Origin of the sequence: Candidatus Nitronauta litoralis (assembly GCA_015698285.1) — a bacterium.
Classification (GTDB): domain Bacteria; phylum Nitrospinota; class Nitrospinia; order Nitrospinales; family Nitrospinaceae; genus Nitronauta; species Nitronauta litoralis.
In genome coordinates this window covers 1,787,815-2,018,500 of sequence record CP048685.1, presented here as the reverse complement: position 1 = coordinate 2,018,500, position 230,686 = coordinate 1,787,815, and the positions used below count along the sequence as shown (strand labels likewise).

Here is a 230,686-nt window from a genome sequence, read left to right as displayed (position 1 = left end):
CAAAAACTTTTTTGAAAACCCGTCATCGCGAGCGACCAGAGGGAGCGTGGCCAAGGTGTTTTTCCTAAGCTTTAGTGCCCCGAAGGGGTAGATCCAGAGGTTTTTCCCAGTTACCACCGGGCGTTGCCCGGCTGGGTGCCCTATTGGTTCGAGTTTTCCGCGAAGGATCTGGCACGACGGGTTAAGAAAAATATCCCTGCAGAAGGCAGAATTCTGGAAGTAGCCAGATGAACCGGAATCTCAACGCAATTTCTGCGACAGCCCCTCCCCGATCAGATTCAAATTGTCGCTACCGACCTGAATCCATCCATGCTTGACTTTGCAAAAGAATAGCGTGGCCATTTACACGGCGTAACGTTTAAAACAGCCAGTGCCCTGTCCCTGACATTTGAGGATCATGCGTTTGACCCGGTTGTGTGCCAGTTCGGCATCATGTTCTTTCCGGACAAACTGGCGGGACTCACTGAAATGGCGGGGACTTTAAAACTGGGATGGGTTTGATGACCGGATTGTCGCCGGACAGCATTGGGTTTGACAAAGCGGCTGATCCTCCTACCCAGAGCATGATGAATCTTGCGCGGGAAGGGCTTCGCACAAAAAAAACCACGAATTAATAAGACTGGCTCTTCAAACGGATCAACGTTAGTCAATCGCTCTCTCAATCGATTGCTGGATTAATTCAGCGGCGTGCTCAGCCCCGGCCCAGCCATCCAGCTCAACCCATTTACCGGATTCCAGATCCTTGTAGCGTGAAAAGAAATGGGATATCTGATCCAGCAGCATATTGGGCAATTCTGTATATTCTTTGACGTGTTTGTAATAAGGATTCAGGGCATTCACCGGCACTGCCAGGATTTTTTCGTCCGCCCCCTTTTCATCTTCCATTTTCAAAACTCCGACCGGTCGACATCGGACGATGCACCCGGATAAAAACTCCACTGGCGACGCGACCAGCACATCAATCGGGTCTCCATCTTCTGAAAGCGTGTGGGGTATGAATCCGTAGTTGCAGGGATAGCGCATGGAGGTGTGCATCACCCGGTCAACAAACAGGGCACCGGAATTCTTGTCCATTTCGTATTTAACCGGCTCACGGCCAAACGGGACTTCGATGATCACGTTAACATCCCAGGGCGGAGCTTCACCAATCGGTATTTCATTTATGTTCATATAAAGGTCACTTCTTTTGGAGGGTGGAATTTCTTCCGGGGTTAGTTATGGGTTCAACAATCCCGCTTATTCTAAGTCTATTGTGAGAAAAAGATAAGGGGTGTTTAAGGAATAAATGAAACGCAGCGTTGATGGCGGGGTTTCTCACGGGGATGCGGGTGAAAAAAAAATGGATATCTTCTTTCAGCCTTTTGCAAGTGTATTTCCTTAGCGGACGACCAGATAGTGCCCTATTATCGCTGTGTCTGGTCGCACTCATCCAGTGATGCATCTTTCCAATACTTGTGCGATATCCAGACGGCATTTTTTCCCGGTTAATACAGCCACAGTTATTAAGAGGTCTTTACATAACCTCAAAATCAAAGTCCAGGGCAAGATTCGGAGTTTTTTCATGGGCCTGACGAAGGGCTTCGCTCAGACAGGCATTGCACTGGTTTAATGCGTCACCCGGAGCCTGGAGCCCGTTCTTGTTGCTGAGCTTGTCGAATGGAAGGGTGAGAAGGGTGACCTCCTTAAATATTTGCAATGCCAGGAAACACTTATGCGAAGCTCTCGTTTACGAAGCAAGACAGCCTAAGGAGCCAGTATAGAAGGTGGAATTCAAACCACCCCACCCTCTTCGGGACACTGATCTTTGGTCAATTCAATTTTTTCCACCTTTTCATTCAAAAAAATCTATGGATCAAATTTTTTAAATCGTTATTTGCGAAGAATCATCTTTATACTATGGCAAAAACTTATGCCTGGTTTTCTGGTTAGATTTTCAAAGGAAACTTGCAGAAACGAGCCATAAATAAATTGAATTTTAAATTGCAACCATCCAATTTAAAGCGGTTTATGGAAATTTCAAACATTAAAACAGGTATTAAAAATATATAGACCATGACCCTCCCGATTCTTATTCCTCTCTTTCCTCTTCTAGCCGGGCTTTTAATCTGGGTCTATGGCAACCGCATGCCCAACCATGTGGCCAAGGTCGGGATTATTGCCACTTCTATATCCTGCCTGATTTCTGCCTGGACTCTCTATTATGTAAGCAACGAGGGAACAGTCCGGTTTGTTTTCTGGACATTGAGTTCTGAGGGTTCTGCTATTTTGAAGATTGGCATGCTGGTCGATCGTCTCACGGCCACCATGATGATGCTGATCACGAGCGTCAGTGTCGTCATTCATGTCTATTCGGTCCGGTATCTGGAAGGAGATAATGGTTACGTCCGGTTTTTTGGGCTATTGAGCTTCATGACCTTTGTCATCCTCTCACTCGTTTCCAGTCCGAACCTGTTCATGCTGTTCATGTTCTGGCAGTTATTGAGTCTCGCTCTATACCTTATTCTTAATTTTAATTTTTCCCATCCCGACGCTTGCCGCAATGCGTTTAAAACGTTTTTTGTCCATCGCGTGGGAGACGTGAGCTTTCTCTGTGGATTGTTTCTTGCCTATAAATATTTTGGAACCCTGGAATTTAATGAACTCTTTGCAGCAGCGGCAGAAAATCCATACACGGTTTCTTTATTACCGGGGAACTTGTTTGAAATCGATGTCATTGCTCTGATTGGACTCCTCATATTTGTTGGCGCAATGGCCAAATCTTCACAATTCCCTTTACACGTGTGGTTGCCCGACACCATGGATTCGCCCACCCCCGTTTCGGCTCTTATGCATGCAGGAATTATCAATGCCGGCGGATTTCTATTGAACCGGTTGGCTCCGTTTTATGCTCTCTCGTCGACAACGCTTCATATTGTATTTTTGATAGGAGTTTTGACGGTTCTGCTGGGAGCCTCCATGATGCTGGCTCAAAACGACATCAAGAAAACTCTTGGGTTTTCCACGATGGGGCAAATGGGTTACATGATTATGGAATGTGGACTGGGGGCATTTGCCCTGGCAATTTTTCATTTAATTGCCCACGGTCTTTTTAAAGCGACCTTGTTTCTGGGAGCAGGAACCGGCATCCATGCTTCACGGGAAGAACCAAAGCTTCCCCATTCTTCAGAACATATAATTGAGGAAAACAAATCTTCCACCCATTTAACCTGGGTAACGGGGTTAGTGGTCACGTTGTTGATGCCGCTTGTGATTCTTATGATCGCCCACGACATGCTGGAAATACCTCTGCAGGATGCACACGGTGCGGTTATCTTCCTCTTCTTCGGTTGGGTAACGGCTTCCCAGGTCATGTTCAGCTTATATCGTCTTCAAGCCGTCGATTCCTGGAAAGTCGCATGCACAATGATCGGTGCATTGTTTTTCATTGGATTTGTTTACCTGTGGGCTGGAGAGGAATTCACACATTTCCTTTACCCTGAACCGGGGGTATCAGAAAGTTTCTTTGTGGCAGCGGCTTTTAATCCGCATGTCTTTGACTTGATCATATTCACCGCCACTGCGCTCATTCTTGTTGGCTGGTTTGTTCTCTATACCAATGCCAAGGGACAAAAAATATTTATTGCAGATTGGCTCGTTTCGTTACGAAAACAAATGTACATTCTGCTAATCAATCGGTTCTATGTAGACCTGGCTTATGTGCGATGGAGTAGAAACATACTCCGGCTGGCTCAAAAGGTAGCTCATCGTTTTTAAACACGACTGGAAATAATGATGAATACTCAACATTCTCTTCCAATAATTTTTGCTCTTTTTCCGCTTATTGTGGGAATTGTCAGGAAGATTGTGAACATTTCGTTTTCCAGCCTTAAAACTCTGGGTTTGATGACGATTGTAATTTTGGCCTTGTTTCTTGCCTTTGCTGTAGAAACAGATCCCCCTAATGGATTTTTAGCTTTTGCGGTGCTTCTCTCAGGTTTTTGCGTCATGCTTTGCCAGGGAAAGTCGCACCAGGCTGCGGGAATCTGCTCTTCAAGCATGACAACTATGGGACTGGCCCTGGGCGCATTGCTTTGCGAGGGACTTGTGGGAAGGCTTTTCCTATGCGGCCTCCTGGGTTATGCCGCATTTTCTCTTATTCGCGGTAAAAATCGCTCCTTTCGAACGACCCTCATTCTCATTCATATTTTCGTTGCCATCTTTCTTTCCTTGAGTTCCGCCCTGGGCGACAACACCTTGCAGATGTATTCCAGCTTGTTTCTGGCAGTCACCTTCCTGCCTCTGTTTCCTTTCCATCTTCCGTTTGTGGGAACGATAGAAGGAGCGAAAGGATCTCTCTCAAGCTTTTGGATTGTCGTTTGGTTAGCTATCGGGCTTGCGGAATTGAACCTGATTTACTCTTCGCTTACAGCTGATACGCTTCTGGTCATAAGTTTGTTAGCCTTGGTAAGTGCATTTTATTCTTCCTTAGCCGCTCTTGGACAAAAACAAAGCAATCTGTTCGTCGCAGCCGCTACTGTGGCACACATATCGCTCGTGTGGGGATTGCTAAATATTTTTCCGAGCTTTCCCAAGTGGGGAATCGCGTTTGGTATTGCTGTCGCCTTTGCGTTGGGTGGCATTTGCCTCGCATTTTCCTTTATTCGGCTACGATATGGATGGCAGATCATTGGAAAACTTCCCGGGCTCGCTTCTCCAATGCCCCGGTTTGGAATTATTCTGGTTATTCTTGTGAGTTTCTCACTGTTTCTCCCAATGTTCCCTACGTTTTCGGGTTTGGTCCTGATGCCAACAGTCGATGTTTTGGATGGAAGTTTCATCAAGGTTTTTTTGATGTTTCTTGCAGTTTGGCTGGGAGGTGGCTGGTTTTTCATTCAAATGCTCCACCAAACCGCTTTTGGAGCAACGCGCACGGATGTACCTTATTCTGATCTGCAGGCAAAGGAAGTTGTCGCAGTAACCGTTTTATTATTAGGCGCTGGCTATAGCGGACTGCTTTACTAGCGCACCAATTGTTTAACTTTTTCAGGAAGTCAGCAGGCCAAAGCCATGCTTACCATCGACGACAAAGAAACCAAGACTCCAACTGAAGCCCAGCAGATTGAATTGCGCTCGTTCGTGATGCTGGCGGGTGAACCGATTTCTCATTTCTGGCCTATGAAAACGTTTATCCATCATAATCCGCTTCACGGTCTGGAACATTTCCATTTCGAAAAAGCGATTAAGGAGGCTGAACGGTTTTTTGGGGGGCGCGGATTTCTACCTAATGAAGAATACCGAAACTTTGTAAAACAAGGGCGAATAACTGTTGAGGCTCTGAACGAAGCCTTAAAGGACGTATCAAAAGATGCCACCATTGAATTGGGCAATAAAAATATTTCTCATCTGGAGTTTCTGAAAACAATATTGCTCAAAGGCACCGGGAAAATAGCTGCAGACGTGGCTTCGGCGGTTTTGCAATCTTCACATAACCAACCAGAAATAAAAGATCTGATCCAGAAAGTCCGGGGTTTTCCGAAAAACAACGAGCACAAGGAATCTTTGCAGGGTTATGCAAGCCGTGAACAGGAAGAGCTGGCGACACGGTACACGCTTGGTGAATGGTGCGACCAGACATTTGGAACTGATGTACAACGCCAAATCAATAGTGAAATTATCAAATGGATCAGCGGGTTTCTCGATGAGGGGCATGGCCCCTGGGGAATGCCCTTGAGGGAAAAATCTTTCTACGGCAGTTGGAAAGAGTTAGCCCAGGATGACGGTTTCGGTTCTTCCCTGGGTATTCCCGATTGGAAAAACAAAATCAAAAATTTACCTGATCGACCAGAAGATGCAATCCTCGAAATCATGGCCAGATTATCGATTCCGAAAGGACTGTGGATCAACTATTTTACCCTGCATTTTGCTCAATTGGCCGGGTGGACAGGACTCATCAAATGGCGCTCTGAACAGTTGGACTATGAATGGCAAAACGCGTTCCCAATTGACCTTGTCAAATACATGGCCGTTCGTATTTTTTATGAAAGAGAACTTGTGGATCTGGCCTGTCGCTCCAGGTTAGCCATTCCCGGGAGCTATACTTCGATACGAGCTTACCTGAATAAATTCTCAGTCGGGTATGGTCTTTTTAAAGATTATCAAACCCGAGGTTTGCCAGAGGTCATTGAAAACAATCTGGATATGTCCCTGTTCATCCAGGAACCCCTGCGAATAGAAAAGCTGGATCAATGCAATCCCGAATTGATTCTAAAGTGGGAACAAATTCGGGAACAGCAGGAAATTGACGTTCGGGCCTTGATAGTTTTGCATCTTGCAAAATCGATTAACATACCCTTAAAGGATATTTTGAAGAGTGGCCCCGTGCCATTAGTTACTTTGCTGGATTGGGTTGAAGAGTTTCCCGAATCAAAACATGGACCGGTCTGGCTCAAAGCTTTGGAATCCAGCTTCATCACAGATTTTGTGAAAAAATTCACTCCTAATATTGAAAAACTCAAAAAGATTGATGCTTCGGAAGAAAAGCCAACAGAATCGCGTCCTCTTTCCCAATCCATATTTTGCATCGATGTCAGATCAGAAGGCTTCAGAAGACATCTTGAAGAAGTTGGCGGAAATGAGACATTTGGATTCGCCGGTTTTTTTGGGGTTCCCATCTGCTATCAAGAGTTTTCGAGCGAACACCAGACAGACCAATGCCCGGTTCTTCTGAAACCCAAGCACGTTGTAAAAGAAATTCCCCGCGCCTATCAAGCCAAGGCTGCGCAGGATTTTCTGGAAGGACAACAACTCGCCAAGGCTGGCCACACATTGCTGCATGACTTAAAAGAAAACGTCATCACCCCATATGTCATGGTGGAAGCAATTGGCTGGTTTTTTGGATTCAGGCTTTTCGGACAAACGTTGCGCCCGAACTGGTTCAAAAGTGCAGTCTCATGGTTAAAAGAGCGTTTGGCTATTCCCATAGGCACAACGCTGACTGTAGAAAAAATTGAACGGGATGAGGCCCACGAAATGGTTGCCTCTAAACACCGGGCATCCATTTACAAACTTTTGATCGAGCAATATGGTTCGCTCGGCGCCACTGTTTCCCACGAGCAAGTGGAACGTTTGCGGAAACTGGCGATGAATGAAATTCCAATCGACAGTCTTGACAATAAAGAGCTGAACCAGTTGTTGCAGTGGGGCGAACCCGATCTGGTACGTTTTATTGAGGTACTCAGAAAAGAATTTGATGTAAATGAGCGAGACGTGGACCGCCAAATGCAACGGATAACCCAGGCAGGCTTTACCGTTGCAGAGCAGGCTCATTATGTGGAGACGGCTTTAAGGGTATTAGGATTCAAAACATTTTCCCGTCTCATCCTGCTTTGTGCCCATGGCAGCACTTCAGACAACAATCCTTACGAATCTGCCCTCGATTGCGGCGCATGCGGTGGTAACCATGGAGTATCCAACGCACGCGCCCTGGCCGTCATGGCCAACAAACCCGAGGTCCGGCACCTGCTGGCTTTGAAAAACCTGGTGATTCCTGAGGACACACATTTTCTGCCCGGACAGCACGACACCACAACAGACGAAGTTGAGCTCTATGATCTGGAAGACGTCCCCGCCACCCACCGAAAAGATTTGATCCGGCTTCAGCGCGACCTCCACGAAGCTGGTGAAAAAAACAGCAGGGAGCGGTTAGCACGCATGCCAGACGAATCAGATTTAAATGGAAAGTTCAGCGCGCTAAAGAGGACCAAAACTCGAAGCATAGACTGGTCTCAGGTACGACCGGAATGGGGGCTTTCCGGACATACGGCATTTATCACCGGCCGACGTTTGTTGACACAGGGATTAAATCTGGAAGCCCGGACATTTTTACATTCCTATGATTATAAAAGAGACCCCGATGGAAAATACCTGGAAATCATCATGACCGCTCCAATGGTCGTAGGACAATGGATTAATATGGAACACTATTTTTCCACCGTTGACACAGAGGTTTTTGGAGCGGGAAGCAAAGCGTATCACAATGTGGTGGGGCGTGTTGGTGTCATGTTTGGCACCCAAAGCGACCTTTGTGTCGGACTCCCTATCCAGACAGTATTTGATGGCGACAAACCTTACCATGAACCCATGCGGTTATTTGTTATAATAGAAGCACCGCGTGAAATGATCACCACCATTATTTCTCGGCATAATCTCCTGCAAAAATTGACGAGAAACCAATGGCTCCATATTGTGGCTTTAGATCCAGAAGTCATGGAGTTTTTCCTCTTTAAATCGCCCAACATATGGGAACCCATTCATTCGATATAATCTTGTTTAGGAGAATAGAAAAATCATGGACGGCTTGACACTTCACCCAATGAAAGAAATAAAGATCATTATTGAAGGAGAGCACCTTCATTTCGTGACAGACGTTCTTGATCAGATTAAAGCCAGTGGTTACACAATTTTCAACAATATCTCCGGCAAAGGACACGGTGGTTTCCACGAAGGCCATATGATGTTCAACGACACGAGCAGCCTTCAAATGATATTGACCATTGTTCCGGAAGAAAAAGTGGAACCTATCTTATCCGGCATCAAACCCTTTTTGGAACGTCACTCTGGCAGCCTCTTTGTGTTGGATGCAAGCGTACTGCGCCCTGATCATTTTGATTCCTAGGGTGTAGATAAAATTCAGAGCTGTGTTTTAATTTTTTTTGGCCGGCAAGCAAACCTATAAAATTTTCTGACTGGCCAATTCAGCCTCACCTGCAAGCTGAAGTAAAGCCTCCAGCCGTTGATCAAATTCCTCTGCCGAACAATCACCACTGGTCAAGGTAACATGCCCCACCTTACGACCGGGTCTTTCTGATTTATCATATGAATGCAATGTGGCACCCCGGATATTCCCGATTTGCGCTTCTCCTGGCAAATGACCAATTAAATTAACCATTGCCGTAGTGTCCGTTGAGGAGGTTTTACCTAAAGGGAGTTGGGAAATGGCTCGCAAATGGTTTTCGAATTGCGAGGTTTCTGCGCCTTCAATAGTCCAATGACCGCTGTTATGAACACGCGGCGCCAACTCGTTGGCAAACAGTTCATTTTCAACATGAAAAAGTTCCAGCGCCATCACCCCCACGTAACTCAGGTGTTCCATTATTTTTCTGATTTTCGACTCAGCCTCCGCTTGCATGGAATCGTCGGGGCGGCTGATTGATAGACGCAGGATTCCATCACGATGATGGTTCTCGGTCACTGGATAGAAAACCATATCACCTTGTTGGTTGCGAGCGGCGATGATCGAAATTTCCCGACAAAAAGGCACCATGGATTCCAAAATGCATGGGACTTTTCCAACCCGTCCCCATACTTCCGAACTGTCGCTTTCTTTACGCAACCAGGCCTGGCCTTTACCATCGTACCCCTGAGTACGAAATTTGAGGATGGCCGGAAAACCTATGTCCTTTAAAGCACTCCTCAACATTTCCAGGTTATCCACCGGGGCGAATTTTGCTGTTTGAATTCCCAGACTGCGAAAGAGATTTTTCTCAGACAAGCGATCCCGGGCAACTGCCAGCACAGAGGATGCAGGATGAAGCGGTATACGCTGCTCAAGCGACTCCACTAATGGCAGGGGGATATTTTCAAATTCGTAAGTCACCACATCGGCCCATTGAACCAGGCGTTCCTGGGCGCTTTTGTCATCATAGGAAGCGCAAAGATGTTCGCCAAAAGGTGCCGCGGGTGCGTGAGGATCAGGAGAAAGAAACATAAAACCTAGTTGGAGGGAGGAACCGGCCTGGGCCATCATACGGGCCAGCTGGCCTCCACCAAGAATACCGATGTTCATTAATCACTCTCACCGGGGTCAGGGTTTTCTAATACCGTATCAGTTTGTTGTTTTCGATAATTCTTTAGTGCCGATTTAATCTCCGGGTACTTGTTGGCCAGAATACTCGCTGCCAGTAACGCCGCATTGGCGGCTCCTGCCTTGCCGATTGCCAGCGTTCCAACAGGGATTCCCTTAGGCATTTGAACGATAGACAACAGCGAGTCCATACCATTCAGGGCTTTGGATTTCACGGGGACACCCAGAACAGGTAGAGAGGTTTTCGCCGCTGCCATCCCAGGCAAATGGGCAGCGCCACCAGCTCCGGCGATAATGACTTCAATTCCTAGCTTCTCAGCATTTTCCGCGTACTGGAACAGCTTGTCAGGCGTGCGGTGTGCCGAGACAACCTCCACTGAATGCGGCACATCAAGGAGCTTTAAAGTGTCCGCTGCGTGCTGCATGGTTTCCCAATCGGACCTGGAACCCATAATAATCCCTACGAGGACATGGTTTTCGTTATTCATTGAATGGATCATCTCCTGAAGAATGACGGAAAAACTAAACTTTCACACGATCTTAGCAAACTATAAAACGATAATCATCAAAGCTCTATCGCATATTCCCCAACCATATAATGTCAAAAACGTTTTTTCCAAAAAATCTAATCCCTGGTCGCGGTCGCCACTGGGACCATGTCGATTTTCGAGGTGGTTCTAATCAACCACGTTTTGTTCTGCAGAGGAAACACAAAACCCTGGTGTCTTTGACTTAAATCCAAATCGGGTACAGGTTGATCTGACAACGCACAGTACACCTCGAAGCAGGTTGCAAGCCAGGTGCAAAAATGAAATTTATTATACGATATACTACAGTTGGGTGGAATATAACGAATATGATTAACATCAATACCTAAGTATTGTCTTACCATTTTTGAATATTTATGGCAGCCCATTTCCACTATTTTATATGAGGTGTAAACAATGAAACAATTTAAAAATATTCTTCTCGTCTTAGATGGAAATTCAAATCCGAAATTAGCTCTGACCCGGGCGTTTGAACTAGCTAAAGCGAATAAAGCCCATCTTAAAATTATAGATGTTTTGGAAAACCTGGCTCCGGAAATCCAGTTTGGCACTGCTTCTGAATTAACAAAATTAATCCTGGAAAAACAGGACTTAATGGATCAAGCGATCCTATCGCGAAAAACTGAAATTCAAAATACAATAAATTCATTTAACCTGGATAATATCTCGATCAGCTCAGATGTATTAAATGGAAAGCCTTATTTTGAAATTATTCGTGAGGTTTTAAGGTTTAATTTTGATCTGGTAATCAAAAATGCGGAAGGAGAAGCAGGCCTGATGTGTGGAATTTTGGGAAGTAATGACATTCACTTGATCAGAAACTGTATTTGCCCTGTATGGCTCATTAAACCAGATCAATCAATCAAATTTAATAGAATTCTTGCGGCAGTAGATACCAACCCTTTCTCAAATAATGAGGAAGAAGACCTGATGAATAGAAAAATAGTGGATCTAGCTCTCTCCCTCGCCAGAAAAGAACATTCAGAACTTCATGTATTACACGTCTGGGATTTTATAGGTAACAGCCGGTTGAATAGCTGGGGTGCGAATATTCCGGGTCTGAAATTAAAGGAATTTAAAGCTAAGGAAAAGATATATCGCAAGGAAAGCCTCAATCAACTGATATCCCTTTTCTCATTCAATGATGTGAATTCCAAAGCCCATTTAATAGAGGGTGATCCAAAAAAGGAAATTGCCAAGTTTGCTAAAGATAAGAATATCGATTTGCTTGTGATGGGAACTGTGGGTCGTTCGGGAATTCCCGGGCTGATTATTGGCAACACTGCTGAAACTATTTTAAATAAAATAAATTGTTCCCTTCTCACTATTAAACCAGATGGCTTTATTTCTCCCATTACTCTTGAAAATGAAAATTAGCAGATAGAGGAAACATCCCTTCATGGTCGGGACCTTGAAAGGCGTGGGCCGTGTGTATCTCCAGTCTGTCATCGACTGCTACAGCCGGTATGCTTTCGGAGGACTCTACACCAGCAAGCTGCCGGTCACCGCAGTCCACACGCTTAACAACGAGGTACTCCCGTTCTTTGAATCTCACGATGCCAGGATCACGACCATCTTAAGTGACAATGGCAGAGAGTTCTGTGGACGAAAGGACCTCCACCCTTACGAACTGTTTTTGTCGTTGGAGCAGATCGAACACCGAACCACCAAGGTCCGGCGTCCTCAAAGCAACGGCTTTGTGGAGAGGGACTGCCAAAACCAGATACAAAACAAAAAAAGACGGCTAAATTAGCCGCCTAAATCCAACACCCAACATAGGCCACTGTCAGCCCATTACGATATTTGTACAAACTTACTAATAATCTTTAGTCAACTCCTGGTCCTGGATGTTTTTTGTTGCTTCGACGTGATCCGAAAACCCTGCACCTGCTTCAGTGTAAATATTAAACACTGCGTTTGCGCCTGCTTCATATAACTTTTCTTCTTCATCTGGATATCTCGACGTGGCAGCAATTCTTCCAGAAAAAGACATCTCTTTTAGTTGGTCAAGAGTTTCTAAATTGGTTTGCAAATTAGGCAGTGCCAACATGACCAGTTCTATTTTGTGATTCTTTTCTACCTTTTCCCAAAAATCTGCATCACTGGGATCCCCTTGAAAAACTTTTCGCCCCATTGACTGATGCAGTTTTATCTTCTCGGAATCCTGGTCTATACCGACTACGGTCTCACCATAAAGTTTGTGCATTTTATCATAGGCACCAGTACCCACCCGGCCCATACCAAAAATAGCAATTGTGGCATCAAAGGTACCAAATAATTCATCATCTGGTAATCTCTCCCTGCTTTGGAATCTCATCAAAAAATCCCGATATTTTTGGTAGATCCTGTCGTCCTTTCTGGTCAACGAGGCACCAATTACAAATGAGAATGAAAGGGCAACAGCAATAGCAATTAACCATTCCCCTGGTATCCAACCATTCGCTACACCAATCGCGGCGACAATCAGACCAAATTCACTGTAATTCGTTAAACTCAGGCTGGCCAAAAGCGAGGTCCTTGATCGCAGTTTAAATCGGGTCATTAAAAAATAAAAAAGAGCAGATTTAAAAAAGACAAAGGGAATAAGAAGCAATCCGACTATCAATACTTCGATTGAAATTTGTCCTGACATACCAATAGAAAGGAAAAAACCCACCAGAAAAAGATCCTTAAAGCCCATCATCGAATTTGCCAGTTCCTTCGATTTTGGATAAGAAGAAATGAGAACTCCCATCAACAGCGCACCCAGATCATCTTTTATCCCGGCCAACTCAAAGAGTTCCGCTCCCCCCATCGCAAGAACAAAACCATATAAAATCATTAACTCGCCATGACCTGTTTTTCTTAAAAAGTAATGAAATAGAGGTCGAAGAGGAATTAGCAAAATAAGTAGTGGCGCCCAAAGCGATGGAAATTTCCCTAAGGATGTAGCTAGAAAAATAACAGCAGCCAAATCCTGCATCACCAGAATACCGATTGCAATTCGTCCATGGAGGGAATTGAATTGCCCTTTTTCTTCTAAGGATTTGACCGCAAAAACGGTGCTGGAAAAGCTCAATGCAAAGGCAAGCATCATACAAAGCTTGAAATTCATTCCGGCAAACAATGGCGCATTCATTAATGAAAGACAAAAGATAACCGTACCAAAGAAGACTATGACCGCTGTCATGTGGATTGTGCTCACCAACCAGACTTCCGGCCTTATCAAAGTCTTCAAATTCAGCTTCAAGCCAACAGCGAAAAGCAGCAGGGTGATACCCAGATCAGAAAGTTTTTGAAGCATCTCCCCACTGGAAAAACCGAGAGCATTTAGGACAAAACCAGTTCCAAGAAAACCAACTAATGGCGGAAGACCTATCAATTTCGCAGAAAAACCCAGAATAAATGCCAGTGAAATCCAACTAACATCACTAAGCGCAATAGCAACCCACTCAATATCCATAAACTCTTCTTTCAGTCTTTCGTATTAAAATTAAGGAATGCTTTCTGAAAAATCACACATGAATATTGTCTTCAAACGGGCAAGTGAAAATATAGAGCAAAACCAGGATAAACAAGGTTTTTACCGATTTATTTCATATAACCAACTTGCAAGCTGTCATGGCGTTTTAAGTTTAATAAAAACATGGGTGCCGGAGGTGGGATTCGAACCCACATCCCCTTGAGGCGGATGGATTTCAGGCCCTTTTTATATTTCTATAACTAATTATTTTGCAATAGTTTATTTCGGATTTCAAATGTGTATGCACAAGATTCTGTGTAAGTTTTGACCTGTTTTCGTCCCCATTTAAAACCTCTGAAACGGCCTCAGAAGCATTTCACCCCTTTCCCCCTTAGCAGATACTTTTTTCTTTTTTTTGCCTCCTTCATTTTGGGCCGGTCCACCGCACTACTTCCTGGGCGACTGTAATTCCGGAGGCAGTAAGAGCTCAATATTTTATTTTAAATAGTTAAGGTTAGCCTCCTTTTCGGAAGACCCGCTTTGAAATTTTCACTTGCCACACATGAGAACAAAGTATTATTATGTCCAAAGATGTCCAATCTATTCCCAATAATTCGCAAAGAGAAATCCTTCTATGAGACTGACGATTCGTGACACTGCACAACTCTTTGGGGTTTCCGAAAAGACCTTATACCGCTGGGTGAATGAAGGAAAGATCCCGGCTTATCGCATCAACGATCAGTATCGATTTGCACGGTCGGAAGTTCTGGAATGGGCGATGGCCAACCGTGTGTCCCTCAAGCCGGGCATCTTCCTGGAAACGCAAGAGGAGACTGGCCCGTTGTCTTCGCTGGAACAGGTATTGGAATCTGGAGGGATCCTCTACCGGGTAGAAGGTCAGGACCGGGACAGCGTGCTGCTCAACATAGTCCGCAATCTGCGCCTGCCTCCGGAAGTGGATAAGGATTACGTTTACGAACTCCTCCGCGTGCGAGAAATGCTGGGGTCGACTGGCATCGGGGATGGGATCGCGATTCCTCATCCCCGAAGTCCGCTCATCTTCAACCTGCCGCACGCGAGCCTGACGTTGTCGTTTCTGGAAAAGCCGATCGATTTCGGCGCGCTCGACGGAAAACCGGTGTTTGCGGCGTTCACCATCCTCAGCCAGACAGTGCGCGGTCACATCCACCTGATCTCCCGCCTGGCCCACGTTTTGAGGGACCCCTCTTTCCGTAAGGTGATCCGTGAGCAAGGAAGCCGCGAAACGATTTTTGCGGAGCTCTGTCGTGCGGAAAAGGCGATGAAGAAGAAGGCGGATTGAATGTATCAATAGGTAACAGAAGAGTTAATTCGTTGACTCGATTGAACCGATTATTACTGCCCAATATTTAATTGAAAGGAATCATGAGCCCCTCAGTAACATTGTTGTTGGGACCCGCTATGGCGCTGTTTGTCTGTATAGCCAGCCTGGCGCTTAGCAAAGCAAAAGAAATTCGTAATCGGGTCACCCATCTGTTGATCGCGATATCGGGAGTATTCACCACTGCCGCAGGAGTGATGGGATTACTGTCTCCTCCACAACAGCTCCTCTTGCCGCTGGGCCTGCCCTGGTTGCCCATGCACCTGCGGTTGGATCCGCTGGCCGGCTTTTTCATGGTGATCATCGGCCTGCTGGTGACCTCGGTGGGCATTTACTCGGTGGGCTACCTGCGCTCCCGTGCAAAAACTCAGAATCTGACCCTTCTGGACATCTCCATGTCCCTGTTCATTGTCGGCATGCAGGGGGTGGTGCTCGCGGATGATGCTTACACGTTCATGATTTTCTGGGAGCTGATGAGTGTTGCTTCCTATTTTTTTGTCGTTTTCGATCACGAAAGGGAAGCGAACCGAAAGGCGGGTTTTTTATATTTGTTAATGGCGCACCTGGGGGCACTCCTGATCCTCAGCAGTTTTTCCATCCTTTATATGGCGGGGAAATCGTTTGAATTTGAGGTGATGCGAACTGTAACCTTGTCGCCCACATGGTTGTCGCTGGTATTTTTGACCGCAGGACTGGGATTTGGTTTGAAGGCCGGAATAATTCCTCTGCATATCTGGCTGCCGGAAGCCCACCCCGTTGCTCCTTCCAATGCATCGGCCCTGATGAGCGGTGTGATGATCAAAGTGGCGGTGTTCGGGTTCCTGCGGGTGATCTGGGATCTGGTGGGTCTGGACCAGGCGCAGGGTTGGTGGGGAGGTCTTGTGCTGGCGGCGGGGTCCAGTTCTGCCGTGGGCGGGGTGTTGCTGGCCTTGCAACAGCACAACCTGAAACGCCTGCTGGCGTACCATTCGGTGGAAAACATCGGCATCATCGTCATCGGTCTCGGGCTGGCCATGATCTTCACACACTTTGACCACCCGGGTCTCGCGGCGCTGGGCCTGGTGGCGGCACTGTACCATACACTCAACCACGCTCTCTTCAAAGGACTGTTATTCATGGGGGCAGGCGCCCTTCTCCACTCCACCCATCAACGCAACCTGGATCGCCTCGGGGGTCTGATCCGCCGCATGCCGATTACGGCTGTGCTGTTCTTGATCGGCTGTATTTCAATATCCGCGCTTCCTCCGTTCAATGGATTTGTATCTGAGTGGCTGACTTTTCAGGCCGCCCTGATGGCCCCAAAACTGGAGAGTTCGCCGCTTGCCGCGTTGATTCCTTTCTCCGCCGCCATGCTCGCACTGGCCGGAGCGTTGACCGCAACCTGCTTTATCAAGGTATTCGGCATTATTTTCCAGGGAACGCCCAGGACCCGCTCCGCGGCTGAGGCATGTGAAGTGGACGGCTGGATGATTTCAGGGATGGCCCTGCCTGCTGTGTTGTGCCTGATTCTTGGAATCGGCCCGGTTTGGGTGATTCCACTGATCGACCAGGTGTCGCCCACCCTGTTGTCTTCGAGCCTGGAAAGAGCTACGACCGGAAGCCATTGGTTGTGGTTGACCCCCCTGTCACCGGAGCGCGCTTCTTATTCTCCTCTGATCGTTTTACTGGCTTCTTTGCTGGCGGGACTTGTTGCGTTTTTGTTGTACTACCGCGGAAAACCCGTGCGCCGTGCGCCGATCTGGAGTTGCGGCCATCCCGATCTGAATCCGCGCATGCAATACACGGCGACCAGTTTTTCCCAGCCCATGCGCCAGATTTTTTCCAAAGTCTATCAACCGCATGAGGAGGTGTCCCGGTTGAACCATGGCAATCCGCTTCTGGTCAGGCGTATTCGGTTTTCCGTGCACATCCAGGACTTGGCTTGGAAATATATTTATACACCCGCTAGAAAAATCGTGGAGTGGCTGACGCGAGGGACCGACTGGCTCCACCAGCGCCAAATTCACGGTCACCTTTCACTAGTGTTTTTGACATTGTTGATCCTTCTGGGATTTTTGATATGACTCTCTGGTTGCTGAATACCGTCCAGGCGTTGTTATTGATTGCATTGGCCCCCTTAGGCGCCGCTGTCCTGAAAAAGATGAAGGCGCGGTTGCAGAACCGGAGTGGCCCCGGTTTGTTTCAGTCGTACCGCGACCTCCGTAAGCTGTTTGGCAAGGAACCTATCCTTCCGGAAGGCGCTTCCTGGATATTCCGGTTGGCCCCTTATATTATTTTTGCCTCCACTGCCCTTGCCTGCGCGATAGTACCTGTCCTCCTGGTGCAAACCCCATTGTCCGCCGCCGCCGACGTCATTACCCTGGTGGGCCTGTTCGCACTCGCCCGGTTTTTCACGGCCCTGGGTGCCATGGATACCGGAACGGCTTTCGGTGGCATGGGAGCCAGCCGGGAAATGACATTTGCCGCGCTGGCGGAACCCGCCATGCTGATGAGTGTTTTTGTGGTGTCCATGGCGGCAGAAAGCACCAACCTGTCCACCATGATCGACCATATGCTTAACGGACATTTCGGCCTGCGTCCTTCGTTGGCATTCGCCCTGGTGGCCCTGCTTCTGGTGGCCGTTGCAGAAACCGGCCGGATTCCGGTAGACAACCCGTCCACCCATCTGGAACTCACGATGGTCCACGAAGCGATGATCCTGGAGTACTCGGGACGTTATCTGGGTCTGATCGAATGGGCAAACCACATGAAGTTGCTGTTATTTATGACTCTTCTCCTCAACCTGTTCTGTCCCTGGGGAATCGCAGAGGAGAACACGGTCCCGGCCCTGCTGTTTTCCGGGGGACTTCTGGCCCTCAAGATATTGTTCCTGCAAGGCATACTCGCCCTCATGGAAACCTGGATGGCAAAGATGCGTATCTTTCGCCTACCTGAATACCTGGGAACGGCGTTCCTCATAGCCATCCTTGGAATGCTGACCCATTACATCCTGGAGGGGTCGGCGTGATTTCCCAAGAACTGCTGAAACAACTGACCTCACTGGCGGCGGCCCTGTTTTTGCTGACCGCGTTTGCGATCCTTGCGCAACGGCATATGCGAGCGCTTTTAGGATGGTTTGCGATTCAGGGAGTTCTTTTGGCGGCCACCTCCGCTCTTGTGGCCTTCGCCGCCGCTAGTCCGGAGCTTTATATTTCGGCACTCCTGGCCCTCCTGTTGAAGGGATTCCTGATGCCCTGGTTGTTATGGCGGGTCGTCGTCCGCCTGGGTGCCAACCGGGAGGTGGAAACGCTGATCAATATCTTCCCGACCTTGTTGATTGCCGCGCTTCTGGTTCTGTTTGCCTATTACATTAGTCTCCCCATTCAGAAAACCTCCGTCCTGATGACGCGTAACATCATCGCCATCGGGCTGGCCTGCGTCCTGATCGGCATGCTCATCATGATCACCCGTCGCAAGGCCGTAACCCAGGTGGTGGGTTACCTGGCCATGGAGAATGCCTTGTTTTTTACCGCCACCGCTGCCACGCACGGAATGCCACTGGTGGTGGAAATCGGCATTGCGTTCGACGTGCTGATTGCCGGACTGATCTTTGGCCTGTTTTTCTTTCATATCAGGAAGACTTTCGATTCACTGGACCTCCGTCATCTGGAAAGGAAATAATGAACCTTTTTCCCCTTTTACTGGGAATCCCAGCTTTAACTGGTTTCGCCCTGGCATTTGTGGGCAAATCACGCCAAGCCGCCCGCCTGAATATCGTCGCAAGTGCGGCGACCTTTGTCGTCTCTTTGGGTCTGGTATGGAAGGTTTTGATGCAGGGCTCCCTGTTTTTCAACGGTCAGGCGTTTTTCCTCGACCCCTACAATATCTTTCTGGTAGCGCTGACCACTTTTGTGGCGACCAATACGGCTATTTTTTCCGCGGCATATATGGCTCATGAAGAGAAGATTGGCCGCGTAACCTCCCGCAACCTGCGTCTTTACCACGCCATGTTCCAGTTGTTTGTTTTCGGCATGTTGCTGGCATTAACGACCAACAATCTGGGGGTGCTTTGGATCGCGCTCGAACTGGCAACTCTGGCCACGGTTCTCCTGGTATCGTTGTACCGGACACCGGCGGCCATCAGCGCGGCATGGAAATATTTTATTTTATGCGGTATGGGAATCGCCCTGGCACTGTTCGGTACTATCCTGATTTTCTCGACATCTTTAGAAGTATTTGGCCACAGCAATGAAGCCCTGACATGGACCCTGCTGTACCCAAAGGCCGACCAGCTCAACCCGAGTGTCATGACCATTGCTTTCGCATTTCTCATGGTGGGTTACGGTACCAAGGTCGGGCTGTTCCCAATGCATGACTGGTTGCCGGATGCACATGGGGAAGGACCCACTCCTATCTCCGCAGTGCTTTCGGGGTTGTTGCTCAACGTGGCGTTGTATGCGCTGGTCCGGTGCAAGACACTGGTGGACGGCGCCACGCACAATCATTTGGCCGGTCATTTGATGATGGGGTTTGGCTTGCTGACTTTGGCCGTAGCGGCTTTGTCTCTCCACCGGCAAAAGGATATCAAGCGTCTGTATTCCTTTTCCTCCATCGAACACATGGGCCTGATGACTTTTTCCTTCGGCATCGGTACGCCTTTAGCCAATTACGCAGCTCTGTTGCACATGACTGTGCACTCCCTGGTCAAATCGGGAATCTTTTTCACCGTGGGACATGCCGCCCAGGCGATGAAAACGCAAACGATAGCGCAAATCCGTGGTCTGATGCATCTCCAGCCGAAAATCGGTGTGGGTTTGCTCCTCGGGACCATCGCCATTGCGGGGTTACCCCCCTTCGGGGTTTTCACCAGCGAATTCCTTTTGGTCACAGCGGCCCTCGAAACCCACCCCTGGACCATCGGAATCCTGTTGCCCAGCCTGGTCGTGGCCTTTGCCGGACTGTTCCGCCACCTGCAACCCATGGTGTTTGGAATGTACCCCAGGGAGGTCCATGCGGTCCCGATCAACATGCTTCCGGTCTACATCCATCTCGGGCTTGCCCTGATTCTGGGATTGGCGATCCCTGGATTTTTAGCGAACTGGTTTCAAATCGCGGCCAATTTTCTGCATCAGGGGACTCTATGAATTTTGCATTGACTCAATCTCTGGCATCCCAGCTCAAACAGGCGGCTATACCTTTTGAGACGAGAGGGAAATTCCCACCCTGTTTGTTTGTGTCTGAGACAGCATGGGCCCCTGTGGCAAAAATCAGCCAACAGGAGGGTTTGCGCCTGGTGGCGGAATGGGCTTCTGAAGAAAAAGGAGTGTTTACCATTCACGCGGCCTATGCATTGGGGGCACTGGGTTACGCGCTGGTTGCCACCCAGTTGAGGCAGGGCGTTGAAGAGTTTTCCAGCCTGGTTCCTCATTACAGCGTCGCGGCCCGCATGGAACGGATCATCCATGATTTCTACGGTCTCACGCCTTTGGGACACCCCGACCTTCGCCGCTGGATCAAGCATGACAGCTGGCCGGAAAATGCATTTCCTTTGCGTAAAGGTTTTGCTCTGAATGTGCCTCTGGAACGTCAGGAGGGAAGCTACCCCTTCATCGAAACGGATGGTGAAGGAAGTTATGAAATTCCCGTGGGACCAGTGCATGCGGGAATCATTGAGCCGGGGCATTTTCGGTTTCAGGTGGTGGGGGAGCAGATTTTAAACCTGGAGGAACGTCTGGGTTACGTGCACAAGGGAATCGAAAAACATTTCGAGAACCAGGACGCGGTTTCCGCCGCCCGGATGGCCGCGCGCATCTCCGGCGATGCCACGGTAGCCCACAGCTGGGCTTATTGTTTAGCGGCGGAACAGGCGGTGGGGCGCGTTGTGTCCCCGCGCGCGGCCCATCTGCGTGCCGTGTTGTGCGAACGGGAACGCATGGCGAACCATATTGGCGATATCGGGGCCATTTGCAATGACGCCGCCTGGGCTTTCATGCAGATGCAATGCCAGCGGTTACGCGAAGACCTGGCCCGACTGCATCAGAAATTGTTCGGCCACCGATTGCTCATGGACGTCGTGGTACCCGGCGGGGTGACCCGTGATCTTGACAGGGATGGGACGGCTCGCTTGCGGAATCAAACACAGGCTGTCGCGGGTGAAATGAAGGAGCTGTTCGGAATCTATGAAGAACAAACTTCGATCCGGGATCGTGTGATTGGCTCCGGAGGGATATCGGCGCAAAACGCCCAGACACTGGGCCTGTTGGGAGTTGTGGGCCGGAGCGCAGAACAGGACCTGGATGCCCGCCGCGACGCGGCTTATTCCCCTTACGACCAATGTCCTCCGCAAGTCAAAGTGTGCCGGGGCGGCGATGTTTCGGCCCGACTTTGGATTCGTTTCCAGGAAATTCAAGACAGCGCCCGGTTGATCGAAAAGCTGCTGGTCGATCTGCCGGAAGGGAGTTTTCAGGAACCGTTTAAGGAACCCGGGGAAGGGAGTTGGGGGTTTGCTGTAGTCGAATCCTGGCGCGGAGAAATCGCCACCTGGATTCGTTTCGGATCAGGGGGGAAAATCCAGCGTTGTTATGTGCGAGATCCTTCCATGATCAATTGGCTGGGACTCGAACTGGCCGTGCAGGAGGTCCCGGTACCGGATTTTCCACTGAATAATAAATCGTTCAACTGCTCGTACTCCGGGCACGATCTTTAACAAACCATGCAACGAATTCTGCGAAAAATATTCAAGGTAGGCAAGATCACCGAACCCCTCGGCAAGGCTGAACAGACCATTGATGTGCTGGGGCCCAAACTGGACCGTGTTGTCAAAAAACGATTCCAGGGATCATTGGCCATCCGCCAGGTAGATGCGGGGTCCTGCAACGCCTGCGAATTGGAAATCCATGCCATGAACAACCCCTATTATGATCTTGAGCGCTTCGGAGTTCATTTTGTTGCGTCCCCCAGGCATGCCGATCTCCTGCTAGTCACCGGGCCGGTCAGCCATAACATGGAAATCGCCCTGAAAATGACCTACGATGCCGTACCCAATCCCAAACTGGTTATTGCCGCCGGAGATTGCGCTGTTTGTGGAGGCGAGTTCGGACGCACCTACGCCACCGTCGGATCGGTAAGTCAGGTAATTCCTGTCGACGTGTTAATTCATGGATGCCCTCCCACCCCCACCGATCTAATCCAGGGAATCCTGATGGCCGTTGGGTTACCTGAATAATTCCTTTGTGCCGCGAAACGATGGGAATGGCCCCTACTTAAGGGAGAATTTTGCCTAAGTAGAATATTTTGAAACAAAGACGGCTAAAATAGCCGCCTAAATCCAATACCCAACAAGGGCCACTGTTAGGCGATTACGATACTTGTACATGTTGCCGATAACTCACTTGTTGCGCAACATCTGCAACAAACAAACTCATTAAAAATCAAACTTTCCTCCCTGATTTTTTTTCTCCTTCTTCTCTTTTGCAAGCTGCACTACCGAACTAAAGTTTTGTTCTTTTTGATATTTTGCCACGTACCATTCTTTAAATAGGGTTTCTATTAAATTTATTAAAATTTCGGCCTCGTCGGGCTCGACCTCAATAATTAAGTTCACATCCTTTTCCATATGAGCTCCAATATTTCCAATTTCTCTAACGCTATCTATAGCCTCCCAAGTTGGCCCATCTACCTTATCTTTTAGGGCTTTAATTTCATCAACTAATCTATTCATTTTTATCCCCCAAAAATCCCGAATCATGCCCTGCAAACATCTTCTAGACAACGTAGCGGAAGCCTTTGGGCTTAAATTGCAAATTCGGCAGGCTTCGTAATAATCTTCAGTAATAACTTCTGGAATGTATTCAGGCTGAGGCCTTGCATGAGATTCTGGAAGCAATGAAAAAGACTTAATGATATCTCCTTTAAGGGGATTACCGTTTACCCAAATTATTTTATTTATAGCTGCATTAACTGTTAAACTTTTACAATCTTTATTTGGGCAAGAAATAATTGTGTAACCTATCCCAATATAACTTCCAAGAATGGAGTTCCTTATTTGTGAAGTCCTAAAATTTTGGTCAATATGAGGGCTAGTAATCGTCGTCGGTTTTCCACAATAAGGACATTCCCAATTAAACGGTTTCATTTTCATTTCCTTAAATTAATTATCTTTAAAATCAGAAAAAACAGAAATTATCATCCATCGAAAAACTATTCGTAGAACCCTTTGTGAATTCTACTGATCAAGGTATTTAGGAATATTGCCTCCACATTATTTTCTAAGTAGACCTCAAGAAAATCTTTATCGTCTGTAACAAGAATAAATTTTTTCTTCAAGGCAGTCTCTCCAATTAAGGCATCCATATTATTGTTCCTCTTTTTCTTTTTATTATCCAAGTCCTCCTTAATTTTTTTATATAATTCCCCTCGATCTGAGGAGAACTTAGACCGGCCCCAATTAGTTGCCCCCCAAATACCCGATTCAATGGAAATATCATTTAGCTCTAGTCTTTTAAAGGTGCTTAACAATGCCTTCCTTCTATCCTCATTCTGAGTCTTCTTTATTTCCTTTTCTTGAATATGTGTTACCCATAAATAAAATCTTTTTCGAGAAAAAATTTTTGGATCAACTTCAAAATCCAAAACATGATTAATCGCGCATGTATCTAACATTAAATTTACTTTATCCATATAAGGCTAAAACCCTATAGATATTTTTTACGGACTAAAAGTCCGTTGCGTAAACAATTCTTCAAAAAGTTCCGCAACAAATTCGGCAATAAACCCAAAAACTCTAACAATTTCCCGTTACCATAAACCACTGAAACTAAAAGTGCCGGAGGTGGGATTCGAACCCACAGCCCATTGCTGGGTACGGATTTTAAGTCCGCTGCGTAGACCGTTCCGCCACTCCGGCATCGTGTGCAGGCCGCCATTGTAACGCAACCCACTGAAAATAAAAGCCACGATTTTTCTATTTATCGGGTAATTCTGAAACCTCGTATTGGTTTGAAAACAGGTTATCTGTCTCTATCTGAATCCTCCCCTCCCCCCCCTGCATCTTATTAACACTAGCGGCTGCACTCTCCTCTCAATCCAATCGTGTTAAAGTGCGAGAATATAGGGAGTCCAGTGGAGCACCTGATAACAAATTTCCCGGGTCATGCGCCCGTTTCATACAAGGCTCAAAAATGAATATCCAAAAATCTCCTTTTCTTGTCGTTGCCACAGAACCTACGCCGAATCCAGCCGCTTTCAAGTTCAACCTGAACCAGCAGGCAGCGGCCAGCACGCACGCCTACAACAATGAATTCGAAGCGGAAGGCGACCCCTTTGCTGAAAAGCTCTTCTCTTTCGGTGTCGTGACGGCGGTTCTGATCCACGAGCGGTTTGTCTCGGTGACCCTGGAGTCCCCGGATGAATGGGAATTTTTTCTGGACCCGATCATCCAGTGTATCCAGGAAGACCTGGTCTATTACGAAGCTGAAAAAACTGAAGAGGATACAGAAGAAAACAGTGGCTCCATTCTCGACAAGATCGACCTGGAAACCTTTGACGATCTCCCCGACACAACCAAAATGCAGATCATCGACGTGTACATGGATGAGACCGTACGCCCGGCCCTCGCGGCAGACGGCGGCGGCGTTATCGTTACTGAAGTCGCAGATAATGTAGTAAAAATCCGCTATCAGGGCGCGTGCGGCAGTTGTTCCAAATCCCAATCCAGCACGCTCTCTGCAATGCAGAATATTCTGCAAACCAACGTATCACCCAACCTTCGCGTGATCGTCGGAAGCACCTCTGACCAGGGAACCAACATTGGCGGTTATTAAACTGTTACCCACCTCCTGAAATTTCCCCATGGCGGATCCCGAACGAATTCTCAAGCGCATCCTCACTAACGGGTTCGAAGCAGAGAAACTAAAAGAAACCGATGAATCGCTCGACGTTTTAATCGACTCTTTGCGGGAAGTGATCCGGTGCCGCCGCTTTGCCAAATGGCTGGAGCAAAACACCGGCCTCGTTCCCCTGTTGCAACCGGCCCAGTTTCATAACCTGCTGGATATTCCCGAGATCAACTTTTCAGAAGAAGTGGATCGGAATCTGGACGTCACCCGCCACTCTTTAAAAGAATCACGCGATGCCGACTCCCCCATCACGGTAGCCAACCTCAACGCGGTTCTGCGTGAATTGTTCCGCGAATTAAACGATCTGTTCACACTCAAGGAAAAGGAATATCCGCGTCTGTCGCTCGCCGATTCCATGACGGGCGACATGGTGGAACGTGTGGAACAATCGATTCAGCGTCTGCGTGGGTGGGATTTAAAAGGCGTCGGCTTTTTATTGACCGGATGGCTGGCGCGCGGTGTCGAAAAGGATTTCGAAAAATGGTTTCCGCAGGCCACGCGGGTGCATCCCCTGAGACGCCAGCTTGACGCCGTGCAAACTGAATTGGGATTTTATCACCGGTGCCTGGAGGTCAACATCAAATGGGCAGTCACCGGGCTCGATCTGTTCCGCGTGATCCGCGAAGACAAACTCGGACAACTGGTGGAAAACCTGGGCAGTCTTGGCAATGGCATGTGGAACGTGGTTTACAACGGAATGCAGGTACGGCAATCACTCTTGCATTGCGGAATCGATTTCAGCCGCGTCGAAACCCTGCTCGACGAATCAATCGTCCCCCTCAAAAATTCTTAACGCCAGCCTCGCCAGAAAAAAAACGTGGCCCCCTATGACTGGTTCAGGGGGCCACACTAAATTCCTGGGAATGTCATTCTGAATTTGGGATCGCTCAAAGGATGCCCGGGACAAAACCAATAATCCGCTATTGCCATGCGCTCAGGAAATACCGATCACAGGGTGCGGACTTCAGCTCACTGCCCCTCCGGCGAAGGGCGCAAGATCATTGGAAAACAGCTTTAGCCGAGGTGAGCATGTTGCCGATACCACTGGTGCTGTCCTGAACAGCCGTCGCTTCATAACCGCAGTGTGCGGTGCAGTCCCTGCATTTGGGATGGTTGCGATGGCCGTACTTTTCCCAGTCGGTTTTTTCCATCAGGTCATCGAACGACTCAACATACCCTTCATCAAGCAGGTAGCAAGGTTGCTGCCAACCTAATACGGAGTAGCACGGGTTGCCCCATGGGGTACAATCGTAATCGCGTTCGCCTTTAAGAAAATCCAGATAGAACGGAGAGTGGTTGAAGTTCCACCGTTTGCCTTCGGTATTTTTTGCCAGCAACTGGTTGAAAAACTCCATCGTCTTCCGACGGCCAAAGAAATGATCCTGATCCGGTGCCGCCATATACTGGAAAGCAGAAGCCACGGTCATGCCATCAATATTCAACGGCCGCAGATGATCGAGAAAACTTTCAGCCTCGTCAACGGTCACCCCGTCAAAGAAAGTGGTGTTGGTGGTAACGCGGAATCCCCGCCGCTTGGCTTCACGAATGGCGTTGATCGCCTTATCGTAAACGCCTTCTTCCTGGCAAATATGATCGTGATGTTCCTGGCCGCCATCAAGATGAATCGAAAGCGTGAGCCTGGGATCAACCGGTAACTGATCAAAATATTTGTCGAGTAAAATCGCGTTGGTACAGAGATAGACGTACCGGTCCTGCTTGATCAGTCCCTTGACTACGTCAATAATCTCCGGATGAATGAGCGGTTCACCACCGGCAATGGAAACAACCGGAGCACCGGCTTCATTTGCCGCGTTGAGGCATTCATCAACGGAAAGGTATTTTTTCAGAATTTCATTCGGTTTCTGTATTTTTCCGCAACCGGTGCATTCCAGATTGCACCGATACAGCGGTTCCAGCATGAGGACCAGCGGGTATTTCTTGCGGCCCATCATTTTCTGCTTCATGATATACAAACCGATCTTCATTGCCTGTCGGATAGGTACAGCCATAGTTTTATTCAGGGTGTTGAGGTTGGTGAAAAACGTTCAGAAACCAGCTATAAGAGAGCCGGGTCTTCTTCAGGAAAATGGGTCGCCCATTTTCCTCTAAAACCTATTATAAAGGACAACTCCCGAGAGCACCTAAAAAAATTGCTTCCGGCTCTGTTATCCTTAAAGTTAAAAGCCTTTGTCCAAAAATTTTGGAATTCGGAAACGACGATTGCTATTTTAAGAGGTTACATTGATAATCCACTAAAAGCGTTCATACTAGACTCTGGAAGCGTGGTTCGCAAGTACAAGCCTCGCCTTAAGTCACTGATAGGTCGTTTATTTTGAAGAAAACCTTACTGCTGATTTTAATGGTCATCATCGCCCTCATTATCGATGGCATGCTCACCTACGATATCTTTGATTTTCGAGAGGAAACGGAGGGGGGATGGCTATTGTTTTTATTGGGGGTATTCCTTCTCTCCGTGATTATATTGGTAGACTCTCCCACAAATGACGTGGATAAAGACAACCCAGAATAGATTTTCAGCAGAAGGCCACCTAAGATATTGCCGATGCAGATGTGACAGGTTCGCAGATACGGCTGAGCAAGGCAAAAGGTTCCGGCTGCATGTCGCATGCGATCCATACACGCCCAGCACCCCCATGAGCCACTTCTATTGCCTCTCCCGTTTGCTTTTCCATACCTGAAATCGTAAAAACCTGTTGGCCGGACGGGGCAATATATTCCACTCGGTCCCCAAGCTTGATGCGGTTTTTGACCTCCACTTCCATCCAGCCGGGGCGGTGATCCATCACCTGACCTGCGAACACCTGAGGCAGATCAGGCTCCTGTGGTGAATCAAAACGTTCGGTCTGGTGGTCGGACTTGGGCACAAGAAACGCCGAGGTGAATCCACGGTTGGCCGTCTTTGCTATTTCATCAATCAAGGAAGAATCAAACGATTTTCCTGCAGCAAGATCATTCAAGGCCCGGCGGTAGTTTTTTATCACAAGCGACAGGTAGTACAGGGTTTTTGATCGACCTTCAATCTTGAATGAACAGATACCAGCGTCACGCATCTGACTCAGCAGTTCAATCGCGCGCAGGTCTTTTGAATTCATGATGTAGGTGCCGTGCTCATCTTCATCAATCGGCATCAACTCACCCGGCCGCTCTCTCTCTTCCAGAAAATAATCGCCCTGCAGCAAATCCGGGCGGTGCGTATCAGACACGTAACCGTCATACCCCGCAGGTTGCTGGTGTATATCGTATTCCCAGCGGCAACTGTTGGTACAGGTTCCCTGATTGGCATCGCGGTGATTAAAATAATTCGAAAGAAGACATCGACCCGAATAGGCGATACAAATAGCACCATGGACAAACGCTTCCAGCTCCAGACCCGGCACCTTTTCGTGAAACTCGCGAATTTCAGGCAGTGAAAGTTCGCGCGACAAAATAATGCGCTGGACACCGCACTCGTACCAGAATTTGGCCGACTCCCAGTTGATGGTATTCGACTGGACAGAAAGATGGACGGGAACATCCGGAAACTCTTTGATCGCGTAGCCAATCAATCCTGGATCCGCCATGATGAAGGCATCCGGCCTGGCTTCCGCAAAATACGCCAGCGATTTTTTGAATGCTTCGATCTTGCGGTTTGGTGGCAGGATGTTCGCCGTAATGTAGATTTTTTTTCCGAGCTCATGCGTTCGCTCAATGGCATCACGCAGGGTCGCGTCTTTAAAAGGGTTATCCCTCGCTCTCAAAGAAAACTTGGGGACCCCCGCGTAGACCGCATCCGCCCCATAAGCAAACGCATAGTCCATTTTCTCCCGGCTCCCGGCGGGTGCCAGCAACTCGGGCACTGATTGTATGTTGGATGAATTAGTCATTAAATCTTTGTCGATTATTTTTCGAGAATGATGTCCTCAGCGATCTGTTCGCGCACGTCCTGGCGAATTTGATCTTTTAAATCGCTGTAGGATTGCTCCAGCACTTCCTCCAATGCCTGGTCTTGAGCACTGGCACTCTGCAAAGCCTTGGCCACCGTTTCAGCATTGGGTGCCTTGACTGCCACCTTCACCATATTTGCAAGCGAAGGGTCCTTCTGGAGCGCTTTTTTAATAGCGGCTACTCCCTCATCGTATTGCCCGGCCCCCAATAGAGCGGAACCCAGGGCGAAATCGTTTTTCGCCGAACCCTGCTGCTGCCCGGCAGTCAACACGCGGATCGCGTTATCGTAATCCCCCATCCGGGCAAAAGCCGTTCCCAGCATGGTGATGGTCTCTGCGCCCTGCGGTTCGAGTTTCGCCGCCATGGAGAGATGCTCCACCGCCTTTTTATCATGCCCTCCCTCGAACCAGACTTTCCCCAGTTCTCGATGTGCCGCAGCATCTGTCGGGTTTGTTTGAATCTTTTGTTCCAGCGCAGACACCCGCTGCTGCACATCAGCACTCAGACACCCTGTAAATGCCAACATTAAAATACACACCAGTGCCAGTTTCTGTCTCATCATACTTGACCTTCGATAGGGTATGGAATCACCTGACCAGTTAAAAATACGATTGACCAAGTGTAACATGAAATACAGGAGAGACTCGCCTTACTCAAGGAAGCCTGGTAAAACAAATCCACCAAACCAGATATGTGAACGGACCTTAGCTTCGGTTGCGGTTTACAGAAAGGTGACAATCGCGGGAGGCTCGAAAACCGCTGGCTTCAGCATCGAGAATGCTGGGAAAAATAACAGGTTTTTTGGGTTTCCTGTAATTGTGGCACTCCGGCCATTTATACGTACGGGTTTTGCGATCTCCTATAAGTCCATAGTGAAATATCCGGTCGTAATCTGCCTGCCTGTCATTCACAGGTGGAGGTGGGATGAGGCGTTCACGTGCAAACTCCCAGGGGGGAACGGGGTTTCTCTGCACCCAGAATCCCAGTTTATGTGAAAACGCCTGATGCTCAAGCTTCGCCAGATATTTTTTGGGTTTCTCTGCCACACGGTAATGCCATGCCATCCCCGCTGCAACCATTTCGTCATTTACCCGGAGACCTCCGGGCAACTGAGCCTCCACAACCAATCGGTTAAATTTATCATTGATCACTTTTTGGATTTTTACCCGATGCTGAAGCACCATTTTCTCCAGAAATTCTTTGGAACGATCACCGAACGGTTGTGTTAAATGTGGTGCATAAATATGCGCCAGCCGCACTTTAAAAAAATGCCCCTCCGATCTTATCGTAAACCGGTCTCCACTATGGACCTGAACCACGACGCCGGAATCCGGAATTTTAACACCGGGCGCAGACACCAAAGCAAACGATAACAACCAGGTTGCGATTTCAATCATGTGTATATCTCAATAAATAACCTTGCTGGCAAAGCACAGGGTACCTCCGTGCTAGAATTCTCATCGGTAGGATAGCCTCCAACTTAATAATGCCCCTTTATAAATGACCATTGTAACCAAAAAAGAGATCCGCGATCAGGTCTGGGATGAGATGCAATCACAAGGGGTGGGACGCTTTCCTTTTCCCATTAAGGGACGTATACCTAATTTCAAAGGAGCCGAGGCGGCTGCCGAGCGCCTGGCGGAGCATCCTTCATTTCTTGAGGCCAAAACGCTCAAATGCAATCCCGATGCACCCCAATTGCCGGTACGTCTGAACGCGCTTCGGCAAGGCAAAACCGTTTATATGGCAGTGCCTCGTCTGCGCGAAAAGGAATGTTTTATCTGCCTGGATCCTAAAACCATCGACCCGCAGAATTTCAGAAAGGCGGTGAGCATCCGCGGGTCGGTCAAGTTTGGGAAACCGGTTGCCCCAGATGCTCTACCCTTCATCGATCTTATCGTAGCCGGTTCCGTCGCTGTTCGTAAAAATGGAACACGGGCAGGCAAAGGAGGGGGATACTCCGATCTGGAGTTTGGTATCGCTACACAATTGAAACGGGTCGACCCCAAAACAACCATTGTCACAACAGTGCATGATGCGCAGCTTGTTACTGGCAGATGGAAAATAGAACCCTGGGATATTCCTCTCGACTGGATATTCACCCCGTCCGAAACTGTACGCTGCAAAAATCCACACGCGCGCCCCAAAGGTGTGCTGTGGAACCGGTTAGACCCGGACATGCGGAGGGATATTCCAATACTCGATGAATTGGGTTGATCCACTGGCAATCAATAATTTAATGCTATAGTTATTTAAATAAAATATCCTTCCATGCTTTCAAAGGACGATTCATGCAGATCATGATTTTTGGTGCCGGTGCTGTGGGCCTGGGCCTGGCCAACTGCCTCATCAAAGCCGACCACACAGTTCATCTTATCGGACGCGAGGAAACCGTTTCAGCTCTCAGTATTGACGGACTCGAACGTACCGGATTGTTTGGGGACTTTCATGCACCGCCTTTCTCCTTCAGCGCATTTTGCGACCTCGAAGAACCGGAGTCCGGACCCTACGATTACATACTGATTTGCACCAAGTCCTATGACACCCGGACGGCAGGCGAGATGCTGGCCGCCACTCCGGAACTAAAAACTGACAAAACCCAGTTTGTTCTGTGCCAGAACGGCTGGGGCAACGCAGAAACATTCGCCGCCTTTTTCCCCACTGAGCAAATAAAAACAGGACGTATCATTACCGGGTTTCGTCGACCTAAACCCAATCAGGTCGACATCACGGTACACGCCGATTCCGTCCACCTGGGAAGCCTTTTTGATGACGACCTGGAAAGCCTGGAGCCCCTTGCACGTGCTTTAAGAAAAGGCGGGCTGCCCTCTAAAATAACCGAAGACATTGAAAAAGACCTCTGGGCAAAAATGCTCTACAACTGCATGCTCAATGGATTGTCCACACTGTTTGGTGTGCCCTACGGATTGCTCGGTGAATCGGAACACACACGGGACTTAATGTCGCGCATTGCCCACGAAGTATTCAATGTGATCAAAGCCTCAAATCACCACACTCATTGGACTTCAGCTCAGGATTTCCTGACCACGTTCTACGAAAAGCAGCTTCCACCCACCTACCAGCACGAACCGTCGATGTTACAGGACATCCGATCGCACAAACCCACTGAAATTAATGCCCTGAATGGCGCTGTTGTTGCACTAGGCAAAAAACACGGTGTGGACACCCCGGTCAATTACACTATCTGCAACATGGTCCATTTCCTGAGTAGCCGATCAGGAGCAGAATAAAATACCCAGACTTTTCCTCGCTCCAAAAAACCTGATTTCAACTCTTCTGAAGTCCACTCTCTGCTCCACAGAAAATTTTTAAAATTCTTTGTCAACCGATCCGCTCCGGGTGCGTTTTTAGCTTGTAAGAAGCAAAATCGAACCTACTCCTGGAGATTGAGATGAATACCCAACTGATACTGAGCACACTTTGCCTCACCGGTTTGTTGATAACTGTTCCCGCTATGGCAGATGTGGAAGACAAATTTGATACAAAAGGTGATCGGATCGAAGACCGCCTGGACAACAGGGGTGACCGGATCAACGAACGCCTCGATAATAAAGGGGAACGCATCAACGACCGGCTGGACGCAAGGGCCGATCGGGCCCGGGCCAACGGCAACGGCGCACGTGCGGATCGCCTCGATACAAAAGGAGACCGCATCGAAAACCGGCTTGATCGCAAAGGCGACCGGATCGACAACCGACTTGACCGAAAAGGTCAACGAGTGGACCAGAGGCTCGATAATAAAGGTCAGCGGATTCAAAATCGAATTGACAACGGCCAACCTCCCCGTCGCGCAAATCTGGATCGTGCAGGTGATCGTGCGGAACGTCGGCTAGACCGAAAAGGTGATCGTGTCGAAAGGCGTCTCGATAATAAAGGAGACCGCATCAACCAGAGGTTGGACAGAAAAGCGGATCGTGCCCGCGCCAATGGCAACGAATTGCGAGCTGACCGCCTGGACAGAAAAGGAGACCGCATCAACCAGCGACTGGATCGCAAAGGCGAACGCGTGAACAAACGATTGGACCGCAAGGGTGAACGTGTCAACAAGCGTCTGGATAGAAAAGCCCGTCGCTAATAGATTTTTACCCCTGGCTCTCTCTGGGAAAACCGTTATGCTAGCTTGGGTAACCAATTCTCAGGGAGCTTTCAAGGGGAATGGACGAATTCCTGCAATCAGTTGAAAGGCGGGCCTTCCAAATGGCACAATTCGCAACGAGCAACCCTGACGAAGCGCTCGATATTGTGCAGGACGCCATGATGGCATTCGTCAAAAGTTATGCAGACAAGCCGGAAGAGGAACGACGCCCCCTGTTTTTCCGCATTGTGCAAAACCGGATTCGCGACTGGCATCGAAGACAGAATGTCCGCAATCGCTGGACAGCATGGTGGATCGGCAGTAAGCAGGACGAAGAAGATGATTCGGATCCCATCGCCCGGTTGGCCGATCCTAGAGGAAGAAGTCCTGAAAAAGAACTATCCATTTGCGATTCCGGCGATGCCTTGCAGGCGGCAATTGAGCGTCTTCCCCTTCGGCAACAACAAGCGTTCCTGTTGCGCTCCTGGGAAGAATTGAGCGTAGCCGAAACTGCCAAAGCCATGGGGTGTTCCGAGGGATCAGTCAAAACGCATCACTCAAGAGCGGTACAAACTTTAAAGAAATTATTAAAGGACCATTGGCCATGAGCCAGCAACCCGAAAACAGGGATTTCGAACAGTTCGCAAAAAACCTGATGGATAAGTCTTCCGACAATCTGGATGCGGGTTTGCAATCGCGCCTCACGCAGGCGCGATATCGTGCGTTGGAACAGAAAAGCAACCCTTCCTGGTGGCGTGAGTGGATAACCCGACCCGCACCCGGGTTCGCATTGGCAGCGTGTCTTCTTCTGGCACTGGTGTTTACATTAAACGGACCGGCAAAAAAGCAGTCGGGTAGCACTCTGGAAGACCTCGAATTACTGGCGACAACAGATCAACTGGAGTTCTATGAGGACATGGAGTTCTATGCCTGGCTGGCAGAAAAAGATCCAGCGGAAACCTATGAAACCGGCTGATATTTTTTCAAGCCTGATCTTGCTTTTGTGGATCCTGTGCACACCGGTATATGGGGAGCCCCCTTCCAATGATAAAGGAGACAATGGTAGTGACGTTGTCCCCTCCCTGGAACTGCTGGAGTATCTGGGAGAGTTTGAAACGGAAGACGGTGAATGGATCGATCCAGAGGAACTGGAACAAATGGATGATATTAATGACAACCCGGAACCATCTAATCCCGAAGAGGAGCCTCCCCGTGATTAAACCACTCGGTTGGGCCCTCCTTATAGGCCTGTTGATCCAGGTGACGACTCCGGCTCTGGGACAGGAGGTTGTCCCCTGGGATTCTTTAAATGATCAGGAAAGGCGGGTGCTTAAGCCGTATAAGGACCAGTGGCAGGACCTGCCCGCCAAAAGGCAAAGCCGACTGCGGCGTGGCGTTGCACGGTTTTCCAAAATGTCCCCCGAAGAGCGCCAAAAGGTTCAAAAGCGTTTCCGGAAGTGGAAAAACATGCCACCGGAAAAACGCCAGAAAATCCGACAACGATTCGAACGGTTTCGTAATTTACCGCCAGAACAAAAACGAAAACTGCGACAAGCCCGCAAACGCTTCCAGAACCTGCCTCCGGAAAAAAGAAAAAACCTGCGCGAACGGTTTCAGAATATGACACCGGAACAACGCAAAAAATTCAGAAAACGGCAGATGCGTCGTATGAACAAACTAGAAAACATGACGCAGGAAGAGCGTCAAAGGTTTCGCGCCAAACGCCAGGAACGCCGCAACAAAATGAAAACCATGTCTCCGCAGGAACGGCAAAAGTTCCGCCAGGAATTGAGAAAAAACAGGCAGCTGATGGATCGACCGAACGCTGGCAAGGCAGGGGGTCGGTAAACCACCCCCCATTCACTTGCCTTTATATATTTTCAACCAAATTTGAATAGGCTCATTCCAAATTAATTGGTCAGAACTTTATTTGCCGCTTTCAGCGCACCCTGTATATCCGGTAGGCCACCGCCTTCAACAAAATCAACATAGCGGATGATATTTTTTTCATCGACGACCATCACCGTACGCATCAGGAATTTCCTGTTGGGATACATCAACCCGGTTCGTTTTCCAAACTCGTACTCCGGCGCATCGGACAAGAACAAAATATTTCCAATTTTCGCTTTTTTGGCGAACGCCGTCTGAACATCTGATGGATTGGTACTGATGGTCACAATATCAAGCTTTTGATCAAGCCCGCCATTTTCCTCGCTGAACTTATGGGTCTGTTCATCGCAAGTCGGCGTGTTCAGTTTAGGAACGATGCTAATGATTTTGACACGACCCTTTAGCTGGTCAAGCTCTACTTGTGGCTTTCCATCCTGCAACAATCTTGCATTCGGTAATTTTTGACCCACCTTCAACGTTTCAAATTTGTTTTTTATCACTTCACTGGATTGCGCCGGGCAGGAAACCGCAAAAACAAAAAACAGGGTGAAAGCAAATATTAAACGTGGCATGCTGTTTTCTCCTCGTATTTTTTCAAGAATATAAAATGGAGTCGGCTCCCTCCATTTTATGAAAAGGCATGCTCTTGTGCCAGACTGAATTTAATGGAGGCCCCATGTTTCTAAAAATTTCGCAAAAACTTGCCAGCGTATTGATTTTCCTAATACTTCCGTATCAATCTGCATGGGCTTTGGACTGGAATGACCCTGAATGGGGCAAGCGAGGGTGCCCTTTGGGGTTGGAAGGAGTCTGGAAAGCAGAAACCACATCCTCTCTGGAAGAGAAGGAATTGGAATTCCGCAAAGACGGCACCCTGCTGATTGTGCGTTCCGGAAGAGATTTAAAACTGAAATTCAAAGGCGATTTGATTGCAGGCAATCGCCGGTTCATTGACCTTGATATTATTTCAGGAACTAAAGAGCCCTACCCGGCCATCATGAAAATCCGGCCTCACCTGGGACCGGAAAACGGCCCTCAAGGTTCATCGCCTGAAGAACGCTGTCGAATCAAATTGTTCCGTTATGAAAATCAAAAACGCGCCAGACAAAACCGGGAACACAGCTGGGATATTTTCTATTTCTTTAAATAATTTTTACGGCTTGGTGGTGGGAAAAAAAATCAATGTCCATTATCAGCGGAGCACCCTCCAAAGGGGACGCCGGAGAGTTGGGCCATTTCATACTTCCAGGTGGTGAGGTCTGAATTTTGGAACTGGTTCAAGTGGGTGTAACCACAGGCGCGAGCCAGGACCTTCATCAAACCCACCGCACCCTCAAAAAAGTTGGCGAGCTGTTGGGCTGACTTGTCAATGTCGATGCGTTGGCGCAAATGTTCCTTCTGGGTGGCGATCCCTACCGGACAATTGTTTGTGTGGCAGGCCCGCATGCCGAGGCAACCGATTGCCTGCAACGCGGAATTGGACAAGGCAATAGCATCAGCCCCCATAGCCAGGGCTTTGACAAAATCTTCAGGTGTTCTCAACCCTCCTGTAATAACAAGAGTGATGTCCTTTTTATTCAGTTTATCCAGGTGTCTCCGGGCCCGTGCCAGCGCCGGGATCGTGGGCACCGAGATATTGTCACGAAACAATAGCGGGGCTGCACCGGTACCGCCACCACGCCCATCGAGGATGATATAGTCCACACCAACCTCCAGCGCTGCATCAATGTCGTTTTCTATATGCTGTGCAGATAACTTGTAACCAATCGGGATACCACCGGTGGCCTCCCGGACCTCCTCCGCAAAATCCCGGATAGGCTTGATATCCGTCCAGTCAGGAAAACGTGGAGGCGAAACAGCCGGGGTGCCTTCTTTCAATCCGCGCACCTCTGCAATCTTTCCTTTTACTTTCTCGCCCGGCAGATGCCCGCCTGTACCTGTCTTGGCACCTTGTCCACCTTTAAAATGAAACGCCTGGCACCGTTGGACCCTATCCATGGAGTAGCCAAACCGGCCCGAAGCCAGCTCATAAAAATATTTTGAGTTGGCTTCCTGTTCTTCCGGCAACATGCCACCCTCCCCGGAGCAAATCCCGGTTCCAGCAAGCTGGGCACCTTTGGCGAGAGAAATTTTTGCCTCTTCAGACAAGGCACCAAAACTCATGTCGGAAACGAATAACGGAATATCCAGTTTAAGAGGTTTTTTCGCGTTGGGTCCGATGACAACATCTGTGTCTACAGGGTCATGGTCCAGACGAGGCAACGTTGCCAGTTGAGCTGTCACAATCTGAATGTCATCCCACAAAGGCAATTCTTCCCGCGGCACACCCATAGCTGCCACGGGTCCGTGTTCCCCAACCGCTTCCAATCCTCCGCTGGCCAGCTTCTGGATCAAACCAACGTGTGGCTCGGCATCGGTCCCCTCATGATCAGCGTAAAGCCCGAGGTAAGCTTCCCGATCAAAGTTCTGCGGATTTTCTTTTTCCCATTCCGCTATCTCTTCAGGATTGACCCATACTTTCCCGTCTTCGATCCAGGCACTGAACTTGGCCAGGGTTTCATCCGGATTATACTCACTGATTCCCGTGTCATAACGGAAGTCCCAATGATGCACACCGCAGACAAGATTGTCGCCACTCACACTACCGTCGGCTAACAGGGCTCCGCGGTGCAGACAGCGCCCGTATAGGACGGACACTTCTTCATCATAACGGACCACAACCAGGTCTACATTTTCGACCAGCGCATAAGCCGGGGTCCTGTCTTTTAAATCTTTCCAATTGGCAACTGAAATTCGAGACATAATGGGGGAGTCGCTAAAATTTTTGTTTCGTCACTAACTATTTAATTAACTGGCGGGAATACCGGTCTCTTTTTTCAGAAGAGGATGACCCAGAGCTTCCCGATGCTGAACGTAACCCTCTGCGCAGAGCCTTGCCAATTTGCGGACGCGGCCAATATAACCCGTCCGTTCGGTCACACTGATGGCTCCCCGGGCGTCCAGAAGATTGAATGCATGCGAACATTTCAATGTGTAATCGTAGGCGGGAAGGACGAGTCCCCGCTCGATCTGAGCACGGGCTTCTTCTTCGTACATATTGAACCATTGAAACAGTTTGTCTTTATCGGATGTTTCAAAATTGTATTCAGAAAACTGCCTTTCGGTATCGAGATGGATATCACCGTAGGAAACTTCATCCGTCCATTTCAGATCGTAAACGTTTTCCACGTCCTGCAAGTACATGGTGATACGTTCCAATCCGTAGGTGAGTTCAACACTTATGGGGTCCAGATCAATAGAACCGACCTGCTGAAAATAAGTGAACTGCGTGATCTCCATTCCATCGAGCCATACTTCCCAACCCAGTCCCCAGGCGCCCAGAGTTGGTGACTCCCAATCGTCTTCAACAAACCGGATGTCGTGTTTGTCCGTGTCGATTCCCAATGCCACCAGGCTTTGCAGATACTGCTCCTGCACATCCTTTGGGGATGGTTTCATAATGACCTGATATTGATAGTAATGCTGCAACCGGTTTGGGTTTTCTCCATATCGACCATCTGTTGGACGGCGAGAGGGTTCAACATAGGCAGCAGAAAAGGGCTCCGGCCCCAGAACCCTGAGAAAAGTTGCCGGGTTGAAGGTGCCCGCCCCAACTTCAATGTCGTAGGGTTGCTGAAGAACACAGCCGCGTTCTCCCCAATATCCATTTAATGTCTGAATCACATTTTGAAAATTCATAGTCTAGCGGTTGTATCAAAACCCTCCTTTAAAAGCAATCTTGAGAATAAATAGAAGGCTGGATCGGCAAGTACCCTCAATTTTATAAGTAATGATTTCCTTTGCGGATTGCCCCTGAATTTTGAGTGCTACTTTTAATAATGCATTTTTCAGTTCTTTTCATAATCTTTCCAAAAATACTTTCTTTTAAAATTTTTAAACATGAATCAAACACAAAAACAATGCACCAGGAAACGCTCTTTTTGAAAATCATTTTCTTTAAAAAATATCGACAAACCCCTGTTTTCCCTTGATAAATTAAGCCTAAACGCTGTTATACTTAAAAGATATCAACCTAAAAAAATTATTTAAGGCTCGAGATTACTTATAAGCCTTGAAATTTTTATAAGCCTTTATAAATTGATTCTTGCCCTTCCAAACAAAAGACTATCAAACAATTTTCATCGGTTTATGTAGTTCAGGTTACTCCCACGTTATTGATTTAATTTTTTAAATTTGAAAATCTAAGGAGAGATAAATGAGAAACAGAAGCTTAGCCTTGGTGACGATTCTTGCACTGGCCTTAATTGGCTTTGGAGTTCCCATAGGAGCGATTGCGGAGACAGAAGAAGGTTCCCAGACATATCATGGACCCCCATTGCCCCCGAAAACAAAAGGGGACTGCTATTTTCCCCATAGCCCATGCCAGGAAGACTATATTCCGTCTCCGGTGGAATCTGAGCCCAGAGCGGCCTCTTTTGATGGCAATGGTTGGGGAACTCAATCAATCGGCTATAACATTTTCATTGAAAAACACTTTCCAAAACGTGTTTACAGCGGTCAGCCTTATGAATACACCATTGAGGTGACCAACCTTTCAGACGTGGCACTGGAAAACGTGAACATCATTGAGACCTTCCCAAAGAGTTTTAAAGTGCTTTCCACGGATCCTGCCATATACAACACCTCTGGAGAAAAAGTCGCGTGGGCGCTGGGTCAGATGGGGCCAAAAGAAAAACGCATCATCACCGTAAGAGGGATGGCTGAGAACGGAGACTCTGTTCCTTGTTGTACCCAGGCAAACTTCAAACATCCCGACCTGTGTCTCGCTACGGAAGTGGTTGATCCAGGTCTGCTGCTGAACGTGTCTGCACCGCAGGAAGTTTTACGTTGTGATGTGATTCCACTGGAGTTTGTGGTTCAAAACTCCGGACAAACCGATATGAACAATGTTGTGATCCTGCCAAACATTCCAGGAGACACTTCACCAGAAGGCAAGCCTCTTATGTTAAATGCAGGAGACCTTGCACCGGGCGAGAAGAAAACTATCCGCACGGTTGTTGATTCACAAGCAGCAGGTGCCTACACCTTCTCCGGTATCGGTCAGGGAATTCCCGCTATACTCTATGAAGGTGCTGAAGCAAAAAGTACTGTGCAGGTTGATTCTGGTTCCGTTAACGTGAAGGTCCTGAATCCTGAGTTGAAAGTGACGGCCACGACCGGTGGACGTGACAAGCAGATCATCGGACGTACTATTGACTACAACTTTGAAGTGACCAATACTGGAGACGGTAACGCGGATGGTTCGACCCTGGTTGCCACTATTCCGTCCAACGCTTCCTTCAGGTCTGCCAGTGACAACGGCAGCAAATCCGGAAGTTCCGTCAGTTGGGATCTCGGTTCCATTCGCCCGGGCGGTACCCGCAATGTGACCATGACTCTCGTGGCTACTTCTGCCGGTAGCGCAGGTGCCAATGCTTCTGTTGAAGGTGTTTGTGTCAACACCGCCTCTGCCGCAGCCAGCTTGCCTGTTGTCGGTGTACCAGCGCTTCTGCTGGAAGCCATCGACTCCGTGGATCCGCTGGAAATCGGCGATTCCACTCAGTACGAAATCCGTGTCACCAATCAGGGTAACGGACCTGCCACCAACATCCGCCTGACCGGTTCGTTCGAGGACATGCGGTACATCACGTCGCAGGGTCACACTCCGATTGAAAATACGGACAAGTCACTGACTTTCGGTTCATTTTCTCTGGAGCCAAAGCAGACTGTTTCCTGGGTGATTCAACTGGAAGCTGCTGCTGTGGGCGATCAACGTTTCAAGATCATCATGAACAGCGATCAGCTCACACGACCGGTTGAAGAAACCGAGTCAACAACGATCTACTAAACCGCTAGGTTTTATTTAGCGTTTAGAAAAAAAAGGACCTGTCCGGGCTCACCGCCCGGGCAGGTTTTTTTGTTTGATCAAGTTTGAATTTTTGAAAATATAGTATTGGTTATTGCCTAAATGATGCCCTATCCTATTTTTTGCTTCGTGACGCTCAATTTACACTTCTATATTCTTTTTGATCTTAAATTTCCTATGAGCAAATACCTCAACAATATATATCTACCTCAACACCTTGCCAAGGGGTTAACCAGGACCATTGGATTAATCGCATTGATTTTTGGTTTATGGAATTTATTTTCAGCAATTAATTTAATTATAAATGGAAATAAGTTTTATGAATCCCTGGACATGGGGACTATTGATTTATTAAATAAGTTCAATTTTCAGATTCTGGCTGACATTGGATTTATTATTACAGGGTGGGGGCTACTCCGTTTGTTGCCTTGGGCTCGTTATTTCTTTTTTATCTCTATAGTCATCTATTTTGTGCCCTCTCTTTTTTATAGCGCCCTGTTTTACGGCCAAATGATAGCCCTCAAGTATTACCTGCTTCATTTCTTTACATTATTCGGTTTCAGCCTGTTTTTCTCCATACCACAAGTAAAAGAAATGTTCCCATTTAGAAGGCCTATGCGGGACATCACGACTCTATTTTTGGTTATTTTTATATATTGTTTGGGGATCTGGCTATGGATGTTTATTGACTTTAAGATGTATCAATTCAGCCTTGAACACGAACCCAAATTTAAAAAACTGAAAATCCATGAACCCAATGACTTTTCAGAATGGGATATCACTACTTTACCTATTGAATTCTCATTCGAAATCCCAAAAGAGATGAAGGTTTCTTCTGTTGTTAGTTATGGAGAAACACCTTTCAAGGAAAAACTTCAAAAATCTTTGGAGTTTATACATTTAACACCAAAACATGTCTGCAGCATTGGCCTGAAAAATTTTTCATTTATTGAACCCACCTTAAAAACTATGGAATCATTTTTCGAATCTGAAGATAAAGAGTTACTAACCGATATATTGTTCGATGAAAAAATAGGGGTTCAATCCCTAGTGCCTAGAATGAATTTTTCCAGGGGAAAAATCAAAAAACACTTGGTGAACGGTATAGTCGTCTATTCAGGTGAAAATCCAATGGGCAATGACGGAAAAATATCTAAAAATTTTATTCTTTTTCGCCATTCTCGATTTTTAGGTCGACTCTCTATTTATTGTGGGGAACGGATAGTTGCAAATGCTTTAATCAACCAATTTTTTAAAACACTTTCATATCAGGCACCATCCAAAAAATCATCAATAGATTTTTTCCGGGAGGGACAAAGGTTTTTAAAAATCAAAAACTTTGAAAAGGCCGCCCAGGCTTTCGGTTCGGCCCTCTTTCTAGAACCAGAAAATGCAGAATACCATCTGGCATTGGCTGATGCGCTCAGTCGTGTGGACTTATATTTTATTACCGCCAGGATGAGCCTGGACAAAGCGCTGGAGCTTGACCCGAACATAAAGGGTCACGAAAAAATTTCAGAACGGATTCGAATCAAGGGGGAAGAGCACGACCGGAAATTCAAATTGAAACAATCTGAAACAAATTAAACCCTGTCTTTGTGGCGAGCACCTAATGCCTGCTGGGCATGATGAGTTTTTCAAAATCTTCTGAGGTGAGTTGGTACTTCTCATACATTCCCGGGAGCACTTTCACTGTCTGCGTCAATCCCTCCCGGTTTTTCTGTTCCAGAAAAAAATTCTTGGCAAATAAAAGATGCTGGATCGCCCTCTTCCCATCCTTCTTAAGATCATAAAGTAAACCCAATGCAAACTGAGCTTTGGCGTGGGTTGGGTTTAGCCGCACTGCCTCGCGCAATTGATTCAGGCTGTCGAGTGGATCGCCATCTTTCCGGTGCAACTGGTGAATCCGATACAACACCTCGGTCAGGGCATCCTGCACCTGATGGTTGTCCGGAGAAATTTCCAGGGCCTTGCGCAAAGGCTCTTCTGCAGCACGTATACGATTTAACCGGACCCGCGCAACACCCAATTTAAACCAGGCATCGGTCGTCAATTTGGGGCTCATCGAGAGCGCCTTCTCCAGCGATGTCACGGCGTCTTCAAATTTCCCCTGTTTGAAATGGAACTCGCCGAGGTCTTTATGCACCACCGCTGCTTTGGGGTCTACCTGAATCGCCTGGTCAAAAAATTTGAGCGCTTTTTTTGTCTCCCCTTTTTTGGCGTAGGACCTGGCCAGATGATGATACGCATCCACCTTGAGGTTGGGGTCCATTTCCATGGTCGTTTCAAAAAGTTTGATTGCCTTGTTGTACTGGCCCTGTTGATACAAAGTGATTCCCATAGCAAGATGCGCCGGCCCAAAATCCGGAACGAGTTTTACCGCTTCCTTGAAATGCAGGACGGACTCCTCGAAACGTTTTAATTTGCCCGCCGTGATGCAAAGATTGGTCTGTGCCTGTGCCATTTGCCTCACCAGCGCCTGGCTCTCCGGGTTTTTCTGGCGCGCCTCTTCAAGAACTTCGATTGCCTGTTCATCCCGTCCAATATGCATGTAACATTCCGCTATATGAAAAAGTGCTGACGAATGATCCGGTTCAACTGCCAGCACTGCCTTTAAAGACTTGAGCGCTTCACTATAGCGCTCCAGCTTCATCAAGGTTTCCGCCATTTTATAATGCGTGGTCATACCCTCAGGGTTCACTTTCAGCGCATCCTGCATGGCATCCACCTGCCGCCTCAGTTTTTCAGCTTCTTCCGCAGTCAGCGCTTGTTTGGCAACCGCTCCGGTGTTCTTGCCATTATCCTTCCGGGCAGATTTTTCCGGTGCCTCTTTCTCCGTTGAAGAGGCCCAACCTGTCAATTTTTTCCAAAGAGACATGTGCTTCCGGGTAATTGGTGAGGAAATTTGGAATGTTTTGACCTATATTATATAGAAGGTAATACAGAATGCCTACGCTCCCTAAAACGAAAGTTTTCTATGAACGCTCCCATAAACAAGCACAGCCTGCCATTTGCCATTCAGGATTTGATCCGGGCTCTAGAAGAGGAAGAGGACATCAGCCCACGCCTTGCCCAGGAGTTGTTGATTCAGGCGGAATTAAAGGTAGAGGATCTGGAACCCTGGGCAGATTTCGATCACCCCGTGCAAGACAGCTATGGACGGAAACTGGTTTTTGATGGCGGCTATTTTGAAATGATGTGCATGTCCTGGAACCCCGGTGACTGCTCAGGAATCCACGACCACGGTTTCACACAATGGGGGGCGGTTCAGATTTTTGGTCCCGCGGAGCATTCGGTCTTTCTTGTACGAGACGGGGAAATCTCCACCTTGTCCCGCGTCGCTGTAAAACCCGGTACGGTCGTGGCTGTCGGCAATCAACTCGTTCATCAGATGGGCAATCCATCCAACACGCATTTTCTCACTTTTCACCTGTACGGCTGCCACGGTCGCAATCAGGGCATCACCGCCGATGCACGCCTCTATGATCTGGTTAATCAGGAGGTCAGCCGATCCGACGGCGGGGTTTTTTACCTGCTTCCGGAAAACCAGATCAAACGCCGGGAAAAAGCCCCGACTCCGGATTTTTTGACCGGACTGCGTGACCGGGTCGAGATGATCAAACGCCTGGACAAGATCCGGCGATCAGGTGCGGAGTACCCGGATATCGAGGAACAAATTCAGGAACGCCTCCACGAGATGACCTCGCTCGATAACTGGGACCAGTTCGAACACGACCTCAAGGGTCAGGTCGATGAAACGACCGGTCATATGTGCGATATGGGCTACTGGCATCTCCTCAGGCAGGAGTTGATTGCAGCTGCCGCGCTCCAAAAGCGACTGATCATTGAACAGGAGTCGGGAGATCCGTTTTTCACCTATGCCGAGCTATATGACGATGTGGTCGGCCAGCCTTGCCTTGATGAATTCATCGAACCTTACCTGCGTTTTGTTATCCAAAAATACCAGGTGGATCTTTCTCACACGCGACTGTTGTCTATCGGTTGTGGCACGGGTCTGGTTGAAGACTTTATGGTGAAAGAACTCGGCCTCGCCTCTGACCGTCTGCTCGGGATCGACAAATCCGAAGCAATGGTACAGGTGGCCTCGCGTAGAATTACCGCGCGGTCGGAAGACATTCTGGCACTCGAAGGCCAGGAATGGGACATCACGTATTGTGGCCTCAACGTGTTTCAATACCTCACGCCAGAACAATGTGAACAGGCGTTGAAAGTAACCGCAAATATAACGAAACCCGGCGGATTGTTCATCGGAGATTTTATTACCCCCGACCATGTCCGTGTCTATCCGCACGTCATCCATTCCAAGAGCGGGGATGTCATTTCCCTGCGCCACCCTGAACTGGTTGAGCAGGAACATTTTACTTTCCAGCGCAGTGAGATCCTGAATGTGAGCCGCCAAAGTGGAAAGATGCTCATCACCAACGAGGGCAAACACCTGCGCTTTTTACCCCCGGTGTGGCGATTGCGCCAGAAATTCGAAACCGCCTTCCGCGGCACCGTTGATATTTACGACGCGGTTTCCCTGGAACCTCTCGGCCCACAGGCCGACACCTGCCCCTCCACCCGCTACCTCCTCGTCGCCCGAAAAGAGGCATGATGAAGCCGAATTTATTGTGGATATTATTCGAGAGCTCACGACAATGTCTGGGAAAGGCTGGATAAAAATAGGTTCGGTTAGTTTTTCAGGACAATCAGGTGTCCATTCGACTATCGCCGATGCTGCCTGAGGACGGATTGAACGGTGTCGATGACACGGTTGACATCGGCCTCGCTCATGCGAGGATAAAGCGGTAGCGAAACAATCCGATCGGAATAACTCGAAGCCAATGGCAAATCGTCCAGGCTGTAGTCATAGTGGTTTTTAAAATACGGCTGCAGGTGCAGAGCCCGGTAATGCACGGCCATTCCGATACCTCGATCCTGCATCGCGTTTAAAAAGTCGTCGCGGCTGATGGTGAGGGTTTCCAGATTGAGCGCCAGCACATAAATATGCCACGCCGGGTCAGCGTAGTCACGGACTTCCGGTGCTTCCACTTCTTCCATATCGCCAAATGCAGCGGTGTACTGAGCCGCATACCGGGCCCGGATTTCCTGAAACCTGTCGGCTTTTTTCAATTGATGAATCCCCAGGGCGGCGTTGAGGTCGGCCATGTTGTACTTGTATCCGGGCGTCTGTAACTCATAATGCGCAAACCCCTCTTTGCTGTAACGTTTCCAGGCATCCTTGCTGATCCCCTGAAGGCGCAACACCCGTGCCTCTTCTTCCATCGCAGCATCCGGTAATGCCAGCATTCCGCCTTCACCTGTGGTGATGTTCTTGTTCGCATAAAAACTGAATGCTGTGGGGTGACCGTGCCCACCGATTCTTTTCCCGCGGTAGCCGGCACCCACCGCATGCGCTCCATCCTCTATGATGGTCAGCTGATGCCGCTCCGCAATATCCTTTAAGCGGTCGAGATCACAGGCGTGACCGGCAAAATGTACCGGAAGCAAAAAGCGGGTTCGAGGAGTGATCTTTTCTTCAATCTTTTCCGGGTCCAGATTCATCGTTCCCGGCTCGATGTCAGCAAACACCGGTTTCAGCCCGAGATGCAGGGCGGGGTTGACCGTCGCAGGAAACGTCATGGGTGACGTGATAACTTCATCGCCTCTTTCAAACTGTTGTGTCGCAAACGCGAGGTGCAGTGCCGCCGTGCAGGAACTGACTGCCACGGCGTACCCGCAACCGGTATAATCCCGGAAATCTTCTTCAAATTTTTTCGTTTTGGGGCCGGTAGTCAACCAACCGGATTTAAGAGTATCGACCACTTCGTTGATTTCATCTTCTTCAAACCAACTACGATGAAATGGAATAAAATCGGATTGTGAATCATTCATTTTCGTCCTCTATCGTCTCGAGTTTTGCTGGATCAAATCCTATCCATTCAATCTTATCCAGTTCATCCATTTTTTTTGGGGAGAACAGGACAGGAATCACACTTCCACTGAACGAGATGCGGTGGACCATTAGCGCGACCACCCATTTGCCATCGACTTTTTCCCAGTAATCGAAATGGTCCCGCGTGTGGGGAAGAACTATGTCCATCCGAAATAAATGGGGTGGCAATCGCTCCTGGACATCGAGTTTCACATCCACACGGGCATAGCGACCATCAGGGCTCAGCCAAATACGATCATATCGGTGCTGATCAATTTTTACCCAGGGATTGGGGATGATTCGGTACTTGCGGGAAGTCGGGAAACCCAACGGATCTCGGGGGGTAGCAACCACATCCCTGGGAGGAGGCAATACAGCAAGCCCACCGGCTTTACGGGATTTCAATAAGTCGACTGTGTCGAAACCCGCTAATCCATCCCGGTTGATAAACAATTCCCGCGTGACCCGCTTTTTCAAATCCGGGTGCTGATGGCTATAGATCTCATCCCACCGGCTATGAACCCTGGCCTCCATATATTTTTTTTCTATTTTGAATAATTCCCAGGCATCGTGGACATTTGGAAGAATCCGGGTATCTCCTGCCAACCCTTTTAAGGGGGCTAGAGCTATACCCGTCGCCAGAACCAGCAGTTTTATAGGAATAGAAAATTTTCGCATAACGTTATTCTTTTCGGATTTTCAGGCCAAAAGGTTGAGCCTGTCCCGCTATCCACCTAACTGTATGATATCAAATATTTTTTGCGATTTTTGAAGCCAAAGGACCGGGGATGCCAGGAGCTTTGGCGATTTCTTCCTCAGTCGCCTGTTTGATGGCCTCCAGACTTCCAAAATGCTTGAGCAAGGCCAGTCGGCGCTTTTTACCAACACCCGGTATCGACTCCAGAGGGGAGGCCAGGCTGCTTTTGCCCCGCAGCTTGCGGTGAAATTCGATGGCAAAGCGGTGGGATTCATCTCGAACCCGCTGCAGAAGAAAACGGGAGGGGGAATTATCCTTGAACCAGGCTGGCTGATCGCGTCCCGGTAAAAACACTTCATCGGTTTCGACATCGCGTCGAAACTTACCTTTTGCGATGCAGGCCAGATCGACCCGGTGTTCGATATCCAGCGCCTCCAGAACCTTGAATGCGGTATTGAGATGTCCTTTGCCCCCATCGATCAGAACTAGATCCGGTAAGGGCAGTTCTTCATCAATGAGACGCATATAGCGTCGGGTCAACACCTCACTTAACATCGCGTAGTCGTCTATCCCTTCCACCGTTTTTATTTTGAAACGGCGGTATTCATTTTTCTCAGGTCGGGCGTGTTCGAAACGCACCATGGAACCAACGGCCTGTTGCCCCATCGTATTGGAAATATCGAAGCCCTCGATCACGCGAGGGAAATTACGCAAGCCCAGGGTTTCCTGCAATTCCTCAAGACTTCGAGTGGCCACGTCCCCTTTGTCCAGTTCCGCCCGAACGGCAAACCGGGCGTTTTCCTCCGCCATACGCACCAGGTCTCTTTTTTGTCCACGAACCGGAGTTTCAACATGCACACGGTTGCCACGCTTATCCGTAAGCCACTGTTCGATAAGATCCGCATCCGCGACAACAGTCGATAACAGGATCTCCTGAGGAATCATGGGTTCTTCCAGATAATACTGTTTTAAAAAAGAGCCGATGGTTTCGGCATCGGCCTCGTCGGCGTTTTGCATCTTGAATGATTTCTCGGCGACCATTTTTCCGTTGCGGATGATGAGCACCTGAACCACGGCTAATCCCCGATCCCGGTGACAGGCGATCACATCCTGATTAACCAGGGAAGTGGAAATGATTTTCTGTTTATCGAGAACTGTTTTAACCGCTTCGATCTTGTCGCGGAAAACACCTGCCTCCTCATATCGCATTTCATCCGAAGCCTGGTTCATCTTTTCTTTTAGTCGGTCAATGAGATCGTTATTTTTTCCTTTCAAAAACCGAGACACTTCTTCAACAACTTTCTGATAATCCGGCGGGGCCACTTCCCCGGCACAGGGGGCCAGACAACGTCCCATCTGGAAATTCAGGCAGGGTCTTCGTTTGGGAGTGCCATCCAGAGGATCAGAACTTTGTCTTAAGGGAAATATTTTATATATCAGGCGGATGGTTTCACGGACCTCCCGCACCATGGTGTAAGGTCCAAAATAGGTTGCCCCATCCTTCTTCACACGTCGCACCACCTCCAATCTTGGATACGTTTCCTGGGTTGTCAGGCGCAGGTACGGATAGTGCTTGTCGTCCTTGAGCAATACGTTGTATCGCGGCTGATGCTTCTTGATAAAATTGCTTTCAAGAATCAGCGCTTCCTGCTCGGTCTTGGTGGTGAGAAAACGGATATCCTCGATCTTCGGCACCAGTATCCGCGTACGTGGCGCAAGATGCACCGATTTCTGAAAATAGGAACGTACGCGGTTGTACAATACCTTGGCCTTGCCTATGTAGAGAATTTCTCCCTTTCCCCCTTTCATTATGTAAATACCGGGAAGCTTGGGAGCCTGCTCCAGCAACTCGTTTATTTTTTTGTCGCGTGCCTTGGTCATTAGAATATTTTCAGATTCCTGTTTATTTAAGCACCTTGGTTAATCTCCGAAGAAACAAGCTTTCACCAATTATAGCCCAGCCCGCCTCTTCCAAAACGAGACCATTGCATAACCCCGGAATTAAAATCGAATGCGAGGTTCTTTGCGGAGCCTGTCCTGAGCGAAGCCGAAGGGCTCAGAATGGGGTGCTGTTGTCTTAATATGTCACACTGAGCCCGTCGAAGTGGGGCATCCTTATTGTCATCGTGCAAAGAACACCTACGCAAAGCTCTCTTTTAAAACAGGGCACACCAGCGTATTGCCAACTAAGGGAAACCCTCTTGCCCGAATCCATCATCCTCTTTATACTATCGCACCATGAAAGTTGATTCTGGAAACAATCGCGGATTGTGGGGCACCCGGCTGGGATTTATTCTGGCGGCCTCGGGTTCTGCTGTGGGCCTGGGCAATGTATGGAAGTTTCCCTACATCACAGGACAAAATGGTGGTGGGGCTTTCGTCATCATCTATCTGCTTTGTATCGTTGTAGTCGGACTCCCCATTATGCTGGCGGAGTTCACCATCGGCCGCCGTACAGGACTCAACCCTGTCGGCGCATTCCGGAAACTCGCGCCTAATACTCCCTGGGTCATAATCGGATTCATGGGCGTACTGGCTGGATTTCTTATCCTGTCCTTTTATGCCGTCGTCGGAGGCTGGACCCTGGCCTACGTCACCAAATCGCTTACCGGCAATGTTTCCTTCTTCTCATCTTCAGAAGCTTCAGGAAAGTTTTTTGGAAATTTTATTTCCGACACCCCCATGGTCCTCCTTTATCACACGATCTTCATGGGGATCACCATGGCCATCGTGATCCGAGGCATCCGGGGTGGCATTGAAAAAGCCTGCGACATCCTGATGCCCACTCTGGTGTTCATGCTGGTGGTTCTGATGATACGGTCGCTCACGCTTGACGGTGCCATGGAAGGAGTTAAATTTTATCTCACTCCTGACTTCAGCAAGATCAACGGATCAGTCATTCTCATGGCCATGGGACAGGCTTTTTTCTCCCTGAGTCTTGGCATGGGTTGCCTCATCACCTACGCAAGTTACCTGCCGCCGGAAGAAAACCTCACTTCTGCAACAGTGTATGTCGTCTTGTTCGACACCTTCATCGCACTGTTGATGGGGATGGTGATTTTCCCAGCGGTGTTCGCTGTGGGTATGCAGCCCACCGAAGGTCCCAGCCTGGTATTCACGGTATTGCCCACCGTGTTTGCTCAAATGCCCATGGGTGGCATTGTCGCCATTGGATTTTTCAGCCTGCTGGCCATTGCTGCCCTGACCTCGGCTATTTCCCTTCTGGAAGCCGTTGTCGCGTTCTTCATCGATCAGTTTGGCTGGAAACGGAAAAACGCGGTGGTGACTTTGGGAATAATTATTTACCTGTTCGGCATTCCATCAGGGCTGTCATTCGGACTGTGGAATGACGTCACTTTTTTTGGAAAAACATTTTTCGATGTAGTCGACAACATCGCTTCAAATTATCTGTTGCCGCTGGGTGGGTTGCTCACAGCCATTTTCGTCGGCTGGTGGTGGGGCACTGACAAGGCGCATCAGGAAATCGAAAGACACGAAACCAAATTCCATTGGGCCAGAGCCTGGGAGTTTTTGATCAAATACGTAAGCCCCATCGCAGTATTGTTCGTTTTCCTGGGTAGGTTTTTCTGATTTTCCTCTCAATTGTCCTGTATTGATTTGTAGATTCGATTCCCGATACAATAGGAGTATGACTAAACACCTGATACTCCTTTTGATATTACTTGGATTGCCCAATATCGGCTGGGCCAGCACAGGTGATTCCTGTTCCCCACCTTACGAACCATCTAACGTGATTGAAGCCACACTGCGTTATTCAGAAGCTATGGACTATATAGCCGAGGCTTCGAATACATGTAGCCAACAATTCGCCGATCAGTTTATTGAAATCTACCGGGAATCATGGCTGATATCGGATGGATGCCTGAAAGTAACAATTGAGGATGTGGAAGCAGCGCTGGAAAGAAGAATCAAGGAGAACGCGCAAACTAAAAAAGGTCGCTCCGAGAAAACTTCCATATAGATTCAACAGCTATCCATGCTTGGCAAATTTCATCATATTTTTAGTACCCCTATTTTTCGAATTCTTTTAAAAACTTTTGCGTTTTTTCCAGCGACCCTTCGTACATATCCTTGTGATTTTTTGAATCTCTAAAGTAATAATCATATTCTTTAATGATTAATCGGGGGAAGGCAGATGCGCCTGGACATCCATCCGATTGTGGAGAATTCGCACAATCAGCAAAAAGTTTTTCCGCATTGTTTTTAGAAATATATCAATTTGAAGGGAAAGGAGGAGTCTGGAACAATCTCGCCTTAATCAGATCCGGGCAGGTTTCAGGCCTTTATGCGTTTCAAGTTTTTCTGAGGTACCACAACCGATTTGCCTTCGCCTGATTCGATTCGACCAATGATTTGGGCAGAATGGTCAAAGGTTGCGCAGGTATTGATCACGACTTGGGCGGCGTCTTCGTCATCCACGACCACTACGAAGCCGGTTCCCATATTAAAAACATCGTACATCTCGTCATCGCTTATCCCGCCGCGTTCCTGAATCAACTGGAACACAGGCAAGGGTTCGGGAAGTTTATCGAGGACAAACTGGATTCCATCGGCGCTGACCCGGTTGAGGTTGCTCAAGCCGCCCCCGGTGATATTCACCATGGCGCGAACCTTCACGTCGGTCTTCCACAACGCAAGCATATCCTGCACATAAATATAAGTAGGAACAAGCAACTCATCGCCCAATGTTTTGCCCAATGAGCTTTCCATTTTTCCAACGTTCTTTTTCTGCTCTTCAAGTGATTCACCCAGCAGCACCCGTCGCGCCAATGTGAGTCCATTAGAATGAACCCCGCTGGAAGCTATCCCTACAACGACCTGTCCAGGCTTTACATCCTGACCGGTATTCACGGCATCAAGTTGCACCAGCCCAACAGCGCTCCCGATAAGGTCGATTCCTTTTACAATTTCTTTAACCTGGGAAATTTCACCGCCGGAAATACTCACCCTGCCCTGTCGTGCCCCCTCTTTCAACCCGATAGCCAGCTCTTCAAAAATACGGGGGTCGGTGTGTGAGCATGCAACATAGTCGACCATGCTGACCGGCACCGCGCCGAGGCAGATCAGGTCATTAACATTCATGGCGATACAGTCGATACCGAGTGTGTCGTAACGATCAACCAGTTCGGCAACGATCACTTTTGTTCCAACGCCATCGGTACAAAAGGCAAGACCCTGCCCTCCACCAATATCGATCACGTTGGCAAAGTATCCAAGGTCAAGCGCAACCGGGAAATCCTTATTGAAATCCCTTGTAGCCGGGATGTGACGCTTGATCGCATCGAGTGCCGTTTCAGCACCTTTGTTGCTGACGCCGCTTTGTTCGTATTGGGAAGAGTCGGTCATGCTTTCAAAATTTGCAGGGGTTATATACCAAAATAAAATTGGAAGGGACGCAGTGTACCATTTTAGTGGGGGATGTTGGAATTTTTTAAAAACAGCGAACCCGCCGTGCAAACCAACAGATTCAGGGCCAGCCCCCATATCCCCGAGTGGAATCCCCACAGCGTACTATAACCTGCCACGATCAGGCTTAGAGAGGTCACAACACCGGCAATAAGACCAAAAAGAACAGCACGGGAATTTAAATTCTGCAGGTGCACCCCCAGGAAGAAAGCCGGTACACACTGAATGAGCAGATCGAACTTAATTTTTAACAACTGAATGAGCGTTCCTTCATATGTCAATGCCAATAGAACAATGGGAACCATCATCACCACCGTGACCCAGCGACCCAGCCGGGTCAGCTGTTGCTGGCTGGCATCGGGATTTATAAACCGACCATAAACATCACGGGTCACCATGGAACTGATCGAAAGCAAGGCTGAATCGGCGGTAGACATCACAGCTGCCAGAATCGCGGCAAACAAAATCACCACCAGCCAGTATCCAAACGCCGAGGCCTGCATGACCTCAAAGCACAATTGGGTCAGCGCCGTCTCCGACGGCACCGTATTGGACGACAAACCTGCGCCAAGGTTCGGGTGATGCGCTGCCATCAACACTCCAACTGTCACAGCGATCAATGCGGTGATGAGGGGCATGAAGCCCATCAAGGCCAGTGACCGGCGCAGGGTGTCCGAATTTCCCGCCGCGTACAAACGTTGAATCGCCTGCGGGTAAATCGAGCCGCCCAGTCCCACCATCAGGATAAAGCTGAGCCAGGTGCGGGTACCTTCCGCATCTGGTGCAAGTACCTTGGGACGCGTGTCCGGGTTTTCAGCCAACGTTTTGATTGCAGAAGGCAGATCGCCAAGATGCTGAAATGCCATGAAAAGCAATAAACAGAAACCTGTCATCAAAATGCCGCCCTGCAAAACATCGGTCCACGCTACACTGCGCATACCCCCCAGGGATTCGTAAACCAGCATGATGAGTGCGAGACCAATCACACCCACCCACATCGGTACGCGGCCCTGGGAAATGCCCTCGAATGCAGTGCCGAGGGTTTTCATCTGCGCCAGGGTGAAATTGCAAAGGACGTAAATCATAATGAGGGTGACGGCGATGCGCAGGGCCGGACTTTGAAACCGCTGTTCGATGTAATCGCCGGGGGTGATGAATTCGTGTGCGCGGCTTTGCTTATACAGTTTCGGAGCCAGCAGTAAATAGGCCAGCACGATGGCTGTCATGAACGGCACACATACCAGAAAACCCAGACCCTGTCGGTACGCCGCACCAGAAAAACCGAAGAGGGTGTTGCCGCTGTATTGGGTTGCGTAGAGGGTGAGAAACAATACCGCAAGGCCCATGCTGCGTCCGCCCAGATAAAAATCGCCGAGGCTTTCCTCGCGCCGACTGCGATAGGCCACTGCGCCGATGACGAGCAGTCCGCAAAGGTAAAGAGCGACCACCCAAAGAGCACCGGGGCCGAACGGCAGCTCAGTCAACGGGATCGGTTCCTTCCAGCTCGCGCCAGCGGAAAAGCGCGGCCCAGGCGATCCAGCAGGAAGTCGCTGCACAGCCCAGTACGCAGAGCACTGCCCACGCGGGCAGGCCGAACCACAACCCCTCTACCGGCCAGATGGGGAGCATCAAAATCAAGCCGATGAAGGTACCTGTAAATATTTTTAAATTGGCAAAAGTTTTCAAAAGCCAGCCTGTTAAAATCAAGCTTAGAGTATATCGTCAGTTTGCTTTTTCAGGAAGGAATAGGGAAACATCTTTGGTTTAGCATTCAAAAAACGGAGCACTTTAAGGCCCATTAAAATTTATAAAAAAAACAACGCCCCCTCCACCCGTTTTGGTGAGGGAGCACATTGTCCAAATAGAATGAAGATAAATGAATTTTCCAAAAGTGTTACGGATACACACCCATTTCCTGATAACTAATGGCGATCTTCTCAATCGACAACGCCATTGCCGCGATGCGGTATGAGTGCACCTTGTCGTTCGACCAGTAAATTTCGCGCACACTCTGAAACGCTTCGCGCATGGAATCGTCCAGTCCGGACCGCACCAGTTCCAGCTCGCTGGCTCCCTGTTGAAGTTTTAACTTGAGATCATCCGGAACCTTTCCTCCGGATTTTTCGATTGCCTCCAGCAACAGGGCGTTTTGCCCTTCCTCCCACCGTCGTGTCATCCGACCAAACCGGATATGCGACAGGTTCTTGATCCATTCAAAATAGGACACCACCACACCACCGGCGTTCAGGTAAATATCGGGAATCATCACCACACCCATATCGCGCAGGATCATTTCTGCATCGAAGGTGACAGGGCCGTTCGCCGCCTCGGCAATCAGTTTTGCTTTGATGTGAGTCGCATTATGAGCATTGATCACACCTTCCATGGCTGCAGGAATCAGGATGTCACATTCCTGCTCCAATACCCTGGAGCCATCCTCGACAAATGTCCCCTGAGAATAACCTCTTAATCCTCCAATATTTAATTTGTACTGCGCCACATGCTCAATGTCGAATCCCTCAGGATTCAAGATCGCTCCATCCCATTCGACGATACCGATAATTTTGGCGCCATCTTCTTCCTGCAAAATCTTTGCGGTATGGAAACCAACATTTCCCAGCCCTTGCACGATCACTCGTTTGCCTTCCAGGCTGCCTTCCATCCGCGCTTCTTTAACATCTTCCGAGTGGCGGAAAAATTCGCGTAAGCCAAACACCACTCCCCGACCAGTCGCTTCGGTCCTGCCGCGGATTCCCCCCTGCGATACCGGTTTCCCGGTAACACAACCCAGGTGATTCACATCTCCTGTTTTTTGAGCTGCATAGGTACTGGCAATCCACGCCATTTCCCGCGCTCCGGTACCCATATCCGGTGCGGGGACATTGATTGCAGGATTGATATAGTCTTTGCGGATCAATTCAAACGCAAACCTGCGAGTGATTTTCTCCATCGCCTCTTCGTCATAGTCTTTTGGATTGACCACCAGCCCGCCCTTGGAACCACCGAAGGGAACATTGACCAGCGCGCACTTATAAGACATCAGAGCTGCCAGCGCCTCGACTTCATCCTGGTTGACCATGGGTGAAAACCGGATACCTCCCTTGGCCGGCAACCGGTGGTCGCTATGAACAGCCCGCCATCCGATGAAGCTCTCCACTTTGCCATTTATCTTGACTGGAAAACGTACCTGATAAACATTATTCACACCCTTAATGTAATATCCCAATCCCTCAGGGATATCGAGCGTGGATGCCGCAATATCAAAAGTCAGATTGACGTTTTCTCGAAAACTCTTTTCTTCATGTGCAGCCGACATAACAATCTCCCATAAAAATTACCCTCACGTATAATCTAAGGGAAAAAATCAAAAATCCCTACTGTTTTATGGTGCTCTACGGAAGGCGGCCAGGAAACTTTTTTTAAGTATCTGATTTTCACTTTTCCTGAATTGGAAAAAACTCAGGAGTCAAAAGGAAGGAAGAAAGCTATTTTCTCCAGGTAACCGGAAAGAACAGCAACATGATCCCGAAGATTTCGAGGCGGCCCATCAGCATCCACAGGGTCAACATCCATTTGCCTATTACCGGCATTTCGGCGTAGTTCGCCACCGGTCCCACGCTTCCCAAACCCGGACCAATATTGAACAAGGTTGCAATGGAGGCCGAAACCGCACTGGTCAAATCCACTCCGATAAAAGTCAGACAAAGTGAACTGAAGGTGGCGATGCCGATGAACAACCCTGATAGCGCAACCACATTCATAACGTGGTCAGGGTCGAGGGTTTTTCCTGCGACCTTGATAGGAATGACCGCGCGCGGGTGGATCAGTTTCTGGAATTCGCGCATGATAACCTTGAACAAAATGATGATACGGATCGCCTTGAATGAACCACTGGTCGACCCGGCGCATCCCCCGACCATCATGATGATCAGCAAAAATAATTTCAAATACCCCGGCCACATGTTGAAATCGTGGGTCGCATACCCGGTGGTTGTGTTGATGGACACCACATTAAAGGATGCATATCGGAGCGACTGCCCGATTCCGTACTCAGGGAAGTGGGCATTCAGCCCTACTGTTGCGAATAAAACACCTGCCACCAACAGCCCGAGGTAGAAACGCAATTCCGGATTGCTAAACACCACCTGGAAATTCCCATGCAGGAGATGATAGTGCAGGGCGAAGTTAATCCCACCCAGCACCATAAATATCAGGATGATCGTTTCAAAGTACAGGTTATCGAAATGCGCCACACTGGCCGTGTGGGGGCTGAACCCACCAGTGGCTACTGTCGAAAAGGAATGACACAACGCGTCAAAACCACTCATCCCGCCGATCATCAGCAGGACCATTTCCGCAAGCGTTAAGACTACGTAGGTTTTCCACAATACTTTTGCTGTCTCCGCAAGTCTTGGCAACATGCGCTCAACAGTCGATCCGCCAGGAATTTCCGCTTTAAACAAATGGAAGCTGCCGATTCCCAGGGCGGGAAAAATAGCAAGGGACAAGAGGATGATTCCCATCCCTCCCATCCACTGCATGAGATTGCGCCAGAACAGAATCCCGTGAGGCAAGGGGTCGATAGCCTTCAGGACAGATGCCCCGGTAGTGGTGAAACCACTCATCGACTCAAAATAGGCGTCCACAAACTGAGGGCAGGCACCGGTTAAATATAGAGGGAGTGCACCAAAAAATACGATGGTGACCCAGGCAAAACCCACGATGGCAAAACCTTCACGGTCCCGCAAGTGGTCAATACCTGATGGGAACATCTTCCACATGAAAACACCGCAGGCCCCGGACAGGAAGGAAGCGAGGCCGAACGCTGTCGTCTCGCCCATATGGTCCGGGATTGCCGGGTCATCATATATAAGAGAGACTGCGATTGGCAGGATCAGGATGACTGCCAGCAGGATAAGAAGGATGCCAACTACATTTAGGATGGCGCGGATGTTCATCGGCTACGTAAAGAACGTCCTCTTTGCGAAAATTTTTTCAATTTTTTCAATACTGTCCGGGAGGGTGATGACAATGACCGTATCCCCCTTTTCAATGGTGGTTGCACCATTCGGTACCACCATTTCTCCATCGCGCAGAATCGCTCCCAGCCGGGCATGATCGGGTAATTTTAATTTACTGGTTTTTTTTCCGAGCACTGACGATTCTTCCGTCGGGATTATTTCGATGACTTCCGCTTCTCCTTCAATCAGTTTATACACCGAAGAAACCTGCCCACGTCGCAGGTGTTTCAGTAAAGCACTGACCGTGATCAGGCGCGGGTTGATGGTGATATCCATACCAATGGAATCTAGAATCGGCAGGTAATCGGGATCCTGAGTGAGCACCACATTGCGTTTCGCGCCATGTCGTTTGGCCAGGAGGGCCGCCAGAATATTGTCTTCATCATCGCTTGATAAAGATAAAAACAGATCAGCCTCCTGAATGTTGATATCGTTCAAAAGATCCGGATCAGTTCCGCTACCATGCAACACCACCGCCTTGCTCAGTCTGTCTGCAGCCGTATTGGCCATATCCAGATCGGGTTCTATGAGAGACACATCGGGAATAAACTTTTCCAGCGCTTCCGCAAGCTGGATGGCCAACCGGTTGGCACTGAAGATTACCACTTTCTGGATTTCGTCCACTTGCCGGTTAAGCATTGGCAACACCAGCGGCAACATTTCCTTATCCACAAGGATGAAGATTTTGTCCCCAACATTGATCATGTCACTTGGGACCGGCAGAATCATTTCACCCTCATGCACAATCGCGACAATCTGAAAACAGTTGAACTCGGCCACCGCTGTGATCTCTTCCAGCGTCTTGCCCGCGAGTGGGGCATTTTCCGGAACATCAAAGCCACGGAGTAAAATTTCCCCGTTGCCAAAGTCTGCAACGTTATTGGCACCAGGAGTTTTAATGATTTTAGTGATCGAATCGATGATGATTTCGCCCGGGTTGATGGCCTGATCAACGTACAACTCTTCCGGGGTAAAAATCCGGCTTTCGTTAGTAAACTCCATGTGGCGTAAGCGCGCAAGTCGCTGGGGCACGTTAAACTTATGGCTGAGAAAGCAGACCATCAGATTAACTTCATCTTTTTCGGTAACAGCGATTACAATGTCGGCCTGTTTGATTCGAGCTTTCATGAGGACGCTGGGCAGGCAGGCATTTCCGTGGATTGCCAGAGCGTCAAGCTTCTCAGAGATCAGTTTGATTTTCTTTTTGTCCCGATCGATGATGGCAATATCATGACCTTCCTGCGATAACTCCTGGGCCAGATTAAAACCAACAATACCCGCTCCAACGATAACCACATTCCTGGCATCACTCATAGAGTGACCTCAGCCGGTGGAGGTTGGTCGGGTTCCGGGTCGGGCTCTTGAACTTTAGGGGAATGGGGACTTGGGACGTCCATGATCAATGATCTTTGTTTAAAAACTCCAGGAAGTCGCTTTTCTCGGACAATAAAATAGTCGTATCCGATTTGAACGAATTCTTGTAAGCCTGCATTGACCGGATAAAAGAATAAAATTCCGGATCCTGATTGAAAGCGTCTGCGTAAATCTTTGTTGCGCGTCCGTCTCCTTCACCGCGAATTTTCTGCTCTTCTTTGTAGGCCTGAGCGAGGAGAATAACTTTTTCCTTGTCCGTGGTCGCACGGATCTTGGTAGCCTCTTCATTTCCTTCTGACCGGTACTCGCGCGCGATACGCTGGCGCTCTGTACGCATACGATCAAAAACCGAGTCAGCAATCTTGCCCGGCAGGTCGGCACGCTTGATGCGGACATCGATGACCTCAATTCCCATTTCCGTCACTTTTTGAGCCGATTCTTTTGCAACCTTTTCCATTATTTCTTCGCGCGTCTTGGTCACAACGTCGATCAGGTCGTGGTTACTGAGTTCCACCCGAAGTTCGGAATTAATGATATCGTCCAACCTCGAAGCGGCACTATTAATAGTGCGCACGGTTTTCAGAAATTTCAACGGATCAACAATTCGCCACATGGAGTAATTGTCGATCTGTAAATTTTTCTTGTCGAGGGTAATCAACTCGGCAGGCTCGGCATCACTCACCAGGAGTTGTTTTGGGAAATAGGTAACATCCTGGATAAGGGGTTTTTTAAAGTACAGACCGGGCTCACTGATTGTTTTCTCAAAAGCACCCAATTCAAGGACAATGGCATGCTGCTTCATGTCGACGGTGAACATGGACCCGTAAAGAACAAGCCCGACAATTGCTAGAAATATTAACTTTCCAGGTTTCATTCAGATGAGCCTTTCATGAAGTTTCATTTTCTACCCTGGGTTCCGGTGAGGGAATCGTTCAGGCTGTTGTTTAGAGGGAGAATAGGCAGTACCCCGCCGCCTTTTTCCGGAACCACAAACTTGTTCACGTTCGGGAATACTTCTTCCATGGTTTCAAGATAGATTCGTTTCCGGGTGATTTCCGGTGCCTTTTTATATTCCTGATACTGCTGGAGAAAACGGGAAACATCACCCTCTGCTTTCTTGATCACTTCCTGATTATATGCCTCGGCCTTTCGCACAACCTGCGCCGCCTTACCCCTTGCCTCCGGGATAATTGCGTTTCGGTAACCTTCCGCTTCATGAATCATCCGCTCTTTGTCTTCCTTGGCACTGGTCACATCGTTAAATGCCGCGACAACCTGGGCTGGCGGATCTACATCCTTGAGCTGGGTTTGAGTGATTTCTATTCCAGCGTTATAGGTATCGAGAAGATCCTGCATACTTTTTTTAAGCTGGATCTGGATGTCAGTACGGCCGGTGGTCAAAACATTATCAATAATATGTTGGCCGATAATACCGCGCAAGGTGGTTTCCGCAGCGTTATGCACCGCCTTCGTTGGTTCGTGTACATTGAAAAGGAAGTTTTTTGCGTCGTTAATTTTCCATTGCACAACCAGATCAATATCGACAATATTCTGGTCTCCGGTGAGCATTAAGGATTCGTTCGGAAAATCTTTAATTTGACCGGATCGGGTTTTCCTGAATCCAATTTCCGTTACACGCACCCTATCAACATTTGGCGTATAAACATGCTCAATAGGCGAAGGCAGCTTTAAGTGAGGACCGGGTTGCGCGCTACGAACATATTTACCAAACCGCACCACCACACCTTCCTCACCCTGCTCGACAAAGTACGCCACGCTGGGCAGTATCCAGAGAGCTAAAAGGAAAAGAATAACAAACGTTACCGAGGAGCCTTTCAGCTTTGGCACCTTAAACTGGGGGATTTCAAACTGGGGCCCTCCCCCAGTGCCGCCTCCACCTCCGCCTGATCCACCACCGGGCGGGTTTCCGCGCGGATTGCGCGGGGGTTCCTGATTATTTGGATCGTGTAAATCGTCCCAGGCCATATTTGTTTTCAGTGTCCTGTCCTTTCGTTATTAATTAAAAGCCTTCAATGGTAGAAAAAAACCATTTGAAGGTCATTTATAGGCTGATAATAATTTAAAATTTCTTGGCGAAATCACTGGCGAAAATCACCCATGGATAACCTGCCATTTAATAATTACTTTAATTTTAACACGTTTTTACTTTTTAGATATGACACCTGTTTCGTTCATCACCGAATCTGCCTCCGCTTCACTCATGCCTTTAAACTGGAACGTCATGAAAAAGGCAAGGCCAACTATAGATTCTCCATCCATCAGGCTTTCCGGGGAATTCGGGTCATACAAGTGTTCATAAATGGGGTTTTCCACCGAGGTATAAAACAACTCAAGATCTTTCTGATCGATTTTTTGTCCCTGAAGGATCTTCATGGATGAAGGTTCAAGGTGAAACTCTTCATTGGCCTTTTGAACGGCGTCCTGAAGGGAAGTGCCGGCATCCTGCTCTGTCTTGAGAAACTTTTCGATCTCACGGTTGCGCTTCATGAATATGTAATGCACATATTGGGAAGGAAGCCCGATAAAAAAATCAAGATCATGAAAAAACAGGGTAACCCAGTCGTCAAAATCGACTTCGTTATCTTCGGTAATACCGTACTCCCTGGCTTTTTCGGGAGATTCGCGAAGTGTACGGTTATAAAACTTCACAAATCGCTCAAGAGCATCGTACACAACACTAAGGTAAAAGCCGTTCATCTTGTACCAGTTGTTGGTGGCATTGTGAGCGTTGATCAGTTTTCTCAACATGAGGGTTAACTCATCATGGTCACTGAACCGGTGTGCACTAGGAAAAGCCTGTTGAATGTAGGGTTCCAGTTTGGACGCATCGCCACGAAAATCGTTGATGCTTTTTTCCAGATATGATTTTGCGTGCTCAAGAGCATGATAAATCAGTCGTTCATGGTTCAGTTTGCGATAGTTTTCCATGAACTGCTGAAATTTAGCATTCTTTTCTTCTTCCGGGTGCGTGTATTCACGGTCAGTGATGTCTTTTGAAAAAGCGAGCATGGATTCAATTACCGGGATAAATGATTGGAATAACGCATTGTGACCGAAAAAGGGTCAGAATTTCAAGAGATTTTGACCAACTTGCCTAAAGGGTCGGTACTTTAACGATACGAATATTGCTTTTGAGGCCTGAAGAGGATGGTAAACTATTGCGAAGCAATCTCCTACTTCCCTAATTCTCAGTGAGACTTCTTATGACGCTGAAATATAACCTGGATTCATTCACTTCGGTATTTACTTTTTTACTCGCGCTATTAATCCTCATTCCTGTAATTCCAGCCTGGGGGGAAGACAGTGTCGATTCTTCCACTTCAGGTCTGAGTGCGCGGGAGCGTTTCTATCAAAAATATAAAGACAGGATCAGGAATTCTGAAGCAGATAGCGGTTCCGGAGAAGTGGCTCCCCCCTCACGTGAACCTCGTAATCTGGAAGGAAAGTTTGATGAGTTGAGAAAAAAACGGGAAGAACGACGCAAGGCCCGGGACCTGAGGCGTGAGGAGCGGCGAAAAAAAATTGGGGCAGAAAATGATCGACTGGAAGGAAAGTCTGCCAATGTCTCTAAAAAAGAAAAAGAACGCCTCGATGCAAGGCGCAAAGAAATGCAGGAAAGAAAAGCTGCCCGCATTGCGGAACAACGGAAAAAAATTGAAGCACGTCGCCAGGCAATGAAAGCAAAGGCCCTGAAGCACAAGCAGGAAATGCAGGATAAAGTTCGCCTCGACCCGGGAGCGGCTGGCTATGATGACGCTGTAGACGATGGGAAAGAACGTGTCGATCTCGGTAAACAAAAACCCCCAGCAGTTATGAACCGTATGGAAGAATTAAAGAAACGCCGGGAGGCGATGCAAGAAAAAGCCCGCAAACACCGGGAAGCAATGCGGGCCAAGCGAAAAGCCCATCGGGCCAATCCGGATTCCGGAGCAAGCAGACTCGATGATGTAAATCCCCACGTCAGTGGCTCGGCATCACCCGGAGCTGGTGAAACAGCCCAACCCGACGCCCATATCAGCGGTTCCTCTTCTGGTGGAGACCGTCCTCACATAAGCGGAGCCCGGTAAAGAGACAAATCAACTCCTTGGTCCGATCAGGTCTCTTTTTCACTACAAATAAATTATTAAAGTCATGATGTATTTCAGAAATAATATTGCCAAACTATATCCGTTTATCAAATTAAATTAGACCATTTTTCAGACTTCCAGGTAGGGGGTGACATGGTTATCCGTTCCCGCGTGGTTCCAACCGTTTTTATCCTTTCCTTCTTGCTGTTGCTTTCAGCATGGACTTTGGGGGGTTACCAGGACGACATCGCTGGGAAACCCGCACCTGAATGCGGCCCGGCAATTGGAGAATACCGCAGTTTCTTCCTTCCCCCAGTGCAGTAACAACGGAGCCTTAATCGACTACGACAACACTGCTGGTATTTCCTATGAGGAGGACAGTTGTGTGGTGCGAAACGGACTGGTGTTCCGTGTGAAACAAACGTTTGTTACCAACGGCAAACCGAACTGGGCTCCATACGTTGAGGACAATGAAGGTCGGATTGCGGTGTTTTGGGAATGGGTCGGAGCGGTGCCGACACCACCGGTGACGGCAGTGGATATTACGATCACCGCACCATCGGATCAAGGGATGGTTGAAAGATCAGATCAGGACATTGTGTTCAGTTGTGGAGACGGGCTTGGTGTTGTTCAAAGCTGGATAGCCATTAGCGTGAACGGCAATGTTGTGCCAGTCAGTTGTAACGTGGGGCGTGCGTCCGCCACGTGTCTTCCGGCGGGCCCGCTGCCTGCAGGGGAGTCCACCACCATTGTGACCGTCACGGCTCCGAGTGGCGCGAGCGATACCGAACAAGTGGCATACCGCGTTTTGGATTTACCGCCGGAGGATTTAGAATTATCGCCGCGGGCGGGTGGTGATTTTTGGTGTGATAAAGGGTTCGAGGGCGTTGCCTAATACGGTGTTATTGACCAATACCCGGTAGGTAATGGGCAACTCCAGTTTGAGCCGCTGGAGATCACGGGCGGCATCGGGTGCTTTTTGTTGCATGCTGGTTGGATTCTTCGCGACGAGATAGCCATAAAGGGCCGCGTATTTTTGGAGAAACAACCTATCGTGATGTTCGTTGATGAAAAACTCATGGAAGGCTGAACCCAACCCCGCCTTTACCTTCCGGTTGTGTTTGTCGACTTTGCCGCCCCAGAACCCGACCGTATCTTTCCGGTAACGCGAAATATTTTCCCGAATCTTTGCATAGTGCTCCAGGCTTTGCGCATCGGTCAGTCCTATACATTTTTGTATTTGGGTACCGTGGTCGGTCAGAAACTTTTCTGACAAATCCTGAACCAGCACGGCCATGTCGATGTTTCCGCCATACACTTTTTTATTCCCCTGCACTCCAGTCGAATGTCCACCCGGCATGTTATAGATTTGAAAACGCGTCATCTTGTCGTGCTTCACCACCACCGCTTTAAACGAGCCGCGCTTCTCATCTTCCTGGTAAACCACCGCGTAGCTTTTTACATTGGAATCAATTTTCGTACGATGCTTGCGCCATTGCCCCAGACCCGGAACCGGATCGATGGCAAAAATATTAACCTTGATCGAATTGTATTTTTTGTAAAGCGCGTTGGCGATCATATGACAAGTCACCGCTCCACGGCTCCAGCCTGCCATGTTGATCGTCTCGGGTAGCCGACCCTTTGCGTTGAGCCCATCTATATGGTGAATGGTCGATTTGACATTATCTTCCCAACCGGAGCCGGTGGCCATTCCCCAAATACCGGATGTACTCTTAAACCAGTTCTTTTTCTTTTTAGTGATGGGGTCGTATGTGCCCGGACGGGCCTGGGGGGTCAAAGGCTGGATACCGTAGACACCGGTCTCCGGATTTTTTGCAAAATGCTCCAGATTGTCTTCAGGGTTACTGCCGGGCCCAGCGTTGACAATCCAGTTGTCACCTTCTTCACCCAGGGTGCGGGAAGCAAGATCGGCCACCAGTTCATCGCGGTTGTTGCGATTAAACGCGGTGCCGCAGTTGTAGATGGTGAATGTGCGCCAGTCGTCCTTAGGCATATAACCTCGGATTGAAGGAAAAGCGCAAACTATATATAGAGGATCCCGATATTATTCCGGTTCAGCAAACAGGTAGACCAGGCGGCGATCCACAAAATCAAATCTCTCGTTTCTCACCCACAGTTGTTCCTTGTCCGGGTCCCCGGTGACTGCAGAGTAATCAAGGTTCTTCGGGTTGCGCTTAATCATACAGGCATAAGTGATCGTCTCCGGCTTTTCGGGAATCTCAAGGGTATCCACAGCCTGGAGAAACTGGGTACCGGTAACAATGATGTCGTCTACCAGAAGCCAGTGGGTATCTTCCGGATAATCAGGGATCGGCACATGAGCCAATTCTACTTTTCGGTGCGGCATTATATGGAAAGGAAGATTGAGAGTTTTTGCCAGATGATGTCCAATGCGGATACCTTCTGTTTCAAGACCGACAACCACATCAAAACGCCCATGCTGCTTTTGCCAGGCTTGCAGTTTGGTTATAAGCTGGCTGCAATAGGCTTCATTCATGGCATCTGACATGGAAGCGTAATCAAAATCTATCTTCGACCGGATCCCCGGACCGAATACGAAATTACCTTCTTTACGAATACGATTAAACACGGAACCTCCCTTTACTCAGCACGACACCAACTAAAATAGTTTTTGCGTATGGGCTTCAACCTCTGGCTCTGTTCGGAGCCGAGGGATGCCCGAATTTTCCTATGAGTGGAACAAAATTGCAATCGCCCAGTTCCTCTTTTTCAATCCCAGCTTCGGTTCGGGTCAGCATCACCAGTTTTTGCTCGCCATCCGGGCCAACCGGCCCTACCAGCCGTCCGTTCATGGCCAGTTGATCGACCAGTGCCTTGGGCATCTCGGGTGCTCCGGCGGCAAACAGGATGGCGTCGTAAGGCCCCATGTTGCGCCACCCGTAAGTGCCATCGCAAAACCGGTGATTGATATTAGTGTAACCCAGTTTTTGAAGAAGCACTTTCGCCGTTTGCCCAAGAGGTTTCAATCGTTCAATCGTAAACACCTGGGCAGAAAGTTCTGCTAGCAGGGCAGTCTGGTAACCAGACCCGGTTCCTATTTCAAGGACACGTTCTGTCCCCGTCAGGTTCAATGCCTGCGTCATCACAGCCTGGGCATAGGGTTGCGAAATAGTCTGATGGTGGCCTATAGGTAATGGGTGTTGGCCGTAAGCCTTGTGCCCAAGATATTCAGGAACAAACATGTGACGCGGCAGGCGGCTCATCACTTCCAATACACCCAGATTTTTTATTCCACGCTCAACCAGCTGGTCTTCCACCATTTTTTGGCGTTGTCCCGTGTAATTATGCGCTGTGGAAGTGGAGGGTGTCATAGGGTCAGGATGGAGGTTTTGCTTTCAGGTTAATCCGTTGAAAAGATCGGAAAATTATTTAACCAACCTGGGGTCTGAATGGAGAGTAATTCTTGAAAAACGGATGATTTCAGATAAAGCCCGAATCTGTGGAAAGGTTCGATAGTCTGAAAAATACTCGACCTTTATCATGCGGGTATGTTAGGTTGAAACCACTGAAATGTAAACTCTTTTTTGATTTTTGACGAAAGGTTCAGGTTGAACCTGTCCAGCCAAATCAAACTGAATCTCAAGGAACATCTTGACGCCATTGTGGGTGAACGGAATCCTTTCACTACCCCTGAAAAAATGGATGCGGTGGGACAGTATATCGTCGACCGGTTCGAGGAATGGGAACTCCACCCCAAAATTCTCCCGGTACTGTTCGATGACCTGGAATCGTTCAATGTTCAGGCAAAACTTCCCGGGAAAAATCCGGAATCACCGGTTATCCTGATTGGAGCCCATTACGATTCGGTTCCTGATAGCCCGGGCGCCGATGACAACGCCAGTGCGGTCGCAGCTCTTCTGGAAATCGCACGTATGCTGTCAGAAAATCCTCCGGCAGGCCCAGTGATCCTAATGGGCTTTGCTCTGGAGGAATACGGATTCGTCGGCAGCCAGTATTGGGCTGATGACGCGGTAAAAAATAATAACAAGCCCGATGGCATGATCGCACTGGAAATGCTGGGTTATACCGACAAACGCCTTGGCGCACAAAAATATCCACCGGGGGTGGATTCCGGCCAGTATCCGGACACCGGGGACTTCATAGCAGTGGTAGGCAATACAGACTCAATGGAACTGGTGACATCGTTGACTAAAGGAATGAAACGCACCCGTCCGGAGCTTGGTATTGAAACCCTCGTTGTTCCAGGCAAGGGTGAAGTGATTCGCGATGTACGGCGTAGTGATCACGTTCCGTTCTGGGAGGCAGGCATTCCGGCAGTGATGGTCACTGATACCGCTGATTTCAGGAACCCGCATTATCATAAAGCGACGGATACACTGGATACGCTGGATCTGGATTTTTTGACGGATGTGACCCTGGCACTCGCCGGTTTTTTTCAGGATAATTGATACAAAAAGAACAAATGAAACGACCTTCGAAAAAAAATCCCGTGGAGGACAACGTGCAGGATCAGGAGACCGATCCGGTTGAAGGCACGTCTGAAGAGTCAGTCAATCCGCCGCCAAAGCAGGTTAAGAAAAAAAGGTCTTTTCTGCGCAGTCTTTTCCGTTGGACGTTCTCCCTGCTCCTGATGCTGGTTCTGATCGTGGTTGGACTTGGCGCGATCCTCACCCATTTTTTCCCATCGGAAGAAATCCGTCCCATTGCTGAGGACCAACTCACCACACACCTGAAAATGCCGGTGAAGATCGGTCGCCTTGAATTCAATCTGCTGACAGGTTTCGAATTCGAGAATGTTCAACTGGGTGGAACAGATCCGCTGTTTAAAGTTGACCTCCTGATACTGGGTTATGACCTGCTGGAATTAATAGACGGTTCCTTCACTGTCCACACGCTCAAGGTCAATCGACCGCATGTCAACTTGATATCCAAAAACGGAGTGTGGAATTTCCAACCCCTTCTCGACCTTGCCGGCCCTGCACAGCCACCTCCCCCTGAACCCTCAGGCATGCCAGTGATTCCGATTCCGGTGGAACTCACTGAACTTGTTGTAAACGACATCGAGGTCAACGTGCAGATGGACGACGTGATGACCGCCCACCTCAAAGGTTTAAACCTGGAGGCCAGGGGGAAGGCGGACACCAATGGACTTGATGTCAATGTGCGGGTCCACATGGGAGAAGAGTCACGCGAAAAAAATTCGAGTAATGTCACCTACGTTTCTTCTCTAGAACCTGCAATTAACCTTTTGACTTACCTCGACACCGACATCACCCTGAACGCACAGGATATCAACCGCGCCCTTGTAACCGGAACGCTGGGGTTGACAGATACCCGCGTCACCATGAAACAACGACTCAAACCTGTCAATACACGCCTCGACTTTGCAGCGGGCGTTGATATGGCATCCCATATACTCGATCTGTCCCGCGTGAAATTAAAAGTGGCCAATGGCACCAGTATGAGCCTGACGGGGCAAGTCCAGCGATTTCTGAGTCCTCATCCCGGTTTTAATCTCAAAATACCAAAAGGCGATTTTGACCTGAACGAACTGACCGCTCTTGCAAAACCGTTCTTGCCACCCATGATACTCAATGGTCAATTGGGACTTACCGATGTACAAATCCGGGGGGGCCTCCGAAACTACCAGCCGGCAAATATTTTTCTTACAAAGGCAACCATCAAACTCGATAACGGATTGGTTCGCCATCCTCTTTTCAAGACTCAACTTAACGGGGTCGGTCTTGGGCTGGATATTAAAAATGTCAAAGTAAAAGGTCTTGTACCCTATTCAATGGAAACCAATGGTGAGCTGAAAATGACCAGTGGTGAGTTTGCAGGTTTCTATTTCGAACAGCTGACTCACAAGTTCGACTTAAAAGGAACCGGTCCCCTGCTCCCCAAGATGGTGACAACCTACAAAACGGAACTGGAAACTTTCACCATGGATCTTCCGCAGGTGGGTGAAATCACCACGCCAATCAAACTGCAAGGAAACTTTAAAGGGGATACCCAGACCGGAGATATCGAATCCTTCACTTCTGCACTGGAAGCAGGAACAGCCTTGACCTCCAAGGTCTCTCTCCAGGCGAAAGCGTTTGGGAAAAAAGGATTCAAGATGGATCAATCCTTCACCAGCGACCTTTCTCAAGCCTCCCGATTTATTCCTCCCGATATGACAGAGACCTTCGGGCTTGGGCCGCTTAAGGGAGAAATGCGATTTTCCCAGAAGGCGTCTGGCAGTCTGGATAAAGACTTCATGCCCGTCAACATGACAGCTGACACCAATGTTCAATTGATCGGACTGGATGCTGAAATGAAAGAGCCGGCATTTTCAGTCAAGGGTCTGAGCACGCGGCTTTCCATTCCTGTTGAAATGAAAAAGAAACTGGGCGTGCGTCTTCCCGGGGTGGTGATCAAAACTTCACTGGATTCGGTCCATGCACTTGGCAAATATCAAGCCGGTGCCACCGAAATGACCTCGACCATTTCACTGGACAAATTTTTGTCCTTGGATGGCAACGTTGGCCGGGTTCCAGTCACAAAGAAAACCACCTTCAAATCTGAAGGCATCGTGGGTATAGAACCTGACATTAAAGTCAGCCGAATTGATCTTGAAGTGAACTCGCGCGCCGATGTACTTCCCCCCGGTGAAGCTGAGAACATGACCGCCACGGGAAAACTCGCGATCAAGGGAATTGAGGCGATGGGACAATTTGCCGCCAGCGGTTTCAACACCGCTTTTAATATGGATGCGAAGGACCTCAACCTTCAAAAGACCCACGCGGCAATCAAGGGTCGGGTGTTGAAACCTTCCGTACAGCAGGAAGACCTGCAGATGTCACTTGAGGATCTGCAGTTTGAAACGCGCAGCAGTCAGAACCTGAAAAGCGGCGATGTGGACCTCGGTCTTTTAAGCGTGGTCCTGCCGGGTGTCGTCAACTGGAAAACAAAAGGGAAAATTGAATCGTGGGGGGATCAATTCGATGTCGAGACCCGCATGGACAAAATGGACCTCGAAAAACTGCTGGCTCTCGTGCCTGCAAAATTCAAAGAAGCGATAAAGGGCATGAAGGTGGCCGGTTCGGCATCTCTCGTTGCCAATGCCAAAGGAAAACGGCCGGACGAAATCGCGATCAAGAAGATGGACATTCCAGTCACTGTGGACTCAAAACTCAAACTGGCCGGTGTCACGGTTGACTGGCCTGAAAAGGCAATGGTGGTTGAAGGTTTGGATTTTGATACCGAGCTCACTCTGAAAAACAACAAAGTCGATCTAAAAGGCGCTTCAAAAGTTGCTCACTTCACAAAAACCGATCTGGGTTACGATTTAAAACTGGCTCCCGAGTTGGCTTTCCACTACGCCATTAAAAACTGGGATACGTTGGAAGTTGAGCAGCATAAAGTCTCCCTTCCCGGGCAAGAGATCGAACAAACACTGTCGGGTCGCGTGGAAGGGTTCCGCCCATTCCTGAGCGGCAAGAAAGACAAAACTCCGATTCAAATTTTAAAGACCCTCGACGTCGCGTTGAAATCCAGTCTGGGTCTTGATGTAGGTGCCGTATCCCCTCTGGTACCGGGCCTGCAGGCGGATGGCAAAATCAACTCACATCTGGACATAAAACTGATTGCAGGACAACAGGCCGATTTAAATGGGGAAGTGGATATCGGGCATTTAAATGCCCGGCACGAATCCGGTGGCATTGTGGAAGATCTTGACGGCCGCTTCCTCATCAACAAAACCCTGTTGCTCGATCGTCTGCTGTTTAAAGAAAAGAAACAGTTCAACGCCTCGCGGCAGGGATTTTTTAATCAACTGCGCGAATTCTCACGCTACAAAAATATTTTCAAGATCGGCGCACTCAAGTTCGGCCAGCACACCGCGTCAGATATTGGCATAGACATGTACTACCGCGGCAACCAGTTATTTCTCGACCGGTTCCTGATGGAAGTCATGGGAGGCTCAGTGGCCGGGAATCTGTTTCTCTCACAGTCGAAAGAAGGACCCGAACTTGAGTTCTCGACCGGCTTCGCGCATCTCGATTTCAACAAGCTGGTGAAAAAACAGGTCACCCCTTCGGGCCGCGATTCTGAAATCGACGGCAACCTCAAGTTCAACTTCAAGGTCAACCAGGGCGGAGGGAAGAAAATCTCACTCGATCAGATCGGTGCGGAGATGAACATCACCCATGTTGGTAAAGAAGCACTGGACCGCATCCTCCTGTTCCTAGACCCGGAAGAAAGTTCACCGGCTATCGTCGACACCCGTTCCAAGCTCGACCTTGCCGTGCCAACCAACCTGCACATGAAAGTCGCACACGGCAATCTCAACATGGATGTCGGCATGATCCTGCTGGGCAGTCCGATAGAGGCTCCGGCCTTAAGACGCGTACCGGTGACCAGTCTCAAACATTTCCGGCAGATCAATGAACAGTTGCAACGCCTCAAGGATTTCCAGACTGTCCTGCAAATCCTCTCCGCCAACGGCATCGAATTTGACGACGAAGGCAACATCAGCTTCTTCTAGCCACCCACTGGCGTGAGGGCTAACGGGCAACCGTTCGGGCGTTACAACTGGCTTCTTAATACAATTTTCTTAACCACCCACTCGCGTTGGTGCTGACGGGCTGGCCCTGCGCGAGCAAATAAAATTTTCTGCGCGCTGGGCAAAGTGTTTTCTATTTTTCGTTAGCCGTCTGCATTAAGAGCGCGAATAGCAGCTCTTAATTACCAAGTAAAACAGGGAAGGCGCACGAAACGCCTTCCCCGGTTGGGATGTTTTACGGCTGAAATATTGTTTGCGAGTTACCGGGTTTCAAACAAGCTGCCGGCCCGGCGGGGTGCCGGACCGGAGCCAGAGCAATATCAATTCAGTTCAAGCAGACTGCCCGCAGCCCAGTTGTTGTTCCCCACTGCAGACCGGCTGGATCCACCACCGACGCTGGAATAAAGTCCAGAAGCTTCGTTTTGAAACCCACCACTGACGCTGGAACTGACTCCGGAAGCGGTGTTTCCGCCACCACCACTGACGCTGGAAACCGAGTTGGAAGCTGTGTTTCCGACACCACCACTGACGTTGGCCATGATACCGGAAGCTTCGTTTCCATTCCCACCACTGACACTGGAGCGGGACCCGGAAGCGATGTTGGCCCCACCTCCACTGACGCTGGAGTTGACACCCATGGCTTCGTTAAACTGACCTCCTGAAATACTGGAGAAATTGCCTGTCGCCCGATTGCGTTCACCGCCCGTGACCGAGGCGTATTCTGCTCCGGAAACATTGTCGAGTCCGGCAACAATCCCGCCGAAGCTTGCATAGTTCAACCCCTTGCCGACAACCAGGTTATGCGAGCCGGTTTTATCGCTGGCAGGCAGTCCGCCTCCCAGAAACGGAAAGATGGTTTCATCGTAACCGATGATGATATTTCCACGACCGTTTACAGCACCGTCCGTTGTTCCTGAGCCGGACACCACCTGCAGGTTCATACTATCGAACAGCAACACATCACCGCTGCGCGAAACACCGGTGAATCGGGTTTGCAGCTCGGCAACATCTGCAATTAAACTTCCCCCTTGCCAGTCATTTAGGCCAACTGCGCTCAGGTCCTGACCCCCACTCACACTGGATTCTCCTCCAGAGGCCTCGTTACCACTTCCACCACTCACACTGGAACGAATTCCAGAGGCCGTGTTATCTACTCCACCACTCACACTGGAAATAAAACCAGAGGCCGTGTTATCTACTCCACCGCTCACACTGGAATTACCATCAGAGGCCTCGTTTCTTAATCCACCGCTCACACTGGATTCTACTCCAGAGGCCGAGTTTTGCCATCCACCGCTGACACTGGAAGTTCTCCCAGAGGCCGTGTTATCTACTCCACCACTCACACTGGATTCTACTCCAGAGGCCTCGTTGTTATGTCCACCACTCACACTGGATTCAAATCCAGAGGCCGTGTTAGTCCATCCAGCGCTCACACTGGATCTATGACCAGAGGCCGTGTTATAAGAACCACCACTCACACTGGACCAATTTCCAGAGGCCAGGTTATTACGTCCACCGCTCACACTGGATCTATCACCAGAGGCCGTGTTTTCCAAACCACCGCTCACACTGGAATTATTATCAGAGGCCTCGTTACTTTCTCCACCGCTGACACTGGATCTATCACCAGAGGCCTCGTTACCACTTCCACCACTCACACTGGACCAATGTCCAGAGGCCGTGTTATTACGTCCACCGCTCACACTGGAAACAATTCCAGAGGCCGTGTTTTCACTTCCACCACTCACACTGGAAAAGCTTCCAGAGGTCGCGTTATCAAATCCACCACTGACACTGGAATGAATTCCAGAGGCCAGGTTATTAAATCCACCGCTCACACTGGAAAAGTTTCCAAGGCCGAAAACGGTCGTGTTTTGACTTCCTCCGCTCACACTGGACCAGTCTCCCAGGGCCTGGTTTGCCTGCCCTCCTGTTACGGAGGCATAATGCCCCCCTATAACGTTGTTGTGTCCCGCAACAATACCGCCAAAACTGGAATAGTTCAGTCCTTTGCCCACCACAAGATTGTGTGAACCGGTTTTATCGCTAAATGGGGGCGGCGGGGCCGGCGGCCCACTCCCGGTTATGTCTTCGTTATAACCGACAATCAAATTGCCGAGGCCATTGGTTATAAGGGTGTCCGTTGCTCCGGAACCGGAGACCACCTGCAGGTTCATGCCGGTTAACAGCAACCGGTCATTGCCGTTGGCATCCGTATCTCGTGTCACATCCGTGAAACGGGTCTGCAGTTCAGTCACATCCGTGGTCAGGCCGGAGATATCCGGCACCACGATCGCCGCAATGTCATTCGCATTAATGGTGATATCGGCGGTGTTGGTGGCGATGTTCGTATCCTGTGTTGTCTGACTCGATTGCAGTGTGGTGATAATGCTGTCCTGTGTTGTATCGTTGGCTTGCAGTGCGCTGATGCTGGTATTTTGTGTGCCATCAGAAGTTTGCAACGCGGTGATCGCCGTGTCCTGCGTCCCCTGGCTTGTTTGCAACGCCGTTTGCCCTGTCTGCAAAGCACTCACATCGGATTGTAAGCCTGTCACAGAGGCTTGAAGCGCAGCAACTTCACCCTGTTGTGTTGCCAGGGCATTGATTATGGTGACAATATCCGGCTGCAGGGCCGAAAACAGTTGAAACAACTGCGTCGACAGCAACTCTACATTCGCCATCGATGTTTCCAATGCTGTTAATCGTTCTTCAACCGTTTGTGCCTGTGCGGGCATTGAAAACGAGAGTGCTAATAACAGAACAGCACCTTCGCGTAGAAATTTTTTCATTGTGGACCTCTCCCAATATTGGCGCGGCAGTCAGAGCTATCACGCTCAGACGCCTGCAAAAAGTAATCTCCCCCAAAGATTACGGAAGATTATCCGCTCAGAAAAAATTATGTCAATCAACTGTTCGGATTTGGAGGAGGAGGAAGAGAGATACGGAAAGGGTAGAACAAATCAACACAATGAAATATAGTGTAAATAAAAAAAAGGGGAAGGCGCACGAAACGCCTTCCCTTGAAATAATTCTAAAAAATTTGTTGTAGCTTTAAAAACCTTCAAATAAACCTCCAGCGCGCCAGTCTACCAGCCCAAATGTGGTCCGCTGAGAGCCACCTCCCACAGTAGAGCTTTCTCCTATGGCCAGGTTTTCTCGGCCACCATTGACCGCAGAGTTTAAACCAGACGCTGTATTATTGAATCCTCCGTTTACACTGGCATAGGCCTCAGTGTTTGCCTCATTGTTATGGCCTCCGGTTACGCTTGCTCCTTCACTGGAAGCAAGGTTGCTTCCGCCACCCGTTATACTCGAATTTAATCCAGATGCTACGTTGAGACTTCCACCCGCTACAACTGAATTGTCACCGCTTGCCAGGTTATCAATACCCCCGCTCACGCTGGTATAAAAACCGAACGCTCTGTTATCCTGACCTCCGCTTGCACTAGAGCTATTTCCGGAGGCACTGTTTCTCAATCCACCATTGATTGCAGAAAAGTTGCCAGAAGCGACATTGAGTTGACCAGCAGTGACCGAAGAATACTGACCTGAGGCCAGGTTGCGGAGTCCACCGCTGACACTACTGAAAATATGGGAAGCAATGTTGCGATTGCCTCCGCTGACATTCGAATGTGTGCCTGTGGCCTCGTTTAACGATCCTCCGACTATACTGGAAAAATCAGCAGTGGCCTGGTTGCGCTCCCCGCCGGTGACGGAAGCGTATTCGGCGCTAGATACGTTATTCAATCCGGCTACAAGCGCGCCAAAGCTGGAGTAATTCACCCCCTGGCCAACGATCAAATTATGCGAACCGGTTTTGTCGCTGGCTGGCAATCCACCCCCAAGAAACGGGAAGATGTCTTCGTTGTAGCCTATGATGACATTTCCTCGACCATTCACGGCACCGTCTGTTTTTCCCGAACCAGAGACCACTTGAAGGTTCATGTCGGTAAACAACAAAGTATCTTTAGAGCGAGTGACCCCTTTGAAGCGGGTTTGAAGGTCACCCACATCCGTGGTCAATCCGGAAATTGTCGTGTCCTGAGCTGCATCATTAGTTTGCAGAGAACCGACATCCGTTTGCAGTGTCGTGATATCGGTATCCTGTATCGATTGACTGGCCTGCAGAGCCGTGATGTCATTGCTGTGCGTTGTGTCCTGAGATTGCAAAGCAGTCACCGCTGCTTGCAGGGTCGCCACTTCACCCTGCTGTGTTGCCAGGGCATTTAAGATGGCAACGATGTCCGGCTGCAGGGCAGAAAACAGTTGAAACAACTGGGTCGACAGTAACTCTACATTCGCCATCGATGTTTCCAATGCTGTTAATCGTTCTTCAACCGTTTGTGCCTGTGCGGGCATTGAAAACGAGAGTGCTAATAACAGAACAGCACCTTCGCGTAGAAATTTTTTCATTGTGGACCTCTCCCAATATTGGCGCGGCAGTCAGAGCTATCACGCTCAGACGCCTGCAAAAAGTAATCTCCCCCAAAGATTACGGAAGATTATCCGCTCAGAAAAAATTATGTCAATCAACTGTTCGGATTTGGAGGAGGAGGAAGAGAGATACGGAAGGGGGGAGCCAACCTTTGCCTGGCCGTTTAGTATCCTGAATTTTTCAACTTACTTTAGTTGCAATGAACAATTTTTATAAATTCTGCGGCCCGTATACATTTTTCCATTTCAGTAGCTGATTCATTTTCTGCTTCTCTATAGCTACGAATAATGGCTTCACCTTCTAAATCTTTTGCTTCAATACTATCAGCCACATTTTCCGCCATGTCGATCAATGGAGTTACATTCCCCATTTCCATAGGCAATCCTTCTCCACCATTGATGGCCTCTGCCAACGCAATTTTAATTGCCCTGGAAAATTCTTTTAATTGCTGAAAATCTTCAGCGGCAGACCTGTCCTCCATGCGTGTGATAAGACCATCAAGAGTCTGGTCTACAGGTCTTAAGGCATTGAGCAAAACCTGGATTTGTTCTTTTCCTGATGACATAATTTTAATGCCTTCCCTCTAAACGATCAGCTGATTTGTATTTCTGGCAGATCCTGGTGACTAAAATACCCCACGCAATACCCCCTGCCAGTTTGCACGTAAGGCAAGTAAATAGCGGACTTTTTTTATATTGCGATATTACAGGGCAGAGTTTTCAATTCAAGACGAATTCTATTAAACAAGGCCGAAGGGTCCAAGCCCCCTGCTTCGCGTCCCCCTTCGGAGAAAAGATCTTTGCATAAGTACATAAAGTGGACAGATTCATTTGTTCAAGAGCGGCTATTTACGTTCTTAAATCCCCTCCTTAAAAAAGGAGGGGATACAGGGGAGGTTGTAAACACGACCCCTCCCATACCCTCCCCTTTCAAGGGGAGGGAAATAAATGGCTATCAAAAGATCACTGTTAAATTGAATTTTTTGGGTTATGCAAAGCTCTCTTCCGATAAGGGGGAATATTTCCTGCCCTACCGTTAGGGGGTTATTGGCCTTGCGCCGAGCAATGATCGATGCGGGTGAGTCCGGCTTCCCTTGTAATTTCCACAGCTTGATCGTGCTCCTCATTTGTGGTGCGGCGGGCCAGGGTTGGAAACCGCTCGGGGGTGACTTTCCCCGCAGGCCGGTACTGGTCCATCACATTGACGTAAGTATCCGGCGATAATTCATCGGATAAAAACTGCATGATGGACTTTGTGTTCTCCAGGGAGTCGGGCATGACGAGGTGCCGCACCAGCACACCGCGTTTGGCAAGACCATTCTCATCAAAGGTCAGTGGCCCTACCTGCCGGTGCATTTCCCGGACAACCTCACGCGCGACTTGCGGGTAGCGGGTAGCCTTCAGGTATTTCGCGGAATCCTCTGCCGTCCAGTATTTGAAGTCCGGCATGTAGATGTCGACCACCCCCTCCATCAGTTTCAAGCTTTCCATAGAGTCGAATGCTCCGGTGTTGTACACGAGTGGCAGACGCAGGCCCATCTGCACCGCCATCGGCAGGGCTTCGAGAATCTGTGGCACGACGTGTTCCGGCGTGACGAAGTTGATGTTGTGACAGCCTTTGGTCTGCAACTCCATCATCATGTTAGCCAGCACCTCTGGCGTGGCTTCCATACCATCCTGCTGCTGGCTGATATCGTAGTTCTGGCAAAATACGCATTTCAGATTGCACATGGAAAAAAATATGGTGCCGCTGCCATTTGCTCCCTTCAGACAACCTTCCTCCCCAAAGTGGGGAAAATAACTGGAGACCCAGGCATAACGTCCTGTTTTGCAGAGCGCCCATTCATTGGACAAGCGATTAACATCACAGTCGCGCGGGCACACCCGGCATTTCTCCAAATGGCGCAAACCCTGGCGCGAGCGGCGGTATAACTCACCCGAGCGAAACAACTCCATGTAAGCCGGTTCGAATTGATCGGAGGAAATTAAAAAGCGAGAGTCAGTCATTTTTCACAGGACAGGTCTAAATAGATTCTGATTGTACCTGTATCCTGCGAACTTGTCTTGCCGGAGGTGAAATCAGGTATCAGGGAGCGATACGAAAGTGGGATCGACGATTCAGCTTCCAGCAAGATTCACCGTTTTCAAAGCAAAACGGTTTCTCCTCTCCGTAACTCATCGTGTAAAGGCGTTCCTGTTCGACTCCAAGCGACACCAGGTATTTCTTGATCGCCAGAGCGCGCTGCTGCCCCAACCCAAGATTGTAGTTGTTGGTTCCCCGCTCGTCACAATGACCTTCAATTTGAACCCGTGTGGAAGGATGTTCTTTCAGCCACATAGCATTATTTCTTAATGTATCAAGGGCCACTCGGCTCAAAGTATATTGGTCAAACTCAAAAAAGATATCAACCAGATCCTGGGTCGGCTTGAAAGGCAGGGTCCTTGCGATTTGTTTTTTCTTATCAGGAAATTGCGAGGTGTTAAATAAGTCCGCCACCTCAGATTTACTCGCTTCCTGATCTAACATAGCCTCATCCTTTTTACTCAAACCGGAAGATGGATTACTAGACAGAGGGTCCGCAGATGGATTCCCGGAAGGGTGAGAGGAGGTTAGTTTCCCTTCTTTGGAAAAATCTCCACGGGCCGCAAATGGTTGAGGAAATTCGCTGGCGATATCTTCTTCAATAATTCCTGGCGAATCCGGACCGGAATCAGCGGTGAATCCTTCGGCAAAAGAATCTTCCTCATCAACTGTTTCTTCGGATGGATCCGATGAAACCTGAGCGTTTTTACCCTGCAACCTGCTTTCCTCAGGAAGCAGAGTCTTGGCGCAGCTTGATAAAGTGAACGAAATAAAAAATACCATTAAAAATCTCAGATGACCCCGTGAAAAGATTCCACTAAAAAAGTCACGAACGACCGAATTTGTTTTAAATATTTTTTGGTGATTCATGAGTTTTTCCTTTTTAAAGTTTCACCTGAAAATTGAGCGCCGGACAGGGGAGCTATCCGGCGTCAGGAGCAGTTTCCCCGGGCACGTACCCTGGAGCCTGCCCCTTGAGTTTTTGAGGACTCTGAAGCGATTGCTGGATTCCCCGGTCCAACCAACGTGTGAGGTTGACATGGGGAGCCAAACCGCTCCGGTTCATATCAAATTTCAACCCTTTCAGAAATTCATCGTATCGCCCGCTTCCAAAAAGACGATTCGAAATCACCAGGGTTCGAATTTGGCCCGATTCCTGTGAGATCAGACGGCGGATTTCCTCTATCGCTTTTTCCCGCTTATCCGGCCAGTCCTCGCGCACAGTCAAACCGTGGAGGGAATGAAACGGGGTGTCTGTATACTTGCGGATATATTCCGCATGTTTTTCCATCAGGTCACGCCAGGCCTTGTCGCGGCTGTCGCTTCGGGCACCATGGGCAAGGAAGATCACACGTTCTTTCGACGGGTTTTGGCTGATCGCCTCTACACGTTCCATCAGTATCTGACATATCAAAGGATCTTCTTCATAGCCTCCAAATGTGACAAATACAGCACCGGACCGCACCTGAGGTGGAGGGGATGATCTTCGTCGACTTTTCGGAGGCGCTTCACTCAACCCCAGAATATATTCGGTTTGATCCCGAAACTGTTCTTCAAGGGAATACATCCTCACCACAATTATTTTCCGATATCCCTCCCCTTCCAGCGTTTTTACAGCTTCCGCAAGTGACAACGCGTCGGCCATCCCGTAAACCATTTCAATCCTGTATTTTTCTTTAAGGGGTCCAACCACCTTTTCGATGGCCTCGTTATAAGGAATTTGCGCACCATGGGGCATGACAACAACCCCGACCTCCCGGGGAGAAATATCAATACGGGCATTGGCAGTCTTTCTTAGCCAAAGCTGAATGTTGGGGTGAGGAATGATCCCTTGATCAGCAATTTTGATATCGTACTCTTTAAACTTTTCCCTGATCCAGTAGCGCAATGACATCTGATGGGAATACCTGGGACCAATAACAAAAGGGACTAAAATAGCATCGCCTTTTTTAGCCGCCGCTTTAATGATTTCCTGGTCTACCAACTGGTTGTGCCTTTGGCGTAATTCTTTTTCAGCACCATAATTGAAGTACAACTGTGTTTGAATCTCTTTGAAAGGCAATTCCCGTTTGGCGTAATCGAGGATCGGTTTCAATTCCTTTTCTATTTTTTCCAGAGAGACATCATTTTCAGGACCAATACCGAGCAAAATTAATTGTTCGTTTTCAGGGTTCTGGCTTAGTTCTTTAACTCGGTCGAGAAATATCTGAGCCGTGAGATAGCTCTTTGCCATAGCTGGAGCCCATTCAATGGAAACCAGGGAATGGTACTTGTAGATATGATTTTTCGCATAGGCGAGGTTGGGATGATGCCGTGAAAGAAATAACGGGATCACGACAATCTTGTGGACACCCATCTGGATCAGTTCATCGAGGCTACTGTTAATATAGGGTCCGTAAGCACGATCTGGTCCGCCTGGTGATTCGTTTCCGATATAGCCGAGGGAAGCCGTATAATCTTTCCTGAACTCGTCAAACAGATTTTCGATTTCCTGGTTTCCCAGATGACCCCGATCGGGTGCCAGCAATAAAAACCCAATTTTTTGCTGTTGCGTGGCCAGGGCGGATTGAGAAATACAAAGCCAGACTACCAGTATTGTTAACAGAAATTTGACAGAAAACATATTCAGTTCCTCAGCTTAAAATTTGGCCTGGTGGTGCTCCGGAATGGTATTGAGGCCTAACAAAAACCATTGATTGAGTATTGAAAAATAAAGCCCGCCAAATTAAGACAAATGCCAAACAAATAGAAACATAATTTTAGAAGACGAATATTTTGAGGGACATAGCCACGCCCCACTATTGAAGTTGATAATCAATTTCAATTAATTTAGGTTTTTTCTTAAAAGTTGTCAACCCTTTTTGTCCAAATCAGTCCGCAAAAAAAATTCTACAATTGAGTAAGGGCCTTCAAATGTCCAAAGCCATTTAACCTGGAAATAATTCTGAATTGTTAGATCAAAAAAAAATCGAAACCTACAAGTATCGCTATTAACGGGTTACATAAAAAAGGCAAAGTATCTTATGGATTGCTTCATGAGCACTTGGTAGTTTTTTTAGTCCCAAAAATAAAAATTCAAAAAAGTTTTTAAATTTCGGTTGTTTATTTTTTGTAAAAGACTCAACCTCTCCTCTTTGTTCACGACCCGAATATTTCCCAGATAGACCCGCAAAAACTTGAAAAAACTGAGGGAAAGGGATTGACAAACTTAAAGGGACCAGATAATGTAACAAAGTATCCCAAAGAATCACCCTGCAAAATTAACCCCTGATCCCCATCGGATTGGTTTTTCCCACAATAATAGGCGGGACTCAATTCCGGGAAACCTGCAAAAACTCCGTTACCCTTCATCCCGCACATCTCCTTTTATAAACCCTTCGTAAAGAATCCATTTCGCTTATGTCTACCGCAACAAAACCACCCGCAATGAACATTGAGGACCTCAAGTCCAAAACCATTTCGGACCTGACCAATATGGCCAAAACCCTTAAAATTCAGGGTCACAGTGGCCTCCGGAAACAGGACCTCATATTCAAGATACTCCAGGCCCAGATAGAAAAAGATGGCCTGATGTTCGGCCAGGGTGTGCTGGAAATTCTGCCAGACGGTTTCGGTTTCCTGCGCGCACCCACCTATAATTATCTTCCAGGTCCAGACGATATTTATGTATCGCCTTCTCAGATCCGGAAGTTTGACATGCGGACCGGTGACACCATTTCGGGCCAGATTCGCCCACCGAAGGAAAACGAGCGCTACTTCGCCCTGCTCAAGGTCGAAGCCATCAACTTTGAAAATCCTGAAAAAACCAAAGACAAAATTCTGTTCGATAACCTGACTCCGCTTTACCCGGAAGAACGCCTGCGGCTTGAAACTCCGGCCTGCACAGACTTGAGTGCACGCATCATGGATTTGATGACGCCGATCGGGAAAGGCCAACGTGGGCTGATCGTGGCTCCGCCACGTACGGGTAAAACGATGTTGCTGCAATCCATCGCAAACAGCATCACCACCAATTTTCCGGAAGTGGTCCTGATCGTCCTGCTCATCGACGAGCGGCCTGAAGAAGTCACCGACATGCAGCGTTCGGTGCGCGGTGAAGTCATCAGTTCCACCTTTGACGAGCCGGCACAACGCCACGTGCAGGTGGCCGAAATGGTCATCGAAAAAGCCAAGCGTCTGGTCGAGCACAAAAAGGATGTCGTTATCCTGCTCGACAGTATCACGCGTCTCGCACGCGCCTATAACGCCATCGTGCCACCAAGCGGCAAAGTGCTTTCCGGTGGTGTCGATTCCAATGCCCTGCAAAGGCCCAAACGCTTTTTCGGTGCGGCCCGGAATCTTGAGGAAGGCGGCAGTCTCACCATTGTGGCCACCGCTCTGATCGACACCGGTAGCCGGATGGATGACGTAATTTTTGAAGAGTTCAAAGGAACCGGTAACCTGGAAATTGTGCTTGATCGCAAACTGGCTGAAAAGCGTGTTTTTCCCTCAATCGACATTCACAAATCAGGCACCCGGAAAGAAGAACTGCTCATTGATCAGGAAGAGTTGCAACGTATCTGGCTTCTGAGAAAAGTTTTACAACCTATGGGGCTTAATGATACTATGGAGCTTCTCTTGCAAAGAATGGGACAAACCAAAAACAACCTCGAATTCATGAAAACCATGAATTCCTGACGCACTTAAAGAGCCTAGAAACTATGAAACCCGAGATTCATCCAGAATATATCGACACCCTCGTTGTTTGCGCCTGCGGCAACAAAGTGAACACCAAATCCACCGTAAAAGAAATGCATGTGGATGTCTGTTCCGCCTGCCATCCTTTTTACACAGGAAAACAAAAACTGATGGACAGTGCCGGCCGTATTGAAAAGTTCACGCGCAAATACGAAAAGGCCCTAAAAGCTAAAAAGGCCAAAACTGAAAAAGAAGCACCTGCAGCAGCCGAAGCCACCCCCGCCCCCAATTAACTAGCCAGGTCTCCTCCACTTTAAGGACCTCTCCCTGAAAGAGGTCCGTTTAAATCCTGTAGTTTCTCCTCCACTCTGGTTTCCCAATGTTCGAAAAGCTGGCTTCCATCGAAAAACGATTCGATGAACTCTCCGAGAAAATGAGCGACCCTGCAGTTATTGCCCTGCAGAACGATTTCCAAAAGTATGCTCGGGAACATTCGGAAATTGCCGACATCGTGAAGGAATACCGGGAATGGAAAAAAAACAGCAAGGAGCTTGAAGACAACCGAGCACTCCTGGAAGACGACAGCGATCCTGAAATGCAGGAGCTCGCCAGGATGGAAATTGAATCGCTCACCAAATTGACCGAACAGAACGAACAGGAATTGAAAAAGTTGTTACTGCCCAAAGACCCGCGCGATGAAAAGAGCGTCATCATGGAAATACGTGCAGGGACAGGGGGCGATGAAGCAGGATTGTTCGCGGCCGATTTATATCGTATGTATTCCCGCTATGCGGAACGGCAAAAATGGAAAGTTGAAATCCTGAACAGCAACCCGACGGGCGTTGGCGGTTTTAAGGAAATGGTTCTCAATATTCGCGGCAAGGCCGTGTACAGTAAATTGAAATATGAAGCCGGAACGCATCGGGTCCAGCGGGTACCAACAACTGAAACACAGGGTCGTATTCACACTTCTGCTGTGACGGTGGCGATCCTTCCTGAAGTGGAAGACGTGGATATTAAAATCAACCCCGCCGATCTGAAAATCGATGTGTTTCGTTCCTCGGGCCCTGGTGGACAAAGTGTGAACACAACAGACTCCGCTGTCCGTATCACGCACGTGCCCTCCGGTATCGTGGTTTCCTGTCAGGATGAAAAGTCTCAGCACAAAAACAAGGAACGTGGGATGAAGGTCCTGCGCGCCCGGCTCTATGATGAAGAACAGAGAAAACAACAGGAAGCTCTCGCTGCAGACCGCCGCCAGCAGGTGGGCTCAGGTGACCGCAGCGAACGCATTCGGACCTATAATTTCCCGCAGGAAAGAATCACCGACCACCGTATTGGACTCACTTTGCATAAGCTGACTCAAGCCATGGAAGGGGATCTCGATGAAATGGTGGAAACCTTGATCCTTCATTTCCAGGCCGAGGCACTAAAAAACCAGGACAACTGATTGGCGATGACTACTCTTGCCGCTCTGCTGACCGACGCGTGTCGGCAATTGGAGAAGGCAGGTATAGAGACAGCAAAACTGGACGCAGAGGTCCTGCTCACCCATGCACTCGGCATCAGCCGCGAGGAATTCTGGCGCGATTCCGACCCCCTTCTGAATAGAGACAAAATAAATCACTGCGAAAAATTGATTCAGCGCCGTGAAAGTCGAGAACCGCTGGCCTATATAATCGGTGAATGGGAGTTCTGGTCCCGATCATTCAAAGTGACACCCGACGTACTGATCCCCAGACAGGAAACGGAAATATTAGTGGAACAACTTCTCAAGGTTATTTCACCTGAGAAAAAAAACGATCCAATGCAGGGTCTGGATCTTTGCACGGGATCGGGCATTCTCGCCACAATCGCAGCTCTCGAAATGCCTGCTTCAAAAATTATTGGAATCGATATTTCATCAGATGCGCTCAACATTGCCCGGGAGAACAGCATACGACACGGTGTCGATGATCGTATCACCTGGATGGAATCAGATTTGTTTGGTAGTCTGCCAAGAGGGAATGAAAAGAACAGGTTCGATTTCATCCTCTGCAATCCACCCTACATCGCAACGGAAGACTGCAAAAACCTGCAACCTGAGATCAGCCTGTTTGAACCTGTAGACGCATTGGATGGCGGCATTGACGGTTTAAAGTTTTATGGAAATATCATTAAAGACTCCTTCGAATACCTTAAACCCCGCGGCTATCTGGTAATGGAGATCGGAGACAATCAAGGGCCAACGGTGAAAAACATGCTGGAACAACACAATCAATTTTCTCCTGTTACCTTGCATCAGGACTATTCAGGGCGGGACCGTGCGGTTTGCGCCCAAAAGGAAATGAATGGATAAAATAGTAGTCCAGGGGGGCAACCCTTTAAGAGGGGCCGTATCAATCAGCGGTGCTAAAAACGCCGTGTTGCCAATTCTTGCATCCACCCTCCTCACTCGCGGTCGAAACCAGATCACCAATGCCCCAAAGGTAAAAGATGTAAACACCATGCTGGAGTTGATCCGCGATCTGGGCGGTACCATTGAATCCTGGAAAGATGGGGAAGTGGCGATTGACACTGAACCACTTCATAAAACGGAAGCACGGTACGATCTGGTTGCAACAATGCGAGCTTCCTGCCTGGTATTGGGACCCCTGGTAGCCCGCCTGGGCGAAGCCAGAGTTTCCCTCCCCGGAGGCTGCGCCATTGGAGCGCGCCCAATCGATCTGCACATCAAGGGACTCGAGGCGCTCGGGGCCGAGATTCATGTAAAGGAAGGCTACATACATGCTCGCGCCAAAACATTAAAAGGTGCGCATTATTGTTTCGATACCGTTAGCGTCACCGGAACCCAGAACCTGTTAATGGCCGCTGCTCTGGCGGAAGGTGAGACCGTTCTCGAAAATGCAGCAAGGGAACCAGAAGTGGCATTTCTTGCCGATGTGCTCAACCAGTCGGGAGCAAAAATTGAAGGTGCGGGAACCGATACCGTAACCATAAACGGCGTTTCCGCCCTCGAACCAATCGAATGCCGTATATTCCCTGACCGTATCGAAGCCGCAACTTATCTCATTGCGGGCGCTATCACCGGCGGCGAGATTGAAGTACAGGATTGTTTGCCAAACCATGTGGAACCCGTGGTTCTCAAACTTCGTGAAGCCGGTGTCACCGTGCAAACCAGCGAAACGACCATGTATGTCAAAGCCAATGGTGCAGTCAAATCCGCCAACATCCGAACACAGCCGCATCCAGGATTTCCAACTGATGTCCAGGCTCAGTTCATGGCCTTGATGACATTGGCAGAAGGGCAAAGCGTTATCATGGAAACCGTTTTTGAAAACCGGTTCATGCACGCGGCAGAACTGAATCGACTTGGCGCGGACATTTTAATCGAAGGTCACACTGCGGTAATAAGAGGTGTAAAAGGCTTGAGCGGTTCGCCGGTCATGGCAACCGACCTCAGAGCCAGCGCTTCCCTCGTATTGGCCGCTTTGGCTGCGAAAGGGGAGACGATCATCTCTCGGGTTTATCATATTGACCGCGGTTATGTTTCTATGGAGAAGAAATTGTCGAACCTGGGAGCCACGATCAAACGCGTGAAGTAGCTCCCTATACAACAAGAGCATTGCGTAACACCTAACTTAAATCAGGGTTGCCCTGATCTAGAGGAGATTATAGCCAAGGATCCGTTATCGCGAGCGATCAGAGGGTGAACGGCCGTGGTATTTTCCCAAGCTTTCTAACCCCGAAAGGGTGGATCCAGAGTTTTTTTCCAGTTTCCTCCGGGCATTATCCGGCTTGGATTAATTCGTCTCTGCGGCTCCTCGCAATGACACCTACTTTGTTTCAAAGTTTTCAATTATGCAGAGATATCCATTTACAACGCTCCTGAAAATTTTCTGACCGATGGAAGAACAAGCTCCTCCAAAAAAAGTACAACACCTTCTGGTCTGGATGCCAAACTGGATAGGCGATGTCGTGTTCTCGCTGCCAACGGTCCAGGCGCTCCGCAAAAAGTATCCCAATGCACGCATCACTGCGTTGGCACGCCCCCCGTCAAACGAAATTCTGGTGAACCATCCGGATATTGACTGCGTTATTCCTTTCCCTATAGAAAAAGACATGGGAACTTTAGGCCAGATCCGCTTTGCATTCGGGCTTAGAAAATACCATTTCGATCTTGCCGTCTTGTTTCCAAATTCGATTCGTTCGGCGTGGCTTGCCTTGTTTTCCGGCGCAACCAGGAGGTTGGGATATGAAACCGACGGGCGCAATTTTCTTTTGACGGATCCTCTGCCCGTGGTGAAAGAGTCGCGTTCCATTCACGGCACCGACTACTATGCCGGGATCGTCAAGTTTCTGGGAATTGATGAGGTCGATAAAACTTTTCCCCGCCTGATCTCCAAAGAAGATGCAGAACGCAACCTGGAATTAATGCAACGTCTGGGAATGAAGCAGGACAAACTCCTGATAGCGGTTTCGCCGGGCGCTTCCAAACCTGAAAAACGCTGGCACACCGAGCGTTTTGGCATCCTGTGCCAAAAACTGATCAAAGAAAAAAAAGCCACCATCGTGTTGATGGGCAGTCGAAAAGAACGTCCTTTACTGGAACAGGTGGGACGTTTTTGCCGCAAAGACAAGGTTTTTATTATGACAGGATTAAACTTGCAGGTGGTTGCAGGGTTTCTCAAAAATTGTCATCTTCTGATCGCAAACGACAGTGGTCTGATGAATTTTGCTGCCATGATTGATACTCCGGTAGTTGGAATTTTTGGTCCCGGCCACCCCAAAACAACTGACCCCCTTATTGTCCCGGAACGAAAGGAACTGGTCACGCTGAATTTCGAATGTTCTCCCTGCCGTCACAAGTTCTTTAAAGACTGCGAACCCTCTCCCCACAAAAAACCGTTTTGCCTTGAAGATATCACGGTGACCCAGGTAGCCGACGCGGTGGAGTCCCTGCTCAACAGAACCAACTGAAAACCTTCAGGGGGATCCAAATCACAAGCTGGAAATAATTGGAAAACACCCATTAGAAGTATGCCCTCATCAAACTCGAAAAACGCGATTGTGATTGGAGCCACCTCAGGTATAGGCTGGAGCCTGGCTCTGGTACTGGCTCATAATGGATACCGGGTTGGAATTACCGGCAGGCGTCGGCACCTTCTGGATGAACTTCAAAAAAAAATCGGGGATGACTGCTTCGTACAGGAAATGGATGTCACCAATCCCCAGGCAAAAGAACAATTGAACGATTTGATTTCGAAGATGGGGAATGTTGGTCTCATCATTTATAACTCCGGCGTTGGTTACCAGAACCCGGAGCTTGACCTGACTAAAGAGATGAAAATTGTGGCCACCAATGTCGAGGGGTTCACCTTGCTCAGTAATCTTGCCATGGAACATTTCATCGGAAACAATAGCGGGCATCTGGTTGGCATTTCATCTATCGCCGCAATCCGGGGGAACCGCAAGGCACCAGCTTATTTTGCTTCAAAATCTTTTATGTCCAGTTATCTTCAGGGGCTCCAGCAGTTAGTAACCCATAAAAACCTTCCCATCACTGTCACAGATATCAAACCAGGTTTCGTTGACACTCCGATGATCGACGCCAGGCGTGCATACTGGGTGTGTTCGGCGGACAAGGCTGCAGAACAAATCTACGGAGCGATTCGTGATAAAAAAAAACACGCTTACATCACACCGCGTTGGCGGTTGGTAGCGTGGGTTCTAAAATGCTTACCAAATTTTATTTTCAACCGGTTTTAAAAAAGTCTACTCTATCGCCTCTTCAGTATCGACAGGCTTAGACTCCCAATAAGGCTCCAGGTCGAAATAACTCAGGATCACCCGTTCATCGTCCATGCTGATTTCTTCCAAAGATTCAATAGCAGGGGAGTGTTGGAGGGATTCGCGAGACCAATTGGTTTTGATCTGGCCCATATCTATCGCATGGAACAGAGGGCGAGGCAGAAGGATTGTTTTACCGTCCGTAAACAGGAATCCTCCATCAATAAAAACTGCATACCGGACCTCGAATGATTCAGGGTCGACAAGCAAACCCTTGAGTCGCCCAATCTGCTCATTGTACTTGTCGTAGAGGTAAGAGCCCACTACGCGATCTTCCTGCGCCAGGTCGTAAATATTGTCGTCAATAAACTTGAGGTTGTTGGATTCCATCACTGAAGTTTTTTCTGAATAAAGCCATTACAGGATCTAGCATATAAAGTATAGCAGACTTGGCAAGACGTTGATATAATTTGAGAAACGACTTTTCACTCACCTGGGGTTTGCGAAAGGTTCCGGAGGACACTAAAGATGTCATTTAAAAAAATCACCGCCTGTGTGATGTTCGTCCTGTTATCGGGCGTATTTTCGGGTTTAAACGAGTCCGCATTTGCTGGAGTCATCAAATGGAAAGATGACCAGGGCAAAACCCATTTCACAAACGACATCAGTAAGGTTCCCAGAAAGTACCGCGATCAAGGCAAAATGAAAAACATCCGGACGTCCGCTACGAAACGCGGGCCCGGCCCTGCCAGTGAAGGTTCCAACGAAGAAAAAACAGATGACGGCATCCTTTCCAAGGAAGACCTGGGAAGAATCCAGCAGGCCATTAACTTTTTGAAAAAAGAAAAGGAATTTGCCAAAACCGAAGAAACCTCTTATCACACCCCTACTGGCCTGAGAGCTTTCGGAAAAAAATTCACTGCGCTGAATTCTGAACGGCAAAGAGCCAAATCGGCTCTGGGGGGTACCAGCGTTCCCTCCATTCAAAAAGTAGTGGCCCATATCGACGCAACCCTAAAAGCCGCTGAAGAAAACCCAAACTGGATGAGGAAGCTGAGCGCAGCCAATACAATCAAACGAGTCAAATCAGAAGTCTCCGGCAACCAGAGTCTGATCAACGACCTTGAAGAAGCAAGAAAGAAATCAGAAGAAAAACAAAAAGAGAAAGAAGAGAAAGAGAAAAAAGAAAAAACCGGGCAAGGCCAAAAATCTGCCGGCAAGTAAACCCTCCTGTTGTTTTCCTCGTAATAATTAATGGAATCTCTAACGCAATCCATTGCTGCGGTGCGCGACATGCTATGGGGCCCGTGGTTACTGGTCCTGCTGGTCGGAACCGGTGTGTGGTTAACCGTTCTCCTGCGCGGTATCCAGTTCAGGTTACTTTTCCGGGCTCTTCGCTTCGCCTTTTCCGGAGAGAATTCCGGCCAAGGTGATGTTTCCCATTTTGCCGCCCTTATGATTTCTCTCGCTGCCACGGTTGGCGTTGGTAATATCGCGGGGGTCGCTACAGCGGTCGCCTCGGGTGGACCAGGGGCAGTGGTGTGGATGTGGATCACGGCATTGTTTGGCATGGCAACAAAATATGCCGAGGCGTTTCTCGCTGTTCGTTTTCGCGAAGTCAATCAAGACGGAGAGATTTCCGGCGGCCCCATGTATTACCTGAAAAACGGAATGAACGCCCCACGGCTGGCCTGGGCATTTGCGTTTTTTGGTGCCATTGCCGCGTTTGGCATTGGCAATATGGTACAGGCCAACACCACAGCGGCAGCCCTCAAAGGTTTTACCGGACTTCCCCCCGTTGCCATCGGAATCGCCCTTTCAATCTTGACCTGGCTTGTCATTATTGGCGGAGTCAAACGCATCGCAAGTGTGGTGGCTTATGTGGTTCCTTTCATGGTTCTTGTGTATTTTCTCGGGTCCCTCATCATCCTTATCCGCCATTGGGCCGAAATTCCGGCGGGTTTGGTTTTACTTTTTAAAAGTGCCTTCAGTGGACAAGCCGCAATTGGCGGATTCGCTGGGGCCACAGTGGCACAGGCCATCAGTTTTGGTGTCGCACGCGGATTGTTTTCAAACGAATCGGGACTAGGCAGTGCCCCCATTGCAGCCGCCGCAGCGAAAACAGATCAACCCGGGAAACAGGCACTGGTCTCGATGACTGGTACCTTCATAGACACTTTGATTGTCTGTTCCCTCACCGGACTGGTCCTGGCAGTGACGGGTGTCTGGGAAACTGGAAAGAGTGGTGTGGAACTCACCCAACTGGCTTTTGCCTCGGGTCTGGGCAGTTCTGGAGAAACCCTCATCACTTTTGCTGTGGCGACCTTTGCCTTTTCGACTATTCTGGGCTGGGGGTATTACGGAGAAAAATGTTTTGAATACCTCACCCGCCAACGCTGGGTACTGGGTTACCGCTATGCCTGGGTGGTGTTTGTATTCCTCGGCGCGGTTTTGAAAATAGAACTCGTCTGGAATTTATCCGATGCAATGAATGCCCTCATGGCCCTGCCCAACCTTATTGGCCTGATAGCGCTCAGTATGCTTGTGGCGAAAGAATCCAAAATTTTCGAAAAAGAAATCGATTCAGGTTCGTGACCTGGTTTTGATTGCATTTTCCGGTTTTCGTTTATACTTGAAATATGAAATGCCTGCTAATCTATCTGGGTATCGTGTTCTGGATCTGGACTTCTTTTCCCGAAAATTATTCGGTTGGAGAAAGAGCGCTGGTCCTGGTCCCGCTGAGCTTCCCTGTCATTTTCTATATTATTTACAAAACAGTTGGCTACAGCCCGCAACCCCGAAGGGAAACCATGTCTTATGAACCTGGCCCTATTGGCGAACGCAGTGGAGGCAGTGACTGCGGGGGTAGCGACAGTGGATGTGATGGTGGAGATTAATAGCGCAAAGTATTTGTAAAAATTTTTTTCGAAATCTATTTAGAGAAAAACCTGAACTTCAGAATAAACCAGATAGCTGCAACGCCGTCTTTCCAGCCGATCTTTTTTCCCTCTGAATAATCGCGCCCGCTATAAGAAATGGGCACCTCATAAATTCGAAACCGCTTCCGGGCTATTTTCGCCGTGAACTCTGGCTCGAAACCAAACCGGTTGCAAGTGAGCTTGATATCTTTCAAAACCTCACTCTTGAATACCTTGTAACAAGTCTCCATATCAGAGAGGTTGATATTGGTCATGACGTTTGACAACATGGTGAGAAACAAATTACCCACGTAATGCCAGAAAAATAAAACACGGTGCGGTCCTCCTAAAAAGCGCGAACCAAATACAACGTCTGCCCTGCCATCCAGAATCGGACCAATCAATACCGCATAATCCTTTGGGTCATATTCCAGATCCGCGTCCTGCACGATAACAATATCTCCGCTTACTTTTTTAAAGCCCGTTCGAAGCGCAGCACCTTTGCCCCGGTTTCGCTCGTGATAATGCACCACCACCCCACTTCGACCTTCAACCTCATTTTTTAGAATATCGCGCGTTCCATCCGTTGAAGCATCGTCAACCATGATGATTTCTTTTTCATAGTCCACCTCTTCCACCCGCCGCAACAATTCCATTAAGGTAGCTTTCTCGTTGTAGACCGGAATGACGATCGAAAGTTTCAATGGACTGGTTGAGTTAGAATGGATGTAAGCACTGTAAGCCTAAAAAAAGTGTAAGCCAGGCCGGACGTCTTGTCTAACCACCCTGCAGGTATTATTAAGAATCGGCCGCCAGTTGTTCCACGTGGTGATGCACAGAATCGGCGAGTGCGTCGAGATTATATCCGCCTTCAAGCATGGAGATGAGCCGCCCACCACACAGGTCTTCGGCCGCTTGACGAATCATAGTTGTCATTTTCCCAAAGCATTCAGCGCTGAGATTAATATTGGCCAGCGGATCGTCGCTGTGGGCATCAAACCCGGCTGAGATAATGATCAATTCCGGTTGAAACCGGTGCATATGCGGTATCAGTCGGTTTTCAACAAGCCCCAGATAATCTTCGTCACTGGAGTATGGCCGCATGGGAAAATTCAACGTTGTTCCTAAACCATCGCCCGTACCTGTTTCATCTTCCGCACCGGTTCCAGGGTAAAACGGGTACTGGTGAGTGCTACTGTAAAATACGGTTGGGTCGGAATAAAATGAATGCTGGGTGCCGTTGCCGTGGTGCACGTCCCAATCGAAAATAAAAATCCGTTCGAGTCCTTTAACCTGTTGTGCATAACGCGCCGCGACGGCAACATTATTGAACAGGCAAAACCCCATTGCGTGGTCGTGCTCTGCGTGGTGCCCTGGAGGACGTACTGCGCAAAATGCGTTGTCCGCGTCTCCGTCGACAACCAGATCCACGGCTTTTAGCCCGGCACCTGCGCTCAAAAGTGCGGCATCATAGGAACGGGCGCTTATTGTAGTATCACCATCCAGTTGCATTCGACCTTCTTCACAGGAGCGCTGCACCATGGGGGCATAACCTTCATCGTGAATACGGGATATATCTTCCAGCGCCGCTTTCTGGGGAACCACTTTTTCAAGACGACCGTACAGGTCTGAAGCTTCAAGCCTTTTGTTGATCGATTTTAGGCGCGACGGGTGTTCCGGGTGCTGCCCTGTTTCGTGCTCAAGGTATAATGGATCGTACAGGTACGCGGTTTTCGCCATGCAACACCAGCCTCCAGGGGGGGACGAAAAATTTTGGTTGAGGATAACAAAAACAACTTGAGTGAGCAAACCGTTTCCCCAGTGAGGAGCAGGGACAAAATCCGTTTGCTGGAAGACGCGGCGAAAAACCTGGGTTTCGATGCGATGGGAATCGCGCCCCCCGACACGCGGGAAATCATGCCCCGTTTTGATGCCTGGCTAAAGAATGGGCACCAGGGCACTATGGACTGGTTGGTGCGCGGGCGTAACAAACGCGCAGATCTAAACAATGTGCTTCCCGGGATAGAGAGTGTGATCTGCCTGCGTACCAATTACCAGACGCAAACCCGACAACTGGATTATCTGGAGGACCCTGCAACAGGCGACATCACCTGTTATGGATGGAACCTGGACTACCACGACATCATCGAGCCGCGCCTCAAGACTCTGGAAGCCGAATTACAAAATTTATTTCCCGGTTGCACAACCCGGCGTTATGTAGATACAGGTCCGGTTCCGGAAAAGCCACTTGCAGAGCAGGCTGGACTGGGCTGGATCGGTAAACACACCAACCTTCTCACAGAAGGAGTCGGCTCCTGGTATTTCCTTTCAGAGATTTTGATCGATGTAGCACTCCCGTATTCAACTCCCGCCGAAAATCATTGTGGCCCCTGCACTGCCTGTATCGACATCTGCCCGACCGGAGCGATCATTGAACCTTACGTACTCGACTCACGCCGGTGTATTTCCTATCTCACTATTGAAAACAAGGGAATGATTCCTCTGGAATTCAGGAAGGCACTGGGCAACAGGATTTATGGCTGCGACGATTGCCAGATTGTCTGCCCATGGAATGAGGATGCGACAGTAACACCGGAGCCCGCTTTTCAGGAACGGACGGGGACCAAACTGCTCACCGAATTGATGTTGCTCGACGATGTCGGCTTTCGTGAGCGGTTCCGGAAAAGTCCGGTCAAACGGATTAAACGGCGGGGGCTGCTTCGCAACGTGGCAGTGGCGTTAGGAAACTCAGGCGATGCTGGAGCGATACCGGTACTTAAGGATGCTCTTGCCGATGATGAACCCCTCATCAGGGCACATGTCGTCTGGGCGTTGGGAGAACTATTAGGTGCAGAGGCAGTTTCAACAATTCGCTTTATCCTGACGAACGAAACCCACCCTGATGTAACCGAGGAAATAAAACGCTTATCCCCTACTGGCTGATTTCAAATCATAAATGGGTTAGCTGACGTTACTGATTGGATATTGCCGCGTTAGTGTGCTCTGCCGGTTGTTTTGCTCAATGGCAGTCTGGATTTCATCGGGAGCGAAATCATCTCTCAATACTTTTGCCTTTTCATCAGCAAATGCATTGTGGCGGAAATTGCCCACGACCTCCTGCATGGAGACATCCATTCCGGGTGGGGGTTCAAAAGCTTTGGCGCGTATTTCAAACTGGTCGAGCCCCCAACCCAGGACCTCCTGTGTCGCAATTGAAACGGTAGCCACCCTCTTTTCATCCTCAAACACAAAAATTTCCGGGAACACTTTCAGAAACGTCTGCCGGTCGTGTGGTTTCATATTGTTACTCTTGCCGTACAAGTTGGAAGCGACCACACCGCCATTTGTCAGGGCCAACTTGAGGTCCCGGTAAAATTCGAAAGTTTTGAGATGGAAAGGAATCGAACCGCTTTTAAATGCGTCAAGAAAAATAATATCGTAGGCCTCACCCCTCTTAATCTGATTCTGTAAAAATAACCGGCCATCGGCTTCATGGATTTTATAATTTGGCCCTTCCTCAACCTGGAAATATTTCTTGGCCAAGGCTATGACTTTCGGATCGATCTCGACCACATCGATCCGGCAAGCCGGGTACCAGGCCGCCAGGCAATTCGATAACGCTCCCCCGCCAAGTCCAATTATTAAAATTCTTTGCGGGTTTGGTTGAATCAAAAGAGCAGCCAGGATCATCTTTGAATAGATGAGGGAGGGGGTTTTCGGCTTCCTCGTATCAACACGGGACTGTAAAAAAAACTTGCCACTGCCATTGAACCACATTTCCCGTTTGATTCCGTCTTCGATAACAAAAATGTCGTTGAAACGGGTGCGGGCGCGAGCCAGGACCTTCAGATTGGTTTTCGGTAAATTGGCATGAGTTTCGGGTTTTGGCATTTTAGCGGCAGTAAATTAAGCAGAATCAAAGAGTCTCGGAAATTCGGTGGCCGGGTCCTTTGGCGAGACAGCGAAATAGAGGCAACTTGTTGATCTCAAACCTTTTCAAAGCACAGGCGTTATGATAGCATAAGGAATACTCATTGTTTTACAGACAGACTACCCCGACACAGCAAAAAGTCTTTTTCTTTTGAAAGGTTGACTGATTAAAGCGGTCCAAAGCCGCATAAGGAGCGTTGAACATGCCCAACCAGAGTTTGAAACATAAAATCGGCCTGGAACACCATGGCGTCCGGAATACTAAAGAAACCTTCTGGAACCTGTCCACCCCCGAATTATATGAACATATTATTAAAAACGGAGAAGGTGAGTTAAGCCATCTCGGACCGGTAGTGGTTAATACCGGCAAACACACTGGACGTTCGCCCAACGATAAATTCATCGTCCAGGAATCTTCGAGCCAGGAAAATATCTGGTGGGGCAAGGTCAACAGTCCGTTTCCAATCGACAAATTCGAAGCGTTGTATGGTCGCGTTCTGGCCTACATGCAGCACAAAAGGCTTTATGTTCAGGACTGCATCGCCGGTGCTGATCCGGATTACAATTTGCACATCCGTGTGGTGACGGAAACTGCCTGGCACAGCCTGTTTGCACGCAACATGTTCATCCAGATTCATGACCAGGCAAAAATCGAAACTCATCAACCCGGCTTCACTATCATTCAGGTTCCTGGCTTCCAGGCGGTCCCTGAAATTGACGGCACCAATTCCGAGACTTTTGTTATTGTAGACTTCGGGAAAAAACTGGTGCTGATCGGTGGAACAAGTTACGCCGGCGAAATCAAAAAGTCTGTCTTCTCAGTACTCAATTACCTGCTTCCGTTCCAACACCAGGTCCTGTCCATGCACTGCTCGGCCAATATTGGCGAAGAAGGCGACACAGCTATTTTCTTTGGCCTGTCGGGCACCGGAAAGACCACCTTATCGGCAGACCCGAACCGCAAGCTGATCGGTGACGACGAACATGGTTGGAGCGACTCAGGCGTTTTTAATTTTGAAGGCGGTTGTTACGCGAAAGCGATTCGCCTGTCGAAAAAAGCCGAACCTTTTATTTACGACTGCACGCGCAAATTTGGAACGGTCCTGGAAAATGTTGTTATCGACCCGCTCACCCGGCGACTGGACCTTGACGACAACAGCCGGACGGAAAACACGCGGGCCGCTTACCCGCTGACTCATATTCCGAATTCCATTCCTGAAGGTCGCGGCGGACATCCTAATAATGTCATCATGCTGACCTGCGATGCCTATGGAATCATGCCGCCTGTAGCCAAACTATCGGCGGAACAGGCCATGTATCATTTCATCTCAGGTTACACAGCAAAGGTTGCAGGAACAGAACGTGGTATGAGTCGTGAACCGTCTGCAGTTTTCAGTACCTGTTTCGGCGCTCCGTTCATGGCGTTGCATCCATCGGTCTATGCCAAGCTGCTGGGTGAACGAATCTCTGAACACAACGTTAACTGCTGGTTGCTCAACACGGGTTGGACTGGTGGCGCTTATGGTGTCGGGTCCCGGATGGAAATCGCACACACCCGTGCGATGATCAAATCCATCCTCGATGGCACCCTGAGTAAAGTTAACACCTGGACGGATCCGATTTTTGGATTGTCCGTTCCGGAAGAGTGCCCGGATGTACCATCCGAAGTCCTCAATCCACGGAACACCTGGAAACGTCCTGAGGATTACGATGAAAAGGCCCGCGAACTGGCGGCCCAATTTATCGAAAACTTCAAACAATACGAAGAAGGGACCAGCCCGGAAATTAAAGCCGCTGGCCCGCAGGTACAGGCTGCCAAGGTAGCAAACCTGCATACAAAATAGAACTCGCTCACGATTCCTGACCAGTAAGACAGCAAAAATGGATCGGGATATCAAAATGATTAGTTTTTGAAGAGTGGGTTATCTTTTAACGGCCCCCACATTAGTGGGGGCCGTTGTAATTAACGGTCAAGTTTTTAAGAGCGTCTCAAAAATTCAGATTTGGCCGCAACCAGGATCGGGTAATCCCGGCTTGTAGCAGCCGAACGGGAAATCCAGTTTTTTGAGATTATCTTAAACCTCTTTTCCGGGATCCATCCTTCATTATCCTTCTTCACGGAAAACTCATGGAACCTCTTCCTCGTCTTGCAATCACCATGGGCGATCCTGCAGGTGTTGGCCCGGAAATTATTATCAAGGCACTGCATACCCGCCCTGATTCCTGCCGACCTGTAATCATCGGTGATCAAAAAATATTACAAAATACCGCTCGCTACCTCGAGTTGCCCGATGCACTGGACGACGTCCAAGTGATCGATCTTGATAATGTTCCAGATTCATTAACTACCGGAGCTCCCACCAGGGAAAGCGGTGCAGCTTCTGTTTCCTATATTAAAACTGCCGTTGATCTTGCCCTGAAGCAGGAAGTCGATGCCATCGTCACGGCACCGATTAGTAAAGAAGCCATAAACCTTGCCGGGTACAACTACCCAGGGCATACAGAACTGTTGGCTGACCTGACCGATGTCCCCTATTCCTTATTAATGCTGGCCTCGGATGAAATGCGCGTGGTGCTCACCACAACCCACGTCGCCCTTTCGGATATTAAACCTTTGATCACACACGAACGGGTGCTCCGAACCTTGAAGTTGACACATCAGTGGCTTGCCGGCATTGGCATAAAACTGCCGCGTATCGCGGTTACCGGACTGAACCCGCATTGCGGGGACGGTGGCGTGTTTGGCAAAGAGGAGGAGGAGTCAATTATTCCAGCAATTAAAGAGGCGCAAGCTTCAGGATTAGCTATTGCCGGGCCCTTTTCAGCAGACGCCTTGTTCGGTCGTTACCAGGCAGGACAATACGACACCATCGTCACCATGTATCACGACCAGGGAATGATCCCAATCAAAATGGCGTCGCAGGATCGCGCAGTCAATGTCACTCTTGGATTGCCCATCATCCGCACCTCTGTGGACCACGGCACAGCCTACGACATTGCCGGAACAGGGATGGCAAAACCTGACAGCTTGCTGCACGCCCTCAACCTTGCCGCCAGGCTCGCACAACGAACAATGGGCACCAACTAAATGAAAAAACGCAAACAACCTTTTGGACAAAATTATCTGGTCGACCTCAATGCCGCCAAAGAGATCGTGCACCTGGCCCATGTGAAAAATGATGGATGTCTGGTCGAAATCGGTCCCGGCAAGGGTGTATTGACGCATGACCTGTTGCCACTGACTTCAAAGTTAATCGCCCTGGAAATCGATCCCATCCTGTGCCGTGGACTCAAGAAAAAATACGGTGACCGCGAAAATTTCCACCTCGTCCAGGCAGATGCCCAGAAAATAGATTATGGAAGTCTTGCCCCGCGTTTTCAGGTGGTCTCCAACCTACCCTACTACGCAGCGACTCCGATCATCAAACGTCTCATCCATTACCGGAAACATATAACCGACATGGTCCTCATGCTGCAACGCGAAGTGGCGGCACGCATGACAGCAAAACCAGGAACGCGCGAATACGGTTCACTTACACTGTTCATCCAATATCATTGCGAAGCCAGGCGTCTGCTGGAAGTGGGGGCCGAATGTTTTTATCCAAAACCCAAGGTCGATTCCACTGTCATACGACTCACCCCGCGCCAACTCCCTCCCGTAGTTGTGAACAGTGAGACCAACCTTTTCCAGTTGATCCACACGGCTTTCCTCCATAAGCGGAAAACCCTCCGCAATAATTTAAAGGAACTCAACGGGCGTTTTCACATTGCCATGTCTGCGATTGAGAATATGGGGATCGACCCCAACCGCCGGGCAGAGGAATTGACCCTTCAACAGTTTGCTCAGATCACCAACGCTCTGGAAACCAAAAATGACTGACACCACCCACAAAGCAGGAACTGTCGTTCTGGTCGGAGCCGGACCTGGCGATCCGGGACTCATTACCGTGAGGGGTCGCGACTGGCTGAAAAAGGCGGATGTGGTGGTCTACGATTACCTCGCCAACAAACGGCTATTGAAATACACACCAGATCACGTTGAAGCCATTTACGCCGGTAAAAAAGAAGGCGTTGTCACAATCACCCAGGCAGAGATCTCGCAGCTTCTCGTCGATAAAGCACGACAAGGCAAAACTGTTGTTCGACTAAAAGGTGGCGATCCGTTTCTCTTTGGACGCGGTGGCGAAGAAGCGTCCGCATTGGCAGAGGCGGGAGTCCCATTCGTTATTGTGCCGGGTGTGGCTTCTCCTGTCGGCGTTTCTGCCTACGCCGGAATTCCATTGACCCACCGCGATTGCTCTTCGACCGTTTCGATCATCACCGGCAGTAATGAAAAAGGAAATGAAGATCTCCATCTCGATTGGGAAAAAATCGCCAGCCGTAGCGGAACCCTGGTGTTCCTGATGGGGGCACGGAAATTAAAACGTATTGCGGCCAAACTGATGGAACACGGGAAGTCACCCGAAACACCAATCGCGGTCATTCAATGGGGCACTACCTTCAAACAGAAAACCTGGAAAGGCACGCTGGACAGTATCATTGGCATCGCAGAACGGGAGAGGATCGCTCCCCCGGCACTCACCATCGTTGGGGAAGTCGTTGACCTCAAACTCGATATCGACTGGTTCGAATCGCGTCCCCTGTTTGGGAAATCCGTTGTGGTCACCCGCGCCGGAAATCAGGCCGACAGTTTCATAGAACAATTGTATGAGCGAGGCGCCGAACCGCTTTCATTTCCCGTTATTGAAATGGTGGAGCCCGATGACGCCACAATGCTGGACCAGGCGATGCAAAACCTCGGACAATATCACGGTGTGATTTTCACCAGTGTCAACGGAGTGCGATGGTTCATGAAACGGCTTAAGCAACAGGACCTCGACATTCGGGAACTCAAGGGCGTTCGCGTTTACTGTATCGGACCCAAAACGGGACAAGAGATTGAAGATCTCGGCATCCGGGTGGATCTGGTTCCAGAAGAGTTCGTTGCAGAATCACTCATCGAACACATCGGGAAAGAAAACATCGCCAGCAAGCGTTTTTTATTACCACGGGCGCAAGTCGCGCGCGAAGTGTTGCCGGATGAACTGCGCAAGCTGGGTGCTGAAGTGGATGTTGCTCCCGCCTACAAAACCGTCCTGCCAGACACGGATATCTCACAACTAAAAGAAAGACTGCAGGCGGGCAACATTGATGTCGTCACTTTCACTTCATCTTCCACAGTCAAAAATTTTGTGGAGATGATTGGGCCAGAGTTAAAAGATTCACTCGAAAAGGTAACCCTGGCCTGCATCGGCCCGGTCACTGCAAAGACAGCAGAAAACCTTGGATTAACTGTTGGTGTTCAGGCCAAAGAATACACAGTCGAAGGCCTGCTCACTGCCATGGAATCCCACTTCCCTTCGGCAAACTCAGGATAAAATCCAGATCCCGCCTTTCCATTTATTTTTTGAGTTACAAAAAGATTGCTTCGTAAAAAGAAAATTAAATCTCTAAGAAATTTCTATCAAAAATTCTCCAATATTATTATTTGCAACCTTCCCCCTTTTTTATCAACGAGTTCAATCTATCTCAATCTCATTTCAAACTTAATTAATCCGAAGCAATCCTTGACAGAATATCCCGAACCGCCAATACTCGAGCCTGAAAATCTCTGGGGGAGATAACTGTCTGCGGTTGAGTTTTCATATTGATCTTGCGCTATTTCAAAAATTGAGAGGGGACCCAAATGAAAAAATTATTTTTGGGAAGTATCGTTCTAGTGTTTTCACTTTTAATCGTATTACCTGCACAGGCACAAACTCTGGAAGAACGAGTGACTGCTCTTGAAACATCCATGGCGAATGTCGAGTTGCTATCAACCCAATTGTTCCAACTGTTCTCGGCCTTACAGCCGGATATCACCGCTATCCTGAATGCCCTGGCAGCCCAGCAGTTGGATGTTGCTACACTTCAAGCGGATATGAGTGAACTACAGTCACGCTTCAACGGGGTGTCGCGCAACGGTGATGTATTGCAATTTGACAGTATGAATTTGCAGGTGACGAATGGCCTCGGCGCAACCGATGGTGACCCAAATAATACGGGGACCACACAGGTGAACGGACTCGGCAACGTAATCATTGGATACAACGAAGACATTTTCCCTTTTCTTGGCGGAACTCCAGCCTTACCAGCCAGCGACAAAACGGGTTCTCATTATCTGATCGTGGGAGAGGGCCTCAATTATTCCAGCTTTGGAGGAATAGTTGCGGGTCGCGACAATGTTTCCAGCGGAGAATATGCATCGGTCACGGGTGGCAACCGTAACCGGGCGACGGGCACTTATTCAAGTGTCAGTGGTGGAAATAGAAATGTCGCTTCTGATTTTAACTCCAGCGTCAGTGGAGGTGGGGAGAACATCGCTTCCGGGTCCCACTCCAGTGTCAGTGGTGGGAAAGGAAACGAAGCTTCCGGTGTCATTGCCAACGTCAGTGGCGGCCTTCAAAATACTGCCACTGGAGCATACTCCAGTGTAAGTGGCGGTTTTAATAACACAGCTTCCGGAATTGGAAACAGTGTGAGTGGCGGCCAGAACAACAATACCTCTATGCAATACTCTAGTGTGAGTGGCGGTTGGTATAACACCGCTTCCGGGAATAATTCCAGTGTCAGTGGTGGACAAGGAAACACTGCATCTAGTCCAAGTTCCAGCGTAAGTGGAGGTCAAGGTAATAATGCCTCGAATTTTTATGCAAGCATTAGTGGCGGGCAAAACAACATAGCATCCGGACTTCATTCCAGTGTCAGTGGCGGCCTTCAAAATACCGCTTCCAATGAATCTGCTAGTGTCAGTGGAGGTACAAACAATACCGCATCTGGCGTCAGATCCAGCGTCAGTGGTGGCGTTCAAAATACCGCTTCCGCAAGGAATTCCAGCGTCAGTGGCGGGAACAGCAACACCGCATCAGAAGCTTCTTCCAGTGTCAGCGGTGGAAACTCCCGAAATGCCACAGGGCTAGACGACTGGGTTGCAGGAAGTTTGTTTGAAGATAATTAATTAAAGAGAAAATTTCCAATCCAACCTGTTCCAACCGGGGGAGGCGCTTCATGCGCCTTCCCCTTTTTTTAGACCTAGCGGTCGGCTAACAAAAAACTCACCCGATTTCCTGTCTTACCGGGTTGTATTTAACTGCTTTATATTATTTTTTGAAACCCATTCCTTAGCATCCCCCTAACTACTCTTGACATAAATCCCTCGCCAAGGATAATCGCCAGTATCTCTGGGGGAGATAATTTTTCGCGGGCGTCTGAGCGAGACAGCTTTGACCGCCGCGCCAATTATTGGAGGGGTTCATCATGAAAAAATTTCTTCTCTGGGGTACTTTTTCTATTCTCATGCTGTCCGTTTCTCTTCCTGCTCAGGCGCAAACTGTGGAAGAACGACTGGACACGCTTGAAGCACAGATGGCTAATGTCGAACTGGTATCAACCCAGTTGTTTCAACTGGTTTCGGCATTGGAGCCTAATATCGTTGCCATCCTAAACGCTCTGGCGGCCCAGCAGTTGGATATCGCTGTTCTTCAAGCTTCCATGACAACGGTTCAATCAGATATCTCGACCGTGCAGACCGATGTAGGCACGTTGCAGACTGACGTTTCCACTGTGCAAACGGATATTGGCACTTTGCAAGCCGATAACGCAATCCAGGACACTAACATCTCGAATCTCCAGGGCAATGTCTCTACCCTGCAATCCGGACAGACCGCCCAAAACACAGCTATTTCCGGATTGCAAACCGACACTGCTAGCCTGAATACGGACGTCGGGGAATTACAAACCCGCTTCACCGGCGTAACACGAACAGGAGATGTCCTGCTTTTCACGGGCATGAACCTGCAGGTGGTCTCCGGAGCTGGCTTTACGGATAGCACAGTTAACGGCACAGGCAATGTGATCATCGGTTACAACGAAGACATCTTTCCATTTCTGGGCGGCGGGCTCCCCGCAAGCGACAAGACCGGTTCGCACAATCTGGTGGTGGGCAGAGGATTGAACTTTTCGGGCTATGGCGCAGTGGTGGCAGGTGAGGATAATGTTTCAGGCGCACAATACGCATCCGTTATCGGAGGCAACCGCAACCAGGCAACCGGAGCCTATTCCACGGTCACCGGCGGTTTTATCAATACCGCTTCCGGCAATTCCTCAAGTATTACTGCAGGACAACAAAATACGGCTTCAGGTGATATTTCTTCTATAACCGGAGGCAGACTCAACATCACTTCAGGCCCCCGGTCCAACATCAGTGGCGGACGTGAAAACTCCGCTTCAGCGGATCATTCTTCAATCAGCGGGGGTTATTTAAACACAGCATCTGGAGATCACTCCACTGTCAGTGGAGGCAGGCAAAACGAAGCATCCGGGAACGCAGCTACGGTTGGAGGTGGACTCCAGAGAACCGCCCCGGTCATTTTTAACTGGCAAGCCGGGAGTCTGTTCGAAGCCCAATAACCATTTTCGATACTGAATCACTAACCGGATACAACTCGGGGAGGCGCAAAGCGTCTCCCCTTTATTTCAGCATACGTTAGTGCTGCCTCACCTTCCTCGCCTTCACACTTCCCCCTACACCGGTGTATCTTTCCTACTATTGACAACAATTCAGCGCGGCGGATAATCCCTCCAAGTCTCGTTATAGAAAATCAGATCTCCATAAAACGGAATTGAGTTTTACTCATACAGAATAAATCAGGAGGAAATCATGATGAATAAACTTTATCTGAAGGTCGCGGCTTTGTTTTGCGGCTTACTAATTTCCATGTCCGCACAGGCACAGACGTTGGAAGAACGGGTGACCGCACTTGAGGGCCAGATGGCAAATGTGGAATTGTTATCCACCCAGCTGTTCGATTTATTTTCTGCATTACAGCCAGACATCGTGGCCATCCTGAATGCCCTGGCCACACAACAGGGAGAAGTCGCCGCACTTCAAGCATCGATGACAACAGTTCAATCAGATGTCAGTACTTTGCAAACAAACGATGCGACGCAGGATAACGACATTACTGCATTGCAAACCAGTAATTCCACCCTGACCACCGATGTTGGCGAACTGCAAACCCGTTTCAATGGTGTGACCCGTACAGGAGACACGCTGCTGTTAACGGGCATGAACCTGCAGGTCGTTTCAGGGTCTGGTGATACGGATGGACCCGTCAATGGCAACGGCAACATCATCATTGGATACAACGAAGACATCTTTCCGTTTTTACCCGGTGGAACAACTCCTGTCAGTAATAAAAGGGGTTCGCATAACCTGGTCGTTGGAAAGGGCCTCAATTATTCCAGCTTTGGAGCATTGGTTGCCGGCTTGAATAATGTTTCCAGTGGTATGTACGCCTCTGTCACAGGCGGGGACCGCAATCAGGCTACGGGGTTTCTTTCCACCATCAGCGGGGGATTACTCAACACGACCCAAGGGCAAAATTCCATTATCAGCGGTGGGTCCAGCAACACAACAACCGGATTTTTATCCAGCGTCAGCGGCGGTGGCGGCCATACTGCCTCCGGTTTACAATCCAGCGTCAGTGGCGGCAGGGATAACACCGCTGCCTTTAACTTTTCCAGTGTGAGTGGCGGCAGGGATAACACAGCCGACGGAGTTTATTCCAGCGTGAGTGGCGGTCTAAACAACACCGCATCTGGAGAGAACTCCAGTGTCAGTGGCGGGAACCTTAACACAGCCGCAGGTATCAACAACAGTATCAGTGGTGGGCAAGGCGGTGAAACATCCGGTGATTCTTCCAGCATCAGTGGCGGTTTTAACAACAACGCAACCGGAAACTTCTCCAGTGTACTGGGGGGAGGAACCAACACCGCTTCCGGGGTTTCTTCCACGGTCAGTGGCGGTGTAGTCAACCAGGCATCGGGCATCGGGTCCAGTGTCAGCGGTGGCAATTCAAATACTGCTTCCGGAAGCCGCGCCTCCGTCAGCGGAGGATTCAACCGATCATCTATTAACATTTACGATTGGCGAGCTGGGTCCTTGTTTGAAACCCAGTAAGCCGTAGTAAAGTCAATACATTTCAAACGTCTCTTCTGAAAAGGGGGAGGTGCGCCATGCGCCTTCCCCTTTTTTTCTTGCGAATCCAGGGTTTCCTAATTCAAGATCTATATCCAGTTTCCTTCTATCAATCCGATTCCTTTCTTGACATAAAACCATCTCGCTCCATAATCACAATCATATCCTGGGGAGAAGTTTTAATCTGAACTTTTTACTTCAAACAAAAATTTCCAGCAATATTTCAAACTTGGGGAGGGGTCTGCCATGAAAGGAAAATTAACAGGTTGTATCGTTTTTATTTTTGCACTAATTGTTTCATTACCTGCACAAGCCCAAACTCTTGAAGAACGGGTGACCACACTGGAAACCCAGATGGCAAATGTGGAATTACTTTCCACACAGTTGTTTCAACTATTCTCCGCCCTGCAGCCTGATATTGCGGCGATCCTGAATGAACTGGTAGCACAGCAGGGAGAAGTTGCCGCACTGCAAACTGCAGTTACGGGTTTACAAACCAGCTTGACCGGCATTCAATCGGATGTAACAACTTTACAGGGAAATGTTTCCACCATTCAATCTGGACAGACGGCCCAAAACACGTCTATTTCCGGATTGCAAACGGACACCGCAGCACTGACCTCGGACGTTGGCGAACTGCAGACACGTTTCACCGGCGTTTCCCGTACTGGCGATACCTTACTCTTAACCGATATGAACCTGCAGGTGGTATCCGGTTCCGGCGCTACCGATGCGCCAGTGAATGGAAAAGGAAATGTCATTATTGGATACAATGAAGATATTTTTGCCTATGAGGGGGGCGGACTTCCGGCGAGTGACAAAACCGGCTCCCACAATTTGATTGTTGGTAAAGGACTGAACTACACCAGTTTCGGCTCAATCGCTGCCGGTCTCAACAACATTGCCGGTGCCGACTATACTGCTGTTACAGGGGGCAACCGCAATAAAGCCACTTCCAACTTTGCCACGGTCACCGGTGGTGTTCTCAACACAGCCTCCGGAGATTCCTCCAGTGTCAGCGGAGGATTGGGTAACACCGCTTCGGGCAGTTCTTCCAGTATCAGTGGAGGGGAAGACAACACGGCATCCGCCCTGGTTTCAAGCATCAGTGGCGGCGAAGAGAACATCGCCTCTGCATCCCGGTCCAGCATTCTGGGCGGCCAATTGAATACCGCCAACGGCATTATTTCAAGTATCAGCGGAGGAAGGGAAAACATCGCGACAGGAATTTCCTCCAGTGTAGGTGGCGGACGTGAAAATACGGCAAGCCAGTCTTTCTCAAGTGTCAGCGGCGGATTCAGCAATACTGCCTCGGGTGAAAACTCCAGTGTGAGCGGGGGTCGCAGTAACACGTCTTCCGGCAATGGTTCCCAGGTCAGTGGCGGCGAAGGCAATCAGGCATCCGGTTTCGCATCGACTGTAGGCGGAGGATTTAACCGTGCCAGCACAGGCAGCCAGGATTGGCGCGCCGGAAGTTTGTTCGAAACCCAATAACTCTTTTTAGTTTCCGTTTTCAAAACTAGTTTTCTGGGGGAGGCGCGCATCGCGCTTCCCCCTGTTTTTTTTGAGACCTTTAAAAAAATATTATTACAAAAACCGGAGACCGGATATCTCTTCCCTTTGGCTATTCCCAGGATAAAACCTGAACCACGCTTTAAGATCTGGTTTTTCAGGTTTTGCAATGACCTCTTCGCAAGAAGAAAATTAAATTCTTAACGATTTTTGATAGCGAAGTCCAAAAAATACCAGGCTGCCTTCTCTCTTTGATTTTCAATTGTTTCCCTAACCTTAAGACTCATCATCACTTTAATTTTCCAAAGTCATCCTTGACAGAATATCCCCATCCACTAATACTCTCGATAGAAATTTCCAGAGGAAGATTATTTTTTGTCCATAGGGGCAAAACTACTACCTACAGTTTGTTCAATATTGGGAGGGGATCCAAATGAAAAAACTATTTCGTTTAAGTACCATTCTATTGTTTTCATTTTTATTGGCCTTGCCTGCACAAGCCCAAACTCTTGAGGAACGAGTGACCGCACTGGAAGGTCAGATGGCAAATGTCGAGTTGCTATCAACCCAATTGTTCCAACTGTTCTCGGCCTTACAGCCGGATATCACCGCTATCCTCAATGCACTGTCTGCTCAGGCATTGGACGTTGCGACTCTGCAAGCGGATATGGGTGAATTGCAATCCCGTCTCAATGGTGTTTCACGGACCGGCGATACGTTGCTCTTAACCGACATGAACCTGCAGGTGGTCTCCGGTTCCGGCGCTACCGATGCGCCAGTGAATGGAAAAGGAAATGTCATTATTGGATACAATGAAGATATTTTTGCCTATGAGGGGGGCGGACTTCCGGCGAGTGACAAAACCGGCTCCCACAATTTGATTGTTGGTAAAGGACTGAACTACACCAGTTTCGGCTCAATCGCTGCCGGTCTCAACAACATTGCCGGTGCCGATTACACCGCCGCCACTGGAGGCAACCGGAACAAGGCGACCGCGAATTTTGCCACGGTCACCGGTGGTGTTCTCAACACAGCCTCCGGAGATTCCTCCAGTGTCAGCGGAGGATTGGGTAACACTGCTTCGGGCAGTTCTTCCAGTATCACTGGTGGTGAAAACAACACGGCTACAGATTTAATCTCAAGTGTAAATGGTGGAGAGAACAACGTAGCTTCCGGTCCCAGGTCCAATGTTAGCGGGGGGCAGAACAACACCGCATCTGGAATCATGTCCAGTGTTAGTGGTGGGCAAGGCAACGAGGCTTCCGGTTTACAATCCAGCATCAGTGGTGGACGAAACAATATCGCCTCCGCCAATCGATCCAGTGTCAGTGGTGGAGATCTAAATAGGGCTTCGGGTGGTTCTGCCACCGTCAGTGGTGGACAGAGTAACGAGGCTTCTGGTTCATTTTCTACCGTGGGAGGCGGAGTGAGCCGAGATGCTACTGGCCATAACGACTGGGCTGCCGGTAGCTTGTTTGAAGATTTTTAATGCACTTGATTTAAATTAAATAGTATCGCAATGGAGGGGAGGTGTTAAATGCGCCTCCCTCGTTTTTTAAATCCGTTTTGATTCAAATGCAGGTTACAAATCACCCTGCTTCGCGTCCCTCTTCTAAAAGAGGGAATATTAAGCGCATCGCAAAATATTTCCCCATAGCTGACCGCAAACCCCGTTCGCCGTAGGCGCAGGACCGGCGAGGAGCAGTCAGTCGCCCCTTCGGCGAGGAGTTGACCAAAACTCGCTGAGTGTGTTAGAAATATTCCTTAACCCTTTCAGGATAAAGGCCTCATGACTATGGAAGCAGCGCCCATTCAATACGGCACAGAAGAGCATAAACAACTGTTCTGCCGCCAGTTCATCGACTCCCATAAACCGTTTGAACCGGAAGACCTGCCCTGGCCGGAACTCAGCCAGGAAGTGATCGACAAGCTCGCCGGTTTTCCCATCTGGGACTACGCAATCCATACCGAACGACAGGTGTTCAACAAACTGACGGCCTACGCAAAAGAAATAGAGGACCCGCTCCTGAAAGAGGCGATGGCCCTGCAGGCTTATGAAGAAGGCCGACACGCTGACATCCTGCGCTATTTCCTGAACCGTTACGGCATCCCGTTCAAGGAAATCCCGGACAAACGATTACCGTCCAATCTCGAGTGGTGTTTCATGACCACCGGCACCGGGGAATGCATCGATTCGTTTTTTGCTTTCGGTTTTATTCAGGTCTCCAAGTCCACTGAAGATTATCCTCTCGAACTGATCGAGGCGATGGAGCCGATTGTTCAGGAAGAAGCACGGCACATCCTGTTCATCCAGAACTGGCTTTACTACCAGCGTTACACCCGCTCCTTCCTGGTGCAGCCGTTTCATTTCCTGTTGACCATGTACGCGTTTCTGAATTCTGGAATCTCCCGGCTGATGGAAATGAAAGACCTCGGGGGTTCTGCCTTCACCGCACAGGCAACCCAGTACGAAAGCTCTTCCGGGCTCAATGCCAAGGGTTTTATTGAGCTGTGCCTCAAAGAAAATCGGCGGCGACTGGCCCCCTATGACAAACGACTGGCCCGGCCCAAGCTGATTCCCCGCGTGATGGGCATGGTGCGCCACGCTCTGTAATCGACCACCAACCCCGCATTGGCCTTGGTGATTTTCCCGGGTCGGGATACAATAAGTAATCACTGAATCCACAAAGGCACACCCGCCATTTCCAATAATTGCTTATGACCATGCGCTCTATTCGAGTGAGCCATATTCTGTTGACCACTGAAGACCTTGCGGTCACCATTCATGACTCCCTCAAAGAAACCGAAGACAATAAGGAACTCCTTTTCAGAATGTTTGGGAAACTGGCCGCCAAATACAGCGCCTGTGCCTCGCGCAACAAGGGCGGAGATATAGGCTTCATCGAATTCAACACCAACGCGCGTGAACTGGAAGAAGCGGCCATGGCCACACCTGTAGGCGTGATAGGCGGACCGATCCAAAGTAAATTTGGCTACCACGTTTTTCTCGTAACAGAAGAAGAAGAACTGGGTGATATGGGAATCGATGGCCTGCATACTGTAGGAATCAAATAACGTGGCGATCAACGGAATTCACCATGTTGCCTTGAATGTAAAAGATCTGGATCGTTCGGAAAAATTCTACACCGAGGTATTGGGTTTCAAGGTCACCCATCGATTTTCAACCGGATTGCGGCACTCCATGGTGTTTACCGGCAATTCGCACCTCGCCCTGTTTGAAACTCCCGAACTCGAAACAGGTCAGGCCATCGACAAACTCAGTGAAGACGGTTATCAGCACCTCGCATTCGGAACCAGTGCGGAAGCGTTCAAATCGGTCGTCGCCCGACTGAAAGAACAAGTTGCAGATGTAGAAGGTCCGGTTAAACGCGGTGAAGGCCAGTCGGTTTATTTCAACGACCCGGACGGCAACCACCTGGAAATCCATTTCGACGAAGCGTAATTATTTCCCTACCCAAACTCCTGATATGAATCACGAATCGATTTTACAAAAAGCCCTCGACGGCGAACGCATCAATGCAGATGAAGCGCGTGCCCTGTATGACTGCCAGGACATCACCCTGCTTGGAAACGTCGCTACCCGCCTGTACCGGAAACGTCTCGCCACGCAAGGCAAAACCATAACTTACATTGTCGACCGCAACATCAACTACACCAATGTGTGCGTGACGGATTGTTCGTTCTGCGCGTTCTACAGGAAGGCAGGCGACTCGGAAGCCTACGTGCTACCAAATGAAACCATTGGCGAAAAAATCAGGGAAGTTCAGGATCAGGGCGGCCTCCAGATCCTCCTGCAGGGCGGGCACAATGCCGATTTAAAAATCGATTACTACGAAAACCTGTTTCGCTTTATTAAAGAAAATTTTGGTATCCACCTGCATGCCCTGTCACCTCCGGAAATAGTTCACTTGAGCAAACTATCCCGTTTGTCTCTTAAAGATACGATTGCCAGATTGAAGGATGCAGGACTTGACTCGATTCCAGGAGGAGGTGCCGAAATCCTGGTCGATCGGGTTCGCGACATCATCAGCCCGAAAAAATGCACAACGGATCAGTGGCTGGATGTGATGGGAACCGCTCACGAACTGGGCCTCCCGACCACGGCAACCATGATGTTCGGTCATGTCGAAACTCTTGAAGACCGCGTCGAACATCTCATGCGCTTAAGGGATCAGCAGGACAAAACCGGCGGGTTCACGGCTTTCATCTGTTGGCCGTTCCAGTCCGGCAACACACCGCTGGCAAAAGACATCGGTCCGAAAAACACAACGGGCTGGGAATATTTAAAAACCCTGGCCATTGGTCGCATCGTTCTGGATAACATCGACAATCATCAATCGTCATGGGTCACACAGGGACCCAAGGTGGGTCAGATGGCGCTTTTCTTTGGAGCCAACGACATGGGTAGTACCATGTTTGAAGAAAACGTGGTGAGTGCTGCCGGGACAACCTACAATTTAAATGAAAAAGAAATCCGCAGGCTGATCGAAGATGGGGGCTTTGTGCCGCAACGGCGCAATATGCAATACGCTCACGTGACCTGAGCCAAATACTTTTCGCTTTGCGATAACGAATCTATTGGCTCTCGTCATTGCGAAGGGCTAAAGCGACGAAGCAATCCAGCCAGGTACTCGGAGGAAGATATTTTTCTGCCAACAAAAACTCTGGATCTACCCCTTCGGGGCACTATATCTTAAGGGAAATACCTCGGCCACGCTGATTCTGGTCGCTCGCGATGACGGAATCCCAAACATTGGTCAATTTTTTTTCGAGTTTTGCCAGAGTCTCTAACGGAACAAAGTGGATTTTTTATATTCTTTGATCGTCCGCCTGCGCAACACATTCAACACCGCAGCCGCAGGAACACCAAGCAGTACCCCGACAAAACCAAACAACTCGCCCCCAACCAGAACTGCCAGCATAATCACCACCGGATGCAGTCCAATCTTGTCTCCCACCACGCGCGGGGTGATCACCATGCCTTCCAACATCTGTACCAGTCCAAAGACAATCACAACTCCCAGTAACGACATCACGTCATGATGTTGCAACAACGTCAGAATTGCAGCCGGCACAAAACCACAGATCAATCCGAGGTAAGGCACCAGATTGGCGTAACCCGCCAGCGGACCAATAAACAAGCTCATCGGTGTATCGCAGAGAAATAATCCGAGCGTGTACAACCCGGACATGAGAGTCGCAACCATCAACTGACCGCGTACAAATCCTGATAGAACTTCATCGATTTCTTTTACGATTCCAACTGTCTCTCTTCTATATTTGGGAGGAATGAGCTGTACCAGCTTGCGATTGATGCCGTCGAAATCGCGAAGCAGGTAAAACATCGCCACCGGAATGATAAGGATATTGACCAGCATCAGGATAATGCCCATCAGGCCAGACAGAGAACTCCAAAGCATCTCTGTAGCAGACCCCAACGCGGTGAGTGGCACAGTGCCCAGCTTTTCAAAAATTTCTTTCAGGTGCGTTTTGATTTTTGCGGGTTCGATCAACGATATCTGGTCAAGAATCGGTTGCAACCAGGCCATGATCTTCCCCATGTAATCTGGAAGATTGGCGGCAAGGTGTTCCACCTGAATACGGAGCAGAGGAATCAGAACGATGAGGGCAATCACCACCAACAGAAAAAACGAGGCAATTATTGTGGAAACCGACAAGGTGCGCGACAGTTTCCAGCGCTCCAGCTTGTCAGCGAGGGGATCCAGCAGATAAGCGAGAGCAAACGCAATGGCAAAAGGGGTGAGCACATTGCGCGCAAGGTAGAGCGCCACTAAAGAAACGGCGAGGGCTGCGAACAGAAAATACCGGAAACGTTTATCCTCTTTCAATCAAACTGCCTCCGACAAGAAATTTACTGCTGGTTTCATTATAAGGGAGTCCTCATAAATCCTCCATGAGTCCCGGCTTTTTTGGAAGCGGTGCTGCAGGTTTGGGGGGCGGCGTGGGTACGACTTTCGGTGACTCTCCCTGCATAGCTGGAGCCGCCTGTTTCTCCTGAGGTTGCCAGTAACGCTTGATTGTAGATTCCAGAAAATCCCCCATCTTTTCCCCGACAATTTCAAACGCCTGCAGTTCCCCGTTGACCGGATCAACCGCCCGCGCCGAGGCAAAATCACTTTTGGCGGCGATAACTTTGGAATCGATCACGGAAACTACCTTCACACTGAGGTTTGCCTGTACGTTGACGGGTCCTTTGGCAGAACCTGCCCGGCTGGTCGAAGCAGCATTACCAACAATGACGATTCCTGCACCGGCCTTGAGCCCGATGTCGACTGCAGCGGTTACATCCCCACGGGCAGCAAACCGCACCCTGTCTTCCGACACGGTATTGGCCACTCGGTCGCGCCGGATCACATGAATGCCTCCACTCATCAGGTTTTGAGCGAGGGAAATTTCTGACATGGGGACATAATCCCAGAACCTTCCGGTTGGGCGCGCCGTAAAACTACGCTCCAGGATGAGAACCACCACGGCCTTCTGATTAACAGCAGAAGAAACCAGTCCGGCAGAATTGAGGGCCTTATTGAGGGCGTCTGTCCACAAAACCACTTCCAACCGCACACGGGACTCCCCTTCCAGGTCATCATCCACGGATTCCAGAAAACGGTAGGACTTCACATACTTCTGGGGAGAAGACAGAATCTTTTTCACCTGGGGGCGCGACTGCACCCTGGTCTCTTTACCAAGAAGGTCTTCCAGCGCCTGCAAAACGGCACCCCGCAGAGCCCTCCACACGGCACTTTTTCTTGCCTTCACATAATTCGCTTTTTTTGCAGGGGCTTTACCCTCAGACTCGTATGTGGTGAGAACGCCCAGTTGGGCATTTGATTGAGCCGGGCAGACAAGAAAGCACAACAAGACTACTATTAAAAAGGGCAGCCGTATAATCAGGCGGGCTTGCATTAAATCAGGCCACATCCGTTTTTCTGGCAGGACGAACCAGGCGACGCAGGGATTTCAACTCCCGGTCAGTTAAAAACCGGAACGCTCCCGAGGGAAGGCGCGCAAGGCTGAGTCCGCCAAAATGGGTGCGGCTCAGTTTCACTACCGGGTGACCCACAGTTTCGCAGACACGTTTGATGTGCCTGTACTTGCCTTCGGTCAGGGTCACGATGAGAAAACAATTGCGACCGGTACTACGTTCGACTTTCACCTGCATCGGACCGGTCTTGACCCCATCCAGGCTAACCCCCCGGCGCAGGCGGTTGAGATCTTTTTCATCCGGGATTCCCCGGACCTTGACCTTGTAAATCCGCTCTACACCACCCTTTGGGTCCAGCAATTTCTTTGAAAGCGCTCCGTCGTTGGTCAGGAGTAACAAGCCTTCCGTATTGAAATCGAGGCGGCCCACCGGGAATACCCTGAAAGGAAGCTTTTCAAAATAATCCATAACCGTTGCCCGCGCCCGGTCATCGCGGACCGTGGTGAGACAGCCTTTTGGTTTATTGAACATCAAATAAACCTTTTCCTCCGGCTTTGGGAGCAACTTTCCCTTTACCCTGATCTGGTCTTTTTCAGGGTCTGCGGTTGTGCCCAGCTTTTTTACAACATGCCGGTTCACAGTCACCTTGCCTTCTTCAATCCATCCTTCGGCTTCGCGACGCGAGCCCAGGCCGGCCTCGGCAATAATTTTTTGGAGACGTATCTTCATGGAATCTATCAGGAATCTTCAGTCGTGGGAGCCTCTGCGGTGGGCGCTTCCCCCTGTTCGCCGCCGTTTTGATCGGCAGCCGCAAATTCAATTTCGGTTTGCTCTGGCCCTGCTTCGCCTTCAATTTCGCCTTCGCCGAAATCCTCAAGGGTGGGAAGTTCGCTTAAATCACGCAGGCCAAAGTAGTCGAGGAACTTCTGGGTGGTGCGGTACATATAAGGCTTACCCGGAACATCTTTTCGCCCTGCCGGAGCCACAATTTTTTTCTCGAGCAGGGTCCGGAACACACCACCGGAATCCACTCCTCTTATTTCATCGACCTCGGCGCGCGTGAGCGGTTGCTTATAGGCGACAATGGAAAGAGTATCCAGAGCCGGTTGTGACAGGCGAAATGTTTTATCGAGCTTGAGGTATTTCCGCACCCACTCGGCATATTCCGGCCGGGTACACAGTTGAAACCCGTCGGCGACCTCTATGACCTGGAGAGGCTTGTCAGCAAAATCTTCCTGCAGCTCTTCCAGCAACCCGCGCAGTTCGTTTTTATCGCCGCCTCCCAAAAGGGTCTGGGCAAGAGACTCCGGTGAAACCGGTTGATCCGACGCGAGGAGCAGATTTTCAATTATAGCTTTGAGTTCGGTTCTTTCCATGAAGTGTGAGCCTGTTTCTTTTCAATTATAGTCAGGATAACAAATTATTCCCAAACCGGATCTAACTTTTAAAGTATTTACTCAGCTTGAGTTGCTGCGACTGGTAATTCGATGCGATTTCCTGCCCGTATGCCCTCGCTGGCTGCTCAATCATTTTTTCAAATTTAAGGCGGCAGAATGTCTGACCGTGCTCAATCATGAAGGGAACATCGTGCGGCCTCACTTCCATCACAGCGTGGGCTCCCTGGTTCATTGGCTCTTCCGTTCCATTCCAGCCAAACCCTGGATCGAAAAAACCAGCGTAGTGAGTTCTAAGTTCGCCACTGTTGGGTTCGTAAGCCACCATCTCACCCAGCAGGTGCGGCCAGATGCAGATTTTCTCCTTCGACATCATGATGTAAAAACTCTCGGGCTCCAGCACGATCCTTTTCTTGCGTTTACTGGTTAAATATACCGGTTCCCAGAAATCCTGTGGATCGTAATGATTCTTCTTGGACAAGTCTATAAAACTGCTGTTGGTCTTCGCCTTGTACGCCACGATGTCTTTGTCATCACTCCCCATCAGGTCAACACCAACATACAAGCCGCCCTGTACTTTGACATCTTTAAAGGGAACAGCAAATCCACTTCGATCAAACAGGATAGGAAATTTCCGGTAATCAGGCTCCAGGCTTTGTTTGCCCATGGTGGTGGGCGGCCCCTGGGCAATACGTAATTGATTGAGGCACAGATTCTCCTTCACCTTGACCGGGAAGGAACGGGTGATGACTTCCAGGTACATTTTCCCCTTATAGCCCCTGGGGATCTCATCAAACCGGTGTCCCTTGTCCACGATAACACGGGTGAACATATCCAACCTGCCTGTGGAACTTTTCGGGTTGGTATAACCATAAAGGTTTTTGGGGAAATTCAATTCCTCCTTGAGCGGAATCAGGTAAATCCCGCCGCGTTCCAGAAAACCGGAATCCTTATTATTCGAACGTAGATCAACCTCATACAGCTTCAGGTCCTTCAGCTTTTGCTCAACGGACTCATTCTCGGGCAGGAAGCTGCTCAGGATGCGGTAAGCCTTCGACCCAAGGCGCAGGTCCAGACTTACCGGCTGTAATTGGGCGGGCGTAATTTTATCGTTTGAGCTGATAATCCCGTTCTGACAGGCTTTCTTGATATACTGATAGGGTAAATAGCCGGATTGCCCCTTAATCGCGTCCAAAAATGAATCTTTCATGAGGGTTTTGAGACCGTAGCGTTTGAAATTGGGTAAAAGTGGGTTCCGGGGCGCGGGACAGGCTGGAAAATCCCATTGACAGGCTGTTCGAAGCTATGATTAAATCCTATTATTCAAAAGTTTGCAACCCAAGATTTTACCAGCACTTGTGGAATCCCCATGCCCCTGTACGAATACCATTGCGATGATTGCCAGGCCGATTTCACCCTGTTGCAATCTCTAAGCACGAATAAAGATGAAACCACCTGCGAACACTGCGGATCCAGCGCGGTCAAACCGCAGTTATCCTCCTGTGTGGGCAAGGTGCAGGGTGTCCCCAGAAAAGGGGTGAAACCTGCCACGGCGGACGATTATCCAGATAAAGAAATCTTCAAACTTCCCAGACCCCGTCATATTTCGGAATATTAGTTCGCTCTCCACAATCTATAGGGGGATCGGCGCAAAACCAAAGGGAAACAGTTTGGGGTGCATTCATTAGTAATTTACCAAGCCAATAATCGGAACCTCCAGCCACCGCGACCAATATGTCCAAAGTGGTGCTTAACCCAAAAAACAATCGGGTCTTCATAAATTTTTAACAACGGTCATTAAAAACACATGGGAAAAAACACTTCTTCCAAACGCAAAAAACCTTCATCAAGCTGGACCAAAGCCCTTTTCGGCCTGGTAGCACTAGCCGCCCTTTTCGGAGCTGGAATCCTTTTTTCCGAACAGGAAAGCAAAATGATTCCCTACGACCAGTACAAGGAATCGCGGATCAAAAAAGCTTCCCAGACAATCGCGGACAAGAATGATTCTTCCGGGGAACGTCCATTAGAGATCACTACGGAAGAGGAAACTTTGAGTGATCTCAAGAAAAAGCAGGAAGACCTGGAGCTCGCACAGCTCACTAATCAAAAAAAGCCGGGCACTGATCTGCCACGCAAAACTCTGGAACATATCTCCAAGGGAATGGGTCTCTCGGAACAAGGCAAGTATGAACTGGCTGAACTTGAGTTTGAAAAAGCAGCCGAGCTGAGCCCGAATTCATCAGAACTTTATGCCATCTGGGGCGCGGCCCACAGAATGCAGGGCAAATTTGAAGGAGCCAACAAACGCTTCGCCAGGGCCCACGAACTGGCACCAGACGATGAAGAAATCACCTTCAATTGGGGGATGACGCGGCTGCAGGAAAAAAACTCTGAAGAAGCGGTCAAACTGTTCAAGCAAACGATCGAACTCGATCCAAAACATTACATGGCCTACAACTACCTTGGGAAAAGCTATGGCCTGACCAAAGACTACAAAAACGAATCGGCCTCCTACAAAAAAGCTTTGGAATTAAAAGAGGATTTTGCCCAGGCCCATTTTAACCTGGCCGTGACGCTCAGTTTGATGAAAAAATTTGACGATGCCGGCCCCCATTTTGTCCGTGCCATTGAACTGGACAAGCAATTTGACAAGCCCTTCGTCAACCAGTTTCTGGTCGCCATGGGCCTGCGCAATGGCAAGGGCAAAAGGGATGACTTGAAAGTAGTTGAGAAGAACAAGAATAAGACCGGGGAAGAAAAAACCTCCGACAAGAAGGATGACAAAAAAGCTGATCACAAAGAGGCCCACGATAAAAAAGAGGAAGGCTCTGAAGGTTCTGACAAAAAGATTGTGAAACCGATCACCACCATTAAGGGTGTAGTGAAGATTAACGGCGAACCGGTGTCATCTCCAGGTCTGGTTATTCTGGAGTCAAAAAGTAAACTCAAAGTGCCCAAACAGGAAAAGCAGACATTAAAAATTTTCCAGCGTGGCTTGAACTTTGCCCCGAAAAACTCAGTGGTAATGGTGGGTTCTACAGTCGAATTTGTGAACGACGACACCGAAGTTCACAACATCTTTTCGAAATCACGCAACAACCAGTTCAACCTTGGCGCCATGGCCTCCGGAACATCGAAATCCATAACACTGGATCAACCGGGGCCCATCATCCTGCGCTGCAACCTGCACAAGGACATGGTCGGCACCCTGTTTGTTGTGCCCAATGGTTACTATTCCAAGCTGGATGAAAATGGGGCTTATGAATTCGACAAGGTCAAGAGTCAGGAGTACATCATGCAATTCTGGCATCCCCGACTGGCTCCTGAAGAAGTTAACAAAAACATGAAGAACGCCGCCCTGACCGGGGTCGACCACACGATGGATTTCGATATTACCAGTAAGTCCGACCCAGGTGAAATCCACGACATGGTGGACCAGACTGACTACAACCTGCTGGTTACAAGCATTGAACAGGAAATGGGACAGGCCATCAAGGACTGGAAAGCTGGAAAGAAATACCTTTCCCACAAGCGCATGCTTAAAGCGATCACCTATTACTTTGATGGAGGCGGACTCAAAGGGGCTATCGCGAAAAGTTTCAGTGTCAAGCGCAGTGACCACCTGGAAAAATCGCTGGACGAAATTCGCAAAATCATTGCGAATCGTAAAAAGGAACCGGATGAAGCCACTGAAGCCAAACTCCGGGGCCTGGCGAAACGTGCCGTCGCGCAACTTAAAAATAATGTGCAGGAACTGTATGCCCGTATAGCTCCAGAGAAAGCCGGGAAACCTGTGGGTGCCGGAGCGGGTGGCTGAGCCAGATCCACTTTAATTAATACAATAGAATTCAAGTTTTTGTGCTGTCACCCTGAGCTCAGTCGGAGGGTGGCAGCGCATTTTTGAAAACCCTGCCCCCTTTTTTGATCTTATTAATTTGGAGTCCTAATTTTACTTTATGGCCTTACGCATTTTTAATACCCAGACAGGACAAAAGGAACCGTTTCAACCGATCCGGGAAGACAAAGTTGGCATGTATGTTTGCGGGGTTACCGTGTACGACCTGTGCCACATCGGCCATGCCCGTTCCGCAATCGTGTTCGACACGATCTACCGGTACCTGAAATACAAAGGCTACCCGGTCACCTACGTCCGCAACTTCACCGACATCGACGACAAGATCATCAAACGTGCCAACGAAGAAGGCATCGGCTGGCAGGAAGTCACAGAAAAATACATCGCGGCATTTTATGAGGACATGGACCGCCTCAATATTTTAAGACCGGATGTCGAACCCAAGGCCACAGATCATATCCAGGAAATGCTCGACCTCATTAACGGTCTCATTGCAAAAGACCGTGCCTATGAAGTTGAGGGGGACGTCTATTTTGCGGTACGTGCTTTTCCTGAGTACGGCAAACTGTCCGGGAAAAATGTAGACGACCTTCGATCCGGCGCCCGCGTGGAGGTGGACGACCGCAAACGCGACCCGTTGGACTTCGCGCTCTGGAAAAAAAGCAAGGAAGGTGAGCCCTTTTGGGAAAGCCCCTGGGGATGTGGACGCCCGGGCTGGCACATCGAGTGCTCCGCCATGAGCGAAAAATACCTCGGCAACTATTTCGACATCCACGGTGGCGGCAAAGATCTCGTATTCCCGCACCACGAGAATGAAATTGCGCAATCCTGCGGCTGCTCCGGCGAACCGTTCGTCAAAACCTGGCTGCACAATGGATTCGTCAATATCAATCAGGAGAAGATGTCGAAATCGCTCGGCAACTTTTTCACCATCCGCGACCTGCTGGAAAAATTCCACCCGGAAGTCCTGCGCCTGTTCCTGTTGACCAACCACTACCGTGGCCCCATCGATTTCGCTGACTCCTATCTCGATGAAGCCATCAAAATGCTCGACCGGTTTTATGAACTTTACAGCTGGATGGAAGAAAACAGACAACTGGCCACTATACCGCCGACTCCTGACGCGGATGCAAAAATAAAGTCCCTGTTCGACGAAGCCATGGACGATGATTTCAATGCGGCAGCGGCATTGGGCCATATGAATGAAGAATTGCGCCGACTCAACAAACTGTGCAGTGAACTTCCTTCAGATTCCCAGGATTGGACCGCCTTCGACCGCGACGCAGCAGGACTTTTTGCGGTTGGGCAACTGGTCGGCCTGTTCCACCGTTCACCCGGCACTTATCGCGAAGAATCGCTGGCATTGAAAACAAGTGGGCAGGACCACGATACAGAAAAAATTGAAACGCTTGTTGAGGAACGCGAAGCCGCCCGCAAAGCCAAAAACTGGGCTGAAGCGGATCGCCTGCGAGACGAACTTGATGCCCTGGGCGTCGTTTTAAAAGATACTCCCAAAGGACCAACCTGGACCCTCAAATGACCGCCGCCGTTTTCACGGATATCTATCGGAAATTCACCGAAGTCTACCAGCGCACTCTGGTGGAAGAGGAAGACGCGCCGCAAATTCCAGAAAAGGTCCTCCGTTGCGTCTGGAACGACCAACTATTCAACACCCCCCACCTCCAATCCACACAGGGACACGCCATTGAAGTGGTGTCCTCCGGCCACTGGAATTTTGGCGCGGGTCCCGATTTTAAAAACGCCGTCATCCGGATTGACGGGCAAATCCAGGAGGGGGATGTCGAACTCCATATCTACGGATGTGACTGGAGAGCCCACGGACATTCTGAAAATAACGAGTACGATGATGTCATCCTGCACGTCTTCCTGTGGCAGGATCGGCGGGGCAGCAGCGGTTCCAGAAAAGATACTCCGTCCCAATCCCGGCCCCATATCGTCGAGCTGGAACTCAAAAAATACCTTAAAGACGGCCTTCTGAAACTGAATGAAGAACTGGATTTCGACAGCTATCCGCTGCTCAACCAGTTCAACACCGGGTTATGCCACGGCCCGCTTTCAAGGTTATCAAAGTCTCGCCTTGAAGAATTGCTCAGCAATGCCGGTGATGCACGGATTCAGAACAAGATGGACCGCTTCCACGACCGCATCATTTTGAATGGTTATGAGCAGACGTTTTATGAAGGAGTTGCCGAAGCACTGGGTTACCCCTCCAATAAATATCCATTTCGGGATCTCGCGGAGCGCGTCCCTTTCGCTGAACTGGTCAGGCTTGTTTCCAAAAAGGGGACACCCGCAGAAAAAGCACTGCCGCTACAGGCAGTATTGCTTGGAGTCTCCGGCCTGCTCGGAAACCGTATTCCCGAAACATCGGAGCTTGAGGGAGAAGGCCTTCTTTATGTTCAAAACGTGCAGAAACTCTGGAAGAAACACAAAAGACGATTTGTCGATCAGGTAATGGACGATCCAACCGCCTGGAAATTCGGTGGCATGCGTCCTGCCAACTTCCCCTATCGCCGGATCGCTGCCCTGGCCCATCTGGTGGTGAAACACAGCGGCTCCGGGCTGTTTCAGGATTTTGTTAGTTTCGTGAATACAATGGTTTCTATTTCCCAGGCCAAAGGTTATAATGAGCGCACCGGAAAGAAGGCCACCCAGTATTTTTTCCTTGAAGAAGACGATTTCTGGTCCCGTCACTACACAGTTGATGGGAAGAAACTTCAAGGAAATCAAAAGCTTATTGGCCCGGACCGGGCACGGGACATTTTTATCAATATTGCTGTTCCCATTTGCCTGATCTACGCCAGGGCCAGCCGGTCCCAACCCCTGGAGGCATTTCTGCACCGGGGGTTTTCCACGCAGTCTTCCCTGGCCGACAACCAGTGGCTGCGATTCATGAAGCGGTACATCCTGGGCGAGAAGCAACGCATGCTGGACATCCTGAAAAGTGACCGGCACACCCAGGGGCTGATGCAGGTCTATCAGGACTTCTGCACAAAAAACAACAACAATTGTCTGCGCTGCCGGTTTCCGGAAGTGGTGGACAAGTACTTTTCATAAAACAGACTTTCAAAAAAAATAAAATGGACCATTTAACCGAACTCGAAAATCAAAGTATTTACATTCTGCGCGAGGCCTATAAGAATTTTAAAAACCTCGCGATGCTCTGGTCGATTGGTAAAGACTCGACCGTCATGTTGTGGCTTGCCCGCAAGGCTTTCTATGGTCACGTGCCCATTCCGCTGGTGCACATCGATACCAGTTACAAGATCCCGCAAATGATCGAGTACCGGGACCGCATGGCCAAGGAGTGGAACCTGAACCTCATCGTTGGACAAAACAAGAAGGCCCTTGATGAAGGCATGAACCACGAAATGGGCCGCCTCGTCTGCTGTGAAGCACTCAAGACCAACGGACTGACCTCTGTAATGGAAGAGCATGAATTCACCGGTCTTATTCTCGGCATCCGTCGTGATGAAGAAGGCACGCGTGCGAAGGAGCGTTATTTCTCTCCGCGTGACAAAAACTTCGAATGGAATTTCAAGGACCAGCCACCGGAATTGTGGGATCAATTCAAAACCACGTTCGCGGATGGCACGCATATCCGCATCCACCCGCTGCTGCACTGGACCGAGTTGAATGTCTGGGAATACATCGGACGTGAAAAGATGCCGATCATCGACCTGTATTTTTCAAAAGAGGGCAAGCGGTACCGTTCACTCGGTTGCGCCCCGTGTACCGGGTCCATTGATTCAAACGCCAGTAATGTAGAGGAGATTATCGAGGAGCTGCGCAACAACACGTCGACCTCCGAGCGATCAGGCCGGGCACAGGACCAGGAAGATACCTACGCCATGCAGAAACTTCGCGCGAAAGGGTATATGTAATGCCCGAAAATAATGGTAGTTCTCCAGCTGGCAAGCTCATGCGGCTTGTCATCGTGGGTCATGTTGACCACGGCAAGTCAACCCTGGTAGGCCGTCTGCTTTCGGACACTGGAAGTCTTCCCGAGGGCAAACTCGAGTTCATTAAGGACATCTGCAACCAGCAGGGTAAAACTTTTGAATTCGCCTTTCTGCTCGACGCTCTGGAAGAAGAACAGGAGCAGGGCATCACCATCGACACCTCGCAGATCTTTTTTAAGACGAAGAAACGTCCTTACTGCATCATAGACGCACCCGGCCATAAAGAGTTTTTGAAAAACATGGTGACCGGGGCGGCCAGTGCAGAAGCGGCCTTGCTGCTCATCGATGCGAACGAAGGCGTGCAGGAACAATCGCGGCGACACGGCTATATCCTGCGTCTGCTGGGCCTAACTGAAGTCGCCGTTGTGGTCAACAAGATGGATCTTGTCGACTACAAACAGGATGTCTTCGACAAAATCAGGGAAGAGTACACCAACTTTCTTGGATCCCTTGATGTCAAGGCCAAGGATTTCATTCCCGTTTCCGCCAAGCTTGGCATCAACATCGCCAATCCTGCAAAAGACGAAATGCCCTGGTACGATGGCCCAACAGTACTCGAAATGGTGGACCGGTTCCCTGGCAAAGCAGCGCAGGTCAACCGCCCGTTTCGAATGCCGGTGCAGGACGTTTACAAGTTCGACCTCCGGCGCATCATCGCGGGCCGCGTGGAATCCGGCAAGGTCAAGGTGGGCGACGAAATCGTGTTCTCGCCTTCCAACAAACGCGGAACCATTAAATCGATTGAAGGCTGGAATGTTCCGGAACTCCCTCAATCCGCTGAAGCGGCAGACTCAACCGGCTTTACCCTGACAGAGCAGATCTTCGTCGAGCGCGGACAGATCGCCAGCCTGGTTGAAGAGTCCCCGATCGTCACGACCACGTTCGAAGCCAACGTGTTCTGGATGGGCAAGAATAAACTCGAAAAAGGCAAAACCTATTTTCTAAAACTGACCACACAAAACGTTGAATGCGAAGTTGAGGAATTCAAACGCGCTATCGACGCTTCAACCCTTGAAACTCTGGCCAATCAAGACTACATCAACCGCAACGACGTTGCAGAGCTTGTCTTGAAGACCCGGCAACCGGTAGCATTCGACCTGTTCGGTACAGTCGCCGAAACGGGACGCTTTGTTCTGGTCGACGAATACGATGTCTGCGGCGGCGGCATCATCACCCATTACACACCGATGACAGAAGTCGATCGGTTACGCGACGAAACCCGCTACCGCGATTCGCATTGGGTACAGGGCAGCGTCACTCCGGAAATGCGGGCGTACCGCAACGGGCACCGTCCGGCGCTCATCCTGTTCACCGGAAAACCCGGTGTCGGTAAAGCAGAGCTGGCGCATCGCCTTGAAGAAAAACTGTTCCACCAGAATTTTCAGAGCTACCTGCTTGACGGACGCAACATGCAACTCAGCGTTGCCGCCGATCTCACTCTGGATCAGGTGCGGCAGACGCATGAATCGGTTCGACGCTTCGGGGAAGTGGCCAAACTGTTCACCGATGCAGGACACGTGGTGATCTCCACGTCAAACGTCTTCAATCAGGAAGACCACTCATCGCTCGACCTGTTGGTCGCACCCAATCCTGTGATTGAAATCCAGGTCACCAACGATGCCGTTCCCAAGGGAGTGCCACAATTGGTGATGACCATTGATGAAGCCCGGCAGGTGGACAAGGCAGTGGACCGAATCGTCAATTACCTTAAGGATGAAAAAATTTTAGTCGGCCATAACTATTCAATTTAAAGAGAGTTATTGCAGGCTCTGGGTCGGCGGAAAAAGCATTTGACATTTTTCGCTATCCAGTCACAATGTGGGCTCAAATTTTTCAGGGAAGCACAGTATGCCTAAAATCACTGTTGAAGATTCCGTAACCGGCAAAACCCAGACTTTCAAAATTGGATATGGGGGCAACCTGCGCGAGGCTGCCCAGTCCAAGGGCATCAGCCTTTACAAGGGAATGAACGAACAACTCAACTGCCACGGGATGGGGTCCTGCGGCACCTGCCTGATTGAGGTCGAACCTCTGGAAAATGTCGACGGTCATACCATCATCGAAAAACTGCACAAGATCGGCGACAACAAAAAGCTCGGTTGCCGAACCAAAGTCTACGGCGATATCACCATCAAGGCCAAGCTCGTCGACTGACCCTCCTTCCCCTCTTTTTCGACTCAAGCACAAAGGCTGGATTCTTCGCCTTTGGCTCAGAATGACAATCTGTTGAAGTTTGGTTTTTAATTACCGGGGTCTGTTGACTGCTGTCTTAAAACCCCTAGAACCACAGCATGTCATTCTGAACGATGTGAAGCCCTTCGACAGGCGCAGGATATACTCTGAGAAGAATCTCATTTTGGCTTTTCATGGGTATCGCAACAAGTGCGATTTGCCAGAGATCCAGGGAATCACATTAAATAATATGGCTCGGAAATAACCTGAATTTATATCTGCAGTAAAATCAACACCGGCAATAGAGTCAATCCCACCACCGCGACCAATCCGTGCACCAGATTGTCCCATTTCACGCTCAGGGGCAGGATTGTGATAAAGTAAAGCCCGACTCCATAGTCGAAAATCGTGTTTTCCCCATGCACACCGTTGAGCACGAGGTACATCGACAGGCACAGCAGAATACAGCAGTAAAAAACCAGGTGCATCCGCACCCGGGACGGGGTCGATTTATGAAACGCCATGGTCAACCCGATGAAGGTGTTGACGATGTGCAGACAAATCGATGCCACCACCCAGACCAGTGAAGGCGAGTTGGCTATATTGGGAAAGGCTTCAGCAAACATTTCGATGACGTTCTAAAAGTTTTTGTACAAGCAAATTTGACGTTCTAAAAGTTTTCGTACGAGCAAAATAAAAACAGATACTAACATGGAACTCTCTCTCAAAGATCGTAAAGTAGTCGTCACCGGCGCTGGTGACGGTATTGGCCGTGCCCTGGCGCTGGCCTTTGCAGAAGCAGGAGCCCAGGTAGCAGGATGCGCCCGCAGCGCCGACCGGCTGAAATCCCTGTCCACTGAAATTACGGGCACCGGACACCTGTTCGAAACTGCCGATGTAACCAGCGCGGAAGACATTCAACAGTTCTTTGAAAAAATCGAGGGGGCATGGGGTGAAGTCGACACCCTCGTCAACAATGCCGGCGCTATCGGCAAACTGGCCACGTTTTTTGAACTCGACGATGATGACTGGCAGAAAGCGTTCGAAGTCAATCTCCTGTCAGCCGTCAGGTTGTCACGTGTTTTCATTCCGGCCCTGAAAAAATCGGATTCCCCTGGCATCATCAATATATCGTCCATTGCCGCCAGCCGCCCGGGCGAAATCTTTCCGCATTATTGCGCCATGAAAGCCGGAATGTCGGCCCTGTCCGCCTCACTATCAATAACCCTTGCAAAAGATGGCATCCGGGTCAATACGGTTTCACCTGGCCCGGTCTGGAGCCGGTCCTGGGAACAGGAAGCCGAACAGGCAGCGCAGGCCAGTGGCAAAAATGTTTCAGAAATGGCGGAAGAAATCCGAAGTTCCACGGCCCTTACGGTACCGCTGAAACGGATGGGGCTGCCGGAAGATGTTACCGGACTTGTCCTCTTTCTCTCATCAGTCCAGGCTTCATGGATCACCGGATCCAATTTCATCGTCGATGGCGGCGTTCTGCGCCAACCTTATTAAGGAATCTAATATGTTTCTTGCAAAACAACAATATTATCAGTCAGCCGCCATCCTGATCACCGCTCTAATAATGAATGCATGCAGTGTTGCCAACAATCCGAAAGCACCGACCAAAAAGCTGGTGTCGGAGGATGCGGAAGTGTTCGACAAACGGTTCCGTAAAATCAATATTGAAGACATCGACCTGTCCAACTTCTGGGATGAAGACCCGGCATCTTCAGAAGAAAGAGAACCCATCATCATCAGCAACAGCACCTACACGGAATTACTTGACGAAGTAAAAAGCGGTGTGGTGAACATCTACACGCTCAAACTGGAAGAACACGATATCCGCTTTGGCCTTTCACCCAACGACATTTTACCGCTTCGCATTCCCCTGCTGTCCGATCTGATTGACGTCGTTCCGTGGAAAGTTCCCCTGCCCCAGCAATCACAGGGTATCAGCCTGGGTTCCGGGTTCATCATCAACGAAGAGGGATACATTCTCACCAATGCTCACGTTGCAGCCAACGCCACAGAAATTCGCGTCGTCTTGTCGGGAGACGACCAGCAGATACCCGCAAGGATCATCGGAATGGACCCGATAACCGACACCGCCTTGTTAAAAGCTGAAGCTGGATTTCCACTGCAGGCATTGCCTCTCGGCGACTCCGATGCCCTTAAAGTCGGTGAAATGGTCATTGCCATCGGGAATCCCCTGGGCCTGACGCACACGATGACTTCCGGCCTGATCAGCGCCAAACAACGGGTGATTCCGGGACAGGGCGGGCAGGTCCTCGACTTCCTGCAAACCGACTCGGCGATCAACCCCGGCAGTAGCGGGGGTCCGCTGATCAACCTGTACGGCGAAGTGATCGGAGTCAACACCGCGATCATTTCCGATGCTCAACTGGTCGGGTTCGCCATCCCCATGAACACGGTGAAGGAAGTGATGCCGCTGTTGATCACCGGACAGACCGGTCGCGGCTGGTTTGGTGCCGCCGGTATCCCGCTCACCACCAAAGATGCGGTGCGCCTGAATTACCCCGACTCCTCGGGCATTCTCATCCACGAGGTGTCAGAGAAAAGTCCGGCTCAAAAGGCAGGATTGCAAAAGGACGATATCATCATCGAACTGAACGGCCAGACCATGGACGATTTTCTCCTTTTCCGACGCAAGCTCCTCGGCCTGACCCCCGGCAAAACAATTCTGCTGGGGATCTTCCGCGAAGGCGAAATCATCGACATTGAAGCCATACTGGTTAAAAAACCTGAAGAATCTTGAACAACCCGTAAATTAAAAAAACTGTCATTCTGAACGAAGTGAAGTATCCGCCTTTGCTTTGATTTTAGGGAATACACAAAGCTCATTTAACTAACAGGAAAGACTATGAATCCCCAGATTTTCAGAGAGTACGATATTCGCGGTCTTGTGGAGACCGACCTCCTCCCCGACGTGGTCGAAAAGATCGGCAAAGCAGTCGGCACCTGCATCCGCAGGCAGGGAGGCAAAACCCTCACCCTCGGCTGGGATGTCCGCGCCAGTTCACGCGGGTTCCGCGACATCATCACACGCGCGCTCAACTCCACCGGCTGTGATGTCATCGACATCGGACAGGTGGCGACCCCCCTCGCCTATTTCTCCCTGCACCATCTCAATCCGGATGGCGGAGTGATGATCACGGGCAGTCACAATCCCCCGGAGTACAACGGCTTCAAATTAAGCGCGGGGAAACACAGCCTCTACGGAGAACGCATCCAGGAATTAAAAGCGCTCATCGAAAACAACGACTTTGAAACCGGTAGCGGGTCTGCCCGGGAAGAAGACATACAGGATGCTTATTGCGCCAAGGTCAAAAGCATCATCAACATCAAACGCCCGGTCAAGGTGGTGCTGGACGGAGGCAACGGGTGCTTCGGCATCACCGGGCCACGCCTGATCCGCGAACTGGGCATGGACCCTATCGAGCAGTTTTGCGAACCCGACGGCACCTTTCCCAACCATCACCCCGACCCGACCGTTGAGAAAAACATGATCCCGTTGATGGACCGCGTTAAACAAGAAGGCGCGGAAATCGGTATCGGGTTTGATGGCGATACCGACCGCCTCGGTGTGGTCGATGAAAAAGGTCGCCTGCTGTGGGGCGATGAACTGCTCATCCTGTTTGCACGCGCGGTACTGAAACAACATCCGGGCACCGCTGTTGTGGGCGAGGTGAAGTGTTCGCAAAACCTGTACGAAGATATCAAGAAACACGGCGGCGATCCGCAGATGTCTGCCGCCGGACATTCGCTCATCAAAAAGAAAATGCGCGAAACCGGTGCCCTGCTCGCCGGAGAAATGAGCGGACACATCTGTTTTGCCGACAATTATTATGGCTATGATGATGCGATTTACGCCGCCTGCCGTATTCTTGAGATCGTTGCCAACAGCAACCAGACCATTTCCGAAATGTTGTCAGACCTCCCTGTCATGCACAACACACCGGAAATAAGAGTCGATTGTCCGGATGATCTGAAATTCAAAATTGTCAGCGAACTAACGGAACACTTCCGCAAAGATTACGATGTGATCGATATCGACGGCGTGCGCGTCAACTTTGAAGACGGCTGGGCCCTGATACGCGCTTCGAACACACAACCGGTACTGGTGTTGCGAGCTGAAGCTTCGACTCCGGAAAAACTCAACGCCATCAAAGATATCTTATCGAAACAACTCAAGCAGTATGAGCCGGATGTTAAGGTAGAGCTCTAAAAATTTATACTATTTATTTTCGTCATTGCGAGAAACATCCGTGACGAAGCAATCCAGCCGGGCAACGCCCGGAAGAAAAAAAACTCCTCTGGATCGCGGCGCTCCTTTCAATCGCTCGCGATGAAGGGCTCTATTTTCAGGTTGAGTATCAACCCCTTACTATCAAGTCCTTTTTTTCGACTATATAATTATTTCAGATCCCAAAATATTTCGAATCCTGCCGCCTGTTACAAACTGAAACAATTCGTTACGGTGTCGAAAGGATCGCAACCCGTTTCATGAGTATTCTGTTTTCAATTAAAAATTGAATAACAAAAGGAGTACAATCATGAAAACAGCAGCTTCTGTAGTGGGTCTTCTCGTATCAGGACTTTTCTTGATGGGTACCGCTGTGGGTTGCGGGCACCGACACGTCAGCCCGGAACAGCGGGCCGATCACATTGTCGAAAAAATCAAGGACAAGCTGGATCTCAATGAAGAACAGACCAGCAAACTGGTCATTGCCAAAAATGAAATCTTAAAGGTCCGGCAGGAAATGAAAGCACAGCGAACCCAAACCCGCACGGACTTTTTTGAAATGCTGGAGCAACCCAAACTGGACCAGGATCGGATTTTATCCTTGGTGAAAGAAAAAACCCGGACGGTGAATGAAAAAGCACCGGAAGTGGTGGTTGCCCTGGCTGGTTTTTTCGATAGCCTCACACCGGAACAGCAAAAGACGCTCCGTGAAAAAATCAAGGACAAGATGGAACACCGTCGACATTCCAGGAAGTATAATTAATCAAAGAAGTGCGCCGGGTGAATTTTCGCCCGGCGTTTTTTTTAATTTCCATTCAATTTATTTATGCCAACCATCCTCCTGATTGACGATGACGAACGACTGGCCGATTTACTGGTCCAGTACTTCGAACGTTTTTCCTTCAAACTGGAAAGCGCCAACAGCCCTTCACAGGGGTTTGCCCGATTGAAGAAAGGACATTTCGATCTCGTCATCCTGGATGTCATGCTTCCGGAAATGGACGGGTTCGAGGTTTGCAAAACCATCCGCAAGGAAAGCGATATCCCCATCGTCATGCTCACGGCTCGTGGCGAGGTGATGGACCGGGTGGTGGGGATTGAACTGGGAGCCGATGATTATTTACCCAAGCCCTTTGAGCCACGGGAACTGGTCGCCCGCATTCAAAATATCCTGAAACGAACTTCTCAACAGACGCAAGGCAACAAGGTCCTGCGTTTTGATGAATTGGTTGTGGATACGGAACTGCGGCAGGTAACGCTTAAGGGCAAGGCGTTGAGCCTCACCTCCATGGAATACCAGTTGATGGAACTGTTTGCCTTGCACCCTGGCAAGTCTTTCACGCGTGATGAAATCCTCAACCATCTTCAAGGCGTGGAAACCGAAGTGTTTTCACGCTCCGTAGACATCCTGGTCAGCCGTCTGCGGCAGAAGCTAAAACCGGCAGAATTTATCAAGACCATACGGGGAACGGGATACTGTTTCGCGGGGAAGATTCAATAATGGCACTGTTTAAAAGAAAAAAACATTCCCTGTCTGCGAAGCTTGTTCTTCTGTTCATTGTCATGGCCCTGGTGCTGCTGGTGCTGGTGGGTGGCTCCATGCGATTCGCTTTCCGCTCCAACTTCAAAGAAAACATCAAGCCGCATTTATTCCGTTATATGGAGTACATCCAGCAGGATATTGGGACGCCGCCTGATTTTAATCGAGCCCAGGAAATCGTGAAAGACCTCCCGGTGGAGATTCATCTTTTTGATCAGGACAGGCAATGGTCTTCCACAGAAACACCTCTGGATTTAGAGGGCATCCACTACTACAAGCGATTTTCCAAAAATGGGGTCGACTACACTCTGGGCGAATTTGAAGACCGGGACTATCTGGTAAGAAAACATCAGGATTACACACTCGCATTTTCTGTTCCCCATTCCCGACCCTCGTGGACTTGGCATAAAGCGATACCCCTTGCCATTGCTCTGGTTTTACTGGTCATTCTTTATCGTGCCACCCGGCGGATTTTTGCCCCCATCAAAGCAATAAAAGACGGAGTCGAATTGATCGGTGAAGGGAATCTTAGCCAGCGGATTGAAATCAACCGACGCGACGAACTGGGGGATCTGTCAAACAGCATCAATAAAATGGCAGACGATATTCAACAGATGCTCGAAGCCAAACGGCAACTGCTTTTAGCCATCAGCCATGAACTGCGCTCGCCCATGACGCGGGTTAAGGTTTCTCTGGAAATGGTCAATGATAAAAAGACGCGGGAGGAAATCAATCATGACCTTTCAGAAATGGACAACCTGATCACCGAATTGCTGGAAACCGAACGCTTGACCACACGACACAGCGCTCTCAATAAATCGGAAGTTTCCTTAACTGGTCTGGTTCAGGAGGTGGTGGACGAGTATTTTAAGGGCAAGGCCCTGGAAACAAATCTTTTAGATCCTGAATTTTTCGCCAGTGTTGATGCGGTGCGAATAAAAATCTTGCTGAAAAACCTTTTAGACAACGCCATCAAACATAATCCGGACGGTGCGAACCCAACCAGACTGACGTTGAACAAAACAGATGATGCAATTGTGATCTCTGTGGAAGATTTCGGAAAAGGTATCGAGGAAAAACATATTCCATTTCTGACAGAACCTTTTTACCGGGTGGACCCGGCACGCCAGCGACAGACTGGAGGGTATGGGTTGGGCCTTTATCTATGCCGCATCATTGCCGAAGCTCATGGAGGAAAATTGAATATTTTCAGTGAAGTTCATACAGGCACCAGAGTAGAAGCCAACCTTCCAATAAAAAATGCAGATAAGTAAGCGGATGACTACCCAAAAGTAAAACTATCCTATCTACGAGACTCAATCATTTTGACCATACCTCTTAAGTCACTACCAACCCTGCATAGCCCACCACATGATCAAAATCGCCTGTGGTGTTTCCCGAGTTGGAATACTTGATCAGCTTGCACTCTTCCGCGCCCAGTTCCTGTGCTGCGTGCAGCATGGCCGAGGTTGAATTCGCGCCGCACATACTGATGCCGTAACCGCGCACGGTTTCATCCAGCCCTTCCGGATTCATGTCCTCCATTTTTTCGATGGCCATTCTGTCCTTCCTTGCCGCTTCTTCCTGCGATTCAAAATGCGTCATATCTGTACTCGCAACGATCAGCACATTTCCGCCGACTTTCTCAATCGTTTCCGCCAAAGCCTGCCCGAGGGTAATGGCAGCATCTATCTGCAAACGTTTCAACACAATTGGCACGATCTTCACATCGGGACGGATCATCTGCAAAAAGGGAACCTGTGTCTCCAGGCTGTGCTCTTTCTGATGCGCTTGTGTGGAGTCCTCCGCCCAGGGGAACGCTTCTTTAAACTTTTGCGCAAAAGATTCATCGATGGCGACTTCTCCCAGCGGGGTCGACCAGCTGCCTTCGGAATTCATCGCGACAAAAGGCCCCATGCCCGAATGGTTGGGACCCATGAGCACCACCGTTTCCGGAATCTCGACACGGGCATACACCGCCCCGGCGACATTGCCGGAATATTTATATCCCGCATGGGGGCTCACCACACCGAAAGCACGCTGCCTTTCCTGTTCAGTCCCGAGGTATTCCTTCACCGTTTCCGAAAGCGTACCCGGGTCGTCGGGATAAAACCGGCCCGCTACTGCTGGAGCACGAAGTACCTTGCCTGTCATTTACGAATTTCTCCTGTCATGGGAACAAACTGCACGCCGGTGATTCGATCGCGCACCAGTCCCTCCTTCGTTTTTTTGAACCGTACCAGATCCTGATGAAGCAGAACATTGTCGATGGGCACCACCAGTCGTCCACCAACCGCCAGTTGATCGACCAAGGGTTGAGGCAAACGGGGGGCCGCTGCTGTGATCAGGACCGCATCGAATGGCGCGTGCTCTTTCCAACCTTTATAACCGTCGCCGTATTTTACATGAATGTTGGAATATCCCAGCTTCTTCAATAGGGCAGACGCTTCCTTTGCCAGGGACTCGACAATCTCAATCGAGTAAACCTCCTGAACCAGTTCACCCAGCACCGCCGCCTGATATCCGGAGCCGGTTCCCACTTCCAGCACCCGGTCAGTCGGTTTCAGTTCCGCCGACTGGGTCATCAATGCCACGATGTAAGGCTGGGAGATGGTCTGGTTCTCGCGGATGGGTAACGCGCGATCCTCATAGGCCCGTGACCAATTGGCAGGCAGCACAAACTCATGACGCGGCACCCGGCCCATGGCAGAAAGTACACGCGGGTCCACAATATCACGACCGCGCAACTGCTTTTCCACCATGCGCTGACGTTCTTTTTCAAATTTGGGGGACAAGGGAGGAGGTGCGCCTCTGATATCAGGCGCTGATTTAGAAAATAAGCTTGTTCTTTTTCAACCAGTCATCCTGGTCGAAATCACGATTGATGAATTCATGAAAATCCTGTTCGCGCGGCGTCAGCTTTTCTCCATCAATAAACTGGGAAGGATTTTCTGTTTTCTTTTTGGTTTTCCGTACCTGTTTTTTCTTCGGTTTTTCTTCTGCCGTTTCTTCCAGGGTGTCCGCTTCGATTTCGGTTTCTTCCTGGTTATCAGGCTCCAGGTTTTCAGTCAGTGTAGACAATCGGAGCACCAGCACCATGAAGCTCTGGGCACAGACTTCATCCTTTTTTTGAATTTCAGCAACGATCTTGCGTACTTTGGAGGACGTCATGACCGCCTCCGTGATTGCCTTGGACAGTTTTTCGAAATCGCGTTCGGGACTGTTGGCTTCACTCACGGCTGATCCTTTGAAAAGGGTGGAAGATATTTTTGCTGGGGGCTGCCGAATAAAAGAACAAAAATCAATTCACGCAATCAATAACGTCCTTATATTTACCCTACCGCTGACCCGGAGGAGAGTCAACCCCCGTCGAAACGGGGGCAGACGAATCCTTTTTTATCAATAGGTTGGAACAGAAGAATCGATTTTTTCCGACCATTCTGTGATCCCGCCACGCATGCTTTTCACGTTGCTGTAACCCATATCCTGCATAGCTTTCAACGCCTTCATGCTGCGGACTCCGGCTTTGCAGTGCAGGACAATCGGCTCGTCCTTTTGGTATTCGCTCAGCCGTTCCGGGTTACGTTCTTCAATCTCATCCAGCGGAATCAACGTGGCCCCTTCAATATTGCAGATGTCATACTCAACCTTGTTACGCACGTCGATCAACTTGAAAGCTTCGTTGCTATCGAGCATGCGTTTGACTTCCGCCGGTTCAATTTCGAGAGCACTGTCGTCCGGCTCTTCCTGTGGCGGCATGATTCCGCAGAACTGCTCGTAATCGATCAGTTCCTTGATGGTCGGGTTCTCGCCGCAGATCGGGCAGTTCTTGTCCTTGCGCAGTTTCATTTCGCGGAATTTCATTCCAAGCGAATCGAACAACACCAGCCGTCCCGTGAGGGTTTCACCCTGACCCAGAACAATCTTGAGGGTTTCGTTAACCTGAAGGCTGCCGATGATTCCACACAACACACCAAGCACCCCACCTTCCGCACAACTCGGCACCAGTCCGGGTGGTGGTGGTTCCGGGTAAAGGCAGCGGTAGCACGGCCCATTTTTGGCATCAAATACCGACACCTGGCCTTCGAACCTCAGAATACAACCGTAGATGTAAGGCTTGCCGAGTAGAACACAGGCATCGTTGGCCAGGTAGCGTGTTGGAAAGTTATCGGTACCATCGAGGATGATGTCCCAGTCGGCAAAAACCCGCATGGCGTTTTCTGCAGTTAACCGTTCGTTGTAAACCACGACTTCAACATCGGAATTGAGGTCGGCTATACGTTTCTTAGCCGAATCAACCTTGAGGTCGCCTACTGTGGATTCACCATGCGCAATCTGGCGTTGCAGGTTACTTTTATCAACCACGTCAAAATCGATCAGGCCAAGCTTTCCTACCCCGGCCGCTGCCAGGTAAAGGGCGGCCGGTGACCCCAACCCACCAGTACCGATACAAAGCACCTTCGAGTTGCATATTTTTTCCTGTCCTTCAACACCCACTTCCGGCAGAAGCAGATGACGGCTGTAACGTTCAATTTGATCTGGATTGAGGCTCATCGTTTAGTCCAATTAAAAATTTTGCTCTTGTTAGTGGAATAGATTTCTATCTTATCAAATGGGGGGAATACGTCCAAGCCCCTTTAAATCAATATCGGAATCAAGCTGGTCTGGCTTCTTTAAAAGCCGCCTCCAGTCCCGGAATGGCACCTTCAACCACCCGGTCGGGCACACAATAAGCCAGGCGAAAATATCCCGGGGAGCCAAAACCCCGCCCCGGCACCGCCAGCACCCGGTGTTTGGCCAGAAGGTCGACAAACTCCAGTTCATCTTCGATCGGGGATTTGGGGAACAGGTAAAACGCCCCTTGGGGTTTGACCACTTCATATCCAATACGATCCATTTCGGACCAAAGCAAGTCGCGTTTCTTTTTATAGGGTTCCACATCCACCGACACATCCTGCACTTCACGCACCACACGCTGCATGAGTGCCGGAGCGTTGACGAATCCCAACACACGGTTGCAGAAAATCAGTCCGGCCATCAGGTTTTGGGCGTCTGTACATAGTGGATGAACCGCAACATACCCGATGCGTTCACCAGGCACTGCAAGATCCTTGGAGTGGGACGTAATATAGATGCTGTCCTGGTAGTGGTCAAAGATACTGGGCGTCTCCACACCGTCGTAGACAATTTTCTTATAAGGGTCATCGGAGATCAGGTATATCGGCTTGCCATTTTGCGAGGATTTGTCACGCAATACCCCCGCCATTTGCTCCAACTGCTGGCGCGAATAAACCACTCCGGTAGGGTTATTGGGACTACTTATGATTACCGCCTTGGTCTTTGGTGTGATCGCCTCTCTCAGTGCTTCCATATCCGGCGAAAAATCCTCATTTGTCTTTACCACCACCGCCTTGCCGCCATGGTTGTCTGCATAAAACAGGTATTCAACAAAGTACGGTGCAAAAATGATCACCTCGTCATCCGGGTCCAGCAGGGTTTTCAAAGTGATATTGAGCCCCCCGGCAGCACCGCATATCATGACGATGTCTTCTTTCCCAATTGGAACCGAACATTCCTTTGAAAGTGAGGTGGCCACAGCCGCCCGGGTTTCCGGATATCCCGCATTGGGCATGTAGCGATGCTGGCCCGGGGTTGGGTCATCCACCACTTTCCGCAATACCTGGATCAGTTTCTCAGGAGGTTCCACCACCGGATTGCCGAGTGACAGGTCGAACACATTGTCTTCACCGTGTTCCTGTTTCAGGCGAATTCCTTCTTCAAACATTTTTCGGATCCAGGACGATTTTTCCATGAATCCGAGCACTTTACTTGAGATGGCCATAACGCTTTTCCTCAAAATTTTCTGACAGTAGCAGACCCCGTCTAAAGGATGCTAAAGTATGCAGCAGGAGGTTGAACGGCCAGTTGCCCTAAGATCATGAGTGGCCGGAAGTGCCTGTAAACAGAGGCCAACCGCCAACAAAAACGGCTTTAACACTCCGTCCTGCAAAAAAGAATGCAAGAGCATAGCATGATCCGACCGGAAAAGGCAGATGAGGCATCGATAGAACCTAAAAGCACGTCATCCAGTGCGCTTTTTAAGGACTTATATCGATGAATTGCCCGAAGTGTGGATTCGAGAGTCCCCCTGGTTTTAAATTCTGTGGTGGCTGCGGGCACAATTTTGCCGAAGCCGGACCCGCATCGGCTGAACCCACAGCAGCCCCGGCACCGGCACCTCCCTCTCCACCACCACCTGTCCCTGTACAAACGGAATCCAAACCCCCGCTGGTCCGGAACGAGCGCCGCGATGTTACGGTTTTATTTGCTGATGTCAGTGGATTCACTGCCATGAGTGAAAAGCTGGACCCGGAGGAAGTTCATAGCATCATGAATCTTGTGTTCGAAGGGCTTGGACTTTCCATCCGGGAAGAAGACGGGTACATCGACAAATACATCGGCGACAACGTGATGGCGCTGTTCGGGGCTCCCGTGGCCCACGAAGACGACCCACAGCGCGCCTGCCGGGCAGCCCTCGGCATGCAGGCTTTTCTGGCCGAGTTCAGTGAGCAACACCAGGCTCGAACCGGCGTTAATTTAAGGATGCGGATTGGAATCCATTGCGGCCTGGTGCTTGCTGGCGAAATCGGAGCGGAGTTTCGCAAAGACTATTCGGTGATGGGTGACACAGTCAACCTGGCCTCGCGCATGGAATCGAACGCCCCTCCCGGCAGCGTTCAGGTTTCGGGTGAAGTGGCCCGCCGGGTCCGCAGCCAGTTCCAGTTCGGCCCGGTCCAGTTCATCAAGGTCAAGGGTAAGGAACATCCGGTTGAAGCACGCATCCTCGAAAAAGAAATAACGGAACGGGATGCTATTGACCGCGACCCGATTTCCGCTCCACTCATCGGGCGCGAAAAGGAACTGCAAAACCTGATCGACCTGCTGAATGCTGGAGAAAGAGATCCGGAGTGGATCGAGGTGACCGGCGAAGCCGGTGTCGGTAAAACCCGGTTGGTCGAGGAAGCCATGCGGCACCTCCCCAGGCATCAACAGGTACCTCTCAGCGCAACACCAAACTCACAGCGCCAGCCATTTGGACTGGTGCAGCTGATGGTCCGTGCCCTGGTCCATAAAGTGTTACGCATCCATATCCCGACCACCGAGCGCGAACAACTGGAAGCTCTTGAGCCGACTCTCGGAATCGACATGGCCACCTTTGGTGATGCCTTGTGGTACCTGTACGCCCCGCGCCGACTTTCGGTTCCGCCACCGGACCGCGATCCACAAACACTGCGCCGCATTCTGGAACAAAGTATCACAGCCCTTCTGGAAAGGTTCGGCAGGCAATACCCCAACATCATCCTGGTATTGCACTCCTGGGAAATTGCCGACGAGGCGTCTGTAAAGTTTTTCACTTCCCTGGCTGAAAAAACCGGGCACTGGCCTTTGCCCATTGTCGCGACAACGCGGGAACCCTCAATGGGACCGCACCGCAAAACGCTGGAGCTCATGCCGTTTTCGGATGAAGTGGCGCACACCCTGCTGGACCGACTGGTCCGGGGAGCGGAGTTGTCTGAAGCGTTGCGTTCCAACCTGGTGACCCGGGCAAGCGGCGTTCCCCAGTTTCTCGAAGAACTTGTGCGCGCCCTGGTCACGGAAGAAATTATCCAGACTCATGATGATGGCACCTGGTACTGTTGTCCCGATGCCACAGCGGCTGTCCTGCCCTCTTCTTTATTTAACGCCCAGGTTTCGCGACTCGATCGGCTGGAAGCACCGGAACGGAATTTACTTCAGCAATTCTCTGTACAAGGATATGAATTCAATCTGAACATTGCCGAGAAGGTGCGCGAACAACCCAAATGGCAAGGGCCTCCCTTGCCTTCCCTCCTGCCACAACTGGAGGGCAAGTCAATGGTCCAGGATGTCTCGGGCCTGGACGTCTCGGTACCACGGTGGACCTTCAACCATCCCCTCCTTTGCGAAGCCAGTTACGAGACCATGCTCATCAAGGATCGTAAAGAGTTGCACGGACAGATTGGTGAATCTCTTCTGGATGCGGCCGGTGGTGATCTCAACATTGCTTCGGAATTGCTGGCGCATCACTACGAACGGGCAGAACAATGGGAGGGGGCTGCACAGGCCAACCTCAGCGCCGGAGACCGCGCCGCCGCCATGTTTCTCAATGAGGAAGCCCTCACCCGTTACAACCGCGCCCAGGAAATGATCTCCAAAGTTGAAACCTGGCGTGAAAAGGGTCTGCACATCAAGGTACTGGCGCTTGGAAGCTCTGCAGAAATTTTGCTTCGGCTCGGACGCTATGCCGAGGCAGAAGAAATGGCGCAAGGCATGCACCGCATCGCCCGGCGTAGCCATGACAAGGCAGAAGCCAACCGCCTGCATGCAGCGGTGAGCCTCAAGCTTGGAAAAGCGGATGTTGCCCTGGCTCTGCTCAGTCAGGCCCTGGAAGCCAGTATGCAGGATGACCGGTCTCCCAAAACTCAGATGAACGTTTTATACGACCTTGGAGAACTGCATTACCTGCAAAGTAATATGGAGAAGGCACTCGAATACCTGGGACGTTACCGAACCATGATCCCCCCCACCGACACCGTGCCATCGATCAGGGCGGATCTGTTTGAAGGCAAGATTCATCACGCGCAAGGCAGGTTCCAGCAGGCAGTAGCACTCTACTCGCAAGCCTACGCATCGGCTCGGCAGACATCCAGTTTGTCTGATCTTGCCAATGCCAGCAACCAGATGGGCAATGCCCGTCGGGATGAAGGCCATTACAGTGAGGCCCAGCGCCATTTTGAATCAGCGCTCCAAATCTGGAACCGGATTGGAATGACCGAGTTTGTCGCCGGTGCCCATATCAACCTCGGCAATCTGGGAATGAGCCTCGGCGACTTTAAACTAACCCGGGAGCATCACCAGAAAGCATTGACCGCGTTTCAGGAAATCGGGAATGTTCGAGGAGTGACTCTGGCGCAGATCAACCTTGCCGTTGCTGCCATTGAACTGGAAGAGGGAACCGACGCGGTGCATTGGGCCCAGGAGGCTATCAATAACCTGGGCTCGACGGGTAACGCCCTGCTGCTTGGACAATCTCTGGTGATCCTGGGGGAAAGTTATCTGGCCTGCGATGATTTCAATTGTGCGAGGGAAGTGTTTGACCGTGTAATCGAAGAGTTTAAAGAGGACAATCATCCACTGGCTCACGCGGGTGCCTGCCGTGGCCTGGGACGGGTCCACATGATGCAACAGGGAGGGGAAGAGGCCCGTGCTTTTCTTTTGAAAGCTCTCGAGCGGTACGAACACCTCAAACGCGAACAGGAAGCCGCCCGGACACTCCTGCACCTGGCTCATGCATTATGGAAAGAAGGGGAGAATGAGCAGGCGCAGGAAAAAATCAGGCAGGCCCGGGAACGGTTCCGAACGCTGGGGGCGCGAGTCGATGTCGAACGCGCCGAAACGTTGATGCGCGAATTCGGCGTTTGACGATCACTCGAAGTTGATTCCCACCCCGATAAAAATACCAACATTATTGCTGCCACCCGGCTGAAGTGCCGCAAGGCTGAATCCGTAACCCTCCGGATGACGCACCTGCACACCCGCAGACCATGGAACCGCCGTTGACCCCTGGGTCTCCTGCTGGATTTCTCCCACCAGATAAACATGCTTGGGCAATTTAACCTCAGCACCAAAATAGCCTGCATGGTCATCGGCCAACTGCTCGAACCAGAGCTTCTTCACGCCTGCATTCAGTTTGAAATCGACTGGGAGGCCCATTGATCGCAGTGAAAAGTTTTTGGACAAGGCGAAGAACAGGGTGTGCTGTTCCAGTGCATCGTCGCCGATAATTGAAATTCCACCGACCGCCATTTGCGGGATCCATTTGGCTTCGTTGAGAACCTTGATACGGGCGAAAGGTCCACCTGCGCCAAAGTCATCGCTGCGACAGGGAGTGTTGGCTCCGCCAGGGCCACCAGGACCAGGTCCCGGGCCTCCGGGTCCGCCTGTACCAGGACCACAGGGCGCGCTTGCTGCGGCACCACCAGAGCCCAATTTATCGACGTCCAATACCTTTCCGATGGCGCCGACTTCCAGCCAGTCTTTAATACCGTAGGCAATCAGGGCATTGTGGCTGTTAAAATTATTGTTTTCGACATCCTCCAGAAGAGCGGCACAGTACTGGACAACCAGTTCGCCTTCTGCCAATGGGTTTGATGTGGGATTGAGAAACAACCCTGTAGGACCTTCGGCTGTGATATTGCCGTGGCCGATTTGTTGATTCAATGTCATTTTGGCATCATCGTGAGCCAGGGCATTTCCGGCTGTCACCAGAAATAACAGTGCCCCGACTATCACTGCCTCGATTTTTATTTTCACGTTCGCTATCCTCCCCTTCATTCAGGCTTAGCCCGGACTGCAAAACCTATTTGCAGAATTTAATTTTTGGAGGTCAAAGGTTTCGTAACTGCCCGTTTTAGAAACAATTAACCCATGATAATCATTCAAATTCCAAGCAAACAATTTATTCAACAAATGGTATTTTGTCAATCAATGGTTTTTACATAACAAGCTGACAATAAACCCCTTTTGCGCCCAAACCCTATATCTGGTAAAGCTTTATGTCGTTTCCCTCAATTCTTGCTTTGAAAAAGCATGCCTGCAACACGGAATATTGTTAAACTTCTGCCTCATGGAATCTCCTATTATCCAACTCAGGAACGTCTCAAAGTCTTATGAGGCCGGAAGTGTGCGCGTCACGGCTCTCAAGGACATCAACCTTGAAATGAACGCGGGTGATTTTGTCACCGTTATGGGACCGAGCGGTGGTGGTAAAACCACCCTGCTCAATTGCATGGGCGGACTCGACCTGCCGGACGAAGGTGAGGTCACCCTGAACGGCAAACTGATCTCTCAGATGTCCGATGACGAATTGACCCGACTGCGCAGAAAAGAGATCGGTTTCGTGTTCCAGTTTTTCAATCTCCTGCCCACTCTCACAGTACGAGAGAATGTTGAACTGCCGCTCCTGCTCAGCCACGCACCGGGCAAAGCCATCAAGCGGATCCAGACACTGCTCGACTATGTTGGACTGGGGCACCGACTTGAATCTTTTCCAGCAGAACTTTCGGGAGGCGAAATGCAGCGCGTCGCCATCGCTCGATCCTTCGTGCATCAGCCGCACCTGATCCTGGCCGATGAACCGACCGGCAATCTCGATTCTGAAAACGGTCAACGCATTCTGGAATTGCTGCAACAGGCCTGCCGTGATTTTAATACCACCGTGGTGGTGGTCACCCACAATCCGGAAGCGGCCCAATACGGCAACCGGCATTTTGAAATCAAGGACGGTCGTCTGGTAAACGACAGTACCCAAGCTTCGACCTGATACTCATGACCAAAACCCAAACTATTTTTTCTGAAGTTTCCGGAAACGCATGCGCTCGTTAAAATATTTTTTTGATCTGTTCACGGCTCTCATCCTGAGACCCTTATGGCGCGATCCATTTCGCACCGGACTCACCACACTTGGGGTCGCGATCGGTGTATCCGTTTTTCTCAGCATTCAACTCGCCAACCATCAGACCCTGCTTTCTTTCAGCCAGAGCCTCGACCTCGTTCTCGGCAAAGCTGATGCGGTGATCACCGCTGAAGGCATGCCGTTTGACGAAACCCATTTCAAAAAACTGTTACCGCTTAGAAAATGGATCAAGGCCTACCCGGTTATTGAAGGTTATGGCGTCGAAGAATCCACGGGTGAGGTGGTCGAAATTCTGGGCACCGACCTGTTGCAGGATTCCGGGATACGCGATTTTTCCATGAAGACCACGGCCAACGACCTGATGGGACTGTTGCCACTCATCCTCGATCCACAGAGCATCATCCTGCCCGGCAAATTCATTCCCGGTACGCAATACAGTCCGGGGCAGAAAATTTTCTTCCAGGTCAACGGGCATAAAAAAGAACTGCACGTTAACGCCGTGCTTGATAACACCGGTATAGCGAGAGCCTTGAATGGCAACTTTGCCTTGATGGATATCGCCGGGGCGCAACTCCTGTTCGATAAAATCGGCAAGCTCGACCGCATAGATGTCGAGTTTAAAAATGGTGGGAAGTTCGATGCCATGCAGGAAAAAATCCGTGAAGTACTGCCGGAGTTTTTACGCATCGACCGGCCAGAGCGGAAAAACAGACAGGTCGAGAAAATGCTGCGGGCTTTTCAATACAACCTGTCCGCCCTCAGCTTTGTCGCGCTGCTGGTGGGTCTCTATCTGATCTACAACATGATTTCGCTTTCCGTCGTTCGACGCCGCATGGAGATCGGTGCCTTGCGCGCCATGGGGGCCACTCCACTATTGATCGCATTGATCTTTATTCTGGAAGCCGGGATCATCGGCGCCATAGGCTCGGCCATCGGGATCGTCCTCGGTTACGGTCTCGCCCAGTTTTCACTCGATGCGGTAAACATCACGGTCAATAACCTTTACCTGCCAACTCATGCCTCCGAAATCGATTTCCATTGGAACCAGACCGGACCCTATTTTCTTTTAGGACTCGGTCTTTCACTGGCCTCGGCTCTTATTCCTGCCAGGGAAGCTGCCCTCACTCCACCGACTATCGTGATGCGCCGCGGTAGCTACGACCTGAAAGTTTTCCGGGGCAACCGCCGACTCACACGCAGTGGCGTGATGGTTTTTTTACTGGCCGGATTGAGTTCACAACTACCGCCCATTGGCAATTTCCCGTTTTTCGGTTTCCTTTCAGTGGCGCTTTTAATTCTTGGATTATCATTGTTCGCACCCTCGGCCCTTTTGTTGACACGCGACCTCACTCGTGGCCTGTGCACACACTGGTTTCGCGGGGAAGGTCTGCTGGCCTGTCGCAATCTCGCACAAAACGTCGGGCGCAACGCCATTTGTGTCTCGTCACTTGCCATCGCGTTCATGATGGTCATCAGCATGGGCATCATGGTGCACAGTTTCCGGCAAACGGTTGAAGTGTGGATCGGGCAGACATTAAAAGCCGACCTGTTCGTCCGTGCCCAGCCGGGGAAAAACATCGACTACCATTACACGCTTCCCCTAAAACAGGTTGAGGCCTTGCGGGAGACTCCTGGAGTCAAGGCCGTGGATCTGTTCCGCGCTATCAATATCAGTTATGAAGACGAACCGGCCATATTAGGATCAGGTGATTTCAACGCGCTGTCACGTTATGGTCAGCTTGTCATCAAGGAAGGGCCGCCGACACAATCGCTGGCTAAACTCACCGTCAACCACAACCGCGCCATTGTCTCGGAAGCGTTTTCTCTCAAACACGATATCAAACCAGGGGACACCATACCGCTGAACACACCCAACGGAGCCCTCAACCTGGAAGTGGTCGCCATCTATTATGACTACTCGCAGGAACGCGGTTACGTCATCATCGACCGCACTACATTTTTAAAATACTACAGAGACCCCAACGTCAACAGCTTTGTCGTCTACCTCGACAACCCTGCGGAGTTATCAAAAGTACGGGCCGAAATTATGCAACGAGTGGGGACCGATCACCGTATTCTGGTACGTTCCAACGCGGAGTTGAAAACAGAAGTGCTCAATATTTTTGACAAGACCTTTGCCATCACCTACTCGCTCGAAATCATCGGGGCCGGGGTCGCCATGCTCGGCCTGTTCAACACACTCATCTCCCTTATCATTGAACGTCGGCGCGAGATCGGTATCTTGCGTTTTATCGGAGCCTTTAAAGAACAGGTGAAAAAGATGGTGATGATCGAGGCGGGACTGCTCGGGTTGATCGGGTCCGTGATGGGATTGATTGCAGGAGGGATCGTGTCTTATCTATTGATCTTTGTGATCAACAAACAGTCCTTCGGCTGGACCATCCAGGTATTTTTTCCTTACGGTTTTTTGATCGGCGCAACGCTCATCTTCTGGCTGATCGCGGGCCTTGCCGGATTGTATCCCGCAAGAATAGCTGCCCAACTAGAACCCAAACAAGCTGTGAGGGTGGAGTAGTTTCTATGCAGCTCAATCAGTTGGCCGGAATGGTTTTGGCCAACTAATCATTCTTGCCCTACTCTTTATACAAAGAAAGCTTTTCGGTTATGAGTTGGACTGAGTTACGAACACCTTCATCAACATCCAGTCTCATTTTTCCTAAAATTTTTCGAGCAAACTGTTTATCTACTTCAAAAACAGCATACAAAGCACCAAGAACGCTGTATCGAACGTTGCTATCCTCGTGTGAACATAGATCAACCAATCGAAAAATAATTTCCCCTTTCTTTTTATATTTATCGAAGCAAATTTCATCAAGAATCCACGCTCCTATTGAAATCAGTTCAGAGTCACTTGAATTTAATAGTTCGAGGATTTCAATTGCATCCCGTTCGCCACGGAATTCATCTGCAATATAATTGACGCGAGTCCCATCGTCGTCGGGATCGTTTATGGCTTCATAAATTTCGTCGCAAATCATTTTTTACTCCCCACAAGTTTTCCTGAAAAACAATTTCAAAATTTTTTTCTATGCTTCGTCTCTCATTTAAAACCCAAGAATGCCAAGAGATAATTTTGACAGTAAACACTAAAAACGGCTAAGCAAAAGCACAAACAAAGGCGAGATTCTTCGCCTGCGGCTCAGAATGACCGATTTGGATTTTTGGTATTTTAAGACAGGGGTCGGTGAGCGGGGCCCTTAAAGAAAAAGCCTGCTACAAACCATTTTGATATTTCAGGTCATTTTTGAAACAGCAAATTCACCGTATGTCATTCTGAGCCGCAGGCGAAGAATCTCGCCTTTGCCCTTTTTAAATAATCACGCCTTACTCAAATCTTTCCAGTTTGGATTCATCGACTCAATCAATTCGATTTTCTTTTTTCGTTTCCAACCTTTGATTTGTTTTTCTCGATTAATCGCGGACTCCACCTGATCCGTTTTTTCAAAATACACCAAACGGCCTAAGCAGTATCGACTCGCAAAACCTGGCAACATTCCCGATTTGTGCTCAGCCATTCTTCGCTCAAGGCTATTGGTAACGCCCGTGTAAAGAGTCCCGGAAGGATTGGTCAGAATGTAAACAAAATATTCTTTCATCAAAAACCCCAAGTCAAAAACAAAGGCGAGATTCTTCGTCACCCTCCGGGATCCTCAGAATGACATGCGGTAGTTTTGGTGCTTTTTTAAAAAACATCTCTGTCCAAAATGGTTCCTGACAATCAAACCCAAAAAACACCCTCCTGTCATTCTGAGCTTTTCGCTGTCACCCTGAGCCTAGAGCATGTCCTGAGCGAAGTCGAAGGGAAGGGCGGCAGCGTTATTTCCTGGGTTTACTCTTCGCCAAAAAGGGTAAATCTTCAAACCGCCTTTCAATCAAGGCCTCTTTCTTTTGACGGTTCCATCCCTTAATTTTCTTTTCCACCTCAATTGCATGATGAATATTTGCAAACATTTCAGAAAAAACCAACTCTACAGGTCTTCGACCCTGCGTATAGCATTCTTTGATCAAGCCATTTTGATGTTCCCACACCCGCTTAGTCAAATCATTCGTAACGCCTGTGTAATAACTGCCATCCCGGCACCTTAAAATATAGACATGGTAACGTTTCATTAAACATAAAGGAGGCCCCCCTTCGACAAGCTCAGGGTGACATTATTTATATTGGTCTCTACAAACAACTATTCTCAATACAACAAGTGATGCGAAAAAATTGTCTAACAAACCTGCCTAAAAGAAAAACCGTGTTTTTAAAAATCCAGACAACTCTTATCTAATCTTTCTTAGACCCTAAAATCCAGTAGTTTGAGTTCGAGTTTGGCGGAGCCGGAGAAATCGTTGCGGTGCAGCTGGTAGACGATGTCCAGCGTGTCGCCATCTTTTAATCCCGCGAAAGCGTGCGCCATCAAAAACCCGATCACTTCAATCCTGGATTTGCCCTGCGTGACTTTAAAACGAACGTGATTTTTTTCCTTACCGATTTTCCTGAAATCCTTCAACGTCACACTCTTTGAAATAAATATTGGCGATGGATTGAGTTGTCCAAACGGTTCCAGCTTCGAAACCTCTTTATAAAACTTCCAATCAATCTGCGACAGTTCCAGCTCAATATCCCAACTTATCTCGGGAATCAGATGGTGTTCACTTAAAATCCGGTGCCCAACCGAATTGATCGCCTGTCGAAAATTGTCGATGCGCTCCTGTTCAATGGTGAGTCCGGCAGCGTAGGCATGCCCCCCGAACTGGATGACATGTTCCTGACATTCACCGAAGGCACGGTGCAGGTTGAACGTTTTGATACTGCGGGCCGAGCCCTTGCCAATGCCTTTATCGTCAATCGCGATCATCACCACCGGACGATGGTATTGATCGACCAGTTTGGAGGCGACGATGCCGATGACCCCGGGATGAAAATTTTCCGAAGCCAGCACCAGCACACGATCGCGCTCAAGATCAACTTCGCGCTCGACAAGATACTCCGCTTCTTTCAGCACCCAGCCCTGTGTTTCCTTACGCTTTGTATTGATGTCATCCAAACCCTTCGCCTGCTCCATCGCGGCGTTGAGATCGTCCGCCACCAGCAGGTGGAACCCGGTATCCGCTTTGCCCATGCGCCCGGCCGCGTTGAGACGCGGGCCTAAACCAAAACCGATTGAGAACGCGTCGATCCTGCCGCTGCACCCTGAAACCGACTTGAGCGCAACGAGGCCCGGTTTCTGCGTGGTGCGCACGGCTTCGAGTCCGTGCACGGTGAGCACGTGGTTTTCCCCGGTGAGTGGTGCAAGATCGGCAATTGTTCCGAGCGTGAATAAATCGAGGTGCTGCTTTAAATTCGGCAGGCGATCTTTTTCCCATCCTTTTTCGTGGAGAGCCCGACGGATCGCTGCGGCCAGTTTGAAAACGATGCCAACACCCGACAAAAATTTAAAGGGATAGGTGCAGTCCGGTTGATGCGGATTGAGCACGGCGATGGCAGGAGGCAGACCTTCATCCCCCACCTGATGGTGATCGGTGATGATCACATCGAGTCCGAGTCCATTAGCGTACTCAGTTTCTTTTACGGCTGTGATCCCGCAGTCTGCTGTGATGACCAATCCGGAACCCCGGTCTTTTATTTCTTTCAGTGCGGCGTTGTTGACCCCATAACCTTCTTGTTTACGGTCGGGCAGGTAGTAGTCGATCGGTGCGCCAAGCTCGCGGAAAAAATGCACCATCAACGCGGCGGAGGTCACCCCGTCAACATCGTAGTCGCCGAACACCGTGATCTGCTCACCGGCATTCACGGCCTGGCAAACCCGTTCTGCCGCCTGCTGCATGCCGGTCATTAAAAAGGGATCGTGCAAATTATCGAGAGAAGCGTCGAGGAAGAACCGGGCCACCTCGATTTCGGCAAGACCGCGCCCGGCAAGCAAATGAGCGAGAGTGCGAGACACTCGAAGCGCTTCCTCAAGCGAAGCGGCTGCCTTTGCATCCACCGGGTTTTGACACCACCGCTTGTTGAGTCGGGACAATGAATCCGGTTCTGTTATTTTTGAATCAGGCATCACAGATATTCTTTCACGCCTTTAAATGACTTGCGATGAATTTCGCAGGGACCGTGTTCGCGAATACTGTCGCGGTGGAGTTTCGTTCCATAACCCTTGTGCTGCTCGAATCCATAAACAGGAAATTGACGGTGGTAATCGTGCATCAGGCGATCCCGCGTTACTTTCGCCAGCACAGAGGCAGCGGCAATGGATAGGCAACGCTGGTCACCTTTTACCAGAGTTTGCTGGTCGGGTTGTATGTCAATTCTCTGATTTCCATCAACCAATACAAGATCCGGCATTACCTTTAATTTTTCGACAGCCTGTTTCATGGCCAGTCGCGTTGCCTGCAATATATTGATTTCGTCGATGCAGGGGGAATCCACCACTGCGACGAACCAGAGGTCCGTCAGCCGTGTCAGTTTGTCATAGAAAAATTCCCGACGTTCTTCAGTCAGTTTTTTGGAATCATCGAGACCGGGTAAATCTGGATCCTGCGGCAACACGATGGCAGCGGCTGTGACGGGCCCCGCTAATGGCCCTCGCCCTGCTTCGTCCACTCCTGCAATGCATTGATAACCTTGTTCTATCGCCTGTTTTTCAAAGTCTTCCATGTACCCTCTCCAGGGTCGCATATTATGAGATTCTCAGAGGTACCGCAACTTTCAACTGACCCTTGCAACTGGCTGTCTGTAAATCCTATAATGAGGCATGTATCGATTCCTGACGACCCTGCTTATTCTGCTCAGTTGGAGCCTTACCGGCTGCACCACCACCCCGGTTTCCGGCAAAAGTGCGCTTATTCTCGTACCGTTCTCGCAGGAAATGCAGCTTGGCGAGCAGGCCTTTCAGCAGGTCCTTGAGAAAGAAACACTGTCTCCAAATAAGGACTACACAGCGGTGGTCGAGCGCGTGGGAAGGCGCATTGCTGCAGTGACCAACATGCCGAACCTTAAGTGGGAATTCCGTCTGATTGAATCCGACCAGCTCAATGCTTTTGCGCTGCCCGGGGGTAAAACGGCAATCTACACCGCCATGCTTCCTGTTTGCAAAAATGAAGCGGGGCTGGCGGCGGTGATGGGACACGAAATTGCCCATGTAATCGCCCGACACGGTGCACAACGTATGTCCCAGGACATGGTGGTACAGGCAGGCATGGCAACTGCTGCAATCAGCATGGCCGACAACAGTCAGCGCGGAATGATCATGGGCGCATTGGGACTTGGCGCGCAACTGGGAGTGATGCTGCCCTTCAGTCGCGGAATGGAATCCGAAGCGGATGAAATTGGGACCATCTACATGGCCAAGGCGGGATACGACCCGGCGGAAGCTGAACAATTCTGGCGAAGGTTTGCCAGTGTGAAGACAGGCTCCCAGCAGCCTCCTGAATTTTTATCGACACATCCGGCAGACGCAACCCGCATTAACCAGATTCGACGGCTGCTTCCAAAAGCACAGCAAATATACCGGGACAATCCTAATAAATACGGCCTTGGTGTTTCATTCGTCAATTCCGGTCAGCCGCAGAAGGTGAGTCAGGCAAAGCAGGCCGGACAAACTGCCAACGCGCTGTTCGCCCCGTTAAAAACAAAATTGATAAAAAAGAAAGCGCCTGCAGTTAAACCTGCGCCCCGACCAACCCCAAGTGGGGCAGCCCCTGCCATGCATCTGGACGCTCATTAAGCCTGAGCTGCTTTATCCCCCTCTCCCGCTCCATCCTGTAATAGTAATTGAAGGCCGAACTCGAATCGGTTAGAGTACGTCATCCTTTCACTTAAACGAGTAATGACTATGAGCCAGTGGTACATGGTATCCATGATCGGTCATGATCGACCGGGAATTGTTGCGCAATTATCTGCTGAACTATGCCAGAAGGGCTGTAACCTTGGGGCGTCCTCCATGGCAAGGCTCGGTAACTATTTCACTATCATGGTGATGGTGGAGTTCGAAGGAGAGCGTCCGGAGTTTGAAGTTCTTGTTGTGACTCTCTCTCAGCAATTGCAATTGAGTGGAAGCGCCGAACCCGTAGCTGGCAGCCATGAGCACTATGTATCTCCTGATGTCCGCATCAGCCTTTATGCCGACGACCGTCCGGGTATCGTGGGAGACATCACAACCGCTCTGGCAGAGGCCGGGCTCAATATTTTGAATCTGGACTCCAACATTGGCGAAGGCGAAAAGCCAACCTATTATGTGCATATTGAAGGCACCGTATCCAAAGGTCTCGATTCCCTTTACGATGCCCTTGATCATTTATCAAACGAGAAAAACATGACAGCGCAACTTGTTCCAATTAATCCTGACTTAAGATAAATTTAGAAAAATTTGAAAGTTGTCCGCTTTGCGCTCTCAAGTCTTAAAAAACTTAGCCGTTAAAAATTTTTCTCGACCTTTTTAAAATTTCCGTTATATAATAATTTCATGACTTGGAAAATACGCCTCATTTTGAAGACCGCCATTATGGTCGTGGCAGTTCTATCAGCCGGTACTGTGTGGGCTCATCCGGGCTCGCCTCATATCCATGAGGGCCCTGCTCTATTGCAGGATCACAGCGCGCATTCTCCCTTTCATCAGCACAAGCAGCATATTCAGGCCAAAAATGAGGGACAATCCCTGCATTGTATTCTGAACGGGCATTCGTCAGAGCAACCCTGCCCGCACATGCAGTCCCGCAAAATGGATGACAATGGTGTTGAAAAGCTTCGTGCCGAGTGTGGTGGCCATACGGGTCCCCATGGCGCATCCATTGTGAAAACCGACGCAACCTATTTTGCAATTGTATCCACCCCGGATGAAACGTACTGCTCGGATCAGGAACTATTTCCTGCAATCCATCCCCTGCTTTCCCGATCTATCCCCAAGATCGCGCCCCCTCCCAAACGGGCACTCCTGTCTTACTAATAACAAATCCCAAATAAAATTTAATTGAGTTAAGCCTTTTTGACCCAAAGCGGAATTCCGTCTTTTGCCGGTTTTCCTTTGCTATTGGCCTCGGCTTAACAAGGAGTGTGCCCATGAAAACGATGGAAGGCCATCTTTCTCTCTGGAGCAATATGTTTGTGTTACTTGCCGGGTCCTGGCTGACACCGGCAGAGGCTTCAATGTCCACAAAACCCCACGTGGTACGAGCATCTATACCGCAAAAACTCATGTACCGGGTGGAGTCAACCACATTGGAAGGACTAAAGGAATCTCTGGCACAGGTGAATTTGCATATGCGTCAAAATGCGGACCGGGTCCGACCTGAAATCCGTCTGGCGCTGACCGGGGAAGGAATTGTCTGGTTCAAAAAACAGGGAATGGATGAAGAGCTCAAGACTATTGTCGAATGGTTTCAGGATGAAGAGGTCCAGATTGGGGTAGATCAAAGCTGGGTCCATCGCTTGAATTTGAAAGTGGAAGACCTGAGCCCTGGCATTGTGATTTTAAATTTTCAATCCTCCACCCCCAAGGAGGATTGACCACCGGGCGTGCAGGCGGGCTTGTGCCCAAGTGCACTCCCAACCGGATCTGGTCTTGTGACCTGATTCGGCCTGAGTCGCGACTCCCGGCATTCGATGGCAAACCGGTGCCGGGAGTCCTTTTCTCAAAAAAATTTTTCAGGAGCCTCAGAAATGAGCTTTCAAAGTTTCTGCAAACAATATTTTTCAAACGTTGCAGGTAAGGCTTCACTGGCCTTGATTACCGGATTGATTCTCGTCCCTGCCATGCAGGCCAACGCGGGTGAAGGTCCTAAAGACGGGCAACTGTCTTTCCCGGACTATTCCGAGTGGCCCACCTTTTTAAAATCGGTACAAAAGAAAAACATGGTACGGGATCTTTTTATTAGTCCGGAAGCTTCCAAAACCAAAAAAGGAGATGCCTTTCCAGATGGAACCACTCTGGTAATGGAAATCTACAGTGCCAAAAAAGATAAGGATGGAAACGTCCTCAAGAATGAACACGGAAAAGTGGTTAAAGATAACCTGGCCAAAATTTATGTCATGCAAAAAGGAAAAGGCTGGGGAGCCCACGCCCCGAAAGATCTGAAAAACGGGGACTGGATTTTTTCTGCGTTCTCAGCAGAGGGAAAACCGATTGAAGCGAACTACACCAAATGTCGTGGTTGTCACATGCCTTTGGGTGAAGCCAAGGACTTCACTCACCGTTACGACGAGTACTTCGATAAGCGGGGGCATTGATTTTTCAGGGGGTGCACCTCCTCATTCCCTGAAACAAAAAGCCCGCCCCCAGGAAGGGGGCGGGCTTTTTAAATTTGTCCGTTGGTTGTGTTGCTTAAACGGCTTTTTTCGCACGGGCTGCCTTGGCTTTTTTGCCTCGACTGCGCGTTTTACTTTTCTTCTCCGTTGGGGCTTTCTTGATTTCCTTCAAGCGAGCCGCTTTACCACGCAGTTCGCGCAGGAAGTAGAGTTTGGCACGGCGTACTTTTGCATGCTTCACAATATCCACTTTTTCAACACGCGGAGAATGGATTGGGAAAATTCGTTCCACACCGACTCCGAATGAAATTTTCCGGACGGTGATGGTTTTGCGGTTGGCGGCTCCCCGCATTTTGATGACAACGCCTTCGATGACCTGGATGCGCTCTTTCTCCCCTTCAACAATGCGCATGTGCACCTTCACGGTGTCACCAATCCGCACTACGGGAGGCTGCTCCTTCATCTCTTTCTTTTCAATAGCATCAACCAGATTCATTACCTTCGCTCCTGTGATCCTGTAACTGGAAAACGGTGATTATATCAGGTCCCCAGGGGGTGGGCAATAGGAAATATTCCCCCTGATTTTTCAAATCGTTATCCCCTTGGATTGGTCAGATCAGTCTTCGTGCCGCTTTATCAAAAGCCGGTCCAGAATTATAGCGGTGGCGGCCCGTACCGGCAGGTGATTATAGCCATTGATCCCGTCAATCGGCGCCAGGATCATATCGGCCCGCTTTACCATATTACGCTCCAGCCCCCAACCTGTACCAAACAGGATCAAATACGGGCCTTCATCCTGCTGAAAAGCCAATCGGGCCTCATCGTAAGTCACGCTCTGGGGAAAGGGCTTGGCATCCGGCACCACGATTCTGGGAGCCCTTCCCACCTCCTCTTCAATTTTCTTACCGGCTTCCTGAATATTTTTAACCACCATTGTTGAGGTCAAGGCCTCTTTGCGGGTGGGATTGTATCTCGACCCGAACCCTTTCATCCAGTGCGCCACCATTCGTTCGACCAACTGGTGCTGGGATTCCAGCGGGGTGACTACGAAAAAAGTTTCGACGGCAAATGTCCGGCAGATGCGGGACATATCGTGCACATCAAGAGTGGTCACCGAAGAGGTAACAATATCACCCTGTTTATTGAGTACCGGGTAGTGCACCAGCGCGACGAAGATCCGCGGCTTTATGGCCTCACTCATTATTCGTCTCGTCGATCATCGCGCGTTCTTCATTATTCAGATTGAGTTGTTCAAGCAGGTCAGGCCGATGGCGCGCTGTTTTTTTCAGTGCGGCCTTGCGCTGCCATTCCTTGATTTTTTTATGATCGCCGGAGACCAGAACCTCCGGCACTTCACTTCCTTTATAATCACGCGGACGGGTGTACTGCGGGTATTCCAGCAATCCGTTTTCAAACGACTCTTCATCCAATGAGGCGGGATCCCCCACCACACCGGGAATCAGGCGGGTCACCGCATCGACCAGAACCATGGCCGGGATTTCTCCTCCGGAAAGCACATAATCACCGATCGACAATTGTTCATCCACCAGGGTTTCCGCCACTCGCTCATCAACACCTTCATAGCGTCCGCAAATAAGGATGATCTGGTTGCTATCCGCCAGTTCCCGCGCTTTTTTCTGGTCGAACCGTTTGCCGCTGGGCGACAGCAAAACCGTCAATGCCTGGGGCCGGTCCTGTTTGATTGCCTGCAACGCGCGATCGATCGGTTCAATATTCATGACCAGACCCGCTCCGCCTCCAAACGGAGTGTCATCCACTTTGCCATGTTTGTTCAGTGTGTAGTCGCGCAGGTTGTGTAACCGGACATCGAGCAAACCTTCCTCCCGCGCACGGTCGAGGATACTCTCCTGAAAGGGCCCTTCAAACATTTCGGGGAAGAGGGAAATGATATCGAAATGAATGGTTCTAGAGGAGTCCGTCGATGGCATGAAAAACCAGCTTTTGTTGGTCGAGGTCGATACTGCGTACCACCTCGTCGATCATGGGCAGGAGAAGTTCGTTGGAACCTTCCCGTACCACGTATACATCGTTGCTTCCGGTTTCAATAATTTCAGATACCGTCCCGAAATATTTTCCGGTTTCATCGTAGGCCTTGAGGCCATGAATCTGAAACCAGTAGTATTCACCGTCGGGTAGTCGGGGAAATTCGTCTTGAGAAACCAGAAGGGACAACCCGCAAAGAGGTTCGGCCTCTTCGATGCTGTTGATGCCTTCCAGTTTGAGAATAAGGCGAAGTCCGTGACCTCGCAGGGAGGAAATAGTCCGGGGCGCGGCGGTCTCCGGGTCCGATTCGAGACGCGCCTTTTTCAGGTCGCCCAAAAGGGTTGTATCGGAGATCTCCGGCTTGAATTTAAATTCGCCCTTGAGGCCATGCGGCTTCACGAGCCTTCCCACCGGGACCCAGTGCATTTTATTCAATAATTTCCAAGACGGCGCGTTTTTTCAATTTGGTGGCATTGGCGTTCAGGATAGTTCTCATGGCTCGCGCCGTTTTACCCTGTTTGCCGATCACTTTGCCCAGATCTTCTTTGGCGACCCTCAATTCCAGGACAGTCGTCTTTTCTCCTTCAACTTCCTGAATATCCACCTGATCGGGGAAATCCACTAACGCTTTCACGATCACTTCTATCAGTTCCTTCATACCCAAACCCTCCGCAACGGGAACACATCGTGTCGGTCCGCTCGATCTTCAACGCGAATGGAGAACTCAGGTCAAGTCAGTTGAGAAGGAAAACCCTTATACCTCAACACCCGCTTTTTTGAGAAACGATGCAACGGTATCAGAAGGTTTGGCACCTTTCTGAATCCAACCCCTGGCTTTATCCAAATCAACTTTAAAGGGTTCGTTTTCAGTGAGAGGATCGAATGTCCCCAACACTTCAAGACAACGTCCGTCACGGCGTTTTCTTTTATCCACAGCCACCACTCGGTAGAAGGGCTTTTTTGTTGCTCCTCGTCGGCTCAATCTGATTACTACAGCCAATGCATTCTCCTTTCGACCACAAAAGATTCAATTTAGGGGTTGCCCCCGGTAAGTTTTGAGAAAATCCCCAAGGGAACTTTCTACAAATCCTGTAATTTCGGTTTCGCCTGATTAACGATTCGAAATGGCGCTACCTTGAACAAAGCCTACCTCCCCAGCATACCACCCAGATTGAGTCCGCGTGGCATTTTGCCTGAGGAAAATTTCTTCATCATTTTTTTCATCTGGACAAACTGCTTAAGAAGCCGTTTGACCTCGTTGACCTGGGTTCCACTCCCCTGGGCAATCCGTTTTTTCCGGCTGGTGTTGATCATCTGATGGTTCGCCCGCTCGTAAGGAGTCATGGAATCGATCATGGCCTCAATACGGGTGAACTGCGACTCATCCACCTCAACACCCTTGAGCAACTTGCTGGCTCCGGGGATCATCGCCAGCATCTGCTGCATCGATCCCATCTTTTTAATCTGCCGAAGCTGATCGCGGAAATCGTCAAAATCGAATTCGTTCTTTTTGATTTTCTTCTGGAGCTTTTTACTCTGCTCCAGGTCATACGCCTCCTGTGCCTTGTCGATAAAGGTGAGCACATCACCCATATCGAGCATGCGGGAGACAATCCGGTCCGGGTGGAATGCTTCGAACGCATCCAGCTTTTCCCCGGTTCCGATGAATTTGATCGGCTTGCCGGTTACGGATTTGATCGACAGCGCGGCACCACCACGCGCGTCACCATCCATCTTGGTCAATACCACACCATCGAGGCCAACGGCATCGTGGAACGTTTTGGCAACTTCCGCCGCCTGCTGACCCATCATGGCATCGGCCACAAACAATATTTCATGCGGATCGGTTGCACCCTTGATCTTGCGCAACTCTTCCATCAACTCGTCATCGACCTGCTGACGACCTGCGGTATCGAGGATGACCACGCCTTTCACATCCTTACGCGCCTGAGCCACGGCATTTTTACAGATAGCGACCGGGTCTTTTTCATCACCGGCCTGGAACACGTCGATTTCCAGATCACGTCCCAGTACATTGAGCTGTTCAATAGCCGCCGGACGATACACGTCTGCTGGAACCAGCAGGACGTTCTTGCCGTCCTTTTTGAGCATACGTGCCAGCTTGCCGCAGGTCGTGGTTTTACCCGATCCCTGCAATCCGGCCATGAGGATGATCGTCGGTGGTTCCGGGGATATCTGCACACCCACTGCGGCATCACCAAACAGGAGAATCAATTCTTCATTCACCACCTTGACCATCATGTGGCCCGGAGTGAGACTCTCCATGACTTCCTGACCGATCGCTTTTTCGCGAATCTGCTCGAGGAAATCCTTGATAACGGGCAGGGAAACGTCGGCTTCGATCAGGGCAACCCGGATTTCCTTCAACGCCTCATCGACATCAGCTTCCTTGAGCTTGCCGCGTCCCTTAATTTTGTTGTAAATGTCCTCTAAACGACCGGACAGGTTTTCAAACATCCGCGGTAATCCTTTCAAGCGGGTTAAACAGGTACACTTTCTGGGTGACTTCAAAAATCCCGAAAATTTCCGAAGGGCTACTCGCACACCCTTGTTTTACAACAAGGGAGCCTCGTGGCCCCTTATCATTTAATGGAGGGACTTTGAGCTAGTATAAGCGCGTTAGTATATAATACCCCCTCAAAATTACAAGGAGGATGTCATTTCCAGACCAAAAAAAGCAGTGGTTTTGCTCAGTGGCGGGCTCGATTCCACAACCGTGCTGGCAATCGCACAACACGAAGGTTTTCAAACGGTTGCACTGAGCTTTGATTATGGCCAACGGCACCGGGTGGAGCTGGAAGCGGCAACCCGTGTGGCCCGTGCATTCAGGGTGGAGGACCACAGGGTGGTCCAAATTGACCTCCGCCAGTTCGGTGGGTCCGCCCTGACGGATGAGATCGAAGTACCGACAGGTCGCGAAACGGATGAAATGAGTGAGGGGATACCCATCACCTACGTTCCAGCACGCAATACCATATTTCTATCGTACTGCCTTGCACTGGCGGAAGTTTGCGGAGCCGAAGATATTTTTATCGGCGTGAATGCGATTGATTACAGCGGCTACCCGGATTGCCGCCCGGAATTCATCAGCGCGTTTGAAACACTAGCCAACCTCGCCACCAAGGCAGGGGTTGAAGGCAGCAGTCGATTCAAAATACACACGCCACTCTCAAAGATGAGCAAAGCCGATATTGTGAAGAAAGGGCTAGAGCTGGGCGTGGACTATTCACTGACACATAGTTGCTATGCACCAGATGATGAAGGCAAATCCTGCGGCAATTGTGACAGTTGTTTCCTTAGGTTGAAAGGATTTAAAGAAGCCGGGGTGGAGGATCCTATCCAATATTGAATTTTCTTAACGGGTATTTCTTGATTTGATAAAGAGGAGCCCCCCCTTCGACAAGCTCAGGGTGACATTTTTAAATCTCTTGTGTCATTAAGAGACTAACCCTAGACAGGCAAACCTCAGGGCCGCACATTGGAACCCCGGCTCAAAAGGCTAGGCATCTCGTCATTGCGAACCGCTGAAAGCGGTGAAGCAATCCAGCCGTTCAATGACCTTGAGGTAGCAATCAAAAACTCTGGATCGCGTCGCTCCCTGGAGTCGCTCGCGATGACGGGTCTTTGGTCATGGCGAAGGCTTTCTTCCGTGCATCAGCCACCCCCTTCCCTGAAGGAGACCTTTGCATAAGTGCATTCAAATGAAACCAATAAAGAGGCCCCCTTCGACAGATTCAAGAACCGCTGTTCGCGTTCTTGAATGTGACACATAAAATCAAAGCACTGTCATTCTGAGCGAAGCGAAGAATCTCGCCTTTGCTTTTTGTTTCTCTTTTCTAAGGAAGTCCTCCCGATATTGAATCTTTTCCCTGGAACTACTCCAATGAAAAAAGAGGTTGGTCATAAGGACCAGATACCCCGTCATTGCGTACCGCTGAAAGCGGTGAAGCAATCCAGTTTTTGCTGTGTAATTCCGAATGGTTTCGCCACCGAACCGACCTGTGGGAAATCTCTTTAAGCAAATTTATCTTTTCTCAACATTCAATTTTTACAGTCAATCCATCTTTTAGAAAATAGTAATCCTTGCACAATTTTCCCTGGACCTTTACGAACCTAACATCGATGTCAGAGGCTTGGGAAATTTCAGTTAAAGTTACCTCACCGTTCTGATCCCAATCCATTTGTTCTACCTTATAGTCTCTAGAGAAAACACCATAGGCAATTCCAAAAAAACAGATCACTCCTACCCCAATGAAAACACCCATAAAAATCCTAAAAAAACTTTTCATATCTGATTACCGTCTTGCCCAAGGTCTATTATCCATTATATTTCTTTCCACGACTTTCCCCGCCATCGACAAACAATATCTCGCCGTTCACAAATTCTGAATCGAGCAGATAATCGAGAGCTTTGGCAAGGTCGTCTACTGAACCGTGGCGGTTCATCGGAACGTTGCCTTTGTTCTTTTCCATATACTCTGGCCCCTGTCCCTGCGGTGGCAGGATGAGTCCCGGTGCAATTCCGTTGACCCGCACGGTTTCGCCCCACTCAACCGCCGCCAGTTTGGTCAGATGCGCGAGGCCCACTTTCGAAACGGAATACGCGGCGAAGGTCGGGATGTTTTTTTCAATACGTTCGTCGAGAATATTGACAATCTGACCACAGCCTACAAGTCTTTTAAATTCACGCATCAGGATAAAGGGAGCCTTCAAGTTCACATTCAAGGTCCGATCGAGCGTTTCCATGCTGGTGGTCTCCACATTCTCCTGGATAAAGTTGGCCGCGCAATTAACGAGTATTTCCAAATCATCAAAATCCTTTTTGACGGACTCCACCAACGATTCTACTGCCGACAAATCGCTCAGGTCACAGGGATAAGCCTTCGTCGTCACCATGGTGCAGTCCAGATAGGCGAGCGTGTCGGCAGGATCCGATTTTCCATGATGCAGGGCGATGTTGTAGCCGCGATGGGCGAGTCGCTGTGCCAGCGCCTGGCCAATCCGGACGGCTCCACCTGTGATGAGTGCTGTGGGCATTGAGTCTCCTTATTTCGTCTTCTTTATATAGCATAAAGGAAGATGCTGAATTTACCCACTTCATTCATATAATGCATGAGTGTTTTAAACAACCGGCTGTGACTACTCACAAGATTAGAAAATTTCTTGTACCTGAGCCCCCCTACTAAAGTTTATTTAAAACGTACCCTTTCGAAAACCATTTCATTCCCTTCCCTTTAAAAGGGAGGGTGCGGGAGGTGTCATGAACACAACCTCCCCTATATCCCCTCCTTTTTTAAGGAGGGGAATCAAGAACGCGAATAGCAGTTCTACAAGGAGAAAACATTGGGAGTAAATCGGCCATTCTTCTGGAAATATGTAAAGCTTTCCCTTGAAAAGGGAGACAAAGCAATAACGCTTATTCACAAATTTCCTAAACTATATAAATGCCAAATGAATATCTCCCCACTATCAAAGGGTATTGCAGTGGGCTTGCCGGATTGCTAACATGTCGGCTCAATTTTCTATGGAGAAGCGACATGGTTTCAAAGGTAAAAAAGGCAGTGAACATCGCGATCATCACAGTGTCGGACACGCGCACCGATGAAGACGATAAATCAGGCAATACCCTGGTGGACAGGGCAAAGGGTGCCGGCCACAACGTGGTCGAAAAGCGCATCATCAAAGACGAGATACCGCTCATCCAGGCGGCACTCAAAGAATGGATCGCGTCTCCGGAAGTGGATGTGGTGATCGCTACAGGCGGCACGGGGGTTACCGGGCGCGATGTGACTCCGGAAGCGTTCGAAGAACTTTACGAAAAATCCATTCCGGGCTTCGGCGAACTGTTCCGGTGGCTGAGCTACCAGGGCATTAAAACCTCGACCATCCAGTCGCGTGCAACTGGTGGGGTTGCCAACGGGACCTTCCTGTTTGCACTGCCCGGTTCGACCGGGGCCTGCAAGGATGCATGGGATGGAATCCTGGTACATCAACTCGACAGCACCCATTCACCATGCAATCTGGTGGAACTGATGCCACGCCTCCTCGAAAAATAACCGGCTTACGCCGGAGTGACAAAAACCAACTAACGTGGGGACGACGAAAACAGGCCCGCGCCGGAGCCACGGGCTCAACTTTATTGAGGGAACAATCCCCTCAATGAGCTTCGTATTATTTTACAGGGTGGTTTGCATCTAACCCCCACTGGCGTGGGGTCGAAAAATCCAATCGAGGATGGGGCAGATGGTTGAAATTTTTAAGGAGGGAACCCTCACCCTTTCCAGTATTTCTTACCGTAAATGGTATTCGATTCGACCGGGTCTGCTATATTCCCTGCCGTAAAAGAAGTTATGGTTTGAACCCCTTTTGTTATTTTTTTGTGTTTCGACCAGAATCTTCTTTTACTTTCAAACACACAAAACTTGTCGTCACAATCCTGGTGGGAATCACCTTTATCAGCATGAGCACTGATTTCAGCAGCTTTGTCAGTCAGTTTGTTTTTTATATTGCTGTTGGCCAAATCCTGCTGAACCTTGTCAACCCAATCGATCGTGGCCTGGGCCAATGCCTTAATGACCTCAGCTTTTTCCCTTAGTATCGTGGTTCGTTTTTCCAGATAATAATATTTTGCGATGGCCCGTGCCCAATCGTTACAAATTGATGCCGTACTGCCTTCGTGCCTCCTGGCTTTTTCATAGGTATCGTTGAGCATCTCCACCCCATGCTTGACCTTCCACCGATACCGGTCCATACCTTCTATATCTAAAGCTTTCCAACCCCATTTAACATCGTGTGCGAGTTTGTCATCCAGTTTGCTCTGGTCTTTGCCTTTTAGGGTCGTGTGCTCAGTCCCTTTATGAGTAAACTTTCCCTGGTCGTTTCCAGTTTTATATTTGATCTGGACTTTACGTGCCTGGGCGAGCCCCACCTTTACTGCACCCATCACCAGACCTTTAACCACCGGAATGGGAATCAGAATGGAAGCTGTAAGACTGAGAGCTTTGGTTCCGATCCTTCTGGCCGACTTTCTCCTAAATGGATCGGCGAACTTGCTGTGCCGGATTCTTTTCCACCAGCTTGGGTTTTCTGCCAGATCCTGACCGATGGCGAGCAGACTTCTGTTCATTGCACTTTCCTTTCCCAGGAGAGAAAAAATCCAGATAACACATTGATTTTAATGGACTTATGTTGGATTGTCAAGCTGACTTGGGTTTATTCATTGAGGCGAGTATCGGACCAGGAACTGTTCCTTCAATAACAGCTCCGATGGACCATGCTCCGGCCAGAGTAAATGGGATTGGAATATAGGGGTAACAACCAAACTGCACACCACCGAGGAGGAGGCCCATTAACAACCCGAAACGAATTCCATCTCCAGTGGACTCAATTTTTATAAAACTGACAAACAGCCAGGAAAACATCACCGCAAAAAAACAATTGGGCCGCATCTCCCACCCCATAAAACCCTGCATTTCCTGCTCAGTGCGCCTTCACTGGACTGTGCTTTCATAAAGTCCCTTTAAAATAAATCCATGAAACTGCATTTGAAAAACGAAGGCACAAACAAACACCGCTAGCGCCGACAAGGCGAAGCGTTTCCCATTCTTTTATGCTCTTGGAATAGTTATGGCGTTGGGGAAATTAATTCAGCATTTGCACCCGAATCAATTAACAGAGCAAGAAGAGTTTCTGCCAGTTCCGGGTTTTGAATGAAAACCTTGAGTCCTTCATCCATGAAAAGATGACCATAGGAAATGATCACATCACCGCTTGCACCCACAACATACAAATCATGTTCATCATCCAGCAGTTTGCACCACTCCTGTACCAGGTGATGTTTTAAATTTGAAATTTCATTGGTTTCGTATAGCTCGATTGGGAAAAAGCATTTACGGGGAAACAAATACCAGGCCTCCTGACCAGAAAGCAGGACACCCAGTTTCCGGCTGAAACCTACGGGAAAATCCCTGTCCGTGAAATGGATCACCATTTTTCTGGTTGCCGGATCTTTAAAACTGAGCGCCGGACCAATGAATGGCCCCTTCCCCGGCATCACCATCCCGGATTTGTCAACAAACTCCTGCCATTGCTTTTGATCGATGGATTTCAATTTAGACCTTTTTAATAGAAGTTTTATTTTTTAGAACATTCTACTTCCATTTTCGGCAATTGTTTTTAAATTCTCTAAAATTCAAGGCAAAAGTTTTTTGCCGGAGATGGACTTAAGCCGAGCAGAAAATACTCATCATGAAACATCAAGGATCTAAATAGTAAAACAAAAATGTGGCTGTAATTTTTGGGGATGGTGAATTTTGAAAGCTTTCCTGGTCAATAACATCTTCTACGGCAATGGAATCTGATCCAGGGAAAACTTTACGGAGCGGATAGACTCCGGCGTGGCCAGATACACCAGAAGTTTCGTATCGGGACCGGGTAATACATCAAACCCGACCTGACGCATTTCCCCCATACTGCTGCGCGATGACGTTTTGATTTTGGTTCCCGATGCATCAAGGAACTGAATATCCACCACCTTCTTATCCGGGTCTTTTACCCAAAGATGCAGGGAAAACTTGTCGCCTCCCATCATCCCGCCGAGCATGCCTTCAAACATATTCATAAAGGCCTGCCCCATTTCCTCGCCAATTTTGTCCATCTCCTTGCTTGCTTTCTGGCGTGCTTTTTCCATCTGTTCCTTTTTCCGTTTTTCCAGGATTTCTTTGGTGAGGTACATGATGGAAATACCATGCGGCTTCAATTCAGCTTCTGCCAGGGGCTTGCCTGCAGAGTTTTTGAAGTTTGCAATCTCAATCATTCCCCCATTTTTATCTGTTGGACTGTAAAGTTCGATGGTTCCCTTCAAGGATTGGATATAGTGAGCTGAACGTGCCGGGTTTTTCAGGCTTACCTTATGGGTCAGTGACGATGCTCCTTCGTTGGGACGGAAAAAGCTGCTGATATTGTTCCGATCTTTATTCACCAAAATCATTCCCGTATCGTCCACTGCGTAGGTCACTTCCACACTCCGGATACCCAATGCTTTTGCCACAGCGCGACCCATCACTTTAATTTCGACTTCACATTCCCCGAAAAACTGACCCGTTGTCCGCGTGTCTTTAACTTCTGTGAACATCACCCGCGCATCGGTCAGCCTTTCCGGTCCGGCAAACGCAGGCAGGGTGACCAGCAGACCTAATAGAGTTAGCATTAAACGCGATCTGTTCTTCATGGAGCCTCCTTTTTCCGGGTACAATGTGGAGTTATTAAACTGGGTCTTTCTAATTAAGTTAAAGGGCGGGCCCATTAATTCAAATATATTTTTCATTCACTAAAAAATGCAGCAACTTGAATTTGATATCGATTCGGCGTGTGAAAAAAAAAGGCTGGATGTCTACCTGACCGAAGCCCAGGCCGATGTTTCCCGAAATTTCATTAAAAAGCTCATTGAAGAAGGTCGGGCAAGAGTCAACCAGCAACCGGCAAAAGCCAATTATCGGGTAAAAAGTGGCGACCATGTGGAACTCGACATCCCCGAACCCGCCCCACTTGAGGTCGAGGCCGAGGATATCCCGCTCAGTATTCAACATGAAGACGATCACCTGATTGTGATTGATAAGCCTGCGGGACTGGTGGTGCATCCCGCACCCGGACATCCCAACGGGACATTGGTTAACGCGCTGTTATTTCACTGCAACGACCTGAAAGGGATCGGAGGAGTGGAACGGCCGGGCATTGTCCACCGTCTGGATAAAGACACCAGCGGACTGATCGTCGTGGCCAAAACGGACAAGGCCCTGGTCTCGCTTCAAAAACAGTTTCAGGACCGTACAATAAAAAAGGTATATCTGGCTCTTGCTCAAGGTCACTTAAAACCCCCAAAGGGAATTGTCCGGTCACCGATTGGAAGACACCCCAAAGACCGGAAGAAAATGGCAGCTGCAACCGGCGGCGAAGGCAGGCAGGCGGAAACCGCTTACGAAGTGGCACTTAGCCTGGAAAAATGTGACCTTGTCCGATTATTCCCCAAAACGGGGAGAACCCATCAGATTCGGGTCCACCTTGCATCATTGGGCCATCCGGTGCTGGCAGACCCATTATATGGCGGCCGGTCCAAGGGTCTGAGCCTGGACCTTGACCGTCAGGCTTTGCACGCCCACCGACTGGAGCTATGCCACCCGGATGATGGCAAAACGATGAAATTTACCTCTCCATTGCCCGCTGATATGGCCCGGTTTATTCCGAATAGTAATATGAAAGATATTTAAGGGCCTGTGAAAAGCAAAGCATCCCTACGTAAATCCTCGCATTATTATAGTTCATTTCTTGACTCTGAACCCTGTGGATAAAATGTGAACTATTGGAGTTGATGGAAAATACCAGGAAAGCAAAAACCAACTGTACGGGGATCCGGTCTTGTGATATAGATAAATAAACTAAAAGAATTGGATAGTTAAAAATTTCGTTCCAAATTAAAATTATGAACTTCTATAAAAATTTTGTCTGGAATGTTTTCCACAATCTGAAACTATGAAAAAATGGAACTGGAAATTCCCCTTAAAAACAGGCGCAATTTGGGTTGGGGACTTATTGGCATAAGCAACCCCGTTGTCCTACACGCCTTTATTGAGAACATTTCTCAATTTTAAAATGTCCCCTCCCGCACACACAGTAATATCAGGCTGATTTTGCTGTCAATTTTTTGACGAGCCTGAAACATACGCCATTGCTATGCACGCCAGTTTTGCAACCAGCCACCTTTTATTTGCCCCTTTAAAGACTAGCTTTTCTTCCCCATCACCTCAAAATTCCCTAAATTTATTGAAGGATACTGGTACCAACTCCTGAAACCCCCATGTTCTCTGGACTAAAAGGTACCCATAAAATGAACCCTAACATAATCCACATAGAACGTTAAAAACCTGTTAAAAACCTACGCCCCCGCCAGAGTAACTATTTCAAACTAAATGGGTTAACGTTTCCCGATTAATTAACAGGCAATAAATCGGAACGAATATTTTCAGTCATTTTGGGCCTTAAAGGCATCTTGTTAACCGCTCAGTATATTAAAAATCATATGGCAAATAAGGAAATTTTTCAATGTTCGCAGAGATAGAAGAAAAAACCGGACTTCAAAAATCCCTGAACACCTTGCCCTTGTTCCGGCCTCCTGGTAAAAATATATGTAAGAACCTTATGTTACAATCCTTTCACCATGTTCGAACGCCGCGGAGCATTTCATTTCAACTGGTGGTATCTGGCCTTGATACTGACCATCTCCATTATGGGAGTGGTCATGGTTTACAGCGCAAATCACGGTCGACCTGAACCTTTCTTCCAAAACCTCTATATTCGCCAAATATACTGGCTCCTGTGCAGCCTGGTCGCGTTGATTGTAGCCGTTCTCATCGATTACCGACTGCTGAGTCGATATGCCTATTTAATCTATTTTTTGACTCTGGCAGCGTTGATTCTGGTGCTGTTCTTTGGAACTACAGTCTCCGGTTCGCGACGTTGGCTACAACTCGGCCCGGTCAATCTGCAAATCTCTGAATTGGCTAAATTATCCATGGTGATCGTGCTGGCCAAGTACTTTGAAACCGTAAAACCTTCAGGCCAGTATGAGTTTAAAGATCTGTTTTTACCCGCCGTGTTCACCGGGGCCATGGGTTGGCTGATCTACAAGCAACCGGATCTTGGCACTGCCATGATCATTGCTGCAATCTTCTTTATATTTGTCATTGCCGTAGAACTCAAGCCCAGTACGCTTTACAAGCTGATCGGTATCTGCACAGTTCTCACGCCCATGGGCTGGTTTTTTTTAAAGGATTACCAAAAGGCCCGCATCATGACTTTTCTCAATCAGGAAATGGATCCCCTGGGCGCGGGCTATCAGACCATCCAGTCCAAAATCGCGATCGGCTCTGGCGGATTCTGGGGCAAGGGACTCCTGGCCGGCACACAAAGCCGGTTAAACTTTCTCCCGGAAAAACACACCGACTTTATTTTTTCTGTATTTGCAGAAGAGACCGGTTTTTTTGGTGTCGCGGTTTTGCTCACCCTGTTTCTCATCCTGATTCTTAAGGGACTCAATATCGCCTACCGGGCAGCCGACCGTTTCGGCCTTTTCATGGCTATTGGCATCACCGGCTATCTGAGCCTGTATATCATTTATAACCTTGGCATGACGATCGGTATATTCCCAATAACCGGGATTCCCCTGCCCCTGTTCAGTTATGGAGGCTCATCGCTCCTCACGACCTTCTTTGCCTTGGGACTTTTACTTAATATCGAGGCTCGCCGATCGCTTCTTTAGCTCCAACCCCTTGATTTAGGTAGGGCTGGTAGCTTCACCGTGTTATAATTTTTTAAACTCCTGGCATCGATAAGGATCTATTTTTCGAAACTTAGCCCCTTTTAAGGGAGCTTCCAGGCGTTTTGAACAATTTTCATGTAATCTGAAGATCAGAATAGACTGACCCCGACCCAATCAGAAAAACTATGTCATCACAAATCATCATCAATTCCAATCCCCGGGAAATCCGCGTAGCCCTGATGGAAAACAATCAGTTGGTCGAGTTGTTTATTGAGCACAAGGCCAAGAAGGGGATCGTTGGAAATGTTTATAAAGGAGTGGTGACAAAAATCCTGCCGGGCATGCAAGTCGCGTTTGTAAATGTCGGCCTGGAAAAAGCCGGGTTCCTTTACGTCGGTGATATAGATATCATCGACTTATTGGATTATGAGGCGGATGAAGATGAATCTGAGAGTTTGAACTCAGGTGGCAATCCTCCTGATATGGATCGCAGTCCTCGCGAAATTGACCGGGGAATCCCAATCCAGGACCTGCTGCACGAAGGCCAGGAAATCATGGTGCAGGTGGCAAAGAATCCGCTGGGTACCAAGGGGGCCCGAATCACCACGTTCGTGACTCTACCCGGGCGTTACATGGTGTATATGCCGACAGTCAACCAAATCAGTGTTTCGCGACGCATCGAAGACGAAGAAGAGCGTGAACGTCTGAAATCAATCGTGGGAGAAATCGGCCGACCTTCTGAAGGCTATATTGTTCGAACCGCAGGGCAGGGTCGGAACCAAGAGGATTTTGAACCGGACATCCGGTTCCTCCACCGTCAATGGGATATGCTCGGGGACCGCTTCGACGACTCCCAGGCCCCCGCGCTTTTATACGAAGACCTCAACTTGATCGCCCGTTCCATTCGGGACATTTTCACAGAGAATGTTGATCGACTGGTCATCGATTCGAAAACAGATTACGAAAAATGTATCGAATTCTGTTCCACCTATTTACCGCATATCGTCGACAAAATAGAACTGCATAAGGAAGCCGTTCCCATTTTCGACCATTACGGAATTGAAGTGGAAATCAATCGTGCATTAGGAAGAAAAATCTGGCTGAAGTCAGGTGGTTTCATCACCATCGACCAGACAGAAGCCCTCACTGCTGTGGATGTCAACACCGGAAAGTTTGTGGGTCACACCGATCCCGAAGAAACCATTCTTAAAACTAATCTGGAAGCAGTCAAGGAAATCGTTTACCAACTGCGCCTCAGGAATATTGGCGGTATCATTATCGTCGACTTCATCGACATGACCAAAGAGGAAAGCAAGGAAACAGTCTGGAACTCGTTGCAACAGGAATTGAAAAACGACCGGTCACGAACCAACATTCTTAAAATATCTGACCTCGGCCTGGTCGAAATGACCCGTAAACGGGTCCGCGGCAGCCTGAGCCAGATCCTGAGTGACCCCTGCCCTTACTGCGAAGGCAAGGGGCATATCAAATCTCCGGCGACGGTTTGTTATGAAATCATTCGGGCCCTGCAACGCATTGGAGCCAATAACATCCATAAAAAAAGCCTTTCAATCGAAGTTCATCCAGCGGTATACGAACTTCTTTTTGAAGAAGAAAGCGCTTACCTTGATGAGTTGGAAAACCTGTACCATCTTGAATTTCAGGTTATGGTCAACCCCAAGCTCCATCAGGAGCAATACAGCATTAAAACGTGAGTAAAATAATAAATCAAATAACCCAGAACTCCCTTTAGGCCTCAACACACACGATGAACCCGATTTTTAAAATCATAATTCTACTCGCCTGTCTTTTGATGTCGGCTTGCGCCACAGTAGGAAAAGATTTTGACCACGCCCTCGTAGCCACTGTCAAAAATGGCACCACAACCAAGGCAGAAGTTTTGGGTCTGTTCGGGAAACCCTTTAAAACCGGCTTACAAAACGGGTCGGAGATATGGATTTACGAAACCAATACCTACACCGTAGCCGGCAATGATTCTTCCAAAAACTTCACCATCGTGTTCGACAAATCAGGAGTGGTTCAAACTCACCAGATGATGTCTTCCATGCCGGGCAACTGACTCCCACCTCACTCATTCCTCAATACTCATTCCTCAATGCCCGGATTTAACCAGTCTCAACAGGCCATTCTGCATTTAAGCTGGATCGCCTTTTTCCTGACCTTTGTCTCCTGGTTTAATTTCGCTCCTTTCAACACTACATTGGCCAGCACCATGTTTCTGGATGAAGGCCAGATTCGCGTATTGATGATTGCCAACGTCGCGCTCACGATTCCAGCCCGTATCGTCATCGGCTCTCTTGTGGATGCACTTGGCCCCAAACGCGTGTTCGTGTCCATTCTGATTTACTCTGGTGCTGTGTCTTTCATGTTTGCCCTGGCCCAGGATTTTAACGACCTGCTCATCGCACGTCTGTTGATGGGAGTCGCCGGCGCAGGTTTCGTCGTCGGTATCAAAATGATCGCAGAATGGTTCCCTCGCGAGTCGATGGGTTTTGCCCAGGGGATTTACGCAGGCTGGGGCAACTTCGGTGCAGCCGCCGCTGTTTTCGGGTTACCCCTGATCGCTTCTTTTTTTGCACCCGAAATGGGATGGCGTATCGCTTCTTTCCTGACCGGCGCAGCTTGTCTCTTGTGGGCGTTTGGCTACTTTTTGCTGGCCCGGGACAAAGAAGGGCCCCGCAACGGATTCCGGCTCGGTATGGAACAGGCCATTGAGGTCAGTTCCAAAGGAGACCTGTTCCTGCAAATCATAATGCTGGTTCCAGTTTACACAGCTCTTGGTTTTCTCGTGTTCAAACTGACGATACCCCCGGCAGTCTGGCTGACTCCCTCACAATTCTGGAGCATTCTATTCGTCTTTTCAGGATTGTTCGCCTGGAATGCCGTGACCTGTGTCCGTTCCAACCTGGACAACCTGGCCAGCCCTTCCCAGCCGGAACGGGATTACGCTTTCAAACAAATCCTGATATTGAGCCTGGTCTATGCTCTCACCTTTGGCTCGGAGCTCGCAGTCATTTCCATGTTCCCGGAGTTTCTCGAAAACACCTTTGCGTTCTCAGTCACGACCGCCGGTGTGTTAGGATCCTGTTTTGCTGCCTTCAATCTCATCACACGGCCTTGTGGTGGATTACTTGCTGACAAACTGGGCAGGCGGCGAGTTTTATTTTTCCTGGTTGCTAACGCGGGGATTTGTTACTGGTTGATGAGCTATATTACCTCGGCGTGGCCGGTCAATGTTGCACTCGGTCTTGCCGTAGTTTGCTCCATCCTGATTCAAACCGGCAACGGGGCCTGCTTCTCAATGGTCCCACTTATCCGCCGGGATCTGACAGGGCAATTAGCAGGTCTTGCCGGAGCTTATGGTAATGTGGGCGCGGTTCTGTTTCTGACGGTACTGACCTTTGTAGATGCCTCCACTTTCTTTTTCTTCATCTCCGGGTTCGCAGCATTCGTCACCATCTGTATTGTGTTTCTGGATTCATTTGATAAACCACATTCATCGTTCAACAACAAACGCGGAGCATAATCGTTATGGGTTTTACCTGTGGTCTCGTCGGCCTGCCTAACGTTGGCAAATCGACTATCTTCAATGCACTCACCCAGGCCGGTGCGGAGTCCGGTAACTACGCATTCACTACAATCGACCCTAACGTCGGGGTTGTCGACGTACCGGACCCACGTCTGGATAAAATTGAAAAATTTGTCACCGCCCAGAAAAAAGTGCCGACGAGTATGCATTTTGTCGACATTGCAGGGTTGGTCAAAGGGGCTTCCAAGGGGGAAGGACTGGGCAACCAGTTCCTCGCAAACATCCGTGAGGTCGATGCCATTGCGCACGTAGTGCGTTGTTTTGAAGATGGTAATATCCCCCACGTTATGGATCGGGTCGACCCGACATCGGATGTGGAAATTATCAATACGGAGCTGCAGATTGCAGACCTGGAATCGCTTGAGAAACGTCAAATCAAAATAGCGAAACTCGCCCGCTCGGGAGACAAGGATGCCAGACAACAGGTGGCTGTTCTGGATCAACTCATAAAAACTCTCGGCGATGGTAAACCCGCCCGCACCTGCATTTTCGACCGGGGAGACGATCAATCTTTCTATAAATCCCTGAACCTGTTGACTGCCAAACCGGTGTTATACGTCTGCAATATTCAGGACTCCAGCGAATCTGATGGAGAACACGCCGAAGCAATCCGCAAACTGGCAGCGGAAGAAGGCGCCGAGACCGTGACTCTGGTGGGAAAACTGGAAAATGAAATCATGGAAATCTCGGACCCGGAAGAACGGCAGGTTTTTCTTGAAGAAATGGGACTGGAAGAAACCGGACTCAACCGAATGATTCATGCCGGGTATCAGTTACTTGGGCTTGCCACTTTTTTCACTATTGGCGAAAAAGAAAACCGTGCGTGGACAATCAAGCAAAACTCCAAAGCCCCTCAGGCGGCGGGGAAAATCCACACCGATTTTGAAAAGGGATTTATCCGCGCTGAAGTGTTTCACTTTGACGACCTGGTCGAATTCAAATCAGAGCAGGCGGTGAAAGAAGCAGGGAAAATGCGCCTGGAAGGAAAAGAATATATTGTGAAAGACGGTGATATTATGCATTTCAGATTTAACGTATAAAAAATCTTTCAGCCACAACGAAATTCCCTTCTAATCTATTTCATTGCAACATATTCAAGAGATATTTAGAGTCAAAATATTTTATATGTCCATTCATCCCTGTTTGATTTAATACCGAAACCCGGTACTGAGTTACACTGGCGGTGGATTTATAAGGACGAAAAGTCTATTTCGTTTGTGCCCGGAAATTCCAAAATCTCTCCAACTTTTTAACGAAAGAATTGTATTTTGCATTGGCGTGGTGAAGGCGGTATCAGGGAAATGCTTTATCTTGGATTTCCCCTGGTGCTCTCGGAGATGCTCGAATTCCTGATGACGTTCTGCGACCGCTGGTTTCTTTCGCACCTGGGTCCCGAGTACACCGCTGCATCGTTCGTCGCCGCCAATACGGTATGGACCCTGCTGGCATTCCTGTTCGGCCTTTGCGCTTATATCTCTGCTCTGGCGGGACAGTACGTTGGCAGCAATGAAATTGAAAAAGCCGGCCGCACGTTGTTTCAGGGATTATGGATCGCGCTCCTCGCTTTGCCACTGTGCTGGACCTTGATTCCCGCAGGTGAATTTATTTTTTCAAACAGCGGTCACCCTGAAAACCAGATCCCTCTGGAACAGTCTTACTACCGGGTTCTAATGGCGGGAGGATTTCTAGTTATCGGTCGTGTTGTCGTTGCAAGTTTTCTATCAGGGATCGGGCATACGCGACCCGTTGCCATTGCCTCTATCACAGGGTTGCTGGTCAATCTTCCTCTCAACTACACGTTAATCTTCGGGAATTTCGGTTTTCCTGCCATGGGGGTGCAAGGCGCAGCGATCGCAACCTTGATGAGCGAAGGCATCATTTTATTGTCACTCGGGGGATGGCTTTGGCGAAACCGGGAAAGAGGATTTTTTAAGGGACCTCGATTATTCCAAATCAATCCGGAAATTTTGAGATCACTCTGGCGGGTGGGTGCGTTTAATGGCTTTGATTTTTTTCTGCAAATGGCAGGATTCAATTTCTTCCTGTTCTGTTTCACCATTTACGGACCCATCCCAGCCGCCAGCCTGAGTATCGTCCTCACCTGGGAAACATTTTTTATCCTGCCCCTGTTCGCCGCCGAACTGGCGACCATGAGCCTGGCCGGTCGCTACACCGGGCAGGGTCGACCCGACCGGGTCAAGCGAACCGTTCTTTCCAGCACACAACTGAACCTGACCTACACCTGCGGCCTCGCCATCCTGCTTTTGGTAGCGGCACCACAACTTGCCGGCGTGTTCATTCAATCAGAGGGAGCGGACCCGGCAATCCTGGAAATGTCGGTTGAAATGATGCGGGGCCTCGGCCTATACATGATCGCAAATGGGATATCGTTTGCGTTTTCCGGCGGACTCAAAGGGGCACGCGATACAGTATCACCAATGGTCATCAGCGGCACCTGCCTGCTGTTACCTGCAATCATCTGTGCTCTTCTGGTAAAATTCGCACCCGGTTCCCATATGGTGGCGTGGTGGATTTATCTTGGCATCAATGTGATCAAAAGCTTCATCATGGTGTGGCGATTCCAATCGAACAAATGGATGCTTCCCCACGGGGAACAAAAAAAATGAACGAACAAATAAAAATATAGGTTTTGAATCTACCAGCCCGGAACGAGTGTGCGTGGGGTGCGGCCTTCCAGGGCATCTATAATGTTGTCGGCCACAAGCTGGGCCATGGTGTCACGGGTATCATAACTGGCGCTTCCGATATGCGGCAGGATCACGCAGTTGTCGAGTTCGGTCAGTCCCTCGGTTAACTCTGGCTCGTCTTCAAAAACATCCAGCGCGGCTCCGGCGATACGCTTTTCTTTCAACGCGGCAACCAGGGCCTTGTCGTTGACCACTTTCCCTCTTGCGGTGTGGATCAGATAAGCGTCCGGTTTCATCATATTGATTTCTTTTTCGCCGATCATATACATTGTTTCATCGGTGAGGGGCACATGCAGAGTAAGGTAGTCAGATTCCCGAATGATTTCTTCGAGCGCAACAAATTCTGCTCCCAGCTCTTGTTCCTTCGCCTCCGCCAGTCGACTACGCTGGTGATACAACACACGCATATTGAATCCGGCAGCCCGCCGGGCAACGGCACTTCCAATTTCTCCACAACCGATAACCCCTAGCGTCTTTCCATAAACATCGTGCCCTAAGAAAAGTTTCGCCCCCCATCCGTGAAATTTGCCTTCCCTGGTGTAGCGATCCGCCGGAACAATCCGACGCGCCGCTCCCAGGATCAACGACCAGGTCAGGTCGGCTGTGGTTTCGTGCAGCACACCGGGGGTATTGGTGACGAAAATGCCTTTGTCACGCGCCGCCGCAACATCGATATTGTTGAATCCGGCCCCGTAATTGGAAATAATCTTGAGGCTTCGGCCCTGCGCAATAATGCTTTGGTCGATTTTGTCCGATAAATAAGTGACCATTGCTGCACTTTCGGCAGCGGCCTGACCCAGGGCTTCCGGGCTCAGCGATTGCCCGCTGTCGTGATAACGCACTTCGAACTTTTCACGCAGGCGGTCGATTGCGGTCTCCGGAAATATCTGTGTGATGGTGACAAGTGGTTTCATTTTTCTTCTGGAATGGGAAACGAAAGGCTACAATATCTATTTATAGCCTTGAAATAAAGCGAAATTTTCGCGTGCCATTCTTTAATCTTTTGAGACCTGAATAGCATCTCATGGACGTCCTGTTCCTCGTACCCCCAGAAACAGTATCTCTCGAATCTTCTGTGCCGAAAGCACTGGAAGGCGGAAAGGGCTATTATCCCAAGCTCGGGTTGATGTATGTCGCCGCGTGGTACGAACGCGCACTCGGCAAACGTCCGGCCTTCATCGACTGTCCTCCGGAAGGCGTATCACAGGCGGAACTGCTGGAAAAAGTGAGGGTGCTCAAACCGGATGTTGTCGCGATGAGCATCATGACGTTCAACCTGCTCGATGCACTTGAAACAGCCAGAATATTAAAGCGAGAAAACCCCAATATAAAAATCTGTCTCGGTGGACCCCACGTCAACCTGTATCCGAAGGAAACCCTCAACCTTCCGGAGGTCGACTTCGTTGTCTTTGGCGAGGGAGAGAAAATCTTCACAAGGCTCATGGAGACGCTTGAAGAAGACGGCGCTTTGTCTGACAAGTTATCTTCCATTAATGGACTTGGCTTCATGCGTGATGGCGAAGCCGTGGTCAACGCGCCGGAAACCGACCTGCTGGATCTGGACGAACTACCCTTCCCTGCCCGGCACCTGGTCGATGTCACCCGCTACCAGCACATCATCAAGGAAGGCCGGCAGTTCTTCACCATACAGGCGACAAGAGGCTGCCCGGCGGCTTGCACCTTCTGCGATATACGGAAAACAAAGTTCCGCGAACGCTCGCCGGAAAATGTAATCGCTGAAATCGAACAACTGGTGGAACTCGGACTCGATGATCTGTTTTTTGTCGACGACACCATCACCATCAACAAAAAATTCCTGCTGCGTCTCTGCGAACTCATCGTTGAACGCGGCTTGAAATTTCATTTCAAAATTTCAGCACGCGTCGACACCGTCACACCGGAATTGTTGAAAGCCCTCAAAAGTGCCGGTTGCTACCGCATCCATTATGGAATTGAATCCGGCACCGAACGGCACCTGGATTATCTCGAAAAAGGTCAGGGACGAGACAAGATCGAACGCGCCTGCAAATGGACGCGCGAAGCGGGTATCGGTTTCTTTGCGTACATGATGATCGGTATCCCGCATGAAACGAAACAAGAAATGCTGGACACCGTCGATTTTGCCAAACGACTCAAGCCGGACTACGCCCAGTTTTCGATCTGCACCCCCTACCCTAAAACCGAATTGTATTTCCGGATGCTGGATGAAGGCATCGTGCCCAACGATTACTGGCAGACCTTCGCCGAAAACCCGTCTGCTGATTTTAAAATCCGGTTCTGGAACAAGGATTTTTCCGAAGAAGAATTGCGAAAGCTTCAGGATGAATGCCACGCACGTTTTTATAGAAGCCCCGCCTACCTGATGAAACAGATCACCAAGCTGAAATCCTGGTCCGACTTCACCGCCAAGGCCCGCATGGGTACCAAAATTCTCGCGCAACGCATGGGTGTCTGACCCCTCCCACAACTTCCTGTAAACACATTGCAGATGAAGCCCTCTCGCACTTGGAGTACAATAGGTCCATGCTCCAGATCACTGAAATTTTCAAAAGCATTCAAGGGGAATCCAGTCACGCCGGGCTGCCCTGCGCGTTTGTCCGGTTGACCGGTTGCAACCTGCGCTGCACCTGGTGCGATACCGAATACGCATTCCATGGCGGAAAAGCAATGACGCAAGAGGAGGTTGTTGCCGCTGTCGAAAAGTTATTTGGAAATGTTGGCAAGTCGCCGACCACGCGAAAACTGGTCGAAGTCACCGGCGGTGAACCCCTGCTACAGGAAGGTGTGTATTCCCTGATGCAGGCGTTCATCGATCTCGATTACACCGTCATGTTGGAAACCGGCGGATCGCTGCTACTCGACCGGGTACCGGAAGCGGTCATCAAAATTGTAGATCTGAAAGCCCCGGGCAGTGGCGAAGTGGATAAAAACCGCCTGGAAAATTTTGAACATCTGAATTCCAAAGACGAAATCAAATTCGTTCTGCAAGACAGGACAGATTACGAATGGGCACGATCCATGATTCAGCGGCATCAACTTCAGGACAAGGCAGGTATATTGATGTCTCCGGTTTTTGAACAACTGGACCTGCGCGAACTGGCCGAGTGGATTCTTGAAGACCAGTTACCGGTTCGCATGCAGACCCAACTGCACAAACACATCTGGGGCAAAGACACCATCGGCGTGTAATCCCTGTTTTTTCATCACCACACCCCCTCTTCGGACCAGACTTTTGCATAAGTGCTACTAAAATGGAAACAATAAGGAGGCTGCACTTCGACAGATTGAGACAAGTCTCTTTTTTTCAAGAACCGCTATTCGCATTCTTGAATGTGACACATTAAATCAATAACCTGTCATTCTGAGCGAAGCGAAGAATCTCGCCTTGGACTTTAATTTCCGGGTTACGCAAAGCCCTCTTTTCGGACAGCCTCTGAACATGTCCCAACTCTTCAAACCAGCTTCCATCTCAAAACCACTTTTGAAATGGTACGACACCCAGCAACGCGACCTGCCCTGGCGTGAGAACCTCGACCCTTACCGCATCTGGGTTTCAGAGATCATGCTGCAGCAGACACAGGTCGCAACGGTAATTCCCTATTACAATCGCTGGATGAAATCCTTCCCGACCATACAAAAACTGGCGAAGGCTCCCTTGTCGAAAGTTTTGAAACACTGGGAGGGCCTGGGCTACTACTCCCGTGCGCGTAACCTGCACAAGGCTGCGCAATGGGTCGAGCAGGAAAACAAGGGCACCATTCCAGATACTTTTGAAGACCTGAAACAACTGCCTGGGATCGGGCGCTACACCGCAGGCGCGATCGCCAGCATTGCTTTTAATCAGGCGGTTCCCGTATTGGACGGAAACGTCAAACGTGTTTTGTCACGCCTGTTCCGCATCAAAGAAAACGGCGCGGCACCCAAATCTGAAAAAGCACTTTGGGAACAGGCGGCCCTCCTGGTTCCAAAAAAAAGGCCCGGCGATTTTAACCAGGCCGTTATGGAACTCGGCGCCACGGTGTGTCTCCCTAAAAAACCCTTGTGTCTGGTCTGCCCGCTTTTAAAAAATTGCGATGCCGCCCTGCACAAGGAACAGGATCAATACCCACCGCCCAAACCAAAAATGCCTTCAAAAAAGATCGAAGTGAGCGCGGCTGTGATCAAACGGAACGGGAAGGTGTTTATCCAACAAAGACCGCACAAAGGTTTGATGGGCGGCCTGTGGGAGTTCCCCGGTGGTAAACTGGAAAAAGGAGAATCGGCAGAGGCTGCGCTCGTGAGGGAAATCCAGGAGGAGCTTGGTATTGCCATCACCCCGGACGAAAAAATTCTCACCATTCGGCACACTTACACCCAGTTCCGCGTCACTCTGCACGTGTTTGAATGTGAATTAACCAGGGGCCGCATCCGAGCCACTGAGTGCGAACAATGGAAATGGGTGCGACCGGCTGAACTGGACCACTACCCGTACCCTGCGGCAAACGTTAAAATAGTGAAACATTTAATGCAAAACGGTTCACCCAAACCCGGGAAAAAAACCAGATGATACCGCTTCGAAAAATAATCCGATCGATCTCCCCCGGTGTAAAAGTCATTTTGATTGGGGCGGCGGGGAATGTGGGATTATCGTGTATTAAACTGATCGGCGGTGTTCTAGGCGGAAGTCCTGCGCTCCTGAACGATGCCTTCCATTCCTTGTCGGATCTGGCAACGGATGGTATTGCGCTGTTGACCTATAAAATCGGCCGTCTGCCGCGAGACCCCAATCACCCTTACGGACACGGCAAAGCGGAGAGCATCGGGTCCTCTTTCATCGGGTTGTGTGTCCTGCTGGCGGGAATTGGACTGGCCTGGGTCTCCATTCAGTTTCTGATGCAACCCGACAAAGTCGGCCATTCGTTTCTCGAAGATTTTGGAGGGATGAAATCATTTGTCGTGGATCGCACCGCGATGGAAATCGCAGCGGGATTTGCTTTTATTTCCATCCTGATAAAAGAATGGCTTTTCCGGTACACGCGGCAAATTGGAGAAGAAGAAAACAGCCCAACCCTCATCGCCAATGCCTGGCATCATCGTTCCGACGCCCTCTCCTCCATTGCCGCACTGGTTGGCATTGGCGGCGCCATTGCAGGCTACCCCATCATGGACCCACTCGCCGGAATCGTGGTCGCCCTGATGATCGCCAAGTCCGGGGTTGATATCACCAAAGAAGGTGTCAGTGACCTGATGGACACCGCCATTGATGATGAAGACCTTGATGCCATCATCGAAGCGGCCAGGGAAATTCCGGGAGTCATCAGCCTGCACGATGTGCGGAGCCGCAAGGTTGGAGGCGAAGTGCTCATCGACCTGCACGCCCTGGTTGACCCGGAGTGCTCGGTTACCGAAGGGCATCACATTGGCGAAAACCTGCGCAAACGATTGATCCATAAATTTTCCGATGTCGAAGACATTCTGGTCCACATTGATACCGAAGAACCGGACGGTATTGAGCCTGTTTATCAAACCGATTCTCTGGAGCTGCGACGACTGGCCGCCGCCGCTCTGGAACCTTTTTCGGATCGATTGACTCCCACGCGCCTGCGATTGCATTTCTATAGTGGGGACGTGTTGGTGGAAGCCATTTTGAAACCCGACCTGGATTTGCCCGCAGATCAGTACGCTTCCATATTAAAAGAAGTTCGGGAAAAGCTGGAAGCCGTTGAAGAGATACAATGCGCCCGGGTTTATCTCGACGTATGATCCAATCAAGCTTCTGAGTAGAAGAGTGGTTTGAATAAGCATAAAATCAAATGCCAAAAGTTTGGAGACCGCACTTCCCTTCGGCAAGCTCGGGACCGGCTTTAAAAAGAGGGAAAATTGTATTTACCCAAAACCAAAAACAAAGTCCAAGGCAAGATGCTTCGCAGGCTCAGCATGAAGGATGTTGATTGATAGGCTGATATTTTATTAAATCCGAAAACTATCGCATGTCATTCTGATGAGCCTTCAGGCAAAGAAGAATCTCGCCTTGGACTTTGACTTAATTTGCCACCCTGAGCCTAGAACCGGTCTGAACTTCCCCTGAATTAGTGGACAGTTAATTAAGAGGCGAAGGCCCTATTCTCAAACTCGACCGGGCTTTGGTAACCGAGGTATGAGTGACGGCGTTGCCGATTATAAAACACTTCGATGTATTCAAAAATATCCGCCTGGGCTTCCTGACGGGTTTTGTATCTCCGGTTATGAGTGAGTTCCACTTTGAGAGTACGGAAAAAGCTCTCAGCTACGGCATTATCCCAGCAGTCTCCTTTACGGCTCATACTGCACTCGATTCCATGAGCCTTCAGCAGACTTTGAAAGTCGTTGCAGGCGTACTGGACTCCTCGATCAGAATGATGAACCAACCCGGGTTTCAAGGTGCCGTTGTTGATCGCCATATTCAAAGCCCTCATTACCAACCAACGGGTTATCGAACGATCCATAGCCCAGCCGATCACTTTGCGGTGGAATAAATCCAACGTCACCGCCAGATACAACCAGCCTTCCCGAGTCGGGATATATGTGATATCAGATACCCAGCATTGACCGGGGCCGGAAACATTAAACTTCCGCTTGAGTTTGTTCTGAGCTACCGGGTGATTATGTCTGGAGTCCGTCGTCACCCTGTACTTTCTTTTGTGTTTAGAAACCATCTGATTCAGACGCATCAGACGAGCCACACGGTGTTTGCCTATGACGTGTCCCTTGTCTTTTAAATCCGCATGAACACGGGGACTTCCATAAGTCTGGCGGCTCTTTTTATAAACCTTCTTGATCTCATCTACCCACCGGCGATTCTCACGGCTCCTCAGGCTCTCGGGGCGATTCAGCCAGGCATAGAACCCACTTCTGCCCACTCCCAGCACCCGGCACATCTGGTTCACTGGAAATGCTTCTCGATGGTCCCGTATAAACCCGTACCTCATTGGGAATCCTTCGAAAAGATGACTGCCGCTTTTTTTAATATGTCTCGCTCCATTCGAAGCTGCGCGTTCTCTTTTCTCAACTGCTTCAATTCCTCTTCAGGAGTCAGCTTCTCCTGAACGGTAATGGCTTGCTCCTGCTCATATTCCTGCTTCCAACGACCAAGAAGGGAAGCACGAATACCAAGATCGCGAGATACCTGCGCTATGCTACTATTCCCCTCAAGAACCAAACCAACCGCTTCCAACTTGAATTCCTTACTGAAACTACGACGCTTCCTCACCATTGACACACCTCCAATATGCTTTATACATATTACTCGATGTGTCCACTTTTTCAGGGGAAGTTCAGTCCTAAGCTTGTCGACGAAAGGGAAGCGAAGCAGGGGGCTTCCAGGTTTCGAGAGTGAAACAACATTCCCTCTTTTTTAAGAAGAGGATAAATCGGAGGTTGTTTTGATAACCCCTCCCGCACCCTCCCCTTCCAAGGAAAGGAAAAAATCGGCTGATTTTGGGTTTAACCAATATTCCCTCTTTAAAAGAGGGAAGCGAAGCAGGGAGATTTATCAGTTACGCAAATGCCTCAATCAAGAAAGGACATATCATGCCCGTATGCATGAGCGCGCGCTATCAGGTGCGCAAGGACCAACTGGAACAATGCCGTAAAACCGTTGCCCAGTTTGTGACCTATATCAAAGCCAACGAACCCTCGACTCTGCTCTACATGGCCATGCAGGAACCCGTGGACGAAACCCGCTTTCTCCACATCATGATTTTCGAAGACGAACAGGCCATCACGAAACATCAGAACTCCCCTGCAACCCGCCGCTTTGTGGAAACGATTTATCCCTCGGCAGTGGAACCCCTCGAATTCAAGGAATACAACATGCTGGGTTATAAGGGAATGGATGATATTGAATTTGATTGATAGCTGGGAAAGTACAAGTTTAATTTAAAATACCTTCCCATTCCCTTTTCCGATATTTCGGGTAAAATGGCGAGGGCGAGTTGTAAAATGTGCAATTCTTACAGGCTATAGATAGAAGGAGTCATTAACCTGCAAACGACCCAAAGGGAACCTTGAACGTTTTAATCCTTACATCTAGTTTTTTTAGCAGCTTCGGTAGGTGGGACAGGAATACCAGAAAATATGATTAATACAATAAAAATATCTGATGCAGAAAAAGACAAGCTTCTTAATATAACGGAAAGCCATTTTTGCGATCTAAAGTGTATAGAGGTTTCTCCTGGCAAATTAACCAAAGCCATTGCTGCCTTTGCAAATGCCGAAGGTGGTGATCTGTTTATAGGTATTGATGATGAACCTAGAAAATGGCGAGGATTTGACAATATTGAATCTGCTAATGCCCATATTCAGGTTTTTGAAGAGTTATTCCCGCTAAGCAATGATTTTCAATATGAATTTCTATCTAATGACGACTCCGTAGGCTTAGTTCTAAAAGTGCAAATTGCAAAATCACGCGATTTGAAAGTTGCGAGTGATACCAAAGTTTATATACGTCGTGGAGCGCAAAGTCTTCCAGTAACTGACGAGGAACGCCTACAGTCACTTCGTAGAGATAAGGGCCTCACTTCGTTTGAAACGGAACTTATTAATTGCCCAGAAGACGTTGTTAGTAATTCAGAACATATAATAGAGTTTATGCTTGAAGTGGTCCCTACTGGGGAACCAGCTTCTTGGTTAAAAAAACAAATGCTTTTATCAGATGGGAAGCCAACGGTATCAGCAATTCTGCTATTTTCAGAAGAACCTCAAGCGATTCTTCCAAAGCGTAGCGGATTAAAAATTTATAGATACAAAACTTCAAATGCAGAAGGAACTAGAGAGACTTTGGATTTTGATCCGTTATCAATTGAAGGCTGCATATATCAACAAATAATATCGTCAGTAGCAAACACAACAAGAATCATAGAGTCGGTTCGATTACAAACAAGCGATGGATTAATCCCCGTAAATTATCCACATGAAGCCATCCACGAAATCTTAACCAACGCGATAATTCACAGGGACTATTCAATTACAGACGACATTCACATAAGAATTTTTGACAATAGGGTCGAAGTGTTAAGTCCAGGGACTCTACCGGGACACGTAACAGTGGAGAACATTCTTTCTGAGCGTTTTGCTAGAAATCCGGGCTTAGTAAGGCTAATTAATAAGTTTCCTGATCCACCAAATAAAGATGTAGGTGAAGGACTAAATACAGCTTTTGAATCAATGAGAAACTTAAAACTCAAGCCACCAATTATTAAACAAGCTGGCGGCTATGTGAAAGTTACATTGAAGCATGAAACGCTAGCGACACCGGAGGAATCAATCCTCCAATATTTAATGTCAAACAAAGAAATCGCAAATAGACATGCAAGAGAAATATGTTTTATCGAATCGGAAAATAGAATGAAGCGTATTTTACAGGACCTAGTTAAAAATGGATTACTTGAGCCTGTTCCTGGCAGAACAAGATACACAGCTGCCTATCAATTAACAGATCCTGGCCGTGAAGCTGCTAAGAGATATACCTAGGGATATTTAGGTCAGTATAAAATCTTAATGCCCGCTTCTGACCGAAAGCCGCCCTCAAGTTAGCCCCCTTAGCCTTAATAAAAAAATTTTAAATCTAACGCCCCTTTTTCTAAACGACTTTCAGCTCTTTTAATTGATCGCCGTCCCATTGGACGGACAGCCGAGTGCGATTCTTTGATGCTTTTTTCTGCATGGCGTAACCGACGATAATCAGATTAAAGACCTCTTTAAATTTTTCGGGAAATGTTCTGGTTGAGGGTTGTTCCTTGAATCCGGCTTCATTGCCCTGGTGTTTCTGCATCCCGCCTCAAAATTAATGAAATTTCGCCAATCCTTAGCTTTTATTTTTTAAATCTCGTAAATAATGAAATTTCGTTAATTTTTCAACACCCCACAAAACATTCAAATTATTGTTTTTAAACGACTTATCGAACCATTTTATTTTTGGCACGGATACTGCTTTTACCTGGATGATTTTGACTCGTTATCCAAGGAATCAACCCTGAAGACACCATTATTAAATTCAAGTAAACGAAGGAGAATCACCATGCCACTTCCCAACCCAGGTATGCAGGTAGAAGCAAAAAACACGGCCCTCGTCGTCACCGACCCACAAAATGATTTTTTGAGCCCCCAGGGAGTGGCTTGGGGTGTGGTCGGAGAAAGCGTTCAGGAAAACAATACAGTCAACAATATTGAAGCTTTATTCCAGGCCGCAAAAGAAAACAGACTTCCAACTTTCATCTCTCCTCATTACTACTATCCCACCGACCATGGCTGGAAGTTCGAGGGATCCCTCGAGAAGCTAATGCACAGTATCCAGATGTTCGACCGTAAAGGTCCTCTGAATCTTGAAGGCTTTAAGGGTTCAGGTCCAGATTGGCTGGAGCGTTACAAACCGTATATTGAAAATGAAAATACCATCGTAGTTAGCCCTCACAAAGTGTATGGACCAGAAACCAACGACCTCGTTCTGCAATTGCGAAAGCGAGGAATCGACAGGGTTATTCTTGCCGGAATGTCCGCCAATCTCTGTGTCGAAAGCCACCTGAGAGAGTTACTGGAGCAGGGATTCGAAGTTGCTGTTGTTAAGGATGCAACTGCCGCCGCAAAGGTTCCGGAAGGCAATGGTTATGATGCAGCCACAACCAATTTTCGATTCCTTGCCAATACCGTCTGGTCCACTGAGGAGGCTGTAGCTTTTATTTCACAAAGAGAATTAGCAACGGCATCTTCTTAATAAACATCAGTCAACTGTCGGAAGATTTTATTCCCCCTGAGACGGAAGGGATGCAGGAGAGACCGTCACCTCTGGATATAAATGGATAAAGGAAAACCCTGTTCCGAAAACCAGTGGTTTTTCCAGTCTGTTAATTTCCAGAACCCGAGAGGCAATTCCCTTTCGTTTTAACAAATCAAGAGTCCCCCTCTTTATTGAGGGGGGTTTTACTGATACCCAAAAGGAGCGAAACCATGGCAAAACATTTATTGGAACCCGAAGTTAACAACAGTGCTCGCGAAGTTCTGGAAAATCACGACGCCCGCACTCCCTATCAAAATAGGGAATCAAAAAAATTACTCAGCCCTTTTCAAATAGGAGACCTTACGTTGAAAAACAGGGTGGTTTTGGCACCTATGACAAGAGCCCGAGCGGGAAGGGAACGAATGGCGAACGACTTAATGGAAGAATATTATGTGCAAAGGTCAACAGCAGGGCTTCTCATTTCGGAGGCTACTGTAATTTCAAAACAGGGAATCGGCTGGATCAATTCGCCAGGAATTTACAATGAAGAACAGAGCCAAGCCTGGAAAAAAATCACCAAGGCAGTTCACGACCATGAGTCAATAATATTTTTACAGTTGTGGCATACAGGTCGTGCCTCGCACAGTGCTTTCCATGATGGAGAACTCCCTGTTGCTCCTTCTGCAATAAAAATAAACGGGGAATACATACATACTCCTGAGGGGAAGAAGGATTTCGAAACCCCTCGAGCTCTCAAAGAAAGTGAAATTCCCGCAATTGTCGAAGACCACAGAAAAGGGGCCATTAGGGCTAAGGAGGCGGGTTTCGATGGAATAGAAATCCATAGCGCAAATGGATACCTCCTGGATCAATTTCTGCAATCTAAAACCAACAAACGCACAGACCGATACGGGGGAAGTTTGGAGAATCGTTGTCGATTACTACTTGAAATAGTGACGGCGGTAACAGAAGTCTGGCCAGCGAACAGAGTGGGAGTCCGGCTAAGTCCAAATGGAAATTTTAACGACATGGGTTCTGTTGATTTCAGGGAAACATTTATCTATTTAGCAAGGCAACTGGATAAAACTGGATTGGCCTACCTTCATGTCATTGATGGTCTTGCATTTGGTTTTCATGAACTTGGAGAGCCCATGGTGTTAAATGAATTCCGGGAAGTTTTTTCAGGGCCAATCATAGGAAACTGTGGCTATACTCAGGAAACAGCAGAAAACGCTGTTAAGGAAAACAAAGCTGATTTGATAGCATTTGGCCGTCACTTTATCAGTAATCCCGATCTTGTAGATCGATTTCGAAACGGTTGGCCTCTAGCCGAGGAAGCTGATATGAGTTCGTGGTATTCTTTTGAAAAGAAAGGCTATACCGATTTTAAATTCTATATGGATGAGTCCTGAGTACTAAAATTTTTGCGGGCAAAGAATAGTAAATCTAACGGGCTTTCTTCTTAACCACTTTCAGTTCTTTTAATTTGTCGCCATTCCATTTGATCGAAAGTCGGGAGCGGGCTTTGGCTGCTTTTTTCTGCATGGCGTAGCCGGCGATAAGAGGGAGGGAGACACTGGGCTCGACAAAGGCCTGGCAGAAGTTGGCCTTCTTGTTGATTTTCCCCCAGGACTGCGCTTCGGCCAGGGTACTGCCGCTCAACCCGCCCCAGTGCGGGGAATCGGTGGTCATTTGCAGTGCGTACTTGTGTCCGCCGGTACTTTTGCCAAAAACATAAGACATCACAATCGAATCGTTAATATAATTTTTAGGCACCCCGCCTGCGACATAAAACGCGGCGGTGCGTTTGGACTTCACCACCATCTGTGTGATTTCGTAATTATCGCGGATCGTATCGATGGTGATGGGCTGTCTTCCGTTTTTCTTCGCCTGGAAGTAATGCTCGGTCAGGCCTATCCCGATACTCGAATCACTGATCGCAGGACAAAAGATGGGCACGCCTTTCTTACGGGCTGTCACCAGAATCGAATTCTTGTCGTCTACCACCTCAGACAATTTACCAATGAATTCCCGGGACGAATACGAACGCGGCTCCAGACTGTCTGCAAATTCCCCAATGAGCGAATCGAATTCAGCAAACTTCTCTTCGTCGACATAGGTGTCGTAAATCCGGTTGATCAACAGGTCGCGAAGAACCGTGTCGTCTGCTTCTGCCGAGCCGCGAAAATGCTGGGCGCCCAGGGCCTGATAAAAATCCTGGTAGAGAATGGCACCGGTTGAAACAATCACGTCCACCATGTTGTGGTGGATCATGTCGCGCAACACCTTCCTCAAGCCTGCGGCGATGAGGGGTCCGGCCAGACCCAGCATGATAGTGGGTCGTTCTTTATCCTGAAGCATACGGACGAAAATATCTGCGCAGGTGCCTACGTTGCGGGCCTGGATGGAAGAGTCTTTATAGGCATCGACAAGGTCGGCGACATTTTTGATCTTGTCGAAATCGACCTGGGAAATCGGTTCGCGCATGATGGAACGCTTGGTGCTGCGTTCCTTCTGACTCAGCTTATTGACGAACTTAATATAATCCTTGTAGGCCATTTCAACTCCAGTGTTAAAAAACCCGTATAGTATCTGCCCCGGCCTTGGTGGTCAAGCCTCGGCTTTGTTTATTCACTGAGATTACGGGATGCGTGTTATTTAATACGGAGCATTAATAAATCAAAAAAAACGGAAATTTTATCTAAACTTCCTCTCCTTAATATAGGAAAGGATACAGGGGAGGTTGTATTCATGCCCCCTCCCACACCCTCCCCTTACAAGGGGAGGGAAAAAATTAAACCTTTCGATTTATCCCCACCTATACAGGATTTTGATCTTCTACAAATTCATCCCGCTCACAGGCGTGAGCACAAATCACTGGAATGGGTTTTGGTGTCCACCTCTTCAATCGCTTCGGCAATTATTCCCTGCTCGTCGATCACGTAAGTGATCCGGTTGGCGTAGCCATCGTCCTTGCTCTGAATGGCATGATACGCCATGGAAATTTCGCGGCCCACATCACACAACAACGGATAAGGAAATTCAAACTTTTCCGCGAAGGCCTTGTTGTCGGCTTCATTGTCCAGGCTGACCCCTAACACCTGCGTGTTTTTGGCCTGAAGTTTCATATAGTCATCCCGGAAGCCTTTTCCTTCCATCGTACAGCCGGGGGTGTCCGCCTTTGGATAAAACCAGAGGATGACCTTCTTTCCGCGCAGTTCCTTAAGGTTAATGCGGTTGCCGTTGTGATCGTTGACCAGGAAATCGGGGGCTTCTGTACCTACGGATAACATGGGGATTCTCCTTCCAGTGATTTTTCGAAAAATGAGTTGGGCCAGGTAACGGATGGCGTATTTGTTGATCAAGGATTAGATGCCATTTCAGAGGAAGCGGAGCAAATGAAAATCATTTCCTGTCGTTTTCCGGGGAATCTTTTTCATCAGGCTCTTTAATTCCCTTACGGAGAAAACCGGTGAGATCCACTCCATAATAGCGAAGCGCGGCCAGCAGGACAGCAGCGGCGGTACCTTCATCGAGATTACCAATTATCGGCATGTTGTCCGGAATGATTTCAATAATTCCTGCGCCTGGATTTACCAAGTATATCAGGCTGACCAGGCCAGCCATTGCCACCAGAAAACTTTTCATTGCGTCTGCCTCACATAGTCCTGCCAGAAAGCGGCGATGCGTTGTCCCAGCACCAGATCTTCAGGACGGGTGATCTTGATATTGAACTCGGAGCCGGTCACCAGTTTTACCGGCCGCCCGATACGTTCTACCAGCATACCTTCATCGGTGCCATAAAATCCATCGGACCGGGCCTGGTCGAATGCTTCTTTTAAAACCGGACGGGAAAATGTCTGTGGAGTTTGCATACGCCACAAACCCTGGCGGTCCACCGTCTCGGACACCACGCCTTTTTCGTCTGCGCGTTTCAAAGTGTCGCTCACAGGAATAGCACAGATTGCACCACCTTCCGCGTGCGCGGTTTCGATGGATTGATACAGCATCTCGTAAGTCACAAACGGGCGGACCCCGTCGTGAACCAGCACGATATCGGCTTCCGGACCCAGGGCATCCAACCCGTTGCCAACGGAGTCCTGTCGTTCAGAACCCCCGGCCACCACGCGGGTCAGCCAGCCATCAAACCTTTTATAGTCCTGCTCTACCTGTGTTACCGAGTCTGCTGGCACCACCAATACCACTTCATCGAGCAGACCGGTCGTCTTGAAATTTTCGAGTGTATGTTCGAGGATCGGTTTCCCATTCAGTTCCAGAAACTGTTTGGGTACATCCCCCCCAATACGAACACCTCGTCCGCCTGCGGTGATGATCGCTGCAACATGTTGCCAACCGCTCATGTTTTCATCCTATTCAAACACGGTATCGAAAGTCTGTTCCAGAGAGGCCACCTGCACCAACTGTAATCCGGCTGGCGGCTTGAGGTTGGCGTTCTTGTTCACCTTGGGCACCAGACAACGGGTGAAACCCAGGCGGGACGCTTCATGCAAGCGGATTTCAAGCTGACCTACCGAACGTACCTCTCCGGTCAACCCCACCTCGCCAATCAACACGGTCGAAGGATCAATCGCTTTGTTCTGAAAACTGCCGGCGATGGCGACCGCCAACCCGAGATCAATTCCCGGTTCCGCCACTTTTAATCCTCCCGCAATATTGACGAAAATGTCTTCACCCTGCAAGTGCAATCCCAGCCGTTTTTCAAGGATGGCCACCAGCAGGGACATGCGGTTGGGATCAACACCCGAGGCCATGCGGCGGGGTATGCCTACCGATGCGGAGGAGCTGACCAGGGCCTGCACTTCGACCAGCAGTGGACGCGTTCCTTCCAGGGTGGTGACAATAACGGAACCCGGACTCTCTGCCGGTCGTTCCGCCAGAAACAATTCAGAAGGATTTTCCACCGGCCTCAAGCCTTCGTCGCTCATCTCGAACACCCCCATCTCGGGTGTTGCGCCAAAACGATTTTTGATCGCTCTTAAAATTCTGAAATGATTGCCGCGTTCCCCTTCGAAGTAGAGCACCGTGTCGACAATATGCTCAAGCGATTTGGGTCCGGCAATCGCTCCTTCTTTTGTAATGTGACCGATGATCCAGACTGGCAGTCCGCGGCTTTTGCATTCCTGAAATACCTTGAAAGCCACCTCGCGCACCTGCCCCACACTGCCCGGAGCTGAAGGGAGATCTGCTGTGTGAAAAGTCTGAATGGAATCGAGCACAAGAACAGACGGGTTCTCTTCATCAAGAACACGAAGAATATCTTCCAGGCAGATTTCAGAAAAAACGCGAAAGTTTTCGGAAAGGCGGTTGAGCCGGCTGGCTCTCAGTTGGATTTGTTCGGGAGATTCTTCGCCGGAAACATAGAGTACCGGATTGCCTGCATTGGCCATTTCAAACAGGCTTTGCAACACCAGAGTAGATTTTCCAATCCCTGGATCACCACCCAGAAGGATCAGGGAACCGGGGACCAGGCCGCCGCCCAGAACCCGATCGAGTTCGCCGATTCCGGAGCCTAATCGCGTAGACGAGGCCGGGGCAACATCCGTGATCGACATTACTTTGGGAGGCGCGGTAGTGTTGGAACGGCTGCGCAGTTTAGCAGAGGAAGAGGCTGGGCGAGTGACCTCCTCGGCAAAGGTGTTCCAATCGCCGCACTCCGGGCACTTGCCTAGCCACTTGGGGACTTTGTGACCACAGCTCTGGCAAACGTATTCAGTTTTTGTTCGTGCCATAGTGCAGCAAAAAATTTTGAAGAGGGCAGCACCTTCATGCCCTGTTAAAAAACATCAGCGACTTGTTGCTGTACGTGCTGCTTCCGCCCGTGACTCAACAGGTCCTACGGTTTCAGGGCCTTAAGGATAGCATCATTACGTGAAATGTTGACATTAGCTTTCTTCCTTAAATCAACGAGAGCATCCTTGAATACCTGATTGCCTTTGAGGATTTGTTCCATCCTTGCGGAAGTTCCGGACACCGCTTTTTCCACCTGCAGACTTGCCGACAACACCTGCCCGGATTGCGCAGAAGAAGCGATGACCGCTTTACGAACTTCGTTCTGCCCATTGATCAGCTGGTTCAACTTCTGCTCTTCACCCGAAACCATCTTGTGAACCTGCCCGAGGCCGAGGATTATATTCTCGATCTTCTGTTTGTCTCCTGCGAGGGCTGTTTGGATCTGACCCTGGCCTGTGATCAAGTGGTCAAACTTCTGTTGCTCCTGCGCCATGGCTTTCAGGATGTCAATGAGTTTCCCCAGCTTCTGGTTGTTCAACTGCACATCGCCCTGACCCGTTTCAAGCTTTCCTCCAAGCTGGTTCAGCCGTTCTCCCACCTGGCCGGAACGCGTTAGCATCGCCTGGGTTGTTTCGACCAGTTTGTTAAAACGCTCGGTGATTTGTACCTGACCGGACTGTATCGCTCCTACCTGGTCAGCGATATGTTTTTGTCCACCCAGCATATTGGATTGTAAGGCCGCCTGGCCATTGGCTATCACATCCAGTTTGGGATCGAGTATGTCCTTGAGTGCTCCGATAGCATCCCGTGTCAACTTGATATTCCCTCCGGCCTTGGACATTTCAGTACCAATGGAAGCGACAGCGGCTTGGACTTTTTCCTGTTCCGTGAATCCTTTTTTGAGTACACGGGTGATGGTATCCGTGTTGGCGTTGACCACGCGATTATTGGATTCAATCGAAACAAAACCTGCATTCAATGCCTGAGAGTTAGCGGTAATCATTTGCTGAAGACTGTCCAGACGGGTATTGAGTGTTTGGAACTGATTGGCATTGGCGTCCACAATTTTGGTCAGTTGGCCGATTACTTTTACGGTCATGTCGGCCTGCTTGTCCATTTGGAGCTTCATCGCATCCAGCGCGGCCTGGTTATTCTGGGTCATCTGATCGAACTGACCCTGGTTGGATGCGGCGAGTTGCTCCATATCCTGCGCCATCCCCTGGCGGAGTTGGTCAAATTTAGCAGCCACATCGACTTTAAATCCGTTCATCTCGCCTTTTTGCAGGTCCGCCTGCCGGGTCATTTCACCCTGAACGAACGTTTCGATCTGCCCAATACGTGCCTGCACCGAAGTCAATTGCTCCGACTGGTTGGATCTCAGTTCTTCCATTTTTCCCTGGATAGAAGGCAACATGCTGCGCAGGCTTCCAACCTGATCCATCATTTCAGCCTGATTGTGGTGCAACGTCGGCAAATCCTTGTTGTGCAATGACACCAGCCGGGCATTAATTTTTTTTAGTTCAATTAAAACTTTCTCCCAGTTTTTTTCATCACTGCCAAATAACTGGGCTGAAGAGGGATTCACCCCCAAAACCAAAGACAGGAAAGTACAGATCCAAAAAAAGTTAAAAAGGCGTTTCATAGTTCACTTCCGGAAAGGAGTTGACGATGGGGTGCTTGCGCACCGCTGACGGGAAACATGGAACAGACATTCTTGAGGTTTAAGTTTGGTTCTTTGCTGCGGTGGGGATTGAATTTAATTAATTGCCGGGGAAATCCCCTGAGAATTTTTAGCGTACCACGAAATGCCTGAAGATTCTAAAATCTAAAGTCAGCTAAATTGAAGGCCCAGCCTGACTTTTGGAGAAAACCGGGAAACTGACTTTTCTTTCTCAACAGATGAGGTGTTATTTGGCGTCAAAAAAATTTCTTGAACGATTACAGGCATCTTAACGCACACCGGACAGGGCAAAAAAAATCGGCCGCAATGAGAACATCCCCATTGCGGCCGAACGACGAAGAGAACTAATGATAGTGTTGTCGGTGAAACGACTAACGAGCAACCATGAAATGAGCGCGCCGGTTTTCATTCCAGCAGGCATCATTGCTATCAAAGCAAAATGGTTTTTCCTCGCCATAGCTGATGGTAAAAATGCGGTTGGCATCAACACCCAGGGCTGTGAGGAATTTCTTGGTGCTCAGAGCACGGCGTTCACCCAGTCCGAGATTGTAGTTATTTGTTCCGCGTTCATCACAATGCCCCTGAATTTCGATTCGAGCCGACGGATTGGACTTCATCCATTCAGCATTGGTGCGCAGAATCTGCTTACTTTCCTCTGTAAGATCGTATTGATCGTAGGCAAAATGGATATCACTCAAATCCGTGGTATCAGTAAAATCTGCCAGACGGGCTTCTTGTGGATCCATGCCTCCCATACCCCCAGAGCTACCAGCACCTACGGAAGATCCTGTGGAGCCACCGTTTGGACCTTCATGAAAAGGATGATGGGTTCCAGCCGGATGATCCAGTTTCGAAGTGCCCTCTCCAAGAGGCCCGGTACCACCAGCCTGGGCTCCTGTGCCGAAATTATCGAACGAACCGCCACTTGAATCCGAAGAGGCCATGCCATCCCTCGGAGCTTTCCCGGTATATCCATCTCCAGGCATCCCGGAGCCTGAACCGAAATCCTGATCACCGCTGCCAGAGAATTCAGGTCCGGAGCCTGCATGACCCATGTCACTTTCGGCAATATTTCCTTCCTGAATAAACATCGGGTCACCGGCACCGTTGGAACCACTGCTTCCAGAAAAACCTTCATTCTGCTCATTGATATTAAAACCCTGTCCTGCAGAACCACCTTCAATCGGGCTTCCGCTTCCACCGGCATTTCCGCCTCCAACATTACCCTCATTGATGCCGCCGCCATTATCAGACAGCCCGGTCATCATGCCGGAGCCGCCATTATTTGCCTCAATCTCAGGCGGTAACAATTGCTTGGAGCACCCTGCGGCAAATCCCGTTACCAGCAGTGCCATTCCAAGACCGATAATGCTTCTTGTAAAACTTTTCTTCGTCGTCAACTTCATAGCTTTGGACCTCTTTGAAAATTTGAAAGTTGGAAATCCAAGAGAACAGCCTATCCACACCGGGTATCCGACCCGTATCTGGAGGCCGAACCATGATCCAGATTTCCGTCAAACTGGAAATATTAATTTAAACAAATTTTAAGAAATTTAACCTCATTAAACCACTCCCCGCGGGAGATTGGGAAACCCACACACCCCTTTTCCGGGGATTCGTCACAAGCAATTAATTCAAAGGGTTGCGGGTACCCAGCCATTATTTTAAAGCAAATCGGGTTTTCGTACAAGCCCTTCTACGTAAACATATTTATTCCCCTTGTAAATGTAAGAGGGCTGAAACCCCTGATTTTTCAAAAGTTTTGGACCTCACCACTTTTTTCTACCGTGAATAGGGTGACCAGGTTGGACTCAACGCTGTCAACGGCGGAAACGTCAAGGAACGGCTTTTTTTCGATCCCACACGTTTAATATGGATGGTCGAGTTTCCGCCTTTTTCCACCCGGTAGGCCACAAACTGTCCATCCGGGGACCAGGCTGGCGCTTCTTTATTTCCCCCTCCGGTCGTCAGGTCATAAGTCTGGTTTTTTTCCAGATCGTATATCTTGACCTGGAACTTGCGGTTCACTAAAGCGGTATAGGCAATCTTGTCACCGGTTGGTGACCACGCCGGATTGTCATTATAGGAAGCAGAAAATGAAATCCGCTTCACCCCACCACTATCGCCCGAACGGGCATCCATAATAAAAATCTGTGGAGCACCGGTTCCGGATCGGTCCGAAGCGAAAGCAATTTTTCTTCCGTCCGGAGACCACGCCGGGGAAGTGTCGATATTGAAGTGCTTGGTGAGCCGTTTGAGATTAGCAAATTTGTCGAGCAGATAAATCTCGGAGTTTTGATCCTTACTGAGCACCAGCGCAATTTTCTCTCCATCGGGAGACCACGCGGGCGCGCTGTTAAGACCGGGAAGTTGCAACAACACTTTCCGTTTTTTACCTGAGCGATCAACCATCACCAGATCAGGGTTGTGATCGCGATAGGAAGTAAACACAATGGCTTTCCCATCCGGAGACCAGTCGGGCGCCAGCATGACCGATTGTTCACGCGTCACCTTCTTCAAGTTGTAACCATCGAAATCCACCACATACATTTCTTTTCCACTTTTTCCCTGCTGCGCCAGAAAAGCGATCTGGGTTTCCGCAACCCCACGCTTGCCGGTCAATTGAGCCATGACTTCGTCTGCAAAGCGATGCATCATACGCCTGACCCACTGGCGCTTGCCCCGATACCGTTTGCCTACAATGAAACGTTCGTTGACCACGTCATAAAGCCGAAAGATAAAAACATTGCTGCCGGAACTGGCAACCTGGTACTGGGTCTTAATCAACCATTGCACACCGAGACCATTCCATTCGGAATAGTCGACCTTGCCAGTTCCACGCTCTCGAGAAGCCTGCGAACTGTAGGCGCTGTGGCGTACGGGCTGAAACAACTCAAACAACTTGAGATCGTTCTCTAGAATTTCGCGACCCTCACGACCCAGACCGCTGGAATCACTGCTGCCCTTTAACTGTTCAAATTCAGGCACAGCAATACGGACTTCCGGCTGGGTCTCCATTGAAAGGTCAATGAGAACATCAGATTGCGCAAAAACCAGCTTCGTGCCGAAAATCAATGTGGCTATAAATAAACCGCTTTGTAGCAGATTAAAAAAACTCTTCTTTCGAAAGCTCATTTTCCTGGAATTCTTCTTCATAATAGACATAGTCAAAGTGGACGACAATTTTAAGGTTAGGTTCCCTGAGTTCCTTTGGAAATGGCGGGAACGGTTCAGAAGCTCGAATGGCTTCAAGGGCCAGATGATCCAATTTTTTATTCCCTGAACTTTGCACCAGGGTCGGGTGGTCTATGTTTCCCTTTGGGAAAACCCGAACCGAGGCAAGTAAACGGGCATTCGCCGCGCCTTCCGGTGAACCCCAGTTTTTAAATATCTTGTCCTTCACCTCGTGCACATACTTTGAAAACAAAAGTGCTCCGACAAGGGACATTTTCGATATGTCTACCGGGTCCTCCAGATAATCGGGAGGAACAGATTCCGGTGCTGAAGGACCGGACTGACTTATCGAAATATCCTCCTCGGCTTCCAGTGGAGCTGCTTGTTCAATATAAGCATCGGACTCCGCCACAACCTGTTGGCAGTCTCCAAACAGCACTGCCGTCAATAAACAGGCAGAAACCAGACTTGCCCTACTCTTCCTGGTAAACATAACGAAAATGAACGACGATGTGGAGATTCGGCTCCTTCAATTCCTTTGGGAATGGAGGAAACGGTTCAGACGCGCTGATCGCTCGAAGCGCAAGATTATCCAGCACTTCATTTCCAGAACTTTGAACGAGTGATGGACGATCAATTTTCCCGGCAGGGAAAACGACAAAGGAAGCGCGCACCTGGTTATGCTCTGCCCCAACAGGGCTTTTCCAATTGCTATAGACAATTTCCTGAATCGTCGCCACATATTCAGAAAGCCGGTCAGCTTCAGGAGACCCCCCCGCCGGTGGCTTGGTCAGCTTCATTGGCAATGTAGCCACGACATAATTTTTGGTCGGATCCAGGGCACTAAGTCCGCGCGTCTGACTTTTAAACGCGGGAGCAGAGGAGTCCTTTTTTGCCGGAGCGCCCACTTTGATATCCACCTTGATTTCGCCCTCACTGAGGGAAGCCAGCTCCTGCTTGATACTCTCCATCTCCCTGGTCTGGGCAACCCCGGAATTTGCCGGCAAAGTTTTAGGTATGGTCGCGGGTGACGGGATCACCGTCCGCTCCGCCCTTAACTGGGAAATTGACTCCAGGTCTTCCATTACCTTGGGACGGGACTTACTGGCTCCTGACGCAACCACCGGATTTGCCTCTGCCTCGGTAGCCAGCAACTCCTGAAACTTTTTATGTTTCTCTGCTGCAATGCTTGCCGAAGCATTCGGAAATTTTTCCAGAGCCGGTACCTCGATCTGTGTCCTGCGGGTCACCCTGGGAGAAATATTTGAGGCTTTCAAGGCCTCAAGTTCCCTGACCTGCTCTTCTAAAAATGAGTCCGTCTTTTTGGGCTTTACAGGAACCGCTTTTTTCTTGGGAAGCGATGCCACCTGGTCCAATTCCTTGAACAGGTCTTTCGATTGAGACGCTGGAGGCACGATCACGGGCCTTGGAGCCGGAGCAGGCTTCTCTGGAATTTTCTTAACCGAACGGACGGGTGTTTTTTTGGGTTTGGCCACCGGTTTTGCCGATTGGCTTTTAACCGGTGCCGGCTTCTTGATTTTACTCGGCTTCTTGACCGCTACTTTCTTCACCGGTTTCGCGGAGGCGGCTTTTTTTATTGGCTTTGCAATCGGTTTTTTAGCCAATGGCGGTGGTTGCTTCTGGACCGCTGGTTTCACTTTAGTCTCGACAGGCCTGGGCGGCACCGGCCTGGAGGGTTTCACTCCCGGATTTTCGATAAACTTTACCTGCAGGGTTGCGGGCTTCACCACCTTGTTTTTCCAGTTGGATGTCGGGATGAACATAATGCTCCCTAGAATCAGGCAATGAATAAAGACCGAGAGCACCAGCATCTCGTTGTATCTGGAAACAGGTTGGGGTTGTGCGTGACTCATTGTTCAGGTTCAGTGATCATGCCAATATTCTGTACGCCGGCACGGCGAATGGTGGCCATGACTTTCATCACAAATCCGTAATCCAGTGACTGGTCTGCCCTGAAATAAATCGCCCCATCCTTTTTGGAAGACTGGTACCGCTTAAGCTTTTCGGTCAGGTTTGGCAAGGTAGAAACCTTGTCTTTATCCCAGTAAATTGACCGGTTGGGTTTCAGGGAAATCGTCGGGGTCTTGTCCGATACCTGCACCGCTGACGTTGTCTCCTGTGGCAGTTCAATATCGATACCGTGTTGCATCAAGGGTGCGGTGATCATGAAAATGACCAGCAGCACCAGCATCACATCGACCAACGGCGTCACATTGATATCAGCCATTAACCTGTAATCGCGATCACGCCGCATCATTCCACCGACATTTCAGTTTCAGGTTGACGCCGTACCTTCGACGGCTCCATGAAGTTTTTCTCAGCCATGTAGGCGAAGTCTCGGGAAAAGTCATCCATCACTCCGCCAAGAATTCTCACGCGGTTGTTCAGCAGGTTATAAAAGATTACGGCAGGAATGGCGGCCAAAAGACCGGCGGCAGTGGCGATAAGGGCTTCTGCGATACCCGGCGCAACTCCGCCAATACTGGCCGAACCCTTGACACCAATCACCCGGAACGAATGCATGATGCCCCAGACCGTTCCGAACAATCCAATGAAAGGAGTTGTGCTGCCGGTGGTCGCCAGAACATCCAGTTTGCCCGACAGCCGCTCCACTTCCCGATTGACGGCTTTGTTGAGCGCAAGCTCAATTCCTTTTAAATCAACCTGACTCAGCACATCCGATCCGTTTTTTCTTTCGTCTCGGGCCATCTCCTGGAACACATACAATTCGTGGTAACCGGTCAGGAAGACACGCGCTACAGGGCTGTGTTTCAGCTCCCGCGACAGGTTATAAATATTGGTAAGGCTTTCACTCTTGTGAAAGACGTCGAGGAATTTTTTATCTTCTTTCTGAGCCTTGCGAAACCCCGACCATTTGGTCAGGATAATGGCCCAGGAAACGACAGAGAAGATAACCAGAAGAATCAGGACGGCCTGCGCAACCCAACTGGATCGCAAAACCATTTCCATAATACCGAGAGGAGCAACGGAACCAATTTCAGGCATGGGTGAGTTTCCTAATGATGTGTCAAACGGGGGGACGGCGTATTGCAAGCCTGGTAATCCCACAGATGATCTGCAGAACGTCAGTCTAGTTTACTCCGTATTCAACGCCAATTCAATGCAACAAAAAAAAGAATAACACGTTTTTCTTCAAAGAGTTGAACTACAGGGGGTAGGCGAGGTTTTTAACGTGGACGCGGACCGGGCATTTAACTCAACGGAAGAAAAACCCCTTATCCCTTGGCCCGCTCCTGATACTGGCCGGATGTAGTTGAAACTTTCACCTTTTCGCCAACTTCGATGAAGTTCGGAACGGTGACGACAAGTCCGGTTTCCAGGGTCGCCGGTTTGCCACTGCCAGAGGCGGTGGCTCCTTTGAGAGGCGGCTCGGTGTCGGTTACGATCAGTTCAACTGTTTCCGGCAGATCGATACCGATGGGTTTTTCATCATGAAACTCGACCACCACTTTTGTGTTGGGAAGCAGGTAGGCTTTTACCCCTTCAACTGCCGATTCATCCAGAAACAACTGGTCGTAAGTCTCACAATTCATGAAACAATAGCCGGAAGTATCCTGATAGAGGTATTCCATTTCGATCTGTTCCAGACTGGCGCGTTCCACCTGTTCGTCCGCGCGGAACTTCACTTCTGTCTGATTACCATTATTTAAATTGCGCAGCTTGGCCTGGCAAAAGGCCCGCTTGTTGCCCGGTGTGCGGTGTTCCGCCGACATGACGCGGTAAAGATCCTTATTATAGATAATGACATAGCCAGGGCGGATGCCGTTGCCGTTGACGTAAGCTACCATTTCGATTCCTGATAAAAGAGTTTTAAAAGTTAAATTATTTGATCCGTGATTTCGGATTATAGCCCGGCCCCAGCGCGTTTTCCAATGAATAAAAACGATACATCTCATTGGACATCTTCAATGGAAGATTTTTGAGAAAACAAAGCAATACCAGACTCAAACAATCTCTACTTACAAAAGAAGGTCTTTGTAAAAGAAAATAAAAACCCAGGTTTTCTTACAATATTCTTCCCCTCCTTTTAAAAGGAGGGGATACAGGGGAGGTTGTATTGATAACCCCTCCCGCACCCTCCCCTTTAAAGGGGAGGGGATAACAGAACAACTTTCTAAAACTCGACAATTCTTAATTTATAAAGTTATACGGCCTTACACAAATGTCTCCTTACCAATATCCATTAAATGTGGCAAAATCCTCACATGAACTGCCCGCTTTGTAATGGCCCGGCCGACCGGTTTCATCATTCGCGTGATCGCGACTTTTTTCTCTGCACCCAATGTCACTACATTTTTGTCCCTTCGAGTCACCATCTTTCACCTGGCGAGGAAAAGAAACGCTATCTCGAACATGAAAACAGTCTGGAGAATGAGGGCTATGTCCAAATGTTCGAAACCAAACTGGACCTTTTAAAAAAATACGGACCGAAGTCCGGCACGGTACTGGACTTTGGCTGCGGCTACGAACCGGTCCTGAAAACTCTATTGGAAAGACAGGGCTACTCAGCTTCGGTCTACGACAAATTTTTCTTTCCCGATTGGGACGCTGGCAAACAATTTGATGCGGTCATTTCAACGGAAACGTTCGAGCATCTGGATTCACCGGCATCAGAAATCGATCGTATTCTGGGTGTTCTCAAACCGGGTGGGTATCTGGCCATCATGACCCGATTTTATCCGGAGACCGGTGGCAAACCGGACCTTGAAATTTTCAAAGACTGGTATTATAAAAACGATCCAACCCATATCGGGTTTTACGGCAGCGGGACGCTCCAATGGCTCGCTGATAACTGCGCGATCGAACTCGTTTATCGAGACGATCTGGACTTTGTCCTTTACCGCACCTCTTAACCTCACTCCCCGAAACCAAACATCATGGCAGGCGAATACATTTTCTCCATCAGTCAACTGACCAAAACCTACGGACATAAAAAGGTCCTGGAAAATATCAACCTCAGTTTTTACCACGGAGCCAAAATCGGCATCGTCGGCGAAAACGGCTCCGGCAAAACCACCCTGCTTCGCATCATGGGGCAGGAAGACAAGGAATTCGATGGCCGGGCGGAACCCCTGAAGGGAACCAAAATCGGTTTCCTTCATCAGGAACCCCATCTCGACAAGGACAAAACCGTCCGGCAGGTTGTTGAAGAAGCATTCAGCGACATCAAAAAAATGATCGACGAATTCAATGAGGTCAGCGCCAGCATGGCCAATCCCATGGAAGACGACGAGATGGAAAAAGCCATGGAAAAGATGGGGCGACTGCAGGATGAAATCGATGCGGTCAACGGATGGGAACTGGACCGTCAGGTCGAGATTGCGATGGATGCTCTGGTTCTCCCGGCGGATGATCAGCCAGCGGGAACGCTCTCCGGAGGTGAAGCCCGGCGTGTTGCCCTATGCCGACTCCTTTTGCAGAAACCGGACATCATCCTGCTGGATGAGCCGACCAACCATCTGGATGCAGAAACGGTGGCCTGGCTGGAGAACACGCTGCAGGAATTCCCGGGCAACGTTCTGGTCTCGACCCATGACCGTTACTTCCTCGACAACATCACCAAATGGATTCTTGAACTCGACAACGGAAGAGGTATTCCGTTTGAAGGCAACTACTCTTCCTGGCTGGAACAAAAATCTGAACGCCTGCGGCAAAAAGACAAGGCCGCCTCCGGCATGCAAAAACGACTTGAGAAAGAACTCGAATGGATTCGCGCTACTCCGGCAGGTCGTCGTGGCAAAAACAAAAGCCGCATCAGCGATTACGAAAAACTTTCGCAAAGCCAGCAGACAGCGGACGACAACTCGCTCGACATCCAGATACAACCCGGCCCGAACCTCGGCGAGAAAGTTATCGTCGCCAGCGGACTTTGCAAAGGGTTCAACGGCAACCCACTGATTGAGGGACTCGACTTTTCCATTCCGCGCGGCGCGATCGTCGGTTTGATCGGACCTAACGGCACCGGCAAGACCACATTGTTCCGCATGATCGTTGGCGAAGAGAAACCCGACGCCGGCACACTGGAAGTCGGTTCAAGCGTCGCCTTGTCCTATGTCGATCAGCATCGTGACGACCTGGCCTCCGACAAAACCGTGTTTGAAGAAATCACACAGGGTGATGAAGAAATCGAAATCGCCGGACGCAAACTGAAATCACGCGCCTACGTATCGCGTTTTAACTTTCGCGGCACCGATCAACAGAAAGAAGTCGGCAAACTTTCGGGTGGTGAAAGAAACCGCGTACACCTCGCCAAACTACTGCGTCGATCCGGCAACGTGCTGCTGCTGGATGAACCGACCAACGACCTCGACGTGACGACATTGAGCAATCTGGAAAACGCCATCCTTAATTTCAACGGATGCGTACTCGTCATCAGCCATGACCGGTTTTTTCTGGACCGCATCTGCACGCACCTGCTCGTGTTTGAGGGTGATAACAAAGTTCGCTGGTATGAGGGGAATTTTGAAGAGTATCAGCAAACGCGCAAGAAAGAACTCGGCGGCCGCGAAGAAAATAGACGGTCAAAGTATAAGAAGCTGACGTTACAAAAGTAGCCTCCGCAAGGTCTGCAAATCAATGTGTGGGGATTTCTTTTTCATGACTACCATTTCACAAGACAGACTGAAGATGAAAAACCCCCCTGGCTTCGCCTTCCCCCTTTACAAGGGGGAATATTGTCCTACCCCCATAAAACCCAAGGCTAGATTCTTCACTTCGCTGAGCGGAGCCTACTATAAGTTTAGTAATTATAAATTTAATGTGTTTTTTTGCGCATTTCATCACCATAATTAAATCACTACCTATCCTGCGGCAAACACATTGCGGTGGGAAACCTTTTATTATCCAAAACTCTGGGCTGGTTTTTGCTCCCCCTTCTACGAAGGGGGCTGGGGGGATTCTTCCCCTGTTATTCTTTCAATAACCCCTTCAAGCGTTTCCATCACACCGTTGATGCAATTCAACACATCACGATTTGAAAAACGAATGACCTGCAATCCTTGACCTTCCAGCCAATGCGTCCTTTTCTGATCATACGACTTCGCAGTATCTGTACCATGTGTATCACCATCAATTTCAATGACCAGCTTTAATTTATGGCAGTAAAAATCGACGATAAAGTTTCCTAATGGTTTTTGTCGAGTGAAATAGTATCGTTTGAAAAAGGGCATGGTACGGAGAATCGCCCAAAACTCTTTTTCCGCTGGTGTTGAATTATTGCGAAGCTTCCTCGCCTTTTCCTTAAGAGATTTATCGTAGGGGATAAAAGGGTTAGAGGATTTCTTTTTCATGACTACAATTTAATATAGGCTGAAATAGATTAATCCCCCTGCTTCGCTTCCCCCTTCGTGGAAGGGGGAATATCATATCAGCCCAAACTTATAAGCAAAGGCGAAATTCTTTGCGGAGTTTATCCTGAGCTTGTCGAAGGGCTCAGAATGACGTGTGAAATTTTATCTATTTGAAGGCGACTCACTGCCCACCAGGAGATGGCGGTCTCAGCACAGTCAATTTAAAACACTCAGCGATGCGCTTTAAAATCATTTCTTTGTCAAAAAAGGTTCAGCGCGTCACCCCACCGTAAGGTGGTCACATTTCGCCGGTGAATTTGATGTGGGGTTCGGCCATATCTTCAGCCAATGCCATGGAAAGTTCGGGTACATTCTCCAGACTGTCGCTGATCACCGCCAACAGGGTTTTGGATTGCGAGAGGAATGCATCCTTTTCTTCTGCAGTCACTTTTCGGTTATAGAGATCTTCGTATCCATCCAGCAGGGTCTGCAATTTTCGGATGAGACCTTCGATAGTTTCATAAGGCACCGTACGTGTAGTGGCTTTTTCCGCAGATGCTTCATAGTTAAGCCAGATTTCAATATCCTTTTTGGCCCGCCCCATATCGACCAGATGCTGGCGTGCTCCTTCCTTACCTCCCTTGTCCCTGATGATGCCTTCGATCATCCTTGCAACAGATGATTTGGGCACACCATTGGCGGTGGCGCAAAGGTGCTGCACCGCCTGGGCAAGCTTGTTGAAGTTGCTGTCAATCTGCATACCGGTATTGGAAAAGGGGCGGATTTCTTCAACACGTTCGAAGGCGTGCCACATGCCGCCAGACCGTTGCAGAACTTTGCGTTTTTCTTCCAGCGGACGAAAGGCGGCCTCACAGGAGGCTTTATCCTTAACCACTCCTTTGGGTTGAGCGGCTTCTTTTAAGAGAGCCTGCTGGAAAGCGGTATCGATAGAAATTTTACGCGGGGCTTTATCTGCTCTGGCCAGATAAGCCTCCCGGGTCTGTTCCACACTCTCGGTTTTGACCCAGGTTTTTTCTTTTGGAGGCATCGCCAGGGGTTCCTGCGATTGCTCGGTTCCTCCGCATGCCACGATACTCGGCAAACACAAAAATACAATAATCCACCGCGTCATAATCCCGGTTACCTTTCTATCGACAAGGGTTGCTTTATTAGACCTTATCATGTTTCCGGGACATTTTCACCTGCAGCAGAATGACAGGCCAACCCTTGGGGAATTGATCGCAAAACTCTCTGAAAGGAGGATTATCGTAGAAACATCAAAGCAAGGTTTAGGAAGGGATATGGACAAAGAAATGGAAACACAAAATATCGGGTCGGTTAAAAAATTCTGACTGGGGGGGCTCCGGAACTCACGAGAGCAAGAAGAAATCCTATATTAATGCATAACTCAAAAATCAAAAGCTAGGGCGAGATTCTTCTTCGCCTGACGTCTCATCAGAATGACATGCTGGGGAATTGCGTATTTTAAAAAACCACAACCTGCAACCCATATCAATCAAAACTAAAAACTGCCATCCTGTCATGCTGAGCGAAACGAAGAACCTCGCCTTTGCTTTCGTTTTTGGGGAAACACAAAGCTCTCCACCGTAAGGTGGGTGCCGGGAGAAATCGTTTTAATCTCCCTGTTGCACTGTTTGACAGGTTGTACGTTGCCCCACCGCAAGGTGGTCCTCCGCGGACGGCGAGCGGGTGCTCGGCTCACAGCAATAGAAAAACTGTTGCGATACGCTCAATAAAGTTTGCCACCGCAAGGTGGTTGCCGGGAGAAATCGTTTTAATCTCCCTGTTGCACCGTTTGGCAGGTTGTACGTTGCCCCACCGCAAGGTGGTCCTCCGCGGACGGCGAGCGGGTGCTCGGCTCACAGCAATAGAAAAACTGTTGCGATACGCTCAATAAAGTTTGCCACCGCAAGGTGGGTGCCGGGAGAAATCGTTTTAATCTCCCTGTTGCACTGTTTGACAGGTTGTACGTTGCCCCACCGCAAGGTGGTCAGTGTTCGCCGATGAATTTCATGTGAGGCTCTGCCATTTCCTCCGTCTGGGCCATGGCGAATTCAGGAACCTTGACGAGACTATCGTTGATCACTGCCAGCAATGTTTTGGATTTTGAAAGGTATTGATCTTTATTAGCTGCGGTGACCTTGTGCCTGTAGAGGTCTTCATAGCTACTCAAGAGCGTCTGGAATTTACGCATCAACCCTTCGATGGCCTCAAAAGAAACCCTGCGGGTGGTCGATTTTTCTGCAGCCGCTTCATAATCGAACCAGATATCGATATCCTTATTAGCTCGCCCCATGGCAATTAGATGCTGGCGTGCTCCTTCCTTACCCCCCTTTTCCTTGATGATGTCGGCGATCATCCTTGCAACAGATGATTTGGGCACACCATTGGCGGTGGCGCAAAGGTGCTGCACCGCCCGGGCCAGCTTGTTTAGATTGCTATCGATCTGCATCCCGGTTTTGGAATTCGAACGGATTTCCGGAGAGCGCTCAAACGCCTGCCACATTCCACCCTCATACTGCAGGGCTTTGTGTTTTTCGTCCAGAGGCCGGAGTGTCTTTTTGCAGGAGGCTTCGTCTTTTACAACACCTTTTGGGGTGGCAGCTTCTTTTAAGAGGGCCTGTTTAAAAGAAGTGTCAATTGCAATTTTGCGGAAAGCTTTGTCTTTTTTAGAAAGATAGGCATTACGAGTCTGTTTCGCATCTCCTCCCATCCAGGTTTTTTCCCTGGGAGACATATCTTCGGGTAGGGGTTCCTCAGCATATAAGGTTCCACCGCAAGCCACAAAACTTGTCAAACACAAAAACGCAATAATCATCCGCCTCATAATCCCGATTACCTTTCTATTTATTTAATAAGGGTTGGCTTCAAAACTCTAACATGTTTTTTTGGTCATTTTCATCTGACCGGAAAAAACAGGCTCTCCCGTTGGAATTTTGACAGCAAATCTTCCCGATAGGCAAACTTTTCCCACCAACCTTTTAAATGCCCCCACAGCAAGAAAACCAATAAAACCATTTAAATTTAATGATTTATGAAGAATCTCCACTTGCCCAACAACCCTGAAAATGCTGGCACCGCCTTTGCATAATCCTGTTCATGTACACGTTTAAAAACCTCATGCAAGGTACACCTGCTATGAACCCATCTATAAAAATCTGGGCTCTGCTCCTCTCCTTTCTGATGCTGGCTGGCTGTGAAGTGAAACTCGCTCCTTCCAAAATGTGGTCCAAGGTGTTCAAGCCTGACACCGATTCCGGTTATTACGAAGACCGGTCCATCGACCTCGTGGAAGACCTGGCACGTGATGCCGAGGAATACGAAATCAACAAAGTGGTGGTCATGGATCTGGTAGATGAAAACGACCAGGTGCCGGTTCTCGGTGAATACATGTCCAGCCGGGTCGTAGAAGCCATCACCCGCAGCCGTTATTTCCGCGTGGCGCAACGCGGGGAGGTCACCCAGACTCTTGAACAGCTGGAATTGAAACCTTCTTTCCGCTACACGCATGACGACTTGCATAAAATTGGAAAAGCCCTGAAAGCTCAGGCCGTTGTGAATGGCAAGGTGCGGGACATCGGGACCAACATCGACGTCCATCTGGCACTGGTGGACGTGGCTACGGGTGAGGTGATTTCATCTGCAACCCAGCACCTGAACCGGACACGCTTTGCAGTCGAATTGTTACGACATTATTAGGCAACCCAAAGGGTATTAACAGGCAGGAAATTTTCTCGAAAATACCCCCAAAAGGGGGTCAAGCATTTTTCAAATAAAGCCGACAAGCTTTAAACAGGGCAGGAAAGCCCTAATTATTGTTAAGCATCGTATTTTTAAGGGAGATTTCAGCATGGAAGCGACTAAACCCACTTCATCCAAACGCAATCCCAAAAACCAGAAAGACCGGAAAAACCTATCTAAAGAACTCGAACAGCAGTTGCAGGATGAAAACCTGAAGGTTTATCACCAACTCCTGTGGGCAGAAGAACAAATCAATCGAAGTCGCTGACTCCTCTCCTGAGGGGACCTTTGCATAACTCTAAAATCAAAAGCAAAGGCGAGATTCTTCGCGGAGTTTATCCTGAGCGAAGTCGAAGGGAATCAAAGGGAAGTGCGACCTCCTTGTTGTTTCCATCCAGAAAGCACTTATGCAAAGCTCTCCTCCCCTGAGGGGCCGCTACCGGAATTTTAAGATCAACAGGAAGTTTTTCAGACCTGGATAATTCTGCCATTTTCGGTCCAATCTGGATCTCATCGCCAGAGAGGGACCTTGCGGTCATCTGAGAAAAAGCGGTGGGTATCTGCGGAAGAAAACCTGATCCCTTCGCGCTGAACACTTTATCGCGAACGAAGCCAGTCGCTTTACGTGGTGTATTCTGCGTTGATGCGAACATATTCGTAAGACAAATCGCAAGTGTAGGTGGGGCAACTTGCCTTACCCATGTTGAGGTTTAGAACAATCTCAACCTCCCGGCATTTCATTTTTTTTCTCAGCTTGGCCATGGAGATATCGGATAGTGGCGCTCCGTTCTCCACGATAGTCATTCCATTAAAAGAAATGGCTACCTTCTCCGGTTTGATCTGAACCCCAGCATCGCCCAATGCGCAAACGATCCTTCCCCAGTTCGGGTCAGCACCGAACAACGCCGTTTTTACCAGTAAAGATTCAGCAACCCGTTTCCCCAGGGCTTCCGCATCTTCTCTGGACCGGGCTCCTTCGACCAGGATGGTAACAAATTTCGAAGCTCCTTCCCCGTCCTTTACAATCATGAACGATAAATCCCGGCAAACCAGAGTCAGTGCCTCTGTAAATTGATTGAAAGATTTTGAGCGTGGAGTGATTTCAGCATTCCCGGCTTTTCCATTGGCCAGTGCCAGCACCATATCGTTGGTCGAACACTCACCATCAACGGTGATGCGGTTGAAGGTATCGCCTGCAGCAATGGACAGTGCTTCCTGTAGAGCATCCTTTGAAATAGAAGCATTGGTTGCGAGAAACCCGAGCATGGTGGCCATGTTGGGCGCGATCATACCCGAGCCTTTGGCGATTCCTCCGATCGAGATTTTTTTTCCGTCAAGCACAAACTCAACAGACTTCATTTTAGGAACAAGATCTGTGGTCAAAATGCCTTCCGCCGCAAATTCCCAGCTTTTGGAAGACACGTGCCGCGACAAATGAGGCAACCCTTTTAAAATCTTATCAACAGGAAGAGGAACCCCGATCACTCCTGTAGACGCAATGAGCACTTCTTTAGAGGCAATGTCCAGATTCTTTGCCGTGCTCTCTATGACAGTATGGCAATGGTCCATGCCCTCTTTTCCTGTGCAGGCATTGGCGTTACCGCTGTTCACCACAATGGCCCGGATCGGATGTCCTTTGGCAAGCACCGCCTCATCCAGATCAACACTGGGAGCACGCACCTGGTTTTTTGTGAACACACCGGCCGCTACGGCGGGCAGGTCGGAGTAAATCAACGCAAGGTCCTTGATCCCACTATCCTTGATCCCGCAAGCGATGCCCCCCGCTTTAAATCCTGGGATGTTCACTGATTTTGAATTCTTGATTCGTGTTGTCATTTTATTAAGGAAATCCTGGAGCCGCTTCAAGGCCTCGTGTTTCTGGAATATGGAACATCAGGTTACAGTTTTGAACCGCCTGGCTGGACGCACCCTTCATCAGATTATCGATCGCAGTGGCGATAATGAGCCGGTTGGTCCGTTCATCAACGGCAAAACCAATATCGCAAAAGTTGGAGCGAGCCACACCCTGAGTGGAGGGATATTTACCTGGAGGGAGGATGCGAATGAACGGTTCGCCCTCGTAAAATTTCTGAAAGTGTTCGCGCACCTCATCGACACTTACTTTTCTATTAGTAGAAATGTACAGAGTCGATAAAATTCCGCGCGTCATGGGCATCAAGTGCGGTGAGAACACGACGTTTAATGAGCGGCCTGCGAGCTGACTCAACTCCTGTTCAATCTCCGGAGTGTGCCGGTGCGTGGTCAACCCGTAGGCACTGACACCTTCATTGGCCTCACAAAACTGGGTTCCTGTATTCAACTTTCTCCCCGCTCCGGAGACACCCGATTTACAATCTGCAATTACCGAATCCAGGGTCGCCCAGTCACATTGCATCAACGGCGCAAGACCCAGTATCGCACCTGTAGGATAGCAACCCGGGTTGGCTACCAGCTTCGCGTTCTTTATTTTTTCGCGATGCAATTCCGGCAGGCCGTAAACTGCCTGTTCCAGCAACTGAGGAGATTGGTGTGTCGTGTTGTACCAGGATTCGTAAACCGCCTGCTCATGCAATCGGTAATCCGCACTGAGATCAATGACCCGGCATCCCGTTTTCAAAAGTTCCGGTACTTTGTCCATGGAAGCGGTGTGCGGCAAAGCCAGGAACACCACATCGCATTTCGAAACCAGATCGGGCTCCAGTTCCAGAAGTTCCGGATCGAAAATCCCAGCCATGGAAGGACAGACCTCGGACAGTTGCTTGCCCTTGTTACTGTCGGCTGTCAAATATTCAATTTGAATGTCCGGGTGTTGCAACAGGAGCCGGATGAGTTCCAGGCCGGTATACCCTGTCGCTCCCGCGATACAGGCTTTTATCATGCCAATGCCAGGTAAAATGGATTAAAAGTAAAAGACATGGGCCGATACAAGGGGACCATTGACCTTAAGCTGAAAGACAGCCTGAGAGCGGGGTCCCCATTTCGGGGTACGCTTGATTTTAAATTCGTAAGATTCAGTTGATCGGGAAGATCAACGCTTGGAGAACTGAAAGCGCTTGCGAGCCCCGGGCTGACCGTATTTTTTACGTTCCACTTCCCTGGGATCACGGGTGAGGAACCCGGCTTTTTTCAAGGTCGGACGCAGATCCGGATTAGAAAGGGTCAGGGCCTTGGAAATACCGAGGCGCAACGCACCTGCCTGCCCAGACAATCCTCCACCTACAACCGTCGCAATAACGTCAAACTGCCCTTGGGTTTCAGTCATGTCGAGAGGTCTTCGAACAATCATTTCCGTGGTCGGTCGACCAAAATAGGTGCTCAGCTCCCGTTTGTTAACGGTGATTTTTCCGCTTCCGGGATGAAGCCATACTTTCGCAACAGCTTCTTTTCTTCGACCGGTGGCATAATATCTATCTTCCATATTGTGTCAATTCGTCTCGCTTCTGGTCTTTGCTCAGGAAACGAGTCGCTCCTCTTGCCAGATTGTTAAATGGTGACCACTTCAGGCTCTTGCCCGATGTGTGGATGCTCTGCAGTGTCGTAAATTCGGTAATTGAGCCGGAGTGTACGCCCCAGACGATTCTTGGGCAGCATCCCGTTAATGGCTTCCTTTAAAAGGTCGGACGGTTTTTTTGCCAGGATTTCTTCAGCTCTTAAAGACCTGAGTCCACCGGGGTGTCCGGTATACCAGTAATATTCTTTTTGCAGCCATTTTTTCCCGGTCATTTTGACCTTCGCTGCATTGACAATGATGACATTGTCTCCAGTGTCGACATGAGGTGTGTAGATCGGTTTGGTCTTGCCGCGAATGATCGAAGCCGCTTTACTGGCAACACGGCCTACAGCCTGCCCCTCAGCATCGATCACGACCCACTTTTTGACCACATCCGACTGTTTGGCGGAGAACGTTTTCATAAATTTTCCGGATTGACTCGCAAATAAGCGATTGATTGTAAATAAACAGAAGGAGTATCTTATGAAATTCTCAGGTCTCTTGTCAATAAGAAACCTGAAAATTCCGTCATTTGGAGGTCATCTTTCTTTAATTTTGGATTTTTTATGGATTAAGGTATTCTTCCCTTATATGAAAAACCATTTCCCAAATGACCCTGATTTTTAATAATTCCGGATCAGTTTTAACTCCCAATGGTTAAAATCCGTTAAAAACACCTATTTAACCACCCGCATTAACCATAAATCCAGAGACTTATTTGAATGGAATCGACAGAAGAGCCTACAACCCCTGACACTGAATTAAACCAGGATTTGGATTCTCCCCTGGAAAATTTACAGCAAAACTCCACTGCGCTGGATAACACCATTGCGGCCGCACGGGACTATCATTTCTCGACCCAATATAAAGAGGGTTATTGGGTAGAAGAACTCGAATCTAATGCCACCATTACGGCTGAATTCGTCTTTTTAATGCATTTTCTGGGCATTGAGGACCGATACCGGGACCGGCGTGAAAAAATCCGTAACTTCCTTCTTCAAAACCAGCGTGAGCACGGCGGATGGGATCTTTTCTATGGCGGCCCTCCTGACATCAGCGCCACGATAGAAGCTTATATCGCGCTTAAGATGCTGGACGTTTCGCCTCACGACCCGGCCATGGCAAAAGCCCGCAAGGTAATCGAGGATCTTGGCGGTGTACGCTCGGCTCGGGTGTTCACCAAAATATTCCTTGCCATGCTCGGACAAAGTTCCTGGGATGACACTCCGGTCATGCCGGTCGAGTTGATTCTGCTCCCAAACTGGTTCTACTTCAATGTCTATGAAATGTCGAGCTGGTCACGGGGTACCGTGGTTCCACTCACTATGGTGTACGCACACAAACCGGTCTGGCCACTCTCCGAAGAACATTCAGTTCCGGAACTGTTCACTCCAGCCGACCGCGATCTCAGTGTGAAGTCGACAAAACCGGGACTGAACTGGCCCAACACGTTTCTGTTTATCGACAAAACGCTCAAGACTCTCGGAAAGCTGGGATGGAAACCTTTGCGTAAAGCAGCCATGAAAAAAGCCTTGCGCTGGACTCTCGACCACCAGGAACCCGAAGGTGATTTCAGCGGCATTCAACCTGCCATGTTTAACTCCATCCTCGCGCTCCACCTTCAAGGGTATTCGCTGGACAATCCCATCATGGTCCGGGCATTTGAAGCGGTGGACCGGTTCCTGATTGACCGCGAAGATCACACACTATTGCAAGCCTGTGTTTCTCCTTTATGGGACACCGCAATCGCCGCCAATGCATTAATGGATTCAGGTGTGCAGGAAGACCATCCGTCAATCGTACAGGCCTGCGACTGGATGTTGACCAAACAGGTCACAAGGCGCGGCGACTGGCGGTTTAAAAATCCCGGAACCCCGGCGGGCGGCTGGGCCTTCGAATTTTTTAACGAGAGCTACCCCGACTGTGACGACACGGCAGAAATCCTCATGGCCCTCGATCGGGCCAAACTTCAGGATGAAAAATACAAGCAACGGGAAATGGATCGCGCCCTCAACTGGTTGTTCAGTATGCAATCGACCAACGGCGGGTGGGCGGCCTTCGACCGTGACAACGACCACGAACTGTTCAACGAAATCCCTTTCGCTGACCACGGGGCCATGCTGGACCCACCCACAGTTGATGTGACCGGCCGCATTTTATGGATGCTGGGACGCATCGGTCACCCCACTGATGAACCCCGTGTGCGACAGGCAATCGATTTCATCTACAGCGAACAGGAACACGATGGCTGCTGGTGGGGACGCTGGGGAGTGAACTATATTTACGGGACCTGGCTTGTGCTGATGGGTTTACGTTCTATCGGAGAAGACATGACCCAGCCGCGCATCAAAAAAGCCAGCGACTGGATCAAGAGCAAACAGAACGAAGACGGCGGATGGGGTGAGACCTGCGACTCATACATCGACCCCAAGCTGCGAGGACAAGGTCACAGCACCTGTTCCCAGACAGCCTGGGCCCTGATGGGACTGATCGAAACCGGCGAAGCGGGTAGCAACGCTGCCACAAAAGGTGTGCAATACCTGATTGACCAGCAACAGGAAGACGGCTCCTGGTACGAAGATTATTTCACCGGGACCGGTTTTCCAGGTCATTTTTACATTCGCTATCATATGTATCGACAGTTCTTCCCACTCATGGCGCTGTCACGCTATCGCACGGCCCTGCAATCTCAAACCTGATTCCCTTTTGATCAAGACCTTTGCATAGTATTAAACAAATGCCAGAAATCTGGTGGCCCCCCTTCGACTTCGACAAGGGTAAACTCCGAACCTCGGCTTTGCTTTAGAAGTAATACAATAATCCCCCTTCTCCGAAGGGGGAAGCGAAGCAGGGGGCTTTCGAGTTATGCTATGTTCTCCTTCCCAACTTCCCGCAAAAGCCCTAGACTGGAAGCATCCGCCTGGGGGCTTTGTGAAGAAGAAAAAGAAAACACATTCAGCACGTGCTGTGATCACTACGTGGTCCCTTGTGCTTTTTGCGATTGCGTTTCTGTTCTGGAAATTTCCGTTTTCATCTAACCCGAAAATAAAAAGTTCTTCCGGATTTGAAATCGAACTTCCTGACACCAAGCCCTGGCAGGAGAACATGGCACTGGGTCAGTTGCGTGATTTATTTATCAATTGCAAAACATTCTGGGAACGAGAAGAAGCGGATCAACCCTGCAGCCTCGAACACGTCTCGCAGTCACCCTACTATTTCAGCCAGACTCCAGGTGATCGCCCAAAAGACGAAGGTGTCGCACCGGTGACACTCCTGTCCGGCAATCGAGAAAACTTTTCGGCAGAGGCCAGCCACGAAAACAGCCCCGTGGTGTGGACCATCAACAGTGAAGGCAAGTTCAAATGTTCTCTGGGATTGAATAGCGCCTGTGTTGCTATCACGCATCTATCACGGAAAGAAATCCTAAAGGAAGTGCGCGAATATTACGGGGACGTTCCAGATGATGTGGAATATATTGAGATTAAATAATAAAATTTTAAGGAGAACTAAGGAGAACTACGGATGGATGATGGGAACAGATCAGGTGAGATCGTGGAGTTGCTAAAAGAAATCAGAGACAACCAGAAGTTGCAACTCGAAACCCAAACAAAATTTTAAAACAGAGTTAAAAAACTTCAAATAATGGCATTAATACTAATGGTACCCTTATATATCTTTTGTTATTCGATTTTATTTCCGTAACCCAGAATATTTTTAAATTAAAACCCATCTCATCAATTTGCCTTTACCGTTACTCATCTAGCCCCACTGGAAGATTATGGTAAAGCGGCTATATCAATACACCCGTGATACGGCTAATAAGGTTGCCCGTCAGCCCCGCCGCAAGGTGGTCACCCATCCCATTTTTTGAAAACGAGGCAGACGTTACTGCCGCCGAAGCCGCTGCTGTTGCTGATCACATTCTTCGGGGCCTGATCCAGGGTTTCTTTGGGAAGTGTGATGTGTTCGCATAACGGATCGGGTTCCGAGATGTGTGCCGCGCCGGGGATAAATCCTTCCTTGATTGATATCACACTGAACGCCGCTTCCATTACGCCAGCCATGGAAAGTCCATGCCCGGTGAGCGCCTTGGTACTGCTCACCGCCGGACGCTTATCCTTGTCAGTTCCAAAGATATTGACCAGTGAAAGAGCTTCCGAGCGATCACCCGGTGGTGTGCTGGTGGCGTGGGCGTTTACATAGTCCACGTCTTCCGGTTTCAACTTCGCGGCTTTGAGTGCATTTTTCATCGCGAGTGTCAGTCCGCTGCCTTCCGGATGCGGCATGGCGATGTTGTACCCATCGGAGGCCTGCCCCCAATTCACCAATTCCGCGTATATGTTGGCACCGCGCTTAACCGCATCTTCTTTATTTTCCAGGACCATGGCCACTCCCCCTCCGGTGCCCACAAACCCATCCCTCTTTTTATCAAAGGGACGCGAGGCTGTATCGGGGTCCGGGTTGCGGGACAACGCCCGCATTCCGTTAAATGGCAGATAAGTCTCCGCAGTCAGATCCTCTCCGCCAACCACAAAAATTCTTTTGTGTCGTCCCAGATAAATCTCATCAAACCCGTAGCCAATAGCATGGCTGCTTGATGCACAGGCAGAAACAAATCCGCAGTTTCCTCCACGGATGCCAAAGTAGGCCCCGAGATTAAAATTGAGAGTACCGGAGACCGAAGCGACGACGCTCATCGGATTGATCCGCATTCCATTGGTAGCAATCAGGCTTTCCAGATTGTTCCGCATCATAAAAGTTGATCCGGCGGATGATGCGAACAAACCAGTTTCAGTGGAAGCGACCTCTTCTTCTTTCAATCCGGAGTCTTCCACCGCATGTAACATAGCGCACAGGCAATGTAGACCGTGTGGAGACAGCGATTTCAGGTAATCGACATCAAGATTGAAATGTTCCGGGTATTTCCACTCCACCCAGTTGGGTGAGGACGTATCGAATTCCTTGATGGATCCAACAACTTTAACGGGAATTCGAGGGTTGTCCATGAACGTGATGTTCTCGAATCCGTGGCGTAACTCGCGTAAGCTTTCAGTGACCTGGGCCTTGTTATTTCCTATGCTTGTGATGAGGCCCAAACCGGTGACAACGACCTGGTTTGGCATAAATCCTGAGTGGTGGAGGCGGGAAGTTAGTCGTCTCCCTTTTCGAGACGCTCTTTAATGTAAACCGAAATTTCATCCAGTGTGGTGACCTGGGCCATGTCTTCATCGGCAACGGAGACGTCGAACAATTCTTCGACCTGAAATACCATCTCCGTCATTCCCAGGGAGTCAATTCCGACAGTTTGCAAATCGACATCCCCTCCCACAACCTTCATGTAATTCTCGTTCGCGGAAGGTAGATAGAAGCCCAGCATACCACCAATCAGAACTTTTAGAGCTTCAATTTCCCCTGTTTCACGGAATTTATAGTAGGCGTCTTCCGTTCCTTCCGGGAACCCTTTCAACAGCTTTTTGGCACGTTCTCGATCTTCATCTGTAAATGGTGGCAAAGGCAAGAGGTTGACCTTTCAAACAGGAATAATTAGAAATTAATAAACCATCCGGACTCTTCCAGATGGCTTCTCGGGGATTATACTACGTTTTTTCCAAAATTCGAGGACTTCTTCCCCCCCCAATTTTTCAATGAAATGGCTCTTGCAAACCCAAGGTTAATCAAGAGGCTTTTCTGCTGACTTATTTATCGGTTCCGTTTGAAACGAGACCTTTGCATGCCCCGGTATCACATTAGTGTCGGTCTGTTAGCAACCAAGGCAAAAAACCCGTCATCGCAGGGGACCAGAGGGAGCGCGGCCAAGATATTTTTCCTAAGATTTTGTCCACGGGGGGGATAATGGAAGAAGACATCCCTCGCAAAACCTCTCTTCCTATCAGCTTATAAACAACGTTTTCTGGGGCGACTAACGGGGATGGTAAGCCGGAAAGGAAATAACGAAAACGGCTCCTTCTCCGGGGTTACTTTCCGCCCTGATTGAGCCTCCATGGCATTGCACCACTTTTCTGACAATCGCAAGTCCCAGACCAGAACCATCCTTTGAAGAAGGACTCTTGAGTTTTGCCAAAGGTTCAAAAATTTTGTCAGCGTATTTCATATCAAACCCAACACCATCATCCTCTATATGTATGTCATACCCTCCGTCTGGCCGACAAAAACTTTTGATTTTTACTACACCGGATTGTCCTTCTTTTTTGAACTTTACCGCATTGATCAACAGATTTTGAAACATTTGAGCAATATATATGGAATGCGCTTCCAGGACCGGGAGGTTTCCTGCCTCTACCAGCACCTGGTTTTTCCCAAGAAGAGTTTCGAGATTATCCAAAACCCCCATGACAACTGTGTTTAAATCAGTTCTTTCAAACTGGATTCCATTGGAATTGATACGCGACAACTCCAGAAAACTGTCTATCAACTTTTCCATTCTGTCTGCTGCGTTCAAGACCTTGCTCAATTTATCCCGGCAGTTTTCTGTTTCAGTTTCATTCCGAGCCTGTCCACCAAAGTATTTTATTTTTCGAATTGGCTCTTTTAAATCATGCGAAACAAAATTCACGAAATCTTCAAGACTTTCATTTTTCTCCTTTAACAGCCTGGAGGTTTCAATCAAATCATTCTGAATCATTTCGAGATCAAGGTTTCTTTGCACCACCTGGTTTTTTCTATATACCAGCTTAAGCTGGGCTTCCACCATATCCCTGAACTGCCTCAACAGTTCCCGATAATCCTCATTAAAATTATTTTCCTTATTATCCAGAACACATAGAGTTCCGAAGACCTTACCGTCCGGCAATAAAAGTGGCAGCCCAATATAGGCGATCATTCCCTTATCCAGGATAGGGTTGTCTTCCCATTTGGGATCCTTTCTAGAATTAGGAATCTGTAATTCAGTATTTTTTCGTGCAGTTTCTCCGCAAAAACTTTCACCTTCTCCAACCCGAATTCCTTCCTTTATCGGGTTCCCTTCGGATTCCGAAGAAACTAAAACTTCAATAAAAGGTTTTTCATATTTCGTGAGAAGGACCGTGGATACCCCCAACAGTTTTGCCAGTAAATTTACCGGAGCCTTCCACTTTTCAACTTCAAAACCGTCAAGATTCATTTTTTGCCCTTCCGGACAATTTGAAATAGAAAATTTATTCAATGCGAATTTAAACGCAGGAACTCGTAGACGACGAAAATATTCCCCACATCATTTACAGGGAAGTCCGAATATTTCTTACCAATTCTATCCTAAATAGTTACGCGAAATTAAAATAAAAATGACCTGAGTGAAAAAGATTTTTGGAGAAATTAATATTTGGAAAATACATGCCCAATTTTTCTTAAATAAGCATTTATTTGTAATCCAGAAGGGCCTTCTGGATTCAAGAAAAAATGCCCTTTTTAAGCGGGGCGCAAAGTACTATTCTGGCAGGATTCCATTGTTTTATTGTCATGGAATAAACGCCATCCCAGCCAACTGTGGTGATTTAAAATAAACCGGGCAGCGAATGAGATTTGTTTTTGAAACCCCATCATTTTCATCAAGAAACCAGTATTCTTCCAAATATACCGATTCCCTTTTCCAATCAACTGTAGAGGTCACCGGTTCTGCCTTACACATCACGCGAATCCGATTGAAGAAACCTGAAATAATTCAAACGGTTGGCCAATCAAATTTTTTTAAGGGGGATTCTGCTGGCGGGAAATGGAAGCGGAGAGGGAGGGATTCGAACCCTCGGTAGGCTTTTGACCTACACACGCTTTCCAAGCGTGCGCCTTCAACCGCTCGGCCACCTCTCCAATACTGCTCGGACAAAAAGAGGAAACCCGGACAGTTTTGTTCACCTGCCGGGTTGCCTGTTGCCATCAAAATGAAAAGTGCGCCCAAGAGGACTCGAACCTCTGACCTACGGTTCCGCAAACCGTCGCTCTATCCAGCTGAGCTATGGGCGCCTGTTTTTTAACTGGACCTGCGGTGGGTCCCCAACGAACTCTTTATTGAATCAACTGGTATTAACCGGGATAAAATCCATCAACTGCAGGGAATAGGTTTCGTGCTCAAAGGCATACATCCCCGGAAACTTGGCAAAGGCCCAGCCTTCAAACAGAGTCTTGTCGCCTTCTTCAACCACCAGACGAACTGCCGGATTGGCCAGTTCATTGCCGCCGGAGGTGTAAACCGCCTTATCCATCACGAAGTTTGGCAGGAAGGGACCGACCGTTACCTTGAGTGGTGCGCCGTCGATCATAAAACTTGAACCGAGGTCGACCATTTGCATTTTGCTTTTTTCCTCGTCCACCTTGTTGCGGACCATGATCTTGACTGCTTTCCATTTACCGTCAACAGCAGGCGGCACCACCACTTCACGCGTGACGGCATTTTGGTTTGGATCAACTTCCGGGTGACCCTCGATATCGGAACTTGAACCTTCCGCCTGACGCATGACTTCACTGGGGGGACCGTTCTGTGTTTTGGATCCCTCAGACAAGCTGGTCATTTGCGCGCCATCAATCGGAGATTTAGGCGCTACATCTGTTGGCACGTTTTCATTTCCCTGTTCACCACAGGCCGCCAGGAGCAACATGCAGGCCCCCAATAAAGTCCATGACAATGTATTCTTTATAGTATCCATAATGAATATCTTACCACTTCCGGGCTTTCCCTGTTATGGGAATCTCCAATTAAGATAACGATCGTGGAGGCCCAAAAAAGTTTTTACCCAAATCCGGAAATGCAGTCCCGGGGAGATGAATTCCCCTCCAAGAAAAAAGGAGTGGTTGGGGACGGAATCGAACCGCCGACACGAGGATTTTCAGTCCTCTGCTCTACCGACTGAGCTACCCAACCAATATGTCAAAAACGCGAAAGCGTCAAAGGAAATGGGAAATTAGCACATCTGAGGCCCCAGAGTCAAACAATCCCCCTCAATCCCGCTTTTCCCCCTAAATTTCGGCAGTATGATAGAATCAAACCGTTAAATTGAATAAAAATCAACCCTTTCCAAGGCCCGGACCATGCTTGTGCTTACACGGAAGATAGGCGAGAGCATTAAAATTAATGAAGATGTGAAAATAACCGTTATAGATATTAAAGGGCGGAACATCCGTCTCGGCATCGAAGCCCCCCGGGAGACCAAAATCTACCGGGAAGAGGTTTTCAACAAGATCAAGGATGAAAATGTATCGGCCGCATCATCAACCGAGTTTGACCCGTCACAGGTCTCACAATTGATAAAAAATAAATTAAAACCATGACTTATCAATCCTCGCGCCTTGGAACATTCGAGATAAAAGACGAAGAAATTCTGAAATTCCCGGAAGGCCTCTATGGCTTCGAGGGAGAGAAACAATTTGCCATGCTACCATTCGACGCCAAAGTCGAATGTCCCTTGCAATGGCTGCAATCACTGAAAAACCCGGACCTGGCTTTCGTGGTCACGGACCCCTTCGTCTACGTTCCGGATTACCGTCCCCAACTGTCACCGGAAGAAAAAGCCTGCATCGGTGCTACCGAAAAAGACGCCCTGTGCACGCTGGTGATCGTCAGGATTCCGCAGGATTTCACGAAAATGACAGCCAACCTCGTTGCCCCGGTTGTCATCAACACGCGCACCCTGGTTGGGAAACAGTGCGTGTTGTCCAATCCCGCTTATGACACCGCCCACTTCCTTCTCCCGGAAGACGTCCGCAAAGGCCAGACCGCCCAGATGGCATAAGTCCTCCACAAGAGCCTGCCCTGAGCTTGTCGAAGGGGCGAACAAGAAGCATCTTTCAATACGCTCAAAAAGTTTTGGCACCTCCACAGGGTCCGCCCATTAGCCCCCCCCCCGCAAGGTTATCCTCTGCGGACAGCGAATGCTTAAAAATTTAAGGATTGTAACTTCGTTGAAATGTCATTCGGAGGAACCGAAGGTGACCCTACGACAGGCTCCGGATAAACTCCGAATCTCGCCTCGGACTTTTCGTTTTAGAAGGACCCGCCAAAATTGCAGGTGTCCTTTCCCACAAAATAATTCAGTTGTTTTTCGTCTGTTTCAAGAACGCGGAAAGTCCGTTAAATCCGGACCGTGCATTGAAATACAGGTAGCTGCTGCGGCTGCTTGAGTTGAGCGCGAAGTTGACCCGCCCCAGTTGCCGGCCATCGACAAACATGATCGTTTCCCAGGGTGCCGGGACTTTGAATTCGCGATTGGATTTCACAAACTGCACGAACTGCTCGAACCCCTCAAGACATAACTTCGACTCGATTCCACGCAAATCACACACCGCACGCAGGCCGGTTGAATTGTTCTTCAACTTTTTCTCAAAGTCCTCGGCCTTCGTCACATTGGATTCAACCTCTGCCCGCGTGACCTTGTTTGAAAAAAACTTGAGTGCCTCGGCAGGCTGAATATCAAAACGAATCGCCGATTCATAATCACTGTAGAGAATCGTGTTGTGGCGATTGATCCAGATTTTACCCCAGGGCCGGTCGGCAAGTTTATCCGCCAATGTATGCAAGGTCCTGGCACCCTGCAGACATTCCTCGCGATTCAGCTCCGGATCACAAAACACATTCGGTGCCTGCAACTTGCGTCGGAACGCCTCGCCAAACTTTTCATCCATCTCCTCATACACCTTGCGACGCTTGTCCCAGAAACTTTGCGCCTTGTTGTTCAGCAGGCGGTCTTTCATCGCGTCCGCCGCCTGATCGTGCCTGAGCAAAAGGAGAGTCGGGTCCTCACCCGGAGTCAGCGTGTCTGAAATAACCACCGAACCCCATTGTTTCTTCTGCAGTTTGTCCGTTGGAGTGACCGAGGCCAGGGTTTCGTAGCCTTTCAAGCACTCTTCGTTTGAAATTGTTTTGGTGCAATACAATTCGCTGAAAGCAAAGTTGGTCAGGATGGTGCGCTTGAACCCATCGACTTTTTTAAACAACTTTTCACGTTCACCCGCCCTGGAACTGGCCTTCAGCGCTTCCACCATTTGATCGCGAGAAGCATCCCATTTCACCAGCAGGCTGTAGAAACCGCCCGTGCTCAGGAAACGCGTGCTGATCCCAAACTCTTTCACTCCGGAACCCGGTGCTTCTTTCAGGGCATCGGACAAAGTCTGAGCACCCTGGGCACAACGCTTCACCCATTCAGTCTGTGTTTGATTATCGCCAATATTTTTGAGGAAAGGAAAACACTGCAGGAAAACCTTGCCGTGTCGCTTTTCGATATCGCGTTTAACCACAATCAACCGGTTGAACGGATCGGAAAGTTCAGCAGCCTGCGTGGCCGAGAGTGGAGTGCAAAGAAAAACTATCGCGAGAACCGGCACAATCCGCCGGAGAATATAAAATTTCATGGGACATCCCTTCTATTAGAGGTAACCCAACCAGCATACCGCAAACTCAAGGCCCGTGAGAATCAATAATTCACCGAAAAAATGCGAAAAAAAAATGTTCCTTTTATTTGGGCTAAAATCCGATTGCCCCTATCCTGTTTTTATATTATTGAAAGGAAATACCATGGCCTCCGATCAAACACCGTTCCAACCCGAGGCACTGAAACCCCTCGCATCTGGAAGCAACGCCTTTGGGCTGAAACTTCTTCAATCCATTGAAGAAAAAAATACCAATTGCGCCCTGTCTCCCATCAGTATTGCCTGCGCACTCGGCATGTTGTACCTGGGAGCGGAAGACCGGACTGCACAACAGCTTGCCGAAGTCCTCGGTTTTTCAAAAACCCCTTCGGAGGTCGAAACCTGGTTCCACAACCTGCAGGCTTATGCAAACATCCTGAGCCACGCGGGCGACCCATCCGTAGATTCTGACTCCCAGTTGCTTGTTGATGAGGCCTCCGGCGATCTGGTACTGAAGCTGGCCAATGCCATATGGGGACAAAAGGAATATCCCTTCCGCCCGGAATACATCGAACGTGTAAAGAAAGCCTTCTCGGCCCATGTCGAGAACATGCAGTTTCTTCCCACGCCAGAAGTCGCCATCGAAATGATCAACCAGTGGGTGAGCAAACACACTCACGGACGCATCCGGGAAATCATGGATGAAAACCTGCCTTGGGGATTCGTCCGCCTCATTCTGACCAATGCCCTTTACTTCAAAGGATCCTGGGAGCACCAGTTTAATGAAGCCGACAATGCAAAAGAACCGTTTAACCTTGCAGACGGCAGCACCGGCGAAGCGGAATTCATGAGGCAGGAGGAAACATTCGGCTACTACCACAGCGAGGAAAAGGATTTTAAAGCGCTGGAAATGAAATACGTTTATGGAAGCCTGAGCATGATGGTCATCCTGCCCGGAAAAAACGATGGACTGCCCACACTCGAAAAATGGCTGACCGGGGAACGGCTGGAAAAACTTTGCAAAAAAATGCGGTGGAAACCGGTCAAAGTAATCTTCCCAAAATTTTTAATCGAAAACCAGTTTAGTTTAAATGAAACCCTGACCGCCCTGGGCGCAGGAGATGTGTTTGATCAGGGCAAGGCGGACATCCCGGGGATTGCAGAAATCGAACCGGTCTGGGTGAGCGAGGTCCTGCACAAGGTGTGGATTGATGTGAATGAAAAAGGAACCGAAGCCGCCGCTGTTACTGCCGTCATGACCGCAATGGGAATCGACGACAGCGAACCTCCGGCCCCAGAAGTTTTCTGCGCCGATCATCCCTTCCTGTTCTGCATCCGCGACCGCGCCACCGGCCTGGTCTATTTTTTAGGGCGGGTTGTATCGCCATGAAAAAGGCTATCTCGCTCTTTTTAAACTGTTCTTGTTGAAGTCGCGGGATTTGAAGCCGACCCGGAATTTGTAGTTCGACCAGAATAGTGTCGTCTTTTTGCCGGTCTGGTGGTTCTCCATGTGCATCTCATCGGGATACCAGTATTTGTCGAGATACTGCTTGTAGCCGCCGAAAGTCTGCGTCTTGAGCAACGTTTTCTTCTTATCATAATATTCAATTTTCAGCGGACGGTATTCTTTCTTGTCCAGCCACACGATCTGCCGGGTGTAGCCTGAGTATTCATAAGCGGGGTAACGTTCGAAAACAAACACGGGCAGGCCGTCCATTTCCTCGTCACGCAGCCACTTGTACGTATACTTCTCCACTTCCTGGCTGGTGATGTCTTCATACGCAAACTCACTGCCCATGAATGAGCCGGATTTGTTGGCGGAGCTGATGCGCTTGACGCGTTTGAGTGCGGGCAGGTACAACCACTGATCGTCGGTTTCGGTTTTATGGGAGAAATTGAGCAGAGCCGTACCTTTGACATCGCGCGGTTCGTTGAAGATGACCAGTGATTTATCGCCATCGTCTTTCACTTCCATGTTCTTGGTGTGAATCTGGCGCCTCGCTTCTTCTCCGGAGCGGTTGGTCAACACCATCACCATGTCGGCCTGGTAATCCTGGAACCCGTTATCGCGTTTATCGTCTTCAACAGCTATCGCCAGTCCCTTTTCCTCGGGAGATTCAGCGAGAACCCCGGCGGGGACGAGCAGTCCCGCCAGGGTCAGCACGGTCAGCAGATATTTCATACTCTTTCCTCCAAATAACTTAAGTGAAGGCCAACAAGCGCTCGGCGCATGGACAACGAATTAGAAACCCCCTGTTTCGCGTCCCCCTTTAACAATAGGAGCTTTGCATTACCCAAGCCCGAAGGTCCAAGGCGAGATTCTTCGTCCCGTTGGTCCTCAGAATGACAAGACAATATTTTAACTGTCATCTTGAGCCTGTATAAGGGTGTCCCCAAAATTTCTGGCCTCTGATTAAACAATTACACAAAGGTTCCTTTGCAACGTTGAACATTGAATTACTCCACAAATTTTACGAGGTAATCCAATGGTCAACTTTTTGGCCCCACCGCCAGGTGGTCACGAATGATGAGGTCTTCCTTACTGGCCTCATTCGTTTCTTCTTTAACCTGTTCTTTTGCATCCTGTGCGGCGACATCAGGAATCTGAGTCACCACTACCTGGACTTTTTCTTCCTTCTGTTTTTCCTTATCAGCAACATCACCCTTTCCCGCCAGGAGCGAGACCGGGGTTAACAGCATCAGACTTGCTAAAACCAGAATGAAATTTCTCATGATCTTTTCCCTCCAGTTTCATAAGTAATGGGGGCAGGAACAGGAAGTCCGCCGCCAAAGCACAGACGATGGCAATAACCGTCATCACCCCCAGATGAACATTCATCGTAAAACCCGAATACCCTAAAACAGAAAACCCGATCGCCAGCACCAGCGAGGTGATCCCAAGTGCGGTGCCAACAGTGTGGAACGAATAACGCACCGCTTCGGCTGGCGTGGCCTTACGTTCCCGCCTGGCGCGCAGGTACTTACTCAGAAAATGCACGGTGTCGTCGACAATGATCCCGAGTGCAACCGGAGCCACTACCGAAACCGAAAGGCCGACATACTTCACCGTCACCGCCCAGATACCGAACGTCATCGCAATCGGCATCAGGTTGGGAACAATACTCACCAGTCCAAACTTCATACTCCTGAGTGCCATCACGAGAATGGCGGAGATCAATATCAGAGCCAGCACAGCACCGTTCATCATCGCCTCCACATTGCGCATGGCGATATGCGAGAACATGATCAACGGACTCGCCCCCGGACCCTCCATGCTCGCCGGAGCATTTTCGCGCAACCAGGTCTGCGCCCGTTCTTCGAGCTCCAGGCCTTCCCGTGTGGAAATATTATCCAGCACAGCAGTGAAGCGGATGGCGGACTTGTCCACATTGATCTGGTTGTTCAGGTCCAGCCCAAAGGGGAGCGACAACTCATACAGCAGCAGGTATTGAGCCGCGAGGTCACGCCGGTCCGGTAATTTGTACCAGGCCGGATCATCGCCGTGCATGTTCTTGTTGAGACGCTTCATGATATCGGTCAATGTGCCGACGTACATCACATGCGGCTGGGCACGATACCACTCTGCAAACTTGTCCACTGTCTTGAGATATTCCGGATCAGCAATTCCGCCGGAGTCCGCCGCCTTCAGCGAGTATTCAATCGATTCGAAACCCGTCAGGTTGGCGACGACGTAATCGTTGTCGTTGCGAAAATCAAAACGCTTGTCGAAGTATTCATTGAATCGTTCGTCAATTTCGATACGCGGCGTCATCGCCACCAGCACCAGCACAAAGGCCATCATCCCGAAAAACCATTGACGGCGTTTGGCGATTACACGGTCGGCCAGCCAGTCCACAGGCAGTCGACCCGATTCCGGTAATGGCCTGACTTTAACCGGCAGGATCGTCATCAATGCAGGCAACAGGGTGACTGAATACGCATAGGCTGCCATCACACCGATGGCGACGATGTTACCGAGATCCTGAAACGGCGGCGAGTCACTGAAGTTCAAGCTGAGGAAACCAATAGCGGTGGTCACACTGGTGATGAAGACCGGCTGGTGGTTGACGCGCAACGACTCGGCGATGGCATCGCGCTTGCTCTTACCCATCCGCATCTCGTGCAGCATGGTAGTGAGTATATGGATACTGTCTGCAACGCCCAGCGTCAGGATGATGATCGGCGCATTGGCCGCAATGGGTGTCAGCAATATCCCCACATAACCTGCCAGGCCCATACCGGTCATAACTGAAAACGCCACCACCAGAATGGTGGTCAGCATCGAGAAAAATGAACGCAGCATCCACCACAACAGGATGATGACCAGCGAATACATGATGGGGATCAACGTCATCATGTCGCCGCGACCCGCCTCATCAAACGCATTGTTCATGAACACAACGCCGGTCATGTAAAAATTGGTGTCCGGGTACTTGGCGCGAAATTTTTCCACCATGTCACGGACGAAAGTCACTACCTCGGGCGTTTCCTCATTGGCTTTACCCGGAAGGTTGACGGTTGTGTTAACCCCGGTGATGGAAGCGGTCTTGTTGACCAGGCGACCGATCAGAAGCGGTTCCGTGAGCGCAATGTCTTTGACACTTTTAAATTCTTCGGCCCCCATCTTTCCCGGATTCTTTACGAGGTCCGCGACAATCAGGTCGTCTTCCTCTGCGCGGGTGTGCTGATAGTTGGTCACCGAGTCGACGCGGATGGAGTAAGGAATCTGCCAGGAAGCTTCCGTCAGTTCCTTTACGATCTTCATGGTTTCCGCCGTGAACACCCCACCCTGCCTGGGCTCAATGGCGATCATGACGTTGTCGTTTTTCGTGTAGGTGTTCTGCAGGGTTTCGAATGCGTTGAGCTGGGGGTTGTCCTCGCTGAAGAACACCCGGTAGTCGGTCGAAAAGGCGAGGAAGCGTCCGCCACTTGCCGAAATTCCGATCAGGACCAGCATCAGGAGGATGACCATCCAACGCCAGGAAATGACGAAGCTGGCAAATTTTGAAGTTGGCTGGACGTTGTTGTTCATTGGCTGAATATTAAATATTTTGAAAAATGTTCAGTTAGAGGGCAAAAAAAATCAGCCCTTTTTAAGTGCCTTAATCAGCAGGGACAGGACCTCATGCGCTTCCTGCTCCAGGGTTTCCAGTTCATAACCCGCCATGTTCCGCGGGGCTATGAATTTATAGTTGGCGAGCAGGAAAGCCTCGGCGGTTTTCAGGATATCCTCGACCTCAAATTCGCCGGAGCGATTGCCTTCAGCCAGGATTTCCGCCACCATCGACTGCAGTTTTCCCCAGTGGGCAACTACCAGATCAAAGCGGTTTTCAGTGATGTGGAGGACCAGTTCAAGCAGGGTCGGGAAGTCCGCAAAGTGGCCGTGCATGTACCGTAACTTGTTTAGGATGAAGGCCTCCAGGCGCTGGGCGGCAGTCATGCCCGGTTCTTTCAGGACCTTGCGGACTTCGTCCTCGGATTCCCCCATACAGCGCTTGGCACAGGCTGCACCTATCTCCGTCTTGTTCTCGAAGTAGCGATACAGGTTGCCGGCGGACATGTCGCAGTCGCGGGCGATCTCGGCCATGGTGGTCTTGCCGAATCCGTAACGGCCGAACCGCTCCAGAGCCGCGTCCTGGATCTGCGAGCGTGTATCGACTGATTTTTCATGTTCAACGTCCATTTATTTTTACCCATAAAATTATGTGTAAATATTTTACGGATTATTCAGGGCTAACTCAAGGATTATTTTGAGAGTGGCTCAATAAGGCTGATTTTCGCCCGATGATAAAAGGCTATCTATGTAAAAGCAAAAGCGCGATTCTTCGCCTGCGGCTCAGAATGACAATAAGTTGGTTTTAGTAGTTTTATTACAAACGGCTGGCAAAAGTCTCTTACCCCTCTTAACCATTAGACTTGGATACTGCCTCCGGAGCAAAAGCGACGAAGCAATCCAGACCTCTGGATCGCCACGCTCCCTCCAGTCGCTCGCGATGACGGACATTTTGTCATTCTGAACGAAACAAAGTGGAGTGAAGAATCTCGCCTTTGCTTTTTCTCCTTTTCGGTCCTCGCACTTATTCCAAACAAATCACCTATGCCACCTCATCTTCATTCCACCATTGAGCCAAAAACTAGAAAAAAATAGCCACAGAATTCACTACCAGAATTTCCACCAAGGCCTGGGTTTATTGGGATTCATTGAAACCAGAATAGAAAACTCAATATTTTCAAAATCAGGATTTTCCATATCATGCCTGAAACCTGTTAACGCCTCTGCCAAATGCAAGGGAATATCAAAGACACAATCTACATCAGCTTTTTCTCCACCCTCTTTTTTTTGCTCTGCAAATTTCACACTTTTTATATTTTCAAAATCTTCCGGAAGAATCCCCTCTTCTTCTAAATTTAACATTCCCTGTTGTGAATCATGTGACACTTGCCAAAGTTTTCGACCATTTCCCCAATATTGGGCACTGGAATACATTACATGCTCTTCAATATTACAAACGACCATTTCACAACCCTCTGAAAGAGGTATGAGAATTTTATCTGAAACATATTTAGATTCAAATTCGTCTAAGAAAATCAGATACCAATTATTTGGCAGCAGGGCTCCACTAATCCCAGAATTTACATCCTTCTCCTTTTCCCCCGTCTCACCTAACTCCAATGCATCAAGGATTTTCTGTTGAGGTTTTCCTTTGATCGCCATCCATGAAACTGCAAAACCCATTTAATCCTCAATCCAAAAAAAAGCAAATAAATGACCTGACAGAAACAGACAACAAAACAAACCATTACAATCCGAAAAAAATGCCCAATCCGTTTCTATTTTCAAATAAAGAACGACTTACCATTCAATGGCAAGAGCACCTTGGGCCATGGCAAAGCTCTAGGGTGTCGCGGTGGCAGGTCATCAGCAATACCTGCCGCCTGGTGGTGAACTCTTTTAACAACTCAAGCACCTGCAGTTTGCGGTCGTCTTCAAAGTTAACGAACCCATCGCACGAAATCTTCGCTAAATGGTTACTCAGTCTCTAAAAAACGAGATCCATCAATGGCCTGGTATTTAATTATTTCTGAATAAACAATCCCCTTCCGTTATAGAGAATCCGCTTTCCTCAGATTATATATTAACAACCCAGAGTCCCACACCCCAACAATACCCGATCCTCCACACAATCCACAAAACACCCTCCCAATTTTTTTAAGTATTGACTCGAAACTTGTTTGACAAACGAGAGTTCCCGCGCTATGATTATTTTAGTTTCGATTCAAAACTAATATTCAAACATCACAAAGGAGCGTCAAAATGAAAAAGGCTGTTTTTTACCACGCGGGTTGTCCGGTATGTGTGACTGCAGAAGACATGGTCAGCCAGGCTATTGATCCTGCAAAATATTCGCTTGAAGTGGTTCATTTCGCTGAAAAACCGGATCAAATTGCAACGGCTGAAGCAAAAGGTGTGAAATCGGTTCCTGCATTGGTACTGGACAATGAAGTTTTTCATATCAACTTTGGTGCCTCCATGGCGGATGTAAAAGCTTCCTAAAAACACAAAAAACTGTTAGAAATCCTGTTCTGTCAGCCTTGTGAAAAACTACCCGGTAGATTTTCACAAGGCGGCAGGAACAAATCCAATCGTCAAACTTAATGAAACAGGAGAAACTTTTGTGACGGAACAAATAGCGTTGGGTCATATTACATATTTATCGCGATACCCTGTTAAGTCGATGACAGGAGAAATATTGTCAACTTCTGAAATAGGCCAGAACGGGTTATGGGGAGATCGGGGCTACGCTATTATCGACAAAGCGGATGGGAAAGTCGCCACAGCAAAGAACCCCAAAAAATGGCCCAGTCTTCTGAACTACCAGGCCACAATCAAGGATCTCGCCTCAAATAACTCGATATCTCCGGTCACCATTAAATTTCCTGATGGCACTCTTGTCAGCAGTGACCAGTCTGGAATTGACGAGAAACTATCCCAAGCCTTTGGCCGCGAGGTCTTTCTCGCGAGGACGGAAAGTGGAAAAATAGCAGGTGTCCAGTCACCCATTCCCGATTCCTGGACAGCAAGCTCGGAAGAGTACAATCTGGATCTGGATGGTCGGGTGGAAAAAGAATCAGTTACCGATTTTGAATTACCCGAAGGGACGTTTTTCGATGCGGCTAAATTGCATCTCTTAACCACTTCCACTCTTTCCCGGTTGAGCGAAATCTATCCTGAGGGCGAATTTAACATCCAGCGGTTTCGTCCCAACATCGTTGTCGAAACGATCGGCACTGAAAATAGTTTTGTTGAAAATGAATGGATTGGACATACGCTCGTCCTGGGGAATGAGGTCCGGCTCAAAGTAACAGAAGCATGTCCCCGTTGCGTGATGACGACTTTAGGCCAAGGTGACCTCCCAAAAGATACTGGCATTTTGCGAACGGCGGCTCAGCACAATCAAGGTTATATCGGAGTGTATGCAACGGTTGTTCAAAGCGGCAAAATTAAACAGGGTGACTCGGTTCGGCTTGAGAAAGGTTGATCAGGCAGGAGCCCCATCACAGGAAGACAGGGGGACTGCAACAATATTCGAGTTATTTCACTCACACCACCAAAAGCTCTGGCTTTGGCTGGCAAGTACTACCACTCCACTGCTTTGGCTCCGTGAGCCAGACAAAGGTCCCGGGTGTCGCGGTGGCAGGTCATCAACAACACCTGCCGCTTGGCCGTGAACTCTTTTAGCAACTCCAGCACGCGCGGTTTGCGGTCGTCATCAAAATTAACGAACACATCGTCCATAATAATCGGTAACGGTTCAGCGCGGCTTTCATACTCTTCTATCAATCCGAGCCGCAAAGACAAATACAACTGCTCGCGTGTGCCGCGACTCATCTCGACCACTCCTGTTTCGCGAAGGTCCTTGTCCTGAATCACCAGGTTGTCCTCTTCAAAACGTTTGATAATGTTCTGATACCTTCCTTCGGTGATACGTTCGAACCGCTTCGCCGCCGCTACAATCACTCCCGGCTGGCGCGTTTTTTCATAACGATCTTTGGCTTTCTTTAAAAGTGCCTCGGCCAACGCCCGCTTCGCCCACTCCCGTGCATGTCTGTTGATTTCCGCACGCAGCGACTCCTGCTGCGTCTGCTTTTCAAGCAGAGTCTCTTCAGAAACCAGCCGCTCGGCCTCGCCCTCCAGTTTTCCCATCGACTCCCGTAATCGGCGGGACTCCGCCCGGTTTTCCTCCAGCCGTTGCGCGATGCGTTCCAGCTCGGCTTCAAGCTCATTGGGTTTGGTCCGACCCAGTGATTCAACAAATAACTTATAGTCACCCCCGCCCCCTACCCGCTCCTGGATCCTGCGCCGGGCGTCCTGTTGTTTATTTTCAAGAGCCGTCTGCCTCGAAAACAATTCCAGCCTCTCTTTAAATGCGTCATCGTTTTCCACTCCGGCTTCTTTCACAAGAGTCGCCTTCGCCTCAAGGGACACGGCTGACTG

The 230,686-nt window shown here is 49.2% G+C and carries 210 protein-coding genes, 4 tRNA genes and 2 pseudogenes (1 of these 216 cut by a window edge); 107 read left to right on the top strand and 109 right to left on the bottom strand.

The features are described from left to right. Window positions 1–375 precede the first annotated feature (375 nt). Window positions 376–501 carry a class I SAM-dependent methyltransferase gene (locus G3M70_09295; protein ID QPJ63772.1) on the top strand — a complete coding sequence of 42 codons (126 nt, stop codon included), beginning with the start codon at window positions 376–378 and terminating at the stop codon, window positions 499–501. 141 nt (window positions 502–642) lie between these two features. On the opposite strand, the gene ppa is transcribed toward G3M70_09295, so the two are convergent. Beyond that, window positions 643–1,170 carry an inorganic diphosphatase gene (gene ppa / locus G3M70_09290; protein QPJ62053.1) on the bottom strand — a complete coding sequence of 176 codons (528 nt, stop codon included), beginning with the start codon at window positions 1,168–1,170 and terminating at the stop codon, window positions 643–645. Between the two features lie 343 nt (window positions 1,171–1,513). Further along, window positions 1,514–1,696 carry a hypothetical protein gene (locus tag G3M70_09285; GenBank protein QPJ62052.1) on the bottom strand — a complete coding sequence of 61 codons (183 nt, stop codon included), beginning with the start codon at window positions 1,694–1,696 and terminating at the stop codon, window positions 1,514–1,516. Window positions 1,697–2,052: 356 nt separating this feature from the next. Here G3M70_09285 and G3M70_09280 point away from each other — a divergent pair, with 356 nt between their 5' ends. The 4 genes from G3M70_09280 (at window position 2,053) to G3M70_09265 (ending at window position 8,653) form a co-directional block, all read left to right on the top strand. Further along, the gene (locus tag G3M70_09280) at window positions 2,053–3,753 is read left to right on the top strand and encodes an NADH-quinone oxidoreductase subunit L (protein QPJ62051.1); all 1,701 of its coding nucleotides are present in this window, start codon (window positions 2,053–2,055) and stop codon (window positions 3,751–3,753) included. Between the two features lie 90 nt (window positions 3,754–3,843). Next, on the top strand, window positions 3,844–5,001 hold the full coding sequence (locus tag G3M70_09275) for a hypothetical protein (protein ID QPJ62050.1): 1,158 nt from the start codon (window positions 3,844–3,846) through the stop codon (window positions 4,999–5,001). Window positions 5,002–5,046: 45 nt separating this feature from the next. After that, window positions 5,047–8,301 (top strand): DUF2309 domain-containing protein, encoded by a 3,255-nt coding sequence (locus G3M70_09270; protein ID QPJ62049.1) that lies wholly within the window; start codon window positions 5,047–5,049, stop codon window positions 8,299–8,301. 25 nt (window positions 8,302–8,326) lie between these two features. Further along, complete coding sequence (locus tag G3M70_09265; protein QPJ62048.1) at window positions 8,327–8,653, top strand: P-II family nitrogen regulator; 327 nt, start codon at window positions 8,327–8,329, stop codon at window positions 8,651–8,653. Between the two features lie 54 nt (window positions 8,654–8,707). On the opposite strand, the gene G3M70_09260 is transcribed toward G3M70_09265, so the two are convergent. Both G3M70_09260 and purE read right to left on the bottom strand, forming a co-directional pair. Next, complete coding sequence (locus G3M70_09260; protein QPJ62047.1) at window positions 8,708–9,823, bottom strand: 5-(carboxyamino)imidazole ribonucleotide synthase; 1,116 nt, start codon at window positions 9,821–9,823, stop codon at window positions 8,708–8,710. Beyond that, the gene (gene purE, locus G3M70_09255) at window positions 9,823–10,329 is read right to left on the bottom strand and encodes a 5-(carboxyamino)imidazole ribonucleotide mutase (protein ID QPJ62046.1); all 507 of its coding nucleotides are present in this window, start codon (window positions 10,327–10,329) and stop codon (window positions 9,823–9,825) included. The genes G3M70_09260 and purE overlap by 1 nt, the downstream gene beginning before the upstream one ends. Window positions 10,330–10,785: 456 nt before the next feature. Here purE and G3M70_09250 point away from each other — a divergent pair, with 456 nt between their 5' ends. Continuing rightward, window positions 10,786–11,766, top strand: coding sequence for a universal stress protein (locus tag G3M70_09250; protein QPJ62045.1), 981 nt, complete (start codon window positions 10,786–10,788; stop codon window positions 11,764–11,766). 19 nt (window positions 11,767–11,785) lie between these two features. After that, window positions 11,786–12,097 (top strand): annotated as a pseudogene (locus G3M70_09245) (transposase family protein). Window positions 12,098–12,205: 108 nt separating this feature from the next. Here G3M70_09245 and G3M70_09240 read toward each other — a convergent pair. After that, window positions 12,206–13,831: a cation:proton antiporter gene (locus tag G3M70_09240; GenBank protein ID QPJ62044.1), complete on the bottom strand. Its 1,626-nt coding sequence runs from the start codon at window positions 13,829–13,831 to the stop codon at window positions 12,206–12,208. A gap of 634 nt (window positions 13,832–14,465) precedes the next feature. On the opposite strand from G3M70_09240, the gene G3M70_09235 reads away from it, so the two are divergent. The 7 genes from G3M70_09235 (at window position 14,466) to nuoB (ending at window position 22,395) form a co-directional block, all read left to right on the top strand. After that, a complete protein-coding gene (locus G3M70_09235; GenBank protein ID QPJ62043.1) occupies window positions 14,466–15,152 on the top strand; it encodes a PTS transporter subunit EIIA in 687 nt (228 codons plus the stop codon). 119 nt (window positions 15,153–15,271) lie between these two features. After that, window positions 15,272–17,254: a hydrogenase 4 subunit B gene (gene hyfB, locus G3M70_09230; protein ID QPJ63771.1), complete on the top strand. Its 1,983-nt coding sequence runs from the start codon at window positions 15,272–15,274 to the stop codon at window positions 17,252–17,254. Beyond that, a complete protein-coding gene (locus G3M70_09225; GenBank protein QPJ62042.1) occupies window positions 17,251–18,198 on the top strand; it encodes a formate hydrogenlyase in 948 nt (315 codons plus the stop codon). Before hyfB ends, G3M70_09225 begins: the two co-directional genes overlap by 4 nt. Continuing rightward, window positions 18,195–18,851: a formate hydrogenlyase gene (locus G3M70_09220; GenBank protein ID QPJ62041.1), complete on the top strand. Its 657-nt coding sequence runs from the start codon at window positions 18,195–18,197 to the stop codon at window positions 18,849–18,851. Before G3M70_09225 ends, G3M70_09220 begins: the two co-directional genes overlap by 4 nt. Continuing rightward, complete coding sequence (locus G3M70_09215) at window positions 18,851–20,314, top strand: hydrogenase 4 subunit F (GenBank protein QPJ62040.1); 1,464 nt, start codon at window positions 18,851–18,853, stop codon at window positions 20,312–20,314. Before G3M70_09220 ends, G3M70_09215 begins: the two co-directional genes overlap by 1 nt. Continuing rightward, on the top strand, window positions 20,311–21,876 hold the full coding sequence (locus G3M70_09210) for a hydrogenase subunit (protein ID QPJ62039.1): 1,566 nt from the start codon (window positions 20,311–20,313) through the stop codon (window positions 21,874–21,876). The genes G3M70_09215 and G3M70_09210 overlap by 4 nt, the downstream gene beginning before the upstream one ends. A 6-nt stretch (window positions 21,877–21,882) precedes the next feature. After that, entirely contained in the window at window positions 21,883–22,395 is a 513-nt protein-coding gene (gene nuoB, locus G3M70_09205; GenBank protein QPJ62038.1) for an NADH-quinone oxidoreductase subunit NuoB, read from the top strand. Window positions 22,396–22,593: 198 nt separating this feature from the next. Here the strand turns inward: nuoB and G3M70_09200 are convergent, their stop codons facing one another. From G3M70_09200 to G3M70_09190, 3 genes are all read right to left on the bottom strand, one after another. Then, window positions 22,594–23,304, bottom strand: coding sequence for a DUF4145 domain-containing protein (locus tag G3M70_09200; GenBank protein QPJ62037.1), 711 nt, complete (start codon window positions 23,302–23,304; stop codon window positions 22,594–22,596). A 65-nt stretch (window positions 23,305–23,369) separates the two neighbouring features. Then, window positions 23,370–23,849 (bottom strand): hypothetical protein, encoded by a 480-nt coding sequence (locus G3M70_09195; protein ID QPJ62036.1) that lies wholly within the window; start codon window positions 23,847–23,849, stop codon window positions 23,370–23,372. Between the two features lie 143 nt (window positions 23,850–23,992). Next, window positions 23,993–24,075: transfer RNA gene (locus G3M70_09190), tRNA-Leu, on the bottom strand. 274 nt (window positions 24,076–24,349) lie between these two features. Between G3M70_09190 and G3M70_09180 the strand changes: the two genes are divergently transcribed. Further along, the gene (locus G3M70_09180) at window positions 24,350–24,991 is read left to right on the top strand and encodes a NifU family protein (protein ID QPJ62035.1); all 642 of its coding nucleotides are present in this window, start codon (window positions 24,350–24,352) and stop codon (window positions 24,989–24,991) included. Between the two features lie 28 nt (window positions 24,992–25,019). Continuing rightward, the gene (locus tag G3M70_09175) at window positions 25,020–25,859 is read left to right on the top strand and encodes a hypothetical protein (GenBank protein QPJ62034.1); all 840 of its coding nucleotides are present in this window, start codon (window positions 25,020–25,022) and stop codon (window positions 25,857–25,859) included. 205 nt (window positions 25,860–26,064) lie between these two features. Here the strand turns inward: G3M70_09175 and hpnH are convergent, their stop codons facing one another. Next, window positions 26,065–27,075: an adenosyl-hopene transferase HpnH gene (gene hpnH / locus G3M70_09170; GenBank protein QPJ62033.1), complete on the bottom strand. Its 1,011-nt coding sequence runs from the start codon at window positions 27,073–27,075 to the stop codon at window positions 26,065–26,067. 323 nt (window positions 27,076–27,398) lie between these two features. Between hpnH and G3M70_09165 the strand changes: the two genes are divergently transcribed. Continuing rightward, the gene (locus G3M70_09165; GenBank protein ID QPJ62032.1) at window positions 27,399–27,596 is read left to right on the top strand and encodes a hypothetical protein; all 198 of its coding nucleotides are present in this window, start codon (window positions 27,399–27,401) and stop codon (window positions 27,594–27,596) included. Window positions 27,597–27,615: 19 nt separating this feature from the next. Here G3M70_09165 and G3M70_09160 read toward each other — a convergent pair whose 3' ends face one another. The 3 genes from G3M70_09160 to G3M70_09150 form a co-directional block, all read right to left on the bottom strand. After that, window positions 27,616–28,950, bottom strand: coding sequence for a U32 family peptidase (locus G3M70_09160; protein ID QPJ62031.1), 1,335 nt, complete (start codon window positions 28,948–28,950; stop codon window positions 27,616–27,618). Between the two features lie 14 nt (window positions 28,951–28,964). Beyond that, window positions 28,965–29,573, bottom strand: coding sequence for a tetratricopeptide repeat protein (locus G3M70_09155; GenBank protein ID QPJ62030.1), 609 nt, complete (start codon window positions 29,571–29,573; stop codon window positions 28,965–28,967). 142 nt (window positions 29,574–29,715) lie between these two features. Beyond that, on the bottom strand, window positions 29,716–30,408 hold the full coding sequence (locus G3M70_09150) for a hypothetical protein (protein ID QPJ62029.1): 693 nt from the start codon (window positions 30,406–30,408) through the stop codon (window positions 29,716–29,718). Between the two features lie 103 nt (window positions 30,409–30,511). On the opposite strand from G3M70_09150, the gene G3M70_09145 reads away from it, so the two are divergent. The 7 genes and pseudogenes from G3M70_09145 (at window position 30,512) to G3M70_09115 (ending at window position 34,955) form a co-directional block, all read left to right on the top strand. Beyond that, window positions 30,512–31,228: a 5-formyltetrahydrofolate cyclo-ligase gene (locus G3M70_09145; GenBank protein ID QPJ62028.1), complete on the top strand. Its 717-nt coding sequence runs from the start codon at window positions 30,512–30,514 to the stop codon at window positions 31,226–31,228. Between the two features lie 74 nt (window positions 31,229–31,302). Next, window positions 31,303–32,262 (top strand): 2-dehydropantoate 2-reductase, encoded by a 960-nt coding sequence (locus G3M70_09140; GenBank protein ID QPJ62027.1) that lies wholly within the window; start codon window positions 31,303–31,305, stop codon window positions 32,260–32,262. A 161-nt stretch (window positions 32,263–32,423) separates the two neighbouring features. Beyond that, window positions 32,424–32,801, top strand: a pseudogene (locus G3M70_09135) (hypothetical protein). Between the two features lie 386 nt (window positions 32,802–33,187). After that, window positions 33,188–33,715 (top strand): RNA polymerase sigma factor, encoded by a 528-nt coding sequence (locus tag G3M70_09130; protein ID QPJ62026.1) that lies wholly within the window; start codon window positions 33,188–33,190, stop codon window positions 33,713–33,715. Then, a complete protein-coding gene (locus tag G3M70_09125; GenBank protein QPJ62025.1) occupies window positions 33,712–34,083 on the top strand; it encodes a hypothetical protein in 372 nt (123 codons plus the stop codon). The genes G3M70_09130 and G3M70_09125 overlap by 4 nt, the downstream gene beginning before the upstream one ends. A 34-nt stretch (window positions 34,084–34,117) precedes the next feature. Beyond that, a complete protein-coding gene (locus G3M70_09120; GenBank protein QPJ63770.1) occupies window positions 34,118–34,327 on the top strand; it encodes a hypothetical protein in 210 nt (69 codons plus the stop codon). After that, window positions 34,320–34,955: a DUF3106 domain-containing protein gene (locus G3M70_09115; protein QPJ62024.1), complete on the top strand. Its 636-nt coding sequence runs from the start codon at window positions 34,320–34,322 to the stop codon at window positions 34,953–34,955. Before G3M70_09120 ends, G3M70_09115 begins: the two co-directional genes overlap by 8 nt. A 62-nt stretch (window positions 34,956–35,017) precedes the next feature. Here the strand turns inward: G3M70_09115 and G3M70_09110 are convergent, their stop codons facing one another. Further along, window positions 35,018–35,569, bottom strand: a complete 552-nt coding sequence (locus G3M70_09110) for a redoxin family protein (GenBank protein ID QPJ62023.1) — start codon at window positions 35,567–35,569, stop codon at window positions 35,018–35,020. Window positions 35,570–35,673: 104 nt separating this feature from the next. Here G3M70_09110 and G3M70_09105 point away from each other — a divergent pair, with 104 nt between their 5' ends. Next, window positions 35,674–36,147, top strand: a complete 474-nt coding sequence (locus tag G3M70_09105; GenBank protein QPJ62022.1) for a hypothetical protein — start codon at window positions 35,674–35,676, stop codon at window positions 36,145–36,147. Window positions 36,148–36,176: 29 nt separating this feature from the next. On the opposite strand, the gene G3M70_09100 is transcribed toward G3M70_09105, so the two are convergent. Next, window positions 36,177–37,799 carry a Rieske 2Fe-2S domain-containing protein gene (locus G3M70_09100; protein ID QPJ62021.1) on the bottom strand — a complete coding sequence of 541 codons (1,623 nt, stop codon included), beginning with the start codon at window positions 37,797–37,799 and terminating at the stop codon, window positions 36,177–36,179. 45 nt (window positions 37,800–37,844) lie between these two features. Next, window positions 37,845–38,735, bottom strand: a complete 891-nt coding sequence (locus tag G3M70_09095; protein QPJ62020.1) for a glycine--tRNA ligase subunit alpha — start codon at window positions 38,733–38,735, stop codon at window positions 37,845–37,847. A gap of 517 nt (window positions 38,736–39,252) precedes the next feature. Here G3M70_09095 and G3M70_09090 point away from each other — a divergent pair. Then, window positions 39,253–40,884 (top strand): DUF11 domain-containing protein, encoded by a 1,632-nt coding sequence (locus tag G3M70_09090; protein QPJ62019.1) that lies wholly within the window; start codon window positions 39,253–39,255, stop codon window positions 40,882–40,884. 195 nt (window positions 40,885–41,079) lie between these two features. Then, a complete protein-coding gene (locus G3M70_09085) occupies window positions 41,080–42,489 on the top strand; it encodes a tetratricopeptide repeat protein (protein ID QPJ62018.1) in 1,410 nt (469 codons plus the stop codon). 22 nt (window positions 42,490–42,511) lie between these two features. On the opposite strand, the gene G3M70_09080 is transcribed toward G3M70_09085, so the two are convergent. Continuing rightward, window positions 42,512–43,780 (bottom strand): tetratricopeptide repeat protein, encoded by a 1,269-nt coding sequence (locus G3M70_09080; GenBank protein QPJ62017.1) that lies wholly within the window; start codon window positions 43,778–43,780, stop codon window positions 42,512–42,514. Between the two features lie 99 nt (window positions 43,781–43,879). Here G3M70_09080 and G3M70_09075 point away from each other — a divergent pair, with 99 nt between their 5' ends. Further along, window positions 43,880–45,520: a methyltransferase domain-containing protein gene (locus G3M70_09075; protein QPJ62016.1), complete on the top strand. Its 1,641-nt coding sequence runs from the start codon at window positions 43,880–43,882 to the stop codon at window positions 45,518–45,520. Between the two features lie 110 nt (window positions 45,521–45,630). Here G3M70_09075 and G3M70_09070 read toward each other — a convergent pair whose 3' ends face one another. The 3 genes from G3M70_09070 to uvrC all read right to left on the bottom strand — a co-directional run bounded on the left by G3M70_09070 (window position 45,631) and on the right by uvrC (window position 49,418). Beyond that, the gene (locus G3M70_09070; protein QPJ62015.1) at window positions 45,631–46,800 is read right to left on the bottom strand and encodes a DegT/DnrJ/EryC1/StrS family aminotransferase; all 1,170 of its coding nucleotides are present in this window, start codon (window positions 46,798–46,800) and stop codon (window positions 45,631–45,633) included. Then, on the bottom strand, window positions 46,793–47,518 hold the full coding sequence (locus G3M70_09065) for a hypothetical protein (GenBank protein QPJ62014.1): 726 nt from the start codon (window positions 47,516–47,518) through the stop codon (window positions 46,793–46,795). Before G3M70_09065 ends, G3M70_09070 begins: the two co-directional genes overlap by 8 nt. 70 nt (window positions 47,519–47,588) lie before the next feature. Beyond that, on the bottom strand, window positions 47,589–49,418 hold the full coding sequence (uvrC, locus tag G3M70_09060) for an excinuclease ABC subunit UvrC (protein ID QPJ62013.1): 1,830 nt from the start codon (window positions 49,416–49,418) through the stop codon (window positions 47,589–47,591). Window positions 49,419–49,775: 357 nt separating this feature from the next. Here uvrC and G3M70_09055 point away from each other — a divergent pair, with 357 nt between their 5' ends. Further along, window positions 49,776–51,128, top strand: a complete 1,353-nt coding sequence (locus G3M70_09055) for a sodium-dependent transporter (protein ID QPJ62012.1) — start codon at window positions 49,776–49,778, stop codon at window positions 51,126–51,128. A 58-nt stretch (window positions 51,129–51,186) separates the two neighbouring features. Further along, window positions 51,187–51,519: a hypothetical protein gene (locus G3M70_09050; protein QPJ62011.1), complete on the top strand. Its 333-nt coding sequence runs from the start codon at window positions 51,187–51,189 to the stop codon at window positions 51,517–51,519. A gap of 314 nt (window positions 51,520–51,833) precedes the next feature. On the opposite strand, the gene purM is transcribed toward G3M70_09050, so the two are convergent. From purM to G3M70_09005, 9 genes are all read right to left on the bottom strand, one after another. Next, window positions 51,834–52,904, bottom strand: coding sequence for a phosphoribosylformylglycinamidine cyclo-ligase (purM, locus tag G3M70_09045; GenBank protein QPJ62010.1), 1,071 nt, complete (start codon window positions 52,902–52,904; stop codon window positions 51,834–51,836). 62 nt (window positions 52,905–52,966) lie between these two features. After that, a complete protein-coding gene (locus tag G3M70_09040) occupies window positions 52,967–54,454 on the bottom strand; it encodes a sodium:solute symporter family protein (protein ID QPJ63769.1) in 1,488 nt (495 codons plus the stop codon). Then, complete coding sequence (locus G3M70_09035) at window positions 54,441–54,650, bottom strand: hypothetical protein (GenBank protein QPJ60358.1); 210 nt, start codon at window positions 54,648–54,650, stop codon at window positions 54,441–54,443. Before G3M70_09035 ends, G3M70_09040 begins: the two co-directional genes overlap by 14 nt. A 208-nt stretch (window positions 54,651–54,858) precedes the next feature. Next, a complete protein-coding gene (locus tag G3M70_09030) occupies window positions 54,859–56,280 on the bottom strand; it encodes a Glu/Leu/Phe/Val dehydrogenase (GenBank protein QPJ62009.1) in 1,422 nt (473 codons plus the stop codon). Window positions 56,281–56,449: 169 nt separating this feature from the next. Continuing rightward, window positions 56,450–57,922, bottom strand: coding sequence for a TrkH family potassium uptake protein (locus G3M70_09025; GenBank protein QPJ62008.1), 1,473 nt, complete (start codon window positions 57,920–57,922; stop codon window positions 56,450–56,452). Window positions 57,923–57,925: 3 nt separating this feature from the next. Then, the gene (trkA, locus tag G3M70_09020) at window positions 57,926–59,299 is read right to left on the bottom strand and encodes a Trk system potassium transporter TrkA (protein ID QPJ62007.1); all 1,374 of its coding nucleotides are present in this window, start codon (window positions 59,297–59,299) and stop codon (window positions 57,926–57,928) included. Window positions 59,300–59,384: 85 nt separating this feature from the next. Beyond that, the gene (gene hflC, locus G3M70_09015; protein ID QPJ62006.1) at window positions 59,385–60,233 is read right to left on the bottom strand and encodes a protease modulator HflC; all 849 of its coding nucleotides are present in this window, start codon (window positions 60,231–60,233) and stop codon (window positions 59,385–59,387) included. Between the two features lie 23 nt (window positions 60,234–60,256). Continuing rightward, entirely contained in the window at window positions 60,257–61,345 is a 1,089-nt protein-coding gene (gene hflK / locus G3M70_09010; GenBank protein ID QPJ62005.1) for an FtsH protease activity modulator HflK, read from the bottom strand. A gap of 177 nt (window positions 61,346–61,522) precedes the next feature. Beyond that, window positions 61,523–62,389: a hypothetical protein gene (locus tag G3M70_09005; protein ID QPJ62004.1), complete on the bottom strand. Its 867-nt coding sequence runs from the start codon at window positions 62,387–62,389 to the stop codon at window positions 61,523–61,525. Window positions 62,390–62,583: 194 nt separating this feature from the next. On the opposite strand from G3M70_09005, the gene G3M70_09000 reads away from it, so the two are divergent. Continuing rightward, window positions 62,584–63,447 carry a hypothetical protein gene (locus G3M70_09000; GenBank protein QPJ62003.1) on the top strand — a complete coding sequence of 288 codons (864 nt, stop codon included), beginning with the start codon at window positions 62,584–62,586 and terminating at the stop codon, window positions 63,445–63,447. 148 nt (window positions 63,448–63,595) lie between these two features. Further along, a complete protein-coding gene (locus G3M70_08995; GenBank protein QPJ62002.1) occupies window positions 63,596–64,342 on the top strand; it encodes a hypothetical protein in 747 nt (248 codons plus the stop codon). Here G3M70_08995 and G3M70_08990 read toward each other — a convergent pair. The 3 genes from G3M70_08990 to G3M70_08980 are packed head-to-tail and all read right to left on the bottom strand — an operon-like array spanning window position 64,283 to window position 66,749. After that, window positions 64,283–65,461, bottom strand: coding sequence for a hypothetical protein (locus G3M70_08990; GenBank protein ID QPJ62001.1), 1,179 nt, complete (start codon window positions 65,459–65,461; stop codon window positions 64,283–64,285). The two genes, G3M70_08995 and G3M70_08990, sit on opposite strands and share 60 nt — an antisense overlap. A 51-nt stretch (window positions 65,462–65,512) precedes the next feature. Beyond that, window positions 65,513–66,058 (bottom strand): phosphoribosyltransferase, encoded by a 546-nt coding sequence (locus G3M70_08985; protein ID QPJ62000.1) that lies wholly within the window; start codon window positions 66,056–66,058, stop codon window positions 65,513–65,515. Window positions 66,059–66,113: 55 nt separating this feature from the next. Further along, window positions 66,114–66,749, bottom strand: coding sequence for a protein-L-isoaspartate(D-aspartate) O-methyltransferase (locus tag G3M70_08980; GenBank protein ID QPJ63768.1), 636 nt, complete (start codon window positions 66,747–66,749; stop codon window positions 66,114–66,116). A gap of 288 nt (window positions 66,750–67,037) precedes the next feature. Here G3M70_08980 and G3M70_08975 point away from each other — a divergent pair, with 288 nt between their 5' ends. After that, on the top strand, window positions 67,038–67,898 hold the full coding sequence (locus G3M70_08975) for a M20/M25/M40 family metallo-hydrolase (GenBank protein QPJ61999.1): 861 nt from the start codon (window positions 67,038–67,040) through the stop codon (window positions 67,896–67,898). Between the two features lie 14 nt (window positions 67,899–67,912). Beyond that, a complete protein-coding gene (locus G3M70_08970; GenBank protein QPJ61998.1) occupies window positions 67,913–71,977 on the top strand; it encodes an AsmA family protein in 4,065 nt (1,354 codons plus the stop codon). Window positions 71,978–72,315: 338 nt separating this feature from the next. On the opposite strand, the gene G3M70_08965 is transcribed toward G3M70_08970, so the two are convergent. From G3M70_08965 to G3M70_08940, 6 genes are all read right to left on the bottom strand, one after another. Beyond that, window positions 72,316–74,787, bottom strand: coding sequence for a hypothetical protein (locus tag G3M70_08965; GenBank protein ID QPJ61997.1), 2,472 nt, complete (start codon window positions 74,785–74,787; stop codon window positions 72,316–72,318). A gap of 262 nt (window positions 74,788–75,049) precedes the next feature. Next, window positions 75,050–76,411, bottom strand: a complete 1,362-nt coding sequence (locus tag G3M70_08960; GenBank protein ID QPJ61996.1) for a hypothetical protein — start codon at window positions 76,409–76,411, stop codon at window positions 75,050–75,052. Between the two features lie 212 nt (window positions 76,412–76,623). After that, window positions 76,624–76,998, bottom strand: a complete 375-nt coding sequence (locus G3M70_08955) for a hypothetical protein (GenBank protein QPJ61995.1) — start codon at window positions 76,996–76,998, stop codon at window positions 76,624–76,626. Window positions 76,999–77,476: 478 nt separating this feature from the next. Continuing rightward, window positions 77,477–78,439, bottom strand: coding sequence for a radical SAM protein (locus tag G3M70_08950; GenBank protein ID QPJ61994.1), 963 nt, complete (start codon window positions 78,437–78,439; stop codon window positions 77,477–77,479). Window positions 78,440–78,518: 79 nt separating this feature from the next. Next, window positions 78,519–79,298, bottom strand: coding sequence for a peptidoglycan-associated lipoprotein Pal (gene pal, locus G3M70_08945; protein ID QPJ61993.1), 780 nt, complete (start codon window positions 79,296–79,298; stop codon window positions 78,519–78,521). A 139-nt stretch (window positions 79,299–79,437) separates the two neighbouring features. Beyond that, window positions 79,438–81,138, bottom strand: coding sequence for a hypothetical protein (locus tag G3M70_08940; protein QPJ61992.1), 1,701 nt, complete (start codon window positions 81,136–81,138; stop codon window positions 79,438–79,440). 803 nt (window positions 81,139–81,941) lie between these two features. Between G3M70_08940 and rho the strand changes: the two genes are divergently transcribed. The 7 genes from rho to G3M70_08905 all read left to right on the top strand — a co-directional run bounded on the left by rho (window position 81,942) and on the right by G3M70_08905 (window position 88,940). Beyond that, a complete protein-coding gene (gene rho / locus G3M70_08935; protein ID QPJ63767.1) occupies window positions 81,942–83,192 on the top strand; it encodes a transcription termination factor Rho in 1,251 nt (416 codons plus the stop codon). Window positions 83,193–83,215: 23 nt separating this feature from the next. Then, window positions 83,216–83,485, top strand: coding sequence for a 50S ribosomal protein L31 (gene rpmE / locus G3M70_08930; GenBank protein QPJ61991.1), 270 nt, complete (start codon window positions 83,216–83,218; stop codon window positions 83,483–83,485). A gap of 86 nt (window positions 83,486–83,571) precedes the next feature. After that, window positions 83,572–84,642: a peptide chain release factor 1 gene (gene prfA / locus G3M70_08925; GenBank protein ID QPJ61990.1), complete on the top strand. Its 1,071-nt coding sequence runs from the start codon at window positions 83,572–83,574 to the stop codon at window positions 84,640–84,642. Then, on the top strand, window positions 84,643–85,530 hold the full coding sequence (prmC, locus tag G3M70_08920) for a peptide chain release factor N(5)-glutamine methyltransferase (GenBank protein ID QPJ61989.1): 888 nt from the start codon (window positions 84,643–84,645) through the stop codon (window positions 85,528–85,530). Next, on the top strand, window positions 85,523–86,776 hold the full coding sequence (gene murA / locus G3M70_08915) for a UDP-N-acetylglucosamine 1-carboxyvinyltransferase (protein QPJ61988.1): 1,254 nt from the start codon (window positions 85,523–85,525) through the stop codon (window positions 86,774–86,776). The genes prmC and murA overlap by 8 nt, the downstream gene beginning before the upstream one ends. Window positions 86,777–87,077: 301 nt before the next feature. Further along, window positions 87,078–88,151 (top strand): lipopolysaccharide heptosyltransferase II, encoded by a 1,074-nt coding sequence (gene waaF / locus G3M70_08910; protein ID QPJ61987.1) that lies wholly within the window; start codon window positions 87,078–87,080, stop codon window positions 88,149–88,151. Window positions 88,152–88,211: 60 nt separating this feature from the next. Then, complete coding sequence (locus G3M70_08905) at window positions 88,212–88,940, top strand: SDR family NAD(P)-dependent oxidoreductase (protein QPJ61986.1); 729 nt, start codon at window positions 88,212–88,214, stop codon at window positions 88,938–88,940. Between the two features lie 6 nt (window positions 88,941–88,946). Here G3M70_08905 and G3M70_08900 read toward each other — a convergent pair whose 3' ends face one another. Further along, entirely contained in the window at window positions 88,947–89,351 is a 405-nt protein-coding gene (locus G3M70_08900) for a PRC-barrel domain containing protein (protein ID QPJ61985.1), read from the bottom strand. Window positions 89,352–89,489: 138 nt separating this feature from the next. On the opposite strand from G3M70_08900, the gene G3M70_08895 reads away from it, so the two are divergent. From G3M70_08895 to G3M70_08885, 3 genes are read left to right on the top strand one after another with little or no spacing between them, the layout of a single operon-like run. Beyond that, on the top strand, window positions 89,490–90,185 hold the full coding sequence (locus tag G3M70_08895; protein ID QPJ61984.1) for a DUF4124 domain-containing protein: 696 nt from the start codon (window positions 89,490–89,492) through the stop codon (window positions 90,183–90,185). Between the two features lie 30 nt (window positions 90,186–90,215). After that, window positions 90,216–91,556, top strand: a complete 1,341-nt coding sequence (locus G3M70_08890) for a sodium:alanine symporter family protein (protein ID QPJ61983.1) — start codon at window positions 90,216–90,218, stop codon at window positions 91,554–91,556. A gap of 44 nt (window positions 91,557–91,600) precedes the next feature. Beyond that, a complete protein-coding gene (locus tag G3M70_08885) occupies window positions 91,601–91,858 on the top strand; it encodes a hypothetical protein (protein ID QPJ61982.1) in 258 nt (85 codons plus the stop codon). A 35-nt stretch (window positions 91,859–91,893) separates the two neighbouring features. Here the strand turns inward: G3M70_08885 and G3M70_08880 are convergent, their stop codons facing one another. Further along, window positions 91,894–92,583 carry a glycosyltransferase family 2 protein gene (locus G3M70_08880; GenBank protein QPJ61981.1) on the bottom strand — a complete coding sequence of 230 codons (690 nt, stop codon included), beginning with the start codon at window positions 92,581–92,583 and terminating at the stop codon, window positions 91,894–91,896. 94 nt (window positions 92,584–92,677) lie between these two features. Beyond that, complete coding sequence (locus G3M70_08875) at window positions 92,678–93,619, bottom strand: histone deacetylase (GenBank protein QPJ61980.1); 942 nt, start codon at window positions 93,617–93,619, stop codon at window positions 92,678–92,680. A gap of 144 nt (window positions 93,620–93,763) precedes the next feature. Here G3M70_08875 and queG point away from each other — a divergent pair, with 144 nt between their 5' ends. Next, the gene (gene queG, locus G3M70_08870; GenBank protein QPJ63766.1) at window positions 93,764–94,822 is read left to right on the top strand and encodes a tRNA epoxyqueuosine(34) reductase QueG; all 1,059 of its coding nucleotides are present in this window, start codon (window positions 93,764–93,766) and stop codon (window positions 94,820–94,822) included. 18 nt (window positions 94,823–94,840) lie between these two features. On the opposite strand, the gene G3M70_08865 is transcribed toward queG, so the two are convergent. After that, a complete protein-coding gene (locus G3M70_08865; protein ID QPJ61979.1) occupies window positions 94,841–95,770 on the bottom strand; it encodes a hypothetical protein in 930 nt (309 codons plus the stop codon). A gap of 242 nt (window positions 95,771–96,012) precedes the next feature. Between G3M70_08865 and pckA the strand changes: the two genes are divergently transcribed. From pckA to mqnC, 13 genes are all read left to right on the top strand, one after another. Then, entirely contained in the window at window positions 96,013–97,653 is a 1,641-nt protein-coding gene (pckA, locus tag G3M70_08860; GenBank protein QPJ61978.1) for a phosphoenolpyruvate carboxykinase (ATP), read from the top strand. Window positions 97,654–97,937: 284 nt separating this feature from the next. Beyond that, on the top strand, window positions 97,938–98,897 hold the full coding sequence (gene pdxA / locus G3M70_08855) for a 4-hydroxythreonine-4-phosphate dehydrogenase PdxA (protein QPJ61977.1): 960 nt from the start codon (window positions 97,938–97,940) through the stop codon (window positions 98,895–98,897). Next, the gene (gene rsmA / locus G3M70_08850) at window positions 98,898–99,689 is read left to right on the top strand and encodes a ribosomal RNA small subunit methyltransferase A (GenBank protein QPJ61976.1); all 792 of its coding nucleotides are present in this window, start codon (window positions 98,898–98,900) and stop codon (window positions 99,687–99,689) included. It begins immediately after the preceding gene. After that, window positions 99,682–101,226, top strand: coding sequence for a uroporphyrinogen-III C-methyltransferase (gene cobA, locus G3M70_08845; GenBank protein QPJ61975.1), 1,545 nt, complete (start codon window positions 99,682–99,684; stop codon window positions 101,224–101,226). The genes rsmA and cobA overlap by 8 nt, the downstream gene beginning before the upstream one ends. Before the next feature lie 308 nt (window positions 101,227–101,534). After that, a complete protein-coding gene (locus G3M70_08840; protein QPJ61974.1) occupies window positions 101,535–102,845 on the top strand; it encodes a hypothetical protein in 1,311 nt (436 codons plus the stop codon). Between the two features lie 299 nt (window positions 102,846–103,144). Then, complete coding sequence (locus tag G3M70_08835; protein QPJ61973.1) at window positions 103,145–104,296, top strand: hypothetical protein; 1,152 nt, start codon at window positions 103,145–103,147, stop codon at window positions 104,294–104,296. Between the two features lie 250 nt (window positions 104,297–104,546). After that, window positions 104,547–105,848, top strand: a complete 1,302-nt coding sequence (locus G3M70_08830) for a hypothetical protein (protein QPJ61972.1) — start codon at window positions 104,547–104,549, stop codon at window positions 105,846–105,848. 264 nt (window positions 105,849–106,112) lie between these two features. Further along, window positions 106,113–107,360: a hypothetical protein gene (locus G3M70_08825; protein QPJ61971.1), complete on the top strand. Its 1,248-nt coding sequence runs from the start codon at window positions 106,113–106,115 to the stop codon at window positions 107,358–107,360. A 451-nt stretch (window positions 107,361–107,811) separates the two neighbouring features. Continuing rightward, window positions 107,812–108,867, top strand: coding sequence for a hypothetical protein (locus tag G3M70_08820; protein QPJ61970.1), 1,056 nt, complete (start codon window positions 107,812–107,814; stop codon window positions 108,865–108,867). Between the two features lie 300 nt (window positions 108,868–109,167). After that, window positions 109,168–109,992: a ferritin-like domain-containing protein gene (locus tag G3M70_08815; GenBank protein QPJ61969.1), complete on the top strand. Its 825-nt coding sequence runs from the start codon at window positions 109,168–109,170 to the stop codon at window positions 109,990–109,992. A gap of 110 nt (window positions 109,993–110,102) precedes the next feature. Then, a complete protein-coding gene (locus G3M70_08810) occupies window positions 110,103–110,453 on the top strand; it encodes a peptidylprolyl isomerase (protein ID QPJ63765.1) in 351 nt (116 codons plus the stop codon). Between the two features lies 1 nt (window position 110,454). After that, a complete protein-coding gene (locus G3M70_08805; GenBank protein ID QPJ61968.1) occupies window positions 110,455–110,841 on the top strand; it encodes a hypothetical protein in 387 nt (128 codons plus the stop codon). 25 nt (window positions 110,842–110,866) lie between these two features. Further along, window positions 110,867–111,943 carry a dehypoxanthine futalosine cyclase gene (gene mqnC, locus G3M70_08800; GenBank protein ID QPJ61967.1) on the top strand — a complete coding sequence of 359 codons (1,077 nt, stop codon included), beginning with the start codon at window positions 110,867–110,869 and terminating at the stop codon, window positions 111,941–111,943. A gap of 243 nt (window positions 111,944–112,186) precedes the next feature. Here mqnC and G3M70_08795 read toward each other — a convergent pair whose 3' ends face one another. The 5 genes from G3M70_08795 to G3M70_08775 form a co-directional block, all read right to left on the bottom strand. After that, on the bottom strand, window positions 112,187–113,248 hold the full coding sequence (locus G3M70_08795) for an AI-2E family transporter (protein ID QPJ61966.1): 1,062 nt from the start codon (window positions 113,246–113,248) through the stop codon (window positions 112,187–112,189). A 52-nt stretch (window positions 113,249–113,300) separates the two neighbouring features. Beyond that, window positions 113,301–114,338: a hypothetical protein gene (locus G3M70_08790; protein ID QPJ61965.1), complete on the bottom strand. Its 1,038-nt coding sequence runs from the start codon at window positions 114,336–114,338 to the stop codon at window positions 113,301–113,303. Further along, window positions 114,328–115,071, bottom strand: a complete 744-nt coding sequence (locus tag G3M70_08785) for an rRNA pseudouridine synthase (GenBank protein ID QPJ61964.1) — start codon at window positions 115,069–115,071, stop codon at window positions 114,328–114,330. The genes G3M70_08790 and G3M70_08785 overlap by 11 nt, the downstream gene beginning before the upstream one ends. Window positions 115,072–115,079: 8 nt before the next feature. Continuing rightward, window positions 115,080–115,718, bottom strand: coding sequence for an SMC-Scp complex subunit ScpB (gene scpB, locus G3M70_08780; GenBank protein ID QPJ61963.1), 639 nt, complete (start codon window positions 115,716–115,718; stop codon window positions 115,080–115,082). Between the two features lie 61 nt (window positions 115,719–115,779). Further along, window positions 115,780–116,946, bottom strand: coding sequence for a 2'-deoxycytidine 5'-triphosphate deaminase (locus tag G3M70_08775; protein QPJ61962.1), 1,167 nt, complete (start codon window positions 116,944–116,946; stop codon window positions 115,780–115,782). A 159-nt stretch (window positions 116,947–117,105) separates the two neighbouring features. Here G3M70_08775 and G3M70_08770 point away from each other — a divergent pair, with 159 nt between their 5' ends. From G3M70_08770 to G3M70_08740, 7 genes are all read left to right on the top strand, one after another. Beyond that, a complete protein-coding gene (locus G3M70_08770; protein QPJ61961.1) occupies window positions 117,106–117,354 on the top strand; it encodes a zinc ribbon domain-containing protein in 249 nt (82 codons plus the stop codon). A 189-nt stretch (window positions 117,355–117,543) separates the two neighbouring features. Next, window positions 117,544–119,553: a tetratricopeptide repeat protein gene (locus G3M70_08765; GenBank protein ID QPJ61960.1), complete on the top strand. Its 2,010-nt coding sequence runs from the start codon at window positions 117,544–117,546 to the stop codon at window positions 119,551–119,553. A gap of 139 nt (window positions 119,554–119,692) precedes the next feature. Next, a complete protein-coding gene (locus G3M70_08760; protein ID QPJ61959.1) occupies window positions 119,693–121,129 on the top strand; it encodes a cysteine--tRNA ligase in 1,437 nt (478 codons plus the stop codon). Next, window positions 121,126–122,667, top strand: coding sequence for a DUF2851 family protein (locus tag G3M70_08755; GenBank protein ID QPJ61958.1), 1,542 nt, complete (start codon window positions 121,126–121,128; stop codon window positions 122,665–122,667). The genes G3M70_08760 and G3M70_08755 overlap by 4 nt, the downstream gene beginning before the upstream one ends. Window positions 122,668–122,690: 23 nt before the next feature. Beyond that, window positions 122,691–123,494, top strand: coding sequence for a sulfate adenylyltransferase subunit 2 (locus G3M70_08750; GenBank protein QPJ61957.1), 804 nt, complete (start codon window positions 122,691–122,693; stop codon window positions 123,492–123,494). Continuing rightward, the gene (locus G3M70_08745; protein ID QPJ61956.1) at window positions 123,494–125,323 is read left to right on the top strand and encodes an adenylyl-sulfate kinase; all 1,830 of its coding nucleotides are present in this window, start codon (window positions 123,494–123,496) and stop codon (window positions 125,321–125,323) included. Before G3M70_08750 ends, G3M70_08745 begins: the two co-directional genes overlap by 1 nt. A gap of 97 nt (window positions 125,324–125,420) precedes the next feature. Continuing rightward, entirely contained in the window at window positions 125,421–125,726 is a 306-nt protein-coding gene (locus G3M70_08740; GenBank protein ID QPJ61955.1) for a 2Fe-2S iron-sulfur cluster binding domain-containing protein, read from the top strand. Window positions 125,727–126,016: 290 nt separating this feature from the next. On the opposite strand, the gene G3M70_08735 is transcribed toward G3M70_08740, so the two are convergent. Further along, window positions 126,017–126,370 carry a hypothetical protein gene (locus G3M70_08735; GenBank protein ID QPJ61954.1) on the bottom strand — a complete coding sequence of 118 codons (354 nt, stop codon included), beginning with the start codon at window positions 126,368–126,370 and terminating at the stop codon, window positions 126,017–126,019. Window positions 126,371–126,455: 85 nt separating this feature from the next. Between G3M70_08735 and G3M70_08730 the strand changes: the two genes are divergently transcribed. From G3M70_08730 to G3M70_08705, 6 genes are all read left to right on the top strand, one after another. Continuing rightward, window positions 126,456–127,253, top strand: coding sequence for an SDR family oxidoreductase (locus G3M70_08730; GenBank protein ID QPJ61953.1), 798 nt, complete (start codon window positions 126,456–126,458; stop codon window positions 127,251–127,253). A 10-nt stretch (window positions 127,254–127,263) separates the two neighbouring features. Beyond that, window positions 127,264–128,517: a trypsin-like serine protease gene (locus tag G3M70_08725; protein QPJ61952.1), complete on the top strand. Its 1,254-nt coding sequence runs from the start codon at window positions 127,264–127,266 to the stop codon at window positions 128,515–128,517. Window positions 128,518–128,622: 105 nt separating this feature from the next. After that, entirely contained in the window at window positions 128,623–129,987 is a 1,365-nt protein-coding gene (locus tag G3M70_08720; GenBank protein ID QPJ61951.1) for a phosphomannomutase/phosphoglucomutase, read from the top strand. 328 nt (window positions 129,988–130,315) lie between these two features. Further along, complete coding sequence (locus G3M70_08715) at window positions 130,316–130,768, top strand: hypothetical protein (GenBank protein ID QPJ61950.1); 453 nt, start codon at window positions 130,316–130,318, stop codon at window positions 130,766–130,768. 63 nt (window positions 130,769–130,831) lie between these two features. After that, window positions 130,832–131,506: a response regulator transcription factor gene (locus tag G3M70_08710; protein QPJ61949.1), complete on the top strand. Its 675-nt coding sequence runs from the start codon at window positions 130,832–130,834 to the stop codon at window positions 131,504–131,506. Next, a complete protein-coding gene (locus tag G3M70_08705; protein QPJ61948.1) occupies window positions 131,506–132,819 on the top strand; it encodes a HAMP domain-containing histidine kinase in 1,314 nt (437 codons plus the stop codon). Before G3M70_08710 ends, G3M70_08705 begins: the two co-directional genes overlap by 1 nt. A 64-nt stretch (window positions 132,820–132,883) precedes the next feature. Here the strand turns inward: G3M70_08705 and amrB are convergent, their stop codons facing one another. The 5 genes from amrB to G3M70_08680 form a co-directional block, all read right to left on the bottom strand. After that, entirely contained in the window at window positions 132,884–133,699 is an 816-nt protein-coding gene (gene amrB / locus G3M70_08700) for an AmmeMemoRadiSam system protein B (protein ID QPJ61947.1), read from the bottom strand. Continuing rightward, complete coding sequence (locus tag G3M70_08695; protein ID QPJ63764.1) at window positions 133,696–134,307, bottom strand: protein-L-isoaspartate(D-aspartate) O-methyltransferase; 612 nt, start codon at window positions 134,305–134,307, stop codon at window positions 133,696–133,698. Before G3M70_08695 ends, amrB begins: the two co-directional genes overlap by 4 nt. Window positions 134,308–134,374: 67 nt before the next feature. After that, window positions 134,375–134,782 (bottom strand): hypothetical protein, encoded by a 408-nt coding sequence (locus G3M70_08690; protein QPJ61946.1) that lies wholly within the window; start codon window positions 134,780–134,782, stop codon window positions 134,375–134,377. A 162-nt stretch (window positions 134,783–134,944) separates the two neighbouring features. After that, window positions 134,945–136,099, bottom strand: coding sequence for a molybdopterin-synthase adenylyltransferase MoeB (gene moeB, locus G3M70_08685; protein QPJ61945.1), 1,155 nt, complete (start codon window positions 136,097–136,099; stop codon window positions 134,945–134,947). A gap of 100 nt (window positions 136,100–136,199) precedes the next feature. After that, window positions 136,200–137,387 (bottom strand): pyridoxal phosphate-dependent aminotransferase, encoded by a 1,188-nt coding sequence (locus G3M70_08680; protein ID QPJ61944.1) that lies wholly within the window; start codon window positions 137,385–137,387, stop codon window positions 136,200–136,202. A gap of 272 nt (window positions 137,388–137,659) precedes the next feature. Between G3M70_08680 and G3M70_08675 the strand changes: the two genes are divergently transcribed. After that, the gene (locus tag G3M70_08675; protein QPJ61943.1) at window positions 137,660–141,046 is read left to right on the top strand and encodes a tetratricopeptide repeat protein; all 3,387 of its coding nucleotides are present in this window, start codon (window positions 137,660–137,662) and stop codon (window positions 141,044–141,046) included. Between the two features lie 3 nt (window positions 141,047–141,049). On the opposite strand, the gene G3M70_08670 is transcribed toward G3M70_08675, so the two are convergent. Further along, window positions 141,050–141,937 carry a hypothetical protein gene (locus G3M70_08670; GenBank protein ID QPJ61942.1) on the bottom strand — a complete coding sequence of 296 codons (888 nt, stop codon included), beginning with the start codon at window positions 141,935–141,937 and terminating at the stop codon, window positions 141,050–141,052. 313 nt (window positions 141,938–142,250) lie between these two features. Between G3M70_08670 and G3M70_08665 the strand changes: the two genes are divergently transcribed. Continuing rightward, on the top strand, window positions 142,251–142,946 hold the full coding sequence (locus tag G3M70_08665) for an ABC transporter ATP-binding protein (GenBank protein QPJ61941.1): 696 nt from the start codon (window positions 142,251–142,253) through the stop codon (window positions 142,944–142,946). A gap of 49 nt (window positions 142,947–142,995) precedes the next feature. Beyond that, window positions 142,996–145,575 (top strand): FtsX-like permease family protein, encoded by a 2,580-nt coding sequence (locus G3M70_08660; GenBank protein ID QPJ61940.1) that lies wholly within the window; start codon window positions 142,996–142,998, stop codon window positions 145,573–145,575. 58 nt (window positions 145,576–145,633) lie between these two features. On the opposite strand, the gene G3M70_08655 is transcribed toward G3M70_08660, so the two are convergent. The 5 genes from G3M70_08655 to G3M70_08635 all read right to left on the bottom strand — a co-directional run bounded on the left by G3M70_08655 (window position 145,634) and on the right by G3M70_08635 (window position 149,697). Further along, window positions 145,634–146,038 (bottom strand): hypothetical protein, encoded by a 405-nt coding sequence (locus G3M70_08655; GenBank protein QPJ61939.1) that lies wholly within the window; start codon window positions 146,036–146,038, stop codon window positions 145,634–145,636. A gap of 339 nt (window positions 146,039–146,377) precedes the next feature. Further along, window positions 146,378–146,656 (bottom strand): GIY-YIG nuclease family protein, encoded by a 279-nt coding sequence (locus G3M70_08650; protein QPJ61938.1) that lies wholly within the window; start codon window positions 146,654–146,656, stop codon window positions 146,378–146,380. A 220-nt stretch (window positions 146,657–146,876) separates the two neighbouring features. Further along, window positions 146,877–147,170 carry a GIY-YIG nuclease family protein gene (locus tag G3M70_08645; protein ID QPJ61937.1) on the bottom strand — a complete coding sequence of 98 codons (294 nt, stop codon included), beginning with the start codon at window positions 147,168–147,170 and terminating at the stop codon, window positions 146,877–146,879. Between the two features lie 170 nt (window positions 147,171–147,340). Continuing rightward, entirely contained in the window at window positions 147,341–149,101 is a 1,761-nt protein-coding gene (gene recJ, locus G3M70_08640; protein ID QPJ61936.1) for a single-stranded-DNA-specific exonuclease RecJ, read from the bottom strand. Beyond that, complete coding sequence (locus tag G3M70_08635; protein QPJ61935.1) at window positions 149,101–149,697, bottom strand: ribonuclease HII; 597 nt, start codon at window positions 149,695–149,697, stop codon at window positions 149,101–149,103. Before G3M70_08635 ends, recJ begins: the two co-directional genes overlap by 1 nt. A gap of 97 nt (window positions 149,698–149,794) precedes the next feature. On the opposite strand from G3M70_08635, the gene G3M70_08630 reads away from it, so the two are divergent. The 5 genes from G3M70_08630 (at window position 149,795) to G3M70_08610 (ending at window position 153,264) form a co-directional block, all read left to right on the top strand. Continuing rightward, on the top strand, window positions 149,795–150,766 hold the full coding sequence (locus G3M70_08630) for a M48 family metallopeptidase (GenBank protein ID QPJ61934.1): 972 nt from the start codon (window positions 149,795–149,797) through the stop codon (window positions 150,764–150,766). Window positions 150,767–150,868: 102 nt separating this feature from the next. After that, window positions 150,869–151,396, top strand: coding sequence for an ACT domain-containing protein (locus G3M70_08625; GenBank protein ID QPJ61933.1), 528 nt, complete (start codon window positions 150,869–150,871; stop codon window positions 151,394–151,396). Between the two features lie 108 nt (window positions 151,397–151,504). Next, on the top strand, window positions 151,505–151,984 hold the full coding sequence (locus tag G3M70_08620; protein ID QPJ61932.1) for a hypothetical protein: 480 nt from the start codon (window positions 151,505–151,507) through the stop codon (window positions 151,982–151,984). A 113-nt stretch (window positions 151,985–152,097) separates the two neighbouring features. Beyond that, a complete protein-coding gene (locus G3M70_08615; protein ID QPJ61931.1) occupies window positions 152,098–152,544 on the top strand; it encodes a hypothetical protein in 447 nt (148 codons plus the stop codon). A gap of 153 nt (window positions 152,545–152,697) precedes the next feature. Beyond that, window positions 152,698–153,264, top strand: coding sequence for a cytochrome P460 family protein (locus tag G3M70_08610; GenBank protein QPJ61930.1), 567 nt, complete (start codon window positions 152,698–152,700; stop codon window positions 153,262–153,264). A gap of 94 nt (window positions 153,265–153,358) precedes the next feature. Here the strand turns inward: G3M70_08610 and rplS are convergent, their stop codons facing one another. The 7 genes from rplS to ffh all read right to left on the bottom strand — a co-directional run bounded on the left by rplS (window position 153,359) and on the right by ffh (window position 157,764). Continuing rightward, window positions 153,359–153,778, bottom strand: coding sequence for a 50S ribosomal protein L19 (gene rplS / locus G3M70_08605; GenBank protein ID QPJ61929.1), 420 nt, complete (start codon window positions 153,776–153,778; stop codon window positions 153,359–153,361). Window positions 153,779–153,898: 120 nt separating this feature from the next. Then, a complete protein-coding gene (locus tag G3M70_08600; protein ID QPJ61928.1) occupies window positions 153,899–154,483 on the bottom strand; it encodes an RNA methyltransferase in 585 nt (194 codons plus the stop codon). Continuing rightward, a complete protein-coding gene (gene trmD / locus G3M70_08595; GenBank protein QPJ61927.1) occupies window positions 154,476–155,231 on the bottom strand; it encodes a tRNA (guanosine(37)-N1)-methyltransferase TrmD in 756 nt (251 codons plus the stop codon). Before trmD ends, G3M70_08600 begins: the two co-directional genes overlap by 8 nt. Then, on the bottom strand, window positions 155,209–155,712 hold the full coding sequence (gene rimM, locus G3M70_08590) for a 16S rRNA processing protein RimM (GenBank protein QPJ63763.1): 504 nt from the start codon (window positions 155,710–155,712) through the stop codon (window positions 155,209–155,211). Before rimM ends, trmD begins: the two co-directional genes overlap by 23 nt. Window position 155,713: 1 nt before the next feature. Next, window positions 155,714–155,944, bottom strand: a complete 231-nt coding sequence (locus G3M70_08585; GenBank protein ID QPJ61926.1) for a KH domain-containing protein — start codon at window positions 155,942–155,944, stop codon at window positions 155,714–155,716. A 96-nt stretch (window positions 155,945–156,040) separates the two neighbouring features. Next, window positions 156,041–156,286, bottom strand: coding sequence for a 30S ribosomal protein S16 (gene rpsP, locus G3M70_08580; GenBank protein ID QPJ61925.1), 246 nt, complete (start codon window positions 156,284–156,286; stop codon window positions 156,041–156,043). A 146-nt stretch (window positions 156,287–156,432) separates the two neighbouring features. Beyond that, window positions 156,433–157,764, bottom strand: a complete 1,332-nt coding sequence (gene ffh, locus G3M70_08575) for a signal recognition particle protein (protein ID QPJ61924.1) — start codon at window positions 157,762–157,764, stop codon at window positions 156,433–156,435. Window positions 157,765–157,966: 202 nt separating this feature from the next. Between ffh and queC the strand changes: the two genes are divergently transcribed. Next, window positions 157,967–158,656 carry a 7-cyano-7-deazaguanine synthase QueC gene (gene queC / locus G3M70_08570; protein ID QPJ63762.1) on the top strand — a complete coding sequence of 230 codons (690 nt, stop codon included), beginning with the start codon at window positions 157,967–157,969 and terminating at the stop codon, window positions 158,654–158,656. 968 nt (window positions 158,657–159,624) lie between these two features. Here queC and G3M70_08565 read toward each other — a convergent pair. Next, entirely contained in the window at window positions 159,625–160,344 is a 720-nt protein-coding gene (locus G3M70_08565) for an SDR family oxidoreductase (protein QPJ61923.1), read from the bottom strand. Window positions 160,345–160,844: 500 nt separating this feature from the next. Between G3M70_08565 and moaB the strand changes: the two genes are divergently transcribed. After that, a complete protein-coding gene (gene moaB / locus G3M70_08560) occupies window positions 160,845–161,363 on the top strand; it encodes a molybdenum cofactor biosynthesis protein B (protein ID QPJ61922.1) in 519 nt (172 codons plus the stop codon). Between the two features lie 215 nt (window positions 161,364–161,578). Here moaB and G3M70_08555 read toward each other — a convergent pair whose 3' ends face one another. The 4 genes from G3M70_08555 to G3M70_08540 form a co-directional block, all read right to left on the bottom strand. After that, window positions 161,579–162,433 carry a hypothetical protein gene (locus tag G3M70_08555; protein QPJ61921.1) on the bottom strand — a complete coding sequence of 285 codons (855 nt, stop codon included), beginning with the start codon at window positions 162,431–162,433 and terminating at the stop codon, window positions 161,579–161,581. 70 nt (window positions 162,434–162,503) lie between these two features. After that, complete coding sequence (locus G3M70_08550; GenBank protein ID QPJ61920.1) at window positions 162,504–162,755, bottom strand: hypothetical protein; 252 nt, start codon at window positions 162,753–162,755, stop codon at window positions 162,504–162,506. A 176-nt stretch (window positions 162,756–162,931) separates the two neighbouring features. After that, window positions 162,932–163,417 (bottom strand): hypothetical protein, encoded by a 486-nt coding sequence (locus G3M70_08545; protein QPJ61919.1) that lies wholly within the window; start codon window positions 163,415–163,417, stop codon window positions 162,932–162,934. A gap of 231 nt (window positions 163,418–163,648) precedes the next feature. Next, entirely contained in the window at window positions 163,649–164,536 is an 888-nt protein-coding gene (locus G3M70_08540) for a hypothetical protein (protein QPJ61918.1), read from the bottom strand. Window positions 164,537–164,642: 106 nt separating this feature from the next. Between G3M70_08540 and G3M70_08535 the strand changes: the two genes are divergently transcribed. From G3M70_08535 to G3M70_08505, 7 genes are all read left to right on the top strand, one after another. After that, window positions 164,643–165,572 carry an RluA family pseudouridine synthase gene (locus G3M70_08535; GenBank protein QPJ61917.1) on the top strand — a complete coding sequence of 310 codons (930 nt, stop codon included), beginning with the start codon at window positions 164,643–164,645 and terminating at the stop codon, window positions 165,570–165,572. Window positions 165,573–166,519: 947 nt separating this feature from the next. After that, a complete protein-coding gene (rodA, locus tag G3M70_08530) occupies window positions 166,520–167,620 on the top strand; it encodes a rod shape-determining protein RodA (protein ID QPJ61916.1) in 1,101 nt (366 codons plus the stop codon). A gap of 185 nt (window positions 167,621–167,805) precedes the next feature. Then, on the top strand, window positions 167,806–169,335 hold the full coding sequence (locus tag G3M70_08525; protein QPJ61915.1) for an Rne/Rng family ribonuclease: 1,530 nt from the start codon (window positions 167,806–167,808) through the stop codon (window positions 169,333–169,335). Between the two features lie 53 nt (window positions 169,336–169,388). Beyond that, window positions 169,389–169,700 (top strand): outer membrane protein assembly factor BamE, encoded by a 312-nt coding sequence (locus G3M70_08520; GenBank protein ID QPJ61914.1) that lies wholly within the window; start codon window positions 169,389–169,391, stop codon window positions 169,698–169,700. Window positions 169,701–169,736: 36 nt separating this feature from the next. After that, window positions 169,737–171,167, top strand: a complete 1,431-nt coding sequence (locus G3M70_08515) for a NarK/NasA family nitrate transporter (GenBank protein QPJ61913.1) — start codon at window positions 169,737–169,739, stop codon at window positions 171,165–171,167. A gap of 5 nt (window positions 171,168–171,172) precedes the next feature. Then, on the top strand, window positions 171,173–172,270 hold the full coding sequence (gene ychF, locus G3M70_08510; GenBank protein QPJ61912.1) for a redox-regulated ATPase YchF: 1,098 nt from the start codon (window positions 171,173–171,175) through the stop codon (window positions 172,268–172,270). Window positions 172,271–172,498: 228 nt separating this feature from the next. Continuing rightward, complete coding sequence (locus G3M70_08505; protein QPJ61911.1) at window positions 172,499–173,857, top strand: MATE family efflux transporter; 1,359 nt, start codon at window positions 172,499–172,501, stop codon at window positions 173,855–173,857. A gap of 29 nt (window positions 173,858–173,886) precedes the next feature. Here the strand turns inward: G3M70_08505 and G3M70_08500 are convergent, their stop codons facing one another. Beyond that, window positions 173,887–174,852 carry a D-glycerate dehydrogenase gene (locus G3M70_08500; GenBank protein QPJ61910.1) on the bottom strand — a complete coding sequence of 322 codons (966 nt, stop codon included), beginning with the start codon at window positions 174,850–174,852 and terminating at the stop codon, window positions 173,887–173,889. 110 nt (window positions 174,853–174,962) lie between these two features. Here G3M70_08500 and G3M70_08495 point away from each other — a divergent pair, with 110 nt between their 5' ends. From G3M70_08495 to G3M70_08480, 4 genes are all read left to right on the top strand, one after another. Continuing rightward, window positions 174,963–176,393 carry a B12-binding domain-containing radical SAM protein gene (locus G3M70_08495; protein QPJ61909.1) on the top strand — a complete coding sequence of 477 codons (1,431 nt, stop codon included), beginning with the start codon at window positions 174,963–174,965 and terminating at the stop codon, window positions 176,391–176,393. A 68-nt stretch (window positions 176,394–176,461) separates the two neighbouring features. Continuing rightward, a complete protein-coding gene (locus G3M70_08490; GenBank protein QPJ61908.1) occupies window positions 176,462–177,127 on the top strand; it encodes a radical SAM protein in 666 nt (221 codons plus the stop codon). Window positions 177,128–177,377: 250 nt separating this feature from the next. Further along, a complete protein-coding gene (mutY, locus tag G3M70_08485; GenBank protein QPJ61907.1) occupies window positions 177,378–178,484 on the top strand; it encodes an A/G-specific adenine glycosylase in 1,107 nt (368 codons plus the stop codon). Beyond that, complete coding sequence (locus G3M70_08480; GenBank protein QPJ61906.1) at window positions 178,481–179,680, top strand: cation transporter; 1,200 nt, start codon at window positions 178,481–178,483, stop codon at window positions 179,678–179,680. The genes mutY and G3M70_08480 overlap by 4 nt, the downstream gene beginning before the upstream one ends. 341 nt (window positions 179,681–180,021) lie before the next feature. Here G3M70_08480 and G3M70_08475 read toward each other — a convergent pair. Further along, window positions 180,022–181,169, bottom strand: a protein-coding gene (locus G3M70_08475; GenBank protein QPJ61905.1) for an IS3 family transposase whose coding sequence is annotated in 2 segments (ribosomal slippage) — window positions 180,022–180,911 and window positions 180,911–181,169 — 1,149 coding nt in all. Because the reading frame shifts where the segments join, the coding sequence is not laid out codon by codon here. A 317-nt stretch (window positions 181,170–181,486) separates the two neighbouring features. Here G3M70_08475 and G3M70_08470 point away from each other — a divergent pair. Together G3M70_08470 and G3M70_08465 are read left to right on the top strand one after the other, a co-directional pair. Further along, window positions 181,487–181,810 carry a hypothetical protein gene (locus tag G3M70_08470; GenBank protein ID QPJ61904.1) on the top strand — a complete coding sequence of 108 codons (324 nt, stop codon included), beginning with the start codon at window positions 181,487–181,489 and terminating at the stop codon, window positions 181,808–181,810. A 339-nt stretch (window positions 181,811–182,149) separates the two neighbouring features. Next, window positions 182,150–183,427: an ATP-dependent DNA helicase RecG gene (locus tag G3M70_08465; GenBank protein ID QPJ63761.1), complete on the top strand. Its 1,278-nt coding sequence runs from the start codon at window positions 182,150–182,152 to the stop codon at window positions 183,425–183,427. Window positions 183,428–183,536: 109 nt separating this feature from the next. Here G3M70_08465 and G3M70_08460 read toward each other — a convergent pair whose 3' ends face one another. After that, on the bottom strand, window positions 183,537–183,728 hold the full coding sequence (locus G3M70_08460; protein QPJ61903.1) for a hypothetical protein: 192 nt from the start codon (window positions 183,726–183,728) through the stop codon (window positions 183,537–183,539). Between the two features lie 246 nt (window positions 183,729–183,974). Between G3M70_08460 and G3M70_08455 the strand changes: the two genes are divergently transcribed. Both G3M70_08455 and G3M70_08450 read left to right on the top strand, forming a co-directional pair. After that, window positions 183,975–184,667, top strand: coding sequence for a cysteine hydrolase (locus tag G3M70_08455; GenBank protein ID QPJ61902.1), 693 nt, complete (start codon window positions 183,975–183,977; stop codon window positions 184,665–184,667). A gap of 233 nt (window positions 184,668–184,900) precedes the next feature. Further along, window positions 184,901–186,082 carry an alkene reductase gene (locus tag G3M70_08450; GenBank protein ID QPJ61901.1) on the top strand — a complete coding sequence of 394 codons (1,182 nt, stop codon included), beginning with the start codon at window positions 184,901–184,903 and terminating at the stop codon, window positions 186,080–186,082. Between the two features lie 34 nt (window positions 186,083–186,116). Here the strand turns inward: G3M70_08450 and G3M70_08445 are convergent, their stop codons facing one another. The 13 genes from G3M70_08445 to efp all read right to left on the bottom strand — a co-directional run bounded on the left by G3M70_08445 (window position 186,117) and on the right by efp (window position 199,106). After that, the gene (locus tag G3M70_08445; protein ID QPJ61900.1) at window positions 186,117–187,229 is read right to left on the bottom strand and encodes a deoxyhypusine synthase family protein; all 1,113 of its coding nucleotides are present in this window, start codon (window positions 187,227–187,229) and stop codon (window positions 186,117–186,119) included. A gap of 296 nt (window positions 187,230–187,525) precedes the next feature. Beyond that, complete coding sequence (locus tag G3M70_08440) at window positions 187,526–187,963, bottom strand: peroxiredoxin (protein ID QPJ61899.1); 438 nt, start codon at window positions 187,961–187,963, stop codon at window positions 187,526–187,528. 112 nt (window positions 187,964–188,075) lie between these two features. Beyond that, window positions 188,076–188,318, bottom strand: a complete 243-nt coding sequence (locus tag G3M70_08435; protein QPJ61898.1) for a DUF1232 domain-containing protein — start codon at window positions 188,316–188,318, stop codon at window positions 188,076–188,078. Continuing rightward, complete coding sequence (gene ispD / locus G3M70_08430; GenBank protein QPJ61897.1) at window positions 188,315–189,031, bottom strand: 2-C-methyl-D-erythritol 4-phosphate cytidylyltransferase; 717 nt, start codon at window positions 189,029–189,031, stop codon at window positions 188,315–188,317. Before ispD ends, G3M70_08435 begins: the two co-directional genes overlap by 4 nt. A gap of 9 nt (window positions 189,032–189,040) precedes the next feature. Next, a complete protein-coding gene (gene radA / locus G3M70_08425) occupies window positions 189,041–190,420 on the bottom strand; it encodes a DNA repair protein RadA (GenBank protein ID QPJ61896.1) in 1,380 nt (459 codons plus the stop codon). A 104-nt stretch (window positions 190,421–190,524) separates the two neighbouring features. After that, window positions 190,525–192,063 carry a hypothetical protein gene (locus tag G3M70_08420; GenBank protein ID QPJ61895.1) on the bottom strand — a complete coding sequence of 513 codons (1,539 nt, stop codon included), beginning with the start codon at window positions 192,061–192,063 and terminating at the stop codon, window positions 190,525–190,527. 410 nt (window positions 192,064–192,473) lie between these two features. After that, entirely contained in the window at window positions 192,474–193,508 is a 1,035-nt protein-coding gene (gene pal, locus G3M70_08415) for a peptidoglycan-associated lipoprotein Pal (GenBank protein ID QPJ61894.1), read from the bottom strand. Between the two features lie 376 nt (window positions 193,509–193,884). Next, a complete protein-coding gene (gene tolB, locus G3M70_08410) occupies window positions 193,885–195,237 on the bottom strand; it encodes a Tol-Pal system beta propeller repeat protein TolB (protein QPJ61893.1) in 1,353 nt (450 codons plus the stop codon). Beyond that, window positions 195,209–195,769 (bottom strand): TonB C-terminal domain-containing protein, encoded by a 561-nt coding sequence (locus tag G3M70_08405; protein QPJ61892.1) that lies wholly within the window; start codon window positions 195,767–195,769, stop codon window positions 195,209–195,211. Before G3M70_08405 ends, tolB begins: the two co-directional genes overlap by 29 nt. Beyond that, a complete protein-coding gene (locus tag G3M70_08400) occupies window positions 195,750–197,150 on the bottom strand; it encodes a TonB C-terminal domain-containing protein (protein QPJ61891.1) in 1,401 nt (466 codons plus the stop codon). The genes G3M70_08405 and G3M70_08400 overlap by 20 nt, the downstream gene beginning before the upstream one ends. After that, window positions 197,147–197,551, bottom strand: a complete 405-nt coding sequence (locus G3M70_08395; protein ID QPJ63760.1) for a biopolymer transporter ExbD — start codon at window positions 197,549–197,551, stop codon at window positions 197,147–197,149. The genes G3M70_08400 and G3M70_08395 overlap by 4 nt, the downstream gene beginning before the upstream one ends. Further along, window positions 197,551–198,303: a protein TolQ gene (gene tolQ, locus G3M70_08390; GenBank protein ID QPJ61890.1), complete on the bottom strand. Its 753-nt coding sequence runs from the start codon at window positions 198,301–198,303 to the stop codon at window positions 197,551–197,553. The genes G3M70_08395 and tolQ overlap by 1 nt, the downstream gene beginning before the upstream one ends. A gap of 230 nt (window positions 198,304–198,533) precedes the next feature. Then, on the bottom strand, window positions 198,534–199,106 hold the full coding sequence (gene efp / locus G3M70_08385; protein QPJ61889.1) for an elongation factor P: 573 nt from the start codon (window positions 199,104–199,106) through the stop codon (window positions 198,534–198,536). Between the two features lie 417 nt (window positions 199,107–199,523). Here efp and G3M70_08380 point away from each other — a divergent pair, with 417 nt between their 5' ends. Both G3M70_08380 and ettA read left to right on the top strand, forming a co-directional pair. Next, window positions 199,524–200,171 (top strand): class I SAM-dependent methyltransferase, encoded by a 648-nt coding sequence (locus tag G3M70_08380; GenBank protein QPJ61888.1) that lies wholly within the window; start codon window positions 199,524–199,526, stop codon window positions 200,169–200,171. A gap of 24 nt (window positions 200,172–200,195) precedes the next feature. Then, a complete protein-coding gene (ettA, locus tag G3M70_08375; protein QPJ61887.1) occupies window positions 200,196–201,872 on the top strand; it encodes an energy-dependent translational throttle protein EttA in 1,677 nt (558 codons plus the stop codon). A 321-nt stretch (window positions 201,873–202,193) separates the two neighbouring features. On the opposite strand, the gene G3M70_08370 is transcribed toward ettA, so the two are convergent. The 3 genes from G3M70_08370 to G3M70_08360 all read right to left on the bottom strand — a co-directional run bounded on the left by G3M70_08370 (window position 202,194) and on the right by G3M70_08360 (window position 205,455). After that, complete coding sequence (locus G3M70_08370; GenBank protein ID QPJ61886.1) at window positions 202,194–202,607, bottom strand: endonuclease domain-containing protein; 414 nt, start codon at window positions 202,605–202,607, stop codon at window positions 202,194–202,196. Between the two features lie 298 nt (window positions 202,608–202,905). Next, on the bottom strand, window positions 202,906–203,739 hold the full coding sequence (locus G3M70_08365) for a hypothetical protein (protein ID QPJ61885.1): 834 nt from the start codon (window positions 203,737–203,739) through the stop codon (window positions 202,906–202,908). An 879-nt stretch (window positions 203,740–204,618) separates the two neighbouring features. Next, the gene (locus G3M70_08360) at window positions 204,619–205,455 is read right to left on the bottom strand and encodes a hypothetical protein (GenBank protein ID QPJ61884.1); all 837 of its coding nucleotides are present in this window, start codon (window positions 205,453–205,455) and stop codon (window positions 204,619–204,621) included. 272 nt (window positions 205,456–205,727) lie between these two features. On the opposite strand from G3M70_08360, the gene G3M70_08355 reads away from it, so the two are divergent. Next, a complete protein-coding gene (locus tag G3M70_08355; GenBank protein QPJ61883.1) occupies window positions 205,728–206,327 on the top strand; it encodes a hypothetical protein in 600 nt (199 codons plus the stop codon). 151 nt (window positions 206,328–206,478) lie between these two features. Beyond that, window positions 206,479–206,637 (top strand): hypothetical protein, encoded by a 159-nt coding sequence (locus G3M70_08350; GenBank protein QPJ61882.1) that lies wholly within the window; start codon window positions 206,479–206,481, stop codon window positions 206,635–206,637. A gap of 67 nt (window positions 206,638–206,704) precedes the next feature. Here G3M70_08350 and G3M70_08345 read toward each other — a convergent pair whose 3' ends face one another. From G3M70_08345 to rplM, 5 genes are all read right to left on the bottom strand, one after another. Next, window positions 206,705–207,022 carry a hypothetical protein gene (locus G3M70_08345; protein ID QPJ61881.1) on the bottom strand — a complete coding sequence of 106 codons (318 nt, stop codon included), beginning with the start codon at window positions 207,020–207,022 and terminating at the stop codon, window positions 206,705–206,707. Continuing rightward, entirely contained in the window at window positions 206,991–208,205 is a 1,215-nt protein-coding gene (argJ, locus tag G3M70_08340) for a bifunctional glutamate N-acetyltransferase/amino-acid acetyltransferase ArgJ (protein QPJ61880.1), read from the bottom strand. The genes G3M70_08345 and argJ overlap by 32 nt, the downstream gene beginning before the upstream one ends. A 4-nt stretch (window positions 208,206–208,209) precedes the next feature. Continuing rightward, the gene (locus tag G3M70_08335; protein ID QPJ61879.1) at window positions 208,210–209,247 is read right to left on the bottom strand and encodes an N-acetyl-gamma-glutamyl-phosphate reductase; all 1,038 of its coding nucleotides are present in this window, start codon (window positions 209,245–209,247) and stop codon (window positions 208,210–208,212) included. A 150-nt stretch (window positions 209,248–209,397) separates the two neighbouring features. Then, window positions 209,398–209,787, bottom strand: coding sequence for a 30S ribosomal protein S9 (rpsI, locus tag G3M70_08330; protein ID QPJ61878.1), 390 nt, complete (start codon window positions 209,785–209,787; stop codon window positions 209,398–209,400). A gap of 65 nt (window positions 209,788–209,852) precedes the next feature. Continuing rightward, complete coding sequence (gene rplM, locus G3M70_08325) at window positions 209,853–210,281, bottom strand: 50S ribosomal protein L13 (GenBank protein ID QPJ61877.1); 429 nt, start codon at window positions 210,279–210,281, stop codon at window positions 209,853–209,855. A gap of 300 nt (window positions 210,282–210,581) precedes the next feature. On the opposite strand from rplM, the gene shc reads away from it, so the two are divergent. Together shc and G3M70_08315 are read left to right on the top strand one after the other, a co-directional pair. Beyond that, window positions 210,582–212,558, top strand: coding sequence for a squalene--hopene cyclase (gene shc, locus G3M70_08320; protein ID QPJ61876.1), 1,977 nt, complete (start codon window positions 210,582–210,584; stop codon window positions 212,556–212,558). Between the two features lie 166 nt (window positions 212,559–212,724). Further along, window positions 212,725–213,348 (top strand): hypothetical protein, encoded by a 624-nt coding sequence (locus tag G3M70_08315; GenBank protein QPJ61875.1) that lies wholly within the window; start codon window positions 212,725–212,727, stop codon window positions 213,346–213,348. A gap of 362 nt (window positions 213,349–213,710) precedes the next feature. On the opposite strand, the gene G3M70_08310 is transcribed toward G3M70_08315, so the two are convergent. The 8 genes from G3M70_08310 to G3M70_08275 form a co-directional block, all read right to left on the bottom strand. Next, window positions 213,711–214,982: a beta-ketoacyl-[acyl-carrier-protein] synthase family protein gene (locus G3M70_08310; GenBank protein ID QPJ61874.1), complete on the bottom strand. Its 1,272-nt coding sequence runs from the start codon at window positions 214,980–214,982 to the stop codon at window positions 213,711–213,713. Window positions 214,983–215,008: 26 nt separating this feature from the next. Further along, window positions 215,009–215,377 (bottom strand): hypothetical protein, encoded by a 369-nt coding sequence (locus G3M70_08305; GenBank protein ID QPJ61873.1) that lies wholly within the window; start codon window positions 215,375–215,377, stop codon window positions 215,009–215,011. Between the two features lie 402 nt (window positions 215,378–215,779). Beyond that, complete coding sequence (locus G3M70_08300) at window positions 215,780–216,979, bottom strand: GAF domain-containing protein (GenBank protein QPJ61872.1); 1,200 nt, start codon at window positions 216,977–216,979, stop codon at window positions 215,780–215,782. A gap of 333 nt (window positions 216,980–217,312) precedes the next feature. After that, window positions 217,313–217,483, bottom strand: a complete 171-nt coding sequence (locus G3M70_08295) for a hypothetical protein (GenBank protein QPJ61871.1) — start codon at window positions 217,481–217,483, stop codon at window positions 217,313–217,315. Between the two features lie 91 nt (window positions 217,484–217,574). Then, window positions 217,575–217,662, bottom strand: a tRNA-Ser gene (locus G3M70_08290). A gap of 79 nt (window positions 217,663–217,741) precedes the next feature. Next, window positions 217,742–217,815 (bottom strand) — tRNA-Arg (locus G3M70_08285). A gap of 50 nt (window positions 217,816–217,865) precedes the next feature. After that, window positions 217,866–218,495, bottom strand: a complete 630-nt coding sequence (locus G3M70_08280; protein ID QPJ61870.1) for a DUF2155 domain-containing protein — start codon at window positions 218,493–218,495, stop codon at window positions 217,866–217,868. 142 nt (window positions 218,496–218,637) lie between these two features. Continuing rightward, window positions 218,638–218,710: transfer RNA gene (locus tag G3M70_08275), tRNA-Phe, on the bottom strand. Between the two features lie 167 nt (window positions 218,711–218,877). Between G3M70_08275 and csrA the strand changes: the two genes are divergently transcribed. Together csrA and G3M70_08265 are read left to right on the top strand one after the other, a co-directional pair. After that, on the top strand, window positions 218,878–219,117 hold the full coding sequence (gene csrA, locus G3M70_08270; GenBank protein ID QPJ61869.1) for a carbon storage regulator CsrA: 240 nt from the start codon (window positions 218,878–218,880) through the stop codon (window positions 219,115–219,117). Then, on the top strand, window positions 219,114–219,578 hold the full coding sequence (locus tag G3M70_08265) for a flagellar assembly protein FliW (protein QPJ61868.1): 465 nt from the start codon (window positions 219,114–219,116) through the stop codon (window positions 219,576–219,578). The genes csrA and G3M70_08265 overlap by 4 nt, the downstream gene beginning before the upstream one ends. A gap of 298 nt (window positions 219,579–219,876) precedes the next feature. Here G3M70_08265 and G3M70_08260 read toward each other — a convergent pair whose 3' ends face one another. Further along, window positions 219,877–221,193, bottom strand: coding sequence for a hypothetical protein (locus G3M70_08260; protein ID QPJ61867.1), 1,317 nt, complete (start codon window positions 221,191–221,193; stop codon window positions 219,877–219,879). Window positions 221,194–221,356: 163 nt separating this feature from the next. Here G3M70_08260 and G3M70_08255 point away from each other — a divergent pair, with 163 nt between their 5' ends. Further along, window positions 221,357–222,580 (top strand): serpin family protein, encoded by a 1,224-nt coding sequence (locus tag G3M70_08255; protein ID QPJ61866.1) that lies wholly within the window; start codon window positions 221,357–221,359, stop codon window positions 222,578–222,580. A 6-nt stretch (window positions 222,581–222,586) separates the two neighbouring features. On the opposite strand, the gene G3M70_08250 is transcribed toward G3M70_08255, so the two are convergent. The 5 genes from G3M70_08250 to G3M70_08230 all read right to left on the bottom strand — a co-directional run bounded on the left by G3M70_08250 (window position 222,587) and on the right by G3M70_08230 (window position 227,926). Further along, the gene (locus G3M70_08250) at window positions 222,587–223,372 is read right to left on the bottom strand and encodes an outer membrane lipoprotein-sorting protein (protein ID QPJ61865.1); all 786 of its coding nucleotides are present in this window, start codon (window positions 223,370–223,372) and stop codon (window positions 222,587–222,589) included. 308 nt (window positions 223,373–223,680) lie between these two features. After that, window positions 223,681–223,890: a hypothetical protein gene (locus G3M70_08245; GenBank protein ID QPJ61864.1), complete on the bottom strand. Its 210-nt coding sequence runs from the start codon at window positions 223,888–223,890 to the stop codon at window positions 223,681–223,683. Beyond that, the gene (locus G3M70_08240; protein QPJ61863.1) at window positions 223,850–226,222 is read right to left on the bottom strand and encodes an MMPL family transporter; all 2,373 of its coding nucleotides are present in this window, start codon (window positions 226,220–226,222) and stop codon (window positions 223,850–223,852) included. Before G3M70_08240 ends, G3M70_08245 begins: the two co-directional genes overlap by 41 nt. Window positions 226,223–226,273: 51 nt before the next feature. Continuing rightward, window positions 226,274–226,873: a TetR/AcrR family transcriptional regulator gene (locus G3M70_08235; GenBank protein ID QPJ61862.1), complete on the bottom strand. Its 600-nt coding sequence runs from the start codon at window positions 226,871–226,873 to the stop codon at window positions 226,274–226,276. 477 nt (window positions 226,874–227,350) lie between these two features. Then, window positions 227,351–227,926: a hypothetical protein gene (locus tag G3M70_08230; protein ID QPJ61861.1), complete on the bottom strand. Its 576-nt coding sequence runs from the start codon at window positions 227,924–227,926 to the stop codon at window positions 227,351–227,353. Between the two features lie 579 nt (window positions 227,927–228,505). On the opposite strand from G3M70_08230, the gene G3M70_08225 reads away from it, so the two are divergent. Together G3M70_08225 and G3M70_08220 are read left to right on the top strand one after the other, a co-directional pair. Next, complete coding sequence (locus G3M70_08225) at window positions 228,506–228,745, top strand: thioredoxin family protein (GenBank protein ID QPJ61860.1); 240 nt, start codon at window positions 228,506–228,508, stop codon at window positions 228,743–228,745. A 181-nt stretch (window positions 228,746–228,926) separates the two neighbouring features. Then, on the top strand, window positions 228,927–229,730 hold the full coding sequence (locus G3M70_08220; GenBank protein QPJ63759.1) for an MOSC domain-containing protein: 804 nt from the start codon (window positions 228,927–228,929) through the stop codon (window positions 229,728–229,730). A 98-nt stretch (window positions 229,731–229,828) separates the two neighbouring features. On the opposite strand, the gene G3M70_08215 is transcribed toward G3M70_08220, so the two are convergent. Then, window positions 229,829–230,686, bottom strand: partial view of an AAA family ATPase gene (locus G3M70_08215; GenBank protein QPJ61859.1) — the 3' portion only. The gene runs 1,836 nt beyond the window's last position; only the last 858 of its 2,694 coding nucleotides appear in the window; the start codon falls outside the window, past its right edge — the gene reads right to left on this strand; its stop codon occupies window positions 229,829–229,831.

Excerpts from the sequence above, each read along its gene's own strand:
- G3M70_09265 (QPJ62048.1), top strand. The coding sequence starts at position 8,327 with ATGGACGGCTTGACACTTCACCCAATGAAAGAAATAAAGATCATTATT.
- G3M70_08345 (QPJ61881.1), bottom strand. The coding sequence starts at position 207,022 with ATGTTCGCATCAACGCAGAATACACCACGTAAAGCGACTGGCTTCGTT.
- G3M70_08400 (QPJ61891.1), bottom strand. The coding sequence starts at position 197,150 with ATGAGTCACGCACAACCCCAACCTGTTTCCAGATACAACGAGATGCTG.
- trkA (QPJ62007.1), bottom strand. The coding sequence starts at position 59,299 with ATGAGTGATGCCAGGAATGTGGTTATCGTTGGAGCGGGTATTGTTGGT.
- G3M70_08815 (QPJ61969.1), top strand. The coding sequence starts at position 109,168 with ATGACTATGGAAGCAGCGCCCATTCAATACGGCACAGAAGAGCATAAA.
- trmD (QPJ61927.1), bottom strand. The coding sequence starts at position 155,231 with ATGCCATCGACGGACTCCTCTAGAACCATTCATTTCGATATCATTTCC.
- G3M70_08255 (QPJ61866.1), top strand. The coding sequence starts at position 221,357 with ATGGCCTCCGATCAAACACCGTTCCAACCCGAGGCACTGAAACCCCTC.
- G3M70_08435 (QPJ61898.1), bottom strand. The coding sequence starts at position 188,318 with ATGAAAAGTTTTCTGGTGGCAATGGCTGGCCTGGTCAGCCTGATATAC.
- G3M70_08900 (QPJ61985.1), bottom strand. The coding sequence starts at position 89,351 with ATGGAATCCAACAACCTCAAGTTTATTGACGACAATATTTACGACCTG.
- G3M70_08630 (QPJ61934.1), top strand. The coding sequence starts at position 149,795 with ATGTATCGATTCCTGACGACCCTGCTTATTCTGCTCAGTTGGAGCCTT.
- argJ (QPJ61880.1), bottom strand. The coding sequence starts at position 208,205 with ATGACAACACGAATCAAGAATTCAAAATCAGTGAACATCCCAGGATTT.
- G3M70_08955 (QPJ61995.1), bottom strand. The coding sequence starts at position 76,998 with ATGTCATCAGGAAAAGAACAAATCCAGGTTTTGCTCAATGCCTTAAGA.
- G3M70_08480 (QPJ61906.1), top strand. The coding sequence starts at position 178,481 with ATGATACCGCTTCGAAAAATAATCCGATCGATCTCCCCCGGTGTAAAA.
- tolQ (QPJ61890.1), bottom strand. The coding sequence starts at position 198,303 with ATGCCTGAAATTGGTTCCGTTGCTCCTCTCGGTATTATGGAAATGGTT.
- G3M70_08620 (QPJ61932.1), top strand. The coding sequence starts at position 151,505 with ATGACTTGGAAAATACGCCTCATTTTGAAGACCGCCATTATGGTCGTG.
- G3M70_09235 (QPJ62043.1), top strand. The coding sequence starts at position 14,466 with ATGAGACTGACGATTCGTGACACTGCACAACTCTTTGGGGTTTCCGAA.
- pdxA (QPJ61977.1), top strand. The coding sequence starts at position 97,938 with ATGGAACCTCTTCCTCGTCTTGCAATCACCATGGGCGATCCTGCAGGT.
- G3M70_08665 (QPJ61941.1), top strand. The coding sequence starts at position 142,251 with ATGGAATCTCCTATTATCCAACTCAGGAACGTCTCAAAGTCTTATGAG.
- G3M70_09110 (QPJ62023.1), bottom strand. The coding sequence starts at position 35,569 with ATGCCACGTTTAATATTTGCTTTCACCCTGTTTTTTGTTTTTGCGGTT.
- purE (QPJ62046.1), bottom strand. The coding sequence starts at position 10,329 with ATGAATAACGAAAACCATGTCCTCGTAGGGATTATTATGGGTTCCAGG.
- G3M70_08840 (QPJ61974.1), top strand. The coding sequence starts at position 101,535 with ATGAAAAAATTATTTTTGGGAAGTATCGTTCTAGTGTTTTCACTTTTA.
- G3M70_09240 (QPJ62044.1), bottom strand. The coding sequence starts at position 13,831 with ATGGATATTGAGTGGGTTGCTATTGCGCTTAGTGATGTTAGTTGGATT.
- G3M70_09145 (QPJ62028.1), top strand. The coding sequence starts at position 30,512 with ATGACCATTGTAACCAAAAAAGAGATCCGCGATCAGGTCTGGGATGAG.
- G3M70_08655 (QPJ61939.1), bottom strand. The coding sequence starts at position 146,038 with ATGATTTGCGACGAAATTTATGAAGCCATAAACGATCCCGACGACGAT.
- G3M70_08405 (QPJ61892.1), bottom strand. The coding sequence starts at position 195,769 with ATGTTTACCAGGAAGAGTAGGGCAAGTCTGGTTTCTGCCTGTTTATTG.
- rplM (QPJ61877.1), bottom strand. The coding sequence starts at position 210,281 with ATGAAAACGTTCTCCGCCAAACAGTCGGATGTGGTCAAAAAGTGGGTC.
- G3M70_09160 (QPJ62031.1), bottom strand. The coding sequence starts at position 28,950 with ATGACTAATTCATCCAACATACAATCAGTGCCCGAGTTGCTGGCACCC.
- G3M70_08830 (QPJ61972.1), top strand. The coding sequence starts at position 104,547 with ATGATGAATAAACTTTATCTGAAGGTCGCGGCTTTGTTTTGCGGCTTA.
- G3M70_09095 (QPJ62020.1), bottom strand. The coding sequence starts at position 38,735 with ATGAATTTTCAAAATGTGATTCAGACATTAAATGGATATTGGGGAGAA.
- moeB (QPJ61945.1), bottom strand. The coding sequence starts at position 136,099 with ATGAGCCTCAATCCAGATCAAATTGAACGTTACAGCCGTCATCTGCTT.
- G3M70_08905 (QPJ61986.1), top strand. The coding sequence starts at position 88,212 with ATGCCCTCATCAAACTCGAAAAACGCGATTGTGATTGGAGCCACCTCA.
- G3M70_08820 (QPJ61970.1), top strand. The coding sequence starts at position 107,812 with ATGAAAAAACTATTTCGTTTAAGTACCATTCTATTGTTTTCATTTTTA.
- G3M70_08885 (QPJ61982.1), top strand. The coding sequence starts at position 91,601 with ATGAAATGCCTGCTAATCTATCTGGGTATCGTGTTCTGGATCTGGACT.
- G3M70_08660 (QPJ61940.1), top strand. The coding sequence starts at position 142,996 with ATGCGCTCGTTAAAATATTTTTTTGATCTGTTCACGGCTCTCATCCTG.
- G3M70_08715 (QPJ61950.1), top strand. The coding sequence starts at position 130,316 with ATGAAAACAGCAGCTTCTGTAGTGGGTCTTCTCGTATCAGGACTTTTC.
- G3M70_09215 (QPJ62040.1), top strand. The coding sequence starts at position 18,851 with ATGAACCTTTTTCCCCTTTTACTGGGAATCCCAGCTTTAACTGGTTTC.
- rpsI (QPJ61878.1), bottom strand. The coding sequence starts at position 209,787 with ATGGAAGATAGATATTATGCCACCGGTCGAAGAAAAGAAGCTGTTGCG.
- G3M70_08980 (QPJ63768.1), bottom strand. The coding sequence starts at position 66,749 with ATGGTGGAAGACCAGCTGGTTGAGCGTGGAATAAAAAATCTGGGTGTA.
- mqnC (QPJ61967.1), top strand. The coding sequence starts at position 110,867 with ATGAATCACGAATCGATTTTACAAAAAGCCCTCGACGGCGAACGCATC.
- hpnH (QPJ62033.1), bottom strand. The coding sequence starts at position 27,075 with ATGGCTGTACCTATCCGACAGGCAATGAAGATCGGTTTGTATATCATG.
- hflK (QPJ62005.1), bottom strand. The coding sequence starts at position 61,345 with ATGGCCTGGGACGATTTACACGATCCAAATAATCAGGAACCCCCGCGC.
- G3M70_08960 (QPJ61996.1), bottom strand. The coding sequence starts at position 76,411 with ATGAAAAAATTTCTACGCGAAGGTGCTGTTCTGTTATTAGCACTCTCG.
- G3M70_08730 (QPJ61953.1), top strand. The coding sequence starts at position 126,456 with ATGGAACTCTCTCTCAAAGATCGTAAAGTAGTCGTCACCGGCGCTGGT.
- G3M70_08770 (QPJ61961.1), top strand. The coding sequence starts at position 117,106 with ATGCCCCTGTACGAATACCATTGCGATGATTGCCAGGCCGATTTCACC.
- G3M70_09225 (QPJ62042.1), top strand. The coding sequence starts at position 17,251 with ATGACTCTCTGGTTGCTGAATACCGTCCAGGCGTTGTTATTGATTGCA.
- G3M70_09085 (QPJ62018.1), top strand. The coding sequence starts at position 41,080 with ATGAGCAAATACCTCAACAATATATATCTACCTCAACACCTTGCCAAG.
- G3M70_09005 (QPJ62004.1), bottom strand. The coding sequence starts at position 62,389 with ATGCTCGCTTTTTCAAAAGACATCACTGACCGTGAATACACGCACCCG.
- G3M70_08310 (QPJ61874.1), bottom strand. The coding sequence starts at position 214,982 with ATGCCAAACCAGGTCGTTGTCACCGGTTTGGGCCTCATCACAAGCATA.
- G3M70_08550 (QPJ61920.1), bottom strand. The coding sequence starts at position 162,755 with ATGCGGCCCAATTGTTTTTTTGCGGTGATGTTTTCCTGGCTGTTTGTC.
- G3M70_08615 (QPJ61931.1), top strand. The coding sequence starts at position 152,098 with ATGAAAACGATGGAAGGCCATCTTTCTCTCTGGAGCAATATGTTTGTG.
- G3M70_09080 (QPJ62017.1), bottom strand. The coding sequence starts at position 43,780 with ATGTCTCTTTGGAAAAAATTGACAGGTTGGGCCTCTTCAACGGAGAAA.
- G3M70_08380 (QPJ61888.1), top strand. The coding sequence starts at position 199,524 with ATGAACTGCCCGCTTTGTAATGGCCCGGCCGACCGGTTTCATCATTCG.
- rsmA (QPJ61976.1), top strand. The coding sequence starts at position 98,898 with ATGAAAAAACGCAAACAACCTTTTGGACAAAATTATCTGGTCGACCTC.
- pckA (QPJ61978.1), top strand. The coding sequence starts at position 96,013 with ATGCCCAACCAGAGTTTGAAACATAAAATCGGCCTGGAACACCATGGC.
- G3M70_08965 (QPJ61997.1), bottom strand. The coding sequence starts at position 74,787 with ATGAAAAAATTTCTACGCGAAGGTGCTGTTCTGTTATTAGCACTCTCG.
- purM (QPJ62010.1), bottom strand. The coding sequence starts at position 52,904 with ATGACCGACTCTTCCCAATACGAACAAAGCGGCGTCAGCAACAAAGGT.
- G3M70_08225 (QPJ61860.1), top strand. The coding sequence starts at position 228,506 with ATGAAAAAGGCTGTTTTTTACCACGCGGGTTGTCCGGTATGTGTGACT.
- G3M70_08675 (QPJ61943.1), top strand. The coding sequence starts at position 137,660 with ATGAATTGCCCGAAGTGTGGATTCGAGAGTCCCCCTGGTTTTAAATTC.
- hflC (QPJ62006.1), bottom strand. The coding sequence starts at position 60,233 with ATGAAACCTGGAAAGTTAATATTTCTAGCAATTGTCGGGCTTGTTCTT.
- G3M70_09175 (QPJ62034.1), top strand. The coding sequence starts at position 25,020 with ATGGCGGATCCCGAACGAATTCTCAAGCGCATCCTCACTAACGGGTTC.
- G3M70_08265 (QPJ61868.1), top strand. The coding sequence starts at position 219,114 with ATGACTTATCAATCCTCGCGCCTTGGAACATTCGAGATAAAAGACGAA.
- G3M70_08540 (QPJ61918.1), bottom strand. The coding sequence starts at position 164,536 with ATGAAGAACAGATCGCGTTTAATGCTAACTCTATTAGGTCTGCTGGTC.
- G3M70_09280 (QPJ62051.1), top strand. The coding sequence starts at position 2,053 with ATGACCCTCCCGATTCTTATTCCTCTCTTTCCTCTTCTAGCCGGGCTT.
- G3M70_08335 (QPJ61879.1), bottom strand. The coding sequence starts at position 209,247 with ATGATAAAAGCCTGTATCGCGGGAGCGACAGGGTATACCGGCCTGGAA.
- G3M70_09180 (QPJ62035.1), top strand. The coding sequence starts at position 24,350 with ATGAATATCCAAAAATCTCCTTTTCTTGTCGTTGCCACAGAACCTACG.
- G3M70_08895 (QPJ61984.1), top strand. The coding sequence starts at position 89,490 with ATGTCATTTAAAAAAATCACCGCCTGTGTGATGTTCGTCCTGTTATCG.
- shc (QPJ61876.1), top strand. The coding sequence starts at position 210,582 with ATGGAATCGACAGAAGAGCCTACAACCCCTGACACTGAATTAAACCAG.
- cobA (QPJ61975.1), top strand. The coding sequence starts at position 99,682 with ATGACTGACACCACCCACAAAGCAGGAACTGTCGTTCTGGTCGGAGCC.
- G3M70_08295 (QPJ61871.1), bottom strand. The coding sequence starts at position 217,483 with ATGTGTAAGGCAGAACCGGTGACCTCTACAGTTGATTGGAAAAGGGAA.
- uvrC (QPJ62013.1), bottom strand. The coding sequence starts at position 49,418 with ATGACCAAGGCACGCGACAAAAAAATAAACGAGTTGCTGGAGCAGGCT.
- G3M70_08745 (QPJ61956.1), top strand. The coding sequence starts at position 123,494 with ATGCCCGAAAATAATGGTAGTTCTCCAGCTGGCAAGCTCATGCGGCTT.
- rpmE (QPJ61991.1), top strand. The coding sequence starts at position 83,216 with ATGAAACCCGAGATTCATCCAGAATATATCGACACCCTCGTTGTTTGC.
- G3M70_08460 (QPJ61903.1), bottom strand. The coding sequence starts at position 183,728 with ATGCAGAAACACCAGGGCAATGAAGCCGGATTCAAGGAACAACCCTCA.
- rimM (QPJ63763.1), bottom strand. The coding sequence starts at position 155,712 with ATGCACTGGGTCCCGGTGGGAAGGCTCGTGAAGCCGCATGGCCTCAAG.
- G3M70_08710 (QPJ61949.1), top strand. The coding sequence starts at position 130,832 with ATGCCAACCATCCTCCTGATTGACGATGACGAACGACTGGCCGATTTA.
- murA (QPJ61988.1), top strand. The coding sequence starts at position 85,523 with ATGGATAAAATAGTAGTCCAGGGGGGCAACCCTTTAAGAGGGGCCGTA.
- G3M70_08740 (QPJ61955.1), top strand. The coding sequence starts at position 125,421 with ATGCCTAAAATCACTGTTGAAGATTCCGTAACCGGCAAAACCCAGACT.
- G3M70_09270 (QPJ62049.1), top strand. The coding sequence starts at position 5,047 with ATGCTTACCATCGACGACAAAGAAACCAAGACTCCAACTGAAGCCCAG.
- G3M70_08445 (QPJ61900.1), bottom strand. The coding sequence starts at position 187,229 with ATGGCCTACAAGGATTATATTAAGTTCGTCAATAAGCTGAGTCAGAAG.
- G3M70_08720 (QPJ61951.1), top strand. The coding sequence starts at position 128,623 with ATGAATCCCCAGATTTTCAGAGAGTACGATATTCGCGGTCTTGTGGAG.
- G3M70_08990 (QPJ62001.1), bottom strand. The coding sequence starts at position 65,461 with ATGCCTAAGGACGACTGGCGCACATTCACCATCTACAACTGCGGCACC.
- radA (QPJ61896.1), bottom strand. The coding sequence starts at position 190,420 with ATGGCACGAACAAAAACTGAATACGTTTGCCAGAGCTGTGGTCACAAA.
- ettA (QPJ61887.1), top strand. The coding sequence starts at position 200,196 with ATGGCAGGCGAATACATTTTCTCCATCAGTCAACTGACCAAAACCTAC.
- G3M70_08875 (QPJ61980.1), bottom strand. The coding sequence starts at position 93,619 with ATGGCGAAAACCGCGTACCTGTACGATCCATTATACCTTGAGCACGAA.
- mutY (QPJ61907.1), top strand. The coding sequence starts at position 177,378 with ATGTCCCAACTCTTCAAACCAGCTTCCATCTCAAAACCACTTTTGAAA.
- G3M70_08300 (QPJ61872.1), bottom strand. The coding sequence starts at position 216,979 with ATGAATCTTGACGGTTTTGAAGTTGAAAAGTGGAAGGCTCCGGTAAAT.
- rho (QPJ63767.1), top strand. The coding sequence starts at position 81,942 with ATGAACATTGAGGACCTCAAGTCCAAAACCATTTCGGACCTGACCAAT.
- G3M70_08825 (QPJ61971.1), top strand. The coding sequence starts at position 106,113 with ATGAAAGGAAAATTAACAGGTTGTATCGTTTTTATTTTTGCACTAATT.
- G3M70_08360 (QPJ61884.1), bottom strand. The coding sequence starts at position 205,455 with ATGAGGCGGATGATTATTGCGTTTTTGTGTTTGACAAGTTTTGTGGCT.
- ffh (QPJ61924.1), bottom strand. The coding sequence starts at position 157,764 with ATGTTTGAAAACCTGTCCGGTCGTTTAGAGGACATTTACAACAAAATT.
- G3M70_08725 (QPJ61952.1), top strand. The coding sequence starts at position 127,264 with ATGTTTCTTGCAAAACAACAATATTATCAGTCAGCCGCCATCCTGATC.
- G3M70_08455 (QPJ61902.1), top strand. The coding sequence starts at position 183,975 with ATGCCACTTCCCAACCCAGGTATGCAGGTAGAAGCAAAAAACACGGCC.
- G3M70_09075 (QPJ62016.1), top strand. The coding sequence starts at position 43,880 with ATGAACGCTCCCATAAACAAGCACAGCCTGCCATTTGCCATTCAGGAT.
- G3M70_09090 (QPJ62019.1), top strand. The coding sequence starts at position 39,253 with ATGAGAAACAGAAGCTTAGCCTTGGTGACGATTCTTGCACTGGCCTTA.
- G3M70_08785 (QPJ61964.1), bottom strand. The coding sequence starts at position 115,071 with ATGAAGATACGTCTCCAAAAAATTATTGCCGAGGCCGGCCTGGGCTCG.
- G3M70_08755 (QPJ61958.1), top strand. The coding sequence starts at position 121,126 with ATGACCGCCGCCGTTTTCACGGATATCTATCGGAAATTCACCGAAGTC.
- rplS (QPJ61929.1), bottom strand. The coding sequence starts at position 153,778 with ATGAATCTGGTTGATGCTATTGAAAAGAAAGAGATGAAGGAGCAGCCT.
- G3M70_08495 (QPJ61909.1), top strand. The coding sequence starts at position 174,963 with ATGGACGTCCTGTTCCTCGTACCCCCAGAAACAGTATCTCTCGAATCT.
- ychF (QPJ61912.1), top strand. The coding sequence starts at position 171,173 with ATGGGTTTTACCTGTGGTCTCGTCGGCCTGCCTAACGTTGGCAAATCG.
- G3M70_08950 (QPJ61994.1), bottom strand. The coding sequence starts at position 78,439 with ATGACTGACTCTCGCTTTTTAATTTCCTCCGATCAATTCGAACCGGCT.
- G3M70_09195 (QPJ62036.1), bottom strand. The coding sequence starts at position 23,849 with ATGGATAAAGTAAATTTAATGTTAGATACATGCGCGATTAATCATGTT.
- G3M70_08555 (QPJ61921.1), bottom strand. The coding sequence starts at position 162,433 with ATGAACAGAAGTCTGCTCGCCATCGGTCAGGATCTGGCAGAAAACCCA.
- G3M70_08650 (QPJ61938.1), bottom strand. The coding sequence starts at position 146,656 with ATGAAAGAATATTTTGTTTACATTCTGACCAATCCTTCCGGGACTCTT.
- G3M70_08525 (QPJ61915.1), top strand. The coding sequence starts at position 167,806 with ATGTCATCACAAATCATCATCAATTCCAATCCCCGGGAAATCCGCGTA.
- G3M70_08490 (QPJ61908.1), top strand. The coding sequence starts at position 176,462 with ATGCTCCAGATCACTGAAATTTTCAAAAGCATTCAAGGGGAATCCAGT.
- G3M70_08865 (QPJ61979.1), bottom strand. The coding sequence starts at position 95,770 with ATGCCAAAACCCGAAACTCATGCCAATTTACCGAAAACCAATCTGAAG.
- hyfB (QPJ63771.1), top strand. The coding sequence starts at position 15,272 with ATGGCGCTGTTTGTCTGTATAGCCAGCCTGGCGCTTAGCAAAGCAAAA.
- G3M70_08600 (QPJ61928.1), bottom strand. The coding sequence starts at position 154,483 with ATGAGTGAGGCCATAAAGCCGCGGATCTTCGTCGCGCTGGTGCACTAC.
- G3M70_08750 (QPJ61957.1), top strand. The coding sequence starts at position 122,691 with ATGGACCATTTAACCGAACTCGAAAATCAAAGTATTTACATTCTGCGC.
- G3M70_08610 (QPJ61930.1), top strand. The coding sequence starts at position 152,698 with ATGAGCTTTCAAAGTTTCTGCAAACAATATTTTTCAAACGTTGCAGGT.
- recJ (QPJ61936.1), bottom strand. The coding sequence starts at position 149,101 with ATGCCTGATTCAAAAATAACAGAACCGGATTCATTGTCCCGACTCAAC.
- ispD (QPJ61897.1), bottom strand. The coding sequence starts at position 189,031 with ATGAGCGGTTGGCAACATGTTGCAGCGATCATCACCGCAGGCGGACGA.
- G3M70_08810 (QPJ63765.1), top strand. The coding sequence starts at position 110,103 with ATGCGCTCTATTCGAGTGAGCCATATTCTGTTGACCACTGAAGACCTT.
- G3M70_08250 (QPJ61865.1), bottom strand. The coding sequence starts at position 223,372 with ATGAAATATCTGCTGACCGTGCTGACCCTGGCGGGACTGCTCGTCCCC.
- G3M70_08230 (QPJ61861.1), bottom strand. The coding sequence starts at position 227,926 with ATGGGTTTTGCAGTTTCATGGATGGCGATCAAAGGAAAACCTCAACAG.
- G3M70_09140 (QPJ62027.1), top strand. The coding sequence starts at position 31,303 with ATGCAGATCATGATTTTTGGTGCCGGTGCTGTGGGCCTGGGCCTGGCC.
- nuoB (QPJ62038.1), top strand. The coding sequence starts at position 21,883 with ATGCAACGAATTCTGCGAAAAATATTCAAGGTAGGCAAGATCACCGAA.
- G3M70_08315 (QPJ61875.1), top strand. The coding sequence starts at position 212,725 with ATGCTATGTTCTCCTTCCCAACTTCCCGCAAAAGCCCTAGACTGGAAG.
- G3M70_09070 (QPJ62015.1), bottom strand. The coding sequence starts at position 46,800 with ATGAATGATTCACAATCCGATTTTATTCCATTTCATCGTAGTTGGTTT.
- G3M70_09210 (QPJ62039.1), top strand. The coding sequence starts at position 20,311 with ATGAATTTTGCATTGACTCAATCTCTGGCATCCCAGCTCAAACAGGCG.
- G3M70_08520 (QPJ61914.1), top strand. The coding sequence starts at position 169,389 with ATGAACCCGATTTTTAAAATCATAATTCTACTCGCCTGTCTTTTGATG.
- G3M70_08765 (QPJ61960.1), top strand. The coding sequence starts at position 117,544 with ATGGGAAAAAACACTTCTTCCAAACGCAAAAAACCTTCATCAAGCTGG.
- G3M70_08625 (QPJ61933.1), top strand. The coding sequence starts at position 150,869 with ATGACTATGAGCCAGTGGTACATGGTATCCATGATCGGTCATGATCGA.
- rodA (QPJ61916.1), top strand. The coding sequence starts at position 166,520 with ATGTTCGAACGCCGCGGAGCATTTCATTTCAACTGGTGGTATCTGGCC.
- G3M70_08260 (QPJ61867.1), bottom strand. The coding sequence starts at position 221,193 with ATGAAATTTTATATTCTCCGGCGGATTGTGCCGGTTCTCGCGATAGTT.
- prfA (QPJ61990.1), top strand. The coding sequence starts at position 83,572 with ATGTTCGAAAAGCTGGCTTCCATCGAAAAACGATTCGATGAACTCTCC.
- ppa (QPJ62053.1), bottom strand. The coding sequence starts at position 1,170 with ATGAACATAAATGAAATACCGATTGGTGAAGCTCCGCCCTGGGATGTT.
- G3M70_08565 (QPJ61923.1), bottom strand. The coding sequence starts at position 160,344 with ATGCCCACAGCACTCATCACAGGTGGAGCCGTCCGGATTGGCCAGGCG.
- pal (QPJ61894.1), bottom strand. The coding sequence starts at position 193,508 with ATGAAGTTGACGACGAAGAAAAGTTTTACAAGAAGCATTATCGGTCTT.
- G3M70_08680 (QPJ61944.1), bottom strand. The coding sequence starts at position 137,387 with ATGGCCATCTCAAGTAAAGTGCTCGGATTCATGGAAAAATCGTCCTGG.
- G3M70_08365 (QPJ61885.1), bottom strand. The coding sequence starts at position 203,739 with ATGACGCGGTGGATTATTGTATTTTTGTGTTTGCCGAGTATCGTGGCA.
- G3M70_08735 (QPJ61954.1), bottom strand. The coding sequence starts at position 126,370 with ATGTTTGCTGAAGCCTTTCCCAATATAGCCAACTCGCCTTCACTGGTC.
- G3M70_08695 (QPJ63764.1), bottom strand. The coding sequence starts at position 134,307 with ATGGTGGAAAAGCAGTTGCGCGGTCGTGATATTGTGGACCCGCGTGTA.
- csrA (QPJ61869.1), top strand. The coding sequence starts at position 218,878 with ATGCTTGTGCTTACACGGAAGATAGGCGAGAGCATTAAAATTAATGAA.
- G3M70_08420 (QPJ61895.1), bottom strand. The coding sequence starts at position 192,063 with ATGAAACGCCTTTTTAACTTTTTTTGGATCTGTACTTTCCTGTCTTTG.
- pal (QPJ61993.1), bottom strand. The coding sequence starts at position 79,298 with ATGGTATTTTTTATTTCGTTCACTTTATCAAGCTGCGCCAAGACTCTG.
- G3M70_08240 (QPJ61863.1), bottom strand. The coding sequence starts at position 226,222 with ATGAACAACAACGTCCAGCCAACTTCAAAATTTGCCAGCTTCGTCATT.
- G3M70_09260 (QPJ62047.1), bottom strand. The coding sequence starts at position 9,823 with ATGAACATCGGTATTCTTGGTGGAGGCCAGCTGGCCCGTATGATGGCC.
- G3M70_08535 (QPJ61917.1), top strand. The coding sequence starts at position 164,643 with ATGCAGCAACTTGAATTTGATATCGATTCGGCGTGTGAAAAAAAAAGG.
- G3M70_08245 (QPJ61864.1), bottom strand. The coding sequence starts at position 223,890 with ATGCTGTTAACCCCGGTCTCGCTCCTGGCGGGAAAGGGTGATGTTGCT.
- G3M70_08395 (QPJ63760.1), bottom strand. The coding sequence starts at position 197,551 with ATGCGGCGTGATCGCGATTACAGGTTAATGGCTGATATCAATGTGACG.
- G3M70_09025 (QPJ62008.1), bottom strand. The coding sequence starts at position 57,922 with ATGAACATCCGCGCCATCCTAAATGTAGTTGGCATCCTTCTTATCCTG.
- G3M70_08450 (QPJ61901.1), top strand. The coding sequence starts at position 184,901 with ATGGCAAAACATTTATTGGAACCCGAAGTTAACAACAGTGCTCGCGAA.
- amrB (QPJ61947.1), bottom strand. The coding sequence starts at position 133,699 with ATGACAGGCAAGGTACTTCGTGCTCCAGCAGTAGCGGGCCGGTTTTAT.
- efp (QPJ61889.1), bottom strand. The coding sequence starts at position 199,106 with ATGGTAGCTTACGTCAACGGCAACGGCATCCGCCCTGGCTATGTCATT.
- G3M70_08280 (QPJ61870.1), bottom strand. The coding sequence starts at position 218,495 with ATGGATACTATAAAGAATACATTGTCATGGACTTTATTGGGGGCCTGC.
- G3M70_09155 (QPJ62030.1), bottom strand. The coding sequence starts at position 29,573 with ATGATGAGACAGAAACTGGCACTGGTGTGTATTTTAATGTTGGCATTT.
- scpB (QPJ61963.1), bottom strand. The coding sequence starts at position 115,718 with ATGGAAAGAACCGAACTCAAAGCTATAATTGAAAATCTGCTCCTCGCG.
- G3M70_09065 (QPJ62014.1), bottom strand. The coding sequence starts at position 47,518 with ATGCGAAAATTTTCTATTCCTATAAAACTGCTGGTTCTGGCGACGGGT.
- G3M70_08970 (QPJ61998.1), top strand. The coding sequence starts at position 67,913 with ATGAAACGACCTTCGAAAAAAAATCCCGTGGAGGACAACGTGCAGGAT.
- queG (QPJ63766.1), top strand. The coding sequence starts at position 93,764 with ATGGGAATCGCGCCCCCCGACACGCGGGAAATCATGCCCCGTTTTGAT.
- G3M70_08835 (QPJ61973.1), top strand. The coding sequence starts at position 103,145 with ATGAAAAAATTTCTTCTCTGGGGTACTTTTTCTATTCTCATGCTGTCC.
- G3M70_08585 (QPJ61926.1), bottom strand. The coding sequence starts at position 155,944 with ATGAAGGAACTGATAGAAGTGATCGTGAAAGCGTTAGTGGATTTCCCC.
- G3M70_08350 (QPJ61882.1), top strand. The coding sequence starts at position 206,479 with ATGGAAGCGACTAAACCCACTTCATCCAAACGCAATCCCAAAAACCAG.
- G3M70_09000 (QPJ62003.1), top strand. The coding sequence starts at position 62,584 with ATGACGCTGAAATATAACCTGGATTCATTCACTTCGGTATTTACTTTT.
- G3M70_08500 (QPJ61910.1), bottom strand. The coding sequence starts at position 174,852 with ATGAAACCACTTGTCACCATCACACAGATATTTCCGGAGACCGCAATC.
- G3M70_08355 (QPJ61883.1), top strand. The coding sequence starts at position 205,728 with ATGTACACGTTTAAAAACCTCATGCAAGGTACACCTGCTATGAACCCA.
- G3M70_09050 (QPJ62011.1), top strand. The coding sequence starts at position 51,187 with ATGACTAAACACCTGATACTCCTTTTGATATTACTTGGATTGCCCAAT.
- G3M70_08760 (QPJ61959.1), top strand. The coding sequence starts at position 119,693 with ATGGCCTTACGCATTTTTAATACCCAGACAGGACAAAAGGAACCGTTT.
- G3M70_09055 (QPJ62012.1), top strand. The coding sequence starts at position 49,776 with ATGAAAGTTGATTCTGGAAACAATCGCGGATTGTGGGGCACCCGGCTG.
- G3M70_08775 (QPJ61962.1), bottom strand. The coding sequence starts at position 116,946 with ATGAAAGATTCATTTTTGGACGCGATTAAGGGGCAATCCGGCTATTTA.
- G3M70_08370 (QPJ61886.1), bottom strand. The coding sequence starts at position 202,607 with ATGAAAAAGAAATCCTCTAACCCTTTTATCCCCTACGATAAATCTCTT.
- G3M70_09030 (QPJ62009.1), bottom strand. The coding sequence starts at position 56,280 with ATGTCGGCTGCACATGAAGAAAAGAGTTTTCGAGAAAACGTCAATCTG.
- G3M70_08790 (QPJ61965.1), bottom strand. The coding sequence starts at position 114,338 with ATGTGGCCTGATTTAATGCAAGCCCGCCTGATTATACGGCTGCCCTTT.
- G3M70_09105 (QPJ62022.1), top strand. The coding sequence starts at position 35,674 with ATGTTTCTAAAAATTTCGCAAAAACTTGCCAGCGTATTGATTTTCCTA.
- moaB (QPJ61922.1), top strand. The coding sequence starts at position 160,845 with ATGGTTTCAAAGGTAAAAAAGGCAGTGAACATCGCGATCATCACAGTG.
- tolB (QPJ61893.1), bottom strand. The coding sequence starts at position 195,237 with ATGAGCTTTCGAAAGAAGAGTTTTTTTAATCTGCTACAAAGCGGTTTA.
- G3M70_08890 (QPJ61983.1), top strand. The coding sequence starts at position 90,216 with ATGGAATCTCTAACGCAATCCATTGCTGCGGTGCGCGACATGCTATGG.
- G3M70_09150 (QPJ62029.1), bottom strand. The coding sequence starts at position 30,408 with ATGATTGAAATCGCAACCTGGTTGTTATCGTTTGCTTTGGTGTCTGCG.
- G3M70_09200 (QPJ62037.1), bottom strand. The coding sequence starts at position 23,304 with ATGAAACCGTTTAATTGGGAATGTCCTTATTGTGGAAAACCGACGACG.
- G3M70_08940 (QPJ61992.1), bottom strand. The coding sequence starts at position 81,138 with ATGTTTTCTGTCAAATTTCTGTTAACAATACTGGTAGTCTGGCTTTGT.
- G3M70_08440 (QPJ61899.1), bottom strand. The coding sequence starts at position 187,963 with ATGTTATCCGTAGGTACAGAAGCCCCCGATTTCCTGGTCAACGATCAC.
- G3M70_08515 (QPJ61913.1), top strand. The coding sequence starts at position 169,737 with ATGCCCGGATTTAACCAGTCTCAACAGGCCATTCTGCATTTAAGCTGG.
- G3M70_08235 (QPJ61862.1), bottom strand. The coding sequence starts at position 226,873 with ATGGACGTTGAACATGAAAAATCAGTCGATACACGCTCGCAGATCCAG.
- G3M70_08635 (QPJ61935.1), bottom strand. The coding sequence starts at position 149,697 with ATGGAAGACTTTGAAAAACAGGCGATAGAACAAGGTTATCAATGCATT.
- G3M70_09100 (QPJ62021.1), bottom strand. The coding sequence starts at position 37,799 with ATGTCTCGAATTTCAGTTGCCAATTGGAAAGATTTAAAAGACAGGACC.
- G3M70_08645 (QPJ61937.1), bottom strand. The coding sequence starts at position 147,170 with ATGAAACGTTACCATGTCTATATTTTAAGGTGCCGGGATGGCAGTTAT.
- G3M70_09130 (QPJ62026.1), top strand. The coding sequence starts at position 33,188 with ATGGACGAATTCCTGCAATCAGTTGAAAGGCGGGCCTTCCAAATGGCA.
- G3M70_08705 (QPJ61948.1), top strand. The coding sequence starts at position 131,506 with ATGGCACTGTTTAAAAGAAAAAAACATTCCCTGTCTGCGAAGCTTGTT.
- G3M70_09250 (QPJ62045.1), top strand. The coding sequence starts at position 10,786 with ATGAAACAATTTAAAAATATTCTTCTCGTCTTAGATGGAAATTCAAAT.
- G3M70_09125 (QPJ62025.1), top strand. The coding sequence starts at position 33,712 with ATGAGCCAGCAACCCGAAAACAGGGATTTCGAACAGTTCGCAAAAAAC.
- G3M70_08470 (QPJ61904.1), top strand. The coding sequence starts at position 181,487 with ATGCCCGTATGCATGAGCGCGCGCTATCAGGTGCGCAAGGACCAACTG.
- waaF (QPJ61987.1), top strand. The coding sequence starts at position 87,078 with ATGGAAGAACAAGCTCCTCCAAAAAAAGTACAACACCTTCTGGTCTGG.
- G3M70_08220 (QPJ63759.1), top strand. The coding sequence starts at position 228,927 with ATGACAGGAGAAATATTGTCAACTTCTGAAATAGGCCAGAACGGGTTA.